Below are 163001 nucleotides of genomic sequence, written 5' to 3' on the forward strand. Positions count from 1 at the left end.
CATTGGCGAGATCAACACCGCTACCGTCCGCTTTAACGCGAACCTTCACATTATAGTCAATCACGCGTTTGACAGGCACGAGTACCTTCATCGCGCTCTCCTCTGGTTAACTTGGTTGGGTTTGTACAAGGGATGGACGCCCGGATACCTTTTCGTACCAAGCGGTAAGCTGCGGGCGACCGTGGCGCCAGTCCCCAATGGGTTGACGGAAATCGAGATAGCCCAACGCACAGGCCAGCCCGATACAGGCGGCGTCGAAGTTGGACTCAAGTGTATCCGAGACATGTGCCTCGAACCAATCAAGGGCACGGTTTGCCTTTTCCGCTTGCGCATCAAGCCAGGCCTGAGACACCTGATCTTCTGGCCGGACTCGCCGCTCATAAACGCATAGCAAAGCCGCCTCAATTACGCCTTCGGCAAGGCTTTCGATGGTCAACCGGTCGAACTCTGCATCGCCCTTTTCATAAAGGGGGGCGTCCGTCTTCAGGCTGTCAACAAATCGCAGGATCGCTCGGCTGTCGTAGATAACGCGACCGTCGGATCGCTGAAGGCATGGCAACTTGCCCAGTGGATTACGCGCCGCGAGCTCGGCGTTGGTGTCGACAGGAGAGGTCGCAACTTCGACCTCTTCAACAAGGTTTTCGACACCCTTTTCGAGAACGGCAACTCTGACCTTGCGGGCGAAGGGCGAGGCTGGTGAGAAATACAATCGATTCATGAGAGCGCTTCCTGATTAATCATGTTTGACGGTGACAGGATGCTATCCAGTTTTTCGGCGGGCACCAGCCCACAATCCGAGGCCATTTCACGGATCGACTTGCCGGTGAACAAAGCCTGTTTGGCGATGTGCGCAGCAGCATCATATCCAATGTGCGGGGCGAGGGCGGTTGCGAGCACCAGACTGTTGTCCAGTTGTGCTGCACAACGCCCTGCATCGGCCTGAATTCCCTGAACACATTTTTTTGTCAGAGCGTGGATGCTGTTGGTCAGAATCTTTAGTGATGTCAGAAGGTTGTAGGTAACGACAGGCTCCATCGCGTTCAGTTGCAACTGCCCGGCCTCAGCGGCCATAGTCACAGTCAGATCGTTGCCGATGACCTGATAGCAAACCTGATTGACCATCTCAGGGATCACCGGATTCACCTTGCCGGGCATGATCGACGAACCTGCTTGAACAGCAGGGAGGATGATTTCACCCAACCCAGCGCGAGGGCCAGAAGACAGCAAGCGCAAATCATTGCATATCTTGGACAATTTCACTGCCACCCTCTTAAGGATACCCGAAAAGGTAACAAAGCCGCCCAGGTCCGAAGACGCCTCGATCAGATCACTTGCTTGCCTGAGATCGAACCCCGAGATTTCGGCCAGATGGGCCACTGCACGTGTGTCATAGCCGGGTTCGGCGTTGACACGCGTACCAATCGCGGTGCCGCCAAGGTTGATTTCGGTCAGCAGCTTGCCAATCTCGTGAATGCGGTCAATGTCCTCTCCCACGTTCACGGCAAAGGCCCTAAACTCGGCGCCCAGCGACATCGGTACGGCGTCCTGCAACTGCGTGCGGCCGACCTTGGCTATGTCCGCGAAAGCTTTGGCACGGCCTTCGAATGCGGACTGAAGCCCTGACAAGGCTGCGCACAATGGAGCTACGTGGAACAGAACTGCCAACCGAACTGCGGTCGGATAAACGTCATTGGTGGACTGTCCGTGATTGACGTCATCGTTGGGATGCAGATGTTGATAGGCGCCGGGCGGGTGGCCAAGTTTCTGTAGGGCCAGATTTGCAATCACCTCATTGGCGTTCATGTTGGTCGAGGTTCCGGCCCCGCCCTGAATCATATCGACCACGAAGTGATCGTGGTGCTGCCCAGCAATGATTTCGTCGCATGTTTCAACGATGGCCTGCGCCTTGTGCTCTTCGATGCCGCCAATCTCTCCGTTCGCCTGCGCCGCTGCGCTTTTTACCATCGCCAGCGCTGAGACAAGGTTTGAAAACTGAGACAGTGGTACCCCGGTGATCGAAAAGTTCCGGCGCGCGCGCTCGGTCTGAATCCCGTAAAGGCACGATGCTGGCAGCTCGATAGCGCCGATTGAATCTATTTCGGTTCGGAACTGGGACATTGCTCATCGATTTCAAAAGACTGAATTGGGGTCAGGCTTACTGGACGGGACCCGCTATCTAAAGACGGTCTTTCCGTTGCTTTGATTAGGAGTTGTCGAAGCAATGGACCGAGTGTTTGCGCGCACGGTCAAATTCAAGGCGGCGGAACGGATGCAAATCTATTGTAAAATTATGTTTTAAAACAAAAAAATGTAAATGATTAGGATTAGCCTAATGTTTGATGAGGAACTCAATAATTCAGCGGACTGCCCTCCACGTATATAACCGGCCCAATCTTCGCGATGCTTAGGGAGGCGGACGTGTCTAACAAGGAAAATGTCGCGATTGACGTGCGGGATGCGGTTAAACGCTATGGCGACTTTACGGCGCTAAAAAAGATCTCACTGTCAATCATGGACAACGAGTTCTTTACACTTCTGGGGCCTTCGGGCTGCGGCAAGACCACTTTGTTGCGGATGATTGCCGGGTTCGAAGATGTGACCGAAGGTGCAATTTTCCTCTATGGCGACGAGATCGAGAGCCTGCCGCCCAACAAGCGTCCTGTGAACACGGTGTTTCAGAACTATGCGCTGTTTCCGCATATGACCATTCTGGACAACGTGGCCTTTGGTTTGGAAATGCGTGGCGCTTCGAAATCCGAGGCGCGTACCAAAGCTGGTGAGATGCTGGAACTGGTGCAGCTGAGCCAGTTCTCGGCACGTAAACCTAGTCAGCTTTCAGGTGGCCAGCAACAGCGTGTGGCGCTGGCCCGTGCGTTGGCGCCACAGCCGAAAGTGCTGTTGTTGGATGAACCGCTGTCGGCGCTGGATCTCAAGTTGCGCAAGGCGATGCAGCTTGAGCTGAAGCATTTGCAGCGCGAAACCGGGATTACCTTCATCTTCGTGACCCACGATCAGGAAGAAGCCCTGACCATGTCCGACCGCATCGCCGTCATGTCAGCGGGCGAGATGCAGCAACTGGGTGCCCCAACGGATATCTATGAGCGTCCGCACAACATGTTTGTGGCGGACTTCATCGGCGAAACAAACCTGCTGGAAGTCTCTGTCGATGGCATCGAAAACGGCCGTGCTACCTGCCACCTTGGCGGTGGCCATGAACTGACCTGCAATGCTGTTGATGGCGTCGGCGTCGGGTCCAAGGTGCACATGTCGATCCGGCCCGAACGCCTGTACATGTCTGCCGAGCCGGTTGAAACCGAGGGCCTGCACGGACGGGTCAAGGACAACATCTTTGTCGGTACCGACATCACCACAATCGTGCATCTGGACGAAGGTCCGGATTTCGTGGTCCGCACATCGAATTCCGATCGCGGCAACAAGCGCATCTTTGAGCCGGGCACAGAAATGTTCGTCAACATGGAGCTGGGGGCCGCGCGCCTCCTGGTGGACTGATGGCAGCAGGTGCAGCAAGCGGCGGCAGCGCAACGACCGACACCTATAAAGAGGCCCGCACATGGCTGTTGTTGCCCGCATGGGTGACCCTGTCCATTCTGGTGCTGGCCCCGGTCTTCATGATGCTGATCTACTCTTTCCTGACGAAAGAGTTCCGAGGCGGCGTGATCTGGGAATTCTCACTAGCCGCCTATGATCAATTCTTCTTTGATCGCGGACTGTTTGGGGATGATCCACCCAAGATCGAGTGGACCTATATCACCATCTTCTGGCGTTCGATCTGGCAGGCAGGCGCGGCGACGCTACTCAGTCTGGTGATCGGTTTCCCGACGGCCTACTTCATTGCCACGCGGCCTGAAAACATGCGACCGATCTGGGTATTCCTGATCACCATCCCCTATTGGGTGAACCTCCTGATCCGGACCGTGTCGATGAAATTCCTGCTGCGCGATCAGGGTCCGCTGAATGACTTCCTGATCAACATCGGTCTGATCGACACCCCATTGCAAATCGTCAACACCAACTTTGCGGTGCAGTTGGGCCTGTTCTATTCCTATCTGCCCTTCATGGTGCTGCCGATTTATGCGGCGGTGGAACGCTATAACTTCGCTCTGAGTGAGGCTGCGGCCGACCTCTATGCCACCAAGTGGACCACGTTGCGGCGCATTCTGTTGCCCGCGGTCAAGCCGGGTGTCATCGCAGGGTGTATTCTCGTCTTCGTTCCTTCGATGGGTTCGTTCCTCGCCCCCGATCTGCTGGGTGGTGCCAAGAACTTCATGATTGGCTCGCTGATCGAGGAACAGTTCAAAGGCAATGCGGGCAACTGGCCGTTTGGCGCGGCGGCGTCGATGATCCTGCTGACCATGGTTCTAATCCTGTTGATGCTGTTCGCGCGGCAACAGGCCAAAGCCGAAAAAGCGGAGGGATAAATCATGGCGAGCAAACAATTCGACATCAAATCCTACACCGGCTTTAAAGGGATCACCCTACTGTGTCTGGTCGTGCTGTACGCACCGCTGCTTGTGGTGACGATCTACAGCTTCAACGCCTCACAATCGTTAACGAATTGGGAAGGTTTATCACTACGCTGGTATGCGGATGTCTTCACCGGTCCTGAGAGCGAAAAGTTCAAACAGGCCGCCAAGAACAGCTTTATTATCGCAATCGTTGCGGCCACGGTGTCGACCTCGATCGCTACGCTGGCGGCGACCGGCATGGTCCGGGGCGGCAAGTTCAAGCTGCGCACCGTGTCCTTTGGCCTGATCAGCCTACCTCTGATGGTGCCCGAGATCGTGACTGCTGTTGCAACCCTGATCTTCTTCAACTCGATCGGGTTTGATCGCGGCATCATGACGATCCTGCTGGCCCATATCGCCTTCTGCATTCCTTTTGCCTATCTGCCGATTTCGGCCCGGATGCAGGGGATCGAGGACAGCTATGAACAGGCCGCGCAGGATTTGTATGCCACCAAGCGGCAGGCGTTCACCAAGATCCTGCTGCCGCTGATGATGCCGGGCATCATCTCGGGCTTTCTGCTGGCCTTCATTGTTAGCCTGGACGATTTCATCATCACCAATTTCGTCAAAGGCGCGGGTGTCGAAACCCTGCCGACGGCGATCTTCGGTTCGGTAAAGCAGGGGATCAAACCCAATATCATGGCGATTTCGACCATGTTGCTGGGCGTGTCCATCGTCATGGTCACGATCAGCTATTTCGTCAGCAAAACCGACAATACCAAATAGAACCAACAGATGGAGAGAACGATGAAACATATGATGAAAAGCGGCGTCGCGGCGTTTGCCCTGACATTGGGTGCGAACGCTGCCGCAGCGGAAGGCGAACTGGTTCTGTACCACTGGTTCGAATACATGCCGCAGGAACTGCTGGAAAAGTTCACGGATGAGACCGGCATCAACGTGACCATGGATACCTACGATTCAAACGAATCCATGCTGGCCTCGCTCAAGGCCGGTGCGATCGGAACCTATGACGTGGCCGTTCCGGGCGATTACATGGTTTCGATCATGACCGGCGAAGGGATGCTGGACACAATCGAAGATGGCGAGTTGAAAAACAAAGGCAATATCGAACCCGAATGGGCCGATCCCAGCTTTGATCCGGGTCGAAAACACTCGATCCCGTATCAGTGGGGCTCAACCAGTTTCGCCGTGAACCGGGATGTCTATGACGGCGACATTCAAACTACCGATATCCTGTTCAACCCGCCCGCCGAATTGCAGGGCCGCATCAACATGCTGGACGCGCAGGGCGAAATTATGGTCATGGCCTCGCTGCATCTGGGCATCCCGCAATGTTCGAGCGACCGTGAGCAGCTAAAGGCGTTGAACGCTCTGCTGCAGGAGGCCAAGCAACATTGGACCTCATTCAACTCGGATACCGCGAAAGAGGTTTTGGTCTCGGGTGATGCAGCGGCTGGTCAGATTTATGACGGTTTCTCTGCCAAGGCCCGGGAAGAGGGCGCTAATGTCGAATACGCCTTCCCGACGCAGGGCTATGTCGCGTGGATGGACAACGTCGTTCTGCTGAAAGATGCACCCAACCGCGAAAACGCACTTAAATTCATGGACTTCCTGCTGGAGCCGGAAAACATCGCAGCTGTCACCAATTTTGCCCGCTACAATGCCGGAGTAAAAGATGTGTCGGAATTCCTTGATCCGGATCTGGCTGCACAGCCGGAAAAGAACCCGCATGACAATGTTGGGCCCGGTGTCTTTATCGAGGTCTGCAGCGAAGAGGTTCAAGCCGTCTATGACCAGATCTGGACGAACCTGAAAAAGTAAAACTCCCCGTTTGTGACGCAAGTCTTTTCCGGGCAGCCCGTCTGCCCGGTTTTTTTATTCAGATTGTGCGCCGACATGGTTGAGCACCAGTAAGAAGAGCTCGCGCTCGGTGGTGATGTCGAGCTTGCGATAAATACTCTTGCGATGATTTTTGACCGTGCCCACCGCAATGCCCAACTGTTCTGCGATTGAGGCAGATGGAAATCCGCGTAAAGCCTGATGGCAGATCGAAATCTCGCGCTGCGTCAGACGATTTGCAAACAGGCTTTCGATGACTTCGGATAACACCAGTGACGACGACGCCATTGGGCGCTGTATGATGAATGTGATCCGGCCATTTGGTGCAGGCGGGAAATCCGCACCCAGCCTTTCTGAAACAACATGCGCCGTGCCAACGACCCGAGGCTGCCCCGGCGCGGCCTGACGGGCGTGACTGACCGCATCTGACAGCGCAATTGTCTGCCCGACAAGCTGATGCCAGTTGCTGCTGACAAAGCTCTGCCGGCCTTGGCTGTCATCAATGGCAAAGGCGTCGGCTTCGGGGAAACCGGTGTTTTGCGTGGCACCTTCCCCCAGTGCCTTGAGGATCAGGCGCTGGTTCAGATCGTGCAGAGCACGGATGGTGGGGTACAGGACCCGCAGCATGTCCATCTCATCCTTCGAAAACGGTGTGCCACGCAGAAAGAAATAGTTGTCCACCGCCCCGCCGATCTTGGGGCACAGCACCGCGATTTCATCCGCCATGCCGGTCTGGGGCTGAAAGCGCAGGATATAGACGCGGGCCTTTTCGCCGACGCGCCCGTCCGCGCCGCTGAGTTCGCCCAGACTCAGCACGCCATTCACCTGATGTTCACGCCAGTGTCGAAAAAACGGGTCAAAGCGGTAAGCACCCGCCAGATAAAAGTCGATCTCATCCTCGGGCACATGATTGCGCACAAGATAATGCGGTAGCGCATAGCGCGAGTATTGCAGCACGCCACGGCTTTCGGCCCCGAGAAAGGTGGCGATCGCCTGGCTTAATGCCGTCTGGAATTCTTCGGTGCCGCAGGTTTGCACCGCCTTTGACAGGTCAGGTAGCGTGGTTTTGGGGGAGAGGACTTGTTGGGATTCTGCCATGGTCCGCTTTGGATATGTCCCTTTAGGGACACTATGCTCCCGGTCGGGTCTCGTTAAACTTTTGGCAATCATATTGCCAACCCGCCCATTGGCCAAGCCATAGGAAAGGTTGCGTTTCTGCAAGCCAGGGAGGCCAGCCATGCCAAGAGATCCCCGTTACGACGTTCTGTTCGAACCCGTTAAAATCGGACCTGTTACAACAAAGAACCGGTTCTATCAGGTGCCGCATTGTTCCGGTACCTCCGACAACGCCCCCGATGCCAACACGCGGATGCGCGAAATGAAGGCCGAAGGCGGCTGGGGCGTCGTCTGTACTGAAATCGCCGAGATCGGCGATACCACCGAGTTCTGGCCATTCCCTTCGCTGCACCTTTGGAATGACGAAGACATCAAACGAATCTCGCGCATGCCCGAAGCAGTCCATCGACATGGCGCGCTGGCCGGGGTTGAGCTGGGCCATGTTGGCCTGGCCGCTGGCAACCGGGCATCGCGTACTCCGCCGTTAGGACCGACTTCGCGCCTGACGCTGGAATCGGTCGAGCCGTTTCAGTCCAGAATGATGGACAAACAGGACATCAAAACCGTGCGCGAGCAGCATATTGCCGCTGCGGTACGCGCCCAGAAGGCGGGATTTGACATCGTCTATGCCTATGCCGGGCACGGTTTGTCGATCTTCAGTCAATTCCTTCAGCCCAGCTATAATACAAGGATCGATGAGTATGGCGGCAGTCTGGAAAACCGCGCACGCCTACTGCGTGAGGTATTGGAAGGCATGAAAGATGCCATCGGTGACAAATGTGCTGTCGCGTTCCGTTTTGGCGTTAACGAGATCGACGGCGATATGGTTCAGGGCAAGGAGCTGGTCGAGATGCTAAAGGACATCCCCGATCTGTGGGATGTGAACATCACTGACTGGCCCGAAGACAGCCAAACCTCGCGGTTTTCCAAGGAAGGCTTTCAGGAAGAACAGATCGCTTTTGTCAAAGGCGTCGTGGACAAGCCGGTGGTCAGCGTGGGTCGCTTTACATCACCAGATACGATGCTGTCTCAGGTACGGCGCGGCGTTCTGGATCTGGTGGGCGCGGCTCGTCCGTCGATTGCCGATCCGTTCATCCCGACAAAGATCGACGAGGGCCGTGTCGATGATATCCGCGAATGTATCGGCTGTAATATCTGCGCCTCCGGCGAGATGTCCTATGCGCCGATGCGCTGCACGCAGAACCCAACCATCATGGATGAATACCGCCGTGGCTGGCACCCGGAAAAAGTGCCCGCAAAAGGTTCGAACGACAACATCCTGATCGTTGGCGGTGGTCCTGCCGGTCTGGAATGCGCCAACATCCTGTCAAAGCGGGGTTATGAAGTGACCGTGGCAGATGCACGTGAGGAACTTGGCGGCCGGGTCAAGCGAGAAGCGAACCTGCCGGGCCTGTCCGAGTGGATCCGGGTCGCCGATTATCGCCTGTATGCGTTGCAGCAATTGGGCAACGTGAACCTCTATACCGAGTCACCGCTGGAAGCGGGCGATATTCTGGAATTCGGGATGGAACATGTGGTAATTGCCACAGGTGCCACGTGGCGTCGTGATGGTGTGGGCCGGTTCAACCTGACGCCGGTGCTGAAGGGCGATGAGGCAAATGTTCTGACCCCGGACGACATAATGGACGGGGCAGAGGTAAACGGACCAGTCGTGATTTATGACGAAGACGGCGCTTATCTGGGCAATGTGATTGCGGAAAAGCTCGTCAAAGATGGGCATGATGTTACCTATGTGATCCCGGCCTCCGAAGTCGCGCCGTATCTTGCGCTGACAATGGAACAGCACAAGGTCATCGCCCGCCTGATGGAGTTGGGTATTCAGATTGAGCGCCTGAAATCCCTCAAGGCGGTTCATGCGGACAAGATCGAATTTACCTGCGTCCATAGTGGCGAGGGAATGAAACTGCCGCTGGGAACTGCGGTTGTGCTGACGTCCAAAAGCCCCAATGATGGTGTCTATCAGGACCTGATGGCGCGCGAAGGCGACTGGGCGGATGCCGGTATCAAATCCGTCACCCGTATCGGCGACTGCGAAGCGCCCTCGATCATTGCCGCCGCCGTTCACGCAGGACACCGCTGGGCGCGCGAACTCGATTGCGTCGAGCAGCACGTGCCGCAATTCCTGCCGATGCCACTGGCCTGAAGAAGGAGGAGAACATGAACAAACCTATTCGTTTGCTGGCTGACGGCCACCCCGAAACCGGCTTTGTCGCGTCTTCGCTTGTAGCTGAAGGTGATTTTACCACCGCAGACAAGACAGAGACGATCAGCAGCTTTTTCGAAAGTCAGGATGAAAGTATTTCAGTCGGTGTGTGGGAATGCGCGCCGTGCCGTGAAGAGATCGAAGCCTATCCGGTGGACGAAATGATGACCGTTATCTCAGGGTCGGTCACCCTGACTGGTTCGGATGGGGCGGCGCAGACCTTTGAGGCAGGAGATACCTTTTTCATCCCAAAAGGCACGCCTTGCACTTGGGAAATCACTAGGACATTGCGCAAGTTTTATATGATTTCAGCATGATGTTTGCGCGGTGCGGGTTACTCGGCGCCGCGTAAATTACGAAAGACGGCCAGAACGGCGATAAACAAGAACATCACTTCAATGACGATCGCACCCGGATTGGGCCGATGGACCAGCGAGACCATGACCAGCGATCCTCCCAGAATGTTCCAGGTATTGAAGGGTATCTTGTTCGCCGGAAGGACGTTGCGCGTCGCCAGATAGTAGACGCATACGATAATCGCCGAGCCCAACAGGCCAACCCCGTCAGAAAATGTGAGTTCCTGAAGCAATTCCATCGTCTGTCTCAATAACTGATATCTTCAAGGATGCGGTCCATCATTGCATCACAGGCATTGAGTTGCCCGAGATCCAGATACTCATCCGGTTTATGGCCTTGATTTTCCATTGACCCCGGGCCGCAGACAACTGTGGGAATACCCAGTTCGCTAAAGAACCCAGCCTCGGTGCCAAATGCGACCTTGGTTGTAGAGTTGCTCTGCGCCAGCTTCTGGGCATAACCGATCACTGCATCCGTCTCGGATATATCCAGCCCGGGATAAGCGTTGTACTGTTCGATCTCAACCCGCGCCTCGGGGCAGATGTTTTCATACTTTGCGCCAACCCTGTGCGCCGCGTCTTGTACCTGGCTAAGAATGTCTTTCCCGCGATCCGCAGCCAGATGCCGGTATTCAAACGTCAGTTCCGCGCGGTCCGGCACGATGTTCAGCGCCTTACCGCCGGACAACATACCAACGTGGAAGGTTGTGTAGGGAACGGAATAGGCCGGATCACTGTTACCGCATTCGGCAAAGGTCTTTTGCAGATTCCTCAACTCATTCACGAAATCCGTTGCCAGATGCAGCGCGTTGACGAATTTCGGGGCCAGCGCTGAATGCCCGCTTTGTCCGTGGCACACGGCCCGCAATGCGGCCTTGCCTTTGTGCCCGATCGCCACCTGCATTTCGGTGGGCTCCCCCACAAAGCAGGCGCGCGGCTGGCCCAGCATCGGGGCCAGCCGATCCAGCATATGCTGGATGCCAACGCATCCGACCTCTTCATCATATGACAGCGCAATCTTCAGCGGTTCACGCAAGCTCGACTTCGCCGCCCGGTCTGCCAGCGCCATTACCGAGGCCACATATCCCTTCATGTCGGTGGTGCCACGCCCATAGAGGCGGTTGCCCTCGCGGGTCAGGCTGAACGGATCTTTGGTCCAGCTCTGTCCCTCGACCGGAACGACATCGGTATGGGCGGACAACAGCACACCATCGCCGTTTGGCCCCATTTCTGCATAAAGTCCGGTCTTCTCGCCGCCGGGGTCGGTGATGCGATGAACCTCAAAACCACGGGTCTTAAGGAATGTTTCGACATAGCTGGCCAGATCGAGGTTCGAGTTTTTGCTGACGGTATCGAAACCGATCAGCTTTTCCAGGACTTCCAGTGAAGACGCCATACTTTTTGTACCCGCAATTCGAATGCATAAACTGTGTCACAGTCAGCCTATACGACCCGTGAAAAACATAAATCCGGGAATGGCGAAGCAGTGGTTAGGAGAAATCGAAGCAGTTTTCAGCCGGTGTTCAACGTGTAAAGGCCCGGAAGTGTGCCTGAGTTCACCGCTTGCTCGCAATGCTGAATAAACGCCCGCATCGTGTTGGTTTCATTTTCCGTTCGCGCCCTGAGCAGGCCGAGATGCATCGGCCGGAGGTCGCCGGCCAAAGGTACAAAGATCAGCTTTTTGCCATCGGGCGACAGTACATTCAGGGGGCGGATATTTGCGATGGAAAACCCAAATCCATTGGCCACTAATGAGCGCATCACCGACATGTCCGAGGTACGCTCTGCTATGTTTGGTTTGATGTTGGCATCGCGGAAAAACGAAAGGAAATATTCTCCGCTGAACGGCAGATCCAACAGCACCATTGGACTGTCCTGAAGGTCAGGAATCGTCAATTCTGCCCGGTCGGCCAGCGGGTGGCCCTCGCCCAGAACGACGTAAGGAGGCAGTCCATAAAGTGGCCGAAATTCAAGATCGGCAGGGATGTCCAGATCATAGGTCAACGCAATGTCCAACTCGGCCCGCCGCAACTGACTGAAGATTTCGGCCTGATTGAGCTCGCGTTGTTCTATCCGGACCTCGGGATATGTATTTTCAAACTCGCGCCGCAGCCCCGGCAAGACGATTTGCGCAAAAGTCATCAAGCAGCCGACCGACAGGATACCCTGAACCTTGCCGGTGATTTCCCCGGCGAGCGTAGCCAGCAACTCGGCCTCACGCAGAACGAATTCCGTGCGTTCCATGAACTTGTGCCCGGCCTTGGTCAGCGACAGACCGCGGGCGTGTTCTCGGACAAAGAGGTTTACGCCGAACTCTACTTCAAGCTGGTTGATCGCCGCTGATATCGACGGCGATGAGACGTTCAGCTTGTCACTGGCGGCGGCGATGCTGCCTGCCTTTCCGACGGCCACAAAGTACTCAAGTTGGCGTAGCGTGTACCTGAAAGGCAAACTGGCATCCCCGCGTCGTTGGGGATCAAGCCTTGTACTTGATCCACGTGGTCTTCAAAGCAGTATACTTTTCAAGCGAGTGCAATGACAAATCCCGCCCAAAGCCCGACTGTTTCATACCGCCGAATGGTGTTTGCGCAGACAGGGCATCGACGGTGTTGACCGAGACAGTACCCACCATCAGCTTGTCCGACACCCGGCAGGCACGGCTGAGGTTGTCTGTCCAGACCGAGGCCGCCAGACCGTAGATCGAGTCATTTGCCATTGCGATTGCCTCATCCTCGCTGTCGAACGGGATGACCGACAGGACGGGGCCGAAAATCTCATCGCGTGCCAGCGGGTTGTCGTGGCTGACGTCGTCAAAAATGGTCGGTTGGACAAAGCAACCTTTGCCGTCGATCGTGACACGCTCACCACCAGCAACCAGATTTGCCGACTTCTTGCCTTCTTCGATGAATCGCATGATGCCCTGCGTCTGCTTTTCGTCAACGATGGCACCCATTTTCGAAGCAGGGTCCAGCGGGTCGCCCGGCTGGGTGCCCCGCGCGCGGGCAATCAGCTTTTCAACGAATGCGTCCTTGATCGAGCGTTCGACATAGAGCCGTGAGTTGGCCGAGCAGACCTCGCCCTGATTGAAGAAGATACCAAAGGCAGCCATATCGGCGGCGGCGTCCAGATCCTCGCAATCGGCAAAGACCAAGTTGGGACTTTTACCACCGGTTTCCGGCCAAACTTGCTTCAGGTTCGACTGGCCCGAATACTGCATGAACATCTTGCCGATGCCAGTCGAGCCGGTGAAGGCCAGACAATCAACATCCATATGCAGACCCAGAGCCTTACCCGCTGTTACGCCAAAGCCCGGCACCACGTTGAAGACACCGTCAGGGAGTCCGGCCTCAACTGCCAGTTCTGCCAAGCGCAGCGCCGATAGGGGCGATTGTTCGGCTGGTTTCAACACGACCGAATTGCCAGCGGCCAACGCCGCGGCGGCCTTCCAGGTGGCCATGTCCAATGGAAAATTCCACGGTGTCACCGCACCGACAACGCCCAAGGGCACACGCTTGACCAGCGCCAAATCACCGGGTCCGGTGGGGGCGACCTCGTCAAACACCTTGTCGATGGATTCCGCATACCACTGGAAGAAATGCGCTGAGCCGGGCGCATCTACAGTGACCGCATCCGTCACCAGTTTGCCCATATCAAGACTGTCCAGCAGCGCCATCTCTTCAAGGTTTTCGCGGATCAGGTCAGCCAGTTTCAGCATCACTGCCTTGCGGTCACCCGGTGCCATGTCCGACCATCGGCCGTCTTCGAACGCAGTACGGGCTGCGGCGACGGCGCGGTTGACGTCTTCCTCGGCGCATTCGGCGACCGTGTTCAGAACCGCACCGGTGGCCGGGTTGATGTTGTCAAAGGTCTTGCCCGATGCGGCATCGACAAACTTGCCATCAATGAACGCCTGACCGCGAAACGACAGGCCGGCGGCACGGCTTTTCCAATCTTCGTGCGAGTAGTCCAACATGGTGTGTCTCCCTGATTATTCGTCGCCGGGGACGCCGTAGGATGGCGCCTCGCGCGGGTCGAGTGCGCGCTGGATGTATGCGTCGAGCTGCGGTTTGTAGATGTCCCAGGCGGTTGCGATGGCCTCAATCGGGCAGTCCTCGGTCCAGTCGCAGCGCAGATCGGCCACGGGCCAGCTGACCATGTCTACGATCTTCATCCCTGCAGAGTGTATGGGGCCTGCTTCGCCCCCTGCGGCCAAGCCGGCACGCATGGCAGCGATCAAGCGGTCCCCGATATGGCCGGAGGCCGACAGGAACCCATCGACAATGGCTTGTGGGATGCCCTCATTATCCAGAAGGTTTCCCCCCGAAGCGACGTTTTCGGCCTGTGCCTGCGTCCAGATGCCGAGGCTGTTGGGGCCGGAGTGAATCGCGGTACGTCCGGCAATATCCACGGCCAGAACCTGACGGTATTCGATGAAATTTGCTTGGGCGGTTATCGCTTCGATGGCCTCAGGCGCAGTTTTACCCGCTTCCATCAGGTCCAGCGTCAGCGGGCCAAGGCTGGGATCGGTCACATTTTGCGATGCCACAGCTCCGACACCGGCGCGGGCAAAGGAACAACGCGCAGCCACGGCAGGCGAGGAAGACGAAATCGCCAGACCGAACATGCCGGTATCAGCGCAACGGGCAACCAGAGAAAATGTCATTCGGCTCTCCTATAAAACACAAATACCGGACCGCGCCGTTGAGGGGAGAAGGGGGCGCGGTCCGGTTGGATTGATCAATTGGATCAATCGGGAATGACAGCAGTACCGTCGATTTCAACCAGCCATTCAGGACGGGCCAGCGCCTGAACGACGAGGCCGGTCGAGCAGGGGTGAACCCCTTTGATATACTCGCCCATGGTGCGATAGACGGCCTCTCGGTGACGTACATCGGTGATATAGACGACGACCTTGACCAGATGCTCCATAGAGCCGCCGGCCTCTTCGATCAGCTGTCTGATATTCTGCATCACTTTGTGGGTTTGTTCGACAGGGTCATGGCTGTCGATATTGACCGCATCGTCCAGATTTTGCGGGCACTGACCACGCAGATAGACGGTCTTGCCGCCCTGCGTGACAACGGCCTGGCACAGATCGTTGTCCAGATTTTGCTCTGGGTAAGTGTCCGAGGTGTTGAACTTGCGTATGCGTGTATGCGCCATTTCTGAATCCTGTCTTCTTATTCCGCTGCGGGGGCGATGATGGCGGCTTCGCCGTCATAGTCGGCATAGGCTCGCTGGATCGCGATCTGATCGGCGATGTACTTGGCGTCATGCCAGACCCCCCAAAGGAAGGTCGAGCCACGGCGCGACTGCCATGGCAGGCCGAGGAAATAAACGTCCGGCTCAACTGACACGCCACGCTGGTGAATTGGCGCGCCCTTGTCGTCGAATGCGTCGGCCTTAATCCAGCTGAAATCCTGACGGAAGCCCGTGGCCCAGATGATAGTGCTGATGCCTTCTTGGGCGAAGTCAATCGAGCTGAGCGGGTTGGCCAGGCTGTCCGGGTCGGCAAAGGCTTCGCGCGCTTCGGGCTCTTCGGGCAGGTTCAGGCCGGTGCGTTCCACATAAGCGTCCGCCAGATCCAGCATCTCATTATAGTTGGCGTCGCCGGCGGCCACATTGCGCTGCAGGTCGTCGGCAAAGCTCAGAACGCCATTTTCAAAGCTCTTAGTCAGACCAGCCAAAGTGACGCCTTCATTGCCTAAACGGCGGAAGTCCATGGTGTGTCCACCATAGGCGCCGCTGACCGAGATGGTCACATGTTCGGTGCCCGGCTTCATTGCGGCCATGTCCCACAGACCCAGAACGCCCAGCCACCAGACAAAATCCCGGCCACGGTAGCGGCGTGGCGGCCGATCATGCGGTCCAACTGATAGGAACACTTTGCGTCCCGCGCGGTTCAGTTCATCCGCGATCTGCGCACCCGAGGAACCGGCACCAACGACCATCACGGCCCCTTCCGCCAGTTGATCGGGGTTCTTGTAGTAGAACGAGTGAATCTGATCGACGCCATCCGTTTCCGGCACAATCGGCGGGATGACCGGATGCTGGAATGCGCCGGTGGCCGCAACGATGCGCTTGGCGTGAATCTCACCGGCCGAGGTTTCGACTTTGAAGCCGCCCTGACCCGGCAGGCGTTCGGCCTTCAGCGCCTCGACACCTTCGCGGATCGGGGCATTTACCATATTGGCATATTCGACCAGATATTCGGCAACCCGGTTCTTTGACACGAACGCATCCGGATCGTCGCCGTTGAACAGCAGACTCGGAAAGCGATCATGCCAGGCGGGGCCGTTGGCAACCAGAGCATCCCAGCGACCTGTGCGCCATGCCTCGGCCGTACGGTTCTTTTCCAGGATGATATGCGGAACATTGTTGTTTCCCAGATGCTCGCTCAGCGCGATTCCGGCTTGTCCGCCGCCAACAACCAGCGTGTCCGTTTTTTCGATGGGCATATGTCGGTTCCCTCTAGTTTTAACTCAATCCGGCCCTGAAGGACGGTAATTTCCTGGCTGTACCGGATCGGGTTTGACAGTTGGTTCCAGTGAAGAACGTTCCTGCAGCCACCAAAAATCGGGGGTCAGCTTACAACCGTTCGGTTGACCCGTGCGCGGACGACGGTCACCTCGGGGTTGCAGCTTTCCGTGCCGGTCCAGCACGCCTTGCGCGTTTCGTGGACAAGGTCCCACAAGTTGGAAATCGGCGAAATTATTGTCTAACTTACCCTTAATTAGGCTTTGACTAATCCGCCGGGATTTAGGCTTTGATTGCTTGCTGTTGGCTTTGGTCAGACAGGTAAGGCGCGATCAGATAAAATAGCTCTCCTTGCGAGGAGATCTGGCATTTCCTGTAAAGCTGCTTGCGGATGACCTTGACTGTTTGCGGGCTGATCCCAAGCGTGAGGCCGATGGAAACTGACGAGTGGCCTTGTAGGATCAATAATGCGATTTCGGCCTGTCTTCCGCTTAGGCCGATGCCGAGCTCCGAGGACAATCGGTGACGCAGCAGATCGACAACATCTTCAGGCATATCTTCGTCTCTGGGTGTGAGTTCCGACCAGTTCTGCCTGACCAGCGCATTTACAACTGGGGCCAACTGCCGGGCCCCATCCAGATCGCGCGCCGAAAACTTTGACCCAGTCGTCGCATCCCGACCCAAACACACAGTAATCGACACGCCTGACGATGGAGACGAGAAGAACGCGATCTCATCGGCCAGCGTGGTGCGTTGATAATAGGACTTGTAGTATTCATTACGTTGAAATTGGTCCGGCGCGATGTCGGTCAGCCGATACATCCCATCCGCCGCCCCATTGACGTGCAGGGAATAGAACGGGTCCAGTAGATAGGCCCCGGTCACATAGTGACTATCCATACGTTCAAAAACGCGCCGTTCAGCGGCATGGGTCAGAAAGACCTCTGGTTGTTGGTTTTTGAAGAACGCGACGATGGTCATGTTGTCGATGCGCAGGCACGCACTCAGCCAAAAGTGCAGCCGATGTGCAAACCCATCGGCACCGATGGACAGGATCGCGTCTGCCAGAAGGTCAGGCCTCGGAGTGTTGCCCATGTTTTTATACCTCCTTGGGGGTATATACCCCTTTAGCATCATTCAAATACAATAATTGGCGAAAATAGGGGGTATATCCAGCGTGAAATGCCCCGTGTTTCTAACAATCGCAACCCGGAAATGGGCAAAACCGCCAGATGCCTAAGGGAGATCCAGCAATGCGCGACCCACGCTATGACATTCTGTTCGAACCGATGAAGATCGGCCCGCTGACTGCCAAGAACCGATTCTATCAGGTGCCCCATTGCAACGGCGGTGGCTATCGCGATCCCTCAGCAGCCGCGGCGATGCGAGGCATCAAGGCCGAGGGTGGCTGGGGCGTGATCTTCACCGAGCAGTGCGAGATGCACCACACTTCGGAAATCACGCCGTTCATCGAGTTGCGCCTGTGGGAAGACAAGGACATCCCGCAGTTGCGCAAAATGTCCGAACGGATGAAGACCCATGGCGCGCTGGCCGGTATCCAGCTGGCCTATTCCGGCATCAATGGCCCTAACCTTTATACCAAGGAGGTGCCGCTGGCGCCTTCAGCTCTGCCGATCCGGACCTTTACCAACGATCCTATTCAGGCCCGTGCGCTGGACAAGCAGGACATCAAAGACCTCCGCCGTTGGTTTGTGAACGCAGCCAAACGATCCAAAGAGGCCGGGTTTGATCTGATTTGCCTTTATGGCGCGCATGGGTTCGGCATCTTCCAACATTTTTTAAGCCGTGCCACAAATCAGCGCAGTGATGAATATGGTGGCTCTCTGGAAAATCGCGCCCGGTTCAGCCAGGAGGTCATCGCCGACATGCGCGACGCCGTAGGCGACTCGATGGCCATTACACTGCGGGTGTCGCTGGACGAGACCATCGGTGAGCTTGGATTCTCGAACGCCGAGGTGCGCGACTATATCGAGATGAACAAGGACCTGCCTGATCTCTGGGATCTGGCGCAGGGCACGTGGGAGGACTGCTCGGGCCCGTCGCGCTTCAAGGAAGAGGCGGCACAGGAACAGTTGGTGCGTGGCATCCATGAACTGACTGATAAACCCATCGTCGGGGTAGGTCGGTTCACCTCGCCTGACGTGATGGCCAAGATGGTCAAGTCCGGTACGTTGGACTTCATCGGCTGTGCCCGCCCGTCGATTGCCGACCCATTCCTGCCGAAGAAGATTGAAGAAGGCCGGATTGACGACATCCGTGAATGCATTGGTTGCAACATCTGCATCACCGGCGACATGACTATGTCGATCAGCCGCTGTACGCAGAACCCGACATTCATGGAGGAATGGCGCAAAGGCTGGCACCCCGAGAAGATGAACGAAAAGGGTGACAGCTCGAACGTTCTGATTGTTGGCTCAGGTCCTGCCGGGCTAGAGGCTGCCTGGGCCCTGTGCCGCCGTGGCTACGACGTTGCCGTGGCCGAAGCACGCGACGTGATCGGTGGTCGCGTCACCCGCGAACGCGCCTTGCCGGGGCTCAGCGCCTGGGGACGTGTCGTTGATTATCGCGAATATCAACTGCAACAACGGCCCAATGTCGAAATCTATCGCGAAAGCGAGTTGGACGCCGACAGCATCCTTGAGTTCGGATTCGAGAATATTTGCGTTGCCACCGGTTCGGTCTGGCGCCGCGACGGAGTATCCCGCCAACACGTCGTCCCAATGCCGATCGCAAAGGACGCAAAGGTCTATACCCCGGATGATCTGATGGATGGCTCCATCCCATCGGGCCGCGTGGTGGTTTATGACGATGACCACTATTACATGGGTGGGGTTTTGGCTGAACTTTTGGCCAAGAACGGCGCGCAAGTGACGCTTGTCACCCCTTCCGCCTATGTCAGCGACTGGACGAACAACACGCTGGAGCAAATCGCAATCCATCCACGATTGGTCGAGGCAGGTGTCGAGATTGTCCTCAATCGGGGCATCAACGAACTACACGCGGACCACGTGGTATCGAACTGCACCTACACCGACAGGACATGGAATATCGAGGCAGACGCTGTAGTCATGGTGGCCTCTCGCGCCGGCAATGACCGCATCTTCGAAAACCTGTCGCAACGCAAAGCCGAGTGGGCAGATGCCGGGATCAAATCTGTCAAACTGGTAGGGGATGCAAACGCCCCCGGTCCAATCGCATGGGCAACCTATGCCGGGCATCGCTATGCTCGCGAACTGGACGGCCCCGATATCGGAGATGCTCTGCCTTTCCGTCGGGAGATTACGGAGCTTGCGGTCGACTAACCGGTTCTGTCGCAAACTCTGCTCTCGACTATAGCTCCGACCGCGTGTCTGATTGCACGCGGTCGGATAAGACAGCAGCAACCCATGGCAATGCACGGGAACCAAGCAGTCGTTCGCAATTCAGCTCAAGGGGGCTTTGTCAGATGAGCTGATCAACTGAAGCTCAGCGAATTCAGACAAAGCCAACAACGGGCGCTGTCTGGCTGAAGATCGGGCGTCGCGCTGTGATCGTTCGATGGGCTTCGTTAGTATGGCCCGATTTCAACAGCAGGTTCAGATAAGTCAGTTCCAAAAGGTCGCGCTGCGCGCGGCTGCCGCCAAGACGGGCGTGATCTGCCATAACCGGTGTTAATTGATGCAGCGCCGCAGTCCAATCTTGCCGTGCGATCGCACCCCAAGCTCGTGCCACCGGGCGAACAAGATCTGCCGCGAAACCCGACTTTGCTTCGGTCAGGACCGCAAGGCGTTCTCCGTCTCCAGCCATGGCATGGGCCAGCGCGCTATGAATATCCGCAAAACTCATGCCCGGGTTTGGAAAAAACCGTGATGCATAATCGCTCAGGTCGCGCCAGAGTTTGGGTGCCACGTCTAAACCGGCAATCTCGGATCGGTACAGAAGTGCAGCAGCATCAGTCAAAACGTTAATAGGTAGCGAGTGGGACACGGTGGGCGCGATAGCGCCGTCGTAAATCGCCCACAGCTCCGCCTCATCTTCCTGCTCCAAAGCCCACAAAGCGCGATGCCAACTCAGGTGGCCATGCAACAATGAGCGGGTATCGTAATCCGCGATCCAGTCGGCAAGGTATGTGCGACCAACATCCCCAGAACCCTGTTCATAAAGCGTGTGTGCTTTGAAATGTGACGCATTCGCATTTGAATTATTCAAGGCGAGCGAGCGATCCATCATGGACATGGCCTCATCAAGCCGTCCAACCTCGCAGAGCGCCTGACCATGCACGCTCATGATCCACCAATCCTCACCCAAGGCATCAAACAGTTTGGTCGTGTAGGCAAGTTGCGCGCTTTCCCGGCCCGGTTCGCCAGATGTCCCGATCAAGCCGAAAATGTTGGTACAGATTTGCGCGACAAGGACATCGCGCGGGTGATGTGCAGCGTGTTTTTGAACTGCGCTTCGTGCTTCGGAAACACGCCCCTGAAGCAGGAGATCGAAGACCGCGAGATGACTCTCCTCTCGTGCGGTCAGCCCAGACGCGCAGGCGCGGGCCGACGCCATCGCCTCTTGAGCGCCAGGCATATCGCTCTCATACATTCGAGCCCGAGCAAGCCCAACGTGACCGAGGGCAAAGTCGGGATCGGCCGTGATGGCTGTGGAAAAGGCATCGCTTGCACCAAACGTTGCTGCAAGGATGTGATCAAGTCCTGTCACATAGGCGTCCCGCGCCTCCGGTAGGCTGGTCGTCAGCGTCAGTCCATATCGATCAGTCAGCATGTCCACACTTCCATTTTCAACCGCAAACCCAGGTGCGAGTGCTCGCAACTGTTCAACGCTAGCACAAAAGTTGAAACCCTGAGCATTCAAATAGATAAACGACTGTAGTGCGCAACAAAGTGGACTTTCGCTGCACAAGCACAAATGTCAGCTGTTTTGTTTGTAACGACCTCGACGAAGAGAAACACAGACAGAAGGCTGAATTCCTCTGAGGGTTTTGAAAATGTAAGTAGTGCCGCCGTCAAACGCGGGCCACGTAGACCGGGCTGGACCAGGCCTGGAACCCGTCTTCGGTATAGGCCGCGATCCAGATCTGGTTATCGCCTTCATTATGCAGATCGATTTCGACCTCATCGATGATATTGCGATCTAACGGAGCATCAGGCAGGCGGAAAAGCTTAATCTCGCGCTCTAGGCCGCCGGCATCCATGCGGATGTCTTCCAGCCCGATATCGGAAAGCGCCGTCATCATGTCACCCAGATTGGTGGTAATCTTCAACTCGCCTTCGTTGCTGTTCACATGTATGTCGAAGCCCATGAAATTACCGGTGGTGATGGTTTTCCAGATCACCTGCCCAGAGTTGCGCTGCTGTAAGAGAGCGTCCGGGTTCCATTTGTTAATCGTTTCAAACCCATCGATCACAGCATCCGACAGGGTCGCCAGACCATTCCAGGTGGTGTTTCGGCCACGGCCGCGATATTCAGCCCCGCTCCAAAGCACGCGGATGCGATTGCCGAGATCGGCCTCGGTATAAGGACGCAGAGTTTTCAGAACCTTTTTACCGTTGCGGATTTCGATCCGTTCGATGCCTTTTGCTGCCCGAACATCCAGTGACAGGCGCGCGGTTTTTGACCGGGTTTCGACGATATCGCCCATCATCACTTCACGCACTTTATGGCGCGGAGTATCAGGATTTCCCGCGGGATTGCGTTCGAACAGCGTGCTGTCCTGATCGAAACTGACCTTCACATCCATCGCCATCCGGCAGCCGGTGGTGGCATAGTGATGGCGGCGACGTTGTGCCTCCATGATGCCATCGCGGGTGTTTTCCGGGGTTATGAAACAGGTCAGCCCGCCATAAGCCCCGAACAGGCTGTCGCCGGGATAGCTGGCGCCGGGACGGCCCTTGTGCCCGTCCGAGTTTGCCACGACGCCTACCCGGCGCCCCAGTTCGAACCCATCGGTCAAAACCCATTCGAACGTACCCCAGGCCGAGTGCATTTCAACTGCGGTTTCGATGTTGGGATCATGATCATAGTGGATATTGGCATAGCGCCCACCCACATGGGCATAGACAACCACGTCCTCATCCGTCCCGCGGAAAGCGCGGAACAGGTCGGTCAGCGTGTGGGCGTCGGTGTCATAATCTGTCTGCCCTTCGATCAGGGCATGACTGCAGCGGCGGATCGGACGACCTTCGGTACGAAAGAATACGTTATGGTCTCCGCCAACGGCCGTGTTACCCGACCATTCATAACCGGGCAGAACGGTAAACCGGCCCGGTTCGTCCCATTCGGCGGTCAGCATATGGAGTTTTTCCCAGAAGGCGTCGTTGATCTGGAAGTCGTTGGCCTGATGGCTTGTAACATCCAGAAACGCCTTGTTGCGGGCAAAGTCGAAATAACTTTCGGCCGTATTGGTGCCAATGGTTTCCCCAGTCTGGCCGTGCAGATCGCCCCAGTAACTGGCCACATCCCCTTTGCGGATCAGTAGCGGACCGGCCTCGGCCACAAGGCTGTCGCCTTCAAAGACTTTGATGCGCAACTCGCCTTCGTCCGAAACATTCAACCCTTCAAGGGTCAGTGTGCGATCCTCTGGCGCAAAGGTCAGGGTATTGGGCAGACCGGCCACCGGCAGATTGGCTTCCAGACGCAGATCGGTGCCTTCGGCCTGCGGGGTCGGGTTGCCCCAGAGGTCTTCGTTTTTCAATCCCAGCGTAAACGCCTCGCCGGGGCGGCGCAGGGTCGGCAGAACCGCTTTCCAATCAAAGGCTGGGCCGGGCACGATCGGCACAAACATCTGTGGGCCCGGCACTTCGATGAAATGGCGGGTGGCCTGCACATCTGCCAGCACCTTGAATTCCCGCCCACCCTCGATAAAGGTCTGGGCCAGCATGCCCGGCGACCCACCTGAGGTGTCGCCGAATATGACGGTGATTTCTTCTCCCTCGCGCAGGAAACCGCCCTTTTGCTGGATCGTGAGGACCTCGAACCACGGTCGCGTGCCGCCGGTTTTAGCGTAGGAAAGGTGCAACTTGCCTTCGCCATTTGATTTCGCGGTCACATAGTTGGGTGCGGTCGGGTCGGTGAATTGCGGCATCCCACTGTCCGAGACCATGCGAAACGCGATTTGGATCGCGCCCAGATCATCGAGGCCCAGACGCCCCACCCTGTAGGTGATCGTTTCGGTGTGAAATCCGCGCACCTCGACCGGTTTGGCCGGGGTCATCGTAGCGGTGCCGTAAAGGGTCGGATCGGGACCCGGCTGAGCCGATGGGGTAAGTGCGCCGACAAGCTCGCGTGCGACAGGGCCATGCGGGTTCGGGTTTTTCATTTTTCTCACACTTTCGTTAAGCGTTTCGATGGGAATTCAATGGGACAGAAGAACAGGGATGGCGCATTGCTCCAGCACGGTTGCCGTTACGCCGCCAAATATGTCTTCGCGGAATTTCGAGTGTTCGTAGGCGCCCATGACCAGCATACCGGCCTGGCGGGTTTCACATTCTTCAAGCAGGGTTTCGGCTACGGATCTGCGTCCGGGTTCGACCTGGTCGTGCTGACAGGTGATCCCGTGACGCTTCAGGACGGTTGTTACATCGATCCCGTCCAGAGGATGGGACAGTTTGCTGTTTTGCACGCTCAGCACGGTAACGCGGCGCTTGGCTTCTAAAAGCGGTATCGCGTCGTTCAGGGCCCGTGTCGCAGCACGATTGCCGTCCCAGGCCAAAAGAGCATGACCGGCGAACCGGGGTTCAGTCCATGTCCGTGGAACGACCAGCACGGGGCGGCCGCTTCTGACGGCGATCCTGTCAGGATGAAAGGCGGCGCGGTTTTCGGCAAAGACGCTGTCGCGACGGCCCACCACAGTCAGATCGTACATCTGCGCATATTCGGAGACGGTGGCGTCTGCTTCCGCGCGGCGCGCGATCCAGTGGGTCTTTTCGGGGTCGGCATCCACGCAAGCGGCCCGAAAGCTGGCTTCGACCTCGTGTACATAATTGCGGTCCAGTTCCAGGATACTTTTACGAATGGACGAGCTCAGCCAGGGCTGTTGCCTCAGATCCACCCGCGAATACATCGCCATCAGACCCGTGACGTGCGCTCCGAAACGGCGTTGCATATTGAGTGCAGCTGAAAGGGCCGCATCCGATGACGGGCTGCCGTTATAGGCCACGAGGATATTTCGCAGGGCCATGGGAAACTCCGTTTATTCCGGTTGTTTTCGCGGGCGCGAAAAGAAAATGATGACGCCTACAGCCAGTGCGATGAAAAAGATCGACGTTGGACTGCGGAACAGAAAGAACGGGTCGCCATCGGTGATTGCAAAGGCCTGCCGGATCGTATCCTCAAGGTTACGCGACAGGATGAAAGCGATCACAAAGGGCAGGATCGGAACCGACAGTTTGCGCATCAGATAGCCCAGAACGCCGAATCCAAGGGCGAACAGCATTGCCGAGAACGCGGTTTCTTGCGCGTAAATTGCCGTCAACGTCAGCAACAGAACAAAGGGCATGAGGATCGGTTTCGGAATGCGCACCATCACACCCACAAGCGACATGAAGCGCGCACCGGTGAACCAGTTCAGCAGATTGGCCAGAACCATGCAGGTAAATAGGCCAAAGGCGATGATCAGCTCGGGATTGACCTCGTTCTCGGTAAAGCGAAAGACGGATGGGCCGGGATTGAAACCACCGATACTGTCGGCCGCGAGGATCAGGAACACAGCGCCAACATTGCCCGGTATGCCCAGCGACAGAACAGGGATCAGATTGGCCCCCGAGACCGAGGAATTGGCAGCTTCGGTCGCCGCGATACCTTCGGGCGTGCCTTCTCCGAAGGGAACTGGGCCTTTGTGCATGCGTTGGCCCGTGGCATATCCAAGCGTCGCCGCAAGGGTCGAACCGATACCCGGTAGGGCACCGACCACCGTTCCGATCACGGCAGAGACACCGATAAAAGGCGCCAGTGCTCGCCGCTCACGCCAACTGAGCCGGTTATCATCGCTGTGAACAGGGTCCGAGACCGGCTGTTGCGCGCGCTTTTCGCGCCACATTTCCTCGAATGAGACAAACAGCTCGCCCAGGATCAGCACGCCCAGAACCGCAGTGATCAGCGGTATGCCGTTGGACAGGGCATCCAACCCCATTGACAGGCGGGGATAGCTGTCTTCGCCTGTTCCGATAGAGGCAATCAGCAATCCAAGTCCTACCGCCATGACGCCTTTGAGAGGTGCAGCCCCGACAACGGCGGCGACAAACGACAAGGACAGGATGATCAGGGCCGCCTTTTCAGGAAAACCCAGATAGCTTTCCACCGCGATTGCCAGAAACGGCGCGCAAGTGAACAACACCAGATCGGAAAATGTATCCCCCGACGCTGACGAGAAATGCGCGACTTTCAATGCCTTTCCCGATTGGCCTCTGCGGGTCATCGGGTAGCCATCCAACGTTGTCAACAGCGCATCGGGCGTGCCAGGCGTGTTGAACAGGATGGCGGGTACTGCCCCCCCGACCGTTGCCCCTTTCATGACCCCCACCAGAAAGCCAAACACCGGGAGCAGCGCTTCCTGGCCAAAGCCGAAACTTGACAGCAGAATGGGCAGCGACACAGCCATCAGGAACGGACCGCTCAGCCCCGGTGTGGCCCCGGCAACGATGCCCGCGAAGAACCCGAAGACTATCATCAGCAGCGTGACCGATATCGAAATACCAAGAACGGTTAACGCTTCGGGCCCCTGAAACACGGCCAGCACACCAGCCCAGACATAGTCGAATGCCGACATTACCAATCTCCGTTCGGGGGCAGAAGGATACTGTCGAACGGCAGGTCGAGCAGAACGATCAGGAAGGTCGTCGCCAAAGCCGAAGCAATCGGAGTACGCGGGCGAAGCCGCCCTTCGATGATCGAAATCAATCCGGTCAGCATCATCGTGCCGCCAAGGAAAAACCCGGTATACTTGAACGGGATATGCCCTCGAAGGCCGCGATACCCGTTTTCGTTCCAGAAAGACAAAAGCGGCCCGGCCCAGAACATGACAAGCAAAGACGCGGCGATCACCGTCAGGAATATCCCCATTAGCATCAGATCCGACCGTGAAAGAGGTGCAGATTTGAATGCGTCAGATGGCGTTGAGCGGCGCAACAGAACCGCGATCAGTTGCAGAAGGGCACAAATCGCAATGGCTGCGGCGGCCAGCACCGGCAGAAATGCGTCACCAATAATGGTCTGACGGCGAAAGGTCTCGATCATTCCGGTATCGACATCCCAAGGGATCCAGATACCCAACGCGGCCAGACCGAAGCACAGGGCAAACAGTGCGAACGCAATCTCAGTCTGATGAGGTGTCATGAGAGCCCTCCGGGTAATGGACACAGAGACCGCGAGAGGGCGCTGCAGCCCTTCCGCAATCCCGGGAGATATTACTCGGAAGTGACTTCCAGCAGAGCGGCATCGTCCGCCGCTTTCTGGGTCAGATAGGCGTCCAGTTCTTCGCCGGTGATGGCCTGAACACCAGCAAACGCTTTAGTGATAAAGGCGTTGGCCTCGGTGTTTTCGTCGGTGACAATCTCGACAATGGCGTTGGTCAGCGCCTCTTTGGCCTCGGCGGGGATACCTTTGGGCGCAACGAAGATGAATTTGGAGCCGAAGGAGTACGGCACACCGAATTCCTTCAGAAGCGGCGCATCAGGAGATGCCACCAGCGCCTCATCTTCTCCCGACACAAGGTTGACCAGTTCGCCGCTGGCCACCAGCTTGTTCTGCGGACCCGCGCCCCAGGCGATGTCCAGATCATCGGCCATCACACCGTTCATGCTGCCCTTACCTCCCTTGACCATCACGGTCTTGAGGTCGGCTCCGGTTTCCTTTGACAGCAGATAGATCGCGTCTGCGACCCGCGGGCTGAACGCTCCGACCGAAATGTCCTCACCGGCTTCTGCGGCCGCGATCACGTCATGCAGGGTGTTCCATCCGCGGTCGGCCTTTGCAAACAGGGCCATCTGGGTGCCTGCCGTGGTGGTCAGCGCCTCGAAATCTTCAAGTGTATATCCCGCATCCCGCGTGGCAAAGGGTGAATAAGTCAGTGCTTCGGAGACAGTCATGCCGATGGTCATGCCATCGGCGGGATCATTCACATGTTCCCGCAGCATCACGGCGCCACCTTTGCCGGCTATGTTTTGCGGGATGATCTCCCAGCCGTGGCGCTTGTTTAGTTCCGTAGCGATCAGGCGGGCCTGGGTATCTGTACCTCCGCCAGCGCGGAACGAAATTTTTAACGTGATCGGCCCGGATGGTTTCCAATCTTCCGCCAGTGCAGCGGTGGTTCCTGTCAAGGCTGTTACGGCCAACAGGGTTGCAGTGGCAACTGCTTTGAACATGTCTTCCTCCCTTATGAACACCTTCCGGTTCATTCAGGAGTCATTCTGTCTGCTGAAATGATGATATGTCAACAATAATTATTCAAATGATCAATATGTCATCGCTCGTTGACCTCCATCTCGGACGCCGAGATTGTTTCCAGGGCGGCGTTAAACCCCCGTAACGCCTCTTCCCCAATGGCTTTTTCAAGCTCGGCCCGGCGCTCAAGGAATCTTGGCGCAAGCCGGGCAATCAGCGCCGCCCCGTCTTCGGTCATGTGGATCAGTTTCTTGCGCTTGTGAGTCGGGTCCGCATGAAAATCGACGAATCCTTGCTCGACCAACGTCGCGACCATGCGGCTGATAAGGGCACGGTCCACCAGAATACGGCGGCTCAGCTCGGACACGGTAATCTCTTCGAAAATACTGACGACGCGCAGGATGCGGTAGCCTGTCAACGTCAGGGGGGTGCCTTCGATCAACCGCAGTGTCTGCTGTTCGAGTACCTTGTTGGCGATGGCGACCCGATAGGTGAGGTTGCTCTCCAGCTCCCGTGTCTTTCTCAGCTCTGTTTCAAGCTGTTTTTCACGTATCGACATAGCGATCATCCTTTGTTGACTTATCATCATAAGTAGAAGATTCCATGCCCGGGAAACAAGCCCGTCGGGTACATTAAGCATATTGACGGCTTAACGCTTTCGAGGGTGGTTCTTAGTATTGCCACCTGTACCAATCTCAGATTTCGGGAAGGTGCTGAGCCAACTGCTTGCCGGGGCTTTTTGGTGAAGTTTGCGGAAATCCGCGGGAACAAACGCCAAATCTCTTATTCTCGTCACTAAAGCCAAAAGTTTGCGACATATCCAAGCTTGGTTGTCAGGAAAAAATATTCCATTAATAGGATTGTCGACAATCAGACAATACTATGATAATGAGCTCCCACGGGAGAGCCGAGAGCCCCTTGGCCTCAGCAAACTGACCCAACGTGGAGGATAAGCATGACAACCAATTCAACCCTTGGCGCCAAGTTGCGCAATCGGGCGACAGCGCTGACCGTTGCAGCTGGCTTGGTGGTTCCTGGAGCAGCCGTTGCCGAAGAGACCTTTCTGACAATCGGCACCGCAGGCGTAACAGGCATTTATTATGCGGTTGGCGGAGGTATCTGCCGGTTGGTCAACAAGGACCGCAAGGAACACGGTATCCGCTGTTCGGTCGAAAGCACCGGCGGATCAGTTTACAACCTGAAAACCATTCGCTCAGGCGAGTTGGAGATGGGGACCGTTCAGTCGGACTGGCAGTTCCACGCCTACAACGGTACCAGCGTGTTCGAAGAGGCTGGGCCGCATGAAGATTTGCGTGCTGTCTTCTCGTTGCACCCCGACACTGTCATTGTTGCCGCGCGCACGGATACCGGCATCGAAACGCTTGATGATCTGAAGGGTAAAACCGTTAACCTCGGCAATCCGGGTTCGGGTACACGCGCTACAGCAGACGTTCTGGTGGACGCTCTCGGTTGGAGCCATGATGATTTTGCTCTGGTGACCGAGTTGAAATCGGCCGAGCAGTCCGCCGCACTGTGTGACGGCAATATTGACGCTTTCCTGATGGTCGCGGGCAACCCGGTTGCCAACGTTTTGGAGGCGGCAACGACCTGCAACATCAATATCATTCCCGTCACCGGAGATGCCGTGGATGAGCTGGTCGAAAGCAAGTCGTTCCTGGGTCACGTGACCATTCCTGGCGGCCTGTATCGGGGTGTCGATGAAGGCGTTCCAACCTATGGCCTGTCGGCTACCTTTGTAACCCGCGCAGATGTTGACGATGAGGTTGTTTACCAGATGGTGAAAGCCGTGTTCGACAATTTCGATACCTTCAAGGCAATGCACCCCTCGTTCGCCAATCTGGACAAAGAGCTGATGGTCTCTCAGGGGCTGACCGCACCGCTGCATCCGGGCGCCGAGCGCTACTACCGTGAAGTTGGTTTGATCAAATAAATGCCGCGCAAAAGGGCATTTATGCCCTTTCGCACTTGGGGCGCTCTCTCCTTGGCGCCCCAAAGGAAAGTCCTCCTTCGGGTGGGCTTTCATCCCAGTCACAAATGCGAGCAACGAACCCATGTCTGATGCAATTCACAGCCATTCCACCCATGACGCAGAAGAAGATGCGCGGAACCAGGATATCAAAATCTATGTGAATGGTGAGATTGTTCACCGGGATGAAGCCAAAGTCTCGGTTTATGACTCCGGGTTTATGCTGGGGGATGGCATGTGGGAAGGCATGCGGCTGTATAATGGGAAATGGGCTTTCTTCGATGAGCACATGGATCGCCTCTACAATAGCTGCAAATCCGTATCTATCGACATAGGCCTAAGCAAAGAAGAACTGTTGGACGCCATGAACCGCACGGCGGCGGCCAATGGCATGACAAGCGATGCTCATTGCCGCCTCATGATTACTCGGGGCCGCAAGGCGAAACCTTTCCAGCATCCGGGATTATCACGGTTTGGTTCTACAGTCGTAATCATTGCCGAGCACTCCAAGCCGAAATCCAGCTTGCATAGCGCTGGCATTCGTCTGGCAACAGTACCTCAAGTGCGCGGCCTGCCGATGAGTCAGGATGCAAAGTTCAATAGTCATTCGAAGCTGAACTGCGTTATCGCTTGCTTGCAGGCCGAACAGGCGGGCGCAGACGAAGCGTTAATGCTGGATCCGCATGGATTTGTGAACACCACTAACGCCTGCAATTTCTTCATCGTGCGCCGTGGTGAGGTTTGGACCTCGACCGGGGATTATTGCATGAACGGTGTCACTCGGCAGAAAGTCATTGATTTGTGCCGTCAGGACGGAATCCCGATCTTTGAAAGGAACTACTCCCTTTATGAAGCTTACGGCGCAGACGAAGCCTTTCTGACCGGCACTTTCGGTGCGCAAACCCCAGTTGCCTCAATCGACGGGAAACCCATCGGGACAGGAGACAGGCCAATCATGGCCCGGTTGCAGCAGCTCTACAAACAGCTGGTCGCACAAAACACACGAGGCTGAGGCCGATCATGCTGGACAAGATCGAAACACTGCTGCTGGTAGGCTGCGGAAGAATGGGTGGCGCCCTGCTGAGAGGGTGGCTTGAAGCTGGTCTGAAACCCGCACAGGTCAGCGTAATTGACCCACATCCTGCTGATTGGTTGCTTGCACTGCAAGGGCAGGGCATCTCGATCAACGTTCAGCCTCTGACCGCCCCCGACGTCGTCGTGATCGCGACCAAACCGCAGATGATGCAAGTGGCCGTCCCCGGCCTGAGAAAATTTGGCAATGGCCAAACCCTGTTCCTGTCAATTGCCGCAGGAACCTTGATTGACAGCTTTGAAAACATGCTGGGGGCGGCAACTCCGATCGTTCGTGCCATGCCCAATACTCCGGCAGCCATAGGGCATGGCGTCAGTGGCATTGTCGGCAACGCGGCCGCCGATGATCAGATGCCGTTGGCCGTTGCATTGATGCAGGCTGCGGGACACGTTGTTGAACTGGAAACCGAAGATCAGATGCACGCGGTCACCGCATTGTCCGGATCTGGACCGGCTTATGTGTTTGCGATGACCGAAGCGCTCATCGCGGCGGGACAGTCTGTTGGGCTCACAGCCAAGATGGCGCAGGAACTCGCCGTCGCGATGGTCGCCGGTTCCGGCCAACTGATTGTCCAAAGCAAAGAAGATCCTGCTGAGCTTCGGCGTCAGGTGACCTCGCCCAATGGAACCACCGCAGCTGGTTTGGCCGAACTGCAATCCCCGCAAAACGGAATTGATGCCCTGATTAAGGAAACCGTTCAGGCAGCGCACGATCGGTCGATTGAATTGGCCCAAGGGACATAACGGTTCCCCAAACTGCAACAGGTATGCACCTGCAGGAGAGCGTAATATGATCAAAGACACCTCCGAAACGCACCAGTATACCGAGGATGAGCTGCAAGAGCTTGTCGCTTCTTCCGATGCCGGAGCGCGCAATCCCGCTGGCGCAGTCGGCATCGTCATGGCCGTAACGGCCATTGTGTGGTCTCTTTTTCAAGTTGTTCTGGCGTCTCCACTGGTGAACCACCTGCTACCGGCGGATGTCATTAACAATTCACGTCAATTCCACCTGATGTTTGCAATCTTTCTGGCTTTTCTGGCCTATCCTGCATTTAAGTCCAGCCCGCGCGACCATGTCCCGTACATCGATTGGGCACTGGCGTTGGCCGGATCCTTTGCCGCGATTTATGGATTTATCTTCTATGACAAGATTGTCCGCGCCGGAGGCATTGCTGATGACGTAGACAAATGGGTGGCTCTGGGCGGTCTGCTGTTGCTGTTCGAAGCGGCACGTCGCGCGCTTGGCCCCGCAATGGCTATCATCGCCTGCATCTTCCTAGCTTATATCTTCTTTGGCTCTTCCGAATACGTGCCCGAGGTCATCCGCTGGAAAGGCGCGTCGCTGACCAAGGCCATGAGCCACCTCTGGACCACATCCGAAGGTGTTTTCGGTCTGCCGCTGAGCGTGTCGACAAAGTTCGTCTTCCTGTTCGTCCTATTCGGTGCCCTTTTGGAGAAAGCCGGAGCGGGGAACTATTTCATCCAACTGGCCTTTGGCGCGCTTGGCCATCTGCGCGGCGGCCCGGCCAAGGCGGCCGTTGTCGGTTCTGCCGCGACCGGGCTGATCTCTGGTTCATCCATTGCCAACGTTGTGACCACCGGTACTTTCACCATCCCGCTGATGAAACGGGTAGGCTTCACCTCGGAACAGGCCGGATCGGTCGAAGTCGCTTCGTCCGTCAACGGCCAGATCATGCCTCCTGTGATGGGCGCTGCGGCATTTCTTATGGTGGAGTATGTGGGTATTCCCTATGTACAGGTCATCACGCATGCCTTTGTACCTGCAGCCATTTCCTATGTTGCGCTGGTCTACATCGTTCACCTAGAAGCCGTAAAACGCAACATGCCGACACTGGGTGACCGGGCTTTATCCCTGGCCAGCACGATCGGGGGAATGTTTGCGTTTTTTGCAGGCTTCGCCCTGCTTTGCTATGCAATGAAATACCCGGTTCTTTGGGTGACATCTCTCGTTCCCGAAGGCGCTGGCTGGGTTTTGGCTGCCCTGTTGGGCCTGGCCTATCTGGGCCTGCTGGCCATTGCAGCGCGTCATGACGATCTGGAACCGGACGACCCGAACGCCAAAGAGGTTCACCTGCCCGTGGTGTCGGAAATCTACAAAAGCGGGCTGTACTTTCTGCTGCCGATCATCGTGCTGGTCTATTTTCTGATGATCGAGCAGAAATCTCCGGGCTTGTCGGCCTTTTGGGCCACGATGCTCCTGTTCGTCATTCTGTTTACACAGAGACCGCTCAAGGCTTTGCTACGTGGTCAGACCAATTATGCCGAACAGATTCAGAGCGGCGTTCGCGATGTCATCGCGGGTCTGATTGACGGTGCGCGGAATATGATCGGGATCGGCCTGGCGACGGCAACGGCGGGGGTCATTGTCGGAACAGTGACTCTGACCGGGGTTGGCCAAGTTATGGCGGATCTGGTGGAGTTCCTTTCGGGTGGAAACCTGATTGCCATGCTGGCCTTGGTCGGCTTTCTGTCCCTGTTTCTTGGCATGGGCTTGCCAACCACAGCAAACTACATCGTCGTCAGCTCGCTTTTAGCGGCCGTCGTGGTTGAACTGGGCGCGCAAGCCGGGTTGGTTGTTCCGCTGATCGCGGTTCATCTGTTCGTCTTTTACTTTGGCATCATGGCCGACGTGACACCGCCCGTGGGATTGGCCAGCTTTGCCGCCGCTGCAGTTTCCGGGGGCGACGCCATCAAGACTGGATTCATAGCGTTTTTCTATTCGCTACGCACTGTGGCGCTGCCGTTCGTGTTTATATTCAACACGGATCTGCTGCTGATTGATGTGACGGTCTGGCAAGGCGTTTTCATCTTCATCATAGCTTCAATCGCAATTCTGGTGTTCACCGCAGGCACAATGGGGTGGTTCGTCACGCGTAGCCGGATTTATGAAAGTGCTGCGCTGGTTTTGATCGCCTTTGCACTGTTCCGCCCGGATTTCTTCCAGGACCGTATTCAGCCCCCGTATATTCAAAACGAAGCCTCAGCACTGGAAGCATTGCTGGATGCAGCTTCAGAGGGCGATGAAATTCGCGTTGCGGTGAACGGCCCGGATTTTGATACCCTCGAGCTCAAGGACCTGACACTCAAGATTGACGTGCCTGCCGGTGCTTCTGGAGCTGAGCGACTGGGTAAACTTGGGTTGCTTCTAGTGTCTGACGGGGACACGACCATATTAGAAGAGCCTTTTGGCGGCACGCCTTTTTTCGGACCGCTTTCTAAGTTCGATTTCTATGCAGACGATCCGGTTGAGGTCAAAATGGTTCTAACCACTGCGGATAGAATGCCGAAAGAGCTGATCTACATTCCAGCGCTTCTGTTGTTGGGTCTGATTGCATTTCTGCAGAACAACCGTGCAGATCGGCAAGAGGTGGTGGCATGACAAAACGTATTCTCTGTGCAATTGATGTGTCTCAGGCGGACCACGATCTAGCTGTTCTAACCGAAGCGGTTTCATTGGCCCGGTCAAATGATGCGCATCTGGACGTTTTGTCAGTTCTGCCCGACTACGGCACAAGTTTTGTGGGAAGCTTCTTCAAAGACAACCATCATGCCCAAATCAAACAGTCGGCGCGGAAGCAGCTGGATGAAATGGTAGAGGGTGCTATTGGGGAAGACTCCGATCTGTTGATCCGGAAAGTGATCGCCACGGGTTCGACTTACGAGGAAATCCTGAAAACAGCTGAGACAACGGGGTGCGGGTTGATCGTCATCGGCGCGCATAAGCCTAACTATCAAGACTATTTATTGGGCCCCAATGCGGCTCGTGTTGTCCGGCATGCGCCATGTTCGGTATACGTTGTCCGGTAGGTAATCGGTCAAAGGTCGCATGGCTTTGAGCCGGAGACCTGCATCTGACCAACGTTATTCCACCGGCAGGGCTGACAGTGCCTTTCGCATTCCCTGGCGCATGTGATCAGTGAGATGGTCTAGCATAGCGCTCAAATCGTCTCCACAAGCCAATGCGACATACAGTTCATGCGCATCGCGCTGCGGGCCGGCTCTTTCGTGCGCCTGCTGGTGAATGGTAAAATAGAAGCTCAGATTGGGGCGCAGTTGGTTCCAGCTTTTTTGGAGTAGCGAATGTTCAGACAATTCGTAACACCAACTATGTAGAACAAGTTCCCGCTCAATTGCTTCATGAGGGTTGCAATTATCGTCCACGACGCTGGTCAGTCGATAGTTTCGCTCGTGAAGGTCGTCAAAGCTAGACTGAGTGCGCTTGTTCCAACATTCTTGAAACGCAAATTGCTCAAGTGTGAGCCGCATCGAATACAACTCTTCAACATCACGTCTGGTCACGCCGCGTACAAAAATGCCGGTGTATGGTTTGCTTACCAGAAGCCCGGTATCGACAAGCTCGCGAATGGCTTCCCGCAGAGGACCACGACTGATCCCCAGCGCTTTTGCCAAACCGGCCTCGGTTAGCCTCTCTCCTTTACTAAGCTGTCCGGAAACAATCAGCGATGTTAACTGATCGACAGCCTGTTCACGTAAGGTTCTGGAGCTCAAGGGTTTTAAGTCGCTCAGTGACATTCGTTTGACGTACTCTTATTGCCGGCAAATCAATGCAAATAGTGTCAGTAAGTTCAAATTAGCTCTTTGTTGACAATAAAACAATCAGAAGGCGCGCCCTTTGGTGATTTCGGGATGCGTCAATTCCCTTATGCTTGTCAGTAAAACCCTAAGGTTTGCGACACATCCTTGACCGGCCTGAAGACAATTGAGCTGGCAGGGGCCTAGCCCGCAGGTTTCGTTAAGGCCAGTGAACATACGAGCCGCGCAATCCGGCCGGTTAAATGACCTCCAGACGTGAGATTTCGATCCCTCTGAAATACTTGCAAATCATCGATTGTTCACAAACGACGCAACCGTCACTGAAGTTGAAGAATATCTGGTACGCAGAGCTTTCTCTGTGCAGGCATCTGATCTGCGCCGTCCGAGCGTTTCAACCGTTTCGGCCCGTCTTTGACCTTGATTTTCGGCTTGGCCAGCGGCCCCTTTGCCGTTACCGGCCAAGGGCTTCGCGAAAGGGGTTCTCCGATTTTGCGGGGCTGCAAATTAAGATCGAGCGCTTTGTTGTTCAGGTCCACCCCGCCAAAGATGACAACCTGCACCTGATCCGTTTCCAACGTGGTCTGTTTTGTTGAAATAGTTCCATTGGAAATACTCAGTGGCGCACGCAAACAAACGATTGGCGCCACTTTTTGTTTTTCTTTGGAAAACACCCAAGGCAGTAACCCAAGTCCCGCCAAATCCAGAAGCTGAGTTTCGACCGAGCCATCGCGCATGGAAACCGTAGCACTGCCGCTCATCGAGTTGGCAAAGTGCTTTGCTGATTCCGTCCCGCCGGTTACGTCAAAGTCAGCATAGATCGTTCCGCTTGCTCCCTTCTTGAAATTCAAATTGTGCAGTATGTCGTCCAACTGCCACCCTCCGGCTTTGCCAGAAATGGTTAGGGGATGCGCCTCATCCGACAGATCCATGAGACCGTTCACAGTGAAATGGCCGCCGCCATATTCGAAATTCAGGGGTCCGGCCTTCAATTCGTTTTCATTCAGCGTCAGTTCACTTTGCAGGACACTGATGCCCTTGGCACCTTCGATGTGTCGCAGATCGATATCGACGTCCATGTTCATTCCAGACAGAAGAATGGACCTCCCGATTGGTTTGAGCGTCACATCCCGCAGCGGACCCGGATCATCCTTGCCATCCGGTTCGGCAGTGTCATCGGCATTCTCGCTATCCGCCTCCGAATTGCCTAGCTTTCTCAGTTGAGCAGCCGCCAACACAATCTGGCGAATCTGATCTATTTTGATCAGATCACTTTCAACCTTCCCACGCAGCACGGGATCCGTCGTCGCATCATCAAGATCAGCTTTGATCTTCAAAACTGAATCCGCGACTGAAATCTCGGATTCGGCATTCCAATCCGTTCCTTCACTTACGAGGTTGATCGCAAAACTGGCTTTCCCTGTTTCGACCGGTTCCAGTGACAAGGCTTGCAAAAGCTCGGCGCCGGACGGGACTTCAACTTCAATACCCAAATCGAGATTTTCGAACTTGAGAACATTTTTGACGGTACCGTGCACTTCGAGGTTCCAGACATCCGTTTCGCTTGTCTTGCCATCCAGATTGGTAAGTGAAAGCTGATTGATGTCGCCGTTGAGATGAAAGTTACCTGAAAACCTGCCAAGCTTGTCATCTGGTCCCAACAGTTCTGGCGAGATCAGGCTGCTTGCGGGGATATCCAACAGCCCCTCTGCCGATATGCCTTGCAACTGCAAGGCATCGTCGACCGAGCCATTCAGTACGACAAACGGTTTCGCTGGATTTCCGATCCGCAAGTTGACATTCCCGACCCGTAGAGCACCTTCCGGCGTTCTGGATAGCTCGGAAAACTTGATCGGCGGTGGTCCTTCGCCCGAGGTATCCAGCGTAAAACCATTGGTCTTGATAACCATTTGCCGCTGAGGAACCTGACCCGGTACACTGTCCATAACCATATCGACGGCGACAAGCTTGAGATCGTATCGCGATTCTGCAGGAGCAGGCTCAGCGTCTTCAGGGTAAAGTCTGATACGGGTCGTCAGCGAAACATCGGCCGGGTTCCCCAACTCGCCGATCTGCCCGGTCAGATCCAGACTTTGCCCACCATCCAGCTCGACCTTGACGCCAAGGTCATCAATCCGGGCTACGCCGGCTGCAGTCTTGAACGTCGCACCTACATTCCCCGATCCCTCCAGCACACGGTTCAGCTTTAACACGTCAAGAAGTTGACCAAGCTCAGCGATTTCGACTGCTGTTCTTACTTCCAGTCCGGATTCCTGTTGGACCTGATTTGCGGTAATTGAAATCTGATCAAAATTCACGGTCACCTCAAATGGTTCACCGACCGGAAAAACTCCGTTCAACTCAAATTTCTCGCCGTTCAGCGTGCCCGTTCCAGCCACAGAAGCATCTTGGGCTTCACTACCACGCGCCAAAACCAGTTCAGGAAGCTGCAGATCGAAATCCAGTCCGTTCTGTGCACTCTGGTATAGGATTGATACGTCAGTCAGCTCAATTTTCCGGTCCATCAGAATGTCGGAGACAGAGGTGTCCCGGTGTTTGGCGGGTTTATCATTCTCTTCCCCGGACGTGGAAAAGGGCTGCCAAGAGGTTGTGCCATCTTCAGCGGTAATAAGGTTAAGATGAATGCCCGCCACGGATAGGTTGCTCAAAGACAACCTGCCATTCCATAAGTCTTTTGCCGAAACTTCGAACGCAAACCTGTCGATTTCTGCAAGGTTACTATCAGCAGCCGATGTACCGGGCAGGACCAACCCCGTAGCCGATACCCCCAACTTTCGACCCAGACTTACTCGTACTTCATTTTCAATTTCGACGGTTTGGCCCAGGCTTTTAGAAATCTGGCTTTCAACAAAAGCAGTCCTCATCGAAGAAAACAATGAGGATGATAGAACAAGCCAGGCGGCGACAATTACGACAAGTGCGATCGCACCACACAAAATTAAACCTCGTACGATGTATCGCACGCTCATCTCCCTTGTCGCCAATAACTAGCAGCATCCATTTAGCTTAATTCTACTATGCCAAAAAACCTGTTGGCGTGCTTGAGTCAATCGGCGTGTTTCGAAAACCAGCTCAACGCTGGGTATGAGCGAAGAGATGTGCCGTTAGCTTTGGAGCTTTATTGACCAGCATTCGTGACTTGACGTTTGGTCCCGCGGAACAGACTTAAACATGGTCTAATTAGAAGGCTGTCACTTCCCCAAGGATGTGGCTCTGTACGCTGTGTGCTTCTACCTGCGCACACAGTGTGCCATCGCGACCTGGAAGAAAACATGGCCGATAGAGGCATTTCCCAGCGCTACGACCTCAGGCTTTCGGCTATTTGCCGAAGTCGCTGGATAGGTGCACCAAAGCGAAGGCTAATCCCCTCCTTTCCAAAGTTTTGCAGCACAATCAATCTATGTGACTGACCTGGAACTTTGAAGCGGAACCTTTGTCAGTGTGTGACTTCTTTGAGACCCTCAATCTGCAAATCGAAACCCTCCTGAATGTGACGAGTGAATGTTTCCAAGGCTTCGGTCACGTCGCCCGTAGCAATCGCATCAACGAGCGTCAGATGGTTCCCAAGGGATTTTGAAATATCAACGTTTTCGATTGCCGAAAACAAGTGGAACGCCATGGCTTTGCCCCAAATCATATCGAACATGTCGATCAGAAATTTGTTGCCAGCCTCTACCATGAAGGCACGGTGAATGCGCCGGTTTGCGATAAAGTAGTCCCGTGTCGTTGGGTGAGTCAGATCTTCTTCCCGACGAATGAGCTCGCGCAGACGATCGAGCACCTCTGGTTCTGCATGAACAGCAAGAATCCGTGCAGCTTGCCCTTCGATCGCGGCTCGGGCCTGATACAATTGTCTAACCTCAGCCTGGTCCATGCGGGCCAGCCGAAATCCACCGCTTGCGGCAACTTCCAACACGCCTTCGGTTTCCAACCGCATAAGCGCCTCGCGCACGGGTGTGCGGCTGATGTTCAATTCGGCGGCCAATTTTTCCTGCACCAGCCGATCATCACCGGTAATCTCGCGACTCATGATGGCTTCGACCAATTGGTCATAGACCTCGTCAGCAAGGCGTCTACGTTGTGTTTTGATCTGTTTCAGAGCCACTCGGGGCCTCTCTTTCTGTTCTTTTCGAATTCTGTATTCAAAAAAGCAGCGGGTGCCAAGGCGAATGGGGTTGCTATTACCTGTGTACTGTATACAGTATACAGACGCGGATGAACAGGGAGCTCTTTATGTGTGGAATTGCTGGTAGAATACTGGCCGCGCCCGGGAAGGTTGGGGCGGATCTGGTTGACCTGATGGATGCGCAGGAACACCGCGGCGCCGATAGTACCGGATTTGCCGTTTACGGTTTGCCGCGGGAAACGGGGTACGTTCTGCGGGGAATGGGGTTCGACAAGTCGCGGCAGGATTCTGATCTGTCCGAGTTCGAGGCCGTTTTGCGTGAACACAACAGCAGCTTCCTTTCTGACCCCAAAGTTCTCACGGACCAAAACCGCCACTACTGCTTTCGGATGGAGATTTCGGATCCAGCAAATCTGCAAGCTTGGGTCGCGGACTCGGATGAGTTGACGGATCGTATCGAAATACAATCCTGCGGCCGCAGTCTTGAGATCATCAAGGATATCGGTGGCGCAGAGGCGGTGGCCGAAAAGCATGGTGTCCGCGATATGATTGGAACACACGGGCTGGGGCACGCGCGGCTGGCCACGGAAAGCTCGGTATTGCCCAACGCCTCTCATCCGTTTTGGGCGCGCCCGTTTTCGGATGTCGCGATCGTGCATAACGGGCAAATCACCGATTATTTCACCTGGCGCGATAAGCTGACCCGGATGGGCTATCGGTTCCTGACTGAGAATGACAGCGAGTTGATTGCCGTCTGGGTCAGCGACCAGATGAAGGCCGGGCTGACGATGGAGCAGGCGCTTAAGAAGTCGATCACTTCGATCGACGGCGTCTTTACCTACATGATTGCAACTCCGAACGGGATCGGTTTTGCCAAAGATCGATTTGCCATGAAGCCTCTGGTTGTCGTCAACCGCAGTGGCGATCTGGCAGCAGCGACCGAAGAGCAAGCGGTCCGCCGGGTGATGGCCGAGGAATGCGATGTGATCAACTATGACGGCCCGTCGTTGACTGGCATCTGGGGCGTCGGAAACCGGAGCTTGGCGGCATGAACAGGGTGGCAGCAAAGATGGATGAGATTGTCATCGAAGTTGGCAAGCGCCATATCCGCGAGGTGAACCGTGACATCATGGAGGCCTGTGCAACCGGCCGACCCATCCGTGTCGTGGACACCCTATCGCGCCATAACTTGGGTGTGGGATTGCCGGACAATGTGGATATCACCTTTGAGGGATCGGTTGGCTATTACTGCGGCGGTCTCAACACCGGTGCAAATATCTCAATCGAGCGTAACTGCGGCTGGGCGGTTGGTGAGGGCATGGCCAAGGGTCACATCACCGTCGGCGGTTATGCAGGTATGTCCTGTGGCGCTGCGATGATTGGCGGCACGATACATGTCAAAGGCGATGCGGGTCCACGGGTCGGCGTCGCGATGAAAGGCGGAAACATCGTTGTCGAAGGCAAGATCGGTTATCAGTCCGGCTTCATGGCACATTCCGGGCGCATCATCGCGCTTGGCGGGGCAGGGGAATCCTGCGCTGACGCGCTGTGGGAAGGCGAGGTCTGGGTAGCCGGAGAGGTCGATAGCCTGGGTGTGGATGTCGACGTAATCGAACCGACAGCTGAAGAAGTGGCCGAGGTCGATGCGATCCTCGACCCGCTCGGGCTGGTCGACAGTTCGCGAAATTGGCGCAAAATGGTTTCGGGCCAGCGTCTTTGGTATTTTGAAAGCAGGGACGCAAGCGCATGGCTCATGATCTGAGTAAACCTTACGAATATCCGTTCGACGTCGCCTCGGAAGAGGAAATCAGGTTCCGTGATGCAGGTGCGATCGACGGCCGCCCAGCCGGTGTGCCATCCTCTTACGATGAGGGAGGGTCGACCCGCTGGACACCCGAGGCGATCTCGGAAGTTCATGCGTTGGCGCAGCTCGGGCGCTATCAGGTGCGCGGGTACAATACGTTCAACAAGCAATTGCCGACCTTTGATGACCTAACGTTCGTCCCTGCAACGATGACTCGCCTACCTTTGGAAGGCTATCGCGAGAGTTGTGATACGACGACCGTTTTGGGCGGAGGGCGTGGTTTGGTAGAACGTCCGCTTGAATTGAAAATCCCGATCTATATTGCCTCGATGTCCTTCGGGGCCTTGTCGGCATCGGCAAAGGCATCGCTGGGTTATGGGGCCTCGAAAGTGGGGACCATGACCTGCACGGGTGAGGGTGGCATGCTGGAAGAGGAACGCGAAGCCTCCCAACGCCTGCTCTATCAGATGTCGCCCGCCCGATATGGAGTGGATCTGGACCATTTGCGCCGCGCGGATGCCTTGGAGCTGGTCGTGGGGCAGGGGGCGAAACCGGGAACCGGCGGACTGCTGCTGGGCATGAAAGTCAGCCCCCGGGTCAGCCAGATGCGAACATTGCCTGAAGGCGTCGATCAGCGGTCGACCATCCGCCACCCTGATTTCCTTGGTGCTGACGATTTGTCAGTGAAGATCGAAGAGCTGCGTATTGCCACCAACTATCAGGTCCCGATCTTCATCAAGATGGGCGCAACACGACCCCGGTTTGACGTGGCGGTTGCTGCCAAAGCGGGTGCAGATGTTGTGGTCGTTGATGGTGCCGAAGGTGGCACCGGTGCGTCTCCGGAGCTGTTGCTGAACCATACTGGTATCCCAACGATGAGCGCCATTCGTGCCGCGCGCGAAGCTTTGGATGAATGCGGCATGACCGGCAAGGTTTCCCTCGTGGCTGCTGGTGGCATTCGGTCCGGCGTGGATGCCGCGAAATGTTTGGCACTTGGCGCGGACGCTGTGATGATCGGAAATGCGGCCATGGTTGCCCTAGGATGCAACAGTCCACGTTATCTTGAGGATTACGCCGCCTTGGGAACTTCCCCCGGTGCGTGCCACCATTGTCACACGGGTCGTTGTCCGGTCGGCATTGCGACACAAGATGAAACCCTGGAAGCGCGGATGAACCCGCACGCCGGGGCGGAACGCATAGCGCGGTATCTGACGGCCATGACCATGGAGATAACGGCGCTGGCCAAGGCATGCGGCAAGTCTTCGGTTCATAATCTGGAAACCGAGGATCTGCGCGCGCTCAGCTTTGAAGCGTCGGCTTTTACCGGCGTGAAAATGGCCGGAATTGACAGGGCCTTTGACTGGTGAGGATATCGGTTCTTGAACTGACCAGCCACCCTTTGCCTTTGCTCGAAGGGGTGCCGCGAACCGCACATCAGATACAGGAGTGGATCGCTCCGCATCTGCCAGAGGCCGAGTTCGCGGTGGCTGGGATCGTCGATGGTGCACCACTTCCCGATCACAATGATTTTGACGGTGTCATCGTGGGCGGATCGGAATGTGGTGTTTATGATGACACCGAATGGATGCAGCCGCTTCGTGATTTTCTTGAACGGCTGCGGGATCACCGCAAACCTGTTTTCGGAATTTGTTTCGGGCACCAAATCATGGCCGACGTCTATGGTGGACGGTCCGAGAAGGCAGAGGTCGGCAATATTGTCGGTGCGCGTCCTTTCGACTTTGCAGGAGAGAGTGCTGATGCATTTGTCTGGCATCAGGATCAGGTGACACGCGTTCCGGACTCCGCTCGGGTCACGGGATCAGCAAGCCACTGCCCTGTGGGCGCGTTGGACTATGATTTTCCTGCACGGTCGGTGCAGTTTCATCCCGAATACAGGGCGGATCATTTGCGTGAACTTCTGAAACGGGTTCGAGAGGTTCTTTTGACGCCCGAAGAAGCGGACGCGAGTTTATCCACAGTCAACGCCGCAAAAGTTTCGGAAGATCTTGCCGCGCGCCAGGCGGTGGAGCTGTTCCGAGGTTCCTACGCCCTCGTGTGATACACCGCTAGACAAAGGTTCCTTGATCCTGATCAAGTCCGGTCAATCCCCCACATGTATACTGTATACACGGTAAGATGGGAGGTTGGGGAATGACAGGATACAAGGATTTCTTCGAGAAAATTGCACGGATCGTGAATGCACCGCGTGAAGGAAGTATCAGCGATCTGGAGTTGTCGGATCTCGGTCTGTCTCGGGCCGATCTGGCCATGTTGCGATCTGGTGCACCCAATGCGCGGGAACGTATTCTATCAATGGCTCGTCAGTTTGGCCTAAGCGTAGACGATCTTAATGCACATCCCGAGCTTGGCTTAGAGTTGGCTGAAAAATGTGGGCATTGCCGTCAGGCAAAGACCTGCCGTGACGCAATCCGATCAGGTGAGCGATTGCCGCAGGAAAAGTGCCCGAATTCCGGTCTTTATGCTGCGCTTTCCCAAAGCTAGCGACCGCTGGGGCTTTCTTTTGGGCTCAGCTTTCTACGCCCGGCGATCTTGAAGCGATCAGCCGTTCCAAAATCCTTCATCCCTACACCTGCGACAAACTCGGCAAAGACCGGTGCATGCTTGAACAGATGCCCAGAACACCCACCGGCGAACAGGACGTTCTCATGTTCAGGGTGCCAGTCGACAATAAAATGCGTGTCGGGTGTCAGGATAATCTGGTTGAATTTGGAATCCACCACCCGCTCACCTTCAAGGCCTGGAAGACGATGGCGGATGTAGCTGCGAGTGCGACCCAGCGTTTCCTTCCGAATTAGCCTTTCGTCATTGTCCAGATCAATCTTATCCGGAATGACGACTGCCGCCTTTACGCCCGAACCTTCGGACGAGGGCAAACCAAAAGAGCCCTGACCATGATCGATCCAGCAGGGCATCCGGCTCATGTCGAAATCCTCGGACCCATCGGGTGTCGACGTATAGAGGACGTTTACACCAACCACCGTCGATATCGGCTTGATCGATTTGGGGAACATATCCGCCATCCAGGGGCCGGTTGAGACAACGATGAGGTCCGACTCAAGCGGCTTTCCATCCAGCATTGGACGCTCTGAAGCATCGGTGGTCACGCGGCCACGCTGCACAGTCCCGCCCGCGCGGCGAAACAGTTCCAGCCCGGTCAAGACACAGCGGTGTGCCATCAGCATTCCGGCTTCGGGCTCGAACAGGGCGTATTCGATGTCAGGAACGCGAAACTGGGGGAATCGCGATTCGATATCTTGCCGTCCGAATTTGTAATAGGGTACGCCAACCCGGTCGAAAGTTTCGGCAGTGGCGTTTTCCCAATCACAATGGCCGCCTGTCGCCAGAATCAGTGCGCCGCATTCATACATAAGGTTCTGCCCGCTTTCAGCCTGAAGCTCCAGCCAGCGCAGGCGGCTTTCACGAGCCCACCGCGTATAGAACTCGTCGCGCCCCGAGATTGCACGGATCACACGGTTGTAATCTGTTGAAGATGCACGAGAATGTCCGGGTTCCCAACGATCAATCAGGGTCACCGTCTCGCCACGTCGTTGTAGTGTAAGCGCTGTCATGACGCCGACGATGCCGCCTCCGACAACAATGACCGAGCTCTTGGGCATGACGCAGATTTTCCTTGTTTATCGATTGGCTTTGTGAATACTGTATACAGAATACAGCAATTATAAAGCCAAAAAACAGGGAGCGCGCGCAAATGAGTTCGGGGTTTGATCTGCCCGAGGGCACACACACCGTCATACTTGGTGTTGGGGATCTCAACGGCATCATGCGTGGCAAGCGCATTCCGGCCAGTCACTGGGAGCACGTCTGCAAAAGCGGAAATGCGCTATCGATTGCACTGATGGCGATCGACATGACATGCGATGTCTGGGACACGCCCTATGTCAATTTCGACAATGGCTACCCCGATATGCACGTCTTCCCGATGACGCAACCTGTTGCCGTCCCGTGGGAGCCGGGCGTCGCCGTTTGCTTTGGACGTGCCGAGGGCATGGATCACAAGCCGGTGCCCATTGATCCAAGGCAGGCGCTGGTGCGTCAGGTTGAGCGTGCTCGCGAGATGGGTTTCGAGGTCAATGTAGGAACAGAATTGGAATTCTATCTTCTGGACCCGGAGACCGGGCAGCCGCGTGACAGTGGGATTCAGGTCTATGGCTTGGGACGGGCGGCGCGGATGGAGCACATCGTCGGCCCAATTCGTCAACAGATCAACGAATGCGGCATTCCGATCGAACAATCGAACCCGGAATATGCCGCCGGTCAGATTGAAGTGAATATTCGCTATGGCGAGGCGCTTGAAGCGGCCGATCGCGTCGTTTTGTTCAAATCACTGATCCGCCAATTGGGGATCGCACACGGGTATCTGGCGACCTTCATGCCAAAGCCGTTCTTTGATCAGTCAGGTAACGGGTTCCACACGCACTATTCGCTTTGGAAAGACGGAAAGAACGTCTTTGCAGACGGCGGCAAGATTAATGACACCGGCAAATCATTCATCGCCGGGCTACAGAAGCGCATGTGTGAAACGGCAATCTGCGGCAGTGGTACGGTCAATGGCTATCGCCGCCGCCAGCCCTATACGTTTTGCCCCATCAACGCGAGCTGGGGGTACGACAATCGCACCGTCGGCATTCGTGTCATCGAAGGTTCTGACACTGCCGTACGCGTTGAAAAGCGTGACGCCGGTGCGGATGCGAACCCCTACCTTCTGCTGGCTGCGGAAATCGCAGCGGGGCTGGACGGGATTGAAGAGGGGCTTAAACCTTCTGAGCCGACTATGGGCAACGCCTATGAAGACGGAATTGGCGATCCCATCCCTACTGACTTGTCAACTGCCATTGATCTGGCGCGAGGGTCAGAGTGGCTGCGTGATGTCATGGGAGAAATGACTTGGGAGCTGGTTCTGCAGCAGGCTGAGCGCGAACTTGAGTTCTTTAATCAACAGGTCACGCAGGTTGAGCTGGACCGCTACCTGAGGACTTTCTGATGCAATTGGGCAAGGTCACCGGGACCGTCACGGCCACGGCCAAAGACGCAAAACTGGTCGGTGCAAAACTGCTGGTGACAGATCTGGTCGACAGTAAAGGCAAGGTGATCGATCCGGCGCGGGTTTCTGTCGATACCTGCGGTGCCGGGGTCGGGGATACCGTTCTGGTGGTAAGCGGCTCGGCTGCGCGTATGGCGACAGGTCTGTCTTCGGCACCGGTTGACCTGGCAATCATCGCGATTGTGGACCGTGTGTCCACGACCTGAATCACATGACATCAAACAACTAAATTTCGTTGGAGGAACTGAAAATGGCGAAACCAGTGGCGGGGCAGATGGCCCTGGGCATGATCGAAACGCGCGGACTTGTCGGCGCGATCGAAGCAGCAGATGCAATGGTCAAGGCGGCCAGCGTGTCAATCGTAGGCCAGACAAAGGCTGGTGGTGGTCTGGTCACCACTCTTGTGCGGGGTGAAGTCGGCGCGGTCAAGGCGGCAACGGATGCGGGTGCCACAGCAGCAAACAAAGTCGGCGAAGTCGTATCCGTCCACGTGATCGCGCGCCCTCACGATGAGCTTGAGGCCATCATTGACGGCCTCGGCGCTGGCTCTGCGGCCTGATCCGCCCGCTTTAAGGAGGCGATATGTCTGCCGGTTTCGAGGAATTCACGCGTGCGGCTACACGTGGCGCGACCCGGGGTGCACCCGAACGACCCAAGCTCGACCGAATAGCGGTGCTGGGTGGCGGGGCCGATGCGCGCCTGTTGGCAGCGCTGTGTCTTGCCGAAGGGGCTGAGGTCACATTGTTTTCGGCCTATGGGGCTGAACTTTCGCTATTGGCCCAATCCTCAGGCATCTCGCTTCGGGGCGAGGGTCCGGTTGGGACCTATCAGGTTGATCGCGACGGGCCTTCTGTACGCACGACCGCTGAGCTGGATGCAGCGGTCCGCGACTCGCAGGTGATATTTCTGACCGGGCCAATTCACAAGCAGCGCACATATGCCATGGTTCTGGCCGATCATCTAAGCGATGGACAGATACTGGTTCTTGCACCGGGTCGATCACTGGGCGCCGTTGAAACAGCCTGGCTATTGCGGATCGGAGGCTGCACCGCAGACGTCACTCTGGTCGAAGTACAAGGACTGCCCTATTGGTTCCGTTCCGAGGGGGCAGCCTTGACGCTTACGCAGGCGGATCCGATGGCTGCGGCGACTTTGCCGCGCGGGCGCGAAGAGGTTCTTGATGGCTTGTCTACGTATCTTGGTAACGTTCAGGTCGTTGACTCGGTTTTGGCGTCCGGCTTCAACGATCTATCAGCCGCGGTTGAGATACCTGCGCTGATCCTCGGCGGGGCTGCAATGGGCTCTGGTGGTCCTGCTGTACCGATGGGAGGCGTACCGTTAGAGGCCAATCAGACCTTTGCGTCTTTGATCGGATCTGACCAGAAAGAAGTGATCCATGGCCTGGCGGATGAGCGGCGACGCATAGCGGCTGCCTTTGGAGTTCGCAATTTGCCGGATACGGAGCAATGGATTTCCACCTTTGCTGGTGCAGAACGCGGCCCGGGCGCACGTCCAATCCCGGGTCAGCAAACGTCTCGCGGATTGATGCGCGACGGGGTGTTGGGATCGCTTGTGCCTCTGGTTTCGGCCGGTGAGCTTGCAAGTATCCCATGCCCGCTAACGAACAGCTTGATTTCCATGTCTGACCGAATTTTGGGCGCCGACATTGCCGCCGCCGGACGACGCCTCGAAACCATTGGCGTTTCTGCGGGCGATGTAGATCAGGCCCGCCGTATCTTTGATACCATCGCCACCGGAGCTTCATGATGGATGCAGATCTGAAATCGATCGCTGCCGCCAGGCGCGCTGCAGATAGCGCTTTTGAAGCCTATCGCGCCTTTCTGGGCACTGACCCGGGGCAGGTAGACGCGATTGTGGACGCCATGGCACGCGCAATTGAACCGGAAGCCGAACGGTTGGGGCAAATGGCGGTTGAGGAAACCGGCTATGGCAATGTCCCGGACAAGCGGGTCAAAAACCTGTTCAACGCGCTGTCTGTCGCGGATTACCTGAGAGATGTGACAACGCTGGGTATGCTTTGGAGGGATGATGCCACAAAAATAGCAGCCTTCGGAGAACCGATGGGTGTCGTGGCGGCCCTGATACCGGTGACGAACCCGACGTCGACAATCATTTATAAAGTGCTTTCAGCGGTAAAGGCAGGCAACGCTATCGTGTGTGCACCACACCCACGCGGGGTGGAGTGCGGCATCGAAACCGTGCGCATCATGGCGCGGGTGGCCGAGCAGATGGGCGCTCCTAAAGGCCTCATCCAGTGTCTTGATTCAGTTACCATCCAGGGAACTGCTGAATTGATGAAACATCGCCGCACCTCGGTTGTGATGGCAACTGGTGGTCCGGCGATGGTCAAAGCGGCTTATTCCAGCGGCAAACCCACGCTTGCGGTCGGTGCGGGTAACGTACCGTGTTACGTTCACAAGTCCAAAGCGCGCGATCTGGCCGAAGTGGCCGAGATGATCGTGACTTCGAAAAGCTTCGACTACGGTACGGCTTGCGTCAGTGAACAGGCGGTTATTGCAGATCCCGAGATAGCGAGAGATCTACGCCACGAGCTCAAGTTGAAAGGTGCCTATTTCTGTACGCCTGCCGAGGCCAATCGTCTGGCCAAAGTGATTTTCAAGCGCAGGCAGGCAATGGACCCGGATAAAGTGGGGCAGAGCCCGCAGGCGCTGGCCGATGCTGCAGGTTTTGCAATCCCGCCGCGCACCCGGTGCCTCGTTTCAGAAGAAACCGAAGTTGGCTGGCAGCGCCCGCTGTCTGCCGAAAAGCTGAACCCCGTTCTAGCGTTCTATGAAGCGAAGTCCTCGGACCATGGGATTGAGCTTGCACAATCTATCGCCAAATTCGAAGGCTGGGGTCATTCTTCAGTCATTCACTCGGACGACCCAGAGGTTGTGGCCCGCTTCGCCACGGTTCCCACTGGTCGGGTACTGGTGAATACACCGGGCATTATGGGCGGCATGGGGTATTCCACGGATCTTGAGCCGTCCTTCATGTTGGGCACTGGCACGTGGTCGGGATCGATCACGTCGGACAACGTGACGGCCCTGCATCTCATCAACATCAAACGGGTCGCTTATGAAAGCAGACCCTGGCGCGACATTTACGAGGAGTATGGCGCATGAGCGAGATTACGATCCGGGCGCTGATGCAGATCGATAACCTTCAACCGAAATTCGCCGCCTATAATGGTGCTACGGTGCAGGGATCGGTTCCATTGTCGGGGGATACGGTTCTGATTGGGGAATTCGCTCCGGGTAATGGGGTGTTTTCGTTGATCGACCGGGCGCTCAAGGCGTCCTCGGTTGAGGCGACAACGCAGATGGTCGAGCGTGAGTTCGGTTTCTTCATCCTCCGGTCCCCGTCGAATGCCGAAGTGTCCGCCGCGCGCGATGCGATGCTGGCCGAGCTGGGTGCCACGATGTCTGACCGATTGAAGCCGTCGATCAGTTCCACACAGATCATTACCAGCGTCGAACCCTATCAGGCGCAGTTGCTGAATAAATGGCGCAAAGGGGCGCTGATCGTTCCGGGGCAGACGTTGGGCATCGTGGAGTGTGCTCCGGCTGCTTACATCTCAATTGCCGCGAATGAGGCCGAGAAGGCGGCAGAGATCGACATCGTCGAAGTGCGCGCCGTGGGGCGTTTTGGTCGCCTGTTCATCTCGGGATCGGAAAATTCGGTCAAAACCGCGGTCGAGGCCGCGACGCGCGCGATCGAAGCTGTGGACGGGCAAGCCGGCTGATGGCGGCACCGCGTGTCATAGGCTCGGACGCAGTCGAGGACGCCCGCCGTCGCGGCAGGATCGTGCTTGAAATATTGCCCGACGACATCGTGACCGCTTTGGCTCGCGAAACGGCTGAACGTGTTGGCATTACATTGGTCGACGGACCTCTGGAAAAACCGCAGTCGCCGCGTACTGATGCTGCCGTCTCGATGCAGCGGGTGTTGTATCGCCGTTCGCCTAAATGGGTTGCACCGGTGCGTGCGAAGCGCAAAGCCCGCAGGCTGGGTAAGCTTGCCTTGATCGGGGCCGGAGGAGTTGGAGGCAATGTGGCGCATCTAGCGGCGATGCAGGATATCGCGGATGAGATTGCGCTGATCGACATTGCTCCGGGAATGGCTGCTGCAACAGCATTGGATCTGAACCACACCTCAGGCATCACCGGTGCACGTGCGCGGTGCGTGGGTGGCGAGTCGCTGGATCTTGTGGCGGGGGCCGAGGTGGTTGTGGTAACCGCAGGCCGCGCCCGACGCCCGGGTATGAGCCGCGCGGATCTGATCGACGTGAATGCGCGCGTGATCCGTCAGGCAGCCGAGGCCATTCGGTCTGCTGCGCCAAATGCTATCGTCATCGTAGTGACCAACCCGCTTGATGAAATGACTGTCGAAATGCTGCGCGCCACCGGGTTCCCACGTGAACAGGTGCTTGGAATGGCGGGAACGCTGGACAGCAGCCGGTTTCGCAATGCCCTTGCCATGGCAGCCGGTGTTGTCCCTGCCGATGTCGAAGCTTTTACCCTTGGTAGCCATGGAGACGAGATGGCACCGATCCCCAGCCGCGCGAGAATAAAGGGCAGGACATTGGATGTGTTTCTGTCGCCCGACCAGATTGAGGCCTGTGTTCAGGACGCGGTGACCGGCGGCGGACAGGTCGTTGCCCTCAAGAAATCGGGTTCTGCGACCATCGCGCCGGCGCATGCATCGATCGAGTTGATCGACCATATCCGGGGTGCACGCACTGGCCCGGTTCCGGTTTCGGTCATGTTACAGGGGGAATACGGCATCGATGGCGTGGTGCTTGGCGTTCCTGCACATCTCGGATCCAGCGGGTTGGTCGAGGTTGAAGAACTGCGGCTGACCGAGCAGGAACAAGCAGCGTTGCAGAAGGCGGCGGATGCCATTCGGTCGAGGTTGGGCCTGTGACCCTGCGCACCTGGAAGTCAGGCGGACGGTTCGAGGAAGTGGCGTCTTATTCCCGCGCAAAACGCATTGGCCCGTTCGTCTGGGTTGCCGGAACCACGGCCATCGAACCCAGCGGGCGGATTCACGCGCCCGGAGATGTTGAAGCCCAGACAAGCTATATCCTGTCGCGCATAGAAGAGGCGCTTCTAGCCGTTGGGGCCGAGTTGCGACATGTCGGTCGGGTCCGCGCCTATCTGACCGATCTGTCGCGCGCAGGCGAATTCGCGCGCGTTCACGGAGCAGTTTTTAAGGATATCGACCCGGTTCTGACTGCTGTTCAAGCGGGGCTGACGCAGCCTGGTTTGATGGTGGAAATCGATGTTGACGCGGTAATTCACGACGAAAACGGCGAAATCAGCGGAATCTAAACATGAGTCACCAAGAAAGGATTTGATCGAACTATCATCTTGTGTACTGTATACAGAATACAAGAAAGGCATAATGAGACACAGGGAGCTAATGTGATGATCAAGACAGCGCTACTCAGCGGAACATGCATCGCGCTCATGGCCTCGGCGGCCGCAGCGGAAATCAAGGTTGGATTTATCGGATCTCTTTCTTCGGATACCGGGCTATCGACCCTGCGCGGCGCCGAGATTGCGATCGAAGAACTCAATGCAAATGGCGGGGTGATGGGGGAACAGATCACCTTGGTCTCTGCCGATACCGGTCAGGACCCGACCGAAGGTGTGCGGGCCTATGAGTATCTGGCCGAAACCGAAGAAGTGGATTTCATCATCTCGGGTTCTATCGATGATGTCTCGTTGGGCTGGCTTCCACGGATGCAGGAGTACCGGATACCAACTCTGGACACATGGACATCCTATATCGGTATCATTGACATGGTGGTCGAGGACCCCGAAGGCATGGCGCCTTACTTCATGAACATCGCGTCGGATGAGGCACTTGCCACACTCTATATCAATTTCGGCGCGGACGTTCTGAAGGAAAAGATGGGGTGGGAATCCGTTGTTATTCTGGCCGAAGATACAGCGTTTGGCGAAGCAATCACCGGATTGGTGACCGAGGCGCTTGCTCCGGTTGCGGGGATCGAGGTCAAGGACATCATCACCTATGACGTTGCCACTGTCGACTTTGCACCGATCTTTAGCCGGGCGCAGGATACCGGGGCGGATTTCATCTATCAGGTCTCGTCCGTGAATTCGCAGGTGGTATCGTCGCAATATGTGAAACTACAAGTGCCGATGGCGATGACGGGCGTGAACGTATCCGCATTGGGCATGGAGTATTGGGAAGACACTGGCGGAGCCGGTGGCGGCATCTCAACCCTGTCACCAATCCCGTCCGTAGGTTTCAAACTTGACCCGGCCAGCAAGGCCTTTGTCGACACCTATCAGGCCAAATATGACAGCCGCCCATTGCTGCCGCATTTCAACGGATTCAACGCCTATCACGGTCTGAAACAGGCCATGGCCGCTGCGGAAGAGGCGGGTGGTTTCGACAATGTCGAAGGCTGGGCCGATGCGATGAAAAAACAGGACCTCGTTCTGGAAATGGATGGTCAGCTGTGGCTGCGCTATGCATTCTGGGGCGATGATGAGGTCGAACCGGTAACAGGCCGCACATACCCACACAATATCCGCTTTGATCTGTCGGAACCGTTCGATGATGCGGCGCCGTCAATGGTCGTGGTTCAGTGGTACGAAGATGGAACTGCCGCCGTTGTGTATCCCGAAAAATACGCGACAGGTGAATTCACCCTGCCCAGCTGGGTGAAGCAGTAATCCGGTCGCGCCGTTAGCTTGAAACGGGTGCGCGCTGTCGCGCACCCGCAGCCAAGGATCCATACATGTTGCAGATACTGATTCAGGGGCTTTTGCTCAGCGGTCTCTACGCGCTCATTGCAATGGGGTTTACGCTGATCTTCAGCATCGGCCGCGTTCTGAATCTCGCCTATGGCGCCTATCTGATGGTTGGCGGCTACATATACTTTTGGATATCTCAATCGCTTGGGATGCCCAAGCTGATGGGGGTTGCCGTGGCTGCCGCGCTGGGTGTGCTGATGGGTGTCTTGAAATACCGCCTGATCGTCAAAACGCTCAAAGGGGATCATGTGGCTGTCGAGATTTCGACGCTGATCCTGGCGGTAGTAATTCAAGCGGGTATCGTATTGGTCTTTGGCGACAGCAGCAAAATCCTTTTGCCGATTGTCCCCGGTGTGATCAACGTGGCAGGGGCCTCGGTCACGTACAATATCCTGATCGCGACCCTCATCAGTTGGGCAATTCTGCTGGGTTTATATGCCTTTGTCCGGCTGACGCATACCGGACGGGCGATGCAGGCGGTGTCGATGGATGCCAAAGGTGCCGCGATTTCTGGGATAGACCCTGATCGCATTAACCTGATCACCTGGGGTATCTCTGGCGCATTGGGGGCGATCGGCGGCGTCTTCTTCGCCAGCTATACTCAGTTGTCGCCATCCATGTGGGTGGCACCACTGATTATCTCGGTGGCCGTTGTCATCGTGGGCGGGATCGGTTCGATCCTCGGAACACTGGTGGTCGCCCATATCGTCGGATTTCTCGAGGTCATTGTTGTGGCTACGCTTGCACCGGAACTGCGCGGCGTCTTCACCATGCTTTTGATAATCGGCGTGCTTGTCACAAGACCGCAGGGCCTGTTTGGCCGCGAGGAGTTGTGACGATGGGACTACGTTGGTTTCACTTTGCGCTCTGGGGCGGCTTGATCGCAGGAATGTTCCTGTTGCCGCAGTTCGTCTCGAACGGGACGTTACGCACGATGATCTTTGCGAACTATCTGGCGATCTTTGCCATTAGTTGGGACGTGCTATCGGGCCGAACAGGATATGTGAGCTTTGGCCACCCGTTCCTGATCGGTATCGGTGCCTACACTACGGCGATCCTGACAAAGCGGTTCGACGTCGCGGTCGAAATCTCGATACCGATCGCTGTTGTTGTCACCATGATTGCGGGCTTGTTGGTGTTGCTGCCGGCACTGCGCATTCGCGGCAGCTATTTCGCTTTGGTCACACTGGCATTCATGGAGTTGCTCTATCAACTGGTTCAGGTCATTCGACCGGATCTGACTGGCGGGACCCGGGGTATGTCGGGCATTCAAACTCTGACACGTGGCGCTGCGAACGGATACTACCTGTCCACTGCGCTAATGTTGGCGATTGCCGTCAGCATGTGGCTGTTGATGAAAACGCGGCTGGGAACCGCCTTGTCTGCGATCGGAATGAACGAGGAAAGCGTGCGGGGATCGGGCCTCAGTACCACCCGCCTCAAGGCTTTTGCTTTTCTGACAAGCGCTATGATTGCGGGCCTGGGTGGCGCGTTCTATGTTCACTATCTGGGGTCGCTCGCGCCGCGTGCTCTGTTTGATATCAACTTCCTGTTCACCATCATCGTTGCAGCGCTTTTGGGCGGCACCTCAACCATCATCGGGCCCATGATCGGCGCATTCTTCATGACTTTTCTGTTAGAGTATCTCCGGCCGGTTCTTCCCGGTGCGGAACGTTACTTTGTCTACGGTGCAATTGCGTTGCTTCTCTACATGTATCAGCCGAAAGGCCTTGTTGAGCTTGTCCGGCGTGGTTTCAAAAGTCTGGGCAAGGGGCGGGCGACATGAGCGTAGCGTTGCAGGTTTCAGGTCTGGTGAAGCGTTTTGGCGGTTTGGTCGCGACGAATGATCTGTCGTTCTCGCTCAAAGAGGGCGAGTCATTGGGGTTGATCGGCCCAAATGGCGCAGGCAAGACAACCGTGTTCAGCCAGATCATGGGTGAGCTACGGCAGAACGGCGGTACGATTGAACTGTTCGGGCAGGAAATTTCGACGCTGTCGACGCCTCAACGCATTCGCGCCGGGGTCAGTCGGACCTATCAGATCCCGCGCCCCTTTGGCGACATGAGCGTTGCCGAAAACATCAGGGTCGGTCTGATGCCCGACAATATCTGGCAAATGATCGTCTCACCCCCCGATAAAGAACGTGAGCGGGAGCTTGCGCTTAGCGTCGGATTTACCAAAGCGGATCTGGATCGCACGCCAACAGAATTGGCCATGGGTGATCTGCGCAAGCTGGAAATGGCGCGCACAATGGCAACGGCACCGAGGGTGATGTTGCTGGATGAGGTGTTTGCAGGTCTCACCACAGGGGAGATTGCTCAGATCTCAGAGCTCATTCAGTCGATGCGCAAGGATGGGATGACCTTCCTGATTGTCAGTCATGACTTGCCCGCGCTTGAGCCTTTGATCGACCGTGCGATCGCCATCGAACGAGGCACCATGATTGCCGAGGGATCGTTCAGCGAGGTGATGAACGACAAGGCTGTTCAGGCTTCGTATCTGGGAGGCGCGTAATGTCGTATCTGGAAATCGAAAACCTGTCGGCGTTCTATGGCAAGGCGCAAGCGCTGACCGACATCTCTATCACCGTCCAACCCGGTGAGATTGTCGCGGTGGTCGGCCCCAATGGTGCCGGCAAATCGACCTTGCTGGACAGCATCATGGGGCTTGTCAAAACTGAGGGCGACATCCGACTTAGGGGGCACAGCCTCGCCGGTCGAACACCTTCCGAAATTGTGCGCCATGGAGTGGGTTATGCGCCCGAGCGTTTCAACCTGTTTCCCTATATGTCGGTGCGAGACAACCTGATGGTCGGCGCCTTCACGGCCCGCGAGGATATCCAGAGCAATCTGGCAATGGTGCATAGTCTCTTCCCGCGTCTCGAAGAGAGGGAAGGGCAGGAGACTTCGACCCAGTCTGGCGGGGAACGTCAGATGGTCTCGTTCGGTCGCGCGCTCATGACCAGCCCCGAGCTGTTGCTGGTCGACGAGCCCACGATTGGACTGGCCCCAAAAATCTGTCACGAAATTGCTGAAGTCGTGCGCAAACTTAACAAGGAATACGGACTGACGGTGGTGATCACCGAGCAAAATGCCAATTTTGCGCTGTCGCTGGCGAGTCGAATTTATGTGCTCGAGTCGGGGCGTATGCAGACGTCAGGCACGGCAGACGAATTGCGGAATGATAAGCGATTGCTTGAAGCCTATTTCGGCGGGCATTGAGATGGCTGTGAAGGTTTTTTTAAATTGCACCGCTCAGATCGAGATGCGCCAAGTTTTCTAAACACCTGCCTGCTTTAGTTTGCTCTGCGTTGCTCCGATTGACTAGAATTAGATCCCCCAGTTCTGGACATCATAGCCTTCGCATAGTCGCGCCTTGCTGTTGCACGATCCTCAAAGCGAGCGTGAACGATGCAAAAAAAGAGGGTGCCGTCATCCAGTCCGTTGCGAGGTGTAAACCAATCATAAGGGTCGGTTGGTTTTGCAGCGGCTAACTGATTGGGTCGTGGTGCTAAAGGCGTTGAATTGGCTTCATTATTTGTGATTTCTTCAAGCAGTGTTGGACGGGCAGTGCCAGTATCCGGCGTGAGGATACCCATGATTTGCTCGCGACCAGCCGGAACGAAACGCCCGTTTTCCTCGACGGGAAACCGGATCGGCTGTCCTGCATAGACATCTCGCTGAACTTCGCTGTTCTTAACAACAATCACACCGTTGACGAGCACGTAAGGGATGCCTTCTGAGGGAAGGCCTTGCTGGCCAAGCGTATAGTTTGCCTTTTCGGTCACGGATTCCGGATCAAAAATTGTGATGTCCGCAACCATGCCTTCTTGCATCCGCCCACGCACTTGCATTGCCCGCAATCCGGTATCGCCCAACTGCTTTGCATGGATGTAGCTTAGCTGAGTGAGCGTGAGCATTAATGGTACATTCGCTTCGCGCGCCAATCTCAAAACAAGCGCATGGCTGCCGGCAGATCTGGGATGCCCAGCATAGTCTTCATAGGGCGCATCCCAACTCATCAGATTGCCCTCGATGTCCAGTCCGGCCATCCCGTCGCCCGAGATGCCGTAGCCCGCGATGGTGATCCAGTCGTTTAGCCATTGCTCCCTCGGCGGGCTGAAAACAATGGCTGTTCGTCCCGGCTCATTTTCTGCGAAGCTCAAGAACTCGTCTTTTGTCACGAAGCGATCAAGTTGGGGATCAAAGATGGTGCCTTCGTATTTGTATCCCATCGATCCTTCCCAGTTTTCGGGTGCGATGATCGAGGCTCCGTAGTTTCCTGACCCAGCGGTCCAAGGATAATAGCTGGACCAGACATTGTAGCCTTGGTCGCGCGCCATCTGGAGTTTTTCCTGATTTTCCCACCACCCATAATCATTGTCATGATGGATGTGCAGCGGGGCGCCAAGAACCATCGCATTGACGAGGATCTCATTGACCCCGGTCTGCGTTTCTGTCGGAGTCGAAGCGCTGGGATGAAATCGGTGATGGACAGAGGTCAATCTACCGTATCGCGCCGCAGCTCGCTGCGCTTCGAACATCTCATAGGTTGTAATACCTTCTCGGGCATAGCCAATCGTCGATCCCACGCCGAGCGCACCAAGACGCAGACCCTCATCAAGCTGCGCAGTGATTTCGTTCATCTGCTCACGGTTGCTTGGAACCGAAGACCATCCCTCGACACCGTCTTCCACAGATTGTGCCCTTAGTGCGAAGAAGTTTCGGAAATCTATATCGCCTCCTTCAAGCACGAGGCTGTCATGAACCCGCATCCGTGCAAATTCCTGTCCAACGACGGTGCCATAGTTCGCCTGCGTCGCGCCTTCGCGAGCATCATACCACTCATCGATGTTCGCGGCCCCAACTTCAAAATCCATTTGGGTCGTTACGCCATCACGAAGGTTTACCTTGATGCCCCAAGGGTCCAACCCATGCTGCTCGAGATCGATAAATCCGGGGGCTACAACATGACCCGTCGCATCGATGGCCTCGCTGCCGTCAATGTCTTCGTCAGTGATCGCAGTGATCCAGCCGTTGCTTATTCCGACGTTTGCGATCCGGTCGAACCCGGTTTCCGGGTCCATTACGCGACCGTTGAGAATTACAACGTCAAAAGTTTGCGCAACACACAATGTAGAAACAACAGACAGTGCGCCTGCTAGAAACACGGTACGCATGGTTAGACCCTCCCTTTGATCAGTAGGATAATTGAAAGCAAACTCGGATCAACAAAATGGCATATTTAGATATCAGACCCCGTACTCTTCGCCCAGAATACCGTGATCGGGAACGCTCTCCTCGATCCTGTGCTGGGTCGTACATGTAAACCCCGAATTCCGAGTCCGGGAGGGTTACAGGATCGCCGATCTGTTTCAAATGAACAGCAAGGTTGCGTGAAATCAGAAAACCTCTGGCAACCGGTAATCCGGGTTTTTTGCTCTCAGTTCAAAGGAGTAGGTGTGCCGTTCCAATCATAAGGCGTTCGACTTCAAACTACTCAGAACCGATTGCGTGATGGTAGCCGTATCAGACACCCCACCCAGATCCGGCGGCAGCAATCCCGCCTTTAAAACGTCATCCACAGCCCGTTCAATGGCGTGCGCTGCTTGGAGTTGGCCAAAGCTATGTTCGAACATCATCGCCACTGACAGGATCGCGCCAATCGGATTGGCGATCCCTTTTCCAGAGATATCCGGCGCGCTGCCGTGGGTCGGCTCATAGAGACCACCTTTCACCGGGTGGCCGGCCCTCGCAGCGGCGGGCAGGGTTGCCGAAGGCAGCATGCCCAGCGACCCGGAGACCACCGCAATCAGATCCGAGATCAGATCGCCGAACAGGTTGTCCGCCAACAGCACGTCAAACTCCCGCGGGGCGCGGGCAACGGCAAAAAGCGCATAATCCATCAGCAAATGCCGCAGTTCAACATTGGGATACTCATCCCGCCCGATCCGATCCACCGTTTCACGCCAAAGCTTGCCACTCTCCATTACGTTGGACTTGTCCAGAGAGGTCACATGCCCCCGCCGTCCACGTGCGGCCTCGAAGGCGCAGCGGGCGATGCGTTCTATTTCTGCCGTGCGGTATTCGCTGATCTCAAAGGCTCGGATTTGGCCGTCACTCAGCACCTCGCGCCCGCGGGGTTCGCCATAGTAGATGCCGCCCGAGTTTTCCCGCACGACCAGCAGGTCGGCGCCGTCCACAACTTCTGGCCGGTAGGGGGTCTGCGGCAGGAGGGCTGTCCACGCCCGTGCCGGGCGCAGAGCGTTATACACGTCTAGTTCGATCCGCAGGCGAGTCAGGCCATCGGTTTCGGTAATGGGTCCGTCGATCCTGATGCCGTCCCATTCCGGCCCGCCCACTGCGCCGACCAGAATGGCATCTGCGGCCCGCGCCTTGTCAACGACCGCATCCGTGCAGAACGTGCCATGCACGTCCCACGACGCACCGCCAAGAAGGTCTTCCTCGATCTCGACCGACACGCCAAACTGAATGGCTACCTGACGCAATACTTCCAGACCGCTGGCCACGACCTCGGGGCCAATGTGGTCACCGCCAAGAGCAAGCACTTTGAAAGGTTCGTTCATCCCGCCATCCCCTGTTGTAGCACCATATGCATAGCGTCAGGGTCCAGATCCCGCTGAAGCAGACGCAGGCTGGAATGAAAGTCGTCCAGATCAACCGAAGACGTCAGGACTGCGCGCGGGGGCGTTTCGGGCGTGAACCCGGTTCGCCCGTGCAGCAGTCGCTGATTGTCAAACAGCAGCCCTTCGCCCGCCTTCAGATCCAAAGTCAGGCGCAGATCATCGCAATACAGCAGATCAAAGAGCCTCTTCAGGGCGCGATAGGCTGGCACAACCTGATCTGCGGGTACATCCAGCGGAGAGATTTGCCGCTCGTTCATCCTCACACCGCAAACCTGACCCTGATCATCCCGCTGAATGATCGGCAGACGGGATTTGTACCAACGCATGTTGCCATGGCTGTTGTCTCCGGGGTCGAAACGCTGGCAGGTCACATGCATGTTGCAGAGCAGTTCGAACTCCTCTGGCCATTGTTCTTTCAGGCGCCGGACGGCTTCGAACCCGTCCACCAGTGTCGAGGCCCCACCGTTCGAACTGGGCCGCAGCACCTGAAATACGGTGATCCCGATCGCAGCATAGCGATAGGGTTCATCCACATGCGGATCCAACGGGCCTGTGGTGTCGCCCACATTGGTCACGGTTTTCTTCTTTTTCAGCGTATAGGTGCCGTAATGTGTTTGCCGCTGCGCCCCGACCAGTCGGATCATCCGCTGGCTTTCGGCCTGATCGGTGGGCGCGTCCACGATCTTGCAAAACCCGTAGTCCCGAACAGTTTCAAGGATTTTCAAACGGGCGGCAGGATCAGCCTCAGCCTCGGTCAGCGATCCGACCGGAAGATTGTCGCCAAGAGTTCTGTCCCACAGGGTTGGGTGCACCCGCCTGCGGGCACGCTCGGCGTCAGAGTAGCAGTGGTTGCGCAGCCACCGCGCGCCATATTCGGATCGGTGTCCGTCCGGCCAGATCACGTGAACGATACTGCCCTCCACCCCGACACTCTGGATCGAGATGCCTTCGTCGATGTTATGCAGGCGAATTCCGCGAACACCGGTCTCTGGGGTGCCGCATTCAGGGCACCAGCATTGATGCCGCAGCCATATGGGGTGAAACCGGCTTTCGTGGCCGTCTTCCCAGTTTACGATCAAGTGGTCGTTTTCAGCGGCAGTAGAGCGAATGCGGTGGCGGGCAGTTGGCATTGGTCTGTTCCCTGTGGGTTTCCTGTCCGCAGTAAGGTCTCCTTCGATTTTGTTTGACAAATTCAAATTCAACACAGGAAAGTTGAGCTCAGCTCACTTATGGAACCCACATGCTGCCCGACCCCAAAGACCCTTCCTATCTTGGCGCACTGGTCTATTTTCATCATGCCGCGGAAGGCCTGAGTTTTTCCCGCGCAGCCCAGGTCCTGAACGTGACTCCTTCGGCCGTCAGCCACCGCATAACGGCTTTGGAAAACGCTCTGGGCAAGCGGCTGTTCGAACGGCGTGTGCGGGAGGTCCGCCTCACGCAGGACGGCGCTGAACTGGCGCGGGCTACTGCGGTGATCTGGAATGAACTCAATGGGATCACCGAACAGCTGACCACGCAGGAAGTGCTGCGAGTTTCAGTCGGACCCTATCTGTCATCGCAATGGCTGCTGCCGCGGATAGGTGCGTTCGAGGCCCAGCATCCCGGATTGAGAGTGGACCTGATCCATGTGATCGGACGACCGGATGCACGCTTGGCAGATGTTTCGATCATTTGGGCAGAACTGGATGGTCCTGCAAACGAAGCAGCTCTGCTTTTCGATACCAAGGCTGTCCCTGTTGCCGCTCCGGGACTAAAAATTGATCCCAATTTTTGGGAAGGCAAATTACCGCCAATTCATTACCGAGATCGCACCACCTGGCGTCACTGGCTTTCTGCTACGGGCGCTCCGGCGGACTACGCAGAACGCGGGGAAGTTCTGGAAGAACCACATATCGTTCTGGAAGCTGCTGCTTTTGGGAGGGGGATTGCGATCGGCTTTTTACCCTTCATTGGTAAATTCTTTGAACAAGGGCGGCTTGTTCACGTGGGAACGCATTCTGTCCGCTCCAACCGGGGATACCAGATGAAGGTAAACTCAGACAGCCGCCCAATGGCCAACCTGTTCGCCGATTGGGTTAAGCACCGGGCGAAAGAGGATGTGAGTTAAACGGCAGCGGAATTACAATCTGGATCATCTGGAAAGCTGATTTGCAATCTTCTGGCGAACGGCCCAAAGCTGCTGTCCACCACGCTGCTGGGATACAGCAGATTGGCCCGTCAATCCTATCGTCCGCCGCATGTGTGAGGTAGGCAGGCCGCCCAAGCTTTCCGGAAAGTTCTGACGGGAAAAATACCAAAGGTGGGGCGCATCAATCATCAGGTGTTAGATCATTCCTTCGATACGTCCATCATATGAGATCACTGAAAACGAAGTATCACATCGACATGTTGTGTGTTGTCTGTGCAATACACGAAAATCTTCCCATGATAACTAAAATTGTCACATTTGTGCCCAGCTTTGATTTTAGCCAGCCAGTACAACAAAAGTTAACAAAACAAAATTTCCGAGGGGGTTTTCGGAGAATGAAGAACTGCGTAGCAGAGCGCGCCCATGAACGTGTGGCGCGAGGGGGTCGTTTGGTGAAATGGAAGGGTCGCGTGGCGAGTGTCGCCCCATCGCTTTTCCTTGCCTCAGCCTCGGTTATCGCCTTGACAGCTGGTGCTGCCCAGGCTCAGGTGATTAACAGCCCGCAGGGTAATCAGGCCATCGTCCCAGTTGATGTCGACACAACGATTACGGCAACCGGAGCAATCAACCTGACCACCGGCAGCCCCGTAGCGGTCGAGATCATCACAAATTACTCGAGCACTGCCACCAACAATGGCACTATTTCGGCCCCAACGCCCGGCCTTCCATTCGGGATTGGCGTCGTTTTGAACGGGAACCTCGAAGCATCCGGGGCAATCATAAACAACGGAGACATCAACGTCGCGGCGAACGGCAGCACCGGGGCAGACGCCCTTGGTTTTCTTTTTCTGGGCGACTACGGCGGCTCGTTTTTGAATACGGGGACTGTCTCTGTAAATGCGAATTCTACATCAAGTAACCAAGCGAGCGCGTTGGGCGCGGTTTTTGTTGGGGGTGCTGAGGCAACCGCAACCATTTCAAATTCCGGCACAATCACGGCCACCGCAAGCGCGGCAGGACTAAGCTCTGCATTGGCGGTCGGCTTTGAGTTTGTGAATGACGTCGAGACGGCAATAGAAAACAGCGGAACAATCTCGGCGACGGCATCAAATGCTTCTACCCTTGATGCAATCGGCATCTTGGTGGACGCCAATCTGAACGCCAATCTGAACAACTCGGGTACCATTTCGGCAACCGCGACTGATAACGGCAGCTTTGCCGATGCCATCGGAGTCCGCGTTGTCGGCGACATGACCGGAAACGTCAACAACAGCGGGACAGTATCCGCCAGTGCCTCGGCCGTCTCGTCAGCGACGGCCTGGGCCTTTCATTTGCGAAACGATCTGAACGGGAATTTTGACAACTCGGGAACAATCACCACCGACGCTTCCTCCTCTTCCGGTAGCGTGGATTCGGCTGCTGTATTTATCCAGGGTGACACTAACGGGAACATTTCGAACAGCGGGACCATCCGCATAAAGGGGCAAGCGTCGACCCAGGTCAGCGCCTCGGGTTTCTACCTGTCCGGTGAACTCAACGGAAACTTCACGAACACTGGCACAATCAACATTCGTGGAAACAGTACCGGATCGCAAAGTGTCGAGGCATTCGGCCTTTATGTTGATGATGGCATAACGGGCAACATAACCAACAGCGGGGTTTTGTCGGTGTCTGGTGTTGCTGCAAGCGAAGCCAGCGCCTTTGGCATCTACGTTGACAGCGACCTTTCTGGCAACTTCAACAACAGTGGTACGTTGACGGCTGTGGCTGAGGCCGGATCGGATTCGGCGGAAGCTTATGGTCTTTATGTGGACTCTGATCTTAATGGCAACGTAACAAACAGCGGTGTCATTTCTGTATCTGGTGTCTCTGGAAGCGAAGCAAGCGCATATGGCTTCTATATTGACAGCGACCTTACCGGAGACTTCAACAATAGCGGTGCGATAACCGTGATGGCGCAGGCCGGATCGGATTCGGCTGAGGCTTATGGCCTTAACGTGGACTCGGATCTTGATGGCAACATAACGAACAGTGGCACAGTCTCAGTGCAGGCTTCGTCCACCAGCTATGAAGCTGAGGCTATCGCCTTCTACATTGATGGTGACGTAACCGGTGACATCAGCAACACCGGTACAGTTTCTGTAAGTTCAACCGGGGTGTTCACTGCAGATGCGCGTGGCTACCACGTAGATGATGAATTTGCCGGTAACTTTACCAATACCGGTACGATTTCGGTGAACTCGGTAACCACGCAGGCAACAGGACCGCGCCCACCGCGTCCCCCAAGCCCGCCGTTTGCCGCCACTCCGGACGTTGTGGGTGCTTATTTTGAAGAAGTCGCAACCGGCAATATTGTAAACGCGGGCTCAATTTCTGTTAGTGCGCAGAATGTCAATGATGCAAGTGCATCGGGTATCTTCCTGCGCGAAGACCTGGTTGGGAACTTTACCAACTCTGGCGCGTTGACGGTAAACACCGGTTCTGACAGCGGCAGCGCCGAAGCTTTTGGCCTGTTTATAGTAAATGATCTGCACGGCGACGCCACCAATAGCGGGACCATCGCTGTTAACGCGAGGGGTAATTCTGGCGCCTCCGCTGCGGGACTCAGCATTGTTGACGATTTCGAAGGGAATTTTCAGAACTCTGGTTCGATCAACGCGGCTGCGAGTTCTATCACCGAAGACGCATATGCGTCCGGCCTGACTGTCGGAGACAGGATGGAAGGGAATGTTTCCAACAGTGGGTCGATCACTGCCGCTGCAACAGGTGGTGAAAGTGCCTTTGCTGCAGGTTTCGAGGTGCTCGATGGCATTGTTGGGAACTTGGCCAACTCTGGCACGATAGATGTGACAAGTACGAGCACAAGTGACGAAGCCGCGGCATTCGGGTTCTTTGTGCGTAACGAAGATTCCAGTGATCCGGATGCCTCAGTGAAAGGAGACTTCACCAACAGCGGCAGCATCACGGTTCGCGCAGAAGGAGACACCGGTTCGGCCTATGCCAGCGGCCTCTATGTTCGCCACGGTTTTGAAGGAAACCTGACCAATTCAGGCGTAATCGACACTGTGAGTATTTCCCAGAAAGACGATGCTACCGCACGCGGTATCTACGTTCGCGGAGATGCCGCCGGGAATGTCACAAATAGCGGTAGTATTTCAGTTCTGGCCCGTGGGGCCGAAGATATGAGGGCGCAAGGCATACTGCTGTACGACAACGTAAGCGCGTCTGTTGTGAACACTGGTACGATCAATGCGAGTGCGAATATCGTGAATGGCACCAGTGACGCCGAAGCCCTCGCGGCAGGTGTCTGGGTCGAGGACATGCAGGGCACGTTTTCGAACACGGGCACCATCACTGCAACGGCAACTGGCGGTGCATCTGCCACGGCTTACGGGCTGTATTTCGAGAACTTTGACGGCGTTATTTCAAATGTCGAACGGATCTCGGCTACATCCGACGGCGGCAAGGCCTATGCAATCTTCCTTGGCACGGGCTCAGGCACTCTGAACGTGGACACAATGGATCGGGTGACTGGTCTGATCCGGGTTCAGGACCATAACGTAAACCTCGATGCGCAGGGTGGCAGCAACGTCTTCTACTTTGAAGATGCAGCGCCGGGCACAGGCGTTTTCACGACACGGGTTTCTGACGGCAGATCAGCCTGGTTTGTTCAGGATGAGGGCGGATCGGCACCTGTCTACGCGACCGTGGATGGCGGTGATCTCGGAATTTCCGGCGATGTCACCGCGTTTCTTGGAGATGTTGTGGGCAGCGCTGATCAAGCCTTGAGATACGACCAGCTGCCGCAGGTCTCGCGCGGTTTCTCGTTCCGGGAGGAGAATGCCATATTCGGCGGGTTCCGGCCTTACGCGATGATCGACGCCCAATATCGTGAGTTTGAAAACGTACCGGGCAATGAAACTGACATCTCTCTGTTCAACGGCAGTGCAGGGCTGTCCGGTCAACTGGACAATGGTCTGTCACTTGCTTTCGGCTTGGGTGTTTTCTCTGCCGATGGCGAGACTAACACCACGGATTTTGACACCACAGGTTTCTATCTGGACACCGCGATCGGACGTCAAATTGGGGCCTATACGCTTGAGGCCGGATTGGGCTACGGATGGTTATCAACGGATCGGTCGCGTCAGATCATAGGCAGCGCAGACGCAAATGCCGACTATGACAGTAAGTTGTTGACCGCTCACATCGGTGTCGAACGGGAATTTGATGTCAGCGACAACTTCGGGCTGCTGGGTCTTGGCGAAGTTCGGTACACACGCCAGAAGGACGACGAATATACAGAAACCGGTTCCGCCACGAATGCGACTGTAGGTTCGACCACAACTGAAGTGATCGAAGCTCGGCTCGGGGCTGAATTCTACAAAGATCTGGGTCGCGGAGGTATCATCTCGGGCCAGTTGAGTGGCGTCCTGCGCAGGGGGCTGGGTGACAACAGCACCGCGGTCAGCCTGTTTTCGTCAACGGAAACGCTGACATTCGCGTCCACGGACTTTACCGGCGCGAGCGTTGTGTTGGGGTATGAAAAAGACCTTCTGCAGGGCATGCGGTTCGAAGCCACCGCCGAGCAGGAAATCGGAGACGACGCTCAAGGACCCTACCTGCGCGCTGGTTTGAACTGGTCTTTCTAAACTAAGTATCGCTGCGCCGCATTTCCAAGCGGCGCAGCGGACAGCATTGCCAATTAGTTCGCGGTATTGTGCGGATATAGAACGGCCATAGCTAGCGCCGCGCCGGACATATGTGCCCTGCGATCTTGGCAAGTATCCGAAAGCCAAAGGCCGTGGCGTTTAAAATCGCAGCGCTCGGTACATTTCACTGACAACAAACAAGTTCAGTTCAGGTCTGCCGCAATCGTTTTTGTGCCCTGCGGATGGCACTCCATTTGGATATTTTGTGGGGTGCCTTAAGAAATGATTTCCGCCAATCCAACTCGTCCGGAGGAGCGCCAGCTGCCAACTTTCGTATCCTGTTTGGGCTGAATAGTTCGAATTGCTGTAACCGCCTCAACGCATCCTTAATTTGCTCAGGCGATTTATCCGATCCAGTCCCTTCCGAAGATTTCTGCGTTTTGTCCTGTGAAACTCGATCCTGCTCAAGACAGTTCTCCAACTCGGGAACTTGTTTGACAGCAACCGACAAGAGGTCAGCTTGGGAAATGGCGCGTTTTACCAATTTGAACTTGTTTGCTTGCCGGTCCAGCCAGATGCTGGGCGTAGAGATGTTTCCGAGTTTCAAGCGGGATTCGAAACCGGAAATTCGATCTGCTTTAGAACTGATCTTATCAACCTCGGAAAGATAGGCCTCAAGGTTGTTCGAAAGTTGTCCTTCCCGCTTTGAATAGCGCCCGGTCATAATTCCTAGCAGTTGGTGAAGGGGTGCATGTTGCGCCATCAAACGCCACAGGTTCCAGTCGCCCGCAAGCTTCAAACCGGAAAAAGCTTCATTCTTATCGACCGCATCCCAAAGCCATTTGCGAAAGAATGTTCCCTCTTGCTGAATTGTTGTCATCAACATCGTGTCCGCAGCTCCGCATGCAATTAGGTCTTGCGGAAGAGGAGGGGCGGAAAATCTAGTTGGGCGGCCCGCTTCATCCGTGTGATTGTGTATTCCTGTGAACCAGGAAACTTCACTGGAGCTGAGCTCTTGATCCAATGACGATGCCAGTGCGCATGCGCCGGGCAGCAACAAGTCATCAAAGTTAATCCACGTCAAAAAGGCGTCGTCTGGCGCTTCTGACAGGTGTTCGAACCCCTTGGTCACTGCCTCGTACATTGATCCATCCGGCTCGGACGTAAATGAGAAGTCTATCGCTTCACAGAAAATCGGAATTGAATTTGTAGCGAGTCTTTGTTTCCACGCTTCCAATTTTTGGATTGTGCCATCGGTCGATCCACCATCCTGAACGTGGTACCGAATGCGGAAAGGCCCGGACTGCATCACTACGTGCATGATGCAGCGGTCGATTAACTCAACACCGTTAAACACAGGGGTTACAATGTAGATTGTTTTCAACGATTTTGCCTTATTCTATGGCCTGGATTTACCAGATGGAATTCTTGAATCTACGATTCGTAGCGGCGAGATTACTAGCTTGATTTCCGAGTGACGACAGTTGAATTTTGCTTCTGGTTTTGTAGCCAGATTGACTTTGCCAAAGTTCTTAACTTTAAATAAGGCGCGTGACAGTCGGAAAAACACTTGTTGATATTCGCAGTTTATCCAGTCAGCGCCAGATTTGAAAATTCAAGTAACGGAGATGTCTCTCTGTAGTTTGGTAGGCCGGAAAACGCCTATGCCTGTTCTGCCTGTTTGGCGATCCCAGAGGAGGGGAGTCGGCAACCGGAGCCATCCCGGCTTTCGGTATACCGACACAATCCCACCTCGGGATGGCACTATTGCTAAAATGAACGTCTGACTTTCAGGAACAACCGGTTTGCTGTTGTTCCATTCTGGTCAGAACGTCCACCTCAGGCCGGCCTGAAAATATGGCCCTTGTGCGTCGCTGCCGAATTCCTGTTCAGCATTGACTTCGAACAACATGTTGGGAACGAACTCGTACTCATACCCGACCAGTACACTGGCGCCGGTGAAATCCGTGGTCGGGAACGAAAGGTTCTGCGTTGTTGAAAACACCGTCACGGATGCATCGGTGTCGCCCAGACTGCGCCGGAGGACACCCGACAACTGACCCAGCAGGACACCACCACTACTTAGCGACCAATCAGCCTCGACACCCAGCCGGGCTTCGATGACTTCGGTCGTGCTATCCTGAACCGTTGCATTAGCGGACGAGCCGGTTTCGGTATAATCATCATCGTCCTGACGGGTATAACGCACCTCGCCAAAGCCCAGCAGCCCAAACGCGTCGCTGGTATCAAAAGATCGTTCGACCCCCAGATAAGCCGTTAAAAGGTTGCTGTTGTAGTCGGCGTTAGCATCAGTACTGCCGGTGATTTCGCGCGACCGCTCGGTCGACAACCAGCCATAGCCAAGTCCGGCCTCGACCGTGAACGATCCGAACTGACGACCGACCGAGGCATCCAGATACACACCATCCGTGTCGAAATCGGTGGTGTCGGTATCCCCGTTCGAGCGGAAAACACCCAACCCCAGCGCCAGTGCCAGACCATTGTCCAGCTGTCCGGACACACCCACGCTGCCGTCAAACACCGTGACGTCAGTGTCGACTCCGGGCACGTTCTCGAACTGGCGGGCTGCGGCATCGACAGTCACATACGGACGGAAGGGGCCGAAGCTGACGCCCGAGACGCGCCCGGTAGTGGCATTTCGCGTGACCTGAGCCTGCCCGCCGTAGCTCAGCACGCTCGTAGATCCATTGATCACGCTGCCATAAAACGCCGTCACATCGGCTGAGTTCAGAAGTTCAGCGGAATCAACACTGGCATAGATCGGGGCGGCACCGCCTTCGTCCTGCACGAACCAGCCGGACCGCCCATCCGATACCGTTGTGGTGAACACTCCCGAACCCGCAGCGGCATCTTCGAACCGCAACACCGTGCTGCCGCCAACAGCGTCCAGATTGACGTTGTGATCCTGAACGCGGATCAGACCACCGACCTTGTCTGTGGTATTCACATTCAAGGTCCCGGTGCCGGTTCCCAGATAGATCGCATAGGCATCGCCAGACTCGGAAGCTGCAGAGATATCACCAACCGCCGTGATTTCTCCGTCGAAGTTCTCGAAATACAGACCATAGGCGTTGACCATGTCTCCACCTGCAGCGGTTGCCCGTATTACGCCGCTGTTGGCAAAATTGCCCTGCATATCCTCGATATAGAACCCTGCGGCCGTGCCGTTGGCATTGTCTGTTGCGTTGATCAGTGTGGCATCCGCCATCACAGTCCCCGAGTTGATCACATTACCGGACATCGTATCGTACAGCAGAACGGCCTGAGCCCGCGCGCTTTCGGCCCCTTGGGCAATGGCTGTGATCCCGCCTTTGTTCTGAACGGTGCCGATGGTCCCGCCGCGCACGTAAATACCACGCGCCCTGGAATCCTCGGTCTGCGAGACGGCTTGCGCGGAGATCGTGCCCGAGTTGTTCAACCCACCATCAAGGCCGTTTCGGATATAGACGCCACCCACATAGGCACTGTGACCTTCGGCCTGAACCGAGATCGTACCGCTATTGTCGATATCGCCGCTGACCCCGTTTCCGGCATAAAGCCCAAAGGCTTCGGCTTCGGTTTCCTGTGATGTGGCCTGCGCAGTCACCCTACCTGAATTCGAGAAGCTGCCATCGTGCCGCTCATCGATATTGAACGCAGTTGCTTCGGCTTCCTCACGGGCCGCAGCTGACACCGAAACAGAGCCTGCATTAACGATATCGCCGTTGAAATCGCCGTCACTGCCATCGGCGCCGACAAACAGGCCATAGGCCTCGGCAAAATTGTCCGCTGAATTGGCCCCAACGGAAATCGTACCCTGGTTCAGGAAGTCACCGGTCAACCCGTTGTCTGCGTAAATCGCTGCCGCTATCGCCTCATGGTCCGCCTTGGCATTAACCATTATCGAACCGGCATTGCTTACGCTGCTGTTGGCTTGTCCGTTCTCGAAGTAAACCCCATAGGCGTTGGCGAATTCATCGTCAGAATTGGCCAGAACGTATAAGGACCCAGAATTGTCGATATCGGCGACAACCTGGCCATTTCTGGTCAGAAGGCCATAGGCCACGGCTTGCTTTTCGCCTGCATCCGCCACTGCTTGAATAGTACCGGAATTGTTCAGCGCTCCGGTCCATTCCCGGTTGACGTAGACACCGGCCACGGTGGCTTCGGTCGCGCCAATACCCTGAACCGAGATTGCGCCCGAATTGACGATGTTCCCCTCCAGACCCGAAACGACGGAAATACCATAGCCAAGCGCATCTTCGTCTTCGCTTTGAGTCACGATCGCAATCGTGCCGGAGTTATTGACGTTTGCATCAACCTCACCGGACAGCCTCAGCCCGATCGCCTCGGCGGATTCTCCGGCGGTTGCCTGCAACGTGATGAGGCCGCTGTTGCTGACGTCCTGACTGACGCCGTCACGAATGTAGACGCCATAGGCATCCAGATCATCCTCGTCAGTATGTCCGACAATCTGGATTGTGCCGGTGTTTGAAAACGCGCCGTCCAACCCATTGTCAATCCGGATGCCGTAGACGTCGGCCGAGGTGGCACTGTCAACCTCGCTGCGGATCAGGCCGCTGTTCTGCACATCGCCCGTCACGCCGTCTTGGGCGTACAGACCATAGGCATAGGCTTGCTTGTTCTCGGCTGTGGCCTTCACCGACAGGGTACCGGCATTGCTGAACCCGCCCTGCACATGGCCCGTGACATCCAGACCCATCACCATGACGTCTTCGTGGTTTGTGTCCGATGCTGTGGCCGCAACAGATATGTTGCCGGAGTTGGAAAATATGCCCGTCAGGTTACCGTTGACGCGAAAACCCGCAGCCGTTGCAGTATCCGCACCTTTGGCTGACACAGAAACCGTGCCGCCGTTTGTAATGTTCCCGGTGATGTCACCGTAAGACACCAGACCAAAGGCGAAAGCGTCCGACGATGACACGACGGATTCGGCACGGATGATGCCTGTGTTGGTGATATTTCCGTCAAGGCCCCCGCCGATACGCAATCCGGCGGCGTCTGCCGATTCCGATCCTGCATGCGCAACGGCCGTGACACTGCCTGAATTGCGGATATTACCCGTTACGCCACTGGTAATGTCCACACCGCTGGCGCGCGCGCTGGAGCCGCTGGCATCAGCTTTGACTGTAATGGCACCGAGATTATTGAGATGTCCGGTCAGACCACCCGCAATGTCGACTCCATTGACCGTAACTTCGTCAGAACCCGTTGCGTTGGCGACAATCGAACCGCTGTTCGTAACAGTCCCCGTCAGACCGCTGCTGACATCAAATCCATCCGCGCGAACTGACGTGGACCCTTTTGCCGACACCGTGACCGTACCAGAATTCGTCAGATTTCCGTCCATGCCACCGGCGACGTGCAATGCAGACGCTGAGGCGCGGGTGGACCCACCGTGCGCGGTAACCGAAACTGTTCCGGAATTCATAAAGTTCCCGTCAAGCCCGCTGGAAACGTCAAAAGCATCGGCTTCTGCCCGCACCGTACTGACAGCTTCGACGGTGAATGTTCCGTTGTTGGTAATGTCACCAGTCATGCCGCTGCTGACATAAAAGGCATCAGCATCTGCTTCGCTGAAATCACTTTCGGCTTTTACTGTAACGGTGCCGGAATTCACGAAGCTGCCTGTCAGACCACTGCTGACATAAAACGCGTCTGCATCGACCGTTGTAGACCCCAAGGCATTGACCGCGACCGTGCTGGTATTGGTAATGTCACCCGTCATTCCACCGCTGACATAGAAAGCCTTTGCATCCGTGTAGTCGATGCCGCCCTGCACATCGAGCGAGATGCTGCCAGAGTTCAGGAAATTCCCGGTCAGACCGCCTCCGACACGTACACCTGCGGCGTTTGCCGTATCTGATCCTGCACGCGCGTTGGCGACGATACTGCCTGAATTGGTGATGTTGCCGGTCATGCCGCTTGTGATATCGACGCCGTTTGCGCGCCCGCTGGAACCACTGGCATTGGCTTCGGCCATAATGGTGCCGCTGTTGAAGACGTGGCCTGTCAAACCTCCTGCAATGTCGATCCCGTTGACCCGAACTTCGTTCGAGCCCGTCGCGTTGACGGAAATTGTACCGGTGTTCCTGACATTCCCCGTCAGACCGCCGCTTACATCGAAGCCATCCGCGTTAGCAGTCGTAATCCCCGAAGCGGACACGATGACAGTGCCTGAGTTCGAGATGTTTCCATCCATGCCACCAGCCACGTGCAGCGCCGAAGCAGAGGCTTGGCTCAACCCGCTTGCATCAACCGACACCGTACCGGTGTTCGAGTAGTTGCCATCGAGCCCGCTTGAGACACTGAACGCATCTGCACTCGCTCTTGACGTGCTGAAAGCCTCGACCGTGACAGTTCCGTTGTTTGTAATGTCACCGGTCATGCCACTGCTGATGTAAAACGCGTCCGCATCCGCTTCGCTGAAACCACTTTCGGCCTTTACGGTGATGCTGCCGGAATTGACGAAGCTGCCGGTCAGGCCGCTGCTGACATAAAACGCGTCCGCATTGACCGACGAAGCCCCCAAAGCATTGACCGTGACCGTGCTGGTATTGGAAATGTCACCCGTCATTCCGCCGCTGACATAGAAGGCGTCGGCACGAACGTCATCGCTGCCGCCCTGCGCATTGATTGAAATGCTGCCGGAATTCTGAAAGTTCCCGGTCAGGCCGCTACTGACGTAGTAACCGTCGGCATCCACGGCCGAAGAGCCTGAGGCCACGACAGTCATTGACCCTGTATTAGCCACAATCCCTTGCAAGCCATTGTCAACGCGAACACCCTCGGCGTCCGAGTTGGTCCGGCTGTTAAGTGCCTCTACAGTGATGTTACCTGCGTTCGTGACATTGCCCGCCACGCCATCGGTGACCTTGACACCAACGGCCTGTGCTGTGTCAGCCCCGGAACTGGTCCGTGCGGTGATCGCATCAGAATTGACTAAGTTGCCGTTCAGTGTCCCATCGACATTGACACCGACAACCGAAACAGCAGCCCCACCCGTGGTGGTGGCGCTGAGGGTTCCGGTGTTCCGGAGAGTGGTGTCTACGTCATCTCCAAACAGCAGCGCCGTCGCGGAAGCATTTGAAGACCCCGCTGCTGCCACAGCCGATACTGTCCCGGCATTCAACACGGATCCGGTGGACTCAACGCCATTCTCAAAACGGGCGCCAGTTGCGACTGCATTGTCAGCAATTGCTGATGCGCTGGCCGACACGGTCCCTGTATTCGAAAACGCCCCGTTAGCATCAGCATCAATCAGGATACCTCGGGCAGTGATATTGCCCGTACCGCCGGTAATGGAGGCGCTGATTGCGCCGTTGTTGGCGATTTGACCAGTGGGCAGCAACTGATCATTCAGCTGCAATCCGACTGCCTGCGAACTGCCCGTTGCAGAGACAGTGCCGTCGTTGGTCAGTGCGCTGGAATAAGTCGTGTCCAATGTGACAGCGGTTGCCGTGGTCGAGGAAACGTTTACCGCGCCTGTTGGCGTGATGCTGATGTCTTCGTCATTTGTAAAGTTTTGAGGCGTGGTTCGCAGCGTGTCTATGACCTCTGCTTGTGCCACGCCAGCTGGCGCTGTTGAGATCACGGCTGAGGCAAGGAATACCGAAGGCGCTATACTTGCAATCTGACCTTTCCATTTAACAACTCGTCCACCCTTGGCCACGTGCGTCTGCACGGACCGCCGCAATCCACCTGTATTCACCGAAGTCCCCCAAAAGGTCTTTTTTGATTTTTCTATAATTGGCCTAAAAATAAATCCCGGCGGAATTGTGGCGAACATCAAGAGTCTTCACCAGATATTCACAATGGATCGCCGGCAATGCATCCGATCGTGTATCAATTTGATATATTGAGGGAAATGCAGGTAGATTCGAGATTTTCGGTGGTTACGTTTAGGGCAGATGCCAAGCCGTCTGCCACGTCAAAATCAGGGTCAGAGCTAAATACGGGCGTCCGTGATTGTTTCGATCAGCGGGCCTAGGTGACGCTCGTATTTCCTCCACTTTGCCTTCGAAGAGGAATAGAGCGGTCGGCGAACCTGCTGAACGCTGGCGGTGCGAACCCGGCGTTTGCTCTTGTGGAATTCCAGACAAGCATTGTCCCAGTGCAATCCGCAGAAATCGATCAAACCCCGCGCGACGACCTCGAAATCGTCGATCAGCGCCTCATACTGAATGCTGTGGAATGAACCTTCTGGCAGCAGCGTGCGCCAGTGCCTCATGAGCCGGACGTAGTTGTTGTAAAAGCGGCCCAGTTCAACCTGATCGTAGCTATGTAACTGACTGCGTTCAAACAGACGTGTGTAACATGACAGGCATGTATCCAGCGGGTCGCGGGAGATGTGGATGATCTTTGCGTTTGGCATGATCGCATGAATCAGCCCGACGAGTTGAAAGTTGGCAGGCATTTTATCGACGACATGCGGGATGTCCGGGGCGAATTGCGTCAACACCTCGACATAGTCTTCTGCGCGTTGCCTGAGCTTGTCGTCCGACAGCGATCGAAGGGCCAGAGGTGCATTCGTAAGGCCGTCGCCCATTCTGCCAAACAGGTTCTGCAGATCGTTCAGCTCTCCGGCTCCAAAAACTTCCGGATGCGAATTCAGGATGGATTCGGTCAACGTGGTCCCCGATCGTGGCATCCCAACGACAAAAATCGGCCTGTCGCTTTGAACCGCGCAGCCGCGTAGACGATCGATCATGTTCTGATCGAAACATTCTATCAACGCGTCCGTCAGTTGATCATTTTCGGCGCGATCGTACTCAATCAAAGAGCGTTTTACCCGGGCGCCCAAGGAAAATTGCTCGAACGCCTCGTCAAATCGTCCCAGCTTTTCATAGCTCTCACCCATCGCGTAGTGATAGGCGGTGGCCTTGTGTGGCAGCATCTCTGCCGCTTGCGGCATCGCTGCTTCCATCGCTTGAAACACGGGGCTGTCAGCGGTCATTTCTTCCAGTCTGGCCAGCGAAAGCAATGCGCCCAGTTTGTCATCGGCCGCGTCGGAAGCCGCTTCAAAATGTTGCCGGGCCTTTTCAAAGTCGCCCTGTTCCATTTCCAGATGACCCAATGCCAACCTGCTGGCTGTCATGTCAGGTTTCAAATCCAAGGCTTTCAGATAGCAGGTTATCGCGGATTCAATGTCACCGAGTTGAGCCTGTGCCATCGCCATCTGATGAAAGGCCGTGGCGCTTTCCGCATCAAGACGCAGCGCTTGCTTGGCCTCGACCAGGGCAAGGCCGGGGTGGTTCTTTTCATAAAGAACCTGTGACAATCCCACATAGCTTTCTGCATTCTGCCCGTTCAATGCGATCGCATTTCGAAAAGACTTCTCGGCTTTGTCCAAATCCGGCACGAGTAGGAAGATGCGGCCCAGATTCCGATGCAACTCGGCATCCTGCGGGGCACGTTCCAGATGCTTTTCCGCCACGGCGCGGGCCTCGGCGATTTTTTCGGCCTCGATCAGAACGGAAACAAGGTTGTTGGCTGTTTCGTTGGAGCGCGGATTAATTCGGAGCGCCTTTCGATAAAGCATCACCGCCTTTTCGCGATCATCGTTATCGCGTGCGATACTTCCAAGGTTGTTGATCGCCCGGTCGAACTCGGGATCAAGCGCCAGTGCTCTTTCCTGCGACGCTTCTGCGTCAGCGAGGTTTCCCAGGTCATAACAGACCAGACCCAGATTGGAGTGCGCAGCTGCGCTGCCGGGTGCAAGACGAACGGCCCGATGACCGATATCAACAGCCTGTTCCAGATTGCCGGCGCTACGAAGAATTTCGGTGAAATTGGTCAAGAAATTCGCGTTATCCGGCTGCAATCTGACTGCCTCGTTCATGGCGCGTATTGCTGGTTCGAACTGACCGGCTTGGAAGGCGATAAGACCGACCATCTGATGGGCTGCAGCATGTTCCGGTACGGCCTGCACAATACGCGACAACAGTGAAGCGGCGTGTTGCAGTTGTCCGCCTTGATAATGCGTCATTGCCTGATCAAACGCATCCTGCACCGAAATCTGTTGCTGGCCGGTCATCGGCATTCCTTTTTAGCCAGAGAAGACAGGCGGGACGCCTCGTTAGGCCATCTACAACTGCAAATTTGTCTGGTCAAGATTGTGATCTGAGCATTTGGCGGCCCGCCTCGATTGATCCGCCGATGAGTTGGTTGTGCGTTGCAATGTCTGGATCAAGGTCTGAAGGATGCGCATCGCCACTGTTGATGCACCGGGCGTTAGAAAGTCAAAGACTCAAGAGCTTAGAGGCGGCACCTGATTCCAAATTAGATAGCGCATCGGCCATCAACCCCGAAAAATTGGAAGCATATGCTTTGGCACGTATTCAGTTTTTTGATTTTTAGCGGAAGTTGATGCATGATCTTATCCAGCGTTTCTTCCAAGATTTTCTGTCTCAATTGCAAATCAGCATGGGGGTCATAATGGATAGAATGATTGCTTTAATGAACCTGACGGGCGCTTCGATCTTTTCAGTCGTGATTATGTCCAATGGCGCAGCCGCCTTTGAGGGCGAAATACCACCTAACGACGCTGTGCCATCACAGAACTATTCGCCGTTCGTCGATCGCTCCTATCCGGATCAGGTTCTCTTTGGCGATCTTCATTTTCACACTGAAATCTCATTTGATGCCGGGCTTGTCGGAACATCCCTGAACATTCATGACGCCTTTCGAGTGGCGCGCGGGGGAAGAATAACCTCGAATACCGGCCAGCCAGTGCAGTTGATCAGGCCTCTCGACTTCCTTGCTATCACCGAACACGCGGAAATGTTGGGACTTGCGACGGCTGTTCGTGCAGCTGACCCCCGTCTTTTGGCAGATGAGTGGGGCCGCCTGACTTATGAACGGTTCAACTCCGGGCAAGAGGGTCGCATGGCCGCTTTTGCTGACATCATCGAAATTGCGGCGGTTCAGGGCCGCGACCCGACGGCTGGACTCGATCTGGACGGCGATCTTTGGCAGCAGATTGTCGAAACAGTCGATCAGTACTACGAACCCGGTGTGTTCACATCTCTTGCGGGATATGAATGGACCTCGACGCCGTTGGGTAACAACCTTCATCGCGTCGTTCTGTTTGGCGACGGGGCAGAGAAAACGAGCCGGACCCGACCTTTCACTTATTTTGAAAGCGAAGATCCCGAGCCGCTTTGGGATTATCTGGCGGCCTACGAAGAGGCAACGGGCGGCAGCGCAATTTCTGTGCCTCACAATGGAAACATATCAAACGGGATTATGTTTGCGCCCACCAAATTCGACGGATCGCCCATGGACGCCGAGTACGCCGCCAAACGTATTCGTTGGGAACCAATGCACGAAGTGACCCAGATCAAGGGTGATGAAGAAACACATCCGCTTCTTTCACCCGACGATGAGTTTGCAGATTTTGAAACCTGGGATGTTGCAAATATTTCAGGTACCGTCGCCAAAACGCCTGAGATGCTGCGCTATGAATACGGCCGTTCAGCTTTGAAAGTCGGATTGGAAATCCAGCAGCAGGTTGGCGTCAATCCCTACAAATTCGGCTTCTACGGTACGACGGACACGCATACCGCCCTTCCGACCACCCGGGAAGACAATTACTTTGGCAAGTACCAGCACACCGAACCTTCAGCGAACCGCCATAACTTTGATGTAATTCCTGCGGAAGACCCGGCGCTGCGGATTATCACGGCTCAGGAATCAGCCGCGGGCCTCACCGCTGTGTGGGCGCGCGAAAATACCCGAGAGGAAGTCCACGGGGCCATAAAGCGCAAGGAGGCCTATGCCACAACCGGACCAAGAATGCGGGTACGGGTTTTTGGCGGCTGGGACTTTGACGCTGAAGATCTTGGCGCTTCGGATTTTGTTTCCAATGGGTATCGGAACGGTGTGCCTATGGGGGGTGATCTTGCAAAGGCGCCCGACGGAGTTTCCCCGGGCTTTCTGATCCGTGCCCTACGCGATCCGGACGGTGCAAATCTCGATCGTGTCCAAATCATCAAAGGTTGGATTGATGAGAATGGCGAGACCCACGAGCGCGTCTACGACATCGCCGTCTCCGGTGACCGGGTTATCGGCGAGGACGGACGCGCACGGGAACCGGTTGGGTCAACCGTCAATATCGAGAATGCGACTTACAGTAACTCAATCGGCGCCGCGGCACTTGACACCTACTGGCAGGATCCGGATTTCGACCCCGCTCACAATGCATTCTACTACGTCAGGGTGATCGAAATTCCGAAACCGCGTTGGACGACCATCGATGCTGCGTTTTACGATATCCCATTGCCTGAAAACGTTCCGGCAGAAGTTCAGGACCGCGCCTACACGTCGCCAATCTGGTACAGCCCCGAGTAGTTATTCACAGCCTCGGCTGTGTCTTCAATTCTCAACTCGGGCCTGAACCGGCAGCACGAATTACACTGTCGGTTTAATGCGCCGCTACGTGAGGCGAGCGTTCATGTTTACACCTGCATCCCTTAAGAGCTCGAACTTCACTGCAGTGGCACTGACTTGACGATAGAACGCGATCAACTGTTTGGTTGGCCCTTGCAGGCGGGCAAGGCCGACCGTTGCGGCGACCACAGTCCCTACGTCGGTACTGCCGTCCAGAACATGTAAGCCACCAACAATCAGGACAGCTACTGTTCCGGCGCCGTTGATGGCACTCAGGACAAATTTGGACGAAAGTTTCCAAACGAAGATCTGCGAACGGGTCTCGTAGATATCATCGAACCGCGCAGAAATACTTGCGGTTGGGCGGTCACCGGATGTCAGTTGTTTGGCGGCACCTCTGAGCATATGAACCCGATCAGCGACAAGCGCATTAACACGGCTTTGCACGGTCAGGACGATCACAACTTGGGGCAGTATCATGAACAATGCGATGAGTCCCAACGCGGGGTCATTCGTTGCGATGTACCCGACAATGACAACAAGTGTACCAGCCTGCAACAAAGGCTCGGACAGGGCGCTGCCCGAGAATTTTCCAACCTGTTCTGCTTCGGCGGAAATCATCGTTGCCATCTCTCCCTGTGAGAGCGGCGGTGCTTTTTCGATATTGTCGTCTGCTGGATGACAGATGGAGTTTCTCAGGCTGCGGATCATATCCTCGCCTAAACGGCTGGAAAGGTAACCAAGCACCCACTTGAGAGCGAGGCTCAAGAGAATAACCGCTCCCATTGCCAATCCAAGTGTCACCAGGTGGGACTTCGTTATCCAACCGTAGGTCAGGCCGTTCACTATCTCCTTTTGATAATTCAAAGGTAGCGCGGCAAGCCCTGCAATGGCGAGGGAAAGCAGAATGTTGATTGTTTGCTTACGACCAGTTGCTAACCAAATAGATTTGTAAAACTGGATCATTCGAGCCGTCCTTCCCCCCAACAAGCGCTCTGATTATTAAAGACGAGTGCTATTTTTTGTGCGCTTTGAGTAACTTGAACCAATATATTCGAATGGGTTGTTTAAATCTATGGCAGGCCAATTATCTTAACCGCCCCGTACTACTGCTGAACCGTTCGGCAGTGCTCTAGAGTGAGCGAGATGTGTGTCTGAAAGATATTCTTCGACCAATACGAGCGCGCTAGGTTGCCATTTCTGGCACCTTTGCCGGGGGTGCTGCTGCTGTTGACCTCCGCATCATCGCTGGTGTTCTGGCTATTTGATTTGCCTTGCGGGCCGAGGCGGTTTTGAAGGTGCAGGCACCCTTGCTGACCACGCTTTCTAGTTGCAATGGCAGCTTGCTGCGAAAGTTGATCGGGGGCTATCTGCCCCTGACTTCGGCGATCGTGGTCTCACTGAGACGGCTGATCAGGCTTTGCTCGATTTCCGTCATGATACTCGAAACGCGGCGGTGCAAGGCATGTTCCACTGAACATTCCGGAGCGTGATCTTCGTTACCGGAGGCGATCAGGCTTTCGTCCAGCGCAAGATACACATCTGCAAGGGTAATGCTGTCCGGTTCGCGTGCCAGACGCCACCCACCTGAGTGGCCTTTTTCCGAGGTCAACAGGCCTGCGTCGCGGAGACGTCCCAAGACACGGCGTACTACCACCGGGTTCGTCCCGGAATGCTCGGCGATGTCTGCCGAGGTTCTCACACGATCCGGATCTCCGGCCATGTGGCTTAGCGTGTGCAGGGCGAGGGACAGGCGACTATTGCGCTTCATTTGTGCTTCTTCTCCAAACGGGCATCACACGTAACAATGGCTGTTGCATTCGTCTAGTAACTATGAGAGTTACATGACTCTCGAGACACCTTTCGGAGCAACCCATGTCAGATACTCGTCTTCCTGTCACCGTCCTTTCCGGCTTTCTGGGCGCGGGCAAGACCACGCTATTGAACCGCGTCCTGAACAATCGCGAAGGGCGGCGGGTCGCGGTCATTGTTAATGACATGTCCGAGGTGAACATCGACGCTGATCTGGTGCGGGCCGATACCGAACTTAGCCGAACAGATGAAACGCTGGTTGAGATGTCGAATGGCTGCATCTGTTGCACTCTTCGTGATGATTTGTTGGACGAAGTTCGCCGCCTGGCTGCAGAAGGCCGATTTGATTATTTGCTGATTGAATCCACCGGTATCTCCGAACCATTGCCGGTTGCAGCTACGTTCGACTTCAGGGATGAATTCGGCAACAGCTTGTCTGACGTGGCACGGCTGGACACGATGGTGACAGTTGTTGATGCGGTAAATCTCCTTAACGACTATTCCTCTCATGATTTCCTGCGGGATCGAGGCGAAACGATGGGCGAGGAAGACGAACGCGCACTCGTCCATCTGCTCACGGATCAAATCGAATTTGCCGATGTGGTGGTTTTGAACAAAGCCAACGATGCGGGGGCGGATAAGGTTGACGCAGCGCGCAAGATCATCCGAAGCCTGAATGCGGATGCCGAGATCATCGAGACAAATCACTCCTTAGTCGCCGCCGAGAAAATTCTCGACACCGGCCTCTTTGATTTTGAGCAGGCTCACGAGCATCCGATGTGGGCCAAGGAGCTGTACGGATTTGCCGATCATGTGCCAGAGACCGAGGAATATGGCGTCACCTCATATGTGTACCGGGCACGGCTTCCGTTTGTTCCCGAGCGCATTTTGAAAGTCCTCAACGGCCATCTGCCGGGGGTGATCCGGGCCAAAGGGCACTTTTGGATCTCGACACGACCCGACTGGGTAGCCGAATTTTCGCTGGCCGGGGCGCTGTCCAGTGTAAAACCGCTGGGCACCTGGTGGGCGTCGGTACCGGAGGAGCGGCGCCCTACACATGACAGTGCGAAAGCCTACATGCAGGCCCACTGGCAAGAACCCTGGGGTGATCGTCGTCAGGAAATCGTCTTCATCGGAGCGGGCATTGACTGGCCGGCTTTGAAGGCGCGGTTGGATGCCTGTCTTGTTCCTGCAGCTGCAGCCATGGGGCCCGACACATTGCCCGACTATCCGGACCCGTTTCCAATCTGGCGGCGGATGGAGGATGCCGCATGAACTTTGCCGAAACGCTGGAAAAAGACGCCGCCATTGGCGTCGCGGTCGCGGAAAACCCATCGTCATTCGCCACGTTTCTGCAACCCGGATGCGCTGCTGCGATCTGGCGGCGGCATGCGCCTGCCGACGTCCAAAGCTGGCTGAACGGGCTTGACCCGGAGGTTCTGCCTCGCGGTCGGGTCATTATGCCGTCGAACGCGGTCAGGGATGCCCTGGCGAACCTCTGCGACTGGTCTGGTTTGCCTGACACTCCTGAAAGAGGGTGGTTACAGGATGATATCGTGTCCCTGGCTGACATGTTCTCGGACCTGTTGAATGCAAGGTACCTGCGATTGCGGTTGGATGTTGTGACCACCAACGCCTGTCGCAAATTTCATATTGATGCGATTACCGCGCGGTTGGTTTGCACTTATCGCGGTACCGGAACACAGTACGGTATTTCGCAGGATGGAACGGATCCAGCACATGTGTTCACCGTTGAAACCGGCGCTCCAATTCTCTTGCGGGGGAAGCTGTGGCCCGAACAGCCATCGTTCGGGCTGTTGCATCGCTCGCCGCCAATTGAGGGTACAGGTCAGACCCGGCTTGTACTGGTGCTGGACCCCGTGTTCGACCCGGAAGACGAAGCATGAGTCGGAATCTCGGGCAATGCAGTTTACGACGCAAGCGGCGTTCCGATGATCCAATGGCTGCATTTGACGGCTTGCCAGCGCCGTTAAGGCGTTGGTTGTCCGAAGCAGCCTTGCCATGGTCCCCCACATCCGCGCGACGCATTTGGTCAAAGTCGCAGGCCCGAGGTCTCACGGCGGAGGAAACACTTCGGTCCCTGAGCGAAGCCGAAGCCAGAACGCTTGCCCGTGACCGGCAATCAACTGTTTTCAAACTCATGTCCCGAACGTGAATGAGGTCCGTGTCTCATTCATCTCGGCTTGACGAAGTCGAATGCAAAAACTGCGCTCGAGAGGTTTTGTTTCAGGTCCCGATTGACAAGACATCCGGTCTAGGACAATCAGGACACAGATGGTTCCCCATGGTACGCCCAGGGGATGAAAAGGGAATACGGTGCGGTCCGCCTGTCGGTGCCAAGTCCGTAACTGCCCCCGCAACTGTAAGCGGTGAGCGACGCCAAACAACCACTGGCCAAAAGGGCCGGGAAGGAAGGCCAAGCGACGATCCGCAAGTCAGGAGACCTGCCATCGCATGTTTAACCAACCCGGGGCGGGGCGTCCTGGAAGGAGGCTTTGATGGCACGTCTGACACGTGTTTACATGATCGGCACCTTCTGTCCGCGCTTGGCTTTAAGCGGAGCGGACAATGTCGGAAACACCTGACCATTTCCTTCTGATCTGCTCGACCTGTCGCGGCACACTGTCTGTCGGGGCCATGCGCAATGCGCTGACCGGAAAGCTGCCGACGGGATTCGCTATCCGCACAGTTGCCTGTATGGCCGGTTGCGCGCAGCCAACAACTGTCGGATTTCAGGCCGTCTGCAAAGCTCAGTATCTGTTCGGCGACATTGAAAGCGCGGAAGACATCGAGGCGTTGGCCGAATTTGCACAGCAATACCACGACAGCCCAGATGGCTGGACCAATGCCACCGACCGGCCGGGTCCACTTTTTACAAAAACGCTTTCACGTTTGCCTGGGATCCAATTGCAGGAGCCATCATGACGACCTCGGCCTTTCTGGTTGCGCGAGACCTCGAATACTATGCGCTCAACGGTGATGTCCTGCTGCAGGACGCCTCGTTTGAGTTGGACGAGGGCGCGATACTGGCAATTGCCGGTCCGAATGGGGCTGGAAAAACAACGCTTTTGAACCTGCTGTGCGGGACGGCTGAGATCGTGCTGGGCGACGTTCTGGTCAAGGGGCGCAGCCTGAAACAGATGCCCGCCAAAGACCGGGCCCGGATGATAGCCGTTGTCAGCCAGCAAGAGCTTCCCGATGGGAGGCTTTTGTTGCGGGATTACGTCGCGATGGGTCAGATTCCGATTCGGGCCGACCGTTCGGCTGCAGAACACGCAGCAGAACTGGAAAGGGTACTGAACCTGACCGGCCTGAATGCATTGGCAGACAAACGGATGGCAATGCTGTCCGGGGGTGAGCGGCAACGCGCCCATATCGCCCGTGCTTTGGCGCAGAATCCATCACTGCTGTTTCTGGACGAACCCACCAACCATCTGGACCCGGATGCCAAGGGGAGGATGCTGTCGTTGGTTGCCGAGCTGGGCATCACGGTGGTGATGATCGTCCACGATCTGGTGATGATTCCCGAATTCGCCACCCATGTGGCGCTTATTAAATCCACGCGGCTTACGGGATTTGGCCCCGTGGCCGATGTGCTGACCCCGGAACGGGTCCGCGACACGTTTGGCGTCGACTACCTGTGCTTTCACCACGAAGGCCGCGTGATCCCGGCGCTGGATATCCGAAGAATAACAGTCTCAACCTAAACCAAGGAGCATTCCCGAATGAAACACATCTGGTCCATGGCGCTGATCACAGCCATGGCAGGCGCCGTGTCCGCGCATGAAGTCAGCGTTGACAACTGTGGCGAACCGCTGGTGTTCGAAACTCAGCCTGAACGGCTGGTCGTGCACGACATGAACATGACTGACATGGCCTTTGCGCTGGGTCTGCAGGAGAAGATCGTCGGCCTGACCGGCATCACCGGCTGGTACAAGACCAGCCCGGAATTCGACAAGTTGCGCGGTGAAATCCCGGAGCTGGCGCCCAAATATCCGACAGTCGAAAACCTTGTGGCCGTCGAGCCTGACCTGTTCTTCGCTGGCTGGTATTACGGCATGAAGCCGGGCGGTGACGTCACGCCGGACACGCTGGAGCCCTTTGGCATCAAGACCATGATCCTGACCGAAAGTTGCGTGCATCTGGACAAGGACCGCCCCGAGGCCAGCATGGGCCTGCTGTTCGATGACGTTCTGCGGCTGGGTAAGGTCATGCATGTCGAGGACAAGGCTGAGGCGCTGGTCACAGGCTGGAAGGAAGAGCTGCACGCGCTTGAAGCTCAGACCGCAGACCTGCCCAAACCGCGCGTCTTCCTGCTGGACGGTCCGGCGGATGCGCCGTTTACCGCGGGCAAATTCGCCATCCCGGACGCGATGATCGCCGCCGCTGGCGGTGAGAATGTCACGCATGACATGGACACCAGCTGGGGCCGTACCTCGTGGGAGGCGGTGGCCGCCGCGAATCCAGAATTTCTGGTGCTGCTGGATTATCAGACCGGAAACGGGGCTGCGGACACGTTCAAGTTTCTTCAGGAACATCCGGTGATGTCCCAGACCGACGCCGTGAAGAACGAGCGCTGGATTGGCCTGCGGTACGAGGAACTGACCCCCGGACCGGCGAATATTAAAGCGATCTCGAAAATGGCACAGGCCATGCATCCGGGTCTCAACTGATATGGGCCGATCCGGTCTGACACTTGTGCTGGGGGCGGTCGTTCTGGCCGCCCTCTTGCTGATTTCAACCATTTACGGCACCACGTCCATCCCGGTCTCCGACACAATCACCGCCGTTCTGCTTGGAACGGGGCTTAGCGATGGGGATATGTCGCCGCTTCACCGGATCGTATTTGACCTGCGCCTGCCGCGCGCATTGTTTGCCGCCGTGATCGGTGCGGGGCTGGGCATCGTTGGCGTCGTCCTGCAAACAACAACGCGCAACGATCTGGCGGATCCATTCCTTTTCGGCCTGTCATCCGGCGCCGCTGCAGGGGCCGTGTTCGTCATAACAGTGACCGGAGATGTTCTGGGATTCTGGACCCTGCCACTGGCGGCCTTTTGCGGGGGTCTTGTGGCGTCGGGCATTGTGCTGGCACTGGTTCACGGGCTGCGCACAAATGCACCTGAAAAGCTGATCCTTGCCGGTCTTGCTGTTTCCTTTCTGTTTTCCGCCATTACGAACTATCTGATATTTTCAGGCGACAACCGTGCCGCGCATTCGGTCATTTTCTGGATGCTGGGCGGGCTAGGTCTAGCCCGGTGGGAGACATTCCCGTTGGTCTGCGCCGGGTTGCTGCTGATCCTGACTTATTCACTTTATCGCAGTCGCTGGCTGGACGCGCTGCTAACCGGAGACCTGACCGCCGCGACGTTGGGCGTACCGGTGCCGAGGTTGCGGTTTAGCATGTTTTTCACCGCAGCCCTTGCAACGGCGGTATTCGTTTCGGTGGCAGGCGTGATCGGATTTGTTGGCCTGATGGTCCCCCACATCGCCCGCGGAATCGCGGGACCATTGCACCGGCAGCTCTTGCCAACTGCGGCGATCGTCGGGGCAGCTTTGCTGACCGGATCGGACATACTCAGCCGCCTTTTGCTTGCACCGCAGGAACTGCCCGTCGGGATCGTCACAACATCCATCGGATCCGTTTTTGTGTTCTTGTTGTTGTTCAGAACGGCCAGGTGATTGCCAACTTGCTCGTGCATTGTAAACACGTTGGGTCATACGAATTAGGATACCGGTAAGAAAAATTGCCTGATGGGATTTCGTTGTCCGCACGAGAATTTGTTGGACGTATTCAGCCCCTAAGCGGATCTAAAAACTGGAGAAAAACCGCATTGGTGGATAACCCTTGTGGCCGCCAAAATTTCACCACGATTTGTGTTCAGACGGGGTCTCGTATCGAGCTTTCGAAAGGACCCCAACTTTGAAAAACTATATTGCTTCGGCTGCCGCTCTTCTTTTGTCTGCCGCGGTCGCAAATGCCGAGATCTGCTATCTCGAAATCGATGGCGTGATCGAGATGCAGGGGCCATGTGTGTTCGACCCAATGGGTGGTGGGGATTTCTTTGCGGCGGATATCGATGACCGTACCGCCTTTGTGTACTTTTATCTCGAAGGCGATGAAATCGGCACGGCCGCCTGGAGCGACCATGAAAGCAGCGCAAATAGCACGCTGGGCAGATTGTACCGTGATGGAGCCTGCTGGCAGAATGACTTTGCCACGCTGTGTGCTTGGGAGTCCTGATCATCGGCGGATGCGCCCGCCCCAGCGCCTATCGCCCCAAAAATCCCCTGAAAGAGACACCCCGTGGAAACCCTGTTGATTCTGCTATTTAATCTGTTCCTCATGGCTGCAGGTTTCATACTCATGGTTGTTACCGTGGGCTGGAACCTGAGCTTTATCAGTAACCTGACTAAGAACAGTGACGCCCGTTTGGGCATGATCGGTACATTTGCAGCCTTCACCATACTGTTCAGCAACCCCGCTATTTCCGGTTGGGTATCTGCGGCCTACTATGGGGATGGCGCTTGGTCGTCCCCCTACGTACTCCATATTCCGACGGCTGCCGATTTCGGCGGGTTCCTCGGCAGTTTTTTCAGGGGCTGGTCGTATGGATTGCCAATGAGCGGCTGGGGACTGGGGCTGTTCGTTGCATCCATCTCACTCTTTATCCTTAACATCGGCATCGCCTTCGCCACGAAGGACAAATACAGTGCTTTCGAGAGTGGCAGGGTCTTCAGACTGGGCCTAATAATTTTTGCCCTTACCTTTTTGGGATTTCTTTTGGCCACGTTCCTTTTTGCCTACCTTCTGGGCACCTTGATGTGGCTTGGCGATTGGTGGTGGGCTGTTCTCCTCCTCTTGGGTGTTGGTGCGGGAGGTGGCGTGAGCTATGTCTATGATAGCAGCGGTCGCCGCGTCGGAACGTTTTACCACGACTAAAATCTGCGTCGCGCCGTTGCTCGCGAAAATCAGCCTCTGTTATGCCAAGGACCCGCAGATTGATAACTCAGTCACTCGCGTGCGGAATTATTCCATTTCGTGTGCTTCGGGTTGCTGATCTGACGGTGTCAGATTGTTGTCAGTACTACCAGTGTTCACAGGGTTGGTGAATTTGTCACCTGCACGGCAGTCTGCCAGGATACTATCATCACGATAGTTCACTTTTATCCGTCCAGAGTCTTTCTGCAGGAGAAGAACATTGACGTTACACAGGTTTTTAATGGCGACCACTCGTGCAAGCATCGCGTTGATCGCATCAGTATCAATGGCGTGGGCTTGCACCGGGATCATGCTAACCGGGGCTGATGGCAGCATCATTCGTGCACGAACCGCAGAATGGGGGCCGTTCGATCTGGAGACGAAGATCAACATTATTCCCAGCGGATTTACCTATAACGCGGGTGCGATGCCGGACGGGCAGCAAGGCGCGACGTGGATAGGCCGCTTTGGCATGGTCGGCGTCAGTATGCTGGACCACGGCGCGCCTGCTGACGGGATAAATGAGGCGGGTTTGACGGCAGGTTTGTTTTACCTGCCCGGTTTCACGGAATATCAGGAATATCTTCCTGATCAGGCTGATAACACCATCCCCGGTGACCTGCTGGCCAGCTATGTCCTTTCGCAATTCGAAACGGTTCAAGAAGCGCAGGCCGGTCTTGAGGGCATTCGTGTTGTAGGCGTGGTGGATGAGACGCTCGGCTTTCCGTTTCCTTTTCACATGCTGGTGGCAGATCGTTTTGGCGGGCGGATCGTCGTCGAATACATTGATGGAGAACTGACCGTATTTGAGGCTCCGCTTGGTGTTATCACCAATTCACCAACCTATGACTGGCACATGACCAACCTCAACAATTACGTCAACTTGTCTGCAATCGGCCTTCCGGAGGTTGAGGTCAGCGGTGTTACCTTTGCTCCGTTAGGGGCGGGAAGTGGTATGATCGGCTTGCCGGGTGACTTCACTCCTCCGTCACGTTTTATTCGCGCGGTGGCGTTTTCGCAAACTGCGCGTGAAACTGCAGGCGGCTATGATACCGTGCGCGAAGCGTTTCGAATTCTCGACAATTTCAACATTCCCCCCGATGCCGCAGAAGGTGCGCAGGATGATGTCCAGTCGGATGATATTCTCTACAGCGCTACGCAAATCACGACAGCCAGCGACTCCGAAAACCTCATCTACTACTATCACACGATGTATGACCGGACGATTCACATGATCGATATGAAGCAAATCGATTTCGCGGCCATGGGTGACGAAATGATCGTCTTCGAGACAAGTGGCACTCGCGAGCCGACAATCGTGGATATGACGCCGAGCAATTAAGTCCAGACTGTTTTGGATTGCAGAAAGCGCGATGCTTAGTCAGCCGCAATCTTATCATGATTGTGGCATGAGACGCTGTGCCGGTCATGAAATAAAACAACGAACGGGGTTGCTTATCATCGACCCCGTCAGTTGTTGATGTCGGTACAACAACGCCGTTCCAACGCAGGATTCTCAAGCAAAGCGGAGAATGCTGCCCCACGACCTTCGGTCTACAAACTTCGGTAGGAAAGATGTGGGTGCGAGCCATTTCTGATTGCGTTATTGATTGGCTCCATACAATCTGCAAATAAATGCACCAAGGAGCGAAACAATGAGCAGCAACGCGGCGAATGTCGCATGGGTCCCGTTGATCGAGAAGGATGGTGGCCCCATTTATCTTGCGATTGCCGAGGCAATTATGCGCGACATTCGTTCGGGTGCGCTCAGCCCGGGCCAGCGTCTTCCCCCACAAAGAACCCTTGCCGAAGCGTTGGGTATTGATTTCACAACCGTCAGCCGAGCCTATGCGGCTGCGGGCAGGGATGGGTTTGTCGAAGGCCGGGTCGGACAGGGCACCTATGTGAAAGGGCCACCTCCAGCCAGGGCCGTCGCAGTTACAGGCGCAAAAGATCAGGCGGTTGATATGAGCATGAACATGCCGCCGCGATTTGAAAACACCGACCTGATCCGTCGAATGTGGCAGGGCTTTGACGCGCTCAGGTCCGACCATGGGATAGAGTTTCTGATGCGCTATCAGATGCCCGGCGGCAGTCACGCCGACCGGGTTGCGGCGCAGTCATGGCTGCAGGAAAACCTGAGTATCCGCACGCTTGACGACGTTGTCATCTGCAATGGAGTTCAGGGGGCAACATGGGCGATACTCTCACTGTCGCTCAAGCCCGGCGATACGATCTGCTGCGAGGAGCTGACCTATCCGGGTTTTCTTGCGATTGCACGACATCTGGGTCTGAACGTTGTGCCGGTCCCGATGGACAAAGGCGGGCTGGACCCAATGGCCTTGGAAGAGATTTGCAGGAAGGTCAGTCCCCGGGCGCTTTATACAACGCCGACGCTTCACAATCCGACGGCAACCACGATGTCTGCCGAACGGCGGCAACATGTTGCAGAGATTGCTCGTAAGTACGACCTGCAACTCATCGAAGATGACGCCTATGGGGTGCTTGCCACCACATCCCCCGAGCCGATAGCCAATTTCGCGCCGGAAAGAACCTGGTATGTATCAACGCTGTCGAAAAGTCTGGCGCCCTCGCTCAGGGTATGCTTCATCGTGCCGCCTGCGGGTGTTTCCAATGATGGTATCAGGCGGGCCATTCGGGCGAATGGCAGTGTGGTTTCTCCGATTTCTGCAGGTTTGGTAACCGACTGGATTACCTCCGGGTTGGCCAGCAAGATCACAGGGGAAATCCGTGCAGAAACCAAGAGGCGGCAGGATGCACTGCTGCAGTGGTTGCCGGACGTCGAGGTGCAGGCAGACGCGTTTCACGTGTGGCTGCCGTTGCTAGAGGGGCATTTGGCCACTGAATTTGTTCTGAATTTGCGTGGGTCGGGTCTTGGCCTTGTGCCCGGCGTGGCCTTCGCGCCCGGCAGCGCGCCGAACGCGGTTCGAATTGCTCTGGGATCAACGGATACGATGGAAACCTTGCAGGCTGCCTTGCGCAGCCTGGCTGACACGTTGGCAAACCCAGACCAAAATAGCTGGATGGTCGTTTGACGAGGTCCCTCGACCGTTGAAATGGACTCGTTGCAGGACAGGCACTCAGTTATAGAAGGATGCCTGTCCGCTCAATCAGCATCTTGCGGGTTATCTGACTCTCCGGGTTCGGGATGGCTTTTGTTCAGCCAATCCCGCACCTCAGAAGCCGTGCATATGTTTTGCCCACTGGAAGCCGATCATGGCCCCCTTGATTCTCGGCAGCAGGAACAGTGAAAGCGCTACCGCCCCGAGGGAGGTGACGGATGCCAAAACCATCGGGGTAGGCTCCCAGATTGACCAAATGATGTGGAGCGCAAACCCTGCGAGGTGTCCAACAACCAGAATTGTCAGATAAGCCGGACCGTCATCGGCACGCGCGCAGGTTAAATCCAGGCCGCAAACCTCGCATGTGTCGTTAACCTTCAGATACTTGTGCAGTACATGCCCCTTGCCGCAATTCGGGCATTTCAGCGCAAAGCCTCTGCGCATAGCTGATCGCGAGTCTCTCTCTGCCAATTGCATATCCATATCACCACAGCTGCAGAATTGATTCTGATGGGATGCATACATTGTGCAATCATTAGCGTCAATTGCTGCGCCGCATTGAGGGCCGAGATTGTTTAGCGCCGCCGTTCTAAGGATTGCGCTGATCTGGATGGATTTGGTTTTTTATCCGACAATTGCGGCTCGCGGCTGCGTGCAAGATTGCCGCGACATCTAAACTTCTGATTTCTCTTTGTTCAGATGATCCATTTCGAGGTTCAGGAAATAAGACAGTCCGATCCGGATAACGACGGTCAGCCCAAGGATCGTGATCTCGTCAATCGTTCTGTGCAGGATCGTCAGAATGATATCCGACATGATCAGGATTTCCAGAGCCAGCAGCAGGATCTGACCAAGGCTCAGCCGAATTCGGCGAAAGACATCGAAGAATTTCTCGGGCGAAGATCGGTCATACACCCTCACCAGTTCCGGTATCGAAAGGATCAGGACACTGGAAAATCCCAGAACCAGTATTGCGATGGCGACCATCTCGACCGCTACCGCAACACCCTCGAGTATCCCGACCAGCATCAGAATTTCGGAACCTGCTGTGGGATGCAATGAATATTTCCGCCGCCCAGCAGGATTTAACGGGCTTGTACGCCGACAATTTCCTTGCCGGGGTAGATGGATTTCAGGATGTCAGCCGCATTCTAATCTTACTTTTCGTCCAACAGCGGGAACACGACCCGTGAATTGCCGATATCGAAGTTGCAGTAAGACCCGGCCAGCCGATCACCTTCGGCCCGGTCCATCCCACTTTCCGACAGGTCGATACCTTCTGCCTCTTCGGCTGTCAGATACAGTGGTCCTGGCTGCTGCAGTTTTACAATTTCCAGCCGCCGACCTTTTGCGTCGGTCTGTTGCAACAGAAATTCATAGGCCTCGAGCGAGATTTTATATTGTGGATCGGTCTTGTCGTCGGTCCAGGTCAGCGCCACGACACCCGTTTTGCAGTAATGCACCAGATTGTCGACATGGCCGCTGGTTTCGTCGCGATAGACGCCTCGCTTGATCCAGATGACCTTTTCGACGTTCAGATAATCCTTCAGCGCCTGTTCGATCTTGTTTTTCGTCATGTCCGGATTACGACCAGGGTCGAGCAGACATTCCTCGGTCGTGATCATCGTGCCATGGCCGTCAACATGGATCGATCCCCCCTCAAGCACGAAATGCGACCGGTAGCGATCCGTGCCTTCGATCTCGGCAATCTTGATACCAACCAGCGAGTCTTGATCCCATGGGCTGTAAAGGCCGTTATAGGCCCCGCCCCACGAGTTGAAATCCCAGTCCACGGCGCGGCAATCACCCTGATCATTGACCACAAAACTGGGGCCTACATCACGAAACCAGCTGTCGCAATAAGTCATCTCGACGACGCGGATGCCGCGTGACAGGCGGGCGCGGGCGTTGTTGAACTGATGTTTAGACACCGCGACGGTCACGGGTTCGGATTTGTGGATTGCCTAAGCTACGGCGACAAAGGCCTGTTGCACGGGTTTTGCTCCCAGCCGCCAGGTGTCTGTCCTTTTCGGCCAGCCCATCCAGCATCCTTTATGTGGCTCAAATTCACCGGGCATCCGGTATCCGTCCTGCCGGGGAGTGGTTGTGAAACGAAATGTCATCGACGCTCTCCTGTGTTCAGCGTGATTTTTTGGCTTTGAAAATGAGAACCTCACCAATGATCAGCGCGTCGAGGATGCCGCTGCCGACATTGCGGAAGTATTCGGGGTCAAAACTGGTCCCCGGTACGTAGAAAAAGAAGATGACGCCGAGGATCAACAGGATCGAAGGCACAATGCCACAGTACCAAAGGGTATTCCTGCCACCGGGCACCAGATAGGGACGCTCGCTTTCCGTGTCAGTCAGACGCAGCTTCGGAAAGGCGGGAAACAGCAGGATATAGCTGATCAACAGCGTGACGGCACCCAGCGAGAACACGTCCCAGAATAGGTCCTCGACTGAACCCTGGTCCTCCAGATAGGCGGCCATTATGTGATGCGTGTCGTTCAGGCAGGGTTCACCGCCCGAGCCTGCGCTGGCCATGAACCCATATGCCAGCATGACAATCGGCATCGTGGCCAGAATGCCGAACGTGGCCAGCAAGTAGAATACCGCAATCAGCGTACCACCCAGAATGACGGCTTTGGGGATATCCCGGCGGGGGTTTTGCATGGCGCTTGAGGCCCCGGCAATGATTTCGAAACCCATGAAGTTGAAAATGATCACCGGCAAATATCCCATGCCGGCCTCAAGCGAAGGGGTGATGGTTTGCAGATTGATCTCGTTTGCAAAACCCCGCTGCAGTCCCACATAGATTCCGCAAACGCCAAGCAGGATCATGATGGTGGATTTGAAGATCGAACCCACATTGGGAATCCAAAGCAGGTTTTCGATATCGCGCATGGTGATCAGGATCTTGATCCAGCTCATGACGATAGCGATGATCGCGATGCCCTAGGGGCTGAGCTCAAAGCCCAGGATTTGAGACATGACCAAAGCGAACAAGTAGAAAACCGCGGGTACCCACAGGGCATAGTTGACCCAGTACAGCCAGGCGACCCGTGCGCCGACACTGTCACCAAAGGCCCGGCGCACCCAGTCGACCAGTCTACCTTCGTCCGGATAAGCAGTGCCCAATTCGGCCGTGACCAACCCGTAAGGGATCAAGAACACGGCGAACATGATCAGCCACCACACCAGTGCGGACGGTCCGATAATCGCCGAAGCGGCAATAGTGTCCATCACAAGGACCGAACTGACGGCGATCAGAACAATGCCGAACATGTTGACTTTTTGGGGAGTGGCTACGGCAGAAAGCTCCATTCAATATGCGTTTGTTTGGTGCAAGCTGTTGTTAGTAAGAAACAAAAAACGATTTAACTTTGGCCCCAACCACGTAACCCGGGTGGCTATTCCGTGCAATCATAAATTTGAATGACTGCACGGCAAAGGATGCCTGAACTGAATGGTGTCGAGCATACTGACCTAAACGCTCAAAGTAACCCGGCAGTTGTGTTCACACGCAGTCAGATCAGACAAAAAAATTGATAAGTGTCCAAGACTCGTCAAAGTTAACTTGAGCGGGGGTATTAACAAAAAATCATGTACCCAACTGACAAATGTGTAAGTTCACTTGAGACGGGGCGAGTTCGGGGTGTGTAATGAGAATCCTTAAGGTTTTAAAATTCCTAACAATTGTTTCGATTGTTTATTGCATTCACCCGAACGCGAGAATTGCTCATGCGATCCAGGATGACTGCCGGGTACTTACGATTATGCCCGTTGGTGATTCACGAGTGTTGGGAGAACGCCCAAATTTTGAAAGCTATCGGTACGAGCTTTGGGCACTACTCGTTGCTCATAATGCGCAGTTCGATTTTGTCGGCCCATTCACTGACAGGTCGACCTATGCTGAGGTGGAGGGGCGCGCATTTGATCGCGATCATGCGGGGGCCATAGGGTACTCATCATACGATCTTCTGAAAAACTTAGACGGCTTCTTGAAAGGGGTCACCACACCCGATGTCGTCCTGTTGGGAATAGGTGGAAATGATCTGATCGAAACCGATGATTCCACGAAAATAATTGTTGGTAACATTGGCCGGATCGTCAACATATTCCGCCGGGCAAACCCACAGGTTACGGTTCTTCTGGAACAGATCGCACCGGGTCACAGCAGTGTCATGACCCCAGAGTTGAAGGGCAGGCTTGTGTCCTTGAACCGAGGTGTAGCTGATCTTGCGAATGAGATGTCCACGCCAGACTCGCCGATCATTGTTGTTGATATGTACAAAGATTGGTCAGACCGGTTCATGGCGGACGATGTTCATTACAACATTTACGGGGCCAGAGCGGTTGCCGAACGATACTTTTCTGCGCTGCAGGGGCTGGGTGTTCCGTCCGAAAAATCAGTGTGTGAGTGACATGACCGCACCTGAATGAGTCGGGATCAGTTCCCCGATGCACTGAAAGGATCGATGGCCAGGTCGTGATTTTCGAAACAATCGGATTTTTATTCCCGCACTTGAATTAATCGCGAGACAATCCGCGGATCTTGAGCCAAGATGAACCTTCTAACAGTGGACTTACCTTCACATGCAACTTGTCACTGGGTAGCCTCGTATTAAGGGTTTCTTACTGGTTCGTCTCTGATGGTTTTCAACTCATATTTGTTTGCGGTCTTTTTTGTGATTGTATTTGTCTGCTATCAGCTGAACTTTGGCTGGCAGTGGAAAAAGGCATTCCTGCTAGTCATGAGCTGGATTTTCTATGCTGCATGGAACCTGCCTTATCTTCTGATAATCATATTTTCCACGTGCGTTGATCACTATGCGGCGAAGCGGATTTATCGCGCCCCCTCTCAGAATGGAAAGAGGCTATGGTTAGTTGTCAGTCTGACTGCCAACCTTGGTGTGCTCAGCTATTTCAAATACGGAGAGTTCCTGCTGACAAGTACAACCGACTTATTGGCGCAAATTGGAATCCACTATGAACCAATGCCCTGGAGCGTTTTGCTGCCGATCGGAATTTCCTTTTATACGTTTCAGACGCTGACCTACTCTTTGGACGTCTTTAAGGGCCGAATGCGGCCCGATGCAAATTTTCTGGACTTTGCTCTTTTCGTGTCCTTCTTTCCGCAACTCGTCGCCGGCCCGATCGTAAGGGCACGTCGTTTCATGCCCCAACTGAAGGTTCAGCCAAGTGTTTCGGCTGACCAGTTGGGATGGGCACTGGTTTTGTTTGTCGTCGGGTTGTTTGAGAAAGTTGTACTGGCAGACGGGCTGTTCGCGCCGGTTGTCAATTCGGTTTACGAACAAGACGGCACTGTTCCTGCATCAGCGGTGATCTTGGCGAATTTTGCGTTCATGGGGCAGATTTTCGCGGATTTTGCCGGGTATTCGCTTATGGCGATTGGCGTCGCGTTGTCGCTTGGATTTGTTTTGCCGGTGAATTTCCGGGCGCCGTTTTCTGCCATTGGTTACGCTGATCTGTGGCAGCGATGGCATATTTCCATGTCGACCTGGTTTCGGGATTATCTGTACGCAAACATTCGTTCCAAGCGTAGCCGGTCGATCTATAACACCATGTTTGCACAGTTTCTTACGATGACGATCATCGGTCTGTGGCACGGGGCAAACTGGACGTTTGTCGTGTGGGGCGCGTTCAATGGGTTGGTGCTGATGACTGAGCTTGGGCTTCGCCACAAGGTCGGGCATTGGACCATCTGGCAGTCCACATACTCAAAGATTTCATTCTGGGCGCTTACGATGCTGCTGTTTTCTCAGTCTGCAATGCTATTCCGGGCGGAAGACCTGAACCAAAGCACATCAATGTTTGTATCTTTGTTCAATTCCGGCGGCGGTACAATGCAGGTGCCGAAGCTGGAAACTCTGGTTGTTGTGCTAAGTCTGTCCGGGCTGTTTGCAGTGCACTGGCAGTTACGGCATCGGCCGCTTCGCGAGGTCGTCGATGCTTTGCCACTGCCCGTTGTCACGCTTCTTGGGACACTGGCAATACTTTCAATCGCGGTGGTTGGTGGGACCTCCGATGAATTCATCTATTTCCAATTCTAGGGATTGAGGAACCACCATGGAGCATCAGAAGTTAACAGCTGTCGCGGCGAAAAAAGGTCCTGCAACCAATAGCAGGGATGGCTCGCGTTATCTGCTGTCGATCTTCACATCCGTGGTGTTGGCCGTTCTTATCCTTGGCGGGCTGGAGCTTCACATCCGAAGGGAAGGGGGCATACCCAGTGTTGATCACACGCAGGAGCGTTGGGCCCGGGTCCGCGCCGAGATCGAAGCTGATACCAGCACAAGTTCAGTTGCATTGCTTGGCGCATCCCGGATGCAGTCGAATATCTCACTTTCAACCCTGTCTGACGAGCTTGGCGGTGTTCGTGTGCACCAATTGGCACTTTCCGGCGCAGCAGCATATGTGGCCTTCGAGGATATCGCCCGGAATTCCCAATTCAGGGGGCTGGTTGTCCTGTCGATCATTCCGTCCCTGATGATGCCCGGTCCTGCTCGGGAAGAGCAGGCACCGAATGTTGCGTATTATAATCAGCATTGGAACAAGGCCAGATACATTGATACCTGGCTTGGCGATCAGGTTTCGTCGCGTTTGGCGTTTGGGGATAACTACTATAGCAGTATCCGACTGTTGCGAAACCTTTGGCGTTATGGGTATTTTGCCGGTCCTCCGGATTATGTAACAAACGACCTTCACAGGGAAACCACGATCCGGTTCGAAAACGTCAATATACCGGCGCTAAGGCAATCTCGCATCGAGTCGATGAGTGTTATGATGGAGACGTTAGATCGCGTTGATCCATCGTCATGGCGACAGTTCCTTTCAGGGGAATTCGGGGATCTGGTCTCGAAAATCGAAGGCCGGGGCGGGCGTGTCGTTTTGGTGTATATGCCGGTCAGCGACGATATGCTTCAACTGGAAACCTCGGTATTCCCGCGCGAGACATACTGGGATCCGATTGAGGAGCTGACGGGTGCTACCACAATCCACTACCTCGACGATCCGGACATGGTGAATTTCGACTTACCTGACGCGTCCCATCTGGGTGAAAAAGATAAAGTGCCGTTTTCTCAAATACTGGCCGCATCATTGCTGCAAGGTGACGAGCAAAGATTTTGTTGCGCAGAGCGTTGATGGGCCTGAAAGACAAAACCGCGGCCTGTTTCATCCCCACTTTGAACCCGACATTCGCCTACTGTGTGCAGATCTGTTCTGCAGACCCCCTATCTTTGGGCCATGGCCCAAAGTTTTGCAAAACGCGATGGTGACATTCCAACTTCCTCGACGAACATGCGCGTGAAGTGGGGCGCATGTTCGTAACCAAGCTCAAAAGCGATATCGGTGATTGTCAGCTTACTTTGCTGCAGCAGCTCTTTTCCCCGTTCGACGCGCACCGATTTCAAAATTGATCGATAGCTTTCACCTTCTTCCCTCAGACGCTGCTGTAGAGTTCGAACACCGATATCGAGCGCACGGGCGGCTCCTTCTATCCCAGTCAAACCTTCTGACAAATTTCGGTGCACCATCGTCCGGATCTGTGCGGTCAACGTGGTGGGGCGCGTGTTGCAGCGCTCGCGAACAATATCCTCGTACGTCACCACGGCTGCCACGCGGTCTGTTCTCGGTATATCCAGGTGCATTTCATCGAAGTTCAGGCAAATCGCTGTCTCTGACATGCCGATCCTGCACCCAAAGTAAGTTTCGAGTTGATCCCGGTCATGTCAGTTTAGGTCCGGAATGTTGAGATCGATTTTATCCGGTCTCCAATCCTGTCCAAGATAGGCACGGCAATAGCTGACCATTGCCGCAGCACCGCCAATTGCCAACTCACCATATCCATCCGTGGAAGCTGCGGAAAAAGCATAGGAGAATACTGCGACGCCGTCCTCGGGAGTGGTCAAATTGATCGTGTCGTTTGTGCCGTGCAAGTGGATTGAGGCACTCCCGCGAAGCAATCCCTCTCGGATTGTCGGGGCAGAGAGAACCCAATCACCCCAAAGGCCATAGTCACCGATCTGTATGGCATCGACCCAAGGACCCAACACCCAGCTTTTTCCGGCCTCGCGGGCAATCGCGTCAAAAAAGAGAACAAGAGCAGGTTGAGGGATATAACCCTCTCTTGAGTAAAGCAGATCGTCGGTTAGCCCGGAAGCGTGGAATATGCGTTGGAGTGCCCGATCGCCCATTTCACTTTGAACCAATTCCGGCATCGGACCCGGCGAAAGAGCTGAGATCATGAATATCGGGTGGGGGGGGGTGCAAAACCTGTCCTTTTCGCTGGTTGGCGACGCTGTTGCGCAAAATGGTAAGCGCTTTGAGCGGGCGTATGCAACGGTTGAGCAAAGAAAACCTGTTGTGGACGGTGTCTGGCGCGAACGAATAAAGGTGAGAAAAATGTACGATGTTCAAGTTTCCCCCTGCTTCTCATTTGTGTTTCTGTTTTTGGCCCAAGGCGCGCTTGCCGCGACAATTCCGGTCACCGCAGAAAATATTGCGCAGTCTGAAACTGCATGGAGTTTCTCGAACTGGGCCGTGAAGGGGGCTGATAAAGGGATACTTCACCTGCGTGAGGTCACTCCGGTTGGACCTGAGGCCCCGACTGTCCGCATGAATTGGGACACGCATTATTTAGTTCAGATTGTGAATCTATCGGACGATGGCAGTTTCACGATTTAGTTGCCGGAATCCGACCTGTACGTTGCGGCGCAGGTCATGGATGAGAATGGATTTTCTCCTTACTATCTCGTCGATTCAGGGAACCATGAAGTATCGGTTTCGACCGATTATGCGCTGATCATTTTCCACACCGAGTTGAAAGATCGAACCGATGCCACCTCTCTGGCGCATCTTCATGACGTTCAGGACAAGATAGCCATCACAGGGATCGAACAAGACAGCACTTATGTGCCGCAAGAATTTGATCAGGCACAGTTGGAGGCGCTTCGAAAACAATACAAAGCAGAGTTCTTGAGCGCAGGGGTTGACTACACCTATGCCAAAAGTGCCGGTGAGGCCGATCGGCATATTCTCAATCTGTATCATGCGGCGGGCTGGGGTGGATATCCGCCTGAGCTGGGTGTTTCGAACGCCTATTCCAGTTCCGGAGCCCTGTCCGGTGACGAGTGTCTGGCGGTCAGCTTCGATGATCCCCACAACGCGTTTTTAACATAGTTTACTCTCTATGATGTCGACGGATATCTGATGGACGGTGCGACGCACATTAATTCAAACATGTGGGAAGCAAACAAAGACGGCACGATCACGCTGCATTTCAATTGCGGCAGTGACAGGGTGAACGCACTTTCGTCGGGTGGTGCGCCGTTTAATTTCAGCATCCGCAATTACGGTGTCAGCCAGATGGTTCTTGATGGTGGGTTTCGTCCGATCAGCCCACAACCTGTGAAGTGACGTTTGATAACTTTGTTCTGAATTTGAGGTTTCACATGAGAGTTTTATTCCTCGCATTCGTTGTATTAGGGTCGGCGGGCGACGCAGCGCAGCGACGTTGAGCGGTGCAAATGACGGTTCTGCTCAGACATCACCGTGCTCGTCAGGGCGCAACGGGGCATAACTTCCGTCTTTACGGTGCACTTCACGACCACTGAGAGGCGGATTGAAGACACAGACAAGCCGCAGGTCTGTATCCGTCGCTCGCACCACGTGCCGATCATTTTGATCCAAAGCATAAAGGGTATATGGCTTAAGGGATTGCCACGTTTCATCTTCAAAGGCCCTGATCTGACCATTGCCCTCAATACAATAACACGCCTCTAAATGATGGGTGTACTCAAGCTCGAGCTCGGCGCCCTTTTTGATGATCGTATCCGTCAGCGAAAATCCCATGCCATCAGAGGCAAGCAGCAACCTTCTGCTGTTCCACCCCGGGCCAGAGACATCTCGATCTGTTCCAAGGATATCTTTGAGTGGCGTAACAATCATTTTTCACTGCCTCGCTTCTATCGTACTGCGCGGTTCATTCCGCCGTCGGACAGTATACTTTGACCATTGATATATCGAGCGCCTTCGCTGGCAAGAAATACGCAGGCTTGTCCAATTTCTTCGAACGTTGCAGGGCGCTGCGCCGGGATTTCCCGACGGGCCTGTTCGGACAGGTTAACGTTCTCGCAGAACCCGGGCAGCAGGTTGTTCATGCGAATGTTGTGCCGTGCATAACGATCCCCGTAGAGCTTTGAGAAACTGTGCAGGGCACCGCGCAACATGCTCATGGGGTAGGGCGCTCGCGGCTCGATTGTATTCATGGATGAGATGTTGACGAATGCACCGCCGCCCTGTTCGATCAGGATGGGCGTGACGATGCGGGCGATCTTGACGACGTTCAGCACATACATGTCCAGACTTTCGTGCCAGAGCTCGTCGCTGAGTTCTAAAAGTGGCCCGTCAAAGTCAGGATCGAAGCCGACAGTTTTTATGGCTTCAGGTACCGCCCCACCATGACCCATGTTACTGACGATCGCGTCGATACGGCCATACTTGCTCATGGTGGCGTCGATCATCGCCTGCAGATCGTCTACATCCAGCACAGAACCGCGGCGGCCAATGCCCCCAAGCTCCTCCGCCAGCTCCACAGACCGGTTGGAGGGGGACATTAGTGAGACCTTGTAGCCTGCCTTTGCCATCTCGATGGCACAGCCCCGGCCAATGCCTTGTCCGGTCCCCGTCATCAGCGCGACTTTAACTTCGGGCATGGTATGTCCTTTCTTTGGGCGGGTGGTGTGATTTTTCTTGAGTTGGATCCAGTGTAGCTCCAGCCAATTGGTGGCGCCTATCGAGTATTTTGGACATTGCTGTTAGTTTTTCTCACATGCCGGAAAACCTCAGACACCTTCGTGCCCTTTAGGTCTTTGATGAATCTGCAACCCACTCCAGCCTGACCAAGGCAGCGGATGTCCTGAACGTCACCCACGGGGCAATCAGCCGGCAAATAAAGTTGCAGGAGCTGCATCTCGGCGTGACGCTTTTTCATCGGCGCCCCAATTGGGTAGAGCCGACCAAAGCTGGGCTGTTCAAGTCGGGCTGATCGCTGATCGGAACAATTCACAGAGCATCAAGTATGTGGATAGTGCCGTTCTGCTGGAGGCGGCAATTATCGACCCGCCGACCAAGAGCGGGTCACAGTGAGAATTTTCAAGAAATGGCTCATGTCGATTTGAGCTTTGTGTCTTAGCCTAAACAGACCGTAGAGAGCATATTGGAGAATACCATTAATACTCTTTGTTGAAAGCTAGGTTCAGTTTGCCTTCGCCACCAACTGATACCCGGGCTTTGCTATTGCTCGAACCATCGTAATCGGTGCGCCATTGATCCAGGTGGTTCGTTCCATGACAAACAGGGCTTCGTCGACGTCGGATGCCAATAGTTCAGCCTCTTGGCGGGTTGCTCTTTTGGCTAGGAAACGAACTTCGCAATCGCTGTAGGGGCGGTTTCGGATTAACCATTCGTTCGCGCTTTCGCGGCTGAGATCAACATCCAGGATTTCTGGCGTGGTTTCATAGGCAATCCATCTGTCTTCGAAGATGTAAGGCTGTTTGTTGGCCATGTGCAGCGCCGTGACGTGCAACATCTCTGTCGGTTCGGCCAATCCGAATGACGATGCAACGCGCGGGGGCGAAACGAGAATCTCACGTGATACAAGAAAGTAACTATACTCATTTCCAGCCGCCTCGATTTCCAGCCGGGTTATCGGAATATCAAATGTCGTGCGTGTAATCGGGTGAAGTGTAATCGTGGTGCCACCCTTGCGGCGTCGGTTTACGGTTCCGCTCTGAGCCAGATCAAGCATGGCGCGTTGGACGGTCGTCCTTGAGCAATCAAATTCTTCTGCAAGTTCCTGATCATTTGGCAGTTTTGCACCAGGCAACAGTTCACGTTCCAGCACCCGCCGCCTGATTTCGTCTCTTATGTCTACCCAGTTTCTACCCATGGTCAGAACCCGTACTTTTTTCGCGTACACCTAATTTGGAAAGGGGGCATAGCCAACGCACCAGTTCACCGCCATCCAAATTGATATTGACACCATTAATATGTGCATGCTTAAAAAGTTTTGGCAACGGCTTAATCCCGTTCGCTATTTGGGAGGATACAATGAAACGCAGAGAATTCGTGACAGCCGGCGTGCTTGGCGCAGCGGCGACTTCACTGGCAGCACCCGCAGTTGCTCAGGACATCCGGCAATGGAACATGGTAACAGCCTGGCCCAAAAATCTGCCTGGTCCTGGCGTCGCAGCGCAGATGCTGGCTGACAGGATCACCACCCTGTCGGGCGGGCGATTGGAGATTAAACTCCATGCCGCCGGAGAATTGGTGCCCGGGCGAGGTGTCTTTGATGCGGTCTCCGAGGGAACGGCCGAACTTTATCATGCGGTTCCGGCCTATTGGGGTTCTAAGTCGAAAGGCATCCTGCTCTTTGGTTCGCAACCCTTTGGCCTGCGTGCGGATGAGCAGTTCGGATGGCTGTATCACGGAGGTGGGCAGGAACTGTATGATGAGATATACGCCCGTTTCAACTTGAAGCCATTCCTTTGCGGCAATTCCGGCCCGCAATGGCAGGGTTGGTTCCGGGACGAGATCAACTCGCTTGACGATCTGAAGGGGTTGAAATTCCGAACAACAGGTCTTGCTTCGCAGATGTGTTCAAAGATTGGCATGGCGGTCCAGGCCATGGGGCCGCGGGATATGTTCCAGGGGCTTCAGACCGGCGCGCTTGATGCCGGCGAATTTATCGGTCCTTGGACGGATAGTGCGGTGGGTTTCCAGCAGGTTGCAAAAAATTACTATTGGCCCGGGGTTGGCGAACCATCTTCGGCCGAGGAATGCGCCGTAAACGCCAATGCCTATTCCGAATTGCCGGATGACCTCAAGCAGGCGGTCAGCTTTGCTTGCGAAAGCCTCTATAATCCGGTCTGGACCGAATATACGACCAAGCACGCGCAGGCCTTGGCCCATTTGGTCGCTGACGAGGGTGTCCAGGTCCGCAAATTGCCCGATGATGTCGTGCAGGCAATGGGCGCCGCAGCAGTCGAGATTATGGATGAGCTGGCACAGGATGAAGATGAGCTGGTTCGGCGGATTACCGAAAGCTTCCTGGCGTATCGGGATTCAGTCGGTCCCTATATGGTTTATGCGGACAATGGCCAGATGAACGCGCGTTCCAGCGTGTTGGGTTACTGATCCGCACATCCGGCGCGCGAAATCGTGCGCCGGATTACATTTGAGGCATAACGTGCAGAAACTAGTTCAGACTTTGGATGGATTCAGCCAAGCGGTTGGATCAGTTGTTCGTTGGCTGGCGCTGGCTATGGTGCTGGTTCAGTTTATGGTTGTTGTCGCTCGGTACGTATTTGGGCTGAGCGATGTGGCAGTGAACGAATCCGTTCTATACATGCACTCCACCCTGTTCATGCTGGGGGCCGGATACACGCTTTTGGTCAACGGGCATGTGCGTGTGGATATTTTTTATAACCGATTGGGTGATGCCGGCCGACGTCGGATAGATCTTTTTGGTCACCTGTTTCTGTTAATGCCGACCATGATCGCCGTACTTTATTGGTCCTGGCCTGCCGTCGTGAATTCATGGAGCATTCTTGAAGGGCCGATTTCCGTTGGTGGGATCAAGGCGGTGTTTTTTCTGAAAACGCTGATTCCGGCCTTTTGCATACTTCTCCTGATGCAATCTGTATCGGAAGTGTTGCGTATTCTGATCGGGGGCGAGGCTCGTGACTGAATATCTCGACCTTCTGATGTTCGCGGCCCTAATGGCGGCAGTACTTTCAGGTTTCCCCGTGGCTTTCAGTATAGCGGGCACCGCAATAGCTTTTGCCTTTCTGGGGTGGTCACTCGGAGTGATGAACATCTCATTGCTGGGTGCAATGTCGCAACGCATCTTCGGCCTTTTGACCAACGGTGTTTTGATTGCCATCCCGCTATTTGTGCTGATGGGCGCGGTGTTGGAGAAAAGTCGGATCGCCGAAGAGATGCTGGACAAGATGGGGAGGTCCTTTGGCAGCCTGCGTGGCGGGCTGGGGATTTCCGTTGTTCTTGTCGGCATGCTGCTTGCGGCCTCGACCGGCATCGTGGGTGCAACCGTTATCGCTATGGGCATGATCGCGCTGCCGACAATGTTGCGGTCAGGATATGATCCGCGATTGGCCGCCGGAATTGTCTGTGCGTCCGGTACACTCGGACAGATTATTCCGCCGTCCACGCTGCTGATCATTCTGTCAGATGTCGTTTCAAACGCCTATCAACAGGCGCAGTACGAGCAGGGAAAGTTTGCAATAGACACCATTTCGGTGGGGCAGATCTTTGCTGCCGCCTTGCTGCCCGGTCTAACGATGGTAGTTCTCTATATCCTGTACATTCTGATACGGGGCTTTCTACGCCCCGCAGATGTTCCGGTTCTCAAAGATGCCGATGTCCGGTTGCCATTGTCCGAGACGCTGTCGGCAATTGTACCGGCAATCCTGCTCATTCTGGCAGTGCTTGGCGCAATTCTGAGCGGAGTTGCCTCACCAACGGAGGCAGCCTCTGTTGGAGGGCTGGGGGCGGTCCTGATGGCGGCGATCAAGATAGGAAAGTCACGAAAGTTCTTGCTTTTGGGTACCGCTTGCCTGGTGCTTTTGGCTATAGGGGCCAGCCTCTATCCGGTTCGTTTGCAGCGCAGCGACCTAAGCGCCTTCGATTACACCATGGGCGGGGGGTACATGGTGCTGACCCTGATCGGTGCAGTTGCCATTCTGCTCGCCGTTAAGCAGTTGATCTCGCAGAAAACGCTTCAACCGGCTCTGACCTCTACGCTGACAATGACGTCCATGATTTTCGCCACCATTTTGGCGGCCGGAATTTTCTCGCTGGTCTTCATCGGCCTTGGTGGCGAAGAGCGGGTGCATGAATTGTTGTCCGACCTACCGGGTGGTCCAACCGGCGCACTGCTCTTTTGTATGTTGTTCATCTTCTTTCTGGGTTTTTTCCTGGACTTCGTCGAGATCACAGTGATTGTTCTGCCTTTGGTCATGCCCACACTTATCCTGATGGGGCATGATCCGGTCTGGCTGTCGGTCCTGATTGCAATCAACCTGCAAACGTCCTTTCTGACGCCACCTTTCGGGTTCTCCCTGTTTTACCTGCGCGGTGTTGCCCCCAAGGAACTTAGCACCGGTCAAATCTATGCCGGTGTGGCTCCTTTCATTCTGATCCAGATACTCGCCGTAACCGTCATCTGGTTCCTGCCCGAGATCGCAACCCTGTTGCCTGCACTTTTGTTCTGAGCTCGGTCAACCCAGCGTCGCTGGCAGAGGCCTGATTGAGAACCGCACTTTCCCGACGCACAGGATCAGATGGCAAATGACAAAAGAGCGGGCATTGGACACAGGTGCAACATTTACTGGGCTGGCGAATTTACATTTCGCCGACAAAGCCGCCCGTAGAAGTTCTTATTTTTAGGTCCGACTTGAAATCAACTCGCCTGCTCACGGTCAAATTGCATGCGAAATTGTCTGACTTCATCCATCTGTTCATGCGACCAGAAGACGAGTGGCTTCAGCATCTCGAGTAAGCTTCGGCCCAAAGGCGTCAATTCATAGGATACAGCCACCGGGGGCCCGGGATCGACGGTGCGGGTCAAGTAACCGTCGCGCTGTAATCCACGCAGGTTCTCGGTAAGCACGCTTTGCGTGATGTCTCCGATACAGCGTTTTAGGTCGCCAAAGCGTTTTGGCTCATCCTCCAGCGCGAGGATGATGATCATCCGCCATTTGCCGGTCACATTAGATAGCACGGAGCGGATTGAGCAGTTGGAGGCTTCTGCTTTGTTGGCAACACCCACAGGTAGCATATCAGTCTCTGGTATTGTTTCGAAACTAGGAGGCATCATAGCTATGCATCGTCTTTTGCACAACACCCTGATCTATATGGCAGTAGTGTTGAGCATACCAAGTCAGTTTTAAGTACGTAATTGCAATGTAGTATGTATTTGCTACCACGTATTGAGAGGATACGAATCAAGGAATATGCTATGTCTCCTAAAGAACTTGTAATCGCGCTCTTTACCGCTGCCTTTGCCGATCACGACCCGGAAGCTGCACGGCAACTCGTTACCCCGGATTACATCCAACACAACCCACAGGTCCCGACCGGAGCCGACGGATTAGTTGGCCTGATACCTTTGGTCGAACAATCCGGAATGACCGCAACCACGCATAGGGTCATCACCGAAGGCGATTTGGTGGTTCTGCACAGCACTTTTGATAACGCAGACGCCTTTGGCGCGCCGACCCTTGCCGCGTTTGACATATTCCGGGTGGAGGATGGCAAAGTTGCAGAGCATTGGGACAATTTGCAGCCAGTTCCTGAAACGACGGTCTCTGGCCGTGGTATGACCGATGGAGCGACCGAGATCAGCGATCTCGATAAAACCGAAGAGAACAAGGCGTTGGTTCTGGGATTTGTGCGCGACGTCTTAGGTGGTGGCGCGCCGGAAAAAGCTCCCATGTATTCTGAGGTCTACATGCAGCACAATCCAATGCTGGCCGATGGGATTGATGGCTTGATGGAGGGCACCAAAGCTTGGGCCGAACAAGGAAATGTCATTACCAAGTTCGAACCGCAGATCGTGGTGGCAGAAGGAAACTTTGTCTTTGTCGCCTCAGATGCCACAGTCAGCGAGAAACCATGGGCTTTCTTCGACCTTTGGCGCGTTGAGGACGGCAAGATCGTCGAGCATTGGGACGTTGTTTCGCCCACCCCTGCAGAAATGGCGCATGAGAACGGTAAGTTCTGAAACACAGGAGTATTGGCGGGCCGGAGTTTGCGGGCCCGCCAATTAAAGGACTGGGCCTCGAACAGACCGCAACACGCAAAGTAGTTTGCAAAGTGTTTTCCCATTCCTGCGACGCTTTAGTTTCGCCCCTGCACAATCCGATCCAGCACCATGGCACACATCAGAATTGCGAGCCCGGCCAGAATCCCTTGTCCCACGGCGGCATATTGCAGCGCGCTCAGTACGTCTTCGCCCAAACCCTTGGCTCCAATCAACGAGGCGATCACCACCATCGACAGGCACATCAGCAGCGTCTGGTTCACACCGGTCATGATTGACGGCATGGCCAGCGGCAGATCTACTTTGAACAGCAGGAACCGCCTGGTTGCCCCATACGCAGTCGCGGCTTCGCGGATGTCATCCGGAACCCCGGCGATCCCCAGTGCGGTCAGACGGATGACAGGAGGCATCCCAAAGACCAACGTCGCGATAATTCCCGGAGGTTTACCGATGCCGAAGAAAGCGATGACCGGGATCAGATATACAAAGGCGGGCATGGTCTGCATGAAATCCAGTACCGGCCGAACATAGGCGTAAGCCTTAGGTTTGCGTCCGCACCAGATGCCAATGGGAATACCGATTACGACGCAGAGAAAGGCCGCTGTGCCCAACAGGGCAACTGTTGCCATGCTCTTTTCCCAAAAACCCAGAAACGCGAGATAAGCCAGTGCAGCGCCCGAGAAGATCGCCACGCGGCGGCCAGAGACCTGCCATGCAATGGCGAGAACAGCCATCATGACAATCGGCCACGGCGTCACGACCAGCGCGGTTTCCATAAGGCTCAAAGCTCCGTTGATTACTGCCGTGACGCCGGAAAACAACCAAGTCAGATTATCGGCAATGGCGGCGACACCGCCGTCAATCGCCTGAGACACCGCGTTGCGGAAATCCGTGGCGGCGGGAAAAACCTCAAGCCATTTTGGCGTGTTGCTGGTGGAAAATCGGTAAACCGCAAGAGGATAGCAAATCGCCACCAGAAGGGCCGCAAAGGCGATACGCAACGGTGGTAGACCGTGAGGCAACTCGGGCGCGCCACGCCATTGACGAAACCGCGCCGCCAAAGCCGCGTTGCCAAGCAATGCAATCGCCGCACGGACGGCCAGCAACAAGGCCAGACCGCCAAAGATGTAAAGAGGCGCATCGGCGCGTGCGGCATCCGCCTCGCCCCGCGCTTTTTCGGCGGCTTCGGCAATGGCTTCAGCCGAAGCTTTCATGCTTTCCCCCAGACTGTTGCCACTTGCAATCGCCGCTTCTGCCGCCGCCATGCGATCTGCCGCCTGAGCAGCCAGCCGATCCGCACGTGCAATGGCATCACCACCCAGATCCCCAAACACACCCACTCCGATCAGCACTATGGCAAAAATCTCAATCACGAAGGCTGGCCAGAAAGCAGCCCAAAGTGCCCGAGCGCCCAGCCAGATCGGGCCCAGCAGACCAGCGTACAGGTTCGGGATCAGCGCCAGTCCCTGCGTGTCGGCCACCCGATTGAAGACATCGCCATAGTAGGCACTGTTGCGGGCCGTGAAGGTGGCGACCAAAGTGGTGAAATCATACTGTTGCGCCTTGCTCATCCCACTTCCCCCTTGATACCGCGCAAAAGCTGCGCCTGATCAATCACGCCCACGATTTTACCCTGCCCATCCCTGACTGCTGTTGGGCTGTTGGCGTCGACCGCCAGGTTGATCAGGTCCGATAGGGTCATTTCGGTCTTCGCGACCGGGAATTCTGTCACAGGGGGATGATCGGGGTGGCGCGCGGACCATTCGTCGACCCGTTCCATGATCCTGTGCGCATGTACGACATTCAGGCGAGAGATATTGGCCACGAAATCAGCCACATATTCATCCTGCGGGTTGGCAACGATCTCCTCGGCAGTGCCGATTTGCACAACGGCCCCGTCCTTCATAATCGCAATCCGCGTTCCGATCCGGATCGCCTCATCCAGATCGTGGGTGATAAACATGGTGGTTTTGCCCATCTCACGGCTTAGATGCATGAACTGATCCTGCAATTGCCGCCGGATCAGTGGATCAAGCGCCGAGAACGGTTCGTCCATCAACAGGATCGGCGGATCAGCCGCCAACGCTCGGGCCAGCCCGACGCGCTGCTGCATACCGCCCGAGAGGCTGGAGGGCAGGCGATCCCCCCAACCTGCCAGATCCACTTTGGCCAACGCTGCTTCGGCACTTTCGTAGCGTTCATTCAGGGATGCCCCCTGAATTTCCAATGGCAGGGATACGTTTTCCCGCACCGAACGATGCGGCAACAGACCAAAATTCTGAAACACCATGCCTATACGGGTGGCCCGCATATCGCGCAGATCGGAATCGGACTTGGCCAGAATATCCTCACCCTCGATCCTGACCTCGCCTGCAGTAGGCTCCAAAAGCCGGTTCACGTGCCTGACCAAGGTTGATTTGCCCGATCCAGACAAGCCCATAACGCAAAAAATCTCGCCTCTTTGCACGCTCAGGCTGGCGTCGGATACGCCCAGCACACAACCATAGGAATTGAGGATTTCGGGTTTGGACTTGCCATTACGTGCGGCCACCATAGCTTCGGCCGCCCGTTCCCCGAAAATCTTCCACACCCCGTTCAGTTCGATTACGGTGTCATCGGTCATGGCCATCCCTTCTACCTTACCGAATCCGCAGCCCGTGGGGCGACTATGCGCCGCCCCATTTAAGGTTTACTGGGCCATCCAGCCCGCGATCTTGGCAGTATTTTCCTTGGCCCAGGCCGAGGTGATATCGGCGGGTTCAGCCCCGTTAACAATCTCCAGAGACCAGGCATTCACATCCTCGGCGGACAGCTGAATGTTTTCCAGCAATGGCACCAGCGCGGGCTGACGTCCAGCCAGTGTGGCGGACCAGCTGACATGCACCTTGGTGTCTGCATAGGCCGAGGCGACTTTGGATTTGGCCTGCCAGTCCGGGTCAACCGCCGGCTGAACCATCACGAACGCAGCCGGGTCGTGGGGCGGTTCTTCCAGAAGGCGGATATCATAGGTGGCAAAGTTCTGATGTGGACCATAGCAATAACCGACCCAGGGTTTGCCCGCTTTCGATGCTGCGTCCAGACCCGCAGTTGCGACGGCCTCGTCGGTGGATTGCAGCTCAAAGAAATCGGCGAAGCCGTAGTCTCGGGCGCGGATCGTTTCGGTATTGGTCGACTGCCACCCCTGCGGGCCGATCCAGATTTCGCCCTTGCCGTCACCATTGGTGTCAAACAAGGCGGCATTGGCCGGATTTGCCAGATCATAGACCGATTTGATTCCATGCTCATCCATGGTCTCGCCGGTTACACAATAGCCTTGCACCGCATCGAACGGATTGCCGGACAACACCACGGACTTCTCTCCTGTGATGTATTTCTCGGCCAGACCCGACTGGTTCGGCAGCCAGGTTTCAGTCCAGATGTCTATCTCGCCATTGCCGCGGGCCATGGCTTCCCAGATCACCGGGACGGCTGTGGTCGTGACCATCTCGACCTCAAGCCCCAAAGCCTCTTCGATGATCGCCTTGACGGCATAGGCCGTGGCCCGACCCGAGGCATAGTTGGGGTCCGGAATGACCACATCGGCGGCAGCAGCAGCCAGCGGAGCGAGCCCCAAAGCAGCGGCAGCAAAGGGCATAGCTTTGCGTTTCATGAGTTGGTTCCTCCAGTTTTGGATGGGGGGAGCCTTGATGAAAAACGCCGCTTTGTATCGTCCTTTCTTGCATGATTAGGGAAACTGATTGAGCCTATTAGCACAGGGCGAAAGCGATGGCGGATGGGCTGGTCTGTTGGGCAGGTCGCATACCAATAGAACCCGGCGAAGAACGGGTGCTAAGTCGGCAAACCTGCCATTAATTGCTCAGCTTTTTCGCCATCAGTGTCTGGTAATGCGGAAGGTGGTGATCGAGATATTCGCGTAACTGCGGCGCCGTTTTGGCCTGCGCTTCAAAGCGGTCGAGCTGCTGCCGGCGTTCGTCCGCATCCATCGGGCGGATACCTTTCGCCTGACTCACATCGCCATGCCAGCCTTCAACCTGCCCCCAGTCACTTGGCACCTCCCTTTGCCAGTCAAACGCGTGATCTGCCGGGCTCAGACCCCACCTTTGCCAGAGTGCCCCCATCACCCCGCGGGGATCAGCGCGCATATCCTCGGCCGAGATGACCGGCGGAGCTTGTCCGGTCGCCGCCACGATCCCGTCAAAAAGACTCCGTTGCGCCTCCAGCCCGATCTCTTCGCGGGTCACCTCGGGATCAAGCCGGTGATAAGACGCAATCGAGGCCACCGGATCGCGCAACAGAAACCCATGGGTCAGACGGTTGAGAAACTCTTCATCCTCAAGGATTCTGGGCAATACATAATAAGCCATGTCCTTAAAAAAGACGCGCCGGGTTGAAGCGCGTGATAACAGCATGTCACGAATATTCTCGTACCGCGTAGGGTGGCCTTCCTGCATGTCGAAATGCGGCATCACCCTTATTTTGCGATGCACATAGTAGTCGTACATGAAGGGCTCATGAGCACAGTCCAGATCTCCCCGTTCCCGCATGATCCGCTCGGTCGCGGTGGACATGGAGCGGGGATGTGCCCAGAGCACGAAGATCGGATGTGCAGACATGGGCAGACCTCAGCTTTTCATACGGTTATTTCCTGGGTCGTACGGCGGCTGGTCAAGGACCAAAGCACTACGACGCTGTCCCAGAACCTCGACGCTCAATCCGTCACGTGCGGATCGGTCGCGCAGATACGCCAGCGCAAGGGTGTTGCCGGTGCGATGCCCGAAACCTGCCGAGGTGACTATACCGACAACGCGATCTCCCTGATAGACGCCATGGGCGTAGTAGGGATCCAAATCGGTGGTATCCAAATCCAGTAGCACCATGTCCCAGCGATCCTCGGCCTTCATGCGTTCAGCCAAAGCGTTCTTTCCGATGAAGTCATGATCCATCTTGATCATGAACCCGGCACCGGTTTCCGCCGGTGTGCGCTCGGTGGTGAAGTCCGCCCCCCAGGCACGGTAGCCTTTTTCCAACCGCATCGCGTTCATCGCATAGGCTCCGAAAAAGCCCAGACCATGCGGTTGCCCGGCCTCTTCCAGCGCTTCAAACAGGGCAAGCATGTGTGCGGATTTCACATGCAATTCCCAGCCGAGCTCGCCGACATAAGACACTCTCAGTGCCCGAACCGGAATTCCGGCCACGTCGATTTCACGCACGGATAGCCATGGGAATCCGGCACCCAGATCAGCATCGGTAAGCCTCGAAAGAACGTCCCGCGATTTAGGCCCCATCAGGCCAAGCACACCGAAATCCTCGGTCACGCGGCTGATGGTGACGTCAAAACCTTCGGCACTAGCGCGCAACAGGTCGTCATCCATCTCTTCCGCCGCAGCGGCAGATGTCAGATAGATGTGGTCCTCGGCGAGTACGCTGACGGTGAATTCCGATTGCGTCCCACCTGCCGGCGTAAGCGCATGTGTCAGGCCGATGCGCCCGGTTTTGGGCGCGCGATTTGCGCCGATACTGTCCACAAAGGCACGGGCATCCGGGCCAGTCACGTCGAATTTGGAGAAGACCGACATGTCGGCCAAACCCACATTGCTGGCAACCGTCTCGCATTCCTGCGCCACGCGGCCGAACCAGTTCGAGCGGCGGAAACTCGGCACTGCCTCGTCGCTTTGTGTTTCCGAGAACCAGTTGGGCCGTTCCCACCCATAGGCTGCGCCCATCACGGCACCGCGCGCGATCATGTGATTGTGAATCGGTGACAGGCGTTTGCCGCGTGCGGCGGGACGTTCTTCGTGCGGGTAATGCACACCAAATTGCAGGCCAAAACACTCGATGGCTTTCTGCACACGATAGTCGCGGTCGGCCCAACTGCCGAACCTACGGCTGTCCACGGCCAGCGCATCCATTGGCGGCGCGCCATGGGTCATCCAGTGGGACAGGAACCAACCCGCACCGCCGCCTTCCATCACGCCCATCGACGACCCGGTGAGCAGCCAAGCATTTGGCAGCCCATGGGCGGGGCCGATCAGAGGATTAGCGTCAGGCGTGAAGGTGATTGGGCCATTCACCACCGATTTCACTCCGCCTGTTTCCAGTGCTGGAATACGCGCCATCGCCATCATGATGATGTCTTCGACCCGATCCAGATCAGGCGGCATTAGGTCAGCACCAAAATCAGGCGGGCAGCCGTCGATCGACCAGGCCTCGGCGTTCTTTTCATAGGGGCCAAGGATCAGCCCGTCGCGCTCTTGCCGCACATACCAGCTTTCCTCGGGGTCGCGGATCATCGGAAGTTCGGGCAAGCCAGCCGCGATACGGTCAGCCACCGCGTTCACCGTATCGGTCACAAGATACTGGTGCAGAACAGGAACCGAGGGGATGTTCAGCCCCATCATATGCCCGATTTCCCACCCCCAGGTGCCCGCGGCATTGACCAGATGACGGGCGTGGATCGTGGTCTTTTCGGTTTCGACCACCCAAAGGTCACCTTCGCGGCGGATCGAGGTCACCGGGTTGTAGCGCAGGATCGTCGCCCCGTTTTTGCGCGCCACCTGCGCCATGGCGTTGGTGGCCAGCGACGGGTCCACATGCCCGTCATCGGGCTCGTAAATTCCGCCCAGCAGCCCTTCGGTCCGGGCCAACGGGTGCAGACGTTCCACGTCTTCTGGGGTCAACATCTGCAGGTCATAGCCAGTGAATCGGCTGAGCCCGGCAACATGGGCAAACTCGTCCATTCGGTCCGGGTTCGAGGTGATCCGCATCGCGCCCGAGCGGTGAAAGCCACAGGTGCCGCCGGTTTCTTCCGGCAGGATGTCGCGGTACAGCCGAACCGAGGTTGCGCGCAGTTCCTGAATGGTTGGGTTATGGGCGAAATGCGTACACAAGCCCGCCGCGTGCCATGTCGATCCGTGGGTGAGATCGTTCTTTTCCGTCAGCACCACGTCCGACCAACCCGCCTTGGTCAGGTGATACATCAGCGATACTCCCATAGCACCGCCGCCAATGATCAAGACCTGAGCTTGCGTGACTGTCATGATTTCATCCGTTCGTTCTTTGGGTCAAATGGCGGGCGCATTAGCGGGACCGCCGGATAGTGTGTGCCTGCCACATCAACGGTGAAGCTGCGGGTGCAGGTCTGGGACAGAGTCTCTCCGACGGCGATCTCGACCAGCCCCAGAGCATAGGTCTTGCGGGTGCGTGCCCCCCGCGCACCCGAGGTGGTCGCTCCGACCACCCGACCGTCTTCAAGGATCAGTTCGTCATGCAGGATAAGTGGTTTGTCAGGCAGCTCGAAAATCACGGCGCGACGTCGAAGACCGTCTGCCTTCTGCCGAGCCAGTGCCTCTTTGCCCAGAAAATCGGTCTCCCAGTCCACTGCAAATCCCAGCCCGGCTTCCAGCGGAGAGATATCCGGCCCGAGATCGTGACCCCAGTGCTTGAACCCTTTCTCTATCCGGCAGCCATCCAGCGCGAAATGACCCATCGGGCGCGCGCCTTGTGCTTTGAGCGCATCAAACACCGAACCGCCCAGCTGTGCTGGAATGTAAAGTTCCCACCCCAGCTCGCCCACAAAACTCACCCGCTGCGCGCGGCACGGCACGTCCGCCACCGTGACATCTCGTGCGGTCGAAAACGGAAAGCTTAGCCAATCCGCGTCAGACAGTGCCACCAGCGTGTCGCGAGACCCGGCACCCATGACACCGATCACCACCTCGTCTTCGGTCACGTCCCGGATCTTCACATCACGGCCCGCGCCGTGCCGCCTGAGCCACGCCAAATCCTTTTGTCGGGTCGCAGCTCCTGACACCATGCGAAAGTGATCCGGCCCGAGCCGCAGCAATGTGACATCCGCCTCAACCCCGCCCCGCGCGTTCAGCTGCGGCGTATAGACCGCGCGTCCCGGCGCGACGTCCATATTCGCAGTGGCGAGATATTGTACAAACGTCAGTGCGTCCGGTCCGAGGATGTCGAATTTCCCGAACGGAGACAGGTCGAGCAGCGCCGTGCCATGCGCCATGATTGCGGCTTCGCGGTGCACGATCTCCTGCCACGACTGTTCACCGGTGGAATAAGGCAGAGCACGTTCACTGTCGTCCCGTGCGTACCACAGCCCACGTTCCCAGCCTGCGGTCAGGCCGAATTCAGCCCCTTCGGCGGCCCATTTGTCGTGCAAGGCGGAACTGCGCAGGCCGCGCCCGGCTTTCGGTTGCTTGAAAGGCCAGTGAAGGGCAAAGGCGTCGCTCACTGCTTCTTGCATGCGGGTTTCTATATGGCTGGCTGCAGCGGCCAATGGATCGACCCGCGCCACATCGACCTCCCATAGGTCCATCGGTGCTTCTCCCTCGATCATCCAGTCGGCGAGGACCCGCCCGACGCCCGCCGAGGACATGACACCGACCGAGTTCATACCGGCCGCAACGTACAACCCGTCCACTTCGGGTGTCTGGCCGATTAGTGGGCGGGTGTCATGGGTAAAGCTTTCCGGCCCGTTCATGAAGTGTTGGATGCCGGTTTCGGCCAATGCCGGGATCAACTCCAAAGCGCCTTCCATGAAAGGCATGAACTGATCCCAATCCTCGGGCATCTCCAGAAACGGGCGATCACCCTCGGGGCCAAAGGCATCCCAGCATTTCGCATTCGGTTCAAAACCGCCGATGACCAGCTTGCCCGCGTCCCCTTTGACGTAGAACCCACGGTCCAGATCGCGCAGAACCGGATAGGGATTGGGCAGCCCGGCCATCGGTTCGGTGACGACATACATATGCTCAACAGCCTGCAGCGGCAGAGCCACCCCTGCCGCATCAGAAAGCTTCTTTGACCACGCTCCGGCACACAGCGCCACACTGTCGGCCAGCAACTCGGATCCGTCGGCCAGCGCAACGCCCTTGATCCGGCCTGCCTCAACCAGCAGCCGGTCGACCTGCACCCCTTCGCGGATCTGTACACCCTTGGCGCGCGCAGCTTTGGCATAGGCCATGCACAGATCCACCGGGTTCACATTGGCGTCTTCCTCGACTCGCAAGGCCCCCACCAACCCGTCGGGGTTGAGGCCGGGGACATCGACCTCATCCGGCCCTACGATAGCAGGGGTCAGCCCGAGGTGACGGCCCAGCGATGCGATCCGGTGCAACTCATCCATTCGGTTGGGATCGCGGGCCAGCCAATAGCCACCGGTTTGGCGATAGCCGGTGGACAGACCGCATTCTTTTTCCAGTCTAGGGAACAGCGTGCCGGCATACATGGCGAGATGGGTCATATTCGGTGTGGCGCGCAGGGGGCCAACAATCCCGGCGGCATGCCAACTGGTCCCGGACGTCAGTTGGTTGCGCTCCAGCAATTGGACGTCTCTCGCTCCGGCTGAGGCCAGATGATAGGCCAGGCTCAGCCCGATTGCGCCGCCGCCGATGATGATGGTTCCTGCCATTCCCGGAACTCCTCCCTGTCTTCCGATCATGTTCTCTGCGATGAGACCAGGATCAAGTGCGACCAAACATCATAACCACAACTAATGATAAGCAGAGCTTGCGCCTGTTCCGCCCTGCGCGTTTCATGTCATTACAGCGGTCTATGGGGATTCGAGGGGCAAATGGCGCGCAACGAGGTGGAAATCAATCTGTTCCGGGCGATCGAAGTCTTCATGGCCGTGGCGGACATGCGCCACGTGACGGCGGCGGCAAATGCCCTTGGGATCACTCAATCGGCAGCTTCGCAACATCTGAAAAACCTCGAAACCGCATTTGGTGTCACGCTGCTGGACCGTTCGCGCAGGCCGCTGGGTCTGACCCATGCGGGAGAGGCCGTGCAACGGCACGGGTATCGCATTCTCAATGAGATCGACGATCTGAAATCCGACCTGCGTCATCTGAATGCAACCGCACTACCGATACTGCGAGTCGGTCTGCTGGCATCTACAGCAACGACATTGACTCCGGGCCTTTTTGAATTTGTTGAGCATGAATTGCGGGTTCCTGAACTAATCCTTTCTGCAGGTCTTGCCAACGATCACCAAAGCGCGCTGAACGCGCGCAAAATCGATGTGGCAGTCACTTCGGAACTGTTCATGATGAGTGACGACTACGACACTTATCCTGTTCTGGAAGAACCGTTTTTTTTAGTTTTGCCAGAAGGCTATGACGGGCCTGAAGATAACATCCACGCAATCTCAGAACACCTATCTCTGGTACGTTTCGGAGCACTTACACCGGTGGGGCGACGCACGGATCAGCATCTACAACGCTGCCGCCTGCATCTGCCCCGCGCGATTGAGGCGGATCGGTCGTCGATGGTCGTTGCCGGAGTGGTGACGGGCAAGTGCTTTGCGATTCTGACGCCGTCGCTTTTGATTGATGGGGTCGCCGAAGGAATGCCGCTGCGCATTGTTCCATTGCCATTTTCCGGGTTCAAACGCGGTATCCAGGTTGTGTCGCGCAAAGGGGATCTGGGCGACATCCCGGTCCGTCTGGCCCATCAATGCGCCGGTATTCTGCGTGAACACTTTACTCGCCGATTTCCTGATATCGCGGATCAGATCACGTACCACACTGGTGCTAATCCCGATCATTAGGATTTCCGATCAAGCACCTCTCCCCCTGTTCGCGCCCCGTTTCCGGTGCATATTCACAGGACCGGCACGGGCATCTGTGCCATGTCCAACAGGAATTCGGGAGGCACAACATGTCACGTCGCTCAGGCCGCAAATCGCGCGTGCAGGCGAGGGCCGCCAAGGGAGCCATGTCTGCCCCCTACGTGATGCGCCGAATTGGATTGGTCAGTCTGATTGATGACGAAGCCATCGCCATCATCGAACGCAATGCCGACCAGATTCTGGATGAGATCGGTATGGAGTTTCGCGGCGACCCGGACACGCTGGACCTGTTCAAGGCACATGGTGCGCGGGTCGAGGGTGAGCGGGTACGGTTCGATCCTGGCTGGTGCCGCGACAAGATCAAAACCGCGCCGCCTGTCTTCACTCAACATGCTCGCAATCCGGACCGATCGATCCAGATCGGCGGGCAAGCTCAGGTTTATGCCCCAAGCTTCGGCCCGCCTTTTGTGCACGACATGGAAAACGGGCGGCGTTACGCCACTCTTGAGGACTTCCAGAGTATTACCAAGCTGCACCATCAGTTGGGCGCCGTGAATCATTCCGGTGGCGTGGTGGTGGAGCCGGTTGATGTTCCCGTGCCGCTGCGCCATCTGCACATGGCCCACACCCATCTGACCATGAACGACAAACCTTTCATGGGGGCCGTGACCGCGCCGGAGCGTGCCCGCGACACGATCGAAATGTGCAAGATCGCCATGGGTTCCGATTTCGTCGACGAGAACTGCGTACTCTATTCCGTCGTTAATACAAACGCGCCTTTAGTGATGGATGAGACCATGCTGTGGGCGCTGAAGGAATACGCGCGGGCAGGGCAGTGCACGGTGGTCTCTCCATTCGTGCTGGGGGGCGCGATGTCGCCGGTTTCCGTTGCTGCGACGCTGGCGCAGGTCCTGGCCGAGGTGATGGCCTCGGTCGCGCTGATCCAGATCATTCGCCCCGGTGCACCTGCCGCATTCGGCACGTTCTTCTCGCCCATCAGCCTCAAGACCGGTGCACCGACATTCGGCACGCCCGAAGGAACCCAGTTCCAGATGTGCGCCAAAACACTGGCGGATCGTCTGGGCCTGCCATTCCACTCGGTCGGTGGGCTTACAGCATCCAAAGTGCCGGATGCGCAGGCGGGATATGAAAGTCAGGCCCAATTGATGGGGGCTGCGTTGGCTGGAGTAAACTTCATAATCCATGCCACGGGCTGCCTCGAAGGGTTGCTGACCACCGGTTACGAAAAGATCGTCATGGACGCCGATCGCTGCGCGGCGATGCAGCGCTTTGTTCAGGGCGTCGACTTTTCGGAAAGCGCGCAGGCGATGGAGGCCTTTACCGAGGTGGAACCGGGCGGCCATTTCCTTGGCGCGCAGCACACACAAGACAATTTCGAAACCGCCTTTTGGATGGGCGACATGTCCGACAACGGCACCTACGAACAATGGGCTGCCGAGGGCGCCCATTGGCAGCATGACCGTGCCAGCGCCCGCGTGAAACAGCTAATCGAAGACTATAAAGCCCCGGCCATGGAGGCCGGAATCCGCGAAGCCCTTGATGAATTCGTCGCCCGCCGTAGCCGGGAAATCGAAGGAGAACAGCCATGAACAAGCAAACCGACTGGACCCTGAACGACACCGCCCGGCGGCGCGACACCTTCTATGCCGCAAGCCAACGCAAGTTCGTCCCCTTCAAAGAGCCAATGGTATTCAAGAAGGGATCGATGCAGTACCTGTGGGATGTTGAAGGGCGTAAATACACCGACCTTCTGGGCATGAATGTCTGTATCTCGGTTGGGCACAGCCATCCCAAGGTGGTCGCCGCGGCTATGGAACAGGCGCAGGAACTGACCCATTGTACCACCATGTTCTACCATCCTGTGCCCGCGCATTTTGCCGAGGAACTGGCTGCGACCATGCCCAACCCGAACGGTGACATCGAATGGGTGGTGCATTTTACCAATTCCGGCTCAGAGGCAGTTGACCTCGCCATGACCATGGCGCGCAGCTATACAGGCAACCTTGATCTGCTGGCGCTGCGTTCGGCCTATCATGGCCCGACGGCTGCGGCCCAATCGATCACAGGTATTTCGGGCTGGCGCCACCCGGGGATGCCGGGCAATGTCGCCTTTGTGCCTGACCCGCATCAATATCGCGGCATCTTTGGCGAAAACGCAGGCGCACAGCCCTATCTGGACGAGATCGAGCGTACCATTCACGCCGCGACAACCGGCAGCGTCGCCGGGATTTTTGTGGAAAGCGTGCAGGGTTATGGTGGCATCGTCGAAATGCCCAAGGGGTACATGACCGGTGCCGCCGAACGGGTGCGGGCAGCCGGGGGACTCTATATCGCTGATGAGGTGCAATCCGGGTTCGGGCGCACCGGTGAACACATGTGGGGTTTTGAGGCAGATGGCGTCATTCCGGATATCGTTGTCATGGCCAAGGGCATCGGGAACGGTTTTCCGCTGGGCGCAGTTGTTGCGCGCAAGGAAATCGCGGCACCTATGGCCGAGAAGTTCATGTTCCACACCTACGGTGCCAATCCGACCTCCTGCGCGGCAGGAAGGGCAGTTCTGCAAGTGATCAAAGAGGACAAAGTACGCGAAAACGCCCGCGACGTTGGGGCCGCTTTGCTGAAACGCCTGCACGTGCTGAAGGACAAGTACCCGGTCATCGGCGATGTGCGCGGACGCGGGCTGATGCTGGCCATCGAGATGGTCAAGGACCGCAAGACCAAAGAACCCGACCCACAAACCACAGCCGCTGTCTTCGAGGCGACGCGAGAAAGCGGAATCATTCTTTCAAAATCGGGCGCATATCAATCCTGTCTGCGCATGGTGCCACCTATGTGCCTGTCGATAGACGATGTGGAACATGTGGCCGAAGGGCTGGACCGCGCCTTTGCCATGGCTAATAACTGATGTGGTATGTGCAACACTCGTCAATCCGCGAAGGGCCAGCCGCGTGATTAGCCCATATAAAGGTTGTGAAAGCCGCTCGATCTTTCGTCTGCGATGTAGTTCAGTGCAATAGTGCGATCCTTAAAAAACCTTACACGATGGCAGGTGTGCGCCCAAGGATCGCGTGTGGCCTATCGACATGGCGCGCAAGCTGGGATTTGCAGAGAATATGTTGCCCAGGTGCTGCCCAGTTGCAAAACACAACTCGCAACGCCAAATGGCTTATCCATTAAGGTTTTGAAATTAGTAAAATTTGGTCGGAGTGAGAGGATTCGAACCTCCGACCCCTGCCTCCCGAAGACAGTGCTCTACCAGGCTGAGCTACACTCCGACCGTGGCGGGTGATCTATACCCGGCCGATTGGATGCGCAAGAGGGATTCTGACATAATTGGGTGCAATATCGCGGCCCATAAAATCATCTGAATCAGCGTAGGAACGGGTGGATGCCGTGACGCTGAACCAGTGCAAGAGTTTTGCTCAGGGTAGGGGATCGGTTCTGAACAGCCAAACCTTCGTGCCGCCATGGTCGACTACAGGGCCGGTGGGCAGGAACGGCAATTTTGTCGTGCGAGCCAACCCCTGATTGCTGGTTATTATGCCCACGCGCCAGCCCGAGAAACGGTCGGTCAGTACTCTGCCAAGTGTGCCATAAAGTGAACGCAGACGCTTTTCATCGCCGATACGGGCCCCGTAAGGCGGATTGGCGATTACCAGCCCTGCCGGTCCGGCTGGTGCTTTCAAATCGCTAACAGATCGTTGCTGAAAACGGGTTGCGGTTTCAATCCCCGCCCGGGTCGCGTTTGCGCGGCTTGATTCCACTGCACCTGCATTTCTGTCAGAACCACAGAAAATGTAATCGGTCTCACCTGCAGGCTCGCCTATCCGCATCTTTTTCCAGATATCTGGGTCGAATGTCACCAGATCCTCAAACGCAAAATTGCGCGACCGGCCGGGGTTCAGCCCCAGAGCAATCTCGGCTGCTTCGATGACGAACGTGCCAGAGCCGCACATCGGGTCGAGCACAGGTTCGGCCCCGGTAAATCCGCATTCGCGCAGAAACATCGCGGCCATGGTGTCACGCATCGGTGCCTTGGCCACGGCTTCCTTATGCCCGCGCTTGTGCAACAATTCGCCCGAGGTATCGATCGAAAAGGTGCAGAGATCCTTTTCAATGCGCAACATAACCCTCAGCCCCGCATCCGACGAGACCGGCGTGCCGAGAGTTTCAGAGATTGCCTTCTCAATGCGCTGACGCGCGGCCCCCGCATGATAGATGCGCGATTTGCGGCTGGTCGCCTCGATTTTGACAGGGACATCCGGACGCAGAAAATCGCCCCATGGAAACTTGCGCGCTCTTTTGTCCAGCTGAGCCAGATGGACGGCCGGAAAACTGCCGATCCGGGCCAGAACGCGGTTTGCCCCGCGCAGTTGCAGGTTGGCACGCCAGACCTCGGGCCAGTTCCCGCGGCAAGAAACGCCGCCCGGGATCAGACGCGCACCGGCAAAGTTCTTTTCTGTGGCCTCAGCTATAAGAGGGGCTTCCAGTCCCGGGGTGGCGGCAAGAAAAATTTCAAGATCGTCTGAGCTGTTCATTCCCGCTGCTTACACTGGTTCTCTTATCCGTGCGAGCCGCAATTCTCATGCGACAAAGTTGACGCCGAATGCGCCACTATGGCTTAAACGGAACAGGATGTGCAGTTTTGGGCGGTAACAGGTTTGCCTTTGCGGCACGGGCCGCGTAAAGGGTCCGTGATTGGCGGTGCGCCTGCGGATTCCCGCCGGTTTCTGGCGCATTTCCCAGGGCATGGACCCGCGCGTCCGGGTAAGTGCAATGCTGAGGCAACGCGTCGGGATGATATGGCGCAGGAATGAGGCTTGGAAGAACGTAGCGACATGCAAACTTTCAAACTGAAAAAAGGGTTGGACCTGCCGGTTGAAGGCGCACCCGAACAGAAGATTAATCCGGGACCCGAATACTCCACCGTTGGGGTGCTGGGAGGCGACTACATTGGCCTCAAGCCCCGTATGCTGGTGCAGGAAGGCGACGACGTTCAACGGGGCACACCGTTGTTCTGCCACAAGGACGCGCCGGATGCGATGATGGTTGCTCCGCTCAGCGGTAAGGTTGTGGCAATCAACCGCGGCGCGCGCCGCGTGCTGCAAAGCGTCGTGATCGAGGTTTCGGATGCCAATGACACTGGTCTGAGTTTCTCTGACGTTGGTGATGCTGATACAGCAGAGGGCGTGACTGCCCGGCTTTGCGCTGCGGGACTGTGGACAGCGTTCCGCACACGGCCATATTCAAAGATGCCCGAGCCAGGCACGGCACCGACCTCTATCTTCGTGACCGCAATGGACAGTGACCCACTGGCCGGTGACGCTGCATTGATCATCGCCGATGCCGGTGAGGCATTTGCCGCAGGCCTCGCGGCTGTGTCCAAGCTGACCGAGGGCAAGACGTATCTGTGCCAAAAAGAAGGTGACTCGATCCCGGGCACTGATCTGACTGGCGTTGAAGCGGCTGCTTTTTCAGGTCCGCACCCGTCGGGACTGGTCGGTACGCATATTCACTTTCTGGAGCCGCTGGCCGGTGACAAACAGGTCTGGACCATCAGCTATCAGGATGTGATCGCCATTGGTCGCCTGATGCAGACCGGGCATCTGGACCCCAGTGTCGTGATCGCGCTGAGCGGCCCCGGCGCACGGCAACCGCGCCTGATCCGGACCGTCATGGGCGCCTCGACCGACGATCTGACACGGGACGAGGTCAACGTTGAAGGCTCGGCGCGGATCATCTCGGGTTCGGTCCTTTCGGGTCGGCACGCAGAAGGCCCGCACGCTTTCCTGAGCCGGTTTGCCCGTCAGATCACCATTATCCGCGAGGACGCAGACCAGATCCCGATGGGTTGGATCCGGCCGATGCCGTCGAAATTTGCGGTGCAGCCGGTTCTGGGCTCGGCCTTTGCCAAAAAGCTCTTTGCTTTCACCTCGAACTTGAACGGTGGTCGCCGTGCGATGGTACCGACCGGCACGTTCGAGGAACTGATGCCGCAGGATTATCTACCGACGCAATTGTTGCGTGCGCTGTTGGTGATGGACACCGATACTGCTCAGGCGTTGGGTGCGCTGGAGCTGGACGAAGAGGATCTGGGCCTTGTCGGCTTTGCCTGTCCGGCGAAATATGAATACGGGCTGGCGCTGCGCGACTGCCTGACCAAAATTGAAAAGGAGGGCTGATCCGAATGGGTTTGCGCAACTTCTTTGACCGGATTGAGCCGAACTTTACCAAGGGCGGCAAATACGAAAAGCTCTTCCCGATCTACGAGATGGTCGAGAGTTTTATCTACACTCCGAAAACCGTAACCACTGTTGCACCCCATGCGCGGTCTTATGTGGATATGAAGCGGATCATGACCTATGTCGTGATCGCAACAATTCCCTGTATCCTGTGGGGGATGTGGAACACCGGCTATCAGGCGAACTCGGCCATTGCCACGTTGGGTCCGGATGCGGCCACCGGCTGGCGGATCGCCCTTTTGCAGATGTTCGGAATATCGCTGGACCCGTCCAGCATCTTTGCCAACACAATGCACGGGCTGATGTACTTTCTGCCGATCTACATCGTGACACTGGTTGCGGGTGGTATATTCGAGGTGATCTTTGCCACTGTGCGCGGCCACGAGGTGAACGAAGGTTTCCTTGTTACCTCAATGCTTTACACGCTGATAATGCCAGCAACCACGCCTTTGTGGCAGGTCGCTCTGGGCATCATTTTCGGTGTCGTGATCGGCAAGGAAGTGTTCGGCGGCACCGGCAAGAACTTCCTGAACCCTGCGCTTGTGGGTCGTGCATTCCTGTACTTCGCTTATCCGGCGCAGATGTCGGGCGACGCGGTCTGGACCCCGGTTGATGGGTTCTCAGGTGCGACTGCCTTGGCCGTGTCCGCTGCGGACGGCGTGCAGGCTCTGGCAGCGGAAGGCATCACCTGGTGGAGCGCCTTTTATGGCACCATTCAGGGTAGCTTTGGTGAGACCTCGACACTCGCCTGCATCATCGGTCTGGCATTCCTGTTGATGACCAAGATTGCAAACTATCGCCTGATCGTGGGCTGTCTGGCCGGAACAATCGCATTTACCTGGCTGCTGAACCTGATCGGATCGGACACCAATCCGATGTTCGCAATGCCATGGTACTGGCATGTTGTGCTGGGCGGTTATGCCTTTGGTCTGGCCTTTATGGTGACTGAACCGGTTTCCGCAAGCCACACCAATGTTGGTCGCTATATCTATGGCGCGCTGATTGGTGTCATGGTTGTGTTGATCCGTGTGGTGAACCCGGCTTTCCCCGAAGGCATGATGCTGGCCATTCTGTTCGGTAACGTCTTTGCACCGCTGATCGACTATTTCGTCGTTCAGGCAAACATCAAACGGAGGGCGCGTCGCCATGTCTGATACGCAATCCCAAGAACCCAAAGGCGCGATCGCCAAGTTTCTGGCGGCCTCGCCGGATTCAGTCGGCAAAACCGTCTTTGTCGCTGTCGCAATTTGTCTGGTTGCCTCAATGGTCGTATCGGCCGCCGCAGTCAGCCTGCGCCCGGTACAAGAGGCGAACAAGCTAAAGGACAAGCAGGTCAACGTTTTGCAGGTTGCGGGCGTCTATGAACCCGGCATCAACGTGACCGAAGCCTTTGCGGCGTTTGAACCCCACGTGCTTGAACTGGCGACCGGCAATTTCGTCGACGATCAGTTCGACCCGGCGACCTTTGACGATCTGGCCGCGGCCAGCGACCCCGAGCTGAGCGTCGCACTGGACGATGACCCGGCTGGCATTGGCCGCAAGGCGAAATACCGCGTCATTTACCTGCTGCGCGACGATGCCGGTGATCTGGACAAGGTGATCCTGCCACTGCACGGCTACGGTCTGTGGTCCACGCTCTATGGCTTTATCGCGCTGGAAAACAATGGCAACGACATCTTTGGCCTGCAGTTCTATCAGCATGGCGAGACCCCTGGCCTTGGCGCCGAGGTGGACAACCCGCGCTGGAAAGCACTGTGGAGCGGTAAGAAACTGCGCGACGATGCCGGTGATCTGCAGATCACCGTTGCCAAGACGCAACCCGCCGCGGGCCCCGATTTCTACGTTGACGCGTTGGCCGGTGCCACGCTGACGTCGGTCGGTGTCGATAATCTGGTGAAATTCTGGATGGGTGACGCGGGCTATGGCCCCTTCCTGGCCAAACTGCAAGCAGGAGAGTTCTGATGTCCCAGACAAAGAAAGAGCTGTTGGTCGACCCGCTTGTCGACAACAACCCGATCACCCTGCAGGTGCTGGGCATCTGTTCAGCGCTGGCGGTAACTTCGTCGCTGCAGGTGGCCTTTGTGATGGCGCTGGCGGTGACCTTCGTGACCGGCTTTGCGTCGATGTTCATCTCGATGCTGCGCAATCAGATTCCTGGTTCGATCCGGATCATCGTGCAGATGGTGATCATCGCCTCGCTGGTGATCCTGGTGGACCAAATTCTGAAGGCATACGCGTTTCAGATTTCTAAAACCCTTTCGGTTTTCGTCGGTCTGATCATCACAAACTGTATCGTGATGGGCCGCGCCGAAGCGTTCGCCATGAAAAACCCGCCGATGGCCTCGTTCATCGACGGTGTGGGCAACGGTTTGGGTTACGGTCTTATCCTGCTGCTGGTCGGCTTTATCCGGGAACTGTTCGGCTCGGGCAGCCTGTTCGGCGTCACCATCCTGCAGACGGTGAACAATGGTGGCTGGTATGTGCCCAACGGCCTGCTCCTTCTGCCGCCCTCGGCCTTCTTCGTGATCGGCCTGCTGATCTGGGCCTTCCGCACGTGGAAGCCGAACCAGGTCGAAGAACGTGAATATAAAATCCAGCAGGTAGAGGCGCACTGATGGAAGGGCTTATCTCTCTGGCCGTAAAGGCCATCTTTGTTGAAAATCTCGCGCTCAGCTTCTTTCTCGGCATGTGTACTTTCATCGCCGTATCCAAGAAGATTTCGACGGCGCTGGGTCTGGGCATTTCGGTCATGGTTGTGCAGGCCATCACCGTTCCCACAAACAACCTGCTGCTCAGCTATCTGCTGAAACCGGGCGCGCTGGCATGGGCCGGCTTCCCGGATGTGGACCTGACCTTCCTCGGCCTGATCTCGTATATCGGTGTGATCGCCGCGATGGTGCAGATTCTGGAAATGGTGCTCGATAAGTATTTTCCACCGCTCTACAACGCACTGGGGATCTTCCTGCCGCTTATCACGGTGAACTGCGCCATCCTTGGTGGTTCGCTGTTCATGGTGGAGCGGGACTATAACTTTGCCGAAGCGGCGACTTATGGTCTGTCTTCCGGTTTCGGCTGGGCACTGGCGATCACCGCGATGGCAGGAGTGCGCGAAAAGCTGAAATATTCGGACATTCCGGATGGCCTGCAGGGTCTTGGCATCACCTTCATCACCGCGGGACTGATGGCCATGGCCTTCATGTCCTTCTCGGGCGTGAAACTGTAAGGAGGGGCCGATGGAAACGTTTAGCCTTGGCGTAATCCTTTTTACCCTGATTGTTCTTGCGCTGGTGGCCATAATCATGGCTGCGCGGTCCAAGCTGGTCTCGACCGGTGACGTGAACATCACCATCAACGGTGAGAAAACCATCTCGGTCCCTGCCGGGGGCAAGCTGCTGCAAACGCTGGCGGCCGAGAAACTGTTTGTCCCTTCGGCCTGCGGTGGCGGCGGGACCTGTGCCCAATGCCGGGTGCGGGTGCATTCGGGCGGCGGATCGATTCTGCCGACCGAGGAAAGCCATATCACCAAGCGCGAAGCCGCCTGTGGCGACCGTCTGTCCTGTCAGGTTGCTGTCAAGCAGGACATGGATATCGAAGTCCCCGAAGAGGTCTTTGGCGTCAAGAAGTGGGAATGCACCGTTCGTTCGAACGAGAACGTGGCCACCTTCATCAAGGCGCTGACGCTGGACCTGCCCGAGGGTGAGGACGTCAACTTCCGCGCCGGTGGATACATCCAGATCGAAGCGCCCGCGCACCAGCTCTCGTACACCGATTTCGATGTCGAAGAGGAGTATCGCGAGGATTGGGATCGCTTCAATCTGTGGCAGTACAAGTCCGTGGTGAACGAACCGATCGAACGCGCCTATTCGATGGCGAATTATCCGGATGAAAAAGGCATGATTATGCTGAACGTCCGGGTGGCCTCGCCGCCTCCGGGCTCGGAAGGTATCCCACCGGGTCAGATGTCGTCCTACATCTTCAACCTGAAACCGGGTGACAAGGTGACAATCTCGGGTCCGTTCGGCGAATTCTTCGCACGTGAGACCGAGAAAGAGATGGTGTTTATCGGCGGTGGCGCCGGTATGGCGCCGATGCGCAGTCACATCTTCGATCAGCTCAAGCGTCTTGAAAACCGCAACCGCAAGATCAGCTTCTGGTACGGCGCGCGGTCCAAGAAAGAGATGTTCTTTGTCGAGGATTTCGACACGCTGGCCGAAGAGTTCGACAATTTCGAATGGCACGTCGCGCTGTCGGATGCCCAGCCCGAGGATGACTGGAAAGGCTATACCGGCTTTATCCATAACGTATTGTTCGAGGAATACCTCAAGAACCACCCGGCGCCTGAGGATTGCGAGTTCTACATGTGTGGACCGCCAATCATGAACCAGTCGGTCATCAACATGCTGCTGGATCTGGGCGTGGACCGCGAAGACATCATGCTCGACGATTTCGGCGGGTAAGAAACGAAAAACCGGCGCCTACAGCGCCGGTTTTTTTGTCAGCCAGCTTCGACTTTGTAGTAATCCCGATACCATTCCACAAATCTGGCAAGACCCGTACGGATGTCGGTCCTGGGCTGATACCCGGTAAGAGACTGCAACAGACTGGTGTCTGCCCAGGTTGCAGGAACATCTCCCATCTGCATAGGCATATAGTTCCGTATCGCTTTTTTGCCGAGCGCGTCTTCGATCGCCTCAATAAAATCGAGAAGACGCACTTTGTCAGAATTGCCGATATTCACCACCCGATAGGGGGCCACCGGCGACAGGCTGTCACCTTTGGCGATTTCGCTTTTGGTTTCTGGCCGGACGGGGACGGCATCAATCAACAGACGAATGCCCCGAACAAGATCGTCCACATAGGTAAAGTCACGATACATGTCCCCGTTGTTGTAAATGTCGATGGGACGGTCGTTCAGAATGGCGTCAGTGAACTTGAAATAGGCCAGATCAGGTCGCCCCCAAGTGCCATAAACCGTGAAAAAGCGGAACATCGTGGTCGGAATATTCCAGAGGTGGGCGTAGGAATGCCCCATTGCCTCGTTCGCTTTTTTCGTCGCGGCATAGATCGTCAGTTGACTGTCCGCCTTGTCGGTTTCGGTAAAGGGCATATCCTCGTTCGCGCCGTAGATCGAGGATGTAGAGGCCATCAGCAGGTGATCGACATTATGCAGGCGAGCGACCTCCATCACATTGAAGGTGCCTGTGACGTTTGAATCTACATAGCTGCGCGGGTTTTCCAGGCTGTATCGCACCCCAGCCTGCGCTGCCAGATGCACGATGATGTCCGGTTTGAACTCGTCTGCTACCTGCAGCAGGCGCTCGTGATTTTCCAGAATGTCTTCGGTCGCGGAAAAACCCGGCGTTTGCAATAACATCTGATGGCGGCGTTGTTTGAGCGTGACGTCGTAGTAATCCGTCATTCCGTCATAACCGTGGACGCGGAACCCTTTTGCCAGCAGCAGCCGGGCAAGGTGAAAACCGATGAAACCCGCCGTACCCGTAACTAAAACCCGCTTCATGAAAACCCCCGAGTGCAGCGCATGCCCTGAAACCTGACAGGCCGCTTTCCCAACAAAGTTAAAGGACAAATTTCAAACATGGCAGTCAATTGCAAGGTTTCGTTGGCCAGCGTCACAATGTGCGATTCCCTCAGCTGCGCAGACGGGTGGCCATTTCTGTGAAAGCAACGAAATCGTTGGCGATTTCCCGTGCCGCCAGTTGCAAAAGCCGCGCGCCGTGTTCCGGGCTCGCCAAAGCGGAATGAGAGCCGACGCGCCCATCGGGAAATGCCGCGCGGTGCTCGTCAGGTGGGCCATGCCGATCGCCGATATGGGCTTTCAGATAATCGGCTGTCAGTTTTTGCGGTGGTTGTGAAGCATCCAGCGGGGGCAACACTCCTAAAAGATGCTGGGTGATTGCGATTTCCGATGGTGTCGCGTGCATGCCTTCCCAATCTCCGTACAATTCCTTCCGAAGTGCGTTGACAGAAGGGGGTTCCCACCAGCTGCGGACCTTGAGTGCACCTTCCGCAAGTGATGTTGCGATTTGGTGCAGAGGTTCAACATTCGCCCCGTGACCATTCACGATGAAGACACCAAGAAACCCTTGCGCAAGACACCCTTCGATGACCTCTTTTGCAAGCAATCCAAAGGTTTCGGCAGATACGGAAACTGTCCCCGGAAAGGCGGTGTTGAACGGGGCAGGGGTATAGGCCAGAGGCGGCGCGACGATGGCACCGCACAGCGATGCGGCCCTCAGGGCCACTGCTTCGGCACAAAGTGTATCGGTCCCGATCCGGCCCATTGGCCCATGCTGTTCGGTTGATCCGACGGGCAGCAAAATGGCCGATCCTTTGTCGATGCAGGATTCGACCTCGCGCCAGGTCATATGTTCAAGTTTCATGCTGGTCTCCGTGAAATACGCGCCCAGAAACGCGCTGCTTCGCTTTCCCTTTGTGATTCGCCGAAGTACGTTAGGAGCATGGAAGATTCATTGCCCATCGATTTCACGAAACCCCCACTGGATCAGGTGGTTGGCGCAGCGGTCAAATCGCATCGCATGTTGGCAAACCTGACATTGTCCGAGCTTTCGGCGCAATCGGGTGTGTCCACTGCGATGATCTCCAAGATTGAACGAGGCCAGGTCTCTGCCTCTCTGGCCACGCTTGAGGCGCTGGCGCAGGGGATTGGAGTTCCACTGATCAACTTTTTCGCGGGCACCGTAGAACGTTCGGACGTTTCTTTTGTCGCTGCGGGTGAAGGTGTAACCGTTCAGAGGTTGGGAAGCGGGTTCGGCCACAGCTATAAACTGATCGGACGGGCCGAAGGTACGCATGTCAGTTTTGAAAGCTTCAGTGTGACGCTTGAAGGCCCGCTTGCCCCGCGTCCGCTGTACCAGCATCAGGGGATCGAATTCATCCACGTCACTGACGGTGAAATGGTTTACCGTTGTGGGGACACTACCTATCACATGCGCCCCGGGGACAGTCTGAGCTTTGACTCCAATTCCGCACATGGGCCGATCGAGTTGAAGACGGATACCGTCAGTTTCGTCACAGTCGTGTCAAAGGCCGTATCCGGCCGTAACTGACCTTTGCGATTAGACAAGACCGGCCCCCTAAGGGGCCAATCTTGCTGAGTGGTGTTCAGAGCCCCCAGTTTTCTTTGTTCTTTTCAAAGAAACCTTGGGCTTTTTTGACGTTTACCCAGTTGTTTACATAGTTGATCCAGACCTGATCGGCCTGCGGCAGCAACATCGCAATAGGCGCGGGCGAGCGTGGGCCGGCATTCTTTACGCGCACGACCGGGAATTTCTCTTCCAGCGTCGCACCTTCGATGTTTGACGTGATGAAGACATCCGCACGCCCTGCAATCACCTCTTGAAAACCACGGGCAGGGGCCTCGACCACCTTGATTTCCGCGTCCGGGAACCATTCACGGGCGTTTTTCTCGAACGTCGTTCCCAGCGTCGTTGCGACAACGACATCCGGCTTGTTGATCGAGTCATACCCGTCGAACCGGTCCGCCTTGTCCTTGGTTGTGTATGGATACAGCTCGACGGAAATATAACTTTCCGAGAATCCGGCAACTTTCATGCGCGGCGGCGAAATCGATGCGGACCCGGTAATGTGGTACTTGCCCGAGACGACGCCGTTGACCAGTGTTTTCCAATCGGTCGGGACGTATTCGACTTCGACCCCAAGATCACTGGCAAGCTCGTTCATGATGTCGATGTCGAAGCCTTTGTAGGAATTAGTTGCCGGATCGCGCAGCGACATGGGGTTCCAGTCACCGGTGGTGCCGACCTTCAACACGCCCGAATCCAGAATCTCGTTCAGTGCGGACTGGGCCTGTGCCGCGGTGGACAGGGCAATCCCGACCGCCGCGACCGCTGCGATTTTCAAGAACTGTTTCATGTTTTTCTCCCGTTGGTGGCGCAGGCGTTATCTTCGCTGCCAGATTGTTTCTTGATTTAAGCGCAAAGACAAAGATAACCTCAAGAAATATTTTTACTGTGAAGAAACGCGCGAACAGGAATTCAAATGCCACCAGCCGCGATTGAGCTAGAAGGCGTCAACAAATGGTTTGGCACATTTCACGTGCTGAAGGATATCAGCCTGACTGTTGGAACCGGTGAAAAAGTTGTGATTTGCGGTCCGTCGGGATCGGGGAAATCAACGGTTGTCCGCTGTATCAACAAACTTGAAGAACACCAGAAGGGAACAATCCGCGTTGACGGAACTGAACTGACAAACGATCCCAAGTCGGTTGCAGCCATCCGGTCCGAGGTCGGGATGGTGTTCCAGCAATTCAATCTATTCCCGCACCTGACCGTGTTGGAAAACCTGACCCTTGGCCCGATCAAGGCGCGTGGCCTCAGCCGGAAAGAGGCCGAGGAAAAGGCACGGCATTATCTTGAGCGGGTTCATATCCCTGATCAGGCGGACAAGCGGCCGGGGCAATTGTCCGGAGGGCAGCAACAACGGGTCGCAATCGCCCGGTCCCTGTGCATGGAACCCAAGGTATTGCTGTTTGATGAACCGACCTCGGCACTTGATCCCGAAATGATTTCGGAAGTTCTGGATGTCATGGTCGAACTTGCCGAAGAGGGAATGACCATGGTGGTTGTCACCCACGAGATGGGATTTGCCAGAAAAGTCGCCGACAACATGATCTTCATGGATGCCGGTGAGATTGTCGAACAGGGGCCACCCGAAACCTTCTTTGGCAGCCCCCGCTCCGAGCGCTGCCAGAAGTTCCTCAGCCAGATTTTGCAGCACTGAGAGGTTATGATGAAAAAGCTATTCCTCTTTCTGTCGCTGCCACTTCTGCTGACTGGCTGCGCGTCGTCTGACATCTGGGGCTGGTACGTCATTGACCCAACTACAGCCAGCGGTTGGACCAATATCAAATTCCTGATCTCTGGCATGGGCGATACCATCCTGATTTCGGTAATCGCGGCTGCCATTTCGATTTTTGTGGGTTTGATCGTGGCCTTGCCGGGGTTGTCCGAAAGATGGGGTTGGCGTCTGGTGAACCGGGTTTATGTCGAGCTTGTCAGGTCGATTCCCCTGCTGCCCATGCTGTTCTGGGTATTTTACGGGTTGCCGATCATCTTTCGATCAATGGGTCTGAACATTCCGATCGATCCTTTCTGGGGGGCGATCATCACGCTGGCGATTTCCGACAGTGCCTTCACCGCCGAAATCTATCGTGCGGGCATCCAGTCGATCGCCAAGGGACAACGCGAGGCCGCGCAAACAATTGGCCTGAACTACGCGCAAACCATGCGATACGTAATTCTGCCGCAGGCGATCCGGCGCATTCTACCGCCGCTTGCCAATCAGTTCATCTACATCGTCAAGATGAGCGCCTTTGCTTCTGTCATCGGAATGCAGGAACTGACCCGGCGCGCGAACGAACTGGTCGTAACAGAGTACCGGCCACTGGAAATCTATACGTTGCTGATTTTTGAATATCTGGTCCTTGTGCTGATTATCAGCGCCTTTGTGCGCTGGTTGGAGCGGCGCATGGGATCGGACGAGCGCGGGTAAGGAGCTAACCGATGGACTGGAAAGAATTCATGGCAGAGACCGAGACCAACATCGGAGCATTCTCCAAGGAGGTGCCGGAAACCGTCAAGGGCTTTGGTGTCATGGGCAAGGCTGCGAAAACAGATGGCGCGCTGAGCGAAAAGACCAAAGAACTTATTGCTTTGGGAATAGCCGTAGCCACCCGATGCGACAGCTGCATCGGATTTCACACTCGCTCGTTGGTTCGGCTTGGCGCCAGCCGTGAGGAAGTATGCGAAGCGTTATCGATGGCGACGTATATGGGTGGGGGACCATCTTTTGCCTACAGCGCCAAGGCGCTGAAAGCGTTCGACACATTTTCGGAACAGGAGTAACCATGCGACCCGATCTGGCCGGGGCCAAAGGCTTTATCCGCAATTGCTGGTATGTCGCGGGCCGAAGCGAGGATTTTGACCGCGAACTAAGCGCGGTTCGGATGTTGAACGAAGACATCGTGATCTTTCGCGATACCAAGGGCGCGCCCATCGCGCTTGAAGACGCCTGTCCGCATCGCAAACTACCCCTGTCTCGTGGTACCGTAGAGGGGGATAATGTTGTATGCGGCTATCATGGTCTGACCTTCGATTGCTCCGGTGAATGCGTGATTGCCCCAACGCAGTTGGACAATCCGCCTCGCCGTGCGGCAGTGCACTCTTATCCGGCAGAGGATCGCTGGGGATTCCTGTGGCTGTGGATGGGCGGTTCCGCACAGGCTGACCCGGCCCAGATCATCGACATTCCGAATTTCGACAATCCATCGTGGGGGAAAACCCAAAAAGGCGCCATGGAAATGGCCTGCCATTACCTTTACATCACCGACAATCTGCTGGACCCCAGCCATGTGGCCTGGGTGCATCTGACCTCTTTCGCGGGGGCCGGAACGGACAATCAGCCGCTGGATCTGGAAGAAACCGATCAGGGTGTAATCGTGTCGCGTTGGATACACGATCAGCCGCCTGCACCTTACTACAAGCCGATGTTGCCATTCGGGCCGAATTGCGACCGCAAGCAGCACTATGAATGCCGCCTGCCATCTACCGCCATCAACATGTCCGTCTATGCGCCGGTAGGCGAGGGTGGCCCGGACAAGCCACTGTCGCAGAACGCACTTGTCAACATTTCCTACAATTTCATCACCCCGGTCGATGAAGAACGGTCACGCTATTTCTGGTTCCAGCATCGGAATATGCACGCCGAGGATGAGGCGCTTTCCCAACGAATGTTCGAGGGCGCGATAATGGCCTTTACCGAGGACAAGGAGGTTCTTGAACATGTTCAGACCGGAATGGCGCGCCGCAAATCGGCTTACCTGAATCTTGGGCTCGACGCCGGGGCGATGCGGTTCCGTGCGCGGGTTGCCAAGATGATTGCGGCCCAAGACGACACCGAGGCGCAGGCAAGCTAGGTCACCCTGCAGAAAGGCGGCCTTCCGGGCTTTGCCCCACATCCTGCGCCGGATCGTCGAAAACGGCGCGGATACACGCATATTCAGTCAGAATTTCCGCTCCGCCGGGCACCGTCGCCGGGTCGAAAACGCCGTCTTTCCAAACCGCGACGCCATCCACGGTGACGGTGGGGTTCAGTACGTTCAGAGATATTTCCCCGGGCGCATAGTGGCCGCAGGTGTGGAAATGCAAAAGGCGGGGGTTGCCAAAGGCCGCGCCGCTCCAGCGTTCAAAATTCTTGTGGGCGGGCACCGGAAAGGCGCATCCGGGATGAATGCCGGCGTGCCAGGAATGCATGGTAAACGCGTCCAGACCGAACATCTGACCGACGTTCTCGTAATGAGCCTGGGCGCGTTCAACATCTGTTTCGTGTCCGGTAAAATGGGTCAACCGGTTTTCCTCGAAATGCACGGTCAGGGGGTGCTGCAAGGCACAACCGTAAGGGTCGTAGAATTTGGAACCAGTCCCGACAAGGAAGCCGTCCTGAACCACAACACCCGAAAAACCCTTGGCTGGGACAGGGGCAAAAACCGACATCGGGAATCGGTCGACGCAAACATCCGCTGGCCCAGCCTTGGGATATGCCGCTCCGGGGCCGTGAAAGTCCGTACCCAATGGGCATGTCACCCGGATTTCAGCGGAATTCGCAAGCAGCGCGTTCACTGCATTCTTCAACGCCACGAACCCCTGATAGTTCGCGCGCCCGAACCCAGAGGCCAGCATATCTGCGTCCAGCGCATATGACATGATGGGGCGAATACCTGCCATGGATGCGTCAAAACGAATCTGGTCGCCGCTGCGCGACAGAAAAAGTGTTCGGTCAGAGGCCTTCATCTCTTCGACCAATGCCTGGGGCAGGGCCGACCCCATCGGATCGAACGGCGCGGTCCGGACCAAAGTGTGGATTCCCAAAGTCCGCGCACAATCGACGACTGCATCAACGATTTCCTGATCGTAGTAATCGTTATCCGGGTCTTCGCGCAGGACCAGCAGCCGATCCCCGGAACCGAGACCGCCGCAGGTCGATAAGAGGTTTGTTGCTCCGCTGTACAGGTTCGTTTGTTGCATATTCGCGCATCCCGAATTCGTCGGCCGAGTTTAACGCGATCACGCCCGTGTGATCTATCAAAATTTCCTGGTGGTGGAATTTTCTACTGGCAATATTCTGCTGCTTTGGTCTTTATACCTTGCACGCGAACAGGGAGGGTTGGATGAGCGCTTGGATCGAAATGGTGTCCGATGAACATGCGGATGGTCGTCTGAAAGAGTTGCTGGATCGAGCGCGTACGCCTCATGGGACAGTGGATACTGTCATGCGGGTCCATTCGCTGCGCCCCGAAACGATGAACGGCCATGTAACGCTGTACCGCTCTGTGCTGCATTCGGACGACAACAACCTGCCCTTCTGGTTTCTGGAAGTAGTGGCAAGTTACACGTCGATCCTGAACGATTGCACCTATTCCCTGACCCACCATTTCATGAACGTGCGCAATCTGATCAAGGATCAACCCCGCAGTGACCGTATATTCACGGCGCTTAAGGCGCACCGGCCCGAAGACGAGTTCGAAGGGAAAGAACTTGCGCTGTTGCGCTATGCCGCCAAGCTGACTACGGATGTGGGAAAAATGGTGAAATCGGACTTTGAGGCCCTGAAGATTGCGGGATGTGATGATGGTGAAATTCTCGAGGTCAACCAGGTCTGCGCCTATTTCAACTATTCCAACCGGTTGTTGAATGGTCTGGGCGCGACCACTGAGAATGATGTGATTGGGTATTACAAAGGTTACGAATAGCGCTTGGCGTGGGATACTCCGGCTCAAAAAGTTGACCGCAACTATCGTATAGACCATTCTGGGAGTTGTTAAATTTCCATTCGGCTTTCCGCGAACTGTCGGAAGGCCGCTGTTGTTTGTGAGATAAACCGCATGCTTGATGCGTCGCGGAAGCGGTATTTGACAGATACGCACCGGATGAGAGAACCGGTGGAAACCCTTGCCGTCGTGCGGGAACATCTGCCTCGGATGGGTATCACCCGTATCGCAAACCTGACCGGGCTGGACCGGATTGGGCTGCCAACAGTGATGGTGACCCGCCCAAATTCACGTTCGGTAGCGGTTGCATTGGGCAAAGGATTGTCGCTTGAGGCAGCCGAGGCGTCCGGTGTCATGGAAGCGATCGAAACCTGGCATGCGGAACACATCGTTTTGCCGGTTCGACTGGCGACTTATACGAATATCCGAAACGACGTTCGACTGGCTGACATCGACCGGTTGCCCAAAGTGATGGGCGCGCAATTTGACCCAGATGCAAGGATGCTGTGGATCGAAGGAACCGATCTGACTGACGGAGCCTCGCGCTGGGTTCCGTATGAAATGGTCGATACCGACTATACCGCCGAGCCGCTGGTGGGGCGGCACATTTTTCCTCGTTCTACCAATGGTCTGGCCTCGGGTAATGTGACGCTCGAGGCTACCTGCCACGCGATCTGCGAACTGATCGAACGGGACGCAACGACGCTGTGGCATCTGGGACCGGAAACCGCGCGTATTGATCCATCGACGATTGACGACACGCGCTGTCTCGAGGCGCTTGGCCGATTTGCTGCAGCGGATATCGACGTGGGAATTTGGGAAACAACCTCGGATGTTGGTGTTCCCAGTTTCCGCTGTACGATCTGCGAAACCGGTGATCAGCCCAGCCATATCGGGATCGGTGATGGCTGCCACCCGGATCGCGCCATCGCCTTACTGCGTGCCATGACCGAGGCCGCGCAGACTCGGCTGACATATATCTCGGGTGCGCGCGACGATCTCATGCCGGATGAATTCACGGCATCTGCCCTGCGGGACAAATGGACCTATATCCGAAGCATGACAGACCGTTGCGCACCCACCCTGCGCTTTTCCGATGGTCCGAACCGACCAACAGGTTCGTTCGAGGACGATCTGGACTGGCTGCTGGCGCGGCTGGCTTCGGTCGGGCTTGATCAGGTCGTCGCCGTCGATCTGTCACGGGAGGATATTGATATTTCGGTCGTTCGGGTTGTCATCCCGGGCCTTGAGGCTCCGCATGACGATGCGGACTACGTTCCCGGCCCAAGGGCGCTTACTGTTTCGGAGAAACCGGCATGAGCGCCGTCGTCTTCGTCGGACCGACGCTGGACGCGACCTCGGTTGCAGGGTTTCTGGATGCCGAGGTTTTGCCGCCCGTAAAACAGGGCGATGTTTATCGCGCAGTCACGAACCGCCCCCGTGCCATTGGCATAATCGACGGGTATTTCGAAGGTGTTCCTTCGGTTTGGCACAAGGAAATTCTTTGGGCGATTGAACAGGGGATCGCAGTCTTTGGAAGTGCCAGCATGGGCGCATTGCGCGCCTCGGAGCTTTCTGATTTCGGCATGATCGGCGTGGGAGGCATCTACGAAGCGTATTCAAGCGGACGGATAAGGGATGACGACGAGGTTGCCGTGCTGCACGGTCCCGAAGAATTGGGATTCCCAACCTTAAGTGAGCCGATGGTTTCCATACGTGAGACCGTCAGGCGGGCCGTTGATGCCGGTATTCTGGAGTCGGAGGCGGCAGAAATCGTACTCGGCACCGCGAAATCGTTGTATTACCACGACCGGACCTGGAAGGCTGTTCAGTCCGGGGTTGGGTCAGAACTGGGCCGACATCCGTTTTTTGATTGGCTTCAGGATGGTCGGGTCGACGCCAAGCGCGATGATGCCTGCGAAATGCTGAAGGCTATGCGGGTGTTCCTGCAGAAAGATGACCAACCGCAGCCCTCTGTTCAAAGGGTCGAACGCACGCTGGTCTGGGATGGTCTTGTTCGCCGGGTTGGCGCTGAAACACAGGCTCACCCCGCGGATCAAGGCGTTTTGAATGAGCTCAGGCTTGATCCGGACCGATTTTTCGACACACGGGAACGTGCCGCTCTGCGTATGTTCGCGCGTCAGAATGCCGGTCGTAGCGGCGCGCAAGCTGATCGCCCGGCATTGCTGGAACAGATGTCGTTGCATCGCGCCCGGCATGGTTTGGCGCGGCGGAGTGACATACTGGCATGGTTGGAACTGAATGATCTGGATGAGGCCGGATACGAAGATTTGCTGAACGGTTCGGCCTGCAAAAAGTCATTGCTAGAGCGCAAGAGCACTGAGCTGATACCTCATATTCTGGCTGAGCTTCGGTGGGAGGGCACCTATTCCGAACTCAAGGCAAGAGCGAATGCCAAAGATAGGATGATCGAGGTAAACGATGGGCGCGATCGTGAGCATTCGGGTGCAGACAAGGTGCGAATGCTGATCTGGTATTTCGAAACCGTTCTGGAATCCGCAGTGCCCGAGGACCTTGATGCCTATGCGCAATCTCTGGGCCTTGCTGGGCGAGAGGACCTTCATGAACTGATCGCAGGCGAATTCCTGTATTGTATGGGCGCAGGCGGATCGGTTCAGACTGCCGGGAAAGGCCCGGGCTGAACCGATCGCCGCGGTGACAAAAACTGGAGGGATACATGTACGGACCCGATACCGACGAGGGCGAAGCCCCCGGCACGCGGTTTCTGATCTTTCCGCAGTCTCCGTTTTTGGCAGGCAATGCCGAACCCGAAATGGTCGAGATATCCGCCCCCCCGGGTTCTATTGGTCCGGGTCCGTCAGGGCCGCGCATGTACACGGTCAACCCGGTTGGCAAGACAGCGCACTATGGTGCCAATGTGCAGGGGCCGGAGGGGCCGCAGATGTACCTGCCGCCATGGGATGGCCCGGTTCACCCACATCCTGAACCGGACGAGTTTGGCAATTTCATACACATAGACCCGTCCAGCCCGTCCTTCGAGGCCGCTCATCTGTTCGGGTCCGCACATTTTACGATGGATGTCTGGGAGGGCTATTTCGGGCGTCCGATCCCGTGGCACTTTGCTCGTGATTATGATCGTCTCGAATTGTCTCTTCTGCCGAATCTGGACAATGCCCATATCGGCTGGGGGTTTCTGGAAACCGGTGGCTCGCGCGAGCATGACAATGAATACAGGCCCTACAGCCTGAATTTTGACGTTGTCGCGCACGAGATCGGACACGCAATCATCTACAGCGTGATCGGTATGCCGGGGTCGGAACATACGTCAGGGGAGTATTACGGATTTCATGAATCCGCCGCCGATCTGGTGGCTTTGCTGGCTTCTCTGCACTTTGGTTCTGTTGTGGACGATTTGCTCGAAAACACGCGGGGCAACCTGTACACCTACAACCGGCTCAGTCGTTTTGCCGAACTTTCGGATAACGCTCAGATCAGGATGGCGACAAACGAACGTTCGATGCGTGAATTCGCAGATGGTTGGTCCAGCGAACACGACCTGTCCGAACCCCTGACGGGTGCCATGTTCGACATTTTCATAGACATCTACCACGAACGCCTGCTGGTTCATGATCTGATTACCCCGGAAGTCGAAAACCTGTCCGACCAGCTTGAGGGCTCTCCAGACTATGTCAGTGTCATGCAGGGTTTTTTTGACGAGGAATACGCCCGTAGTCCCGAAGGTTTCCGAATTGCCCTGCTGGAGGCACGGGATTTTCTGGGCACATACCTTGCGGACGCCTGGGAGATGCTGGACGCCGATATACTGAGCTATTTCGGCGTGGAAAAAGCGATGCTGGCGGTTGATCGTGAAATCACCGGTGGTGCCTTCGCAAACATCATCGAAGGTAACTTCCGTATGCGCGATATCGGTCTGGCAACGGCCGGGCCACGCCTTGCCGAACCGGATGCCGAGAGTCATGCCGTATCCGTACGTACCAGGGTGCCAAGGTGACAGGCCGTAAATGTCTTTGTTTTAGCCGCGTTATGTGGCATTTTGCGCCGGGGTGATTTTTGAAGAATATTTTGGTCTGGGCTTTGGCACGGACCGCAATGAGGGGGAGATGAAGTTTCTGGCATCGTCGATCCTGCAATAGGGAGAAAGAACAATGTCTGAGTCTTTGCTCAGTTTTTCCGAAGTGTTGTTGTTTGGACGTCTCGTCGAAGATCTTGCGGTCAGGAAAGGCTATAAGACCGTTCGTCTGGCGTTAGTCGATGACAACAGCGATACCCTGCCGGCGCTGACCGACAAAATTGACGATGTTCCGATAGCTGATGGTGACAAGGTTCTGGTGCAAGTGTCGAAAGACAGTGAGCCTAACAGTGTGTCCGGTTTGTACAAGGTAAAAGAAGACGCTGCGAACCCAGGCAGTTTTTCCTTGGAGGGTCTTAGAAGAATTCGGAACGGGAAGTTCGTATTTGTTCAGGAAGGCAAGCAACACGCCAAGACATTCTGGAAACAGAAAGCCCGGAAAAAGCAAGACCTTCAGTATTTCATTGACCGGGGCAAGCGGAGAAAGGGCTGGGGTGCAAACAACTTTGTTGGCGAGCAGTTCGAGAAAGACCCAAGTCTCGCCCGCATCTATGGGTTTGCATATGACGGGACATATTACGAGCTGCCCGAGCCAACGATTTTCCTTGTACATGGCGAGGGCGAAAGCGCCACAGATCACAATATTCCAGACAATCAGGCAGGCAGAGCGCCGCTTTCACCGTCGGAATCGGGTGTTGCTTCAGCTGACTATCAAATGTCCAACGACATCCGTGTGTGGGACTATGACAAAGCTGACTACACAATCCGAATGGATGTGCTGACCGGGCAATTCGAGCAGGTTTTGCTTGATCTCTTCTTCGGCTCTGACGGGCCGTCAATGAGTGGCGCGCGGGTCAGCGGGGCCCGCGTGAGCGGCGCGCGGGTCAGTGGAGCTCGTGTCAGTGGTGCCAGAGTAAGCGGGGCTCGTGTCAGCGGTGCGCGGGCGCGCGGATCTGAGGATTAACAATCCTGCCGGTCCCTTACCTAAATCTTCGGGGTCTTCCGTATCGGAAGGCCCCTTTGCTTTAGAACCCGGCTATTTTCAGGCTTTCCACAAAATGTTGCGTATCCTCGGGGCGTCGGTCCGGTTGAACGCGGCCCCAGCGTTGCAATGAGAAATTTGGATGCACTTTGCGGTGTCTGTCCGCAATATCGCGGGCAACGTCGAGCTTGCCCAATTGCACAAAGCTTGCCGCGAGGAGCCTTTGCCCCTCGGCCGGGTTGTTCATTTTGTTAATCCATCGGATCGTATCTTCATACTCACCAAGGTTGAAATAGGCACCGGCGATGTGCCAGAGATACTGATCCGGAAAGTATGGATTCAATCGCATCGCCCGCTTCAGATACTCAATTGCCGCTTCATTGTCGCCTGAATGGGCCAGAGTATCGGCAAAGTCGGACAGAAGATCTGCGTCATTTGGATTGAGCATCAAGGCACGGCGGTATGCGCCGATCGCGGCGTCGTGTTCCTTGCGGTAAAGATGCACGAAACCAAGCTCGCCAAATCCTCGGGCGTCCGTCGGGTCCAGTTCAATGGATCGCTGCGCCAGAGCCAGCGCTGTATCCAATGCCTGATCCTGATCGGTTGCCCAGGAATAACGCCAATCAATATTCATCGTGCGGGACAGGGCAGCAGAGGCGCGGGCATATGATCCGTCACGCTCCAACGCGCGTGCGTAGAGTTCGTGCGCTTCGTGATTGTCTTGGCGGGTGTATTTATAGATATGTTGCTGTCCGCGCAGGACAAAACCATAGGCGGCCAGATCAGACGGTATTGCTTGGATCATACGCTGCCGTTCCTGAGCTTCGATCAGCACGGCCGCGGCGGCTACAATGGATTCAGTCACTTCGTCCAGAATATCAAAGATATCGTCAATTTCCCGGTCGTATCTTTCACCCCACAATGTTCTCTCGGAATCCGCATCAATAAGCTCAACAGAGATCCTGATCCTGGACTTGCTCCGCCGCACGCTACCCCGTGCGACATAGCGCACCCCAAGCTCACGGGCGGCCTGACGGGGCGACATGGATTGAGCTTTGAAGAAATATGCGGAGTTTCGGGCGATGATGAACAGGTTCTTGAACTTGGAAAGGTTGAGGATGACGTCGTCGGTCAATCCTTCTGCGAACCAGTCGTCGGACGGATCACCGCCCAGATTGCTGAAGGGCAGTACGGCAACGGATGGAATGTCCGGTCGTTCCCTTTCAATCAGGTTTGTGTCCGGTCGCAAGGTTGACGCCATCGTGGCGCCTTCGGCCTCGCTGCGAACGCAATAGGTTGGAACCGGGTCCAGAATGTTCTTCAGCTGCTGTGGTCCAAGAAATTCATAGCCATAGCGCAGGTGGTTGCGGATTTGCTCATATACCGTTGCACTTATGTTGACACGACCAGGTTCGGCTATGCTCTGCAGACGTGCGGCGATGTTTACGTTTGCGCCGTGAATTCCGCGATCATCTTCAAGCAGTTCGCCCATGTGTACGCCAACACGAAAGCGTATACGTCTTTCTTCCGGCTGAGATGGATTGCTGGCCTCGGCTATCTGATGCAGTTTCACACCGTACCGCACAGCGTCGGTCGCAGTATCAAAGACGGCCAATACACCGTCCCCGCGAACCTCGACGATATTTCCACCATACTCCATGCATGCGGTTTCCAGCTGGGCCAGAACAGCTTTGAGGGAGTTATACGTGTCGATTTCGTCTTCGCCCATCAGGCGCGAAAATCCGACCACGTCTGCGAACAGGACGGCACCAAGCCTTCGCCTGTAAGATATGTCGGTACTACTCACATTAACGCCTCGTAACACTAATTCCGCTACAGTCGCCATACCCAGATCGTGCTCGAATTTTGATTGCGATACCGGATGGCCTTTTGAAAAGTCTTTAGATTTCCGTTTCCTTTTGTGGTGGCCATTTCCAACCGCTTGCCGCGTGGCACCCCAGTGCGACAATGGTATTGTCACTCAGTTCCCGGGCCAGCACTTCACGCTGCTTTGCCCATTCGTCGCGCAGCATGCCGACCACGATCATATCGAAAAACCGGCCTTCGGCATACCACGCCTGCCGCATGCGACCCTCGACCTCGACACCCAATCGGGCCATCAGGTCGGCGCTTCGGCGGTTATCCTCGCGATAATAGGACGTAATTCGATTTAACCCAAATTGTTTGAATGCGAGGTCCAGTATCAGAGCCACAGCACGGATGCCAACTCCGTTGCGTCTGGAATCGTGGTCAACGAACAAGGCCACGACCGCATCGCGGTTCACCAAGTTCAAACTGTCCAAACCAACCATGGCAACAACATTTTCATTGTGGTTTTCAACCACAAACCAGTAACTTCCTGTATTTGCAGGTTCTTCTATCGATGCCCGCCAGATTTTTTCTGCCGCATCCAGACTAAGTGGTGCGCGCCAGGACCGGTCAAATGTTGCCAGATCGTTTACATCGCGAAACCATCCCGCCGTGTCGGCCAGATCGCCTTTTTCCAGTGGTCTCAGCATAAACTGCTGTTTGAGTTGGTCTGACATTGACCGCCCTCTTGTCTGGATTTGTTGCCGATCGAAGTTCCGGCTTACGTTGTTAAAATTTAGTTTAGTATTTTTAGGTGGTTAGCCTTATTTGCGCCTATTGAGCAGCATCAGGCCTGAGTTATTTGACTATTATTCAGCGAAATGTGGATCGTTAGCAACAAGTAGAAATTGGCCATTGATAAATTTAATCCAAGGCGGCGTCAATCCGGCGGTATGTCGACTGTATGTCGACCAGAAACAATCGCCGACAAAATCGGATGAATCCGGCAACCGGAATCGACATTTATTAACTGAAAATATCGAATTTCCGGACCCGCACCCGGGATTTCATCATGAACCCGAATGAAAACAGCAGGCGGTGCAACAGTGGTCCGTTCCGCTTGAGCCAAAGCTGTTTTTCCGTGTCCGGCATAATCTCAGCTTCGAAATATGCCTCAGGCAAGAACACTGCACCAGTTACGCATTTTATGAACAGGCCTAAACGGCGGAAAGGGTTGGCGGTCTTCCAGGTCAGCTTTTCCGGCAGCTTCAGTTGGGTTTCCGGATTGATCGGCCGCAGAAGCCTGATCTTCTCAGGACTGAGCGGCAATCCCAGAGAAACTTTTGCTGCTGCGGCCAATCTCGTAACAAGCGAACCGTTGATTTTGAGACACGCGACGCTATCAGGTTCTGCCCAGGGATTGGATTGTATGAGAGCGATCTTTTCACCCAGCAGCTTTCGCAAAACCGTTGATGTCACTTCGTGATCTACCGGATCAGACGTCTTTTGTTCGGTCAGCCCCTTTAGCCAACCTTTATCAAACGAATTTCGCGGCACCAGATCCATGACATCAACCCCAGACTGACATGCAGGAAGAAGCGTGGAAAAGTACCAATCGAGTTCACGGTTAAAGGCTCGATAGTCTGAAATGGCAAGATTTTTGAAGTTGTAGCTCAGTGGGTGAATTTCTTCGTTCCCGACAAACGAGCGAACCAATTCGTCGCTTGCCTGCTTCTGTTCAAAACAGAATTCCATTATTTTGCGAAGGGTTGCTACCGGTTCGGCAATCAGCGCCTCGTGGGAAATTGGCAGGATGCGATCAGGCTGCGCCTGACACGCTGCAAGCGCAGCCTCATTCATGGTGCGCCAGTACATTAGCTGCTTTTGGGAATAGGGCAGGTCAAAAAATTCAGCCGTGTCCATTCCGGTTTCTTTTGCAAAGCGGTGAGTGTCAGACGGATGAAATTCACCACCAAAGAAATCGAACGCGGGCAGTGCGGAATCGATGACCGAGCAGGGGTTCTTGAAAACAAAGACAAATTTGGCATCCGGCCAAACATTCAAAAAATATTCAATCCGCCCGCAGGCCCGATCGAATTTAATAAGTGACGGAGAAGTCCCTATATCAAGATCTGCCACGAAATTGTTCAGCGCCGGGTCGTCATGTGCCCGGGTAAACATGGGCGCGCGCGTGTGTGCGTAAATACCGGCGGGTGAAAGCTCCGTGGTTCTTTGGACCGTATCTTCGGTACAGTCGCTGATTGAGTTTCGCAGAAAGGGTTCAAAGAAAATTCCCGGCTCAGCATCAAAACGCTCGTATGCCTTGGCCATGAACCGGAACAATGCAGTAGTACCCGAGCGCCCCACACCAAAGATCACGACATCCGTGCCACTCTGCTTTGCTGGATTACTCACTATTTGATTTTCCATTTGCTGACCGTCGCCTGTATTTGCAGTGTGTCAAACATTCAAATCGGGACGGCTGACAAATTCCATTAGGAACGTGTTTTGAAGTGCCGGATGTGGGAAACGTTCTGCGGCAAGCGACATCCGTTCCAGGAACTGCCGCATCGCGTTGCTGGTTGAAAAGCCGCCGGGCTCAATCACCGAGATTGTTTCCGGAAGCCGATGGAAGATAGCGCCATTGAGATAAAGTTCCTGATTCAATCCAAGATCAGCCATCTGCAGACTTGTATCAAACGGAAACCGACGGAGCCATTCTGTTCGAGCATATTCAGATTGGTGGCAAAATGTCATGCCACGTGAAATCTGTGTGCGATGGGTATGGGGTCGGGTTTCATTCATGTACCGGGCATCGCCATAGACAACGTCGTGCAGCCCGAGGGATTGTTTGACAAGGCCAAGTGTATTTTCATCAGAAAACGTATCCCCCGAATTCAGAAACACCACGTATTCCTGCGAGGCTTTCGCGACCCCCAGATTCATCGCATCGAACAGGCCCTTGTCCTGCCCGATTATGGAAATGTCGGGTTTGCGACTGGATTGTTCGGCCAATTCCAGTGAGCCATCAGTGGAGCCGCCATCGACAAAAATCCATTGAAAATCAGTCATGGTTTGCGAACTGATCGACCGAATGGTTCGTTCAAGGCCGGCACAGTTGTTCAGATTGATCGTAATGATCGTCACGGTCCCGGTGCCCATTGCAGAACTGGAATGTCGTTGAAAATCGGACACAAGGCTATCGTTCAGCAGATCTTTCAACGCCACCTTCTTGGAAAAGATATTGGATTGGCGCGCAGACAAAAAACCGGCGATGCAAATCTCGGCGTTGGGATTGCATCCAACTTGCCAGCCGTGTTCTAGGAAATCGTGCAGGGTCAGATGGCTCGCGACACCGTAGCGATTTTTGTAATGGTCGACGTCAAAATATGAATTCGGCGCGATCGGTCTGTCTTTGACCAGCTCGCACCATCGCGAAATTGACGTAGCACGAGAGATTCCGGTCCAGCCAAGTTGTGCATTTACATGACCGTCATCATAGTGCTCGCACTTGTCATAATAGAGGATCAGCTCTTCCATTTCAGGCGGCGGCAGCGGATTTTCCATGGGCTTGGCTGGCATCACGGTCTTACCTGTCAGAAAGAAAGCGCTTTTTATTACGCGCCATGACGATGGGCCGCGTGTATACATATGAGGGAAGACTTGCAATCCTTCTGGCCAACACCATCGGTTTTGGAGAAAACTGTTGCCATGATTTCAAAATGGCTCAGGGGAGTGGTGGGCAAGCCGCTTATGGGAACGCGGCGCCATCCGTTTCCCGCAATTGCGCCCGAGCGGCCATTCTATGCCATCGGAGATGTGCATGGTCGGTTGGATCTGCTGCAACAATTGCTTACGCGTCTTGAACCCTCTCATCCGTTGGTCTTTGTCGGCGATTATATCGACCGAGGGGATTATGGCGCCCAGGTTCTGCGTCATCTTCAATATCTTGACGAAAAAAGCAGTCGCACAGTGTTTTGCCTGATGGGAAATCATGAAGACATGCTGCTACGATTTCTGGATGAGCCCCAACAGAACGCTCAGCCTTGGATGTGGAATGGTGGCTTCGAGACCCTGACGTCCTTCGGGGTCAAGTGCTCTCCGAACGAAATGGCAGGTGAGAAGGCAAGACGTGTTGCCGGACAGCTGCGCGATGCGATGGGAGAAACTATGTTGGAGTGGGTACGGGCGCGTCCGCTGACATGGAGCAGCGGCAATGTAACTGCCGTGCATGCGGCCCTTGATCCGACCCGGCCAGTTTCCGCGCAGGAGCGGCAGGTTTGTCTTTGGGGGCGCGGAGACGGGTTTCGGCGGCCACGACAGGACGGGCGGTGGGTTATTCACGGCCACACGATTGTTGACGCTCCGAGTTTCGGCGACGGGATCATTTCCATTGATACCGGCGCCTTCGCAACCGGCAGGTTGACCGCCGCCGAAATTTTCGACGGCGGTGTTCGCTTCGTAATGACAGACTAGCGAACAGCGGCGGCGTGATCGATTGGTGTCAGCGCCGCCTTATCCGACGATCATCTGCTTCATGCGCAGGGCCTCATATTCCAGCTCGTTCAACCGGAATTGCACCACATCGCCAATCGTGACGACACCGCTGAGGTTGCCGTCTTTCACAACAGGCATGTGGCGGAAACGCCCCTCTGTCATGCGCTTGAGGATATCCATCAGCAGGTCATCCGGCGCGCAGGTGTGCACATCCCGCGTCATCAGATCCTCGACCGACTGGGGCAGGGTTTGACCCGGTGTGTCTGCCATGCGCCGCACGATGTCACGTTCGGACAAAATTCCCTGCAGCGCCCCGTTCTGATCCGTGACGACAACTGCACCAATGTGCTTTTCCTTCAAAATCTCGACGACAGAGTGAATGGTGTCGTTCGGACGGACGGCAAACACCGCATCTCCCTTGCCTTCCAGCAGTTTTGCCACGGTGGTCTGTGTGTGCGACAAATTCGAGTCGGTCGACTGGCTGTAGGTCGTCGACTCGGCCTTGTCGCCCCGCATGGGTGACTGGTAAGAGCTTGGGGCCATGGGCGGTCTCCTCCTTTACCGGATATGGCTTTCCCTTCTACCTTAACGCAGGTAACTGGCCTGTATAGTGCGCAAATGCGCCACCCCGGCAACTAAACCCGCAATGCGAGGAAACTCAGTATCTTGGACGGCCTGTTTCTGACACCTTTGACCGGCGCGCTGATTGTGTTTGTGGTCGTTGTCTGCGGCCACCGTTTCCGCCTGACTTGGAAAGAACAGACGCCCGGCTGGCAAAGACGCGCCTGGATATTCGGAGTGCCGGCTGCAATCGGCCTTTTGGCGCTGGCGTTTCTGCCTTTGAGGTATTGATGTCGGTTTGACTCCGGGCAGAGGCGCTGGCATACGCCGCACACAGTATTCCCGGAGGTCGCCTGATGCGCAAACTGCCAGTTCTGGCCCTGATCCTGTTCGTTTCCGGCTGTCTTTTCGACGAAGAGCCCGAGGTCGTTCGCCTGTCGGGCGAGACGATGGGAACCACCTACAATATCACTGCGATTGGTACGGACTTGGACGCTGAAGCGCTGGGTCAGGCAGTCGAGGATACACTCGCCTCAGTTAATGCAAAAATGTCGAACTGGGACCCAAATTCCGAAGTTTCGACCTTTTCCGCCAGCACCCAGACAACTCCAGTACAGGTGTCTGATGAATTCGCACTGGTAATGGATGCCGCCAATGAGGTGCATGACAAAAGCGGTGGCACATTCGACGTAACCCTGGGACCGCTGATCGAGCTGTGGGGATTCGGGCCGCGTGAACCTGATGATCCGGTGCCTGCAGATGCGGATATCGCCGCAGCGTTGGAGCGCGTGGGGCAAAGCAGGCTGCTATCGCTCGACAAAGATGCCGGAACGCTGGCGAAATCCGATGCCGGGGTTGGTATTAACCTGTCGGCCATCGCCAAGGGGTACGGAATTGACGCCATTGCAGGTACGCTTCAGGCGGCAGGGATCGAAGATTATCTGGTCGAAATTGGCGGTGATCTGGTTGCGCGCGGCGAGAACGACAAGGGTGAAAACTGGCGGATCGGAATTGAAAAACCAGAAACCGGTTCGCAAACCCTGCAACTCATCGTTTCGCTTGATGACATCGGCATGGCAACCTCGGGCGATTACAAGAACTTCTTCGAACAGGATGGCATTCGCTATTCCCATATTATCGACCCGACGACCGGCAGACCGATCACGCATCGCACAACCTCTGTCACGGTTCTGGCCGACAGTGCCATGATGGCCGATGCCTGGGCTACGGCCATGCTGGCCCTTGGTCAGGAAGAGGGGATGAAGGTGGCGGAAGAGAATAAACTTGCCGTGTTCTTCATCTCTCGGGATGTGACAGGCGGAGAAGATGCCTATATCACCGTACACAGCAGCGCGTTCAAGGATGCGCTTGGAACCAACTGACAGGTAGGAACCGGGATGAGCACGTTTCTTTTGGCTTTTGTACTGTTGCTGATCATTGTGGTTGGAATGTCATTGGGTGTCATGCTGATGGGCAAGACGATCAAGGGCAGCTGCGGCGGCCTGAATGCGATTTCGGGCGCCGATAAATGCGTGGTCTGCCAAAAGGATATCGACCCTGACAGCCCATTGCGTGACAAACTGCAATGTCCGCGCGCGAAGAAGATGATGCAGCAGATGGAAAGTTGAATCCGCTCCCTGCAAATTGAGGCTTCGCTGCCCGGGAATTTCCCGATAAGTTAGCATGTGAAGGAAATTTGCAAGGGTCCGGGACTATGGCCAAAACCAGGAATATCCTGTTCATCATGTTCGACCAGCTTCGCTGGGATTACCTGAGTTGCTACGGCCATCCGCATCTTCATACCCCAAATATCGATCGCTTGGCGGCCAGGGGGGTTCGATTCAACAGAGCGTATATACAGTCACCGATCTGCGGCAGTTCGCGCATGTCCACCTATACCGGTCGGTATGTGCATTCCCATGGGGCGTCATGGAACGGAATTCCGCTGAAAGTTGGTGAAACGACCATGGGGGACCATCTGCGCAAGGCAGGGATGGGGTGCTGGCTGGTCGGAAAAACCCATATGCGCGCCGATGCGGAAGGTATGGAGAGACTGGGTCTGGAACCCGACAGCCTGATTGGCGCCCGGGTGGCGGAATGCGGCTTTGACGTATTTGAACGCGATGATGGCATGCTGCCCGAAGGTCCGGATGGGTACTATGACCCAGATGGCGCCAAGGAATACAACAAATACCTGAAAGCCAAGGGGTATGAGAGCGACAATCCCTGGCACGACTTTGCCAACTCTGGTCTGGATGCGGATGGGAATGTTCTGTCGGGTTGGTTCCTGAAAAACTCCCACGAGCCCGCGAATATCGCGGAAGAGGATAGTGAAACACCTTATCTGACCAGTCGCGGGATGGCCTTTATGGAACAACACGAGGGGCCGTGGTGCTGTCACCTGAGTTACATCAAACCCCACTGGCCCTATGTTGTACCAGAACCTTATGCGTCGATGTTTGGTCCGGAACATGTGCTTCCGGTTGTCCGCTCGGAAACCGAGCGGGATCAAGCCCACCCGGTTCTCAAGGCGTTCATGGACACCAAGGTTGGTCAGGCGTTTTCGCGGCAGGACGTGCGCGAGGCGGTGATCCCTGCCTATATGGGCCTGATCAAGCAGGCCGATGACCAGATGGGCCGTTTGTTTGACTGGATGGAAAAAACGGGCCGGATGGATGACACGATGATCGTGCTTACCTCGGATCACGGCGACTTTCTGGGCGATCACTGGTTGGGGGAAAAAACGTTCTTTCACGACGCCTCGACCAAAGTGCCTCTGATCATCTATGATCCGTCACCCGAGGCTGACGCGACCCGAGGCACCGTCTGCGATGCGCTTGTCGAATCCATCGATCTGGTGCCCACATTTGTCGACGTTGCAGAGGGTGAAGTTGCCAGTCACGTTCTGGAAGGGCATTCCCTGCAGCCAATCCTGCACGGAAACGCAGATGCGACGCCCCGCGACTATGTGATTTGTGAATATGACTATTCGGCCTCTCCGGTGGCCGACATGCTGGATGCCTCGGTCCGGGATGCGGTGATGTTTATGGTCGCTAACAAGAAATGGAAGCTGATCCATTGCGAAGGCGGGCATCGGCCCATCCTGTTCGATCTGGAAAACGACCCCGATGAGTTAACCGATCTGGGCGAAAGCCACGGGCATTCTGGTGTTATTGCAGAGATGTATGAGCACCTGTTCGAATGGACGCGCCGCCAGTCACAACGCACGACCCGGTCCGAGCAACAACTGATCGAGATGCGAACCAAAAGCCGGGGCAGGGGCGTTGTAGTGGGTGTTTACGACGAAAATGACGCGCCACTTGAGTTGACCGTCAAGTACCGCAATCGCACCGCGCGCGCATATCGGGACATCCTTGACAATGGCTGAGGTTCAGCTGCGACGCGCCTTCCATTGGACATACCGCTCCATGCCGCGTTCCAGCAGACCGGGTGGTTTTCCTTCGTCCAATTGAAGTTTGCCGCCGCCGGCACGGTACATCTCGGCAAATATGTCCAGAACTTTGGATTTGACCATTCCGCGCAGCGGAACATGGGCCATCATGCCATATGTTGCGGCACCACCGGATTTTGCCAGCGACGGATCAGCGCGTACCGCCTGAACCGCATTGGCCAGGTCGATCAGATATTCATCCACTACCTCCAGATGTTTGGCGGTGACCATGCAGTGGATGCCGTCGGGATTCTGTACACGGTTTACGTTCCAGCCAAAGTTCTCAAGCTGATCGGCCACCGCGTAGATGCTCAATCTTTGATCCGTTGAGCCATAGGCCAGCAGCGGCCCCTGCGGGTTTCCGAGAATTTTCAGCCCGTTGATGCCAGCAATCCCAGCCTTCAGCTTTTCCACGGCTTCTGTCGTGTCGCGGGCTAGTTTTCGATAACCATCCTCGCCAAATTTCTGCATCACCGCCCAGGCTGCGGCGTAAGCTCCACCGGGTCGCGTACCCAGTAGCGCAGGTGAGGCGAAAACGCCTCCCGGCCAGTCCTGATGGACAAACATCTGGTTTTTCAGCAAGTCGAGATGGCGATAAAGGATCGTTGATGCCCCCTTGGCTGCATAGCCGTATTTGTGCAGGTCGGCCGATATAGACGTGACGCCGGGCACGCGGAAATCCCAGTCGGGCAAGTCAACGCCGTTTTTCTCCATGAATGGCAGGATCAGCCCGCCCACACAGGCATCCACGTGCAGCGGGATGCCCTTGGATTGTGCGATCTGCCCCATGGCCGCAATCGGATCAATGGTGCCATGGGGATATTCAGGGGCTGAGCCCAGTATCATCACCGTACCCGCATTAATCATGCGCCCGAGTTTGGAGATATCGGTGGCGCAGTTTTCATCCATCGGCAACAATCGCGCCTTGACGCCGAAATATTCGGCAGCCTTGAACCAGGCGACATGCGCTGTCTTCGGGATGATCATGTTGGGCTTTGTGACCTTGCGCGTCTTCCGCGCCATGTCTCGATAAGCCTTGACGGCCATCAGACAACTTTCGGTGCCGCCTGCCGTGACGACTCCGCAGGTGTCCGGCCCGCCATGCAACAGCCCGGCCATGGTCGAAATGATCTCTGTCTCCATGCGCTTCAAACTTTGAAACGCGGCCGGGTTCAGCCCGTTGGCAGATGAAAAGGTACTGTATGCCTTTGCCGTAAAGGCATCGTGTTCATCATTCAGATGATAGACAAGGCTCCACGTTCGGCCGGCCTTATAGTTCGGGTCATCCTCGGCAAAGGTTTGAAGATGTTCCAGAACCTCGTCTTCGGGGCGTCCATGTTCGGGAAGCTTCAGGTGGCTCATATCCTATCCTTTCCCCGCCAGCACCAGGGCAAGCGATATTCCCAGGTAATTTCCGATCGCAAATCCCAGAATTCCGGTTGCCATGCCCGACATCAGAACAGCCGGATTTTTCAGGCTTCGCGATACCATCGGCACAAAAGCCGGTGACATGACCGCCGCCACGGAAGTGATTAGAAACGTATCCCGATCAATCCGCGCCAACCTCGCCAGCAGCATGTGCAGGCCAAAGCTGCCAAAAGTCGCGGCAAGCACAAAGATCAGGACAGACAGATTGATGTCCTTCAATGCTGTCAGATCCATGGATGCGGCCACACAGAACGAAAACACGTAGATCAGATACATACCCATATGAGGCGCCGCGCGATTAAGGCGCAGAATCGGAAGGAATGATCCGCAAATACCCAGCGTCGTCAGCAGTACGATGGTCAGAATCTGGGGGTTGCCAAAGGGCAGGACAGGGGCAAGAGCGACAGCGATACCGACACAGACAGCAGCCGCAATCAGGGCGATCACGCCCTGGACAACCAAGTTACCTGATTGAGGGGATACCGAATCCGATTGTTTTAATTGTTCCGAACCGCCGTCGGAGAACGGTGCGAAAAACCGGCTTAACATGGTTGGTATGACGGTCAGGACAAGCAGCAGGTAAACCGTACCGACCACGGTATCGACTGTTGCGAACAACAAATAGCGGGCTTCGGGAATGCCTAGCGCCAGCTTGATTGCTCCCATATTGGCGATGCCGCCCGTGTACATACCAACGGCCATTCCCGATAGCTGTTCGGCATTCGTCAAACCCTGAGTTCTGAACAGGAAGAACAAAAGAGCGGCGACGCATGTAACTGACACGACCGCCAGCGCCATGGAAACCATGGCCGAGCCCGCTACGCGCGTCCATGCCCTTACATCGACCCCGAACAGAAGCAGTGGCAGTGCAAGACCCAGGCTTGCCTCCATCACCGAGTTGCGAATGTCCTGAGCGCTTTCAGGTATCAGCCCTGACAGACCCAGTAGCAGTCCAATTGCATAGCACAGGACAATTGGCCCCAGCTTTGCCGCAAACGAAGAGCGCAGGGTCAGAAAAACCAGCGCTGCCGGCGCAGCAAAAAAAATCAATGCGAACGTGATTTGAACCGACGACAAGTCTGCCCCTCCCTGAGAGCCGAGACTAATCGCCGCTATCATGATGGCGCAAGATAGCCTGACGTGAGGTTTTAAGGCTGAATCGCACAGCTTGCGGTCGGGAATTCCTGACCTTTAGAGGCTATGAAAAACTCAGTCCGCCAGCGACACCCACAGCACACGGGCGTCTTCTTCGCTTGTGGAAACGCATCCGTGGCCCATCCCGCTGTCGTAATAGACCGAATCCCCCGCTTTCATCGGGAGCGGGCGATAATGCTCTGTGTAAAGCGTAAGTTCACCGCTGATTACAAACATGAACTCTTCGCCCTTGTGGCGGACCCAACTGTCAAATTCCGTCACATCTCGTGATTTGATCGTGCTGATATAGGGCAGCATCCGTTTGCTGGTCAGTTCGTTGCACAGCAGTTCGTGATCATAGGTCCGCGTGACCTGATGTTCACCTTCACCTGAGCGGGTATAGTCGCGGCGCCCTGAAATATCGCTTTTTGCCGATTGAACAAACAACTGAGGGGTCTCCAGTTCCAGCGTCTGCATCAGTCGGCGGATGATTTCAAAACTTGGGCGCGTCTGATTGTTTTCGATCTTTGACAGAGTGGAGCGCCCGATCGCTGCCGCCTTGGCAGTCTCTTCCAGCGTTAGGCCTTTTTCCCGGCGTGCATCGCGGATCATCTTGCCCAGAACCTCACCGTCCGGTGCCTCAGCTGTTTCTGATGCAAGACCTGCGTCTTCTATCTGAACGGGTTCCATTGCGAATAATCTCCTGACTTTCAGGCAGAATAGCTTTGTTCCCTATTGTGGTCAAAGTTTCCCTTCGGGGCGAGCTTGAACAAACTAAGGGAATGTCGCGTGCGCTTCGTCAACCATTCCCAAGTCGCCATCGACATCGTAAAAAAGCTTGGTGCGGGTGGAGGGCAATGAACAGTCCGACCAGCACAATCCGAAGTGTTCCATAGCGTCCGCTGTTCCCCTTTATTTCAGACAGTTATCGTCTTGGTGTTGTTCCGGGTTGTTCCAAGATGCTCCCTTATATTCAAGATATTGAAGTGGGACTGAAAGTAGGGCCAGTAGGAAGCGGTATTCACCAATGCGTCAAACGAACAAGCTGAGCGGAGCAAAAGTCAGAACTGCCGGGGTCGGTAAATACGGCGATGGCGGTGGGCTGTGTTTGCGGAAGCGAGATGTTAAGAGTGGAAAGTGGGTGCTACTCGTAACGGTTCATGGTCGGCGCAGGGAAATGGAGCTTGGAGCCTATCCTGGTGTATCGCTAAAAGAGGCTAGGTAAGAAGCTGACAAGTGGCGTGCAGTCGTTCGCAAGGGCTTGGATCCAATCAAATAGAGGGACCGGGAACGCAGGCAGGCAGAACTCAATTTGCATCTGCCAAAAGATATTGCCTTGGATGCCTTCGAATCACGAAAGGCCGAACTGAAAGGCGATGGCAAAGCAGGGCGCTGGCATTCGGCCCTTGAACTGCATGTCCTGCCCCACCTCGGGAAAGTTCCAGTTTCCGATATTGATCAAATTGACATAAGGGACACCTTGGTTCCGATTTGGCACAACAAAGCCGAGACCGCCCGAAAGGCAATGGATCGCCTCGAAATATGCCTGAAACATGCTGCGGCCCTTGGCTTGGATGTGGATCTACAAGCGACACTGAAAGCCCGCGCGCTGCTGGGTAAGCAATGCCACAAACCAAAAAAACATCCCGGCGTTACCTTGGGCAGAAGTGCCAGCTTTCTACGCCAGTTTGGATGAGGGCACGACAACCCACCTTGCATTGCGGCTGCTCATCTTGACTGCTGTTCGTTTCGGCCCGCTCCGCAAAGCCCACTTGGACCAATTCGATGGTGACGTTTGGACGATCCCCGCAGAGATCGTTAAGGGACGCAGGGATGCGACCGAAGATTTTCACGTCCCTCTTTCAGATGGAGCGCAGGGGCATAGAAGCCCGACCGCACGGGTTCAGGTCTAGCTTTCGAGATTGGGTTGCAGAGACTACTAACACACCGCACGAGGTTGCGGAGACATGTTTAGGTCACGTTGTGGGCGGCGCTGGTGAGTGCGCCTATAGGCGGACTGACCACTTGGACCAGCGCCGGGTACTAATGCAGCGTTGGGCGGGCTTCGTCACCAAAAAACGGTCAGATATAGTGAGGATTGGTTAATGGCGGAAACCGATGATACCTATCTCGCTGCAAATGGCGATGGCTTGCAACCTTACCGAGACATCGCTGCCAAAATTGGGTGCGACATAAAAATTGTAGTGGTCGCCTTTTCTGGTTTACGCATTCCGGAATGGTCAACTCCAGAACATCAACGAGCTTTGACGAATGCTGCGGGCAAGCTGAACGAGGCCGTTAGGCACGCTGAAAACCTAGTTAGGTCCCTGAATCGCCTATCCAGCAAGGAGCTAAACTTCCTGATCCAAGCTGGAACGATTACACCACAGCAGATTGAGTTTCTGATTCAAGCAATACAGCAAGATGCCGACCAAATGGGCGGCTGGTAAGACGAGCTGCCATCCTCAACGAGCAGAAACCATGCCGCCTACATCGTTTCCGAAGGTACGCGACGTGCCTGAGATACTTCAAACACTTGATATCAGAGCGTTTGCCGCTCCAACAAATCCAGCCCCAGCCACCAAGCTTGCCAGAAGCAAGCAAAGTATTTCCAGTGTACTAAGTTTCATTTTGATCCCCTCCGGAACGCTCCGGACGGCTTAAGTCATCTTACTTGGATGAAAAAGAGTGCCTTGGTTGACGTAGCGGAATGCTGCTGCAGGCACGGCACGTTTTCGCCCATCTGAGAGCTTGCAACGCATGAAGCTGGCGGCATCTCGGCTTTCAGAAGCTTGACCTGTAGCTTTGCTGCATCACAAGACTTCCCTACTACCATTGGGGGGCGACCCCACCCGTGATGAAATTTGCGAGGTCCTAAAAGGCGGCGTTTCGGGGCAACCGGCGCAATTTTGCGCTTGTTGGGTAAATGGGAGAAGAGCATATCTCCCGTATAATTCGGTTCCTCAATTCGAAGATACGTCCCGCCGTCTAGTCGCGGCATGAAAAAGGGCGCACTTATAACAAGCGCGCCCGTTTTCCGGATAAAAATCAAAACAACTGCGCCCAACAAAGAAAATGAGCGCTTACTCGTTAACATCCTCTTTTTGGCCGGTTTTGGTGGCTTGGTCAGTGATGCGGATCACACAAGGCATTGGAAATTTGTGGTGCGAACAGGAATCTAACGTTGAGCAGCGTGGTGCCGAAAAACTGATGCAGAACTATTCGCGGAATTGGCATTGCGCGTACTGCTACAAGCTCATGCCGGAATGGAAGCGTGTAGACGCCCAATTTTGCCGGGAAAGCTGCCGCAAGATGGCTGTTCGGGGTCGGCAAGTGGACAAAAACTCTACTATGGTTCCTAATAATCACCGAAGCGAGCTAATAAAGGAGGCAGGTTTTAGGGCTGCACAGTTATAACGAGGGTTAATCATGGACAACATTGCCTCCATTCTGCTGGGCTTTGGATTGACAACAATTATTGGCGGAGCATATGCTTCGTTGCTTCAGCGAATGTCATGGAAGCATCAGCGAGATGTTGAGCAACTTTCTAGAGCACGAGCAGCTGCTTTAGGGGCTTATGAGACTGTCTCAGCCATGATGGACCGGAGGTTGTTTAGGCTTGAACAGCTGCGATATTGGACAACCAGCGGTGACACGGAACAGTTTGAGAATGCTCTTGGCGAGTATCGGGATATGCTTGCTGATTGGAACTACAACATTAATAGGTTGCTAGCAAAGCAGCAGATTTACCTTGGACAGGAAGTGCGCAAACAATTTCATTACGTGGTGGGTAAGAAGTTTGTGGATTCCGGCAGGGAGCTAGAAGCATTTGTTCGCAAGCGGTTAGCCGGAGAGGACGTAAAAGGCACTGGATCAGTCGAAACCATGACGAAAGAACTTCACAGTGACGTCTACGAGTTCAATCTGAAAATGCTCGAAAAGATTGAGGGCATGTAGAATTTAGCCCGAGAATCCCTAAATATGCCCGTCCGGCACTAATTCCACACAGTGCATTTTTATGCCCCACTGATTGCACTGGGTGTGGAAGCGCTGGCAGTAATCAAGCTTTTCACAAACATTCTCCGTTAACAATGTGTCAACCTTTGCACAGCAACGCAGGGCTTGGAAAAGGCAGATTTAAGGCATCTTTTGGGGGTGTCCGCAAACCGTGTTGGTCCGCTCTGCGGACGTTGTAGCCATTCACGGTCATGTCCCATCGAATGCAAGCCGCCTCAACTGCCGACCTTACTTCGAAACTGGTTTGGTTCATCGAAGCCCACCGCTTGAAGGCGCGAACAAAACTGGGCGGGTCGGGATAAGATGCGCTGCGCGACCCGACGCGCAAAAAACAACTCCGGAAATCCATAATTGCTCCCTCGAGTTACTGGAAACTCTTGAACAACTGCTGAAGCCAAGGGGCTTCAACTCCAGTTCCTTGATACATCGCGTGAAGAAACAGATGAGCCGTCGCCGGATCGCTCATGAACGGAGACATTCGGATACTTCCTTCTTTCGTCTCCTCATTTGCTTCAAAAATCAAATTGTCTTCCTTGATCGTTGCTACAACACGGTTCTCGTCCAGCTTTTCCGGATCAATATCAGTGGGATCTTGTTCCAAGAGGACAAAGTCTGCGAGCTTACCCACCTCAATCGTACCCTTGTCGTCTTCTTCAAAATGTTGCCACGCTGGCCAAATTGTTAGCGCCTTTAAAGCCGTCATGACGTCCACGCGCTGGTGAGGCCCGAGTATGTCCCCCGACCGGGTTCGACGAGTTACAGTCGCATCGAGGATGCGCATGCTATCCGGGAACGCTACAGGCGCATCATGATGTGATCCAAACTTCATTCCCCGCTGGACGAGCCAGCCTGTCGGAGAAATGTTTTCAGCCTTTATCGGGCCCACAGTATGATCGCGGTGCCAATCGCCCCAATAAAATGTGTGCATTGGGAAGACCGATGGGAAAACCCCTAAACGCTTGTAGGCGTCAACCTGATCCTCTCGCATGAACTGTCCGTGAACAAGAACTGGGCGATTTCCAGGGTCACCATAAGCTGCCTGCGCGACCTCAAGTGCCGCAATCAGCATATCTGAGGCGCCCTCGCCATTCGCATGTGTGATAATCTGGAGGCTGTTTTCATAGCACCAGTTCACAGCATCCTGCACTTGCTCCATCGTCACTGCAGCGTAGCCAGCATAACCGGCTGGGTATTCGCCCACCGGATCATAATAAGGGCGATCTCGAAGTGCGGTGAAACCTTGTGGCGATCCGTCAATTGTCAGCTTGCAGCCACCGACACGAATGCCGTCTACGTAGTTCAACGAAGCATTCTCGACGATGTAGGTTTTTGCTTCGAACACGTCGGGAAACGCGACGACATCAATCGGGATTTTCCCTTCAGCGGCCACAGTCTTGAGTGCTTCTACGACTTCCGCAGAAGAGCGACCGTCTTGAGCGGTGGTGTAGCCAAAACTGGCCCATAGTTCAGCGCCAGCTTCCGCGAATGCTAACATCGCTTCCGGACCAAGTTGACTGAGCATTGGTACGAGCGCACCGAAAAACGCGTACTCCTCAAGAACCCCATTTGGTTCGCCATTCGCCTCTCTTTGTATGACACCTCCTGTGGGGTCAGGTGTGGATGCATTAAAACCCACAAGCTCAAGCGCTCTGGAATTAGCAACCCCCAGATGGCCTGACTGGTGCACAATCATGACAGGAAGGTCAGTTGTTACTGCATCCAGATCCTCTCGTGTCGGATGGCGGAGTTCAGCAAGTTGCGCGTTGTCATAACCGAAGCCAATGATGACACCCGATTGTTCGACTGCTTCAGCATTTTCTTCGGCCCAGTTTCGTAATGTATTCTGAAGGCTTGCAATATCGGTGACCTCACCGTCGGGTGGTGCAAGCAGGTTGGCTGACAGCGCTTGTAGTCCTCCAAATACAACATGGCCGTGGCTATCGACAAAGCCAGGAAGCATGGTTCTTCCATTCAGGTCGAAGAGTTCGGTCGCGTCTCCCTGGTTGGTCATAACCTCCGCCAGTTCACCGACAGCCAGAATGCGTCCGTCCTTGACCGCCACAGCCTCAACAGTTTGCTTTTCCTCGTTGATCGTCAGAATTGGACCACCGGTGTAAATTGTGTCGGCAATTTCCTGTGCGGCCGTAGGGCCGGCAACGATTGTAGAGCCAACAAAAAGTAATGAACTTAAAGGCTTAAAAGACATCTACTTGCTCCTTCAATTTGAGCTGATACCGTGTTCGCGGCGGTCCTAATGACTGCCTCTGCTGTCCTCATACTCCTCAATAGGCCTTTGGAAACCGGCCCCTTCATAGCCGTCATAGCTACACACTCTCACGACAATGATTACAAAGAGTGCCATGAGGATTGCTCTGGCAGTCGAGGTTTGCAGCAAGTATTTCATTACTATTTTTTAATAATGCGTCAGTGACTTGGCAAAGAATTTCGGTGGCTTTTCATCCAGCCGGCCAGTAGAGCCTGGGCTGCAGAGCATCTGTAGCTAAACGAGTAAACTCTCTCTGCTGAACCGTTGCGGCTTGGCTCGCTGTAAAGCCAACTCTGGAAAATGTCCGCTTCGGGCTCGATGCAGTCATTCGCTGCGACTCTCACCAGCGACCGCTCTGCGGACGTAGCCGTCGTCCACGGTAACTCAAGCAAGGTCCGCTTCAAGTAGAGCTGCAAGCCGACCGATGCCCAACGTTGGCCAAATCAGCGCTATCGGCTAATCCAAGAGCGGCCCGTTTCCTTCCCCATGCGCCATGTATCTTCCGCTACCTTTTGTTGTCTGGCGCGACCTCGGTACTGGTCGTTCCCACCACGACGTGACTGGTCTTCTCGGCTGGCGAAGAGGCGTCGCGTTTTGCGAATCTGACGCTCACGAACACCGTGAAGCCAGCCATCATAAGGAACAGCGCCCAGTGCAACGCAGAATCCTCGAAGACCGCTGAAACAAGGCTGGCAACTAACGGGCCTGCAATACCTCCGGCAGTCGTGACAAAAAGCATCGTCACTGAGGCTGCAGCGACATAGACGGGGGGCGTTCGGTCCATCGCGTGTGCGACGAGAAGCGAATACATTGTCAGCAAGGCTCCGCCCAGAATCACCATGAGGCCGAGGAATACCGAATGCCAGATTGTTCCGAAAATCGCGTGATAGGCCGATCCGTCACCGCTGCCAACTATCGAGAAATAAAAAAGCAGGGCTGAGGCAATCACTCCGTTGATCAGAATGATGACCCGCCGGTCGTGGCGGTCGGATGCCCACCCGAGCGGGTACATGAAGAGAATCCGTCCGAGATACTGATCCTCCCCCTCTGAAGTGGTCCGCCGTTATGGTTAAGAAAATGGAGGAACCACATGGCGAACAAGCGACCGAAGCCGGAAGAGATTG

Annotated in this window: 142 protein-coding genes, 1 tRNA gene, 4 pseudogenes and 1 riboswitch; of the genes and pseudogenes, 84 read left to right on the forward strand and 63 right to left on the reverse strand. The window is 55.7% G+C overall.

Translation table 11 applies throughout. The annotated features are described in order from the left end of the window. From ACR0NA_RS17825 to ACR0NA_RS17835, 3 genes and pseudogenes are all read right to left on the reverse strand, one after another. Window positions 1-91 (reverse strand): annotated as a pseudogene (locus ACR0NA_RS17825) (electron transfer flavoprotein subunit beta/FixA family protein); the annotation flags it as partial. 15 nt (window positions 92-106) lie between these two features. Then, complete coding sequence (locus ACR0NA_RS17830) at window positions 107-718, reverse strand: glutathione S-transferase family protein (RefSeq protein WP_480731219.1); 612 nt, start codon at window positions 716-718, stop codon at window positions 107-109. Then, window positions 715-2118 carry an aspartate ammonia-lyase gene (locus ACR0NA_RS17835; protein WP_480731221.1) on the reverse strand — a complete coding sequence of 468 codons (1404 nt, stop codon included), beginning with the start codon at window positions 2116-2118 and terminating at the stop codon, window positions 715-717. Before ACR0NA_RS17835 ends, ACR0NA_RS17830 begins: the two co-directional genes overlap by 4 nt. A gap of 282 nt (window positions 2119-2400) precedes the next feature. On the opposite strand from ACR0NA_RS17835, the gene ACR0NA_RS17840 reads away from it, so the two are divergent. From ACR0NA_RS17840 to ACR0NA_RS17855, 4 genes are read left to right on the forward strand one after another with little or no spacing between them, the layout of a single operon-like run. Further along, a complete protein-coding gene (locus ACR0NA_RS17840) occupies window positions 2401-3510 on the forward strand; it encodes an ABC transporter ATP-binding protein (RefSeq protein ID WP_480731224.1) in 1110 nt (369 codons plus the stop codon). Next, on the forward strand, window positions 3510-4439 hold the full coding sequence (locus ACR0NA_RS17845; RefSeq protein ID WP_480731226.1) for an ABC transporter permease: 930 nt from the start codon (window positions 3510-3512) through the stop codon (window positions 4437-4439). Before ACR0NA_RS17840 ends, ACR0NA_RS17845 begins: the two co-directional genes overlap by 1 nt. A 3-nt stretch (window positions 4440-4442) precedes the next feature. Next, window positions 4443-5252, forward strand: a complete 810-nt coding sequence (locus ACR0NA_RS17850) for an ABC transporter permease (RefSeq protein ID WP_480731228.1) — start codon at window positions 4443-4445, stop codon at window positions 5250-5252. Between the two features lie 21 nt (window positions 5253-5273). Further along, window positions 5274-6311, forward strand: coding sequence for an extracellular solute-binding protein (locus ACR0NA_RS17855; RefSeq protein WP_480731230.1), 1038 nt, complete (start codon window positions 5274-5276; stop codon window positions 6309-6311). A gap of 54 nt (window positions 6312-6365) precedes the next feature. On the opposite strand, the gene ACR0NA_RS17860 is transcribed toward ACR0NA_RS17855, so the two are convergent. Continuing rightward, window positions 6366-7427 (reverse strand): helix-turn-helix transcriptional regulator, encoded by a 1062-nt coding sequence (locus tag ACR0NA_RS17860; RefSeq protein ID WP_480731232.1) that lies wholly within the window; start codon window positions 7425-7427, stop codon window positions 6366-6368. A gap of 139 nt (window positions 7428-7566) precedes the next feature. On the opposite strand from ACR0NA_RS17860, the gene ACR0NA_RS17865 reads away from it, so the two are divergent. Further along, window positions 7567-9609: an oxidoreductase gene (locus ACR0NA_RS17865; protein ID WP_480731234.1), complete on the forward strand. Its 2043-nt coding sequence runs from the start codon at window positions 7567-7569 to the stop codon at window positions 9607-9609. Between the two features lie 14 nt (window positions 9610-9623). After that, window positions 9624-9986: a cupin domain-containing protein gene (locus tag ACR0NA_RS17870; protein ID WP_480731236.1), complete on the forward strand. Its 363-nt coding sequence runs from the start codon at window positions 9624-9626 to the stop codon at window positions 9984-9986. A 17-nt stretch (window positions 9987-10003) separates the two neighbouring features. On the opposite strand, the gene ACR0NA_RS17875 is transcribed toward ACR0NA_RS17870, so the two are convergent. The 8 genes from ACR0NA_RS17875 to ACR0NA_RS17910 all read right to left on the reverse strand — a co-directional run bounded on the left by ACR0NA_RS17875 (window position 10004) and on the right by ACR0NA_RS17910 (window position 17597). Next, window positions 10004-10264 carry a CBU_0592 family membrane protein gene (locus ACR0NA_RS17875; protein ID WP_480731239.1) on the reverse strand — a complete coding sequence of 87 codons (261 nt, stop codon included), beginning with the start codon at window positions 10262-10264 and terminating at the stop codon, window positions 10004-10006. Between the two features lie 8 nt (window positions 10265-10272). Next, window positions 10273-11421, reverse strand: coding sequence for an acetylornithine deacetylase (gene argE, locus ACR0NA_RS17880; RefSeq protein WP_480731241.1), 1149 nt, complete (start codon window positions 11419-11421; stop codon window positions 10273-10275). A gap of 116 nt (window positions 11422-11537) precedes the next feature. Further along, window positions 11538-12476 carry a LysR substrate-binding domain-containing protein gene (locus ACR0NA_RS17885; protein ID WP_480731243.1) on the reverse strand — a complete coding sequence of 313 codons (939 nt, stop codon included), beginning with the start codon at window positions 12474-12476 and terminating at the stop codon, window positions 11538-11540. Window positions 12477-12501: 25 nt separating this feature from the next. Continuing rightward, window positions 12502-13998: an aldehyde dehydrogenase gene (locus ACR0NA_RS17890; protein WP_480731245.1), complete on the reverse strand. Its 1497-nt coding sequence runs from the start codon at window positions 13996-13998 to the stop codon at window positions 12502-12504. Window positions 13999-14013: 15 nt separating this feature from the next. Next, window positions 14014-14688, reverse strand: coding sequence for a DUF1028 domain-containing protein (locus ACR0NA_RS17895; RefSeq protein WP_480731247.1), 675 nt, complete (start codon window positions 14686-14688; stop codon window positions 14014-14016). Between the two features lie 83 nt (window positions 14689-14771). After that, on the reverse strand, window positions 14772-15188 hold the full coding sequence (locus ACR0NA_RS17900) for a RidA family protein (RefSeq protein WP_170653182.1): 417 nt from the start codon (window positions 15186-15188) through the stop codon (window positions 14772-14774). A gap of 17 nt (window positions 15189-15205) precedes the next feature. Then, window positions 15206-16483, reverse strand: a complete 1278-nt coding sequence (locus ACR0NA_RS17905) for a flavin-containing monooxygenase (protein WP_480731249.1) — start codon at window positions 16481-16483, stop codon at window positions 15206-15208. 301 nt (window positions 16484-16784) lie between these two features. Next, window positions 16785-17597 (reverse strand): helix-turn-helix transcriptional regulator, encoded by an 813-nt coding sequence (locus ACR0NA_RS17910; RefSeq protein WP_480731252.1) that lies wholly within the window; start codon window positions 17595-17597, stop codon window positions 16785-16787. 158 nt (window positions 17598-17755) lie between these two features. Here ACR0NA_RS17910 and ACR0NA_RS17915 point away from each other — a divergent pair, with 158 nt between their 5' ends. After that, window positions 17756-19825 carry an oxidoreductase gene (locus ACR0NA_RS17915; protein ID WP_480731254.1) on the forward strand — a complete coding sequence of 690 codons (2070 nt, stop codon included), beginning with the start codon at window positions 17756-17758 and terminating at the stop codon, window positions 19823-19825. 172 nt (window positions 19826-19997) lie between these two features. Here the strand turns inward: ACR0NA_RS17915 and ACR0NA_RS17920 are convergent, their stop codons facing one another. From ACR0NA_RS17920 to ACR0NA_RS17950, 7 genes are all read right to left on the reverse strand, one after another. After that, a complete protein-coding gene (locus tag ACR0NA_RS17920; RefSeq protein ID WP_480731256.1) occupies window positions 19998-21275 on the reverse strand; it encodes a tetratricopeptide repeat protein in 1278 nt (425 codons plus the stop codon). Window positions 21276-21516: 241 nt separating this feature from the next. Next, complete coding sequence (locus ACR0NA_RS17925; protein WP_480731258.1) at window positions 21517-23829, reverse strand: DUF3604 domain-containing protein; 2313 nt, start codon at window positions 23827-23829, stop codon at window positions 21517-21519. A 36-nt stretch (window positions 23830-23865) separates the two neighbouring features. Continuing rightward, on the reverse strand, window positions 23866-24690 hold the full coding sequence (locus tag ACR0NA_RS17930; RefSeq protein WP_480731260.1) for a universal stress protein: 825 nt from the start codon (window positions 24688-24690) through the stop codon (window positions 23866-23868). Between the two features lie 12 nt (window positions 24691-24702). Further along, complete coding sequence (locus ACR0NA_RS17935) at window positions 24703-26277, reverse strand: tripartite tricarboxylate transporter permease (protein WP_480731264.1); 1575 nt, start codon at window positions 26275-26277, stop codon at window positions 24703-24705. After that, window positions 26277-26843, reverse strand: coding sequence for a hypothetical protein (locus tag ACR0NA_RS17940; protein ID WP_480731266.1), 567 nt, complete (start codon window positions 26841-26843; stop codon window positions 26277-26279). Before ACR0NA_RS17940 ends, ACR0NA_RS17935 begins: the two co-directional genes overlap by 1 nt. Before the next feature lie 71 nt (window positions 26844-26914). Then, on the reverse strand, window positions 26915-27871 hold the full coding sequence (locus ACR0NA_RS17945) for a tripartite tricarboxylate transporter substrate-binding protein (protein WP_480731268.1): 957 nt from the start codon (window positions 27869-27871) through the stop codon (window positions 26915-26917). 98 nt (window positions 27872-27969) lie between these two features. Continuing rightward, window positions 27970-28449 carry a MarR family winged helix-turn-helix transcriptional regulator gene (locus ACR0NA_RS17950; RefSeq protein WP_480731270.1) on the reverse strand — a complete coding sequence of 160 codons (480 nt, stop codon included), beginning with the start codon at window positions 28447-28449 and terminating at the stop codon, window positions 27970-27972. A gap of 396 nt (window positions 28450-28845) precedes the next feature. On the opposite strand from ACR0NA_RS17950, the gene ACR0NA_RS17955 reads away from it, so the two are divergent. The 5 genes from ACR0NA_RS17955 (at window position 28846) to ACR0NA_RS17975 (ending at window position 34797) form a co-directional block, all read left to right on the forward strand. Continuing rightward, on the forward strand, window positions 28846-29841 hold the full coding sequence (locus ACR0NA_RS17955; RefSeq protein WP_480731272.1) for a TAXI family TRAP transporter solute-binding subunit: 996 nt from the start codon (window positions 28846-28848) through the stop codon (window positions 29839-29841). A gap of 121 nt (window positions 29842-29962) precedes the next feature. Next, window positions 29963-30889 (forward strand): aminotransferase class IV, encoded by a 927-nt coding sequence (locus ACR0NA_RS17960; protein WP_480731275.1) that lies wholly within the window; start codon window positions 29963-29965, stop codon window positions 30887-30889. A gap of 8 nt (window positions 30890-30897) precedes the next feature. Then, complete coding sequence (gene proC / locus ACR0NA_RS17965) at window positions 30898-31713, forward strand: pyrroline-5-carboxylate reductase (RefSeq protein WP_480731277.1); 816 nt, start codon at window positions 30898-30900, stop codon at window positions 31711-31713. 46 nt (window positions 31714-31759) lie between these two features. Continuing rightward, window positions 31760-34369 (forward strand): TRAP transporter permease, encoded by a 2610-nt coding sequence (locus ACR0NA_RS17970; RefSeq protein ID WP_480731279.1) that lies wholly within the window; start codon window positions 31760-31762, stop codon window positions 34367-34369. Further along, complete coding sequence (locus ACR0NA_RS17975; RefSeq protein WP_480731281.1) at window positions 34366-34797, forward strand: universal stress protein; 432 nt, start codon at window positions 34366-34368, stop codon at window positions 34795-34797. The genes ACR0NA_RS17970 and ACR0NA_RS17975 overlap by 4 nt, the downstream gene beginning before the upstream one ends. Before the next feature lie 54 nt (window positions 34798-34851). On the opposite strand, the gene ACR0NA_RS17980 is transcribed toward ACR0NA_RS17975, so the two are convergent. Together ACR0NA_RS17980 and ACR0NA_RS17985 are read right to left on the reverse strand one after the other, a co-directional pair. After that, window positions 34852-35523: a GntR family transcriptional regulator gene (locus tag ACR0NA_RS17980; RefSeq protein WP_480731283.1), complete on the reverse strand. Its 672-nt coding sequence runs from the start codon at window positions 35521-35523 to the stop codon at window positions 34852-34854. Window positions 35524-35861: 338 nt separating this feature from the next. Next, window positions 35862-38066, reverse strand: a complete 2205-nt coding sequence (locus tag ACR0NA_RS17985; protein ID WP_480731286.1) for an AsmA family protein — start codon at window positions 38064-38066, stop codon at window positions 35862-35864. Window positions 38067-38184: 118 nt separating this feature from the next. On the opposite strand from ACR0NA_RS17985, the gene ACR0NA_RS17990 reads away from it, so the two are divergent. Next, on the forward strand, window positions 38185-38553 hold the full coding sequence (locus ACR0NA_RS17990) for a hypothetical protein (protein WP_480731289.1): 369 nt from the start codon (window positions 38185-38187) through the stop codon (window positions 38551-38553). Between the two features lie 445 nt (window positions 38554-38998). On the opposite strand, the gene ACR0NA_RS17995 is transcribed toward ACR0NA_RS17990, so the two are convergent. Beyond that, window positions 38999-39667, reverse strand: a complete 669-nt coding sequence (locus tag ACR0NA_RS17995; protein WP_170653148.1) for a GntR family transcriptional regulator — start codon at window positions 39665-39667, stop codon at window positions 38999-39001. Window positions 39668-39795: 128 nt separating this feature from the next. Between ACR0NA_RS17995 and ACR0NA_RS18000 the strand changes: the two genes are divergently transcribed. The 5 genes from ACR0NA_RS18000 (at window position 39796) to ACR0NA_RS18020 (ending at window position 43994) form a co-directional block, all read left to right on the forward strand. Continuing rightward, a complete protein-coding gene (locus ACR0NA_RS18000) occupies window positions 39796-40740 on the forward strand; it encodes a class II glutamine amidotransferase domain-containing protein (RefSeq protein ID WP_480731293.1) in 945 nt (314 codons plus the stop codon). After that, complete coding sequence (locus ACR0NA_RS18005; RefSeq protein WP_480731295.1) at window positions 40737-41450, forward strand: GltB/FmdC/FwdC-like GXGXG domain-containing protein; 714 nt, start codon at window positions 40737-40739, stop codon at window positions 41448-41450. The genes ACR0NA_RS18000 and ACR0NA_RS18005 overlap by 4 nt, the downstream gene beginning before the upstream one ends. Then, a complete protein-coding gene (locus ACR0NA_RS18010) occupies window positions 41435-42859 on the forward strand; it encodes an FMN-binding glutamate synthase family protein (protein ID WP_170653143.1) in 1425 nt (474 codons plus the stop codon). The genes ACR0NA_RS18005 and ACR0NA_RS18010 overlap by 16 nt, the downstream gene beginning before the upstream one ends. After that, complete coding sequence (locus ACR0NA_RS18015) at window positions 42856-43551, forward strand: type 1 glutamine amidotransferase (protein ID WP_480731297.1); 696 nt, start codon at window positions 42856-42858, stop codon at window positions 43549-43551. Before ACR0NA_RS18010 ends, ACR0NA_RS18015 begins: the two co-directional genes overlap by 4 nt. 92 nt (window positions 43552-43643) lie before the next feature. Continuing rightward, window positions 43644-43994 (forward strand): hypothetical protein, encoded by a 351-nt coding sequence (locus ACR0NA_RS18020; protein WP_480450211.1) that lies wholly within the window; start codon window positions 43644-43646, stop codon window positions 43992-43994. Here ACR0NA_RS18020 and ACR0NA_RS18025 read toward each other — a convergent pair. Then, window positions 43991-45130: an FAD-dependent oxidoreductase gene (locus tag ACR0NA_RS18025; protein WP_480731300.1), complete on the reverse strand. Its 1140-nt coding sequence runs from the start codon at window positions 45128-45130 to the stop codon at window positions 43991-43993. The genes ACR0NA_RS18020 and ACR0NA_RS18025 overlap by 4 nt on opposite strands. A 92-nt stretch (window positions 45131-45222) precedes the next feature. Here ACR0NA_RS18025 and ACR0NA_RS18030 point away from each other — a divergent pair, with 92 nt between their 5' ends. The 13 genes from ACR0NA_RS18030 to ACR0NA_RS18090 all read left to right on the forward strand — a co-directional run bounded on the left by ACR0NA_RS18030 (window position 45223) and on the right by ACR0NA_RS18090 (window position 56608). Further along, entirely contained in the window at window positions 45223-46515 is a 1293-nt protein-coding gene (locus tag ACR0NA_RS18030; RefSeq protein WP_480731302.1) for a glutamine synthetase family protein, read from the forward strand. Further along, window positions 46515-46781, forward strand: coding sequence for a EutN/CcmL family microcompartment protein (locus ACR0NA_RS18035; RefSeq protein ID WP_480731306.1), 267 nt, complete (start codon window positions 46515-46517; stop codon window positions 46779-46781). The genes ACR0NA_RS18030 and ACR0NA_RS18035 overlap by 1 nt, the downstream gene beginning before the upstream one ends. A gap of 44 nt (window positions 46782-46825) precedes the next feature. Further along, entirely contained in the window at window positions 46826-47134 is a 309-nt protein-coding gene (locus ACR0NA_RS18040; protein ID WP_170653132.1) for a BMC domain-containing protein, read from the forward strand. 23 nt (window positions 47135-47157) lie between these two features. Continuing rightward, the gene (locus tag ACR0NA_RS18045; protein WP_480731308.1) at window positions 47158-48342 is read left to right on the forward strand and encodes a hypothetical protein; all 1185 of its coding nucleotides are present in this window, start codon (window positions 47158-47160) and stop codon (window positions 48340-48342) included. Beyond that, window positions 48342-49721, forward strand: coding sequence for an aldehyde dehydrogenase family protein (locus tag ACR0NA_RS18050; RefSeq protein ID WP_480731309.1), 1380 nt, complete (start codon window positions 48342-48344; stop codon window positions 49719-49721). The genes ACR0NA_RS18045 and ACR0NA_RS18050 overlap by 1 nt, the downstream gene beginning before the upstream one ends. Continuing rightward, entirely contained in the window at window positions 49718-50341 is a 624-nt protein-coding gene (locus ACR0NA_RS18055) for a BMC domain-containing protein (protein ID WP_170653126.1), read from the forward strand. The genes ACR0NA_RS18050 and ACR0NA_RS18055 overlap by 4 nt, the downstream gene beginning before the upstream one ends. Next, window positions 50341-51522 carry a malate dehydrogenase gene (locus tag ACR0NA_RS18060; RefSeq protein ID WP_480731312.1) on the forward strand — a complete coding sequence of 394 codons (1182 nt, stop codon included), beginning with the start codon at window positions 50341-50343 and terminating at the stop codon, window positions 51520-51522. The genes ACR0NA_RS18055 and ACR0NA_RS18060 overlap by 1 nt, the downstream gene beginning before the upstream one ends. Then, window positions 51519-51929, forward strand: coding sequence for a Rid family hydrolase (locus ACR0NA_RS18065; protein ID WP_170653122.1), 411 nt, complete (start codon window positions 51519-51521; stop codon window positions 51927-51929). Before ACR0NA_RS18060 ends, ACR0NA_RS18065 begins: the two co-directional genes overlap by 4 nt. Window positions 51930-52025: 96 nt before the next feature. Further along, entirely contained in the window at window positions 52026-53306 is a 1281-nt protein-coding gene (locus ACR0NA_RS18070; RefSeq protein ID WP_480450219.1) for an ABC transporter substrate-binding protein, read from the forward strand. 65 nt (window positions 53307-53371) lie between these two features. Continuing rightward, window positions 53372-54223: a branched-chain amino acid ABC transporter permease gene (locus ACR0NA_RS18075; RefSeq protein WP_170510277.1), complete on the forward strand. Its 852-nt coding sequence runs from the start codon at window positions 53372-53374 to the stop codon at window positions 54221-54223. A gap of 2 nt (window positions 54224-54225) precedes the next feature. After that, entirely contained in the window at window positions 54226-55173 is a 948-nt protein-coding gene (locus ACR0NA_RS18080) for a branched-chain amino acid ABC transporter permease (protein ID WP_480731317.1), read from the forward strand. Further along, a complete protein-coding gene (locus tag ACR0NA_RS18085; RefSeq protein WP_170653116.1) occupies window positions 55170-55901 on the forward strand; it encodes an ATP-binding cassette domain-containing protein in 732 nt (243 codons plus the stop codon). Before ACR0NA_RS18080 ends, ACR0NA_RS18085 begins: the two co-directional genes overlap by 4 nt. Next, complete coding sequence (locus ACR0NA_RS18090; RefSeq protein ID WP_170653114.1) at window positions 55901-56608, forward strand: ABC transporter ATP-binding protein; 708 nt, start codon at window positions 55901-55903, stop codon at window positions 56606-56608. Before ACR0NA_RS18085 ends, ACR0NA_RS18090 begins: the two co-directional genes overlap by 1 nt. Window positions 56609-56682: 74 nt before the next feature. Here ACR0NA_RS18090 and ACR0NA_RS18095 read toward each other — a convergent pair whose 3' ends face one another. The 3 genes from ACR0NA_RS18095 to ACR0NA_RS18105 all read right to left on the reverse strand — a co-directional run bounded on the left by ACR0NA_RS18095 (window position 56683) and on the right by ACR0NA_RS18105 (window position 61163). Then, window positions 56683-58566 carry an amidohydrolase family protein gene (locus ACR0NA_RS18095; RefSeq protein ID WP_480731322.1) on the reverse strand — a complete coding sequence of 628 codons (1884 nt, stop codon included), beginning with the start codon at window positions 58564-58566 and terminating at the stop codon, window positions 56683-56685. A gap of 294 nt (window positions 58567-58860) precedes the next feature. Then, window positions 58861-59973: a 3-isopropylmalate dehydrogenase gene (leuB, locus tag ACR0NA_RS18100; protein WP_480731325.1), complete on the reverse strand. Its 1113-nt coding sequence runs from the start codon at window positions 59971-59973 to the stop codon at window positions 58861-58863. Then, on the reverse strand, window positions 59970-61163 hold the full coding sequence (locus ACR0NA_RS18105; RefSeq protein WP_480731328.1) for a TauD/TfdA family dioxygenase: 1194 nt from the start codon (window positions 61161-61163) through the stop codon (window positions 59970-59972). The genes leuB and ACR0NA_RS18105 overlap by 4 nt, the downstream gene beginning before the upstream one ends. Before the next feature lie 110 nt (window positions 61164-61273). Here ACR0NA_RS18105 and ACR0NA_RS18110 point away from each other — a divergent pair, with 110 nt between their 5' ends. Together ACR0NA_RS18110 and ACR0NA_RS18115 are read left to right on the forward strand one after the other, a co-directional pair. Further along, on the forward strand, window positions 61274-62140 hold the full coding sequence (locus ACR0NA_RS18110; protein WP_480731330.1) for a LysR family transcriptional regulator: 867 nt from the start codon (window positions 61274-61276) through the stop codon (window positions 62138-62140). A gap of 416 nt (window positions 62141-62556) precedes the next feature. After that, window positions 62557-66810: a beta strand repeat-containing protein gene (locus tag ACR0NA_RS18115; RefSeq protein WP_480731334.1), complete on the forward strand. Its 4254-nt coding sequence runs from the start codon at window positions 62557-62559 to the stop codon at window positions 66808-66810. A 208-nt stretch (window positions 66811-67018) separates the two neighbouring features. Here the strand turns inward: ACR0NA_RS18115 and ACR0NA_RS18120 are convergent, their stop codons facing one another. The 3 genes from ACR0NA_RS18120 to ACR0NA_RS18130 all read right to left on the reverse strand — a co-directional run bounded on the left by ACR0NA_RS18120 (window position 67019) and on the right by ACR0NA_RS18130 (window position 76867). Next, window positions 67019-68194, reverse strand: a complete 1176-nt coding sequence (locus tag ACR0NA_RS18120; RefSeq protein ID WP_480731336.1) for a glycosyltransferase family protein — start codon at window positions 68192-68194, stop codon at window positions 67019-67021. A gap of 441 nt (window positions 68195-68635) precedes the next feature. Then, complete coding sequence (locus tag ACR0NA_RS18125; RefSeq protein ID WP_480731338.1) at window positions 68636-74401, reverse strand: hypothetical protein; 5766 nt, start codon at window positions 74399-74401, stop codon at window positions 68636-68638. 378 nt (window positions 74402-74779) lie between these two features. Then, on the reverse strand, window positions 74780-76867 hold the full coding sequence (locus ACR0NA_RS18130) for a tetratricopeptide repeat-containing sulfotransferase family protein (RefSeq protein ID WP_480731341.1): 2088 nt from the start codon (window positions 76865-76867) through the stop codon (window positions 74780-74782). A 401-nt stretch (window positions 76868-77268) separates the two neighbouring features. Here ACR0NA_RS18130 and ACR0NA_RS18135 point away from each other — a divergent pair, with 401 nt between their 5' ends. Next, window positions 77269-79182 (forward strand): DUF3604 domain-containing protein, encoded by a 1914-nt coding sequence (locus tag ACR0NA_RS18135; protein ID WP_480731343.1) that lies wholly within the window; start codon window positions 77269-77271, stop codon window positions 79180-79182. A gap of 84 nt (window positions 79183-79266) precedes the next feature. Here ACR0NA_RS18135 and ACR0NA_RS18140 read toward each other — a convergent pair whose 3' ends face one another. Together ACR0NA_RS18140 and ACR0NA_RS18145 are read right to left on the reverse strand one after the other, a co-directional pair. Next, on the reverse strand, window positions 79267-80187 hold the full coding sequence (locus ACR0NA_RS18140) for an ABC transporter ATP-binding protein (protein ID WP_480731345.1): 921 nt from the start codon (window positions 80185-80187) through the stop codon (window positions 79267-79269). Between the two features lie 400 nt (window positions 80188-80587). Next, window positions 80588-80992: an RrF2 family transcriptional regulator gene (locus tag ACR0NA_RS18145; RefSeq protein ID WP_480731347.1), complete on the reverse strand. Its 405-nt coding sequence runs from the start codon at window positions 80990-80992 to the stop codon at window positions 80588-80590. Window positions 80993-81096: 104 nt separating this feature from the next. Here ACR0NA_RS18145 and ACR0NA_RS18150 point away from each other — a divergent pair, with 104 nt between their 5' ends. The 11 genes from ACR0NA_RS18150 to ACR0NA_RS18200 all read left to right on the forward strand — a co-directional run bounded on the left by ACR0NA_RS18150 (window position 81097) and on the right by ACR0NA_RS18200 (window position 91089). Continuing rightward, on the forward strand, window positions 81097-82308 hold the full coding sequence (locus ACR0NA_RS18150) for a GTP-binding protein (RefSeq protein ID WP_480731349.1): 1212 nt from the start codon (window positions 81097-81099) through the stop codon (window positions 82306-82308). After that, on the forward strand, window positions 82305-82940 hold the full coding sequence (locus ACR0NA_RS18155) for a DUF1826 domain-containing protein (protein ID WP_480731351.1): 636 nt from the start codon (window positions 82305-82307) through the stop codon (window positions 82938-82940). The genes ACR0NA_RS18150 and ACR0NA_RS18155 overlap by 4 nt, the downstream gene beginning before the upstream one ends. Beyond that, complete coding sequence (locus tag ACR0NA_RS18160) at window positions 82937-83209, forward strand: DUF6525 family protein (RefSeq protein WP_480731353.1); 273 nt, start codon at window positions 82937-82939, stop codon at window positions 83207-83209. The genes ACR0NA_RS18155 and ACR0NA_RS18160 overlap by 4 nt, the downstream gene beginning before the upstream one ends. Before the next feature lie 104 nt (window positions 83210-83313). Further along, a riboswitch (cobalamin riboswitch) is annotated at window positions 83314-83520 on the forward strand. 102 nt (window positions 83521-83622) lie between these two features. Next, the gene (locus tag ACR0NA_RS18165) at window positions 83623-83979 is read left to right on the forward strand and encodes a DUF1636 family protein (protein WP_480731355.1); all 357 of its coding nucleotides are present in this window, start codon (window positions 83623-83625) and stop codon (window positions 83977-83979) included. Further along, on the forward strand, window positions 83976-84761 hold the full coding sequence (locus ACR0NA_RS18170; RefSeq protein WP_480731357.1) for an ABC transporter ATP-binding protein: 786 nt from the start codon (window positions 83976-83978) through the stop codon (window positions 84759-84761). The genes ACR0NA_RS18165 and ACR0NA_RS18170 overlap by 4 nt, the downstream gene beginning before the upstream one ends. Before the next feature lie 18 nt (window positions 84762-84779). Continuing rightward, window positions 84780-85727, forward strand: coding sequence for an ABC transporter substrate-binding protein (locus ACR0NA_RS18175; RefSeq protein ID WP_480731359.1), 948 nt, complete (start codon window positions 84780-84782; stop codon window positions 85725-85727). Between the two features lies 1 nt (window position 85728). After that, window positions 85729-86733: a FecCD family ABC transporter permease gene (locus ACR0NA_RS18180; RefSeq protein WP_480731361.1), complete on the forward strand. Its 1005-nt coding sequence runs from the start codon at window positions 85729-85731 to the stop codon at window positions 86731-86733. Between the two features lie 241 nt (window positions 86734-86974). Further along, window positions 86975-87295, forward strand: a complete 321-nt coding sequence (locus tag ACR0NA_RS18185; protein WP_480731364.1) for a hypothetical protein — start codon at window positions 86975-86977, stop codon at window positions 87293-87295. Window positions 87296-87358: 63 nt separating this feature from the next. Continuing rightward, a complete protein-coding gene (locus tag ACR0NA_RS18190) occupies window positions 87359-87994 on the forward strand; it encodes a hypothetical protein (RefSeq protein ID WP_480731367.1) in 636 nt (211 codons plus the stop codon). Window positions 87995-88274: 280 nt separating this feature from the next. Further along, window positions 88275-89375 (forward strand): linear amide C-N hydrolase, encoded by a 1101-nt coding sequence (locus tag ACR0NA_RS18195; RefSeq protein WP_480731368.1) that lies wholly within the window; start codon window positions 88275-88277, stop codon window positions 89373-89375. 313 nt (window positions 89376-89688) lie between these two features. Then, complete coding sequence (locus ACR0NA_RS18200) at window positions 89689-91089, forward strand: aminotransferase-like domain-containing protein (RefSeq protein WP_480731370.1); 1401 nt, start codon at window positions 89689-89691, stop codon at window positions 91087-91089. Window positions 91090-91230: 141 nt separating this feature from the next. On the opposite strand, the gene ACR0NA_RS18205 is transcribed toward ACR0NA_RS18200, so the two are convergent. The 4 genes and pseudogenes from ACR0NA_RS18205 to ACR0NA_RS18220 form a co-directional block, all read right to left on the reverse strand. Continuing rightward, window positions 91231-91560: a DUF983 domain-containing protein gene (locus tag ACR0NA_RS18205; RefSeq protein WP_480731372.1), complete on the reverse strand. Its 330-nt coding sequence runs from the start codon at window positions 91558-91560 to the stop codon at window positions 91231-91233. Window positions 91561-91788: 228 nt separating this feature from the next. Then, the gene (locus tag ACR0NA_RS18210) at window positions 91789-92175 is read right to left on the reverse strand and encodes a DUF1622 domain-containing protein (protein ID WP_480731374.1); all 387 of its coding nucleotides are present in this window, start codon (window positions 92173-92175) and stop codon (window positions 91789-91791) included. Between the two features lie 98 nt (window positions 92176-92273). Next, window positions 92274-93239 (reverse strand): annotated as a pseudogene (aguA, locus tag ACR0NA_RS18215) (agmatine deiminase). A 16-nt stretch (window positions 93240-93255) separates the two neighbouring features. Next, window positions 93256-94440: pseudogene (locus ACR0NA_RS18220) on the reverse strand (APC family permease). Window positions 94441-94778: 338 nt separating this feature from the next. Here ACR0NA_RS18220 and ACR0NA_RS18225 point away from each other — a divergent pair. The 3 genes from ACR0NA_RS18225 to ACR0NA_RS18235 all read left to right on the forward strand — a co-directional run bounded on the left by ACR0NA_RS18225 (window position 94779) and on the right by ACR0NA_RS18235 (window position 98283). Next, complete coding sequence (locus ACR0NA_RS18225; protein WP_480731377.1) at window positions 94779-95540, forward strand: SGNH/GDSL hydrolase family protein; 762 nt, start codon at window positions 94779-94781, stop codon at window positions 95538-95540. Window positions 95541-95870: 330 nt separating this feature from the next. Continuing rightward, on the forward strand, window positions 95871-97190 hold the full coding sequence (locus ACR0NA_RS18230) for an MBOAT family O-acyltransferase (RefSeq protein ID WP_480731379.1): 1320 nt from the start codon (window positions 95871-95873) through the stop codon (window positions 97188-97190). Between the two features lie 16 nt (window positions 97191-97206). Next, a complete protein-coding gene (locus ACR0NA_RS18235) occupies window positions 97207-98283 on the forward strand; it encodes a hypothetical protein (protein ID WP_480731381.1) in 1077 nt (358 codons plus the stop codon). An 89-nt stretch (window positions 98284-98372) separates the two neighbouring features. Here the strand turns inward: ACR0NA_RS18235 and ACR0NA_RS18240 are convergent, their stop codons facing one another. Both ACR0NA_RS18240 and ACR0NA_RS18245 read right to left on the reverse strand, forming a co-directional pair. Beyond that, window positions 98373-98825 (reverse strand): helix-turn-helix transcriptional regulator, encoded by a 453-nt coding sequence (locus tag ACR0NA_RS18240; protein ID WP_480731383.1) that lies wholly within the window; start codon window positions 98823-98825, stop codon window positions 98373-98375. 45 nt (window positions 98826-98870) lie between these two features. Then, complete coding sequence (locus tag ACR0NA_RS18245; protein WP_480731385.1) at window positions 98871-99386, reverse strand: AraC family transcriptional regulator ligand-binding domain-containing protein; 516 nt, start codon at window positions 99384-99386, stop codon at window positions 98871-98873. Between ACR0NA_RS18245 and ACR0NA_RS18250 the strand changes: the two genes are divergently transcribed. Genes ACR0NA_RS18250 through ACR0NA_RS18260 form a run of 3 tightly spaced genes read left to right on the forward strand, consistent with a single transcriptional unit; the run spans window position 99385 to window position 100557 of the window. Next, the gene (locus ACR0NA_RS18250; protein WP_480731388.1) at window positions 99385-99825 is read left to right on the forward strand and encodes a hypothetical protein; all 441 of its coding nucleotides are present in this window, start codon (window positions 99385-99387) and stop codon (window positions 99823-99825) included. The genes ACR0NA_RS18245 and ACR0NA_RS18250 overlap by 2 nt on opposite strands. Continuing rightward, window positions 99826-100320 (forward strand): CBS domain-containing protein, encoded by a 495-nt coding sequence (locus tag ACR0NA_RS18255; protein WP_480731390.1) that lies wholly within the window; start codon window positions 99826-99828, stop codon window positions 100318-100320. 30 nt (window positions 100321-100350) lie between these two features. Continuing rightward, window positions 100351-100557 carry a hypothetical protein gene (locus ACR0NA_RS18260; RefSeq protein ID WP_480731392.1) on the forward strand — a complete coding sequence of 69 codons (207 nt, stop codon included), beginning with the start codon at window positions 100351-100353 and terminating at the stop codon, window positions 100555-100557. Between the two features lie 123 nt (window positions 100558-100680). On the opposite strand, the gene ACR0NA_RS18265 is transcribed toward ACR0NA_RS18260, so the two are convergent. Continuing rightward, entirely contained in the window at window positions 100681-101088 is a 408-nt protein-coding gene (locus tag ACR0NA_RS18265; protein ID WP_480731394.1) for an ectoine synthase, read from the reverse strand. 17 nt (window positions 101089-101105) lie between these two features. Then, the gene (locus tag ACR0NA_RS18270; RefSeq protein WP_480731396.1) at window positions 101106-101855 is read right to left on the reverse strand and encodes an SDR family oxidoreductase; all 750 of its coding nucleotides are present in this window, start codon (window positions 101853-101855) and stop codon (window positions 101106-101108) included. Window positions 101856-102019: 164 nt separating this feature from the next. On the opposite strand from ACR0NA_RS18270, the pseudogene ACR0NA_RS18275 reads away from it, so the two are divergent. After that, a pseudogene (locus ACR0NA_RS18275) lies at window positions 102020-102187 on the forward strand (LysR family transcriptional regulator); the annotation flags it as partial. 210 nt (window positions 102188-102397) lie between these two features. On the opposite strand, the gene ACR0NA_RS18280 reads toward ACR0NA_RS18275, so the two are convergent. Next, the gene (locus ACR0NA_RS18280) at window positions 102398-103090 is read right to left on the reverse strand and encodes a GntR family transcriptional regulator (RefSeq protein WP_480731398.1); all 693 of its coding nucleotides are present in this window, start codon (window positions 103088-103090) and stop codon (window positions 102398-102400) included. 161 nt (window positions 103091-103251) lie between these two features. Here ACR0NA_RS18280 and ACR0NA_RS18285 point away from each other — a divergent pair, with 161 nt between their 5' ends. The 3 genes from ACR0NA_RS18285 to ACR0NA_RS18295 are packed head-to-tail and all read left to right on the forward strand — an operon-like array spanning window position 103252 to window position 106433. Next, window positions 103252-104337 carry a TRAP transporter substrate-binding protein gene (locus tag ACR0NA_RS18285; RefSeq protein WP_170653031.1) on the forward strand — a complete coding sequence of 362 codons (1086 nt, stop codon included), beginning with the start codon at window positions 103252-103254 and terminating at the stop codon, window positions 104335-104337. Window positions 104338-104389: 52 nt separating this feature from the next. Further along, entirely contained in the window at window positions 104390-104890 is a 501-nt protein-coding gene (locus ACR0NA_RS18290) for a TRAP transporter small permease subunit (RefSeq protein ID WP_480731400.1), read from the forward strand. Further along, window positions 104883-106433 (forward strand): TRAP transporter large permease, encoded by a 1551-nt coding sequence (locus ACR0NA_RS18295; protein WP_480450270.1) that lies wholly within the window; start codon window positions 104883-104885, stop codon window positions 106431-106433. The genes ACR0NA_RS18290 and ACR0NA_RS18295 overlap by 8 nt, the downstream gene beginning before the upstream one ends. A gap of 188 nt (window positions 106434-106621) precedes the next feature. Here ACR0NA_RS18295 and ACR0NA_RS18300 read toward each other — a convergent pair whose 3' ends face one another. After that, on the reverse strand, window positions 106622-106999 hold the full coding sequence (locus tag ACR0NA_RS18300) for a winged helix-turn-helix transcriptional regulator (protein WP_170653025.1): 378 nt from the start codon (window positions 106997-106999) through the stop codon (window positions 106622-106624). 180 nt (window positions 107000-107179) lie between these two features. On the opposite strand from ACR0NA_RS18300, the gene ACR0NA_RS18305 reads away from it, so the two are divergent. Then, window positions 107180-107944, forward strand: coding sequence for a nuclear transport factor 2 family protein (locus ACR0NA_RS18305; RefSeq protein ID WP_480731403.1), 765 nt, complete (start codon window positions 107180-107182; stop codon window positions 107942-107944). Between the two features lie 116 nt (window positions 107945-108060). Here ACR0NA_RS18305 and ACR0NA_RS18310 read toward each other — a convergent pair whose 3' ends face one another. From ACR0NA_RS18310 to ACR0NA_RS18335, 6 genes are all read right to left on the reverse strand, one after another. Continuing rightward, the gene (locus ACR0NA_RS18310) at window positions 108061-109554 is read right to left on the reverse strand and encodes an ABC transporter permease (protein WP_480731405.1); all 1494 of its coding nucleotides are present in this window, start codon (window positions 109552-109554) and stop codon (window positions 108061-108063) included. Next, the gene (locus ACR0NA_RS18315) at window positions 109551-110606 is read right to left on the reverse strand and encodes a quaternary amine ABC transporter ATP-binding protein (RefSeq protein WP_480731407.1); all 1056 of its coding nucleotides are present in this window, start codon (window positions 110604-110606) and stop codon (window positions 109551-109553) included. The genes ACR0NA_RS18310 and ACR0NA_RS18315 overlap by 4 nt, the downstream gene beginning before the upstream one ends. A 66-nt stretch (window positions 110607-110672) precedes the next feature. Continuing rightward, complete coding sequence (locus tag ACR0NA_RS18320) at window positions 110673-111632, reverse strand: ABC transporter substrate-binding protein (protein ID WP_480731409.1); 960 nt, start codon at window positions 111630-111632, stop codon at window positions 110673-110675. Window positions 111633-111831: 199 nt separating this feature from the next. Beyond that, the gene (locus ACR0NA_RS18325) at window positions 111832-112596 is read right to left on the reverse strand and encodes a sulfotransferase-like domain-containing protein (RefSeq protein WP_480731411.1); all 765 of its coding nucleotides are present in this window, start codon (window positions 112594-112596) and stop codon (window positions 111832-111834) included. 9 nt (window positions 112597-112605) lie between these two features. After that, the gene (locus ACR0NA_RS18330; RefSeq protein ID WP_480731414.1) at window positions 112606-115020 is read right to left on the reverse strand and encodes a GcvT family protein; all 2415 of its coding nucleotides are present in this window, start codon (window positions 115018-115020) and stop codon (window positions 112606-112608) included. After that, the gene (locus ACR0NA_RS18335; RefSeq protein ID WP_480731416.1) at window positions 115017-117410 is read right to left on the reverse strand and encodes a GcvT family protein; all 2394 of its coding nucleotides are present in this window, start codon (window positions 117408-117410) and stop codon (window positions 115017-115019) included. The genes ACR0NA_RS18330 and ACR0NA_RS18335 overlap by 4 nt, the downstream gene beginning before the upstream one ends. 162 nt (window positions 117411-117572) lie before the next feature. Between ACR0NA_RS18335 and ACR0NA_RS18340 the strand changes: the two genes are divergently transcribed. From ACR0NA_RS18340 to ACR0NA_RS18350, 3 genes are all read left to right on the forward strand, one after another. Next, on the forward strand, window positions 117573-118550 hold the full coding sequence (locus ACR0NA_RS18340; RefSeq protein ID WP_480731418.1) for a LysR family transcriptional regulator: 978 nt from the start codon (window positions 117573-117575) through the stop codon (window positions 118548-118550). 110 nt (window positions 118551-118660) lie between these two features. Continuing rightward, a complete protein-coding gene (locus ACR0NA_RS18345; RefSeq protein WP_480731420.1) occupies window positions 118661-120181 on the forward strand; it encodes a trimethylamine methyltransferase family protein in 1521 nt (506 codons plus the stop codon). Further along, complete coding sequence (locus tag ACR0NA_RS18350) at window positions 120178-121497, forward strand: aspartate aminotransferase family protein (protein ID WP_480731422.1); 1320 nt, start codon at window positions 120178-120180, stop codon at window positions 121495-121497. The genes ACR0NA_RS18345 and ACR0NA_RS18350 overlap by 4 nt, the downstream gene beginning before the upstream one ends. Window positions 121498-121790: 293 nt before the next feature. Here ACR0NA_RS18350 and ACR0NA_RS18355 read toward each other — a convergent pair. Beyond that, window positions 121791-121867, reverse strand: a tRNA-Pro gene (locus ACR0NA_RS18355). A 147-nt stretch (window positions 121868-122014) separates the two neighbouring features. Then, window positions 122015-123130 carry a THUMP domain-containing class I SAM-dependent RNA methyltransferase gene (locus tag ACR0NA_RS18360; protein ID WP_480731426.1) on the reverse strand — a complete coding sequence of 372 codons (1116 nt, stop codon included), beginning with the start codon at window positions 123128-123130 and terminating at the stop codon, window positions 122015-122017. Between the two features lie 300 nt (window positions 123131-123430). On the opposite strand from ACR0NA_RS18360, the gene ACR0NA_RS18365 reads away from it, so the two are divergent. From ACR0NA_RS18365 to nqrF, 6 genes are read left to right on the forward strand one after another with little or no spacing between them, the layout of a single operon-like run. Then, window positions 123431-124774: a Na(+)-translocating NADH-quinone reductase subunit A gene (locus ACR0NA_RS18365; RefSeq protein ID WP_480731428.1), complete on the forward strand. Its 1344-nt coding sequence runs from the start codon at window positions 123431-123433 to the stop codon at window positions 124772-124774. Between the two features lie 5 nt (window positions 124775-124779). Then, window positions 124780-125988, forward strand: a complete 1209-nt coding sequence (locus tag ACR0NA_RS18370) for an NADH:ubiquinone reductase (Na(+)-transporting) subunit B (protein ID WP_480731431.1) — start codon at window positions 124780-124782, stop codon at window positions 125986-125988. After that, a complete protein-coding gene (locus ACR0NA_RS18375) occupies window positions 125981-126796 on the forward strand; it encodes a Na(+)-translocating NADH-quinone reductase subunit C (RefSeq protein WP_480731433.1) in 816 nt (271 codons plus the stop codon). The genes ACR0NA_RS18370 and ACR0NA_RS18375 overlap by 8 nt, the downstream gene beginning before the upstream one ends. Beyond that, window positions 126796-127449, forward strand: a complete 654-nt coding sequence (locus tag ACR0NA_RS18380; RefSeq protein ID WP_170652958.1) for an NADH:ubiquinone reductase (Na(+)-transporting) subunit D — start codon at window positions 126796-126798, stop codon at window positions 127447-127449. Before ACR0NA_RS18375 ends, ACR0NA_RS18380 begins: the two co-directional genes overlap by 1 nt. Then, entirely contained in the window at window positions 127449-128057 is a 609-nt protein-coding gene (gene nqrE / locus ACR0NA_RS18385) for an NADH:ubiquinone reductase (Na(+)-transporting) subunit E (RefSeq protein ID WP_010441340.1), read from the forward strand. Before ACR0NA_RS18380 ends, nqrE begins: the two co-directional genes overlap by 1 nt. Window positions 128058-128067: 10 nt before the next feature. Continuing rightward, window positions 128068-129291 carry an NADH:ubiquinone reductase (Na(+)-transporting) subunit F gene (gene nqrF, locus ACR0NA_RS18390; protein ID WP_480731435.1) on the forward strand — a complete coding sequence of 408 codons (1224 nt, stop codon included), beginning with the start codon at window positions 128068-128070 and terminating at the stop codon, window positions 129289-129291. Window positions 129292-129329: 38 nt separating this feature from the next. Here the strand turns inward: nqrF and ACR0NA_RS18395 are convergent, their stop codons facing one another. Continuing rightward, entirely contained in the window at window positions 129330-130352 is a 1023-nt protein-coding gene (locus tag ACR0NA_RS18395) for an NAD-dependent epimerase/dehydratase family protein (RefSeq protein ID WP_480731437.1), read from the reverse strand. Window positions 130353-130482: 130 nt separating this feature from the next. Further along, window positions 130483-131235 (reverse strand): creatininase family protein, encoded by a 753-nt coding sequence (locus ACR0NA_RS18400; protein WP_480731439.1) that lies wholly within the window; start codon window positions 131233-131235, stop codon window positions 130483-130485. 78 nt (window positions 131236-131313) lie between these two features. On the opposite strand from ACR0NA_RS18400, the gene ACR0NA_RS18405 reads away from it, so the two are divergent. Next, window positions 131314-131922, forward strand: coding sequence for an XRE family transcriptional regulator (locus ACR0NA_RS18405; protein WP_170652948.1), 609 nt, complete (start codon window positions 131314-131316; stop codon window positions 131920-131922). A 55-nt stretch (window positions 131923-131977) separates the two neighbouring features. Here ACR0NA_RS18405 and ACR0NA_RS18410 read toward each other — a convergent pair whose 3' ends face one another. Further along, window positions 131978-132748 carry a transporter substrate-binding domain-containing protein gene (locus ACR0NA_RS18410; RefSeq protein ID WP_170652946.1) on the reverse strand — a complete coding sequence of 257 codons (771 nt, stop codon included), beginning with the start codon at window positions 132746-132748 and terminating at the stop codon, window positions 131978-131980. A 126-nt stretch (window positions 132749-132874) separates the two neighbouring features. On the opposite strand from ACR0NA_RS18410, the gene ACR0NA_RS18415 reads away from it, so the two are divergent. From ACR0NA_RS18415 to ACR0NA_RS18430, 4 genes are read left to right on the forward strand one after another with little or no spacing between them, the layout of a single operon-like run. Then, entirely contained in the window at window positions 132875-133615 is a 741-nt protein-coding gene (locus ACR0NA_RS18415; RefSeq protein WP_170652944.1) for an amino acid ABC transporter ATP-binding protein, read from the forward strand. Window positions 133616-133624: 9 nt separating this feature from the next. Next, window positions 133625-134386, forward strand: coding sequence for an amino acid ABC transporter permease (locus ACR0NA_RS18420; RefSeq protein WP_480731443.1), 762 nt, complete (start codon window positions 133625-133627; stop codon window positions 134384-134386). Window positions 134387-134397: 11 nt separating this feature from the next. Continuing rightward, entirely contained in the window at window positions 134398-134739 is a 342-nt protein-coding gene (locus ACR0NA_RS18425) for a carboxymuconolactone decarboxylase family protein (RefSeq protein ID WP_480731445.1), read from the forward strand. A gap of 2 nt (window positions 134740-134741) precedes the next feature. Beyond that, window positions 134742-135809, forward strand: coding sequence for an aromatic ring-hydroxylating dioxygenase subunit alpha (locus ACR0NA_RS18430; protein WP_480731447.1), 1068 nt, complete (start codon window positions 134742-134744; stop codon window positions 135807-135809). 1 nt (window position 135810) lies between these two features. Here ACR0NA_RS18430 and ACR0NA_RS18435 read toward each other — a convergent pair whose 3' ends face one another. Continuing rightward, window positions 135811-136917, reverse strand: coding sequence for a hypothetical protein (locus tag ACR0NA_RS18435; RefSeq protein ID WP_480731450.1), 1107 nt, complete (start codon window positions 136915-136917; stop codon window positions 135811-135813). A gap of 143 nt (window positions 136918-137060) precedes the next feature. Here ACR0NA_RS18435 and ACR0NA_RS18440 point away from each other — a divergent pair, with 143 nt between their 5' ends. From ACR0NA_RS18440 to ACR0NA_RS18460, 5 genes are all read left to right on the forward strand, one after another. Next, entirely contained in the window at window positions 137061-137642 is a 582-nt protein-coding gene (locus ACR0NA_RS18440) for a carboxymuconolactone decarboxylase family protein (protein WP_480731453.1), read from the forward strand. A 177-nt stretch (window positions 137643-137819) separates the two neighbouring features. Further along, complete coding sequence (locus ACR0NA_RS18445; RefSeq protein WP_480731455.1) at window positions 137820-138980, forward strand: YcaO-like family protein; 1161 nt, start codon at window positions 137820-137822, stop codon at window positions 138978-138980. After that, on the forward strand, window positions 138977-140323 hold the full coding sequence (locus ACR0NA_RS18450; RefSeq protein ID WP_480731458.1) for a TfuA-like protein: 1347 nt from the start codon (window positions 138977-138979) through the stop codon (window positions 140321-140323). Before ACR0NA_RS18445 ends, ACR0NA_RS18450 begins: the two co-directional genes overlap by 4 nt. A gap of 35 nt (window positions 140324-140358) precedes the next feature. Beyond that, a complete protein-coding gene (locus tag ACR0NA_RS18455) occupies window positions 140359-141654 on the forward strand; it encodes a gluzincin family metallopeptidase (RefSeq protein WP_480731460.1) in 1296 nt (431 codons plus the stop codon). A gap of 154 nt (window positions 141655-141808) precedes the next feature. Then, window positions 141809-142696, forward strand: a complete 888-nt coding sequence (locus ACR0NA_RS18460; protein ID WP_480731462.1) for a hypothetical protein — start codon at window positions 141809-141811, stop codon at window positions 142694-142696. Window positions 142697-142757: 61 nt separating this feature from the next. Here ACR0NA_RS18460 and ACR0NA_RS18465 read toward each other — a convergent pair whose 3' ends face one another. The 4 genes from ACR0NA_RS18465 to ACR0NA_RS18480 form a co-directional block, all read right to left on the reverse strand. Continuing rightward, window positions 142758-144521, reverse strand: a complete 1764-nt coding sequence (locus ACR0NA_RS18465; protein ID WP_480731464.1) for an adenylate/guanylate cyclase domain-containing protein — start codon at window positions 144519-144521, stop codon at window positions 142758-142760. A 94-nt stretch (window positions 144522-144615) separates the two neighbouring features. Then, window positions 144616-145260 (reverse strand): GNAT family N-acetyltransferase, encoded by a 645-nt coding sequence (locus ACR0NA_RS18470; protein ID WP_480731466.1) that lies wholly within the window; start codon window positions 145258-145260, stop codon window positions 144616-144618. Between the two features lie 289 nt (window positions 145261-145549). Further along, window positions 145550-146953 (reverse strand): sulfotransferase family protein, encoded by a 1404-nt coding sequence (locus ACR0NA_RS18475; protein ID WP_480731468.1) that lies wholly within the window; start codon window positions 146951-146953, stop codon window positions 145550-145552. Between the two features lie 30 nt (window positions 146954-146983). After that, complete coding sequence (locus ACR0NA_RS18480) at window positions 146984-148105, reverse strand: glycosyltransferase (protein WP_480731470.1); 1122 nt, start codon at window positions 148103-148105, stop codon at window positions 146984-146986. A 69-nt stretch (window positions 148106-148174) separates the two neighbouring features. On the opposite strand from ACR0NA_RS18480, the gene ACR0NA_RS18485 reads away from it, so the two are divergent. Next, window positions 148175-148999, forward strand: coding sequence for a metallophosphoesterase (locus ACR0NA_RS18485; protein ID WP_480731472.1), 825 nt, complete (start codon window positions 148175-148177; stop codon window positions 148997-148999). A 39-nt stretch (window positions 149000-149038) separates the two neighbouring features. Here ACR0NA_RS18485 and ACR0NA_RS18490 read toward each other — a convergent pair whose 3' ends face one another. Further along, complete coding sequence (locus ACR0NA_RS18490; RefSeq protein WP_480731474.1) at window positions 149039-149563, reverse strand: CBS domain-containing protein; 525 nt, start codon at window positions 149561-149563, stop codon at window positions 149039-149041. Window positions 149564-149686: 123 nt separating this feature from the next. Between ACR0NA_RS18490 and ACR0NA_RS18495 the strand changes: the two genes are divergently transcribed. From ACR0NA_RS18495 to ACR0NA_RS18510, 4 genes are all read left to right on the forward strand, one after another. Beyond that, entirely contained in the window at window positions 149687-149872 is a 186-nt protein-coding gene (locus ACR0NA_RS18495) for a hypothetical protein (protein ID WP_480731476.1), read from the forward strand. Between the two features lie 65 nt (window positions 149873-149937). Further along, the gene (locus tag ACR0NA_RS18500) at window positions 149938-150963 is read left to right on the forward strand and encodes an FAD:protein FMN transferase (protein WP_480731478.1); all 1026 of its coding nucleotides are present in this window, start codon (window positions 149938-149940) and stop codon (window positions 150961-150963) included. A 15-nt stretch (window positions 150964-150978) separates the two neighbouring features. Next, window positions 150979-151209 carry a (Na+)-NQR maturation NqrM gene (gene nqrM / locus ACR0NA_RS18505; protein ID WP_480450345.1) on the forward strand — a complete coding sequence of 77 codons (231 nt, stop codon included), beginning with the start codon at window positions 150979-150981 and terminating at the stop codon, window positions 151207-151209. Between the two features lie 86 nt (window positions 151210-151295). Then, window positions 151296-152969 carry a sulfatase-like hydrolase/transferase gene (locus ACR0NA_RS18510; RefSeq protein ID WP_480731480.1) on the forward strand — a complete coding sequence of 558 codons (1674 nt, stop codon included), beginning with the start codon at window positions 151296-151298 and terminating at the stop codon, window positions 152967-152969. Between the two features lie 3 nt (window positions 152970-152972). Here the strand turns inward: ACR0NA_RS18510 and ACR0NA_RS18515 are convergent, their stop codons facing one another. The 3 genes from ACR0NA_RS18515 to ACR0NA_RS18525 all read right to left on the reverse strand — a co-directional run bounded on the left by ACR0NA_RS18515 (window position 152973) and on the right by ACR0NA_RS18525 (window position 156284). After that, a complete protein-coding gene (locus tag ACR0NA_RS18515; RefSeq protein ID WP_480731482.1) occupies window positions 152973-154394 on the reverse strand; it encodes a pyridoxal phosphate-dependent decarboxylase family protein in 1422 nt (473 codons plus the stop codon). A 3-nt stretch (window positions 154395-154397) separates the two neighbouring features. Next, window positions 154398-155537: a DUF819 family protein gene (locus tag ACR0NA_RS18520; protein WP_480731484.1), complete on the reverse strand. Its 1140-nt coding sequence runs from the start codon at window positions 155535-155537 to the stop codon at window positions 154398-154400. Window positions 155538-155669: 132 nt separating this feature from the next. Then, entirely contained in the window at window positions 155670-156284 is a 615-nt protein-coding gene (locus ACR0NA_RS18525) for a cupin domain-containing protein (protein WP_170652901.1), read from the reverse strand. 337 nt (window positions 156285-156621) lie between these two features. Here ACR0NA_RS18525 and ACR0NA_RS18530 point away from each other — a divergent pair, with 337 nt between their 5' ends. The 4 genes from ACR0NA_RS18530 to ACR0NA_RS18545 all read left to right on the forward strand — a co-directional run bounded on the left by ACR0NA_RS18530 (window position 156622) and on the right by ACR0NA_RS18545 (window position 159551). Continuing rightward, complete coding sequence (locus ACR0NA_RS18530; protein ID WP_480731487.1) at window positions 156622-156819, forward strand: integrase arm-type DNA-binding domain-containing protein; 198 nt, start codon at window positions 156622-156624, stop codon at window positions 156817-156819. A gap of 87 nt (window positions 156820-156906) precedes the next feature. After that, complete coding sequence (locus ACR0NA_RS18535; protein ID WP_480731489.1) at window positions 156907-157290, forward strand: phage integrase central domain-containing protein; 384 nt, start codon at window positions 156907-156909, stop codon at window positions 157288-157290. Between the two features lie 409 nt (window positions 157291-157699). Then, window positions 157700-158044 (forward strand): hypothetical protein, encoded by a 345-nt coding sequence (locus ACR0NA_RS18540; RefSeq protein WP_480731491.1) that lies wholly within the window; start codon window positions 157700-157702, stop codon window positions 158042-158044. 979 nt (window positions 158045-159023) lie between these two features. Then, window positions 159024-159551, forward strand: coding sequence for a hypothetical protein (locus ACR0NA_RS18545; protein ID WP_480731493.1), 528 nt, complete (start codon window positions 159024-159026; stop codon window positions 159549-159551). A 424-nt stretch (window positions 159552-159975) separates the two neighbouring features. Here the strand turns inward: ACR0NA_RS18545 and ACR0NA_RS18550 are convergent, their stop codons facing one another. Continuing rightward, window positions 159976-161817 carry an amidohydrolase gene (locus ACR0NA_RS18550; protein WP_480731495.1) on the reverse strand — a complete coding sequence of 614 codons (1842 nt, stop codon included), beginning with the start codon at window positions 161815-161817 and terminating at the stop codon, window positions 159976-159978. A 565-nt stretch (window positions 161818-162382) separates the two neighbouring features. Beyond that, the gene (locus ACR0NA_RS18555; protein WP_480731497.1) at window positions 162383-162898 is read right to left on the reverse strand and encodes an MFS transporter; all 516 of its coding nucleotides are present in this window, start codon (window positions 162896-162898) and stop codon (window positions 162383-162385) included. Between the last annotated feature and the right edge of the window lie 103 nt (window positions 162899-163001).

The organism is Ruegeria sp. C11, from assembly GCF_056537725.1.

Excerpts from the sequence above, each read along its gene's own strand:
- ACR0NA_RS18230 (WP_480731379.1), top strand. The coding sequence starts at position 95,871 with ATGAGCTGGATTTTCTATGCTGCATGGAACCTGCCTTATCTTCTGATA.
- ACR0NA_RS18350 (WP_480731422.1), top strand. The coding sequence starts at position 120,178 with ATGAACAAGCAAACCGACTGGACCCTGAACGACACCGCCCGGCGGCGC.
- ACR0NA_RS18110 (WP_480731330.1), top strand. The coding sequence starts at position 61,274 with ATGCTGCCCGACCCCAAAGACCCTTCCTATCTTGGCGCACTGGTCTAT.
- ACR0NA_RS18070 (WP_480450219.1), top strand. The coding sequence starts at position 52,026 with ATGATCAAGACAGCGCTACTCAGCGGAACATGCATCGCGCTCATGGCC.
- ACR0NA_RS18360 (WP_480731426.1), bottom strand. The coding sequence starts at position 123,130 with ATGAACAGCTCAGACGATCTTGAAATTTTTCTTGCCGCCACCCCGGGA.
- ACR0NA_RS17945 (WP_480731268.1), bottom strand. The coding sequence starts at position 27,871 with ATGTTCAAAGCAGTTGCCACTGCAACCCTGTTGGCCGTAACAGCCTTG.
- ACR0NA_RS18455 (WP_480731460.1), top strand. The coding sequence starts at position 140,359 with ATGTACGGACCCGATACCGACGAGGGCGAAGCCCCCGGCACGCGGTTT.
- ACR0NA_RS18260 (WP_480731392.1), top strand. The coding sequence starts at position 100,351 with ATGGACGGTGCGACGCACATTAATTCAAACATGTGGGAAGCAAACAAA.
- ACR0NA_RS18485 (WP_480731472.1), top strand. The coding sequence starts at position 148,175 with ATGAGGGAAGACTTGCAATCCTTCTGGCCAACACCATCGGTTTTGGAG.
- ACR0NA_RS18450 (WP_480731458.1), top strand. The coding sequence starts at position 138,977 with ATGAGCGCCGTCGTCTTCGTCGGACCGACGCTGGACGCGACCTCGGTT.
- ACR0NA_RS17875 (WP_480731239.1), bottom strand. The coding sequence starts at position 10,264 with ATGGAATTGCTTCAGGAACTCACATTTTCTGACGGGGTTGGCCTGTTG.
- ACR0NA_RS18475 (WP_480731468.1), bottom strand. The coding sequence starts at position 146,953 with ATGGAAAATCAAATAGTGAGTAATCCAGCAAAGCAGAGTGGCACGGAT.
- ACR0NA_RS18195 (WP_480731368.1), top strand. The coding sequence starts at position 88,275 with ATGGCGACCACTCGTGCAAGCATCGCGTTGATCGCATCAGTATCAATG.
- ACR0NA_RS18445 (WP_480731455.1), top strand. The coding sequence starts at position 137,820 with ATGAGAGAACCGGTGGAAACCCTTGCCGTCGTGCGGGAACATCTGCCT.
- ACR0NA_RS17985 (WP_480731286.1), bottom strand. The coding sequence starts at position 38,066 with ATGGACCGGAAAATTGAGCTGACTGACGTATCAATCCTATACCAGAGT.
- ACR0NA_RS17895 (WP_480731247.1), bottom strand. The coding sequence starts at position 14,688 with ATGACATTTTCTCTGGTTGCCCGTTGCGCTGATACCGGCATGTTCGGT.
- ACR0NA_RS18160 (WP_480731353.1), top strand. The coding sequence starts at position 82,937 with ATGAGTCGGAATCTCGGGCAATGCAGTTTACGACGCAAGCGGCGTTCC.
- ACR0NA_RS18265 (WP_480731394.1), bottom strand. The coding sequence starts at position 101,088 with ATGATTGTTACGCCACTCAAAGATATCCTTGGAACAGATCGAGATGTC.
- ACR0NA_RS18055 (WP_170653126.1), top strand. The coding sequence starts at position 49,718 with ATGAGCGAGATTACGATCCGGGCGCTGATGCAGATCGATAACCTTCAA.
- ACR0NA_RS17980 (WP_480731283.1), bottom strand. The coding sequence starts at position 35,523 with ATGTCACTGAGCGACTTAAAACCCTTGAGCTCCAGAACCTTACGTGAA.
- ACR0NA_RS18280 (WP_480731398.1), bottom strand. The coding sequence starts at position 103,090 with ATGGGTAGAAACTGGGTAGACATAAGAGACGAAATCAGGCGGCGGGTG.
- ACR0NA_RS18550 (WP_480731495.1), bottom strand. The coding sequence starts at position 161,817 with ATGTCTTTTAAGCCTTTAAGTTCATTACTTTTTGTTGGCTCTACAATC.
- ACR0NA_RS18020 (WP_480450211.1), top strand. The coding sequence starts at position 43,644 with ATGACAGGATACAAGGATTTCTTCGAGAAAATTGCACGGATCGTGAAT.
- ACR0NA_RS18400 (WP_480731439.1), bottom strand. The coding sequence starts at position 131,235 with ATGAAACTTGAACATATGACCTGGCGCGAGGTCGAATCCTGCATCGAC.
- ACR0NA_RS18140 (WP_480731345.1), bottom strand. The coding sequence starts at position 80,187 with ATGATCCAGTTTTACAAATCTATTTGGTTAGCAACTGGTCGTAAGCAA.
- ACR0NA_RS18250 (WP_480731388.1), top strand. The coding sequence starts at position 99,385 with ATGAATATCGGGTGGGGGGGGGTGCAAAACCTGTCCTTTTCGCTGGTT.
- ACR0NA_RS17920 (WP_480731256.1), bottom strand. The coding sequence starts at position 21,275 with ATGCTGACTGATCGATATGGACTGACGCTGACGACCAGCCTACCGGAG.
- ACR0NA_RS17870 (WP_480731236.1), top strand. The coding sequence starts at position 9,624 with ATGAACAAACCTATTCGTTTGCTGGCTGACGGCCACCCCGAAACCGGC.
- ACR0NA_RS17960 (WP_480731275.1), top strand. The coding sequence starts at position 29,963 with ATGTCTGATGCAATTCACAGCCATTCCACCCATGACGCAGAAGAAGAT.
- ACR0NA_RS18380 (WP_170652958.1), top strand. The coding sequence starts at position 126,796 with ATGTCCCAGACAAAGAAAGAGCTGTTGGTCGACCCGCTTGTCGACAAC.
- ACR0NA_RS18305 (WP_480731403.1), top strand. The coding sequence starts at position 107,180 with ATGTCTCCTAAAGAACTTGTAATCGCGCTCTTTACCGCTGCCTTTGCC.
- ACR0NA_RS18050 (WP_480731309.1), top strand. The coding sequence starts at position 48,342 with ATGGATGCAGATCTGAAATCGATCGCTGCCGCCAGGCGCGCTGCAGAT.
- argE (WP_480731241.1), bottom strand. The coding sequence starts at position 11,421 with ATGGCGTCTTCACTGGAAGTCCTGGAAAAGCTGATCGGTTTCGATACC.
- ACR0NA_RS17930 (WP_480731260.1), bottom strand. The coding sequence starts at position 24,690 with ATGGCCCTGCGAAATATCCTCGTGGCCTATAACGGCAGCCCGTCATCG.
- ACR0NA_RS18315 (WP_480731407.1), bottom strand. The coding sequence starts at position 110,606 with ATGACCGATGACACCGTAATCGAACTGAACGGGGTGTGGAAGATTTTC.
- ACR0NA_RS18430 (WP_480731447.1), top strand. The coding sequence starts at position 134,742 with ATGCGACCCGATCTGGCCGGGGCCAAAGGCTTTATCCGCAATTGCTGG.
- ACR0NA_RS18345 (WP_480731420.1), top strand. The coding sequence starts at position 118,661 with ATGTCACGTCGCTCAGGCCGCAAATCGCGCGTGCAGGCGAGGGCCGCC.
- ACR0NA_RS18405 (WP_170652948.1), top strand. The coding sequence starts at position 131,314 with ATGGAAGATTCATTGCCCATCGATTTCACGAAACCCCCACTGGATCAG.
- ACR0NA_RS18165 (WP_480731355.1), top strand. The coding sequence starts at position 83,623 with ATGTCGGAAACACCTGACCATTTCCTTCTGATCTGCTCGACCTGTCGC.
- ACR0NA_RS17940 (WP_480731266.1), bottom strand. The coding sequence starts at position 26,843 with ATGACACCTCATCAGACTGAGATTGCGTTCGCACTGTTTGCCCTGTGC.
- ACR0NA_RS18425 (WP_480731445.1), top strand. The coding sequence starts at position 134,398 with ATGGACTGGAAAGAATTCATGGCAGAGACCGAGACCAACATCGGAGCA.
- ACR0NA_RS17835 (WP_480731221.1), bottom strand. The coding sequence starts at position 2,118 with ATGTCCCAGTTCCGAACCGAAATAGATTCAATCGGCGCTATCGAGCTG.
- ACR0NA_RS18525 (WP_170652901.1), bottom strand. The coding sequence starts at position 156,284 with ATGGAACCCGTTCAGATAGAAGACGCAGGTCTTGCATCAGAAACAGCT.
- ACR0NA_RS17860 (WP_480731232.1), bottom strand. The coding sequence starts at position 7,427 with ATGGCAGAATCCCAACAAGTCCTCTCCCCCAAAACCACGCTACCTGAC.
- ACR0NA_RS18105 (WP_480731328.1), bottom strand. The coding sequence starts at position 61,163 with ATGCCAACTGCCCGCCACCGCATTCGCTCTACTGCCGCTGAAAACGAC.
- ACR0NA_RS18340 (WP_480731418.1), top strand. The coding sequence starts at position 117,573 with ATGGCGCGCAACGAGGTGGAAATCAATCTGTTCCGGGCGATCGAAGTC.
- ACR0NA_RS18545 (WP_480731493.1), top strand. The coding sequence starts at position 159,024 with ATGGACAACATTGCCTCCATTCTGCTGGGCTTTGGATTGACAACAATT.
- ACR0NA_RS18300 (WP_170653025.1), bottom strand. The coding sequence starts at position 106,999 with ATGCTACCTGTGGGTGTTGCCAACAAAGCAGAAGCCTCCAACTGCTCA.
- ACR0NA_RS18045 (WP_480731308.1), top strand. The coding sequence starts at position 47,158 with ATGTCTGCCGGTTTCGAGGAATTCACGCGTGCGGCTACACGTGGCGCG.
- ACR0NA_RS18025 (WP_480731300.1), bottom strand. The coding sequence starts at position 45,130 with ATGCCCAAGAGCTCGGTCATTGTTGTCGGAGGCGGCATCGTCGGCGTC.
- ACR0NA_RS18235 (WP_480731381.1), top strand. The coding sequence starts at position 97,207 with ATGGAGCATCAGAAGTTAACAGCTGTCGCGGCGAAAAAAGGTCCTGCA.
- ACR0NA_RS18010 (WP_170653143.1), top strand. The coding sequence starts at position 41,435 with ATGGCTCATGATCTGAGTAAACCTTACGAATATCCGTTCGACGTCGCC.
- ACR0NA_RS18395 (WP_480731437.1), bottom strand. The coding sequence starts at position 130,352 with ATGAAGCGGGTTTTAGTTACGGGTACGGCGGGTTTCATCGGTTTTCAC.
- ACR0NA_RS18040 (WP_170653132.1), top strand. The coding sequence starts at position 46,826 with ATGGCGAAACCAGTGGCGGGGCAGATGGCCCTGGGCATGATCGAAACG.
- ACR0NA_RS18000 (WP_480731293.1), top strand. The coding sequence starts at position 39,796 with ATGTGTGGAATTGCTGGTAGAATACTGGCCGCGCCCGGGAAGGTTGGG.
- ACR0NA_RS18490 (WP_480731474.1), bottom strand. The coding sequence starts at position 149,563 with ATGGCCCCAAGCTCTTACCAGTCACCCATGCGGGGCGACAAGGCCGAG.
- ACR0NA_RS18180 (WP_480731361.1), top strand. The coding sequence starts at position 85,729 with ATGGGCCGATCCGGTCTGACACTTGTGCTGGGGGCGGTCGTTCTGGCC.
- ACR0NA_RS18325 (WP_480731411.1), bottom strand. The coding sequence starts at position 112,596 with ATGTCTGCACATCCGATCTTCGTGCTCTGGGCACATCCCCGCTCCATG.
- ACR0NA_RS18440 (WP_480731453.1), top strand. The coding sequence starts at position 137,061 with ATGAGCGCTTGGATCGAAATGGTGTCCGATGAACATGCGGATGGTCGT.
- ACR0NA_RS17915 (WP_480731254.1), top strand. The coding sequence starts at position 17,756 with ATGCGCGACCCACGCTATGACATTCTGTTCGAACCGATGAAGATCGGC.
- ACR0NA_RS18285 (WP_170653031.1), top strand. The coding sequence starts at position 103,252 with ATGAAACGCAGAGAATTCGTGACAGCCGGCGTGCTTGGCGCAGCGGCG.
- ACR0NA_RS17850 (WP_480731228.1), top strand. The coding sequence starts at position 4,443 with ATGGCGAGCAAACAATTCGACATCAAATCCTACACCGGCTTTAAAGGG.
- ACR0NA_RS18150 (WP_480731349.1), top strand. The coding sequence starts at position 81,097 with ATGTCAGATACTCGTCTTCCTGTCACCGTCCTTTCCGGCTTTCTGGGC.
- ACR0NA_RS18175 (WP_480731359.1), top strand. The coding sequence starts at position 84,780 with ATGAAACACATCTGGTCCATGGCGCTGATCACAGCCATGGCAGGCGCC.
- ACR0NA_RS18470 (WP_480731466.1), bottom strand. The coding sequence starts at position 145,260 with ATGTCAGACCAACTCAAACAGCAGTTTATGCTGAGACCACTGGAAAAA.
- ACR0NA_RS18420 (WP_480731443.1), top strand. The coding sequence starts at position 133,625 with ATGAAAAAGCTATTCCTCTTTCTGTCGCTGCCACTTCTGCTGACTGGC.
- ACR0NA_RS17840 (WP_480731224.1), top strand. The coding sequence starts at position 2,401 with ATGCTTAGGGAGGCGGACGTGTCTAACAAGGAAAATGTCGCGATTGAC.
- nqrF (WP_480731435.1), top strand. The coding sequence starts at position 128,068 with ATGGAAACGTTTAGCCTTGGCGTAATCCTTTTTACCCTGATTGTTCTT.
- ACR0NA_RS18480 (WP_480731470.1), bottom strand. The coding sequence starts at position 148,105 with ATGCCAGCCAAGCCCATGGAAAATCCGCTGCCGCCGCCTGAAATGGAA.
- ACR0NA_RS18085 (WP_170653116.1), top strand. The coding sequence starts at position 55,170 with ATGAGCGTAGCGTTGCAGGTTTCAGGTCTGGTGAAGCGTTTTGGCGGT.
- ACR0NA_RS18515 (WP_480731482.1), bottom strand. The coding sequence starts at position 154,394 with ATGAGCCACCTGAAGCTTCCCGAACATGGACGCCCCGAAGACGAGGTT.
- ACR0NA_RS18075 (WP_170510277.1), top strand. The coding sequence starts at position 53,372 with ATGTTGCAGATACTGATTCAGGGGCTTTTGCTCAGCGGTCTCTACGCG.
- ACR0NA_RS18035 (WP_480731306.1), top strand. The coding sequence starts at position 46,515 with ATGCAATTGGGCAAGGTCACCGGGACCGTCACGGCCACGGCCAAAGAC.
- ACR0NA_RS18365 (WP_480731428.1), top strand. The coding sequence starts at position 123,431 with ATGCAAACTTTCAAACTGAAAAAAGGGTTGGACCTGCCGGTTGAAGGC.
- ACR0NA_RS18080 (WP_480731317.1), top strand. The coding sequence starts at position 54,226 with ATGGGACTACGTTGGTTTCACTTTGCGCTCTGGGGCGGCTTGATCGCA.
- ACR0NA_RS18370 (WP_480731431.1), top strand. The coding sequence starts at position 124,780 with ATGGGTTTGCGCAACTTCTTTGACCGGATTGAGCCGAACTTTACCAAG.
- ACR0NA_RS18245 (WP_480731385.1), bottom strand. The coding sequence starts at position 99,386 with ATGATCTCAGCTCTTTCGCCGGGTCCGATGCCGGAATTGGTTCAAAGT.
- ACR0NA_RS17925 (WP_480731258.1), bottom strand. The coding sequence starts at position 23,829 with ATGAAAAACCCGAACCCGCATGGCCCTGTCGCACGCGAGCTTGTCGGC.
- ACR0NA_RS18170 (WP_480731357.1), top strand. The coding sequence starts at position 83,976 with ATGACGACCTCGGCCTTTCTGGTTGCGCGAGACCTCGAATACTATGCG.
- proC (WP_480731277.1), top strand. The coding sequence starts at position 30,898 with ATGCTGGACAAGATCGAAACACTGCTGCTGGTAGGCTGCGGAAGAATG.
- ACR0NA_RS17955 (WP_480731272.1), top strand. The coding sequence starts at position 28,846 with ATGACAACCAATTCAACCCTTGGCGCCAAGTTGCGCAATCGGGCGACA.
- ACR0NA_RS18145 (WP_480731347.1), bottom strand. The coding sequence starts at position 80,992 with ATGAAGCGCAATAGTCGCCTGTCCCTCGCCCTGCACACGCTAAGCCAC.
- ACR0NA_RS18530 (WP_480731487.1), top strand. The coding sequence starts at position 156,622 with ATGCGTCAAACGAACAAGCTGAGCGGAGCAAAAGTCAGAACTGCCGGG.
- ACR0NA_RS18415 (WP_170652944.1), top strand. The coding sequence starts at position 132,875 with ATGCCACCAGCCGCGATTGAGCTAGAAGGCGTCAACAAATGGTTTGGC.
- ACR0NA_RS18130 (WP_480731341.1), bottom strand. The coding sequence starts at position 76,867 with ATGACCGGCCAGCAACAGATTTCGGTGCAGGATGCGTTTGATCAGGCA.
- ACR0NA_RS18240 (WP_480731383.1), bottom strand. The coding sequence starts at position 98,825 with ATGTCAGAGACAGCGATTTGCCTGAACTTCGATGAAATGCACCTGGAT.
- leuB (WP_480731325.1), bottom strand. The coding sequence starts at position 59,973 with ATGAACGAACCTTTCAAAGTGCTTGCTCTTGGCGGTGACCACATTGGC.
- ACR0NA_RS18005 (WP_480731295.1), top strand. The coding sequence starts at position 40,737 with ATGAACAGGGTGGCAGCAAAGATGGATGAGATTGTCATCGAAGTTGGC.
- ACR0NA_RS17910 (WP_480731252.1), bottom strand. The coding sequence starts at position 17,597 with ATGGGCAACACTCCGAGGCCTGACCTTCTGGCAGACGCGATCCTGTCC.
- ACR0NA_RS18135 (WP_480731343.1), top strand. The coding sequence starts at position 77,269 with ATGGATAGAATGATTGCTTTAATGAACCTGACGGGCGCTTCGATCTTT.
- ACR0NA_RS18310 (WP_480731405.1), bottom strand. The coding sequence starts at position 109,554 with ATGAGCAAGGCGCAACAGTATGATTTCACCACTTTGGTCGCCACCTTC.
- ACR0NA_RS18090 (WP_170653114.1), top strand. The coding sequence starts at position 55,901 with ATGTCGTATCTGGAAATCGAAAACCTGTCGGCGTTCTATGGCAAGGCG.
- ACR0NA_RS17890 (WP_480731245.1), bottom strand. The coding sequence starts at position 13,998 with ATGTTGGACTACTCGCACGAAGATTGGAAAAGCCGTGCCGCCGGCCTG.
- ACR0NA_RS17950 (WP_480731270.1), bottom strand. The coding sequence starts at position 28,449 with ATGTCGATACGTGAAAAACAGCTTGAAACAGAGCTGAGAAAGACACGG.
- ACR0NA_RS18205 (WP_480731372.1), bottom strand. The coding sequence starts at position 91,560 with ATGCGCAGAGGCTTTGCGCTGAAATGCCCGAATTGCGGCAAGGGGCAT.
- ACR0NA_RS18060 (WP_480731312.1), top strand. The coding sequence starts at position 50,341 with ATGGCGGCACCGCGTGTCATAGGCTCGGACGCAGTCGAGGACGCCCGC.
- ACR0NA_RS18335 (WP_480731416.1), bottom strand. The coding sequence starts at position 117,410 with ATGGCAGGAACCATCATCATCGGCGGCGGCGCAATCGGGCTGAGCCTG.
- ACR0NA_RS18225 (WP_480731377.1), top strand. The coding sequence starts at position 94,779 with ATGAGAATCCTTAAGGTTTTAAAATTCCTAACAATTGTTTCGATTGTT.
- ACR0NA_RS18410 (WP_170652946.1), bottom strand. The coding sequence starts at position 132,748 with ATGAAACAGTTCTTGAAAATCGCAGCGGTCGCGGCGGTCGGGATTGCC.
- ACR0NA_RS18115 (WP_480731334.1), top strand. The coding sequence starts at position 62,557 with ATGAAGAACTGCGTAGCAGAGCGCGCCCATGAACGTGTGGCGCGAGGG.
- ACR0NA_RS18030 (WP_480731302.1), top strand. The coding sequence starts at position 45,223 with ATGAGTTCGGGGTTTGATCTGCCCGAGGGCACACACACCGTCATACTT.
- ACR0NA_RS17935 (WP_480731264.1), bottom strand. The coding sequence starts at position 26,277 with ATGTCGGCATTCGACTATGTCTGGGCTGGTGTGCTGGCCGTGTTTCAG.
- ACR0NA_RS18500 (WP_480731478.1), top strand. The coding sequence starts at position 149,938 with ATGCGCAAACTGCCAGTTCTGGCCCTGATCCTGTTCGTTTCCGGCTGT.
- ACR0NA_RS18435 (WP_480731450.1), bottom strand. The coding sequence starts at position 136,917 with ATGCAACAAACGAACCTGTACAGCGGAGCAACAAACCTCTTATCGACC.
- ACR0NA_RS17975 (WP_480731281.1), top strand. The coding sequence starts at position 34,366 with ATGACAAAACGTATTCTCTGTGCAATTGATGTGTCTCAGGCGGACCAC.
- ACR0NA_RS17830 (WP_480731219.1), bottom strand. The coding sequence starts at position 718 with ATGAATCGATTGTATTTCTCACCAGCCTCGCCCTTCGCCCGCAAGGTC.
- ACR0NA_RS18375 (WP_480731433.1), top strand. The coding sequence starts at position 125,981 with ATGTCTGATACGCAATCCCAAGAACCCAAAGGCGCGATCGCCAAGTTT.
- ACR0NA_RS17845 (WP_480731226.1), top strand. The coding sequence starts at position 3,510 with ATGGCAGCAGGTGCAGCAAGCGGCGGCAGCGCAACGACCGACACCTAT.
- ACR0NA_RS18200 (WP_480731370.1), top strand. The coding sequence starts at position 89,689 with ATGAGCAGCAACGCGGCGAATGTCGCATGGGTCCCGTTGATCGAGAAG.
- ACR0NA_RS18330 (WP_480731414.1), bottom strand. The coding sequence starts at position 115,020 with ATGACAGTCACGCAAGCTCAGGTCTTGATCATTGGCGGCGGTGCTATG.
- ACR0NA_RS18320 (WP_480731409.1), bottom strand. The coding sequence starts at position 111,632 with ATGAAACGCAAAGCTATGCCCTTTGCTGCCGCTGCTTTGGGGCTCGCT.
- ACR0NA_RS18155 (WP_480731351.1), top strand. The coding sequence starts at position 82,305 with ATGAACTTTGCCGAAACGCTGGAAAAAGACGCCGCCATTGGCGTCGCG.
- ACR0NA_RS17990 (WP_480731289.1), top strand. The coding sequence starts at position 38,185 with ATGCCCGCCACGGATAGGTTGCTCAAAGACAACCTGCCATTCCATAAG.
- ACR0NA_RS18510 (WP_480731480.1), top strand. The coding sequence starts at position 151,296 with ATGGCCAAAACCAGGAATATCCTGTTCATCATGTTCGACCAGCTTCGC.
- ACR0NA_RS18540 (WP_480731491.1), top strand. The coding sequence starts at position 157,700 with ATGGCGGAAACCGATGATACCTATCTCGCTGCAAATGGCGATGGCTTG.
- ACR0NA_RS18095 (WP_480731322.1), bottom strand. The coding sequence starts at position 58,566 with ATGCGTACCGTGTTTCTAGCAGGCGCACTGTCTGTTGTTTCTACATTG.
- ACR0NA_RS17865 (WP_480731234.1), top strand. The coding sequence starts at position 7,567 with ATGCCAAGAGATCCCCGTTACGACGTTCTGTTCGAACCCGTTAAAATC.
- ACR0NA_RS17970 (WP_480731279.1), top strand. The coding sequence starts at position 31,760 with ATGATCAAAGACACCTCCGAAACGCACCAGTATACCGAGGATGAGCTG.
- ACR0NA_RS17905 (WP_480731249.1), bottom strand. The coding sequence starts at position 16,483 with ATGCCCATCGAAAAAACGGACACGCTGGTTGTTGGCGGCGGACAAGCC.
- nqrE (WP_010441340.1), top strand. The coding sequence starts at position 127,449 with ATGGAAGGGCTTATCTCTCTGGCCGTAAAGGCCATCTTTGTTGAAAAT.
- nqrM (WP_480450345.1), top strand. The coding sequence starts at position 150,979 with ATGAGCACGTTTCTTTTGGCTTTTGTACTGTTGCTGATCATTGTGGTT.
- ACR0NA_RS17900 (WP_170653182.1), bottom strand. The coding sequence starts at position 15,188 with ATGGCGCATACACGCATACGCAAGTTCAACACCTCGGACACTTACCCA.
- ACR0NA_RS18460 (WP_480731462.1), top strand. The coding sequence starts at position 141,809 with ATGTCTGAGTCTTTGCTCAGTTTTTCCGAAGTGTTGTTGTTTGGACGT.
- ACR0NA_RS18270 (WP_480731396.1), bottom strand. The coding sequence starts at position 101,855 with ATGCCCGAAGTTAAAGTCGCGCTGATGACGGGGACCGGACAAGGCATT.
- ACR0NA_RS17855 (WP_480731230.1), top strand. The coding sequence starts at position 5,274 with ATGAAACATATGATGAAAAGCGGCGTCGCGGCGTTTGCCCTGACATTG.